General features: G+C 57.0%; 201 protein-coding genes, 2 tRNA genes, 1 pseudogene and 1 riboswitch (2 of these 205 running past the window's edge). Of the genes and pseudogenes, 74 read left to right on the forward strand and 130 right to left on the reverse strand.

The genetic code is table 11. The features are described from left to right. Both thiD and thiM read right to left on the reverse strand, forming a co-directional pair. Nucleotides 1–90, reverse strand: the 5' portion of a protein-coding gene (thiD, locus tag ACOYA6_RS10810; protein WP_422654674.1) for a bifunctional hydroxymethylpyrimidine kinase/phosphomethylpyrimidine kinase. The gene continues 711 nt to the left of window position 1, outside the view; only the first 90 of its 801 coding nucleotides appear in the window; the start codon lies at nucleotides 88–90; its stop codon lies beyond the left edge, outside the window. Further along, nucleotides 87–857 (reverse strand): hydroxyethylthiazole kinase, encoded by a 771-nt coding sequence (gene thiM / locus ACOYA6_RS10815; RefSeq protein ID WP_422654675.1) that lies wholly within the window; start codon nucleotides 855–857, stop codon nucleotides 87–89. The genes thiD and thiM overlap by 4 nt, the downstream gene beginning before the upstream one ends. A 35-nt stretch (nucleotides 858–892) precedes the next feature. After that, nucleotides 893–990: riboswitch (TPP riboswitch) on the reverse strand. A 222-nt stretch (nucleotides 991–1,212) separates the two neighbouring features. Between thiM and ACOYA6_RS10820 the strand changes: the two genes are divergently transcribed. From ACOYA6_RS10820 to ACOYA6_RS10860, 9 genes are all read left to right on the forward strand, one after another. Beyond that, nucleotides 1,213–1,386 carry a hypothetical protein gene (locus ACOYA6_RS10820; RefSeq protein ID WP_422654676.1) on the forward strand — a complete coding sequence of 58 codons (174 nt, stop codon included), beginning with the start codon at nucleotides 1,213–1,215 and terminating at the stop codon, nucleotides 1,384–1,386. 10 nt (nucleotides 1,387–1,396) lie between these two features. Beyond that, on the forward strand, nucleotides 1,397–1,618 hold the full coding sequence (locus ACOYA6_RS10825) for a PAAR domain-containing protein (RefSeq protein ID WP_422654677.1): 222 nt from the start codon (nucleotides 1,397–1,399) through the stop codon (nucleotides 1,616–1,618). A 27-nt stretch (nucleotides 1,619–1,645) separates the two neighbouring features. After that, entirely contained in the window at nucleotides 1,646–2,770 is a 1,125-nt protein-coding gene (locus ACOYA6_RS10830) for a PAAR domain-containing protein (RefSeq protein WP_422654791.1), read from the forward strand. 855 nt (nucleotides 2,771–3,625) lie between these two features. Continuing rightward, nucleotides 3,626–5,008, forward strand: a complete 1,383-nt coding sequence (locus ACOYA6_RS10835) for a PAAR domain-containing protein (protein WP_422654678.1) — start codon at nucleotides 3,626–3,628, stop codon at nucleotides 5,006–5,008. Further along, complete coding sequence (locus ACOYA6_RS10840) at nucleotides 4,989–5,411, forward strand: hypothetical protein (RefSeq protein ID WP_422654679.1); 423 nt, start codon at nucleotides 4,989–4,991, stop codon at nucleotides 5,409–5,411. Before ACOYA6_RS10835 ends, ACOYA6_RS10840 begins: the two co-directional genes overlap by 20 nt. 440 nt (nucleotides 5,412–5,851) lie before the next feature. Further along, nucleotides 5,852–6,244: a hypothetical protein gene (locus tag ACOYA6_RS10845; RefSeq protein ID WP_422654680.1), complete on the forward strand. Its 393-nt coding sequence runs from the start codon at nucleotides 5,852–5,854 to the stop codon at nucleotides 6,242–6,244. A gap of 405 nt (nucleotides 6,245–6,649) precedes the next feature. Continuing rightward, nucleotides 6,650–7,111: a membrane lipoprotein lipid attachment site-containing protein gene (locus ACOYA6_RS10850; RefSeq protein WP_139563232.1), complete on the forward strand. Its 462-nt coding sequence runs from the start codon at nucleotides 6,650–6,652 to the stop codon at nucleotides 7,109–7,111. 242 nt (nucleotides 7,112–7,353) lie between these two features. Then, entirely contained in the window at nucleotides 7,354–8,736 is a 1,383-nt protein-coding gene (locus ACOYA6_RS10855) for a diaminobutyrate--2-oxoglutarate transaminase (protein ID WP_039031094.1), read from the forward strand. A gap of 18 nt (nucleotides 8,737–8,754) precedes the next feature. Continuing rightward, nucleotides 8,755–10,221 carry a pyridoxal phosphate-dependent decarboxylase family protein gene (locus tag ACOYA6_RS10860; protein ID WP_422654681.1) on the forward strand — a complete coding sequence of 489 codons (1,467 nt, stop codon included), beginning with the start codon at nucleotides 8,755–8,757 and terminating at the stop codon, nucleotides 10,219–10,221. A gap of 61 nt (nucleotides 10,222–10,282) precedes the next feature. Here ACOYA6_RS10860 and ACOYA6_RS10865 read toward each other — a convergent pair whose 3' ends face one another. The 3 genes from ACOYA6_RS10865 to ACOYA6_RS10875 are packed head-to-tail and all read right to left on the reverse strand — an operon-like array spanning nucleotide 10,283 to nucleotide 14,057. Beyond that, nucleotides 10,283–12,472, reverse strand: coding sequence for a polysaccharide biosynthesis tyrosine autokinase (locus tag ACOYA6_RS10865; RefSeq protein ID WP_422654682.1), 2,190 nt, complete (start codon nucleotides 12,470–12,472; stop codon nucleotides 10,283–10,285). Beyond that, entirely contained in the window at nucleotides 12,454–12,918 is a 465-nt protein-coding gene (locus ACOYA6_RS10870; RefSeq protein WP_039031091.1) for an arsenate reductase/protein-tyrosine-phosphatase family protein, read from the reverse strand. Before ACOYA6_RS10870 ends, ACOYA6_RS10865 begins: the two co-directional genes overlap by 19 nt. Beyond that, on the reverse strand, nucleotides 12,918–14,057 hold the full coding sequence (locus tag ACOYA6_RS10875) for a polysaccharide export protein (protein WP_223073762.1): 1,140 nt from the start codon (nucleotides 14,055–14,057) through the stop codon (nucleotides 12,918–12,920). Before ACOYA6_RS10875 ends, ACOYA6_RS10870 begins: the two co-directional genes overlap by 1 nt. 498 nt (nucleotides 14,058–14,555) lie before the next feature. Between ACOYA6_RS10875 and ACOYA6_RS10880 the strand changes: the two genes are divergently transcribed. Continuing rightward, nucleotides 14,556–14,888: an RcnB family protein gene (locus ACOYA6_RS10880; RefSeq protein WP_039031090.1), complete on the forward strand. Its 333-nt coding sequence runs from the start codon at nucleotides 14,556–14,558 to the stop codon at nucleotides 14,886–14,888. Nucleotides 14,889–14,972: 84 nt separating this feature from the next. Here ACOYA6_RS10880 and apbC read toward each other — a convergent pair whose 3' ends face one another. Next, the gene (gene apbC, locus ACOYA6_RS10885; protein ID WP_422654683.1) at nucleotides 14,973–16,082 is read right to left on the reverse strand and encodes an iron-sulfur cluster carrier protein ApbC; all 1,110 of its coding nucleotides are present in this window, start codon (nucleotides 16,080–16,082) and stop codon (nucleotides 14,973–14,975) included. A gap of 136 nt (nucleotides 16,083–16,218) precedes the next feature. On the opposite strand from apbC, the gene metG reads away from it, so the two are divergent. Beyond that, nucleotides 16,219–18,252 carry a methionine--tRNA ligase gene (gene metG / locus ACOYA6_RS10890; RefSeq protein ID WP_422654684.1) on the forward strand — a complete coding sequence of 678 codons (2,034 nt, stop codon included), beginning with the start codon at nucleotides 16,219–16,221 and terminating at the stop codon, nucleotides 18,250–18,252. A 119-nt stretch (nucleotides 18,253–18,371) separates the two neighbouring features. On the opposite strand, the gene ACOYA6_RS10895 is transcribed toward metG, so the two are convergent. Genes ACOYA6_RS10895 through ACOYA6_RS10905 form a run of 3 tightly spaced genes read right to left on the reverse strand, consistent with a single transcriptional unit; the run spans nucleotide 18,372 to nucleotide 21,290 of the window. After that, nucleotides 18,372–18,842 (reverse strand): YehS family protein, encoded by a 471-nt coding sequence (locus tag ACOYA6_RS10895; protein WP_139563236.1) that lies wholly within the window; start codon nucleotides 18,840–18,842, stop codon nucleotides 18,372–18,374. Between the two features lie 46 nt (nucleotides 18,843–18,888). Continuing rightward, a complete protein-coding gene (gene btsR, locus ACOYA6_RS10900; RefSeq protein ID WP_039031086.1) occupies nucleotides 18,889–19,608 on the reverse strand; it encodes a two-component system response regulator BtsR in 720 nt (239 codons plus the stop codon). Continuing rightward, a complete protein-coding gene (locus ACOYA6_RS10905) occupies nucleotides 19,602–21,290 on the reverse strand; it encodes a sensor histidine kinase (RefSeq protein ID WP_039031120.1) in 1,689 nt (562 codons plus the stop codon). The genes btsR and ACOYA6_RS10905 overlap by 7 nt, the downstream gene beginning before the upstream one ends. A 218-nt stretch (nucleotides 21,291–21,508) precedes the next feature. Here ACOYA6_RS10905 and mlrA point away from each other — a divergent pair, with 218 nt between their 5' ends. Both mlrA and ACOYA6_RS10915 read left to right on the forward strand, forming a co-directional pair. Next, nucleotides 21,509–22,243, forward strand: coding sequence for an HTH-type transcriptional regulator MlrA (mlrA, locus tag ACOYA6_RS10910; protein ID WP_039031085.1), 735 nt, complete (start codon nucleotides 21,509–21,511; stop codon nucleotides 22,241–22,243). 59 nt (nucleotides 22,244–22,302) lie between these two features. Then, a complete protein-coding gene (locus ACOYA6_RS10915) occupies nucleotides 22,303–22,416 on the forward strand; it encodes a protein YohO (protein WP_072036698.1) in 114 nt (37 codons plus the stop codon). On the opposite strand, the gene ACOYA6_RS10920 is transcribed toward ACOYA6_RS10915, so the two are convergent. From ACOYA6_RS10920 to bglX, 5 genes are all read right to left on the reverse strand, one after another. Next, nucleotides 22,391–23,128, reverse strand: coding sequence for an ABC transporter permease (locus ACOYA6_RS10920; RefSeq protein ID WP_422654685.1), 738 nt, complete (start codon nucleotides 23,126–23,128; stop codon nucleotides 22,391–22,393). The two genes, ACOYA6_RS10915 and ACOYA6_RS10920, sit on opposite strands and share 26 nt — an antisense overlap. Beyond that, the gene (locus ACOYA6_RS10925; RefSeq protein ID WP_422654686.1) at nucleotides 23,125–24,057 is read right to left on the reverse strand and encodes an ABC transporter ATP-binding protein; all 933 of its coding nucleotides are present in this window, start codon (nucleotides 24,055–24,057) and stop codon (nucleotides 23,125–23,127) included. The genes ACOYA6_RS10920 and ACOYA6_RS10925 overlap by 4 nt, the downstream gene beginning before the upstream one ends. Next, a complete protein-coding gene (locus tag ACOYA6_RS10930) occupies nucleotides 24,050–25,207 on the reverse strand; it encodes an ABC transporter permease (protein WP_286172678.1) in 1,158 nt (385 codons plus the stop codon). Before ACOYA6_RS10930 ends, ACOYA6_RS10925 begins: the two co-directional genes overlap by 8 nt. A gap of 19 nt (nucleotides 25,208–25,226) precedes the next feature. Further along, nucleotides 25,227–26,144, reverse strand: coding sequence for a glycine betaine ABC transporter substrate-binding protein OsmF (gene osmF / locus ACOYA6_RS10935; RefSeq protein WP_138369929.1), 918 nt, complete (start codon nucleotides 26,142–26,144; stop codon nucleotides 25,227–25,229). 128 nt (nucleotides 26,145–26,272) lie between these two features. Next, on the reverse strand, nucleotides 26,273–28,570 hold the full coding sequence (bglX, locus tag ACOYA6_RS10940; protein WP_422654687.1) for a beta-glucosidase BglX: 2,298 nt from the start codon (nucleotides 28,568–28,570) through the stop codon (nucleotides 26,273–26,275). A gap of 189 nt (nucleotides 28,571–28,759) precedes the next feature. Here bglX and dld point away from each other — a divergent pair, with 189 nt between their 5' ends. Together dld and ACOYA6_RS10950 are read left to right on the forward strand one after the other, a co-directional pair. Beyond that, nucleotides 28,760–30,517, forward strand: coding sequence for a D-lactate dehydrogenase (gene dld / locus ACOYA6_RS10945; protein ID WP_422654688.1), 1,758 nt, complete (start codon nucleotides 28,760–28,762; stop codon nucleotides 30,515–30,517). Nucleotides 30,518–30,620: 103 nt separating this feature from the next. Next, on the forward strand, nucleotides 30,621–31,175 hold the full coding sequence (locus tag ACOYA6_RS10950) for a GNAT family N-acetyltransferase (RefSeq protein ID WP_039031078.1): 555 nt from the start codon (nucleotides 30,621–30,623) through the stop codon (nucleotides 31,173–31,175). A gap of 87 nt (nucleotides 31,176–31,262) precedes the next feature. Here ACOYA6_RS10950 and pbpG read toward each other — a convergent pair whose 3' ends face one another. Together pbpG and ACOYA6_RS10960 are read right to left on the reverse strand one after the other, a co-directional pair. Beyond that, a complete protein-coding gene (gene pbpG, locus ACOYA6_RS10955; protein ID WP_138369926.1) occupies nucleotides 31,263–32,183 on the reverse strand; it encodes a D-alanyl-D-alanine endopeptidase in 921 nt (306 codons plus the stop codon). Between the two features lie 167 nt (nucleotides 32,184–32,350). Beyond that, nucleotides 32,351–32,938, reverse strand: a complete 588-nt coding sequence (locus ACOYA6_RS10960) for a Yip1 family protein (RefSeq protein ID WP_039031076.1) — start codon at nucleotides 32,936–32,938, stop codon at nucleotides 32,351–32,353. Between the two features lie 150 nt (nucleotides 32,939–33,088). Between ACOYA6_RS10960 and ACOYA6_RS10965 the strand changes: the two genes are divergently transcribed. Then, on the forward strand, nucleotides 33,089–33,355 hold the full coding sequence (locus tag ACOYA6_RS10965; RefSeq protein WP_422654689.1) for a hypothetical protein: 267 nt from the start codon (nucleotides 33,089–33,091) through the stop codon (nucleotides 33,353–33,355). Between the two features lie 24 nt (nucleotides 33,356–33,379). Beyond that, the gene (locus tag ACOYA6_RS10970; RefSeq protein ID WP_039031074.1) at nucleotides 33,380–33,940 is read left to right on the forward strand and encodes a DedA family protein; all 561 of its coding nucleotides are present in this window, start codon (nucleotides 33,380–33,382) and stop codon (nucleotides 33,938–33,940) included. 3 nt (nucleotides 33,941–33,943) lie between these two features. Here the strand turns inward: ACOYA6_RS10970 and ACOYA6_RS10975 are convergent, their stop codons facing one another. The 6 genes from ACOYA6_RS10975 to dusC form a co-directional block, all read right to left on the reverse strand. Further along, complete coding sequence (locus ACOYA6_RS10975; RefSeq protein ID WP_422654690.1) at nucleotides 33,944–34,717, reverse strand: SDR family oxidoreductase; 774 nt, start codon at nucleotides 34,715–34,717, stop codon at nucleotides 33,944–33,946. Between the two features lie 55 nt (nucleotides 34,718–34,772). After that, complete coding sequence (gene mdtQ, locus ACOYA6_RS10980; protein ID WP_422654691.1) at nucleotides 34,773–36,191, reverse strand: multidrug resistance outer membrane protein MdtQ; 1,419 nt, start codon at nucleotides 36,189–36,191, stop codon at nucleotides 34,773–34,775. A gap of 140 nt (nucleotides 36,192–36,331) precedes the next feature. After that, nucleotides 36,332–37,726, reverse strand: coding sequence for a glycoside hydrolase family 1 protein (locus ACOYA6_RS10985; protein WP_422654692.1), 1,395 nt, complete (start codon nucleotides 37,724–37,726; stop codon nucleotides 36,332–36,334). 12 nt (nucleotides 37,727–37,738) lie between these two features. Then, a complete protein-coding gene (bglF, locus tag ACOYA6_RS10990; RefSeq protein WP_422654693.1) occupies nucleotides 37,739–39,598 on the reverse strand; it encodes a PTS beta-glucoside transporter subunit IIABC in 1,860 nt (619 codons plus the stop codon). Between the two features lie 137 nt (nucleotides 39,599–39,735). After that, nucleotides 39,736–40,569: a BglG family transcription antiterminator LicT gene (gene licT, locus ACOYA6_RS10995; protein ID WP_139563244.1), complete on the reverse strand. Its 834-nt coding sequence runs from the start codon at nucleotides 40,567–40,569 to the stop codon at nucleotides 39,736–39,738. 154 nt (nucleotides 40,570–40,723) lie between these two features. Next, entirely contained in the window at nucleotides 40,724–41,656 is a 933-nt protein-coding gene (gene dusC / locus ACOYA6_RS11000) for a tRNA dihydrouridine(16) synthase DusC (protein ID WP_039031068.1), read from the reverse strand. Between the two features lie 233 nt (nucleotides 41,657–41,889). Between dusC and ACOYA6_RS11005 the strand changes: the two genes are divergently transcribed. The 4 genes from ACOYA6_RS11005 to sanA all read left to right on the forward strand — a co-directional run bounded on the left by ACOYA6_RS11005 (nucleotide 41,890) and on the right by sanA (nucleotide 44,835). Continuing rightward, complete coding sequence (locus ACOYA6_RS11005; protein ID WP_039031067.1) at nucleotides 41,890–42,288, forward strand: CidA/LrgA family protein; 399 nt, start codon at nucleotides 41,890–41,892, stop codon at nucleotides 42,286–42,288. Continuing rightward, complete coding sequence (locus ACOYA6_RS11010; protein WP_422654694.1) at nucleotides 42,285–42,980, forward strand: CidB/LrgB family autolysis modulator; 696 nt, start codon at nucleotides 42,285–42,287, stop codon at nucleotides 42,978–42,980. The genes ACOYA6_RS11005 and ACOYA6_RS11010 overlap by 4 nt, the downstream gene beginning before the upstream one ends. A gap of 128 nt (nucleotides 42,981–43,108) precedes the next feature. After that, on the forward strand, nucleotides 43,109–43,993 hold the full coding sequence (cdd, locus tag ACOYA6_RS11015) for a cytidine deaminase (RefSeq protein WP_422654695.1): 885 nt from the start codon (nucleotides 43,109–43,111) through the stop codon (nucleotides 43,991–43,993). Nucleotides 43,994–44,121: 128 nt separating this feature from the next. Continuing rightward, on the forward strand, nucleotides 44,122–44,835 hold the full coding sequence (sanA, locus tag ACOYA6_RS11020; RefSeq protein WP_039031064.1) for an outer membrane permeability protein SanA: 714 nt from the start codon (nucleotides 44,122–44,124) through the stop codon (nucleotides 44,833–44,835). Between the two features lie 152 nt (nucleotides 44,836–44,987). On the opposite strand, the gene mglC is transcribed toward sanA, so the two are convergent. The 7 genes from mglC to ACOYA6_RS11055 form a co-directional block, all read right to left on the reverse strand. Continuing rightward, the gene (gene mglC, locus ACOYA6_RS11025; RefSeq protein ID WP_039031063.1) at nucleotides 44,988–45,998 is read right to left on the reverse strand and encodes a galactose/methyl galactoside ABC transporter permease MglC; all 1,011 of its coding nucleotides are present in this window, start codon (nucleotides 45,996–45,998) and stop codon (nucleotides 44,988–44,990) included. A 15-nt stretch (nucleotides 45,999–46,013) separates the two neighbouring features. After that, entirely contained in the window at nucleotides 46,014–47,534 is a 1,521-nt protein-coding gene (gene mglA, locus ACOYA6_RS11030) for a galactose/methyl galactoside ABC transporter ATP-binding protein MglA (protein WP_039031062.1), read from the reverse strand. Between the two features lie 71 nt (nucleotides 47,535–47,605). Next, entirely contained in the window at nucleotides 47,606–48,604 is a 999-nt protein-coding gene (mglB, locus tag ACOYA6_RS11035) for a galactose/glucose ABC transporter substrate-binding protein MglB (protein ID WP_039031061.1), read from the reverse strand. A gap of 291 nt (nucleotides 48,605–48,895) precedes the next feature. Continuing rightward, nucleotides 48,896–49,918 carry an HTH-type transcriptional regulator GalS gene (galS, locus tag ACOYA6_RS11040; RefSeq protein WP_039031060.1) on the reverse strand — a complete coding sequence of 341 codons (1,023 nt, stop codon included), beginning with the start codon at nucleotides 49,916–49,918 and terminating at the stop codon, nucleotides 48,896–48,898. A 155-nt stretch (nucleotides 49,919–50,073) separates the two neighbouring features. Beyond that, nucleotides 50,074–51,231: a DUF418 domain-containing protein YeiB gene (gene yeiB / locus ACOYA6_RS11045; protein WP_422654696.1), complete on the reverse strand. Its 1,158-nt coding sequence runs from the start codon at nucleotides 51,229–51,231 to the stop codon at nucleotides 50,074–50,076. A 17-nt stretch (nucleotides 51,232–51,248) separates the two neighbouring features. Continuing rightward, entirely contained in the window at nucleotides 51,249–51,917 is a 669-nt protein-coding gene (folE, locus tag ACOYA6_RS11050) for a GTP cyclohydrolase I FolE (RefSeq protein ID WP_039031058.1), read from the reverse strand. 117 nt (nucleotides 51,918–52,034) lie between these two features. Further along, nucleotides 52,035–53,168 (reverse strand): YbfB/YjiJ family MFS transporter, encoded by a 1,134-nt coding sequence (locus tag ACOYA6_RS11055; RefSeq protein WP_039031057.1) that lies wholly within the window; start codon nucleotides 53,166–53,168, stop codon nucleotides 52,035–52,037. Between the two features lie 140 nt (nucleotides 53,169–53,308). Here ACOYA6_RS11055 and fghA point away from each other — a divergent pair, with 140 nt between their 5' ends. Beyond that, the gene (fghA, locus tag ACOYA6_RS11060) at nucleotides 53,309–54,145 is read left to right on the forward strand and encodes an S-formylglutathione hydrolase (RefSeq protein ID WP_422654697.1); all 837 of its coding nucleotides are present in this window, start codon (nucleotides 53,309–53,311) and stop codon (nucleotides 54,143–54,145) included. A 101-nt stretch (nucleotides 54,146–54,246) separates the two neighbouring features. On the opposite strand, the gene cirA is transcribed toward fghA, so the two are convergent. The 3 genes from cirA to yieE form a co-directional block, all read right to left on the reverse strand. Beyond that, nucleotides 54,247–56,217 (reverse strand): catecholate siderophore receptor CirA, encoded by a 1,971-nt coding sequence (gene cirA, locus ACOYA6_RS11065; RefSeq protein ID WP_138369913.1) that lies wholly within the window; start codon nucleotides 56,215–56,217, stop codon nucleotides 54,247–54,249. A gap of 213 nt (nucleotides 56,218–56,430) precedes the next feature. Continuing rightward, nucleotides 56,431–57,900 carry an amino acid permease gene (locus tag ACOYA6_RS11070; protein ID WP_223073749.1) on the reverse strand — a complete coding sequence of 490 codons (1,470 nt, stop codon included), beginning with the start codon at nucleotides 57,898–57,900 and terminating at the stop codon, nucleotides 56,431–56,433. A gap of 178 nt (nucleotides 57,901–58,078) precedes the next feature. Then, the gene (gene yieE, locus ACOYA6_RS11075) at nucleotides 58,079–58,948 is read right to left on the reverse strand and encodes a DNA-binding transcriptional regulator YeiE (RefSeq protein ID WP_138369911.1); all 870 of its coding nucleotides are present in this window, start codon (nucleotides 58,946–58,948) and stop codon (nucleotides 58,079–58,081) included. Between the two features lie 123 nt (nucleotides 58,949–59,071). On the opposite strand from yieE, the gene ACOYA6_RS11080 reads away from it, so the two are divergent. The 3 genes from ACOYA6_RS11080 to ACOYA6_RS11090 all read left to right on the forward strand — a co-directional run bounded on the left by ACOYA6_RS11080 (nucleotide 59,072) and on the right by ACOYA6_RS11090 (nucleotide 62,120). Further along, nucleotides 59,072–60,118, forward strand: coding sequence for a YeiH family protein (locus tag ACOYA6_RS11080; protein WP_422654698.1), 1,047 nt, complete (start codon nucleotides 59,072–59,074; stop codon nucleotides 60,116–60,118). Nucleotides 60,119–60,183: 65 nt separating this feature from the next. After that, the gene (gene nfo, locus ACOYA6_RS11085; RefSeq protein WP_139563257.1) at nucleotides 60,184–61,041 is read left to right on the forward strand and encodes a deoxyribonuclease IV; all 858 of its coding nucleotides are present in this window, start codon (nucleotides 60,184–60,186) and stop codon (nucleotides 61,039–61,041) included. Between the two features lie 2 nt (nucleotides 61,042–61,043). Next, nucleotides 61,044–62,120, forward strand: coding sequence for a sugar kinase (locus ACOYA6_RS11090; RefSeq protein ID WP_223073987.1), 1,077 nt, complete (start codon nucleotides 61,044–61,046; stop codon nucleotides 62,118–62,120). Between the two features lie 33 nt (nucleotides 62,121–62,153). On the opposite strand, the gene ACOYA6_RS11095 is transcribed toward ACOYA6_RS11090, so the two are convergent. The 6 genes from ACOYA6_RS11095 to fruB form a co-directional block, all read right to left on the reverse strand. Then, on the reverse strand, nucleotides 62,154–63,407 hold the full coding sequence (locus tag ACOYA6_RS11095) for a NupC/NupG family nucleoside CNT transporter (RefSeq protein ID WP_422654699.1): 1,254 nt from the start codon (nucleotides 63,405–63,407) through the stop codon (nucleotides 62,154–62,156). A gap of 90 nt (nucleotides 63,408–63,497) precedes the next feature. After that, complete coding sequence (locus tag ACOYA6_RS11100) at nucleotides 63,498–64,433, reverse strand: pseudouridine-5'-phosphate glycosidase (protein WP_422654700.1); 936 nt, start codon at nucleotides 64,431–64,433, stop codon at nucleotides 63,498–63,500. Then, nucleotides 64,426–65,361, reverse strand: a complete 936-nt coding sequence (locus ACOYA6_RS11105; RefSeq protein WP_422654701.1) for a pseudouridine kinase — start codon at nucleotides 65,359–65,361, stop codon at nucleotides 64,426–64,428. Before ACOYA6_RS11105 ends, ACOYA6_RS11100 begins: the two co-directional genes overlap by 8 nt. Before the next feature lie 278 nt (nucleotides 65,362–65,639). Then, entirely contained in the window at nucleotides 65,640–67,334 is a 1,695-nt protein-coding gene (gene fruA, locus ACOYA6_RS11110; RefSeq protein WP_138369906.1) for a PTS fructose transporter subunit IIBC, read from the reverse strand. Nucleotides 67,335–67,350: 16 nt separating this feature from the next. After that, nucleotides 67,351–68,289: a 1-phosphofructokinase gene (fruK, locus tag ACOYA6_RS11115; protein WP_039031046.1), complete on the reverse strand. Its 939-nt coding sequence runs from the start codon at nucleotides 68,287–68,289 to the stop codon at nucleotides 67,351–67,353. Continuing rightward, on the reverse strand, nucleotides 68,289–69,419 hold the full coding sequence (gene fruB, locus ACOYA6_RS11120; protein WP_422654702.1) for a fused PTS fructose transporter subunit IIA/HPr protein: 1,131 nt from the start codon (nucleotides 69,417–69,419) through the stop codon (nucleotides 68,289–68,291). The genes fruK and fruB overlap by 1 nt, the downstream gene beginning before the upstream one ends. Nucleotides 69,420–69,766: 347 nt before the next feature. Between fruB and setB the strand changes: the two genes are divergently transcribed. After that, the gene (gene setB / locus ACOYA6_RS11125) at nucleotides 69,767–70,948 is read left to right on the forward strand and encodes a sugar efflux transporter SetB (RefSeq protein WP_039031044.1); all 1,182 of its coding nucleotides are present in this window, start codon (nucleotides 69,767–69,769) and stop codon (nucleotides 70,946–70,948) included. On the opposite strand, the gene ACOYA6_RS11130 is transcribed toward setB, so the two are convergent. Further along, nucleotides 70,945–71,199 carry a YkgJ family cysteine cluster protein gene (locus ACOYA6_RS11130; RefSeq protein WP_138369903.1) on the reverse strand — a complete coding sequence of 85 codons (255 nt, stop codon included), beginning with the start codon at nucleotides 71,197–71,199 and terminating at the stop codon, nucleotides 70,945–70,947. The genes setB and ACOYA6_RS11130 overlap by 4 nt on opposite strands. A gap of 163 nt (nucleotides 71,200–71,362) precedes the next feature. Between ACOYA6_RS11130 and yeiP the strand changes: the two genes are divergently transcribed. After that, nucleotides 71,363–71,935 (forward strand): elongation factor P-like protein YeiP, encoded by a 573-nt coding sequence (yeiP, locus tag ACOYA6_RS11135; protein ID WP_008500940.1) that lies wholly within the window; start codon nucleotides 71,363–71,365, stop codon nucleotides 71,933–71,935. A gap of 124 nt (nucleotides 71,936–72,059) precedes the next feature. Here yeiP and uxuA read toward each other — a convergent pair whose 3' ends face one another. After that, nucleotides 72,060–73,250, reverse strand: coding sequence for a mannonate dehydratase (gene uxuA / locus ACOYA6_RS11140; RefSeq protein WP_039031042.1), 1,191 nt, complete (start codon nucleotides 73,248–73,250; stop codon nucleotides 72,060–72,062). A 205-nt stretch (nucleotides 73,251–73,455) separates the two neighbouring features. Between uxuA and ACOYA6_RS11145 the strand changes: the two genes are divergently transcribed. From ACOYA6_RS11145 to yejF, 9 genes are all read left to right on the forward strand, one after another. Beyond that, entirely contained in the window at nucleotides 73,456–74,922 is a 1,467-nt protein-coding gene (locus ACOYA6_RS11145) for a mannitol dehydrogenase family protein (protein ID WP_422654703.1), read from the forward strand. Between the two features lie 123 nt (nucleotides 74,923–75,045). After that, a complete protein-coding gene (locus tag ACOYA6_RS11150; protein ID WP_138369900.1) occupies nucleotides 75,046–76,032 on the forward strand; it encodes a CobW family GTP-binding protein in 987 nt (328 codons plus the stop codon). 33 nt (nucleotides 76,033–76,065) lie between these two features. Continuing rightward, entirely contained in the window at nucleotides 76,066–76,782 is a 717-nt protein-coding gene (locus ACOYA6_RS11155; protein ID WP_422654704.1) for a phosphatase PAP2 family protein, read from the forward strand. A 413-nt stretch (nucleotides 76,783–77,195) separates the two neighbouring features. Continuing rightward, nucleotides 77,196–77,765 (forward strand): bifunctional murein DD-endopeptidase/murein LD-carboxypeptidase, encoded by a 570-nt coding sequence (gene mepS, locus ACOYA6_RS11160; protein WP_039031038.1) that lies wholly within the window; start codon nucleotides 77,196–77,198, stop codon nucleotides 77,763–77,765. A gap of 181 nt (nucleotides 77,766–77,946) precedes the next feature. Continuing rightward, complete coding sequence (locus ACOYA6_RS11165; RefSeq protein ID WP_422654705.1) at nucleotides 77,947–79,503, forward strand: cyclic di-GMP phosphodiesterase; 1,557 nt, start codon at nucleotides 77,947–77,949, stop codon at nucleotides 79,501–79,503. A gap of 75 nt (nucleotides 79,504–79,578) precedes the next feature. Then, nucleotides 79,579–81,384 (forward strand): extracellular solute-binding protein, encoded by a 1,806-nt coding sequence (locus ACOYA6_RS11170; RefSeq protein WP_138369897.1) that lies wholly within the window; start codon nucleotides 79,579–79,581, stop codon nucleotides 81,382–81,384. 9 nt (nucleotides 81,385–81,393) lie between these two features. Beyond that, complete coding sequence (locus ACOYA6_RS11175; RefSeq protein WP_422654706.1) at nucleotides 81,394–82,488, forward strand: microcin C ABC transporter permease YejB; 1,095 nt, start codon at nucleotides 81,394–81,396, stop codon at nucleotides 82,486–82,488. Beyond that, nucleotides 82,488–83,513, forward strand: coding sequence for an ABC transporter permease (locus ACOYA6_RS11180; RefSeq protein ID WP_039031034.1), 1,026 nt, complete (start codon nucleotides 82,488–82,490; stop codon nucleotides 83,511–83,513). The genes ACOYA6_RS11175 and ACOYA6_RS11180 overlap by 1 nt, the downstream gene beginning before the upstream one ends. Before the next feature lies 1 nt (nucleotide 83,514). Continuing rightward, nucleotides 83,515–85,104, forward strand: a complete 1,590-nt coding sequence (yejF, locus tag ACOYA6_RS11185) for a microcin C ABC transporter ATP-binding protein YejF (protein WP_422654707.1) — start codon at nucleotides 83,515–83,517, stop codon at nucleotides 85,102–85,104. Between the two features lie 4 nt (nucleotides 85,105–85,108). Here the strand turns inward: yejF and ACOYA6_RS11190 are convergent, their stop codons facing one another. The 3 genes from ACOYA6_RS11190 to rsuA form a co-directional block, all read right to left on the reverse strand. Continuing rightward, nucleotides 85,109–85,453 (reverse strand): YejG family protein, encoded by a 345-nt coding sequence (locus ACOYA6_RS11190; protein WP_039031032.1) that lies wholly within the window; start codon nucleotides 85,451–85,453, stop codon nucleotides 85,109–85,111. A gap of 333 nt (nucleotides 85,454–85,786) precedes the next feature. Continuing rightward, the gene (locus tag ACOYA6_RS11195) at nucleotides 85,787–86,983 is read right to left on the reverse strand and encodes a Bcr/CflA family multidrug efflux MFS transporter (protein WP_039031031.1); all 1,197 of its coding nucleotides are present in this window, start codon (nucleotides 86,981–86,983) and stop codon (nucleotides 85,787–85,789) included. Nucleotides 86,984–86,998: 15 nt separating this feature from the next. Then, nucleotides 86,999–87,706 carry a 16S rRNA pseudouridine(516) synthase RsuA gene (rsuA, locus tag ACOYA6_RS11200; protein ID WP_422654708.1) on the reverse strand — a complete coding sequence of 236 codons (708 nt, stop codon included), beginning with the start codon at nucleotides 87,704–87,706 and terminating at the stop codon, nucleotides 86,999–87,001. A 151-nt stretch (nucleotides 87,707–87,857) separates the two neighbouring features. Here rsuA and radD point away from each other — a divergent pair, with 151 nt between their 5' ends. Then, nucleotides 87,858–89,618 carry a DNA repair helicase RadD gene (gene radD / locus ACOYA6_RS11205; protein WP_138369894.1) on the forward strand — a complete coding sequence of 587 codons (1,761 nt, stop codon included), beginning with the start codon at nucleotides 87,858–87,860 and terminating at the stop codon, nucleotides 89,616–89,618. A gap of 125 nt (nucleotides 89,619–89,743) precedes the next feature. Further along, the gene (gene rplY / locus ACOYA6_RS11210; protein ID WP_039031028.1) at nucleotides 89,744–90,028 is read left to right on the forward strand and encodes a 50S ribosomal protein L25; all 285 of its coding nucleotides are present in this window, start codon (nucleotides 89,744–89,746) and stop codon (nucleotides 90,026–90,028) included. A gap of 52 nt (nucleotides 90,029–90,080) precedes the next feature. Here rplY and yejK read toward each other — a convergent pair whose 3' ends face one another. Beyond that, nucleotides 90,081–91,088, reverse strand: coding sequence for a nucleoid-associated protein YejK (yejK, locus tag ACOYA6_RS11215; protein WP_039031027.1), 1,008 nt, complete (start codon nucleotides 91,086–91,088; stop codon nucleotides 90,081–90,083). 134 nt (nucleotides 91,089–91,222) lie between these two features. On the opposite strand from yejK, the gene ACOYA6_RS11220 reads away from it, so the two are divergent. The 3 genes from ACOYA6_RS11220 (at nucleotide 91,223) to ACOYA6_RS11230 (ending at nucleotide 93,377) form a co-directional block, all read left to right on the forward strand. Next, nucleotides 91,223–91,450, forward strand: coding sequence for a YejL family protein (locus tag ACOYA6_RS11220; protein ID WP_032612681.1), 228 nt, complete (start codon nucleotides 91,223–91,225; stop codon nucleotides 91,448–91,450). 17 nt (nucleotides 91,451–91,467) lie between these two features. Further along, nucleotides 91,468–93,228: an LPS biosynthesis-modulating metalloenzyme YejM gene (yejM, locus tag ACOYA6_RS11225; protein ID WP_223073736.1), complete on the forward strand. Its 1,761-nt coding sequence runs from the start codon at nucleotides 91,468–91,470 to the stop codon at nucleotides 93,226–93,228. A gap of 72 nt (nucleotides 93,229–93,300) precedes the next feature. After that, a tRNA-Pro gene (locus ACOYA6_RS11230) sits at nucleotides 93,301–93,377 on the forward strand. Between the two features lie 62 nt (nucleotides 93,378–93,439). Here the strand turns inward: ACOYA6_RS11230 and ACOYA6_RS11235 are convergent. The 5 genes from ACOYA6_RS11235 to ACOYA6_RS11255 all read right to left on the reverse strand — a co-directional run bounded on the left by ACOYA6_RS11235 (nucleotide 93,440) and on the right by ACOYA6_RS11255 (nucleotide 97,676). Further along, nucleotides 93,440–93,964, reverse strand: coding sequence for a phospholipase D family nuclease (locus ACOYA6_RS11235; protein ID WP_422654709.1), 525 nt, complete (start codon nucleotides 93,962–93,964; stop codon nucleotides 93,440–93,442). A 22-nt stretch (nucleotides 93,965–93,986) separates the two neighbouring features. Then, the gene (locus ACOYA6_RS11240; RefSeq protein ID WP_422654710.1) at nucleotides 93,987–94,427 is read right to left on the reverse strand and encodes a hypothetical protein; all 441 of its coding nucleotides are present in this window, start codon (nucleotides 94,425–94,427) and stop codon (nucleotides 93,987–93,989) included. A 306-nt stretch (nucleotides 94,428–94,733) separates the two neighbouring features. After that, nucleotides 94,734–96,137 carry a CBM96 family carbohydrate-binding protein gene (locus ACOYA6_RS11245; RefSeq protein WP_422654711.1) on the reverse strand — a complete coding sequence of 468 codons (1,404 nt, stop codon included), beginning with the start codon at nucleotides 96,135–96,137 and terminating at the stop codon, nucleotides 94,734–94,736. A 91-nt stretch (nucleotides 96,138–96,228) separates the two neighbouring features. Then, entirely contained in the window at nucleotides 96,229–97,413 is a 1,185-nt protein-coding gene (locus ACOYA6_RS11250; RefSeq protein ID WP_223073733.1) for an MFS transporter, read from the reverse strand. Between the two features lie 2 nt (nucleotides 97,414–97,415). Next, nucleotides 97,416–97,676: a DUF2534 family protein gene (locus tag ACOYA6_RS11255; RefSeq protein ID WP_039031021.1), complete on the reverse strand. Its 261-nt coding sequence runs from the start codon at nucleotides 97,674–97,676 to the stop codon at nucleotides 97,416–97,418. A 196-nt stretch (nucleotides 97,677–97,872) separates the two neighbouring features. Between ACOYA6_RS11255 and eco the strand changes: the two genes are divergently transcribed. Next, nucleotides 97,873–98,364: a serine protease inhibitor ecotin gene (eco, locus tag ACOYA6_RS11260; RefSeq protein ID WP_422654712.1), complete on the forward strand. Its 492-nt coding sequence runs from the start codon at nucleotides 97,873–97,875 to the stop codon at nucleotides 98,362–98,364. A 34-nt stretch (nucleotides 98,365–98,398) separates the two neighbouring features. On the opposite strand, the gene mqo is transcribed toward eco, so the two are convergent. Further along, nucleotides 98,399–100,054, reverse strand: a complete 1,656-nt coding sequence (gene mqo, locus ACOYA6_RS11265) for a malate dehydrogenase (quinone) (protein ID WP_422654713.1) — start codon at nucleotides 100,052–100,054, stop codon at nucleotides 98,399–98,401. A 185-nt stretch (nucleotides 100,055–100,239) separates the two neighbouring features. Here mqo and ACOYA6_RS11270 point away from each other — a divergent pair. Then, nucleotides 100,240–101,528: pseudogene (locus tag ACOYA6_RS11270) on the forward strand (SulP family inorganic anion transporter). On the opposite strand, the gene mgtE reads toward ACOYA6_RS11270, so the two are convergent. The 6 genes from mgtE to ACOYA6_RS11300 form a co-directional block, all read right to left on the reverse strand. Continuing rightward, complete coding sequence (gene mgtE / locus ACOYA6_RS11275; protein ID WP_039031018.1) at nucleotides 101,491–102,927, reverse strand: magnesium transporter; 1,437 nt, start codon at nucleotides 102,925–102,927, stop codon at nucleotides 101,491–101,493. The pseudogene ACOYA6_RS11270 and the gene mgtE sit on opposite strands and share 38 nt — an antisense overlap. Nucleotides 102,928–103,068: 141 nt before the next feature. Beyond that, nucleotides 103,069–104,712, reverse strand: coding sequence for a multidrug ABC transporter permease/ATP-binding protein (locus tag ACOYA6_RS11280; RefSeq protein WP_039031017.1), 1,644 nt, complete (start codon nucleotides 104,710–104,712; stop codon nucleotides 103,069–103,071). A 76-nt stretch (nucleotides 104,713–104,788) separates the two neighbouring features. Then, complete coding sequence (alkB, locus tag ACOYA6_RS11285; protein ID WP_039031016.1) at nucleotides 104,789–105,439, reverse strand: DNA oxidative demethylase AlkB; 651 nt, start codon at nucleotides 105,437–105,439, stop codon at nucleotides 104,789–104,791. Then, nucleotides 105,439–106,503 carry a bifunctional DNA-binding transcriptional regulator/O6-methylguanine-DNA methyltransferase Ada gene (ada, locus tag ACOYA6_RS11290; protein WP_422654714.1) on the reverse strand — a complete coding sequence of 355 codons (1,065 nt, stop codon included), beginning with the start codon at nucleotides 106,501–106,503 and terminating at the stop codon, nucleotides 105,439–105,441. Before ada ends, alkB begins: the two co-directional genes overlap by 1 nt. Nucleotides 106,504–106,575: 72 nt before the next feature. Beyond that, nucleotides 106,576–107,631, reverse strand: coding sequence for an FAD:protein FMN transferase ApbE (gene apbE / locus ACOYA6_RS11295; protein WP_422654715.1), 1,056 nt, complete (start codon nucleotides 107,629–107,631; stop codon nucleotides 106,576–106,578). A gap of 120 nt (nucleotides 107,632–107,751) precedes the next feature. Beyond that, on the reverse strand, nucleotides 107,752–108,867 hold the full coding sequence (locus tag ACOYA6_RS11300; protein ID WP_138369882.1) for a porin OmpC: 1,116 nt from the start codon (nucleotides 108,865–108,867) through the stop codon (nucleotides 107,752–107,754). Nucleotides 108,868–109,606: 739 nt separating this feature from the next. Here ACOYA6_RS11300 and rcsD point away from each other — a divergent pair. Both rcsD and rcsB read left to right on the forward strand, forming a co-directional pair. Next, nucleotides 109,607–112,279 (forward strand): phosphotransferase RcsD, encoded by a 2,673-nt coding sequence (gene rcsD, locus ACOYA6_RS11305; protein WP_039031012.1) that lies wholly within the window; start codon nucleotides 109,607–109,609, stop codon nucleotides 112,277–112,279. A 16-nt stretch (nucleotides 112,280–112,295) separates the two neighbouring features. Continuing rightward, a complete protein-coding gene (gene rcsB / locus ACOYA6_RS11310) occupies nucleotides 112,296–112,946 on the forward strand; it encodes a response regulator transcription factor RcsB (RefSeq protein WP_032612710.1) in 651 nt (216 codons plus the stop codon). Between the two features lie 105 nt (nucleotides 112,947–113,051). On the opposite strand, the gene rcsC is transcribed toward rcsB, so the two are convergent. Both rcsC and gyrA read right to left on the reverse strand, forming a co-directional pair. Continuing rightward, entirely contained in the window at nucleotides 113,052–115,898 is a 2,847-nt protein-coding gene (gene rcsC, locus ACOYA6_RS11315) for a two-component system sensor histidine kinase RcsC (protein WP_422654716.1), read from the reverse strand. Nucleotides 115,899–116,041: 143 nt separating this feature from the next. After that, nucleotides 116,042–118,678 (reverse strand): DNA topoisomerase (ATP-hydrolyzing) subunit A, encoded by a 2,637-nt coding sequence (gene gyrA, locus ACOYA6_RS11320; protein ID WP_039031010.1) that lies wholly within the window; start codon nucleotides 118,676–118,678, stop codon nucleotides 116,042–116,044. Between the two features lie 132 nt (nucleotides 118,679–118,810). Between gyrA and ubiG the strand changes: the two genes are divergently transcribed. The 4 genes from ubiG to yfaE all read left to right on the forward strand — a co-directional run bounded on the left by ubiG (nucleotide 118,811) and on the right by yfaE (nucleotide 123,643). Beyond that, the gene (gene ubiG, locus ACOYA6_RS11325) at nucleotides 118,811–119,539 is read left to right on the forward strand and encodes a bifunctional 2-polyprenyl-6-hydroxyphenol methylase/3-demethylubiquinol 3-O-methyltransferase UbiG (RefSeq protein ID WP_039031009.1); all 729 of its coding nucleotides are present in this window, start codon (nucleotides 118,811–118,813) and stop codon (nucleotides 119,537–119,539) included. Nucleotides 119,540–119,872: 333 nt separating this feature from the next. Continuing rightward, on the forward strand, nucleotides 119,873–122,158 hold the full coding sequence (gene nrdA, locus ACOYA6_RS11330; protein ID WP_039031008.1) for a class 1a ribonucleoside-diphosphate reductase subunit alpha: 2,286 nt from the start codon (nucleotides 119,873–119,875) through the stop codon (nucleotides 122,156–122,158). Nucleotides 122,159–122,258: 100 nt separating this feature from the next. Further along, a complete protein-coding gene (gene nrdB, locus ACOYA6_RS11335) occupies nucleotides 122,259–123,389 on the forward strand; it encodes a class Ia ribonucleoside-diphosphate reductase subunit beta (RefSeq protein ID WP_039031007.1) in 1,131 nt (376 codons plus the stop codon). Further along, a complete protein-coding gene (gene yfaE / locus ACOYA6_RS11340; protein ID WP_138369880.1) occupies nucleotides 123,389–123,643 on the forward strand; it encodes a class I ribonucleotide reductase maintenance protein YfaE in 255 nt (84 codons plus the stop codon). The genes nrdB and yfaE overlap by 1 nt, the downstream gene beginning before the upstream one ends. A 101-nt stretch (nucleotides 123,644–123,744) precedes the next feature. On the opposite strand, the gene glpT is transcribed toward yfaE, so the two are convergent. After that, nucleotides 123,745–125,097 carry a glycerol-3-phosphate transporter gene (gene glpT, locus ACOYA6_RS11345; RefSeq protein ID WP_039031005.1) on the reverse strand — a complete coding sequence of 451 codons (1,353 nt, stop codon included), beginning with the start codon at nucleotides 125,095–125,097 and terminating at the stop codon, nucleotides 123,745–123,747. Between the two features lie 251 nt (nucleotides 125,098–125,348). Here glpT and glpA point away from each other — a divergent pair, with 251 nt between their 5' ends. Genes glpA through glpC form a run of 3 tightly spaced genes read left to right on the forward strand, consistent with a single transcriptional unit; the run spans nucleotide 125,349 to nucleotide 129,371 of the window. Continuing rightward, on the forward strand, nucleotides 125,349–126,977 hold the full coding sequence (gene glpA, locus ACOYA6_RS11350; protein WP_422654717.1) for an anaerobic glycerol-3-phosphate dehydrogenase subunit A: 1,629 nt from the start codon (nucleotides 125,349–125,351) through the stop codon (nucleotides 126,975–126,977). Further along, on the forward strand, nucleotides 126,967–128,184 hold the full coding sequence (glpB, locus tag ACOYA6_RS11355; protein ID WP_422654718.1) for a glycerol-3-phosphate dehydrogenase subunit GlpB: 1,218 nt from the start codon (nucleotides 126,967–126,969) through the stop codon (nucleotides 128,182–128,184). The genes glpA and glpB overlap by 11 nt, the downstream gene beginning before the upstream one ends. Then, nucleotides 128,181–129,371, forward strand: coding sequence for an anaerobic glycerol-3-phosphate dehydrogenase subunit GlpC (gene glpC / locus ACOYA6_RS11360; RefSeq protein ID WP_422654719.1), 1,191 nt, complete (start codon nucleotides 128,181–128,183; stop codon nucleotides 129,369–129,371). Before glpB ends, glpC begins: the two co-directional genes overlap by 4 nt. Nucleotides 129,372–129,410: 39 nt before the next feature. Here glpC and yfaU read toward each other — a convergent pair whose 3' ends face one another. The 8 genes from yfaU to tctD all read right to left on the reverse strand — a co-directional run bounded on the left by yfaU (nucleotide 129,411) and on the right by tctD (nucleotide 137,800). Continuing rightward, nucleotides 129,411–130,211, reverse strand: coding sequence for a 2-keto-3-deoxy-L-rhamnonate aldolase (gene yfaU, locus ACOYA6_RS11365; protein ID WP_422654720.1), 801 nt, complete (start codon nucleotides 130,209–130,211; stop codon nucleotides 129,411–129,413). A 16-nt stretch (nucleotides 130,212–130,227) separates the two neighbouring features. Further along, the gene (locus ACOYA6_RS11370) at nucleotides 130,228–131,517 is read right to left on the reverse strand and encodes an MFS transporter (RefSeq protein WP_422654721.1); all 1,290 of its coding nucleotides are present in this window, start codon (nucleotides 131,515–131,517) and stop codon (nucleotides 130,228–130,230) included. A gap of 45 nt (nucleotides 131,518–131,562) precedes the next feature. Beyond that, entirely contained in the window at nucleotides 131,563–132,768 is a 1,206-nt protein-coding gene (rhmD, locus tag ACOYA6_RS11375) for an L-rhamnonate dehydratase (protein WP_422654722.1), read from the reverse strand. A 13-nt stretch (nucleotides 132,769–132,781) separates the two neighbouring features. Further along, a complete protein-coding gene (locus ACOYA6_RS11380; protein WP_039030999.1) occupies nucleotides 132,782–133,564 on the reverse strand; it encodes an IclR family transcriptional regulator in 783 nt (260 codons plus the stop codon). Nucleotides 133,565–133,764: 200 nt separating this feature from the next. Continuing rightward, the gene (locus tag ACOYA6_RS11385; RefSeq protein ID WP_039030998.1) at nucleotides 133,765–134,964 is read right to left on the reverse strand and encodes a nicotinamide mononucleotide deamidase-related protein YfaY; all 1,200 of its coding nucleotides are present in this window, start codon (nucleotides 134,962–134,964) and stop codon (nucleotides 133,765–133,767) included. Between the two features lie 92 nt (nucleotides 134,965–135,056). Then, complete coding sequence (locus tag ACOYA6_RS11390) at nucleotides 135,057–135,599, reverse strand: YfaZ family outer membrane protein (protein ID WP_039030997.1); 543 nt, start codon at nucleotides 135,597–135,599, stop codon at nucleotides 135,057–135,059. Nucleotides 135,600–135,729: 130 nt separating this feature from the next. Beyond that, entirely contained in the window at nucleotides 135,730–137,139 is a 1,410-nt protein-coding gene (locus tag ACOYA6_RS11395) for a sensor histidine kinase (protein ID WP_422654723.1), read from the reverse strand. After that, nucleotides 137,126–137,800, reverse strand: coding sequence for a transcriptional regulator TctD (gene tctD, locus ACOYA6_RS11400; RefSeq protein ID WP_039030995.1), 675 nt, complete (start codon nucleotides 137,798–137,800; stop codon nucleotides 137,126–137,128). The genes ACOYA6_RS11395 and tctD overlap by 14 nt, the downstream gene beginning before the upstream one ends. A 150-nt stretch (nucleotides 137,801–137,950) precedes the next feature. Here tctD and ACOYA6_RS11405 point away from each other — a divergent pair, with 150 nt between their 5' ends. The 3 genes from ACOYA6_RS11405 to ACOYA6_RS11415 are packed head-to-tail and all read left to right on the forward strand — an operon-like array spanning nucleotide 137,951 to nucleotide 140,900. Then, nucleotides 137,951–138,931 (forward strand): Bug family tripartite tricarboxylate transporter substrate binding protein, encoded by a 981-nt coding sequence (locus ACOYA6_RS11405; RefSeq protein ID WP_039030994.1) that lies wholly within the window; start codon nucleotides 137,951–137,953, stop codon nucleotides 138,929–138,931. 11 nt (nucleotides 138,932–138,942) lie between these two features. Then, nucleotides 138,943–139,374 (forward strand): tripartite tricarboxylate transporter TctB family protein, encoded by a 432-nt coding sequence (locus ACOYA6_RS11410; protein ID WP_039030993.1) that lies wholly within the window; start codon nucleotides 138,943–138,945, stop codon nucleotides 139,372–139,374. A gap of 11 nt (nucleotides 139,375–139,385) precedes the next feature. Then, complete coding sequence (locus ACOYA6_RS11415; RefSeq protein ID WP_039030992.1) at nucleotides 139,386–140,900, forward strand: tripartite tricarboxylate transporter permease; 1,515 nt, start codon at nucleotides 139,386–139,388, stop codon at nucleotides 140,898–140,900. On the opposite strand, the gene menE is transcribed toward ACOYA6_RS11415, so the two are convergent. The 8 genes from menE to ACOYA6_RS11455 all read right to left on the reverse strand — a co-directional run bounded on the left by menE (nucleotide 140,901) and on the right by ACOYA6_RS11455 (nucleotide 148,834). Continuing rightward, nucleotides 140,901–142,262, reverse strand: coding sequence for an o-succinylbenzoate--CoA ligase (gene menE / locus ACOYA6_RS11420; protein ID WP_422654724.1), 1,362 nt, complete (start codon nucleotides 142,260–142,262; stop codon nucleotides 140,901–140,903). After that, nucleotides 142,259–143,224, reverse strand: a complete 966-nt coding sequence (gene menC, locus ACOYA6_RS11425) for an o-succinylbenzoate synthase (RefSeq protein ID WP_422654725.1) — start codon at nucleotides 143,222–143,224, stop codon at nucleotides 142,259–142,261. The genes menE and menC overlap by 4 nt, the downstream gene beginning before the upstream one ends. Beyond that, complete coding sequence (menB, locus tag ACOYA6_RS11430; protein WP_138369868.1) at nucleotides 143,224–144,081, reverse strand: 1,4-dihydroxy-2-naphthoyl-CoA synthase; 858 nt, start codon at nucleotides 144,079–144,081, stop codon at nucleotides 143,224–143,226. Before menB ends, menC begins: the two co-directional genes overlap by 1 nt. Then, complete coding sequence (gene menH, locus ACOYA6_RS11435; protein ID WP_422654726.1) at nucleotides 144,078–144,854, reverse strand: 2-succinyl-6-hydroxy-2,4-cyclohexadiene-1-carboxylate synthase; 777 nt, start codon at nucleotides 144,852–144,854, stop codon at nucleotides 144,078–144,080. The genes menB and menH overlap by 4 nt, the downstream gene beginning before the upstream one ends. Further along, nucleotides 144,851–146,521, reverse strand: a complete 1,671-nt coding sequence (gene menD / locus ACOYA6_RS11440) for a 2-succinyl-5-enolpyruvyl-6-hydroxy-3-cyclohexene-1-carboxylic-acid synthase (protein WP_422654727.1) — start codon at nucleotides 146,519–146,521, stop codon at nucleotides 144,851–144,853. Before menD ends, menH begins: the two co-directional genes overlap by 4 nt. Nucleotides 146,522–146,609: 88 nt before the next feature. Next, nucleotides 146,610–147,905 carry an isochorismate synthase MenF gene (menF, locus tag ACOYA6_RS11445; protein WP_422654728.1) on the reverse strand — a complete coding sequence of 432 codons (1,296 nt, stop codon included), beginning with the start codon at nucleotides 147,903–147,905 and terminating at the stop codon, nucleotides 146,610–146,612. A gap of 99 nt (nucleotides 147,906–148,004) precedes the next feature. Continuing rightward, nucleotides 148,005–148,310, reverse strand: a complete 306-nt coding sequence (gene elaB / locus ACOYA6_RS11450) for a stress response protein ElaB (protein WP_039030985.1) — start codon at nucleotides 148,308–148,310, stop codon at nucleotides 148,005–148,007. 62 nt (nucleotides 148,311–148,372) lie between these two features. Further along, nucleotides 148,373–148,834 carry a GNAT family N-acetyltransferase gene (locus ACOYA6_RS11455; RefSeq protein ID WP_422654729.1) on the reverse strand — a complete coding sequence of 154 codons (462 nt, stop codon included), beginning with the start codon at nucleotides 148,832–148,834 and terminating at the stop codon, nucleotides 148,373–148,375. Between the two features lie 73 nt (nucleotides 148,835–148,907). Here ACOYA6_RS11455 and rnz point away from each other — a divergent pair, with 73 nt between their 5' ends. Then, nucleotides 148,908–149,825, forward strand: coding sequence for a ribonuclease Z (gene rnz, locus ACOYA6_RS11460; protein ID WP_138369863.1), 918 nt, complete (start codon nucleotides 148,908–148,910; stop codon nucleotides 149,823–149,825). Nucleotides 149,826–149,891: 66 nt separating this feature from the next. Further along, complete coding sequence (locus tag ACOYA6_RS11465; RefSeq protein ID WP_422654730.1) at nucleotides 149,892–150,896, forward strand: chemotaxis protein; 1,005 nt, start codon at nucleotides 149,892–149,894, stop codon at nucleotides 150,894–150,896. 100 nt (nucleotides 150,897–150,996) lie between these two features. Here ACOYA6_RS11465 and nuoN read toward each other — a convergent pair whose 3' ends face one another. The 14 genes from nuoN to lrhA all read right to left on the reverse strand — a co-directional run bounded on the left by nuoN (nucleotide 150,997) and on the right by lrhA (nucleotide 167,594). Continuing rightward, on the reverse strand, nucleotides 150,997–152,454 hold the full coding sequence (gene nuoN / locus ACOYA6_RS11470; RefSeq protein WP_422654731.1) for an NADH-quinone oxidoreductase subunit NuoN: 1,458 nt from the start codon (nucleotides 152,452–152,454) through the stop codon (nucleotides 150,997–150,999). Nucleotides 152,455–152,460: 6 nt separating this feature from the next. Beyond that, the gene (nuoM, locus tag ACOYA6_RS11475) at nucleotides 152,461–153,990 is read right to left on the reverse strand and encodes an NADH-quinone oxidoreductase subunit M (protein ID WP_039030980.1); all 1,530 of its coding nucleotides are present in this window, start codon (nucleotides 153,988–153,990) and stop codon (nucleotides 152,461–152,463) included. Nucleotides 153,991–154,149: 159 nt separating this feature from the next. Then, the gene (gene nuoL, locus ACOYA6_RS11480) at nucleotides 154,150–155,991 is read right to left on the reverse strand and encodes an NADH-quinone oxidoreductase subunit L (RefSeq protein ID WP_422654732.1); all 1,842 of its coding nucleotides are present in this window, start codon (nucleotides 155,989–155,991) and stop codon (nucleotides 154,150–154,152) included. Then, nucleotides 155,988–156,290 carry an NADH-quinone oxidoreductase subunit NuoK gene (gene nuoK, locus ACOYA6_RS11485; protein WP_032612773.1) on the reverse strand — a complete coding sequence of 101 codons (303 nt, stop codon included), beginning with the start codon at nucleotides 156,288–156,290 and terminating at the stop codon, nucleotides 155,988–155,990. The genes nuoL and nuoK overlap by 4 nt, the downstream gene beginning before the upstream one ends. Next, on the reverse strand, nucleotides 156,287–156,841 hold the full coding sequence (nuoJ, locus tag ACOYA6_RS11490) for an NADH-quinone oxidoreductase subunit J (RefSeq protein ID WP_422654733.1): 555 nt from the start codon (nucleotides 156,839–156,841) through the stop codon (nucleotides 156,287–156,289). The genes nuoK and nuoJ overlap by 4 nt, the downstream gene beginning before the upstream one ends. 11 nt (nucleotides 156,842–156,852) lie before the next feature. Continuing rightward, complete coding sequence (gene nuoI, locus ACOYA6_RS11495; protein ID WP_003861491.1) at nucleotides 156,853–157,395, reverse strand: NADH-quinone oxidoreductase subunit NuoI; 543 nt, start codon at nucleotides 157,393–157,395, stop codon at nucleotides 156,853–156,855. A 14-nt stretch (nucleotides 157,396–157,409) separates the two neighbouring features. Further along, nucleotides 157,410–158,387, reverse strand: a complete 978-nt coding sequence (gene nuoH / locus ACOYA6_RS11500; protein ID WP_039030977.1) for an NADH-quinone oxidoreductase subunit NuoH — start codon at nucleotides 158,385–158,387, stop codon at nucleotides 157,410–157,412. Beyond that, on the reverse strand, nucleotides 158,384–161,110 hold the full coding sequence (nuoG, locus tag ACOYA6_RS11505) for an NADH-quinone oxidoreductase subunit NuoG (RefSeq protein ID WP_138369860.1): 2,727 nt from the start codon (nucleotides 161,108–161,110) through the stop codon (nucleotides 158,384–158,386). The genes nuoH and nuoG overlap by 4 nt, the downstream gene beginning before the upstream one ends. 55 nt (nucleotides 161,111–161,165) lie before the next feature. After that, entirely contained in the window at nucleotides 161,166–162,503 is a 1,338-nt protein-coding gene (nuoF, locus tag ACOYA6_RS11510) for an NADH-quinone oxidoreductase subunit NuoF (protein ID WP_039030975.1), read from the reverse strand. Then, entirely contained in the window at nucleotides 162,500–163,000 is a 501-nt protein-coding gene (gene nuoE, locus ACOYA6_RS11515; protein ID WP_119937089.1) for an NADH-quinone oxidoreductase subunit NuoE, read from the reverse strand. The genes nuoF and nuoE overlap by 4 nt, the downstream gene beginning before the upstream one ends. Before the next feature lie 2 nt (nucleotides 163,001–163,002). After that, complete coding sequence (nuoC, locus tag ACOYA6_RS11520) at nucleotides 163,003–164,805, reverse strand: NADH-quinone oxidoreductase subunit C/D (RefSeq protein WP_138369859.1); 1,803 nt, start codon at nucleotides 164,803–164,805, stop codon at nucleotides 163,003–163,005. An 89-nt stretch (nucleotides 164,806–164,894) separates the two neighbouring features. Then, on the reverse strand, nucleotides 164,895–165,569 hold the full coding sequence (gene nuoB / locus ACOYA6_RS11525; protein ID WP_003861482.1) for an NADH-quinone oxidoreductase subunit NuoB: 675 nt from the start codon (nucleotides 165,567–165,569) through the stop codon (nucleotides 164,895–164,897). 15 nt (nucleotides 165,570–165,584) lie between these two features. Beyond that, nucleotides 165,585–166,025: an NADH-quinone oxidoreductase subunit NuoA gene (nuoA, locus tag ACOYA6_RS11530; protein WP_032612789.1), complete on the reverse strand. Its 441-nt coding sequence runs from the start codon at nucleotides 166,023–166,025 to the stop codon at nucleotides 165,585–165,587. Nucleotides 166,026–166,655: 630 nt separating this feature from the next. Then, nucleotides 166,656–167,594, reverse strand: coding sequence for a transcriptional regulator LrhA (lrhA, locus tag ACOYA6_RS11535; RefSeq protein WP_039030973.1), 939 nt, complete (start codon nucleotides 167,592–167,594; stop codon nucleotides 166,656–166,658). A 947-nt stretch (nucleotides 167,595–168,541) separates the two neighbouring features. Between lrhA and alaA the strand changes: the two genes are divergently transcribed. Together alaA and yfbR are read left to right on the forward strand one after the other, a co-directional pair. Beyond that, nucleotides 168,542–169,756, forward strand: a complete 1,215-nt coding sequence (alaA, locus tag ACOYA6_RS11540) for an alanine transaminase AlaA (RefSeq protein WP_138369858.1) — start codon at nucleotides 168,542–168,544, stop codon at nucleotides 169,754–169,756. Between the two features lie 94 nt (nucleotides 169,757–169,850). Further along, on the forward strand, nucleotides 169,851–170,450 hold the full coding sequence (yfbR, locus tag ACOYA6_RS11545; protein WP_422654734.1) for a 5'-deoxynucleotidase: 600 nt from the start codon (nucleotides 169,851–169,853) through the stop codon (nucleotides 170,448–170,450). An 81-nt stretch (nucleotides 170,451–170,531) separates the two neighbouring features. On the opposite strand, the gene ACOYA6_RS11550 is transcribed toward yfbR, so the two are convergent. The 4 genes from ACOYA6_RS11550 to yfbV all read right to left on the reverse strand — a co-directional run bounded on the left by ACOYA6_RS11550 (nucleotide 170,532) and on the right by yfbV (nucleotide 174,154). Next, entirely contained in the window at nucleotides 170,532–172,364 is a 1,833-nt protein-coding gene (locus ACOYA6_RS11550; protein ID WP_138369857.1) for an SLC13 family permease, read from the reverse strand. A gap of 77 nt (nucleotides 172,365–172,441) precedes the next feature. Continuing rightward, the gene (locus ACOYA6_RS11555) at nucleotides 172,442–173,101 is read right to left on the reverse strand and encodes a sugar phosphatase (protein ID WP_422654735.1); all 660 of its coding nucleotides are present in this window, start codon (nucleotides 173,099–173,101) and stop codon (nucleotides 172,442–172,444) included. 11 nt (nucleotides 173,102–173,112) lie between these two features. Continuing rightward, nucleotides 173,113–173,607: a YfbU family protein gene (locus ACOYA6_RS11560; RefSeq protein WP_106996032.1), complete on the reverse strand. Its 495-nt coding sequence runs from the start codon at nucleotides 173,605–173,607 to the stop codon at nucleotides 173,113–173,115. Between the two features lie 91 nt (nucleotides 173,608–173,698). Beyond that, complete coding sequence (gene yfbV, locus ACOYA6_RS11565; RefSeq protein ID WP_039030967.1) at nucleotides 173,699–174,154, reverse strand: terminus macrodomain insulation protein YfbV; 456 nt, start codon at nucleotides 174,152–174,154, stop codon at nucleotides 173,699–173,701. Nucleotides 174,155–174,490: 336 nt separating this feature from the next. Here yfbV and ackA point away from each other — a divergent pair, with 336 nt between their 5' ends. Next, the gene (gene ackA / locus ACOYA6_RS11570; RefSeq protein WP_039030966.1) at nucleotides 174,491–175,693 is read left to right on the forward strand and encodes an acetate kinase; all 1,203 of its coding nucleotides are present in this window, start codon (nucleotides 174,491–174,493) and stop codon (nucleotides 175,691–175,693) included. 76 nt (nucleotides 175,694–175,769) lie between these two features. Continuing rightward, nucleotides 175,770–177,908, forward strand: coding sequence for a phosphate acetyltransferase (gene pta, locus ACOYA6_RS11575; RefSeq protein WP_039030965.1), 2,139 nt, complete (start codon nucleotides 175,770–175,772; stop codon nucleotides 177,906–177,908). 55 nt (nucleotides 177,909–177,963) lie between these two features. On the opposite strand, the gene yfcD is transcribed toward pta, so the two are convergent. From yfcD to yfcF, 3 genes are read right to left on the reverse strand one after another with little or no spacing between them, the layout of a single operon-like run. After that, nucleotides 177,964–178,506, reverse strand: coding sequence for an NUDIX hydrolase YfcD (gene yfcD / locus ACOYA6_RS11580; RefSeq protein WP_039030964.1), 543 nt, complete (start codon nucleotides 178,504–178,506; stop codon nucleotides 177,964–177,966). Nucleotides 178,507–178,561: 55 nt separating this feature from the next. After that, nucleotides 178,562–179,113, reverse strand: coding sequence for a phosphodiesterase (gene yfcE / locus ACOYA6_RS11585; protein ID WP_422654736.1), 552 nt, complete (start codon nucleotides 179,111–179,113; stop codon nucleotides 178,562–178,564). 55 nt (nucleotides 179,114–179,168) lie between these two features. Beyond that, nucleotides 179,169–179,813, reverse strand: coding sequence for a glutathione transferase (gene yfcF / locus ACOYA6_RS11590; RefSeq protein WP_039030962.1), 645 nt, complete (start codon nucleotides 179,811–179,813; stop codon nucleotides 179,169–179,171). 144 nt (nucleotides 179,814–179,957) lie between these two features. On the opposite strand from yfcF, the gene yfcG reads away from it, so the two are divergent. From yfcG to ACOYA6_RS11610, 4 genes are read left to right on the forward strand one after another with little or no spacing between them, the layout of a single operon-like run. Further along, a complete protein-coding gene (gene yfcG / locus ACOYA6_RS11595; protein ID WP_039030961.1) occupies nucleotides 179,958–180,587 on the forward strand; it encodes a GSH-dependent disulfide bond oxidoreductase in 630 nt (209 codons plus the stop codon). 51 nt (nucleotides 180,588–180,638) lie between these two features. Continuing rightward, nucleotides 180,639–181,001: a dihydroneopterin triphosphate 2'-epimerase gene (gene folX, locus ACOYA6_RS11600; protein ID WP_039030960.1), complete on the forward strand. Its 363-nt coding sequence runs from the start codon at nucleotides 180,639–180,641 to the stop codon at nucleotides 180,999–181,001. A gap of 19 nt (nucleotides 181,002–181,020) precedes the next feature. Beyond that, nucleotides 181,021–181,914 (forward strand): TIGR01777 family oxidoreductase, encoded by an 894-nt coding sequence (locus tag ACOYA6_RS11605; protein WP_138369853.1) that lies wholly within the window; start codon nucleotides 181,021–181,023, stop codon nucleotides 181,912–181,914. A gap of 57 nt (nucleotides 181,915–181,971) precedes the next feature. Beyond that, entirely contained in the window at nucleotides 181,972–182,481 is a 510-nt protein-coding gene (locus ACOYA6_RS11610) for a GNAT family N-acetyltransferase (protein WP_422654737.1), read from the forward strand. Nucleotides 182,482–182,556: 75 nt separating this feature from the next. Here the strand turns inward: ACOYA6_RS11610 and hisP are convergent, their stop codons facing one another. The 15 genes from hisP to pdxB all read right to left on the reverse strand — a co-directional run bounded on the left by hisP (nucleotide 182,557) and on the right by pdxB (nucleotide 196,679). After that, nucleotides 182,557–183,330, reverse strand: a complete 774-nt coding sequence (hisP, locus tag ACOYA6_RS11615) for a histidine ABC transporter ATP-binding protein HisP (RefSeq protein WP_139563302.1) — start codon at nucleotides 183,328–183,330, stop codon at nucleotides 182,557–182,559. An 8-nt stretch (nucleotides 183,331–183,338) separates the two neighbouring features. After that, nucleotides 183,339–184,055 (reverse strand): ABC transporter permease, encoded by a 717-nt coding sequence (locus ACOYA6_RS11620; protein ID WP_039030956.1) that lies wholly within the window; start codon nucleotides 184,053–184,055, stop codon nucleotides 183,339–183,341. Beyond that, the gene (locus tag ACOYA6_RS11625) at nucleotides 184,052–184,738 is read right to left on the reverse strand and encodes a histidine ABC transporter permease HisQ (RefSeq protein ID WP_039030955.1); all 687 of its coding nucleotides are present in this window, start codon (nucleotides 184,736–184,738) and stop codon (nucleotides 184,052–184,054) included. The genes ACOYA6_RS11620 and ACOYA6_RS11625 overlap by 4 nt, the downstream gene beginning before the upstream one ends. Nucleotides 184,739–184,821: 83 nt before the next feature. Next, on the reverse strand, nucleotides 184,822–185,604 hold the full coding sequence (gene hisJ, locus ACOYA6_RS11630) for a histidine ABC transporter substrate-binding protein HisJ (RefSeq protein WP_032612831.1): 783 nt from the start codon (nucleotides 185,602–185,604) through the stop codon (nucleotides 184,822–184,824). 241 nt (nucleotides 185,605–185,845) lie between these two features. Next, nucleotides 185,846–186,628, reverse strand: a complete 783-nt coding sequence (gene argT, locus ACOYA6_RS11635) for a lysine/arginine/ornithine ABC transporter substrate-binding protein ArgT (protein WP_039030953.1) — start codon at nucleotides 186,626–186,628, stop codon at nucleotides 185,846–185,848. A gap of 297 nt (nucleotides 186,629–186,925) precedes the next feature. Beyond that, nucleotides 186,926–187,495 (reverse strand): UbiX family flavin prenyltransferase, encoded by a 570-nt coding sequence (locus ACOYA6_RS11640; protein WP_039030952.1) that lies wholly within the window; start codon nucleotides 187,493–187,495, stop codon nucleotides 186,926–186,928. Between the two features lie 89 nt (nucleotides 187,496–187,584). Beyond that, nucleotides 187,585–189,102 carry an amidophosphoribosyltransferase gene (gene purF / locus ACOYA6_RS11645; RefSeq protein WP_039030951.1) on the reverse strand — a complete coding sequence of 506 codons (1,518 nt, stop codon included), beginning with the start codon at nucleotides 189,100–189,102 and terminating at the stop codon, nucleotides 187,585–187,587. A gap of 33 nt (nucleotides 189,103–189,135) precedes the next feature. After that, nucleotides 189,136–189,624 (reverse strand): colicin V production protein, encoded by a 489-nt coding sequence (cvpA, locus tag ACOYA6_RS11650; protein WP_039030950.1) that lies wholly within the window; start codon nucleotides 189,622–189,624, stop codon nucleotides 189,136–189,138. A 255-nt stretch (nucleotides 189,625–189,879) separates the two neighbouring features. Next, the gene (gene dedD / locus ACOYA6_RS11655) at nucleotides 189,880–190,587 is read right to left on the reverse strand and encodes a cell division protein DedD (RefSeq protein WP_138369850.1); all 708 of its coding nucleotides are present in this window, start codon (nucleotides 190,585–190,587) and stop codon (nucleotides 189,880–189,882) included. After that, nucleotides 190,577–191,845 carry a bifunctional tetrahydrofolate synthase/dihydrofolate synthase gene (folC, locus tag ACOYA6_RS11660; protein WP_138369849.1) on the reverse strand — a complete coding sequence of 423 codons (1,269 nt, stop codon included), beginning with the start codon at nucleotides 191,843–191,845 and terminating at the stop codon, nucleotides 190,577–190,579. Before folC ends, dedD begins: the two co-directional genes overlap by 11 nt. Nucleotides 191,846–191,913: 68 nt before the next feature. Continuing rightward, nucleotides 191,914–192,819, reverse strand: a complete 906-nt coding sequence (accD, locus tag ACOYA6_RS11665) for an acetyl-CoA carboxylase, carboxyltransferase subunit beta (protein WP_039030948.1) — start codon at nucleotides 192,817–192,819, stop codon at nucleotides 191,914–191,916. A 142-nt stretch (nucleotides 192,820–192,961) separates the two neighbouring features. After that, nucleotides 192,962–193,621 carry a DedA family protein gene (locus ACOYA6_RS11670; RefSeq protein ID WP_139563304.1) on the reverse strand — a complete coding sequence of 220 codons (660 nt, stop codon included), beginning with the start codon at nucleotides 193,619–193,621 and terminating at the stop codon, nucleotides 192,962–192,964. A gap of 28 nt (nucleotides 193,622–193,649) precedes the next feature. Further along, on the reverse strand, nucleotides 193,650–194,462 hold the full coding sequence (gene truA / locus ACOYA6_RS11675; RefSeq protein WP_138369848.1) for a tRNA pseudouridine(38-40) synthase TruA: 813 nt from the start codon (nucleotides 194,460–194,462) through the stop codon (nucleotides 193,650–193,652). Then, nucleotides 194,462–195,475, reverse strand: coding sequence for an aspartate-semialdehyde dehydrogenase (locus ACOYA6_RS11680; protein ID WP_422654738.1), 1,014 nt, complete (start codon nucleotides 195,473–195,475; stop codon nucleotides 194,462–194,464). Before ACOYA6_RS11680 ends, truA begins: the two co-directional genes overlap by 1 nt. A gap of 67 nt (nucleotides 195,476–195,542) precedes the next feature. Next, nucleotides 195,543–196,679, reverse strand: a complete 1,137-nt coding sequence (pdxB, locus tag ACOYA6_RS11685) for a 4-phosphoerythronate dehydrogenase PdxB (protein ID WP_039030944.1) — start codon at nucleotides 196,677–196,679, stop codon at nucleotides 195,543–195,545. 114 nt (nucleotides 196,680–196,793) lie between these two features. Here pdxB and flk point away from each other — a divergent pair, with 114 nt between their 5' ends. After that, nucleotides 196,794–197,798, forward strand: a complete 1,005-nt coding sequence (gene flk, locus ACOYA6_RS11690; RefSeq protein WP_138369845.1) for a flagella biosynthesis regulator Flk — start codon at nucleotides 196,794–196,796, stop codon at nucleotides 197,796–197,798. A 48-nt stretch (nucleotides 197,799–197,846) separates the two neighbouring features. On the opposite strand, the gene fabB is transcribed toward flk, so the two are convergent. After that, on the reverse strand, nucleotides 197,847–199,064 hold the full coding sequence (gene fabB / locus ACOYA6_RS11695) for a beta-ketoacyl-ACP synthase I (protein WP_039030943.1): 1,218 nt from the start codon (nucleotides 199,062–199,064) through the stop codon (nucleotides 197,847–197,849). A 158-nt stretch (nucleotides 199,065–199,222) separates the two neighbouring features. Between fabB and mnmC the strand changes: the two genes are divergently transcribed. Continuing rightward, nucleotides 199,223–201,223, forward strand: a complete 2,001-nt coding sequence (gene mnmC, locus ACOYA6_RS11700; RefSeq protein WP_422654739.1) for a bifunctional tRNA (5-methylaminomethyl-2-thiouridine)(34)-methyltransferase MnmC2/FAD-dependent 5-carboxymethylaminomethyl-2-thiouridine(34) oxidoreductase MnmC1 — start codon at nucleotides 199,223–199,225, stop codon at nucleotides 201,221–201,223. A 70-nt stretch (nucleotides 201,224–201,293) separates the two neighbouring features. Here the strand turns inward: mnmC and ACOYA6_RS11705 are convergent, their stop codons facing one another. The 6 genes from ACOYA6_RS11705 to prmB form a co-directional block, all read right to left on the reverse strand. Further along, a complete protein-coding gene (locus tag ACOYA6_RS11705; RefSeq protein WP_039030941.1) occupies nucleotides 201,294–201,575 on the reverse strand; it encodes a YfcL family protein in 282 nt (93 codons plus the stop codon). Between the two features lie 9 nt (nucleotides 201,576–201,584). Beyond that, on the reverse strand, nucleotides 201,585–202,133 hold the full coding sequence (locus ACOYA6_RS11710) for an elongation factor P hydroxylase (protein WP_039030940.1): 549 nt from the start codon (nucleotides 202,131–202,133) through the stop codon (nucleotides 201,585–201,587). After that, entirely contained in the window at nucleotides 202,133–202,942 is an 810-nt protein-coding gene (locus ACOYA6_RS11715; protein ID WP_422654740.1) for a sulfite exporter TauE/SafE family protein, read from the reverse strand. Before ACOYA6_RS11715 ends, ACOYA6_RS11710 begins: the two co-directional genes overlap by 1 nt. Beyond that, nucleotides 202,942–203,766 (reverse strand): penicillin-insensitive murein endopeptidase, encoded by an 825-nt coding sequence (mepA, locus tag ACOYA6_RS11720; RefSeq protein WP_039030938.1) that lies wholly within the window; start codon nucleotides 203,764–203,766, stop codon nucleotides 202,942–202,944. The genes ACOYA6_RS11715 and mepA overlap by 1 nt, the downstream gene beginning before the upstream one ends. Before the next feature lie 2 nt (nucleotides 203,767–203,768). Continuing rightward, nucleotides 203,769–204,854 carry a chorismate synthase gene (gene aroC / locus ACOYA6_RS11725; protein WP_039030937.1) on the reverse strand — a complete coding sequence of 362 codons (1,086 nt, stop codon included), beginning with the start codon at nucleotides 204,852–204,854 and terminating at the stop codon, nucleotides 203,769–203,771. A 76-nt stretch (nucleotides 204,855–204,930) separates the two neighbouring features. Further along, nucleotides 204,931–205,863, reverse strand: coding sequence for a 50S ribosomal protein L3 N(5)-glutamine methyltransferase (prmB, locus tag ACOYA6_RS11730; protein WP_422654741.1), 933 nt, complete (start codon nucleotides 205,861–205,863; stop codon nucleotides 204,931–204,933). Between the two features lie 157 nt (nucleotides 205,864–206,020). Between prmB and smrB the strand changes: the two genes are divergently transcribed. After that, on the forward strand, nucleotides 206,021–206,572 hold the full coding sequence (smrB, locus tag ACOYA6_RS11735) for an endonuclease SmrB (protein ID WP_039030935.1): 552 nt from the start codon (nucleotides 206,021–206,023) through the stop codon (nucleotides 206,570–206,572). A gap of 43 nt (nucleotides 206,573–206,615) precedes the next feature. Here the strand turns inward: smrB and sixA are convergent, their stop codons facing one another. From sixA to ACOYA6_RS11755, 4 genes are all read right to left on the reverse strand, one after another. Continuing rightward, nucleotides 206,616–207,101: a phosphohistidine phosphatase SixA gene (gene sixA / locus ACOYA6_RS11740; RefSeq protein WP_039030934.1), complete on the reverse strand. Its 486-nt coding sequence runs from the start codon at nucleotides 207,099–207,101 to the stop codon at nucleotides 206,616–206,618. Nucleotides 207,102–207,311: 210 nt separating this feature from the next. Continuing rightward, complete coding sequence (gene fadJ / locus ACOYA6_RS11745; protein WP_223073699.1) at nucleotides 207,312–209,459, reverse strand: fatty acid oxidation complex subunit alpha FadJ; 2,148 nt, start codon at nucleotides 209,457–209,459, stop codon at nucleotides 207,312–207,314. Further along, nucleotides 209,459–210,769 carry an acetyl-CoA C-acyltransferase FadI gene (gene fadI / locus ACOYA6_RS11750; protein ID WP_422654742.1) on the reverse strand — a complete coding sequence of 437 codons (1,311 nt, stop codon included), beginning with the start codon at nucleotides 210,767–210,769 and terminating at the stop codon, nucleotides 209,459–209,461. The genes fadJ and fadI overlap by 1 nt, the downstream gene beginning before the upstream one ends. Before the next feature lie 154 nt (nucleotides 210,770–210,923). Continuing rightward, on the reverse strand, nucleotides 210,924–211,208 hold the full coding sequence (locus ACOYA6_RS11755) for a YfcZ/YiiS family protein (protein WP_039030931.1): 285 nt from the start codon (nucleotides 211,206–211,208) through the stop codon (nucleotides 210,924–210,926). Nucleotides 211,209–211,580: 372 nt separating this feature from the next. On the opposite strand from ACOYA6_RS11755, the gene fadL reads away from it, so the two are divergent. Next, on the forward strand, nucleotides 211,581–212,903 hold the full coding sequence (gene fadL, locus ACOYA6_RS11760) for a long-chain fatty acid transporter FadL (RefSeq protein WP_171029954.1): 1,323 nt from the start codon (nucleotides 211,581–211,583) through the stop codon (nucleotides 212,901–212,903). Nucleotides 212,904–212,951: 48 nt separating this feature from the next. On the opposite strand, the gene mlaA is transcribed toward fadL, so the two are convergent. After that, a complete protein-coding gene (gene mlaA / locus ACOYA6_RS11765) occupies nucleotides 212,952–213,704 on the reverse strand; it encodes a phospholipid-binding lipoprotein MlaA (protein WP_039030929.1) in 753 nt (250 codons plus the stop codon). A gap of 315 nt (nucleotides 213,705–214,019) precedes the next feature. Between mlaA and ACOYA6_RS11770 the strand changes: the two genes are divergently transcribed. From ACOYA6_RS11770 to ACOYA6_RS11780, 3 genes are all read left to right on the forward strand, one after another. Then, the gene (locus ACOYA6_RS11770; protein WP_223073697.1) at nucleotides 214,020–214,949 is read left to right on the forward strand and encodes a formate/nitrite transporter family protein; all 930 of its coding nucleotides are present in this window, start codon (nucleotides 214,020–214,022) and stop codon (nucleotides 214,947–214,949) included. Between the two features lie 75 nt (nucleotides 214,950–215,024). Beyond that, nucleotides 215,025–215,096, forward strand: a tRNA-Arg gene (locus ACOYA6_RS11775). A 124-nt stretch (nucleotides 215,097–215,220) separates the two neighbouring features. Next, complete coding sequence (locus ACOYA6_RS11780; protein ID WP_223073696.1) at nucleotides 215,221–215,442, forward strand: hypothetical protein; 222 nt, start codon at nucleotides 215,221–215,223, stop codon at nucleotides 215,440–215,442. A gap of 36 nt (nucleotides 215,443–215,478) precedes the next feature. On the opposite strand, the gene ACOYA6_RS11785 is transcribed toward ACOYA6_RS11780, so the two are convergent. Continuing rightward, on the reverse strand, nucleotides 215,479–217,395 hold the full coding sequence (locus tag ACOYA6_RS11785) for a flagellin N-terminal helical domain-containing protein (RefSeq protein ID WP_422654743.1): 1,917 nt from the start codon (nucleotides 217,393–217,395) through the stop codon (nucleotides 215,479–215,481). Between the two features lie 198 nt (nucleotides 217,396–217,593). Between ACOYA6_RS11785 and ACOYA6_RS11790 the strand changes: the two genes are divergently transcribed. Both ACOYA6_RS11790 and ACOYA6_RS11795 read left to right on the forward strand, forming a co-directional pair. After that, nucleotides 217,594–218,130, forward strand: coding sequence for a cysteine hydrolase family protein (locus tag ACOYA6_RS11790; protein WP_422654744.1), 537 nt, complete (start codon nucleotides 217,594–217,596; stop codon nucleotides 218,128–218,130). 34 nt (nucleotides 218,131–218,164) lie between these two features. Further along, nucleotides 218,165–218,704: a DUF2058 domain-containing protein gene (locus tag ACOYA6_RS11795; protein WP_223073693.1), complete on the forward strand. Its 540-nt coding sequence runs from the start codon at nucleotides 218,165–218,167 to the stop codon at nucleotides 218,702–218,704. Between the two features lie 42 nt (nucleotides 218,705–218,746). Here ACOYA6_RS11795 and ACOYA6_RS11800 read toward each other — a convergent pair whose 3' ends face one another. The 6 genes from ACOYA6_RS11800 to lapD all read right to left on the reverse strand — a co-directional run. After that, on the reverse strand, nucleotides 218,747–220,111 hold the full coding sequence (locus ACOYA6_RS11800; RefSeq protein WP_138369819.1) for an HlyD family type I secretion periplasmic adaptor subunit: 1,365 nt from the start codon (nucleotides 220,109–220,111) through the stop codon (nucleotides 218,747–218,749). Further along, on the reverse strand, nucleotides 220,098–222,284 hold the full coding sequence (locus tag ACOYA6_RS11805) for a type I secretion system permease/ATPase (RefSeq protein WP_422654745.1): 2,187 nt from the start codon (nucleotides 222,282–222,284) through the stop codon (nucleotides 220,098–220,100). Before ACOYA6_RS11805 ends, ACOYA6_RS11800 begins: the two co-directional genes overlap by 14 nt. 102 nt (nucleotides 222,285–222,386) lie before the next feature. Beyond that, entirely contained in the window at nucleotides 222,387–223,736 is a 1,350-nt protein-coding gene (locus ACOYA6_RS11810) for a TolC family outer membrane protein (RefSeq protein ID WP_039032033.1), read from the reverse strand. Nucleotides 223,737–223,906: 170 nt separating this feature from the next. Beyond that, a complete protein-coding gene (locus tag ACOYA6_RS11815; protein WP_422654746.1) occupies nucleotides 223,907–228,889 on the reverse strand; it encodes a hypothetical protein in 4,983 nt (1,660 codons plus the stop codon). 279 nt (nucleotides 228,890–229,168) lie between these two features. After that, on the reverse strand, nucleotides 229,169–229,510 hold the full coding sequence (locus ACOYA6_RS11820) for a hypothetical protein (RefSeq protein ID WP_039032618.1): 342 nt from the start codon (nucleotides 229,508–229,510) through the stop codon (nucleotides 229,169–229,171). 26 nt (nucleotides 229,511–229,536) lie between these two features. Continuing rightward, a protein-coding gene (gene lapD / locus ACOYA6_RS11825; RefSeq protein WP_422654747.1) for a cyclic di-GMP receptor LapD crosses the window boundary here: on the reverse strand, nucleotides 229,537–230,686 show its 3' portion. 797 nt of this gene lie beyond the right edge of the window; the window shows 1,150 of its 1,947 coding nt (coding positions 798–1,947); its start codon lies beyond the right edge, outside the window; it ends in the stop codon at nucleotides 229,537–229,539.

Genomic DNA, 230,686 nt, shown 5'->3' on the forward strand with positions numbered 1-230,686 from the left:
CAGCGCCGAGAAGGTTTTCAGGTCGGCCTGGATCCCGGCGCCGCCGCTTGGGTCGGTGCCGGCAATGGTCAGGGCATTAATGCGTTTCATTGTTGCGCCCCCAGTTCCCACAGGGCATCCAGAAACGCCGTGGCAAAACTGCCCGGTCCGCGGCTTTGGGCTGCCGCAAGGGTTCCGGCCCGTTTCATCCAGCCGCAGGCCGCCGCGATGTTTTCCAGCCGGTCGCCCGGCAGTGAACAGCTGGCCGCCACTACCGCCGACAGCGCGCAGCCGGTACCCACCACCCGGGTCATCATCGGATCGCCCCCGGTAACCGTCTGGGTGCGCAGCCCGTCGGTGACGTAATCCACCTCCCCCGTCACTACCACGATGGCATTCGTTTGCCGCGCCAGCGCCTGGGCCGCAGGCAGCGCGCTGGCCGCCGTATCGGTGGTGTCCACGCCGCGTCCACCCGCGTTCATCCCGGCGAGGGCGAGGATTTCCGAGGCATTGCCGCGAATGGCCGCCGGTTTGAGGACGAGGATCTGCTGACAGAACCGGGTGCGATACCCCAGCGCGCCGACGGCTACCGGATCGAGTACCCAGGGTTTACCGACGGCAACCGCGCTCTCAATGGCCCGGCGCATCGCCTGGGCGCGTGACGCGGTTAACGTCCCGACGTTAATCAGCAGCGCATCAGCGATGGCAGAGAATTGTTCCGCCTCTTCGGCTTCAATCACCATCGCCGGTGACGCGCCGAGCGCCAGCAACACGTTGGCGGTAAAGGTCTGCACGACGTCGTTGGTCATACAGTGGGTCAGCGGAGAACGGGTTCGGAAGTGGTGTAAGGCGTGTAAATTGAGCAGGTCAGGCTGCATGGTATCGCTCCTGCCTTGCGCGAAGAAGCGATAGCCCGGAGGGCATCTGACTTCCCTACGCTGGCATTATCCAGATCAGGTGGTACGGGTATTTCTCAGCCTTCAACGAAGAAGGGCACCCCGAGTCATTTACATCAAAACTGGCGATTAATGCTCTGCATTAATCCCAGTCAGGATCATGCCAGCAGGTAAACAGAGACACAACCCCTCTCATTAAAGCACTGTTGAAATGTGCTTTTATGGAAAACCTTCTGTTACGAAACGACGTTTTACTTAAGTCTCATACCTGTTGCGCAAGTGGTAATTGTTTGTAAAATGACCGCAGCAATAATTTCCATAAAAAGTAGAGGGACTTATGAAACAGTACAATAGCGATCTTACTCCTGAAATTCTGGCATCTTTTGATAAACCAGCGTTCATTGATGACCAAGTTGCCGGAATGAGCCAAGAATGGCAGGAAATCATTGCCAAACAGCAAACCGAACTCAAACAGCATCACAAAATGTTGGCAGCAGAAACTGCTCACTGAGGGATCACTGATGGTAACGCAAAGAACACTTGCAAAGCTGGGTAATAAAACGAGGTACGGGCACATCGTTTCTGCCTCATCAACTATTTTTGATGAAGACCACAATCCATTGGTGAGGGCTGGTGATAAAGCATGGTGTGATGTTTGCAAAGATGCTTTTGAAATCAATGCAACCTATACAGGACTCCTCGAAGCGGGTTTCATCGCGGGTGATGGAGATCTGGTTTTATGACACTGCAAAGATAACTTTGTGATCGCCATGTCCGGCTTCACTGGGGAACGTCATCCGGAAATCATGAGCGCTAAATCAGCAGTCGCTGCTGTTCCTTTGGTGCAACAAGCCCAGCAGGAACCAGAACAACACGCCCAGACAGTGAAAAGGAAAACAGGCACAGATGCAGGTTTCGCCGTGCTCCCCTACGGCGGTACTACAGAAGCCTGGCAACGTCTGCTATTTACAGGCACTCCGCCAGCAGGAGCAAAAGAGCTATTCGCTACGCTGAACGGTACAGACAAAAGCTATAAAGCCGGTTCGATTATGCTTCTGGTTGATCCTGATATGCAGGACTACGAACAAATCGCTCACATGAAAGCGGCAAAACAGCGCATCGATACCGCACTGGAATCGTTGACACACCAGGAAGCTAACTTCCTGTATAAGCATTACGCCACGATTGCTAACTTCTCTAATATTGCCGATAAAGGTATAGGGCTTGCTGCCGATCCGGCTGGGAAATATTTTGAGAATATCGAAAAGATTCTTAAAGAGATCCAGGAAACTTATAAAAATACGTACATAACCAGAGGCGCATTAATCGGCGAACAGTTTTATGTTAGACGTGCTCAGCTATTCAAAGAGATTGATCGTCTGCTAAAAGTTGGTTTCCTAAATAAGGCGATGAAGTTTGGTGAGTATACGAAAATTAGAAATGTGCTTGGCTTATCTACCAGTTCAATCACTCATAAATGGAATGAAACAGGGATAAGTGATATTGAAGGTTACGCAACGCATATCGAGCGAGCGGCTAAATATACTAAGGCGATGCGTTATACGGGTTACGTTGGAATAGCGTTTAGTGCGGTTCACTCAATCAATGAGATAAATGAGGCTTGTTCAACCGGTCGTAAGGCTGAATGTACTAAGAAAAAATATACTGAGATTGGTAGCTTTACAGGTGGGCTTGCTGGCGGATATGCAGGAGGTGCTATTGGTATGGATATCTGCTCTTTAGTTTTGGGTGTTGCAACAATAGAGGTAGGTGGGGCTGGCGCATTAGCCTGTGGTGTAATACTTGGGAGTGGTGGCGGAATCCTGGCTGGTGAATACTTCTCAGACAAAGGCGAAGGCTTTGGTGAGATGATTTATAACTCAGTAGGTAAATAGCGTGAATATTACATCTGCTATTTTATTCGTACTCTTTATGGTTTCTACAATTATAACGTATGGGTATTCTGCATTAAAAAATAAGCATCATATTATATTGTGTGAGCTTTTCCGCGAGCGATTTGGATTTCTACCAAATGGAATAATACTTGCTCAGGCGGGGGGGCTGTTTTTTACATTCCAAAAAGATTTTTATTTCCTCTTCCCTCTTATTGTAAAAAAAAGCAGTTTCATAGTTAGAGGTATGAACTCAGACCATTATGATTTTATCAGAACTTTACCCAATGAAATGACATCATGGCTAAAAGTCAAGTTCACATTATTTTTGATAACTACTATTTTACTCCTTTCTAATATCATTTCCTCTTATCTATTTATCAAAGCGTGACAAAAAAGCCAAATATATTTTTATTTGGCTTTTTCTTATTCTAACCATTTATTCTCAGCCCAACCCATCAATCACATAAGAAACAGAGGATAAGGGGATCGTATGTCAATATCGTTGAGCGATCCCTCCGCTTTTCCCTTGGCCTAAACTTTGCTGTAGGTGCCGAATGTTTTTCACCAAGTCAGCCAGTGCCGAAAAGCAGACATTATGACGAATTGAATGCAATGATCGCCGGTGCACTCCACTTTTGCTCCCTGAGATAAGCAATCATTGACGATACTTAATACATTTCCATCAGCAACGAGATATTTTTAACGTGAATAGTAAATTGGAGTTGATTTACATCAACGTTCAACCAAGCTGATATAAACAAACTAAATTTCACTTAAGTATGATGTTTATTGCTAACCAGGTTTTTGTTTGTAAAATAGCCATCATAAATCTTTACATAACAAACGGAGAGAGTTATGGCGCTAGGTTTTTATCTACGTGTTGGTGATCCAACAACCTGTAAAGGGAAGATACTGACAGGTGATGAAACATTAAGCTGGTATGGTGTAGCCGGAGCGCGCGAAGGTGACCTGGTATCATGCGGAAAACATTTTGGTACATATAAAATACTGGGTGGTACCACTGACATCTGGGACGAAGGTAGAAGACTGGCTGGAACACTGGATAGTATCAGTTCCTGCCCCTGCAAAGCCAAATTCATCCCTTCTATTCCTGACTGTTACGAACAAGAAACTCCATTTCCATCAAGAAATTCAAGTGCTGCGGCTGTTGCTCTTGTACCAAATGCGCTTATGCCGAACTTAAGTTCAGAGGCAGAACCAGAACAACACGCCCAGACAGCGAAGAAAAAAACAGGCACAGATGCAGGTTTCGCCGTTCTCCCCTACGGCGGTACTACAGAAGCCTGGCAACGTCTGCTATTTACAGGCACTCCGCCAGCAGGAGCAAAAGAGCTATTCGCTACGCTGAACGGTACAGACAAAAGCTATAAAGCCGGTTCGATTATGCTTCTGGTTGATCCTGATATGCAGGACGACGAACAAATCACTCACATAAAAGCGGCAAAACAGCGCATTGATACCGCACTGGAACCGTTGACACACCAGGAAGCTAACTTCCTGCATAAGCATTACGCTACCATCGCTAATTTCACCAGTTACGCTGATACTGGAATTGGCCTTGCTGCTGATCCTGTTGGGAAATACTTTGAGAATATCGAAAAAATTCTTAAAGAGATTCAGGATATATATAAGAATACCTACTTAACAAGAGGTGCGTTGATTGGTGAACAATTTTACGTAAGACGTAGCCAGTTATTTAAAGAACTTGAGTCCATACTCAAAGTCAGCTTTCTGAATAAGGTGATGAAATTCGGCGAGTATACCAAAATAAAAAACGCGCTCGGCCTCTCCAGCAGTTCTATTACCCACAAATGGAATGAAACGGGGATCAGCGACATTGACGGTTATGCCACTCACATTGAACGAGCAGCTAAATACGTTAAAGCTATGCGTTACACTGGTTATTTAGGCATTGGCTTTGGCGGATTGCATTCACTAAATGAAATAAAACATGCATGCTCAGTGGGTCGTGAGAAAGAATGCTCTAAGAAAAAGTATACCGAGATCGGTAGTTTTGCTTTGGGTACAGGCGGTGGTGTTTACGCTGGTAGTTACGCCATACCATTATGTGTCGCAATCGGCGTTGGTAGTGCAGGTGTTGGTGGGCTTGTTTGTACTGTCATTGCCGGTATTGGTTTGGGATATGCTGGAAGCAAAGTAGGGAGTACTTTTGGGGAATTAAGCGGGGAGGTGCTGTATGATTTTTACGGCAATTAATCTGTTAACCATGCATCGTATTGAGATTTCTGGAATCTTTATGATTCTCGGAATAATAACATCCGCTTTCAGCATAATTCATGAAAAATTATCCAAAAAACAATTTCTTACGCTTTGCTCCCTATTCGTAGATAAATTTGGAGCAAGGCCAGCAGAAGTTTTAATTTACCAAGAGGGAGGGTTCTTTTTCTCGTTTATGCGTGATGCGTTCTTTATTAAAGCATTATACTTTAGGGAAAACTCGTTTCATACCAGAGGAATGGATAATGAACAAATTCGCTTCATTAAAGAACTTCCTAATCAGTATACGGATTGGCTACGTGTAAAAGTACGACTTTCCATCGTCGGTTTTAGTCTTCTAATCATGATGTTAACAGTATTCTATTTACCCTATTTCATTTGACCACAATAAAATAAATAGCCAAGTTTTACGCTTGGCTATTTATTAAATCTCATTCAATTACATCAGAAACTGAAGATAAAGGAAACGTATATAATAGCGTTTAGTGCTCCCTCCACTGTTCTCGTGATCTTGGGTTTGCTGTAAATGCAGAATGTTTTTCACCTAGCCAATGTAAGAGAGCAAAAACAATGACGAATCGAACGCAGTAATCGCCGTTCTCCCCTACGGTGGTACTATGGCAGCCTGGCAACGTCTGTTATATACAGGCACTCCACCAGCAGGAGCCAAAAAGCTATTTGCTACGCTGAACGGTGCAGACAAGAGCGAGAAGCTGGTTCGGTTATGACTGGTGGAATTCCAGGTTGCACTGCTGGTATGGCTGGCAACTGGGGAGGAGAGAAAGTAGGTAATTTGCTCTATACACTGTTCGAGGAGGCTGAATGAAACCTTTTGATATATCTTTAATCATTTTACTGTCTTTATTTTTTCTATCTTTTTTATTCTATCTAATCTATGGTAAATTAACAGAAAGAAATTTTGATGCTATAGCCGAAAAATTTAAAAAACAGTTTGGGTATACACCATTCTCAATGACAGTGGGGAAAACTGGTGGTTTTTTCTTTTGGGGTTATAAAGAGTCCTATTTGATTTGCGCATTACTTTTCACGAATTCCCCAGCAACAAAAAAGACATTAACACAAGAGGAAATTAGTTTTTTTAAAAATTTAGACAAAACTGACATTTCATGGTTTTATATAAAATATTTTGCAATGGTAATTGGAACATTGTGCTTTATCGGTTTGTTAATTATGTTTAAATTTATAGCTGAATAATTTTTTGAATAATCAGGGGTAGCAATGCCCCTGTAGTTCTATTATAAAGAAATCACCCAGGACCGATTATATCAATTACATACATTGCAGTAGAATAAATCGCGTGCTAAATGGAATGCACTAACCTTTCTAAGTTCTAACATTTCTCTCAGCACTCGGACATACATCCCTTAAACCATCCCGTAACTCGTGAGTAACCACTCACCAGGACAAATCTCAAGTTTTAAGCTATTCGTGCTAAATGTGATCTTCGTCAACCTGAGACAACGCCCCTTGCGTGATATTCAGCGCGCGCCACTGGTGCGTCTCTAATATAGACACCAGCAAAAGGTGGCCAGGCCAATAATAATTATCGAATCAACAACCGGGGAACAGACGATTTCCCCTTTCCTTTAAGGTTAATGTATGAAAAAGATTCTGTTGGTAGGTGTGATTGCCGCTTTGCTGGCGGGCTGTGTCTCTGAAGAGCAGCGCTTAGCGCAGTGTGAGGCCAAAGGCGTAAGCCGTGATGCCTGCTACATTGCTGACCAGAACCGTCAGGCCACCATCAATGCCGCAGCGGAAAAACAGGCGCTCGAGAATGCGCATGAAGCCGTACAGCATGGCCAGGCGGCGCACGTTGCCGATCCGCTGCGTGAAGCCTCCTTCAGCGCCAACGGTATTAAAGCCAGCATCAATAACGGCTTCACCCAGGCCACCATCAACGGCAAGAAAGCCGTGGTGAAACGCTCAAATGCGAATTTCTACGAGGTGAAAGGCGCGGGTTATGTGCTGTCGATCTCACTGGATGCGAACGGCGTGACCGACGCTTCATGGAATAAAACCCATGGCCGCGATCACGGTATTCTGAACGTCGTCCAAAAGTAGTTCTAAAGCGTTCTAAAACGCCCCGCTTTTATACCCGAAGCCTCCCCCTGGAAACCTCAGGTGCCATGCGGGGTTACGCCCTACGCGCGTTGATTCAACGCGCGTAACAAAACGATAAACAATTAACCATTGAGCCCCGGGCAAAAAGGCTCTATATTGGCCGCGATTTTTGATGCCCTTCTCATTTTCTTAATTAATTATTCAATCGGAGCCACGTGCTGAGCTGCGGTTGTAGGAGTGATATGATGACGGATAAAGTCCGTATTGATACTTTGAATGCCTCTTCTTTCAAAACCAACGAAACCTATCTGGCCCGTCAGGCCGAAATGGAATCCAATGTCAGGAGTTATCCGCGCAAGCTGCCTTTAGCTATTACTAAGGCGGACGGGGTGTGGATCACCGACGCGGATAACAAAGAGTATCTTGATTGCCTGGCCGGTGCGGGAACGCTGGCGCTGGGTCATAACCATCCTGATGTGCTGAAAAGCATCCAAAGTGTCATTACCAGCGGCTTGCCGTTACATACCCTGGATCTGACCACGCCGTTGAAAGACGCGTTTTCAGAATACCTGCTCTCTATGCTGCCAGGCCAGGGCAAAGAGTACTGCCTGCAGTTCACCGGCCCGTCCGGCGCGGATGCTGTAGAAGCTGCGCTGAAGCTGGCGAAAAAAGTGACCGGCCGCAGCGGCATCATCAGCTTCTCTGGTGCATACCACGGCATGACCCACGGCGCACTGTCCGTGACCGGCAACCTGTCTCCGAAAGAAGCGGTTGACGGCATGATGCCAGAAGTCCAGTTCATGCCTTATCCGCACGAGTACCGCTGTCCGCTGGGTATCGGTGGTGAAGCCGGTGTTAAAGCCCTGACCTACTACTTCGAAAACCTGATCAACGACGTTGAAAGCGGCGTGCGTAAACCTGCTGCCGTGATCCTGGAAGCAGTCCAGGGCGAAGGCGGCGTGAACCCGGCACCGGTTGAGTGGCTGCAGCGCATCCGTAAAGTGACCGAAGAGCACGGCATTCTGCTGATCCTCGACGAAGTTCAGGCTGGCTTTGCCCGTACCGGTAAATTCTTCGCCTTCGAACACGCGGGTATTCAGCCAGACATCGTTGTGATGTCCAAAGCTGTGGGCGGCGGTCTGCCGCTGGCCGTTCTCGGTATCAAAAAGCAGTTCGACGCCTGGTCTCCTGGCCACCACACCGGTACCTTCCGTGGTAACCAGCTGGCAATGGCCACCGGCCTCACCACCCTGCAGATCCTCAAAGAGCAGAACATCGCTGATAAAGTTGCCGCCCAGGGCGAGTGGCTGAAAGCGAAGCTGGTTGAGCTGCAGAAACGCTATCCGGTTATTGGTCACGTGCGCGGTCTGGGCATGATGATCGGGATTGAGATCGTTAAGCCGCACGAAGCTGCCGACCACATGGGCTGCTTCCCGGGCGACGGCGAGCTGTCTGCATTGATCCAGAAGAAGTGCTTCGAAGCGGGCCTGATTCTGGAGCGTGGCGGTCGTAACGGTAACGTCGTGCGTCTGCTGCCTTCCCTGCTGATCAGCGATCAGGAGCTGAATGTGTTCCTGGATAAATTTGAGCAGGCGCTGCTTGCTGCGGGCGTTCGCCCAGTCTAACCGGAGACAATGGATACAATGTCAGATTTAAACCCGATTTTGTCGTCCTCGGCGCAAAGCATCGAAGCCTATCAGCAGGCCATCGAGCAGAGCACCCAGGCGGTCATGCAGTGGCTGAAACAGCCGGAAATGTACCAGGGTAAAACGGTCGCCGAGCTGCGCGAACGTATTAACCTGGACTTCAGCCCGGAAGGGCTGGGCAACGAAACCGCTATCGAGCGCGCCGTTGAATATTTCCTGAAAGACAGCCTGGCGGTGCATCATCCGCAGTGTGTGGCGCATCTTCACTGCCCGAGCCTGGTGGTAAGCCAGGCGGCGGAAGTGATGATCAACGCCACTAACCAGAGCATGGACTCCTGGGATCAGAGCCCGTCTGCGACCATTATCGAGATAAAACTGATCGAGTGGCTGCGTACCCGCCTGGGTTATCAGGCGGGCGACGCGGGTGTCTTCACCAGCGGCGGCACCCAGAGCAACATGATGGGTCTGATGCTGGCGCGCGATGCCTTCTTCGCGCGTCAGGGCCACTCCGTCCAGCAGGATGGTCTGGTGGGCGATCTGCGTAAGATCCGTGTTCTGTGCTCCGACAGCGCACACTTCTCCGTACAGAAGAATATGGCTCTGATGGGTCTGGGCTACCAGTCCGTTATCCAGGTTAAAACTGACGAATGTTCGCGTATGGATCTGAACGATCTGGCCGCGAAAATTGAGCAGTGCAATGCCAACGGCGAACAGATTCTGGCGATCGTTGCCACTGCAGGTACCACGGACGCGGGCGCTATCGATCCGCTGCGTGCGATTGCAGAGCTGGCGGCGAAGCAGAATATCTGGGTTCACGTCGATGCGGCATGGGGCGGCGCGCTGCTGATGTCCGAAAAGTATCGCGATTACCTCGATGGTATCGAGCTGGTGGATTCCGTGACTCTGGACTTCCACAAGCAGTTCTTCCAGACCATCAGCTGCGGCGCTTTCCTGCTGAAAGAGGCGCGTCACTATGAGCTGATGCGCTATCAGGCGGCGTACCTGAACTCTGAGTTTGACGAAGAGGCTGGCGTGCCAAACCTGGTATCCAAATCCCTGCAGACCACTCGTCGTTTCGACGCGCTGAAGCTGTGGATGAGTCTGGAAGCTCTGGGCGAGAAGAAATACGCGGAGATCATCGATCACGGTGTCACCATGGCGCAGCAGGTTGCCGCGTACGTAGCCGAACAGCCGCTGCTGGAGCTGGTCATGCCGCCACAGCTGGCGAGCGTTCTGTTCCGCTTCCGTCCTGAGCATCAGCTGGATGACGCGGCCATCGCGCTGCTGAACCAGAAAATCGGCGACGCCCTGCTGGAATCCGGCCGCGCTAACGTCGGGGTTACCGAGCATAACGGTATCACCTGCCTGAAGCTGACCCTGCTGAACCCGGTTGTGACCCTGGAGGATGTTAAAGTCCTGCTGTCACTGGTGGAACGCACGGCGCGCGAGCTGCTGGCTAAGTAAGTTGTTCTATCCGGCGGCGCCCTGCCGCCGGATTTCTTTCCCTTCTTCACTGCTCTTAGCCCTATTTTTTCTCTGCGTCGTGTTGCGAGACGTAGCTGTAGGTGCCGTAACTCTCGCTGTAATAGTTGGCTGCAGACTTCACAACGTCATTCAGAATGGCACCTTTGATATTCACCCCCATCTGCTGCAAACGCCGTTGACTGATCAGCATCTCCCGCACGGTCGTGATGTTGTGGCGGGCGACCAGCAGCGTAGATGCCGCAATACTCCCCACTAATGCCGCGTCAGTCACCGCCAGGATCGGCGGCGTATCGACAATCACGATATCGTAATGCTCACTCGCCCAGGCCATAAATTCTCGGAAACGGCTGTGCATCAGCAGTTCAGACGGATTCGGCGGGTACTGACCGCAGGTCACCACGTCGAAATTGCCGCTGGTAAAGGTCTGGGCGGCCTGGGTGAAGGACACTTTGCCTGACAGGACGTCAGATAACCCCTTATCATTATTAAGCCCCAGAATGTTGTGCACGTAGCCTTTGCGCATATCCGCATCAACGAACAGCACCCGCTGATCCACCTGTGCCACCAGCGCCGCCAGCGACGTACTGACCAGGGTTTTACCGCAGTCCTGGCCCGGGCCGCTGAACATGAGAATGTTGTTCCCGGCATCCATCATGGCGAAATGCAGGCTGGTGCGTAATCCGCGCACCGCCTCGACAAAAATATCCAGCGGTTGGTCGACGGGCAAAAAGGGCACGCCTGAGGTTTTATGCCTGAAGCAGTAGCGGAAGAAATATCTCCCGCCTAAACGGGTTTTACTGTTTAACCATTCCGAGCGCGGTAAGGTGGCATAGACATTAATCCCTTCGCTTTCGAGCTGCTCCGGCGAGTTAATCCCCCGTCTCAGAGCGGATTTCGCCAGCACCAGGCCCACAGAAAGGAACGCGCCAAAAATTGTCATGAGCATGACAACAAGCGCCTTACGCGGCTTTATTGGAACCGGGTGGGTGGCCGCCTGGTCAATGATACGCACGTTGCCAATGGCGCTGGAGCGGGAGATGTTCAGCTCCTGCTGGCGCGTCAGCAGCTGAAGATAGACGGCGCGACCAGAATCCACGTCGCGGCTGAGGCGTACGATCTGCTGCTGGGTCGACGGCATCGCACTGACCCGTTTGTTCAGCCGCGCCCTTTCCTGCTCTAACGTCTGACGCTTCTCGCGCAGTGCGCGATAGGTCGGGTGATCTTTTTTATAGTGCTGCGACACTTCCGCTTCGCGGAAGGTTAATTCATTGAGCTGATTATCGACGTTAACGATCTGCTCCAGCACAGCTTTTGCCTCGAGCGATAGATCCACCGAGTCGCGCTGTTTACGGTAGGTGTTCAGCCGCTCTTCTGCCAGCTCCAGTTCGCTGCGCACCTGCGGCAGCTGGCGCTGCAGAAAATCAAGACTTTGCGAATCCTGCGCCGCCTGGCGGGCAATGTTTTGTCTCAGATAGCTCTCGGCAATGTGGTTCAGAATGTTGGCGATCTGGTCGGGATTCGACCCCGTCATGCTCAGCGTGAGGATCCCACTCTCCTTACCCTGCTCCGTCACGGTAAACTGGCGGCTCAGGGCGTTGATGGCTTCAAGCTGCGAACGCTGACTCACCCGAAAACGGGTTCCTGGCGGTGCCGACAACTCACGAACCTTAATCGTCACGCCCGCCTGTTGCACCAACGCCCCGACGCTCCCCTGCAGGTTAATCCCTTCCCCTTCAAGACGATATTTACCGTTGCTTTCAGCAGTGAGGGTCAGCGACATCGCTTTACCCGGCATGGCGGGGAGCGTCAGACTGTCGAGCATCAGGTAGACGGCTGGCTGGCCGCTCAGCCTCGCCCAGCCCTCTCCTGCCAGAGGGAAGCGGATCGGGGTTATCTCATCACGCAGGCGCAACGCGTCCACGGTTTCGCCAAGGATCATGCGGGATTTCAGCAGCTGAATTTCAGCAGATGAGTCCTGAGTGAAAGTGGGCGATAGCTGATTTAACGATTTGAGCAGGCTGTTCTGCTGCTTCTCTTCAATTTGCACCAGGGCATCTGCAATATATACCGGCGATGCAAATAACGCATAGAGCACGCCGCTGAGCGCAAACAGTAACGTACAAATAAAAACAGACACGCGATGATCAATTAATTCTCCCAGAAGCCGCGCCAGATCCAGCTCATGACTATCAACAGAATAAGCCTGCGCATTTACGATTTTCGACGACATGTACGTAATCCCTTAACTGTAAGTCGGTTGGCCCATTCCTGACTTGCTTCGCCAAGCAGGCGAAAAACATACTCAAATGCTTCCATGCTTTTACCGTACGGATCGGGGATCTCCTGTTGCCTGAGCCATTGGCCGAACAGCAGGGTTTTGCCACGCATTTCCGGCGCAATAAGCGAAATACGGTTTATTTGCGCGGATTCCATAGCAAGGATCAGATCGTATTCCCGCATCATTACCGCCGTCAGTGGACGCGCAGCGTGATCCTCCAGCGAGATTCCATAGGTGCTGGCTATTTTCTGCGCATGACTGTCCGCCGGGCGTCCGGCCAGACCGCAGATACCCGCCGAGGCGATGGTAAATGTGGGCAACTTTTGTTGCAAAAGCCGCTCGCCAATCGGAGAGCGACAAATGTTTCCCGTGCACACCACCAGAATTGACTGGATCATTATTCAGGCCACGACCTGATAAAGCGCACGGTTTCGGTCAGGTCATGCACGCCGCTGATGGTAGGCACCAGCTGCGTAATTACCCGATTCCAGCGTGAGACAGGGGCTGTGGTGACGTAGACGATATCGTAGGGCTGGAGCTGAAACTCAGTGCCGAGCACCATCGCCGACGCATCGCGGGCATTCAGCTGATAAATGTTCGCGATTTTACCGTCCTTACTGTTTTTGCCGGTGGAGCGGATGATGAAGATGCCGCTCGCATCAGCCATGTCCTGATTCATACCACCGGCATTTGCCAGGGCTTCTGCCAGCGTCATGCCGCTGCGATCCATCTTCAGGGTGCTCTGTTTCACCACTTCGCCCATCACAAAGACTTTCAGGGCGTCATTGCGCGGTACAAACAGGATATCGCCCGGCCACAGCAATCTGTTTTGCGTCAGATCGCCGTGCTGCATCAGGGCGTGCAGCGAAATTCGCGTGTCCTGGCCGTCATGGGTCAGCACCACGTTTCGCCAGTCTGCATCCGTCGAAAGGCCCCCCGCCGCGTTAATCGCATCCATGATGGTCAGGGGAATATTGGTAATTGGCTGCTGCCCGGATTTCACCACTTCGCCGGTGACATAGGCCTTTTGTGAACGAAACGCCGCAATGCTGACGTCGACCTGCGGGCTTTCAATGACTCTGTCCAGCCGGGCCGTGATCTCTTCGCGCACCTGAGCGAGGGTCTTTCCGGCGACATGGAGTTTGCCAACGTAGGGATAGAAGATCGTTCCGTCTGCGCCCACCCAGTTGCCGGTGTCGCTGGCGCTGCGATACTGACCGGCAGGCGTGGTGAGCTCGGGGTGATCCCAGACGGTGATCATTAGCACGTCCCCGGGGCCGATCCGGTATTCCCAACGTTTTAGCTGTTCATCGAGATTCGGATTTGCCTGAGATTTTACCTGGTTGGTGCGAAGCTGCTCAATCACTGAAGGCGTCAAAGGCCAGACGTCCACTTTCTTATCCAAATCAAGCGGGTTGTCTTTAACAGCAACGTTATTTTTTCCAGATATATTTATATGTTGGCCGGGCATAAGGGTGCAGCCCGATAATAATATTGCGCAAATAAAAGCTGCACTGTTGCGGAGTGGGATTGTCATTAATAATGGATGCTCTATTATATTCCGTTAATAGCCCTATAACTTCCTTGTAGCTCACATTAAATTAGCCACATCATTAAAAATAAAATATCAATTACAATTAATCACTTACAGAAAAAACCCGATAAAAGAAAAGCACCAACCATGTTGATAACTGTCTGGTATTATCTTTAAATAAGAGGAAAACCAAAAAACGCAAATTAACTAACACACATCATAAGCATTTCAGGGAAGGAATTATACAGTACAATAACGGCTATTATGCCCCTAAAGCGTCACTTTCAGATTTTATAAAATTAATAATACATTACACAAATTCGATTTAATGAAAAATTTGCGCCACAAATAATTAATTCGGCCCTGCTGGTGGCAAGGATGTGTTGATTTGTTACATTTTTTACCAACTTAGCCAAACGGCAAAACATAAAATAGACTCTCTGTTGCTCAGCCACGAAACGGCAAAACAAGAGTAATGGCCACGGTAAATCTGGAGAAAAAATGACTAAAGGTAAAATTCTACTTCTGGGCGTATTGATGTCACTGGCGAGTGCAGCCTTTGCTGCCCCACAAGCCACAGCGGCGCCCTCTGGCATCCAGGCCTATGAGGAACAGGAGTTTGTAGCCGATTTTACGAAATACAAGATTGGTGATTTCGCCCCGGCGCAGTACCTGACACCTGAGTACACCATCAAGCAATATAACCTGCGTAATCTCCCTGCACCGGATGCAGGCACGCACTGGACCTATATGGGCGAGAACTACGTGCTGGTGGGCGATACTGACGGCAAGATCTACAAAGCCTATAACGGCGATATTTTCTACCACCGTTAACCGTTTGTTGTGCCGGGTGGCGAGGTAAAAGCAAAACGGTCACCTGAGGTGACCGTTTTTTGTGTTAGCACCCGCGCAAAAGCGTTACACCGCGCGGAATGAGATATCCGCAGGGATCACCTCACCCTGCCAGTAAAGCTGGGCGGCAACGCGATTCGCCAGTTGGCGATACATCTCCGTAAATTCACTTTCAGGACGGTTGACCACGGTCGGCTTACCGCTATCGAGATCTTCACGCAGCGTAATGTGCAGCGGCATCTGACCCAGCAGCTGGGTGTGATACTGCGCGGCCAGTTTTTCTGCCCCGCCGGTACCGAAGATGGCCTCATGATGACCGCAGTTGCTGCAGATATGCATGCTCATGTTTTCAACGATGCCCAGCACCGGCACGTCGACCTTCTCGAACATCACGATCCCTTTTTTGGCGTCGATCAGCGCGATATCCTGTGGCGTAGTCACGACCACCGCCCCGGTAACCGGGATGTTCTGCGCCAGCGTCAGCTGAATGTCACCGGTGCCCGGCGGCATATCCAGCACCAGATAATCGAGATCCGGCCACATCGTCTCCTGCAGCATCTGCATCAGCGCTTTGCTGGCCATCGGCCCGCGCCACACCATGGCATTATCGTCAGTGACCAGATAGCCAATCGAGTTGGTCGCCAGTCCGTACGCCATAATCGGCGCCATATGGGTGCCATCCGGCGAGGTCGGACGCTGATTTTCCGCGCCCAGCATGTTAGGAATTGACGGGCCATAGATATCGGCATCGAGAATACCGACTTTCGCCCCTTCAGCGGCCAGCGCCAGCGCCAGGTTCACGGCGGTAGAGGACTTCCCTACCCCGCCCTTGCCGGAGCTGATCGCGATGATATTTTTCACGCCATTGATGCCCGGATGGTTTTTCACCCGTTTCAGCGTGGCGATGGTATGGGTCAATTTCCAGTCAATAGCCTTCGCCCCGGTGATACGCAGCAGCTCGGCGCTGGTTTGCTCTTTCAGCGTCTCGAACGCATGGTTCCAGACAAAAGGCATATGCAGCTCGACATGCAGAATGTCATCCAGCCACGCTACGTGATGTAACGCTTTCAGCGTGGTGAGATTGTGCTTCAGGGTGGGGTGCTGAAAATTAGCCAGCGTCCCGGCGACCATTGCGCGCAAGGCTTCCGGTGATTTGGCCTGGGATTGAGAACTCATCCCGACTCCTTTTGTTTTTGTGGATAAGACCTTTGTTGAACAAGTTTACCTGAAAGGCCATGGTTTGTGCTTACTTAATAATGCCCCTTTTGGTACTATCAAAACCCTTTTCACTACCAAAGAAGTAATGCTTACTATGACTCAAGTCGCGAAAAAAATTCTGGTGACGTGCGCTCTGCCGTACGCTAACGGCTCAATCCACCTCGGCCACATGCTGGAGCATATCCAGGCTGATGTCTGGGTCCGTTACCAGCGAATGCGCGGCCATCAGGTAAACTTCATCTGTGCAGACGACGCACACGGCACGCCAATCATGCTGAAAGCCCAGCAGCTTGGTATCAGCCCTGAGCAGATGATTGCTGAAATGAGTCAGGAGCATCAGACCGATTTTGCTGGCTTCGACATCAGCTATGACAACTATCACTCCACGCACAGCGACGAAAACCGCGAACTGTCGGAGCTGATCTACACCCGTCTGAAAGAGAACGGTTTTATCAAAAACCGCACCATCTCTCAGCTCTACGATCCTGAAAAAGGCATGTTCCTGCCGGACCGTTTCGTGAAGGGCACCTGCCCGAAATGTAAGTCACCGGATCAGTACGGCGATAACTGCGAAGTGTGCGGCGCAACCTACAGCCCGACCGAGCTGATTGAGCCGAAATCCGTGGTTTCCGGCGCAACGCCTGTGATGCGTGACTCCGAACACTTCTTCTTCGACCTGCCGTCATTCAGCGAAATGCTGCAGGCCTGGACCCGCAGCGGCGCGCTGCAGGAGCAGGTGGCGAACAAAATGCAGGAGTGGTTTGAATCCGGCCTGCAGCAGTGGGATATCTCCCGCGATGCGCCGTACTTCGGTTTCGAAATCCCGAACGCACCGGGCAAATATTTCTACGTCTGGCTGGATGCGCCAATCGGCTACATGGGCTCCTTCAAGAACCTGTGCGACAAGCGTGGCGACACCACCAGCTTCGACGAATACTGGAAGAAAGATTCCGACGCCGAGCTGTATCACTTCATCGGCAAAGACATCGTTTACTTCCACAGCCTGTTCTGGCCGGCAATGCTGGAAGGCAGCGGTTTCCGCAAGCCAACCAACCTGTTCGTCCACGGCTATGTGACGGTGAACGGCGCGAAGATGTCCAAATCCCGCGGCACCTTTATTAAAGCCAGCACCTGGCTGAACCACTTTGATGCCGACAGCCTGCGCTACTACTACGCGGCGAAGCTCTCTTCCCGAATCGACGATATCGACCTGAATCTGGAAGATTTCGTTCAGCGCGTGAACGCCGACATCGTCAACAAAGTGGTGAACCTGGCCTCCCGTAACGCGGGCTTTATCGCCAAGCGTTTCGACGGCGTGATGGCGGCTGAGCTGGCGGATCCTGAGCTGTACAAAACCTTCACCGACGCCGCTACCGTAATTGGCGAAGCCTGGGAAAGCCGCGAGTTCGGCAAAGCCGTGCGTGAAATCATGGCGCTGGCAGATCTGGCTAACCGCTACGTTGACGAGCAGGCGCCGTGGGTTGTCGCCAAACAGGAAGGCCGCGATGCCGACCTGCAGGCGATCTGCTCCATGGGTATCAACCTGTTCCGCGTGCTGATGTCTTATCTGAAGCCGGTTCTGCCGCAGCTGGCCGCGCGTACTGAAGCCTTCCTGAACACCGAGCTGAGCTGGGACAGCATTAATCAGCCGCTGCTCGGCCACAAGCTGAACGCGTTCAAGGCGCTCTACAACCGTATCGAGATGAAGCAGGTTGAAGCCCTGGTTGATGCCTCTAAAGAAGAGGTGAAAGCCGCTGCCGCACCGGTTACCGGCCCGCTGGCGGAGGATCCGATTCAGGAGACCATCACGTTTGACGATTTCGCTAAAGTCGATATGCGCGTGGCGCTGATCGAGAACGCGGAATTTGTTGAAGGCTCCGACAAGCTGCTGCGCCTGACCCTCGATCTGGGCGGCGAGAAGCGCAACGTCTTCTCCGGCATTCGCTCCGCCTACCCGGACCCGCAGGTGCTGATCGGTCGCCACACCGTAATGGTCGCCAACCTCGCGCCGCGTAAAATGCGCTTCGGTATCTCGGAAGGGATGGTGATGGCCGCAGGGCCTGGCGGGAAAGATATCTTCCTGTTAAGCCCGGACAGCGGTGCGCTGCCTGGTCATCAGGTGAAATAAACGAAAAAGCCGGAGATTATCTCCGGCTTTTTTTATCGCTTTTTTGCCGGGTGGCGGCTTTGCCTTACCCGGCCTACCAACCCGCAGGCCCGCGCAAGCCCAGCGCCACCGGGCAAAAATCACGGTTTCGGGTGATGCACCCGATGGGTCAGGCCGCGCAGGAAATTGCGCAGGAACTGATCCCCGCACTCGCGGTAATTTTTATGATCCGGGGCACGCATCATGGCGGTAATTTCCGGCATCGAGACGCGGTATTTCTGCTCGGTCATAATCGCCAGAATATCGTCGGTCTTCAGCGAGAAGGCGATACGCAGCTTTTTCAGCACCGTGTTGTTGTTCACCCGACGCTCCAGCGCAAGCTCAGGCGCAGATTCATCTTTGCCGCGCTTGTCGTAAATCAGGCCGTTCAAAAAGCCGGAAAGGATGATGTCCGGGCAGCGAACAAAACCGTCCTCCTCCTCTTTGGTCATCCAGGTGTCGAACCCGGCCGAGGTGGATTCCATGTCGGCAAGCGCAAGAATGCGCACCATGTCGTTGTTATTGGCTTTCAGGGTGTAGCGCAAGCTACGAAGAATATCATTACTGAGCATAGAGCCTTCGAGTGTCGATGATGCAATGGCGCGCAGTGTAGCAGTTTTACAGCCCTATCGCCTCTTTCAAACTCTTCAGGTAGCGACGGCTGACCGGCACCGTCTGCCCGGCGCGCAGGACCAGTTCCGCCTGTCCGTTCTCCTCAAGGCGGATCTCTTTCAGATGCGCCATGTTCACCAGGTACTGGCGATGGCAGCGCAGCAGCGGGGTACGGCTCTCCAGGGTGCGCAGCGTCAGTTCGGTAAAGCCCTCTTTGCCTTCATGGCTGGTCACATACACCCCGCTCATCCGGCTGCTGACAAACGCCACATCCTCCATCTGCAGCAGCCAGATTCGGCTGTGGCCGGTGCAGGGAATAAACTTCAGCGGCTGCTGGTGTTCCGCCAGCAGGGACACATCCTGCACGCTGCGCTCCTGGCGCAGGCGATTGAGCGTTTTCTCCAGCCGCGGCTCTTCGATGGGTTTCAGCAGATAGTCGAAGGCGTGCTCTTCGAACGCCTTAACCGCGTACTCATCAAAGGCGGTGAGAAACACAATATAGGGGCGATGCTCCGGGTCGAGCATGCCCACCATCTCCAGGCCGCTGATGCGCGGCATCTGGATATCCAGAAACAGTACGTCGGGACGCAGCTTATGCACCGCGCCAATCGCTTCGATGGCGTTGGCGCACTCGCCGACAATCTCAATATCGCTGTGCTCCTGCAGCAAAAACCGCAGGTTTTCTCGCGCTAAAGGCTCATCATCGACAATCAGCACATTCAACATGCGTGTTCCTCCAGGGGCAGTCTTAAGGTTATGCGGGTAAAGCTGTCGGGCTCGCAGGTGACGGTAATGCCGCAATCCTCACCGAAATGGGCGCGCAGGCGTTTATCCACCAGCCCCATTCCCAGGCCGCCCCCCTCTTTTGCCGTAGCGTAGAGCCCGGCATTGTCTTCAATATCCAGCACCAGATAGCGATTAAAGCGGCTGGCGGTGATGGCAATCTCCCCGATACCCAACAGCTGGGAGGTGCCATGCTTAATTGCATTCTCAACGATCGGCTGCAGGGTGAAGGCCGGCAGCTGCTGCCAGGCCAGTTCATCCGGCACCGACAATGTGACCTGCAGGCGCGACTGGAACCGGGCCTGCTCAATTTGCAGATAGGCGTTCACATGCTCAATTTCATCCGCAAGGGTGACGATTTCCGAAGGCCGCTTCAGGTTTTTGCGGAAAAAGGTCGAAAGAAACTGCACCAGCTGCGTCGCCTGCTCGCTGTCCCGGCGGATCACCGCCTTCAGGGTATTGAGGGCGTTAAACAGAAAATGCGGGTTCACCTGCGCGTGCAGGAGCTTGATCTCCGACTGGGTGAGCAGCGCCTTCTGCCGCTCATACTGTCCGGCCAGGATCTGCGCCGAGAGCAGCTGGGCGATCCCCTCCCCCAGGGTACGGTTGATGGAGCTGAACAGGCGATTTTTCGCCTCGTAGAGCTTGATGGTGCCCATCACCCGCTGATTTTCGCCGCGCAGCGGGATCACCAGCGTCGAACCCAGCTTGCACTGCGGATGCAGGGAGCAGCGGTACGGCACTTCGTTACCGTCGGCGTAGACTACCTCACCGGTCTCAATTGCACGAAGCGTATATGCGGACGAAATCGGTCTGCCCGGCAGGTGGTGATCGTCCCCGGTGCCGGTAAAGGCCAGCAGCTTTTCGCGATCGGTGATGGCGACCGCGCTGATATCCAGCTCCTGGTGCAGGACCTGCGCCACCTTCATGCTGTTCTCTTCGTTAAAGCCCTGGCGAAGGATCCCCTCCGTCGAGGCCGCGACCTTCAGCGCCGTCGCTGAAAACGCCGAGGTATACTTCTCAAACATCGCCCGCTTATCGAGCAGAATGCGCATGAACAGCGCGGCGCCGACCGTGTTAGTGACCATCATCGGCGCGGCAATGCTGCCCACCAGATGCAGGGCATCCTCGAACGGGCGGGCGATCAGCAAAATGATCAGCATCTGCACCAGCTCGGCCACCAGGGTGATAGCCCCTGCGGTGAGGGGGCTAAAGACCTTATCCGGGCGACCGCGGCGGATCATCACGCTGTGAACCAGGCCGCCAAGCAGCCCTTCGACAATGGTCGAAATCATACAGCTCAGGGCCGTCATTCCGCCCATCGAGTAGCGATGTAACCCCCCGGTCAGCCCCACCAGCCCGCCGACCACCGGGCCGCCGAGCAGGCCGCCCATCACCGCGCCAATGGCACGGGTGTTGGCAATGGAGTCTTCAATGTGCAGGCCCAGATAGGTGCCGAGAATGCAGAAGATGGAGAAGGTAACGTAGCAGAGCAGCTTGTGCGGCAGACGGACGGTGACCTGCATCAGGGGGATGAACAGGCGTGTTTTACTCATCAGCCACGCGATGACCAGAAACACACACATCTGCTGAAGCAGCAGCAACACCAGATTAAATTCGTACATGCCCACAAACCGGAAATTCTAAAAGCGCGTAACATACACCGAAGCGCATTAACTTTCTTTGCAGTAAAAGCATGAAAATGTGTTTTCGTGCCACCCATCACACCTTTTGCCGAACATAATCTGATATTCGCATTATTTGTGCAAAAAAAGAGCAATCCTTCCTGGTTCAGCATTCTGCGTCTACAGTTAATCTGGGTATGTGCAAGCCGGGGGATAACATGGCGCTCTACACGATAGGGGAAGTGGCACTCCTGTGTGATATCAATCCAGTGACGTTACGCGCATGGCAGCGTCGTTACGGGTTGCTTAAACCACAGCGAACCGACGGCGGACACCGGCTGTTTACGGATGCGGATATCGACCGGATCCGCGAGATCAAAGGCTGGATCGATAACGGCGTGCAGGTCGGGAAGGTCAAAACGTTGTTGAGCCCGGAAGGTCAGGACGAACTGGACATCTGGCGCGAACAGCAGGAGGTGCTGCTGCGTTATCTGCAGTCCGGCCATCTGCATCGCCTGCGCGTGTGGATCAAGGAGCGAGGCAGCGAATACCCTGCGCAAACCTTAATCACCCAACTCTTTATTCCGTTACGAAGGCGGTTGCAGTCGCAGCAGCCCACGCTGCAGGCGCTGCTGAGCGCGCTGGACGGGGTGCTGATCAACTACATCTGTATTTGTCTGGCGACAGCGCGAAAGAAGAACAGCAAGGATGCGCTGGTGGTTGGCTGGAACGTGCACGACACCACACGCCTGTGGCTGGAAGCGTGGATTGCCGCCCAGCAGGGCTGGCGGGTCGACGTGCTGGCCCATTCCCTTGTGCAGCTGCGCCCGGAGCTGTTCGACGGGCAGACGCTGCTGGTGTGGTGCGGTGAATCACCGACGGCGGCGCAGGAGCTGCAGCTGACCCAGTGGCAGGAGCACGGGTATCCCGTCTTCCCGCTGAAAGGCAATTAATGGTTCATTAACACCCGCGCTTCACCGTATAATCGCCCTGTTAACATCAGGAGCACATTATGAAGGCAACCAAAGTCGCGGTTATCACCCTGTTCTTTCTCATGGCCGTCAGCGGTATTGGTGGCGTGATGCTGGCAGGTTATTCGTTTATTGTCCGTGGCGGTGTCGGCTGAGGCTTCTTGCCAGCCGCTCAAAAGCGCGATCCACCACAATCGCCGCCAGCGCCACCAGCAGCGCACCCTGGATAATATAGGCGGTATTAAAGCCGCTTAAGCCGATAATGATCGGCGTTCCCAGCGTATTCGCCCCCACCGTTGAAGCAATGGCCGCCGTGCCAATATTGACGATCACCGAGGTGCGGATCCCGGCCAGCATCACCGGCGCGGCCAGCGGCAGCTCGACGTTACGCAGGCGCTGCCAGCCACTCATCCCCATTCCTTCTGCCACGCTGATTGCCGCTGCGGGTACCGCCGCCAGCCCGGCAAGCGTCGCCTGCAAAATCGGCAGTACGCCATACAGGATCAGCGCAATAATTGCCGGCTGCTGACCAAAACCCATCACCGGCACCGCAATCGCCAGCACCGCCACCGGCGGGAAGGTCTGGCCGACGGCGGCGATAGTCTCCACCAGCGGGCGAAACTCGCGCCCCGAAGGCCGCGTGACCGCAATTCCGGCCCCGACCCCCAGCACGATGGCAAAGACGCTTGAGGCGCCCACCAGCCAGAAGTGGGCGAGCGTCAGGGTAACGAAGCTCTCCTGCTGATAGACCGGGCGCGGCAGTTCCGGGAACAGCGTGCTGAAGAGCGGCGCGCTGTAGGGCATCAGCAGCAGGAGTGCGACAAACAGCGCCACCAGCCACAGGAGCGGATCGCGTAGCCACCTCATGTTGCCTCCCGGATCAGCAGATCGCGAAAGTACAACGTGCCGCACGCTCTTTCCTCTTCGTCCACCACCGGCAGGCTTTCGCATCCCTGGCTGACAAACGCCGAGAGCGCATCGCGCAGGCTCATGGAGGCCCGCAGCGGGCTTTCGCCTGGAGTGATGTCCGGGCGCATCGATTCGCCCACCGTGCGCAGCGACAGCAGGCGTACGCCCAGCTCGCTGCGGCCAAAAAACTCGCGCACGAAGCTGTTCGCGGGCCGGGTAAGCAGCTCCAGCGGCGTGCCCTGCTGCACCACCCTGCCGCTGTCCATCAGCACCAGATGGTCCGCCAGGCGCAGCGCCTCGTCGATATCGTGGGTCACCAGAATAATGGTGCGACCCAGGATGCGGTGAATACGGGTCATCTCCAGCTGCAGCGCGCTGCGGGTCACCGGGTCGAGCGCGCCAAAGGGTTCATCCATCAGCAGCACTTCCGGATTAGCGGCCAGCGCTCGCGCCACCCCAACCCGCTGCTGCTGGCCGCCTGAGAGCTGGTGTGGGAAGCGCTCGCGCAGCCCCGGCTCCAGCCCCAGCAGCGCCATCAGCTCATCCACCCGATCGTCAATTTTTTGCCGCGACCACTTTTGCAGCTGCGGCACGGTGGCGATGTTGCGCGCCACGGTCCAGTGCGGAAACAGTCCGATGGACTGAATGGCGTACCCCATCCGGCGACGCAGCTCCAGCACCGGCAGGCTACGGATCTCCTGCCCGGCAAAGCGGATCAGGCCGCTGTCGTGCTCCACCAGCCGGTTGATCATCTTCAGGGTGGTCGATTTACCCGAGCCCGAGGTGCCCACCAGCACCGAAAAAGCGCCTTCGGCAAAGGTCAGATCCAGATTGCTGACCGCGGGCTCCCCGGCAAAGGTTTTACTTACATCATGAAATTCAATCATTGGTTCTCCTTCGCAGCAGGGCTATCCACAGCGCAAACAGCGCATCCACCACCACCGCCAGCACGATGGTGGGTATGACGCCCAGCAGCACCAGATCCAGGGCGCTGCTCAGCAGCCCCTGGAACACCAGCGCCCCGAATCCTCCGGCGCCGATTAACGCCGCGATCACCGCCATCCCCACGGTTTGTACCGCCACCACCCTCAGTCCGCGCAGCAGCACCGGCAGCGCCAGCGGAAGCTGGATCTGCCAGAAGCGCTGGCGGCTGTTCATCCCCATGGCGTCGGCGCTCTCCAGCACCTCGGCAGGCACCTGGCTGAGCCCCGCCAGCACCCCGCGCGCCAGCGGCAGCAGGGCATAAAGCACCAGGGCGATCAGCGCCGGGGTCATGCCGGTCCCGGCAATACCCAGCGACGAAAGCCACGGCCAGGCGCGGGTCAGCCCGGCGAGCGGAGCAATCAGCAGGCCGAACAGCGCCACGGAGGGGATAGTCTGAATGACGTTCAGCACCGCGAATACCGGCCCCTGAGAGGCCGGGCGGCGGTAACAGAGGAGCCCCAGCGGCACGCCAATCAGCAGCGCCGGAACCAGAGTACCCAGCAGCAGGGTGAGATGCTGCTGCCCGGCATCGTTAAAGACATCCTGCCGGTTGGCGTACTCTTTCATCAGCGAGAGGGCGTTGAGTTCGCCGCTGAACAGCAGCAGCAAGGGCAGGATCCAGATTTGCGCCTGCAGCAGCCAGCGCCAGAGTGGCTGCGGGCTGAGCCTGCGAATGGCATCGCTACAGGCCAGCAGGCAAAGCGCCATCCAGAGCCACAGGCCGCTGCCCACGGCGGTACGCGCCAGCGGGCTTTCGCTGCTGGCAAGATGCGAGGCGGCAAGCCCCGCGCTCCAGACCAGCCCGGCAAACAGCAGTTCGCAGACCACCAGCGTCGACGCTAAAGCCCAGCGCCCGCGAACCAGCGTCAGCCCCAGCAACAGGCAGAGCGGGATGAGCAGCAGCGCAGGGGAAAACGTCCAGACCTGCCAGACGGCGCGCCCTTGCCCGGACACCAGCCGGTTCGGGGCAAAATTCACAAAGGGTAACGCGGCTGCTGCAAGGGCAATAAGCGCCATCAGCAGCAGCACGCGGTTATGACATTTTATCGGCACATCGCAGTCCTGCGGCGGGTTATTTCACCAGCCCTTTTTGCTTCAGGTAATCTGCCGCCACTTTTTTGGCATCCAGCCCTTCCACTGCAATGCTGGCATTGAGCTGCTGCAGCGTTTTTTCATCCAGCGTTTCAAATACCGGCTTCAGCCAGGCGTCCAGCTCCGGGTATGCCTTCAGCACCGCCTCGCGCACTACCGGCGTCGGGGCGTAAATAGGCTGAACGCCTTTCGGATCGGTGAGGGTTTGCAGGCCCAGTGCCGCGACCGGGCCGTCGGTGCCGTAGGCCATCGCCGCGTTGACGCCCGAAGTTTGCTGGGCCGCCGCTTTAATGGTCACCGCCGTATCGCCCCCCGCCAGGGAGAGAAGCTGGCTCTGATCGAGCTTGAAGTCGTAGGCTTTTTCAAAGGCAGGGAGAGCGTCCGGGCGCTCGATAAACTCGGCTGAAGCTGCGAGTTTGAAATCGCCCTTCTCTTTCAGGTAGCGGCTGAGATCCTCAAGCGAGGTGAGCTTGCCTTTATCCGCCACGTCCTTGCGAACCGCGATGGTCCAGGTGTTGTTGGCCGGGGCCGGAGTCAGCCAGATCAGCTTGTTCTGCTCGGCATCGAGTTTTTTGACTTTCTCGTAGCCGTTCTTCGCGTTTTTCCACGCCGGGTCATTTTCATCTTTGAAGAAGAAGGCCCCGTTGCCGGTGTATTCCGGGTAGATATCCAGCTCGCCCGAGGTGATGGCCCCGCGTACCACCGGGGTGGTGCCCAGCTGCACTTTATTGACGGTTTTAACACCGTGACTCTCCAGCACCTGCAAAATGATGTTGCCCAGCAGCGCGCCTTCCGTATCAATTTTCGACCCGACCTTAACCGGCTCCGCCGCCTGTAATGGCAGGCTCAACGCCGCCAGCAGCGCCGTTGAACCAACAATCCCCTTAAAGATAGTCATTCCGCTTTCCTCATGATTTTGCCGCCTTTTTCAGACGCTTGAGAGAAAAGCGTAGTCGATAACCAGGGTTTTAGCGCGCCATTCACAAATTGTGTATGGCGGCCTGGTTTAGCTATTGCCCGGCGATTTTACAGCAGCTCGAACTCGCCCTTATTCACGCGGGCTGAATCCGTACCGATAAAGACGTTGAACTTGCCTGGCTCAGCGTCGTATTTCATCTGCTGGTTCCAGAACTTCAGCGCATCCACGTCAATCGGGAAGCTGATGGTTTTGGTTTCGCCCGGTTTCAGGTTCACTTTCTCGAAGCCCCGCAGCTGTTTCACCGGACGGCTCATGGAGGCGGTCACATCCTGAACGTACATCTGGACAACCGTCTCCCCTTCGCGTTTACCGGTGTTGGTAACCTCGACGCTGGCGGTCACCGTGCCGTCCGCCTTCATGGTCGGCGCAGACATTTTCACCTCAGAAACGTTGAAGGTGGTGTAACTCAGGCCGTAACCAAACGGATAAAGCGGACCGTTGGCTTCGTCGAAGTAACGCGAGGTGTACTTGTTCGGTTTGTCGGCGTTATACGGGCGACCGGTGTTCAGGTGGCTGTAGTACACCGGGATCTGCCCGACGGAGCGCGGGAAGGACATCGGCAGTTTGCCCGACGGGTTGTAGTCACCAAACAGCACGTCGGCAATGGCGTTACCGCCCTCGGTACCGGCGAACCAGGTTTCCAGAATCGCGTCTGCCTGCTGATCTTCTTTCACCAGCGCCAGCGGACGGCCGTTCATCAGCACCAGTACCAGCGGCTTACCGGTGGCTTTCAGGGCGGCGATCAGATCGCGCTGGCTCTGCGGCAGGGTGATATCGGTCCGGCTCGACGCTTCATGGGCCATCCCCTGGGCTTCACCCACCACGGCCACCACCACATCGGACTGCTTCGCGGCGTTAACCGCCTCGTCAATCATCTCCTGGGCGGAGCGCGGATCGACCTTCACCGCCTCTTCATACTGGTTGAGGAAGGTGACGATGTCGTTATCGCTGGTGACGTTGGCCCCTTTGGCGTAAATCACTTTGCCCTTGTCACCCAGCGCATCTTTAATGCCGGTCAGCACGGTGACGGACTGATCCGCCACGCCCGCCGCAGACCAGCTGCCCATCACGTCGCGCTTGCTGTCGGCCAGCGGGCCGACCACTGCCACGGTGCCGGATTTCGCCAGCGGCAGCGTGTCGAGACGGTTTTTCAGCAGCACCAGGCTTTCGCGCGCGACCTCACGCGCCTCTTTGCGGTGCAAGCGGCTTTCGGCGTTGGTATCCACCGGGTCGGACTCTTTCGGCCCCAGGTGGCTGTACGGATCGTTAAACAGCCCCATGTCATATTTGACGTTCAGAACATGGCGCGTGGCGTCGTCCAGCTCTGCCATGGTGACCTTACCGCTCTTCACCAGACCCGGCAGGTACTTGCTGTAGTACTCGTCGCTCATGCTCATGTTGATGCCGGACTTCAGCGCCACGCGCACCGCATCTTCCGGATCGGCGGCGGTACCGTGCTTGATAAGCTCTTTGATCGCCCCGTGATCGGAGACGGTGATGCCCTTAAAGCCCCACTTATCGCGCAGGATATCTTTCAGCAGCCAGCTGTCGGAGGTCGCCGGCGTGCCGTTCAGGGAGTTCAGCGCCACCATCACCGCGCCGCTTCCGGCATCAAGACCGGCTTTGTACGGCGGCATATAGTCGTTGAACAGGCGCTGCGGGCTCATGTCGACGGTGTTGTACTCTTTTCCGCCTTCGACGGCGCCATAGGCGGCGAAGTGTTTGACGCTGGTCATGACCGAGTAGCGATCTGCCGGGCTTTTGCCCTGCATCGCTTCCACCATGGTTTTGCCCATCGTCGCGGTCAGGTAAGTGTCTTCCCCGAACCCTTCCGAGGCGCGGCCCCAGCGCGGATCGCGGGAGACGTCCACCATCGGCGCCCAGGTCATGTTCAGGCCGTCGTCCGCCGCCTCGTAGGCCGACACGCGGCCGACGGTTTTCACCGCCTCGAGGTTAAAGGAGGAGGCCAGGCCCAGGCTGATCGGGAAGACGGTACGCTGGCCGTGGACCACGTCATAGGCGAAGAATAACGGGATTTTCAGGTGGCTAAGTTCCATCACCTGATCCTGCATTTTGCGGATATCCTGGCGGGTGACGGTGTTGAAGATCGCCCCTACCTGCCCGTTTTTGATCATCTCGCGAATGGCTTCTTTTGGATTATCCGGTCCGACGCTGATCAGGCGCAGCTGGCCGATTTTCTCGTCTACCGACATCTTTGTGAGCAGATCGGTCACAAAGGCGTCCCGGGCTTCCGGCGTTAGCGGATGATTGCCAAACAGGTCGTCAGCCAGCGCGGGTTGCAGCGCCAGACTTACAGCTACCCCTACAGAACAGAGCCATTTCATCTCGTTTACTCTCTCATCAATAACCGCCGGATAGTCGCGGCCAGACCGTACGAAAAGCGCAGTGTGCCATAAACCCTGTTAACGTTGCAGGGTTTATTCTCTGATTTTTCTGGCGAATAGTCGTTCGCATAAACATTAATCGCGCTATGATTTTCGACGACGCATTTGAATAACCACAAGGGGTGGACGATGTCTTCTGAACGACTGCACGATAACACCAACTTTATAAACGACCTGGCACGTCTGGTAGGTCATGCGCACCTGCTTACCGACGCCGCGAAAACCGCCCGCTACCGCAAGGGCTTTCGCTCCGGACAAGGGGACGCGCTGGCGGTGGTGTTCCCGGGCACGCTGCTGGAACTGTGGCGGGTGCTCAGCGCCTGCGTCGAGGCTGACAAAATTATTCTGATGCAGGCGGCCAACACCGGCCTGACCGAAGGCTCCACGCCGAACGGCAACGATTACGATCGCGACATTGTGATTATCAGCACCCTGCGCCTCGACAAGCTGCATCTGCTGGATAAGGGCGAGCAGGTGCTGGCCTATCCGGGCACCACGCTCTATTCGCTGGAAAAGGCGCTGAAGCCGCTGGGCCGCGAGCCGCACTCGGTGATTGGCTCCTCCTGCATTGGCGCCTCGGTGATCGGCGGGATCTGCAACAACTCCGGCGGCTCGCTGGTGCAGCGCGGCCCGGCCTATACCGAAATGTCGCTCTTCGCCCGCATTGACGAACAGGGCAAGCTGACGCTGGTGAACCATCTGGGCATCGACCTGGGGGTGACGCCGGAGCAGATCCTCAGCAAGCTGGATGACGACCGCGTGAAAGACAGCGACGTGCTGCACGACGGACGTCACGCCCACGATCATGATTACATCACCCGGGTGCGCGAGATTGATGCCGACACCCCGGCGCGCTACAACGCCGACCCGGATCGTCTGTTTGAATCCTCCGGCTGTGCCGGCAAGCTGGCGGTCTTCGCCGTGCGCCTGGACACCTTCCCGGCTGAGAAACGCCAGCAGGTGTTCTATATCGGCACCAACCAGCCGGACGTGCTGACCACCATCCGCCGCCATATTCTCGGGGAGTTCACCCATCTGCCGGTCGCCGGGGAATACATGCACCGGGATATCTACGACATCGCCGAGCGTTACGGCAAAGATACTTTCCTGATGATCGACAAGCTCGGCACCGACAAGATGCCCTTCTTCTTCACCATGAAGGGGCGCACCGATGCGATGCTGGAGAAGGTGTCGCTGTTTAAACCTAACTTTACCGACCGCTTTATGCAGAAGCTGGGCAACGCCTTCCCGGCGCATCTGCCGCCGCGCATGAAGAGCTGGCGCGATAAGTACGAGCATCACCTGCTGCTGAAAATGGCGGGCGACGGCATTGCCGAAGCGCAGAGCTGGCTGGCGGAGTTCTTCAAAACCGCCGAGGGCGACTTCTTTGCCTGCACGCCGGAAGAAGGCAGCAAGGCCTTCTTACACCGCTTTGCCGCCGCCGGGGCCGCGATCCGCTATCAGGCGGTTCACGCCGACGAGGTGGAGGATATTCTGGCCTTGGATATCGCCCTGCGCCGCAACGATACCGAATGGTTTGAGCAGTTGCCGCCGGAGATCGACAGCCAGCTGGTGCATAAGCTCTATTACGGCCACTTTATGTGCTACGTCTTCCATCAGGATTACATCGTTAAAAAAGGGGTTGATGCCCACGCCCTGAAGGCGCAGATGCTGGAGCTGCTGCAGGCGCGCGGGGCGCAGTATCCGGCGGAACATAATGTGGGTCACATTTACGAAGCGCCGGAGGCATTAAAACAGTTTTATCGCGCTAACGACCCAACAAACAGCATGAACCCCGGCATCGGTAAAACAACCAAGCATAAAAACTGGGCAGGCGAACCGGAAACAGCGCGTGATGGTGCGCAAGCCACTGATCAAACCAGTTAGGCCTCGCATGGGCGCTGTTAAGCCCACATAAATAGGACTAGAGTAGCTTCACGACGCCAGAGAAACATTTCTCTGGCTTTTTTTAACGAGGAGCGGGCAGACCATGTCGGCTGTTGAAACATTATCCGAAACTGACGTTGTGATACGCGATGCCGGGGCCGAGGATGCGCATGCCATTGCTGCCATCTACGCCTGGCATGTCCTTAACGGGCGCGCATCCTTTGAAGAAGTTCCCCCTACCGTCGACGAGATGCGGGATCGCATTAACGCGGTGACCAGCCAGGGTCTGCCTTGGCTGGTGGCGCTCTATCGCGGGATTGTGGTGGGTTACTGCTATGCCACCCACTATCGCGCTCGCCCCGCCTACCGCTATACCCTTGAAGAGTCGATTTACGTCGAGGCCAGCACTCCCGGGCGCGGTTTTGGCAGCGCGCTGCTGAGTGCCCTGATCGCCCGCAGCGAAGAGGGCCCATGGCGGCAGATGATCGCCGTGGTGGGCGATGGGCCAAACAACGCCGGCTCGTTACGCCTGCATAAAAAGCACGGGTTTGAAGTGGCGGGACAGCTCAGAAGCGTGGGTTACAAGAAAGGTGACTGGCGCGATACGCTGATTTTGCAGCGTCCCCTCAACGACGGTGACTGGACGCTGCCGGAGTAGTTTTTTGCCCGGCGGCGCTTCGCTTGCGCGGGCCTACGGGCTTTGTTGGCCGGGTAAGCGCAGCGCCACCCGGCAATTACAGACAGCTCAATCGTTCTGCGCGGTGGCCATCTGCGCGGCTTTCTGCTTTTTGTAGCTCAGGGCCGCGGCCGGAACCGGGGTGACTTTTCCGGTTTCAATCCAGGTACGCAAACGGCTGGCGTCGGCAAAGTGGGTATATTTGCCAAACGCATCCATCACCACCAGCGCGACCGGTTTGCCGTTAAAGACCGTCCGCATCACCAGACAGTGGCCCGCGGCGTTGGTAAAGCCGGTTTTGGTCAGCTGGATATTCCAGTTATCGCGGTAGACCAGGTGGTTAGTGTTACGAAACGGCAGGGTATAGGCCGGGTTCGAGAAGGTCGCCATCTCTTCACGGGTGGTGCTGAGCTGGCCGATCAGCGGATACTGCTTGCTGGCGATCAGCATCTTCGTCAGATCCTGCGCCGTCGAGACGTTATGAATCGACAGGCCGGTTGGCTCCACAAAGCGCGTCTGGGTCATCCCCAGTGCCTTCGCTTTGGCGTTCATGGCGCGGATAAAGGCGTCATAGCCGCCCGGATAGTGGTGCGCCAGGCTTGCGGCGGCGCGGTTTTCCGAGGACATCAGCGCCAGCAGCAGCATGTTCTTGCGGCTGATTTCGCTGTTCAGACGCACGCGGGAGTAAATCCCTTTCATTTCCGGCGTCTGGCTGATGTCGACGCGCAGTTTTTCATCCAGCGGCAGCCGTGCATCCAGCACCACCATCGCGGTCATTAATTTGGTAATAGAAGCAATCGGGCGCACCAGATTCGGGTGGCTGGAGTAGATCACTTTGTTGGTTTCCAGATCGACGATCATGGCGCTACCGGAGGCAATCTCCGGCTGGGCCGCCGTAGCCACAGCGGCAGGTTTGGCGATCGCAGGGGTCGCCACTGGCACAGCCAGCAACAGTGCAAGACTCAGTAAAGAAACGCGGAATTTCAGCATGGTGAGATTTCGGATAATTATTCATGCACGTAATAACGTACGCCGCCCGGGCCGAAGCGAGAACACGGGCTGGCTAAGGCATCATAGCCGTCCGGATGCCTTGCTACCAGCAGTTAATCGTGAACAGATGCTGCATTGCTGGCATTTACGCCAGCAATGCAGTGACCTCAGAAGAGACGATATCCATAACCCCAAAGAATAACCGTCAGCGCGAGTAACACTTCCAGCAGCAGCACGCCGATGGCGAGGGTCGAGCCGGAAAAACTGCGCCCCTCTTCTTTGTTGATACTCAGGAAGGTCGGAATGCCGATATAGAGCAGATAGCCGGTGTAACAGAGCGCAAGCGTCCCCACCAGCGCACACAGCCAGACGATCGGGTAGAGCGCCACAATCCCACTCAGAAACAGCGGGGTTGCCACGTAACCAGCGAATACCATGCAGTGTGTCAGCGATGGCCGTTGCGGATACCGGCGCGCCATCCAGTAAATCACCCGCCCCATTGCCGCCACGCCCGCCAGCATCAGGGCGTAAAACACCACGGCCAGCGCCAGGCCGGTCATCCACGAGAGTTTTACGACATTGCCGTCGTCAAAATCCCAGCCGATTTGCGTGGTACCAATAAACGCGCAAATCACCGGTACGGCGGCCATCAGCAGCACATGGTGGGTATAGTGATGACTGACCGTTTCGTTTTCGCTTCTGATCACGTGCATTTCACGATCGGGATGGGAAAAGAGTCCCCAGACATGGTTCATAACGCCCCCTTGTTGTCGGCCCGCTAGCAATAACTCAAGTATAATGCAGGCCTGAGATTATTTTTTATACAGCCTAAAAATGCAGCGACGGGTTCAGCGCTCTGGTATATTAATCCCTGCTAAACAGCAGCTTACGGGAGGGAATCTCAGATGGCAGAATTCATTTTTTTCAAAAAGGGAAATAACGTCGCGGCGCTGGATAAAGCCGACGCGCAGGGCGCCAGGATGTTGATTGAACAGGGGTATATCAGGCAGTTTGAAGAGATTACCGCCCCTGATGGCCAGCACGCGCTGGCGCGCTTTGACGATATCAAAAAAGAAGAAGAGTTAGGCCCGTTTGTCTGGGCGACAGGCGCCCTGTTTTGCGGGCTCATCGTCCCCGTTATTGGTTTAATCGGCTGGTTGTTATTACGTTAACGTTTCCTGCGCTACGCTTAACGTATGGATATCAATACTCTCATTGCACAGTATGGCTATGCCGCGCTGGTTATCGGCAGCATAGCGGAAGGCGAAACCATCACCCTGCTGGGTGGCGTGGCGGCGCATCAGGGATTGCTTCGCTTTCCTCTGGTGGTGGCCGCGGTGGCACTGGGCGGCATGATCGGTGACCAGCTTCTTTACCTGATTGGGGTGCGGTTTGGTCCGACGATCCTGCGACGCTTTTCCCGCCATCAGAAGAAAATCGACCGCGCTCAGCAGTTGATCCAGCGCCACCCCTATCTTTTCGTCATCGGCACCCGCTTTATGTACGGCTTTCGCATCATCGGCCCGCTGCTGATCGGTGCCAGCCGCCTGCCGCCGAAAATCTTCCTGCCGTTGAACATTGTGGGTGCCATCGTCTGGGCGCTGATTTTCACCACTCTGGGCTACGTGGGCGGTGAAGTGCTGGAGCCGTGGCTGCACGCCCTGGACCAGCACCTGCGCCACTGGATCTGGCTTATTGTGGTGCTGGTGCTGGTCTTCGCGGTGCGCTGGTGGCTGAAACGCCGGGATCGCCGCTAAAAATTACTGCTCCGGTTTAAACTGCGGATTGCCCAGCATAAAGCCGCCGTCGACGATAAACGACTGACCGGTGGCGTAGCTGGCATCAGAGTCACACAGCCAGGCGACCAGGCTGGCGATCTCTTTGGTATGTCCCGGCCTTGCCAGAGGAATGTTTGGCATGGAGCCAGGCTCCACCTCGCTGTCGTCCATGTTGTTCATCGGCGTGGCGATAGCCCCAGGCGCCACGGCGTTCACCAGAATATTGTGATGCACCAGCTCCATCGCCATCGACTTGGTCAGGCCGCCGAGGGCGTGTTTGGCTGAGGTGTAGGCGCTGGCCTCCGGCAGCGGGGTATGCTCATGCACCGAGGTGATGTTGACGATACGTCCGCCCTCCCCCTGCCTGACCATCTGCCGGGCGGCGATCTGCGAGCAGAGAAACGCCCCGTCCACGTCGACGCTAAAAATCGACCGCCACTGGTCATACTCCATATCGAGAAACGCCGCTTTGGTCATCGCCCCGGCGTTATTGACCAGCACGTCGATACGCCCGAAGCGTTCAATCAGCGTCTCGATGGCTTTTGCTCCGTTCGGCAGCTGGCTGAGATCGAGCTGAATGGCCTCTGCCCGCTGCCCCCGGGCCTCGATCTCACGACAGGTTTTCATCGCCCCTTCTTCGTCCGAGTGCCAGGTCACGCCAATATCAAACCCACGCTCCGCCAGCATCAGCGCCGTAGTTTTGCCGATCCCCGAATCCGATGCCGTTACAATAGCTACACGATTGGTTGAACCCATACTCACCTCCGGAATAATAAAAGACAAAGAGATAAGTATAGTTACTTCTCATTTTCTACCCGTGGTGATAGCCGCCGCCCAGGGCGGAGGTGAGCTGCAGGGTGGCGTCAACGTACTGCCCCTGCAGGGTCAGCCCGGCCACCTGCTCCTGCAGGGCGGGAATTCTGGCTTCGCTGACCCGCGCGCCAGCGACGATCCCGGCGTTGAAACGCGCCTGCGCCAGGGCCACCATCCGCGCGGCATCGGCTTCCACGCGCTGCTGGTGTCTGTTTTTCGCCATCAGCGTTTCCACCTCGCTGGCGCTGCGGGCCACCTGATTGACCGCCTCCACCACCGCTTTGTTGTAGTTCGCGATCGACAGGTTGCTTTGCGCCTGGGCGATATCGAGGTTGGCGTTCAGGCGTCCGCTGTCGAAAATCGGCAGGGTCAGACCGGCGGTGACGCCCATCTGCTGCGCCGAGGAGCGGAACAGATCGCTTAAGTGCAGTGCGTCCTGTTGCAGAAACGCCATTAAATTTACGTCGGGATAAAACGCCGCTTTCGCCGCGTCTACCTCGCGCAGCGAGGCCTCGATGTACCAGTGCGCCTCCTGTAAATCAGGACGGCGGGCCAGTAATTCATAGCCCAGGGTGGAAGGCAGGTGGCTCTCTACCGCAGGCAAGGCATGCGGGGTCAGCTTCACCGTCGGGGCATTAGTGAGCGCCTCCAGACGCGCTTCGATGGCTTTCATCTTCCCGGTCACCTCCGCCAGCCGCTCATCGGTTTTGCTGGCGTTGATGTCGGTTTCGACCCCTTCCACGGAAGAGGTAATGCCATGCTGATACAGCTCGCGGTCGGTGCCAACGATCGCCAGCTGTTCCTGCTTGATAGTGGTTAACACCTGCCCGATGGCCGCCTCGGTCTGCCATTCCCAGTACAGGCGCGCCACGCTGCTGGCCAGCAGCTGGCGGGTCTGTTCCAGCTCCGCCTGTTGCGCGTTGACCTTGCCGATGCGGGATTCAACCTGAGCGCGGTTTTTGCCCCACAGATCCAGATCCCAGCCCGCGGTTAAGCCGAAGGTGCCGTTGGTGTACCAGGGGCCGGTGGTTCCGGCTGCCGGATCGGTTATCGCAAAGGGCCCCATCAGCCCTTCGGCGGACATTTTCTGCCGCTCGGCATCGGCGGAAAAATCCACTTCCGGACCATCGGCGGCCATCGCCATTCTGGCCTGGGCTTCGGCAAGGGCAATGCGCTGACGGGCAATATTCATATCCGGCGCATCGGCCAGCGCTCTGATGATAAGGCTGGTGAGTTCGGGATCGTGAAAATCTTCCCACCAGCTGTTTTTTGGCCACTGACCGGCAGTGAGCCCGGTGTCAATTTTCGCGGCAGGGATCTGTTGAGGCAGCGACGCCGCCGTATCGTGGCCGGGCGCACAGGCAACCAGAAGAAGAGAGAGAGGCAGGCAGCAGAAATAAAAACTCGAACGTTTCATCACGTTATTCACCCAAAAAAGAAGGCTGCAAAATACGCCCGCTTTGTCTCCTTTTTTTAGGAATGGGTGGCAATGCACAATTTGTCATACCTTTACATATCCGGCAAAGGTGCCCGGCATAGCGCCGGGCCCTTGCGTGATTACGCTTTCAGCGAAGCGCCGTTGGTCGCAATCACCTCCTGGTACCAGTAAAAACTCTTCTTACGACTGCGCGCCAGGGTGCCAGCGCCGCTGTCGTCACGATCGACATAGATAAAGCCGTAGCGTTTGGAGAGTTCTGCTTTGGAGGCGCTCACCAGGTCAATCGGCCCCCAGCTGGTGTAGCCCATCACCTCCACCCCGTCGTCAATGGCCTCACGCACCTGCACCAGGTGGTCGTTGAGGTAGCTGATGCGGTAATCATCCTGCACCACGCCGTCGGCGTCCGGCTTGTCTTTGGCCCCCAGACCGTTCTCCACAATAAACAGCGGCTTCTGATAGCGATCCCAGAGCACGTTCAGCAGGGTGCGCAGGCCGACCGGGTCAATCTGCCAGCCCCACTCCGAGCTTGCCAGGTGCGGGTTCGGCACCATATTCAGAATATTGGCGCGCGCCTGCTGGTTCAGCGCTTCATCGGTGGTCACGCAGCCGGTCATGTAGTAGCTGAAGGAGATAAAATCGATGGTCGATTTCAGCGCCTCGCGATCGGCATCGGTAATGTCGAGCTCAATGCCGTTATCGCGGAAGAAACGCAGCATATAGCCCGGATACGCCCCGCGGCACTGCACGTCGCCGAAGAACTGCCAGGCGCGGTTTTCCTGCAAAGCTTCCAGCACATCGTCCGGCTTGCAGGTCAGTGGATAGACCAGACCGCCCAGCAGCATGTTGCCGATTTTCGCGTCCGGAATGACCTCGTGGCAGGCCTTCACCGCGCGCGCGCTCGCCACCAGCTGATGGTGGATCGCCTGATACACTTCCGCCTTGCTGCTGGTCTCCGGCAGGCCGACGCCGGTCATCGGCGCGTGCAGGGACATGTTGATCTCGTTGAAGGTGAGCCACAGCTTCACCTTATCCTGATAGCGGGTGAAGACGGTGCGGGCGTAATGTTCGAAGAAGCCAATCACCCGGCGGCTGCCCCAGCCGCCGTACTGTTTCACCAGCCCCCACGGCATCTCGTAGTGTGAGAGGGTCACCAGCGGCGTGATGTTGTGCGCCGCCAGCTCGTCAAACAGCTTGTCGTAGAAGGCCAGTCCGGCTTCGTTGGGCTGCTGCTCGTCGCCGTTCGGGAAGATACGTGTCCAGGCAATGGAGACGCGCAGGCAGCTGAAGCCCATCTCGGCGAACAGCTGGATGTCCTCGGGGTAGCGATGATAAAAATCGATGGCTACATCCTTAATGCCGCTGTCGCCCGCCACGCGCTCCACCACCGGGCCAAACACTCCCTGGGGCTGAACGTCAGAGGTAGAGAGACCTTTGCCATCTTCCAGGTAAGCGCCTTCGACCTGATTAGCGGCAACCGCGCCGCCCCATAAGAAATTATCCGGGAACGTTTTCATTCTCTTCTCCTGTTATTGATGGCTGACGCACAGCAGCGGCGCGCCGGCCTGGACAGCGGTTGCTGCCACGGTAACGACATCGCTGTAGTCGTCGCTGTTACTGATAATAATGGGTGTCGCCAGATCGTATCCGGCATCGATAATGGCCTGGCGATCGAACTCCAGCAGCAGATCGCCCGGCTGCACTTTGTCCCCCACCTTTACGTGGGCGGTAAACGGCTTGCCGTCGAGCTTCACGGTGTCGATCCCGACGTGGATCAGCACTTCGATGCCGCTGTCGCTCAGCAGGCCGATGGCATGTTTAGTGGCAAACAGCGAGGCAACCTCCCCGGCAAAGGGGGCGATGACCTTGTTGTCGGCGGGAATAATCGCCGCGCCCTGTCCGAGCAGGCCGCTGGCGAAGGTGGCGTCCGGCACCTGATCCAGCGCCAGCACGCTACCGTTCATCGGTGACAGGACATCGTTTTCACCCGCATTGACGGCGACCGGCGTCGCTTCTGCCGCGCGGCGCGGCATCCCGGCGACCATCGTCAGCACGCAGCTCAGCACCAGCGCGACCAGTAATCCGAGAACGCCGCCCCACAGGGTGGCATCGACGCCGCCAGGGGGGATCATCTGCGCAATGGTGAAGATATTGCCAAAACCGAAGGAGTAGACGTGCGTATCGCTGAAGCCGACAATCGCCCCACCGATGGCCCCGGCCACGCAGCCAAAAATAAACGGACGGCGCAGCGGCAGATTGACGCCATAGACCGCGGGTTCGGTAATGCCGAAGATCCCCGCCGTCACCGAAGAGCCCGCCAGCATCTTCTGCCGGGCATCACGGGTGCGCAGGAATACCCCCAGCGCCGCCCCGACCTGGCCGAATACGGCAGGCAGCAGCATCGGCAGCATGGAGTCGTGCCCCAGCACCGCCAGGTTGTTGATCATCAGCGGCACCAGCCCCCAGTGCAGACCGAAGATAACGCAGACCTGCCACAGGGCACCCATCGCCGCGCCCGCCAGCCAGGGCGCCAGCGCGTAAACCCACTGATAGCCGTTGGCCAGCATCTGGCTGAGCAAGGTGGCCACCGGGCCAATCGCCAGGAAAGTGAGCGGCACCGTCACCCCCAGGCAGATCAGCGGCGTGAAGAAGTTTTTCATTGCCGACGGCAGGCGTTTTGCGCTCTGTTTTTCCAGCCAGCAGCTCACCCACGCCGCGAGAATGATCGGAATGACCGATGAGCTGTAATTAAACCAGGTCACCGGAATGGACAGGAAGGCGTCCCCAGCCGCCCCGGCCTGCTGGCTGGCCTCAAAGGCCTGAATCATCACCGGATGGACCAGCGCCCCACCAATCACCATCGTGATAAACGGGTTGCCGCCAAACTTTTTCCCGGCGGTGTAGCCCAGCACCAGCGGGAAGAAGAAGAACAGCGCATCGCTGGCGGCAAACCAGATTTTGTAAGTGCCGCTGTCGGTAGCCAGCCAGCCGCAGACCACCGCCAGCGCCAGCAGCCCTTTCAGGATACCGGAGGCGGCCAGGATGCCAATAAACGGGGTAAAAATGCCAGACACAATATCGATCAGCTGATTCAGGGGGTTGCCCTTCTCCCCTGCGCTATCCGCCACCGGCGTCTCGTCGCTGAGGCCCGCTTCGCTGCGCACCGCCTGCCAGACGTCGTGCACGTGGTTGCCGATCACCACCTGGAACTGCCCGCCGCTCTCCACCACCATGATCACGCCCGGGTTTTGCTTTAGCCCTTCGGCGTTCGCATGCTGCGGCTCTTTCAGTTTGAAACGCAGCCGGGTCGCGCAATGAACCAGGCTGACGATGTTCTCTTTGCCGCCCACGTGGGCGAGAATATCCTTCGCCAGTGCTTGATATTCCATCTCTTTATCCTTCTTCACTGCCCGCAGGCAGGGTTTGACTGAGTCCTGAAAATAAAAAAAACCCGAGAACGACGCCCTTTCGGGAGCCGCGCTCAGGTTTTGCCTGCGTTATGCAGTAACAATCCAGTTGTGGGGACTTAGCGCCCCTCTTTTCTCACGCGCTCAATATGAATGGTGAGAAACATAATCTCTTCGGTGGTCAGCTCGCGCTGATAACTCTTTTGCAGATGCCGGGCTATTTTCTCGGCACAGCCCCACGCCTTCGCGTAGTTGTCCTTTACCGCCGAATGCAGCGACGCGTCGTCATCGGCCACCACCGTGCGGGTCAGCATCCGCTGGGCAAAAAACTTCAGATGGGTGACGAAGCGCTGATAGCTTAGCGACTCTTCGTCATACTCCAGCTGCAGGCTGTACTTCACCAGCTGCAGGATCTCCTGCATTACCCGGGTGACATGCATCACTTCCGGCATCTCGCTGTGCAGCTGGGCGGTGACCAGATGCAGGGCAATAAATCCGGCTTCATCTTCATCCAGCTGTACCTCCAGCCGTTTCGCGATGATCGCCCGGGCCTCCTGGCCCAGCTCAAACTCTTTCGGGTAGAGCCGCTTTATCTCCCACAGCAGGACGTTTTTGATCGCCAGTCCCTTTTTCTGCCGCTCAATGGCAAAGTAGCAGTGGTCGGTTAAGGTGATGTACAGACTCTCCTGCAGTTTGCCCAGCCGCTGCGTCGCCAGCCCGATAATGCGGTCGCAGGTGGTCATCACCTCAAGCGGGATCTGGCTGAGTAACTCCCCCAGCCGATGCACCAGCTCGTCACTTTGCAGGGCAAACACTTTCTCGATGTTCTCTTTCGGGACCACGTCGCCGATGCGTTTCTGAAAGGCCAGCCCACGGCCCATCACCACCTGTTCGCGCCCCTGTTCATCCAGAACAACCACCACATTGTTATTCAGTATTTTGGCGATTTTCATTCCATGCCCCAGAAACAAAAAAACCTGACCTCCGGCAGAAGCCAGAAAATCAGGTTTTGCCTGCCGCAGCAGTAACAATCCAGTTAACGCACTTTATCAGTTTCGTTCTGAGCCACAATGCGCCCCGCTAAAAAACGTGACGCAGATCGAACAGTTACTTCGCCTGGATCGCCCGGGCAATGTCCGCCGAGGTTTGCAGGGTGCGGATCTCCTGGAACAGATCCAGGGCTTCGTCGTACTCTTTGCGCAGGTAGCTCAGCCACTGTTTGATGCGCGCCACGTGATACAGGCCGGTATCACCCTGCTTTTCAAGGCGGGAGTATTTCTTCAGCAGCGTGACAACGTCCGGCCACGGCATGCGCGGTTCGTCGTATTTAATCACCCGGCTGAGGTTAGGCACGTTCAGCGCCCCGCGCCCGATCATAATGGCATCGCAGCCGGTCGCGGCCATGCAGGCCAGGGCGCTCTCGCGATCCCAGATCTCGCCATTCGCCACCACCGGGATGGTCAGACGTTTGCGGATCTCGCCGATGGCCTGCCAGTTGATGCGTTCAGCTTTGTAGCCATCTTCTTTGGTGCGCCCGTGCACCACCAACTCGGTGGCTCCCGCCTGCTGCACGGCGTCGGCAATTTCAAACTGCCTGTCGCCGCTGTCCCAGCCGAGGCGCACCTTCACCGTCACCGGCAGATGCGAGGGCACCGCTTCGCGCATCGCTTTTGCGCCACGGTAGATAAGCTCAGGATCTTTGAGCAGCGTGGCCCCGCCGCCGCTGCCGTTAACCATTTTCGACGGGCAGCCGCAGTTGAGATCCACGCCCCAGGATCCCAGCTCGACGGCGCGGGCGGCGTTTTCCGCCAGCCACTCGGGATACTGGCCTAATAGCTGGACGCGCACCAGCGTACCGGAGGCGGTACGGCTCTGGCGATGCAGCTCCGGGCAGAGTCTGTAAAACGATTTTACCGGCAACAACATATCCACCACCCGCAGGAACTCGGTGATGCAGAGATCATAATCGTTAACGTCGGTCAGCAGCTCGCGCACCAGCGAATCGAGCACGCCTTCCATCGGTGCCAGTAATACACGCATATCAGTACCCGTAAAAAAAGACGCGCTATGGTATCTGCTCTGTGTAACGGTGGAAAGCCCTGTTTCGGGGCTCGCGGAACCAGACTGATTTATAATGTTTTTACCCCTATTCCCGGGGGAATGCCCAGGGTTCCGGATGGGAATGTCTGGTATGCTCAAAAGTCATGATGTGATCCGTAGCACGTTTCGGGTTTTAATTGTATGATGAATGCGTTTCATCAAGGGCTTTCACCATGAATAAATCTCTGATAGTCGTCTGGCAGTACCTGCGCGCGTTCGTCCTGATATATGCCTGCCTGTACGCCGGTATTTTTCTCGCCTCCCTGCTGCCAATCACCATCCCCGGCAGCATTATTGGCATGTTGATCCTGTTTGTGCTGCTTGCGCTGCAAATCCTCCCGGCAAACTGGGTTAAGCCCGGCTGTTCGGTGCTGATCCGCTATATGGCGCTGCTGTTCGTCCCCATCGGCGTGGGCGTGATGCAGTATTACGATCTGCTGAGCGCGCAGTTCGGTCCGATATTCGTCTCCTGCACTATCAGCACCCTGGTGGTGTTTTTAGTGGTCAGTTGGAGCACGCATCTGGCGCACGGAGAACGTAACGTGGTTGGGCAGAAAGGACAGAAAAAATGATGGCTAATATCTGGTGGTCCCTGCCGCTTACCATTGCGGTCTTCTTCGCCGCCCGCAAGCTGGCGGTGCGCCTGAAGTTCCCCCTTCTCAACCCGCTGCTGGTGGCGATGGTGGTGATCATTCCTTTCCTGCTGCTAACCGGCATTCCCTACGCGAAATATTTCCAGGGCAGCAAGGTGCTCAACGACCTGCTCCAGCCTGCGGTGGTGGCGCTGGCGTTTCCGCTGTACGAACAGCTGCACCAGATCCGCGCCCGCTGGAAATCAATTATTACCATCTGCCTGGCCGGAAGCGTGGTGGCAATGATCACCGGCACCTCAGTGGCGCTGCTGATGGGCGCAACGCCGGAAATTGCGGCCTCCATTCTGCCGAAATCGGTCACCACCCCAATCGCGATGGCGGTGGGCGGTAGCCTCGGCGGTATTCCGGCGATCAGCGCCGTGTGCGTGATTTATGTTGGTATTCTGGGTGCGGTATTAGGCCATACGCTGCTGAATGCCATGCACATTCGCACTAAATCAGCCCGCGGTCTGGCGATGGGTACCGCCTCGCACGCCCTCGGCACCGCCCGCTGTGCGGAGCTGGATTATCAGGAAGGGGCGTTCAGTTCTCTGGCGCTGGTGATCTGCGGGATTTTGACCTCGCTGATCGCGCCGTTCCTGTTCCCGATTATTCTGGCGGTAGTGGGCTAAAATTTGCGACGCGTCGCGCATTTTTCATTTGAGTTTCATAAGTTGCACACATAATGAGATCTGAATCACATATAAAGCCCCAACGGCTCCGTACACTACCGATCCATTAACCTTTATGAGACATCGCCATGCATCCACGTTTTCAATCAGCTTTCGCTCAGCTTGCAGAGAATTTGCAGTCAGCCCTGGCCCCGATTCTGGCGGATGCACACTTCCCCGCCCTGCTGACGGCTACACAGGTCGCCGGGCTTAAACGTGCTACGGAGCTGGATGATGACGCGCTGGCCTTTGCGCTTCTGCCGCTGGCGGCGTCCTGCGCCCGTGCTGACCTTTCGCATTTCAACGTGGGTGCCATTGCCCGCGGCGTGAGCGGCACCTGGTACTTCGGCGGCAATATGGAGTTTCTCGGCGCCACCATGCAGCAGACCGTTCACGCTGAACAGAGCGCCATCAGCCACGCCTGGCTGCGCGGTGAAAAAGCCCTGCAGGCAATCACCGTCAACTACACCCCGTGCGGCCACTGCCGTCAGTTTATGAACGAACTCAACAGCGGTTTAGAGCTGCGTATCAACCTGCCGGGTCGCGCCCCGCATACGCTGGCGGATTACCTGCCGGATGCGTTCGGACCAAAAGATCTCGAGATTAAATCCCTGCTGATGGATGAGCAGGATCACGGTTACGCCGTAAGCGGAGATGAACTGGCTCAGGCCGCCATTCTTGCCGCCAACAAGGCACACGCGCCGTATAGTAACTCCCCGAGCGGCGTGGCGCTGGAGTGCCGTGACGGGCGTATCTTTACCGGCAGCTATGCCGAAAACGCCGCCTTTAACCCGACGCTGCCCCCGTTGCAGGGTGCGCTGAACCTGCTCAGCCTGAACGGTTACGACTACCCGGATATCCAGCGCGCCATTCTGGCGGAAAAAGCCGATGCGCCGCTGATCCAGTGGGATGCTACCGCAGCCACGCTGCGCGCCCTGGGTTGTACCAGTATCGATCGCGTACTGCTGGCGTAAGTCTCTGATGCGGGCAGCAATGCCCGCTCAACTGATGAAAATCCCCCCAATTAAACCGCCGTTTCTTGCGCTTACCAGACGGGTAAAGTAGCCTGAGTGAAATTTCACCTTTGGTAAGAGTCATCTGTATGTTAAAGCGCGTGTTTTACAGCCTGGTTGTCCTGATCGGCATCGTGCTGTTGACTGCGCTTGGCCTCGACCGCTGGATGAGCTGGAAAACGGCTCCTTATATCTTCGATGACCTTCAGGATCTGCCCTACCGTCAGGTCGGCGTGGTGCTCGGTACCGCCAAGTATTACCGCACCGGGGTGATCAACCAGTATTACCGTTACCGCATTCAGGGGGCGCTCAACGCTTATAACAGCGGCAAAGTTAATTATCTGCTGCTGAGCGGCGATAACGCGCTCCAGAGCTATAACGAGCCGGTCACCATGCGCAAGGATTTGATTGCCGCAGGCGTTGACCCGGCCGATATCGTGCTCGACTACGCCGGTTTCCGGACCCTCGATTCCATTGTCCGCACCCGTAAGGTGTTTGATACCAACGATTTCATCATCATCACCCAGCGTTTCCACTGCGAGCGTGCGCTGTTTATCGCCCTGCATATGGGCATTCAGGCGCAGTGCTATGCGGTTCCGTCACCGAAAGACATGCTCACCGTCCGGGTACGCGAATTTGGCGCTCGCCTGGGGGCGCTGGCGGATCTCTATGTCTTCAAACGTGAACCACGATTCCTGGGCCCGCTGGTGCCGATCCCGGCAATGACGGAAGTTCCGGCCGATGCCCAGGGTTATCCGGCGGTAACGCCTGACCAGCTGCTGGAAATGCAGAAGAAGAAATAACCCCCGCCGGGTGGCGGCTTCGCCTTACCCGGCCTACAAAACCTATACCCCGGCGAGCATTTAAAACCCGCCATACCCCAGACCCGCGCAAGCGCAGCGCCGCCGGGCATAAAAAAACCCGCTCGTGAGCGGGTTTTTCAGCGACAGGATAATTACTTCTTACGCGCGTACTTCAGGGAGTCCAGCGCAACGGCGAAGATAATGATCGCGCCTTTGATGATGTACTGCCAGTAAGGGTTCACGCCGATGTAGGTCAGGCCGTAGTTGATAACGGTGAAGATGATCACACCGGTTACCACACCCAGCACGGTACCCACGCCACCGCTGAACGACACGCCACCTACCACGCACGCGGCAATCGCATCCAGCTCATACATAAAGCCGAGGTTGTTGGTGGCGGAGCCGATACGACCCGCTTCCAGCAGACCACCGAATGCGTAGAACACGCCGGACAGGGCATAGATAACCAGCAGGTTCAGCGCAACGTTAACACCGGAGACTTTCGCCGCTTCCGGGTTACCACCGATAGCGAAGATGTTCTTACCGAAGCGGGTTTTGTTCCACAGGATCCAGACGAACGCCACCGCAATCAGCGCGTAGAAGGTGATGTAGGACAAGCGGAAGCTGCCCATCGCGATAAAGCCCTGCGTGAAGGTCGAGAAGCCGCTGTCGAAACCGGAAATCGGCGATGCGCCCACGAAGTCGTAGTACAGGGAGTTGATACCGTAAACGATGATCATCGTGCCGAGAGTCGTAATGAACGGCGTAACGTTCAGGTACGCGATGATGATGCCGTTAATCAGGCCAATGATGGCACCGATGGCGCAGACAATCAGGATCACCAGGAAAATTGGCATGGTTGCCATTTCCGGGAACACCTTGTTGGCGTTTTCCATCGACTGCAGGAGCGTTGCCGCGACCACCGCCGCCAGACCAACCTGACGACCGGCTGACAGGTCAGTACCCTGGGTGACGATCAGACCCGCCACGCCCAGGGCGATAATAATACGCACCGAAGACTGGGTCAGAATGTTACTTAAGTTCAGCAGACTTAAGAAGGTCGGGTCCTGGAAAATAATAATGGCCAGTAAAACTAAAAGAACAACGTAAATACCGCCTTCTTTCAGATAAGTAAGAAAACTTTTCTTATTTAACGCACTCATGAGGAGCCCCTGATCTTAAAGGTGCAAAGACGCAAGACGCAAAATTTCGTTTTGCGTTGTCGTTTTGGTGTCAACAATTCCGGCAACGAGACCATTGCTCATAACCAGAATACGATCTGTGATCCCTAACAATTCCGGCATTTCGGAAGAAATAATAATAATCCCTTTATCTTTCTTGGCTAATTCAGCAATCAGCTGATAGATTTCAAATTTTGCACCTACGTCGATACCGCGGGTAGGTTCATCCAGCATCAGAATTTCAGGCTGGGTTAACAACCAGCGTCCAATAATAACCTTCTGCTGGTTACCACCGGAGAGCGAGCCAATTTGCGTGCGATGTCCTGGGGTTTTTACGCGCATGGAGTCAATTACCCACTGGGTATCGCTCTTCATGCGGGAATTATCCAGCAGACCGATTTTGTTTTTATAATTATGAATATTCGAAATTAAGGAGTTAAAGTTAATATCCAGATAGGCATAAATACCGGTCGAGCGGCGCTCTTCCGTTACCAGCGCAAAGCCGTGGTTAATGGCTTCGTTGGCGTTGTGGTTATTAATCTTTTTCCCGTGCAGGGTGATGGTCCCGCCCGATTTCTCGCGAATACCAAACAGCGTTTCGACGATATCGGTACGCTTGGCGCCCACCAGACCGGCAATCCCGAGGATCTCCCCTTTATGCAGATCGAAGGAGATATCGCGGATTGAAGGCTGGCGCAACGACGTGAGGTTGCGGACTTCCAGGATCACTTCGCCCGGCTTGTTCTCTTTGTTCGGGAAACGCTGGTTCAGGGAGCGGCCAACCATCATGGCGATGATCTTGTCCATGTCCAGCCCTTCCAGCGGCTGGGTGGCAATCCACTGGCCGTCGCGCAGCACCGTAATCTCATCGCACAGCTGGAAAATCTCTTCCATTTTGTGGGAGATATAAACGATGCCGCAACCGCGATCTTTCAGCTTACGGATAATGGTGAACAGATGGTTCACCTCTTTCTCCGTTAACGAAGAGGTTGGCTCATCCATAATAACGATTTTGGCGTTATAGGAGAAAGCCTTGGCGATTTCGATCATCTGCATCTGTGAAACAGATAAAGTACCGACGCGCGCGCGCGGATCGATATCAATATCCAGTTCATCAAAAATAGCTTTGGTGTCGCGATACATTTTGTCCTGATCGACAAATACGCCTTTGGTCGGATAACGACCCAGCCACATATTGTCCATAACAGAACGCTGAAGTACCAGGTTAAGCTCCTGGTGAACCATCGAAATACCGTTTTCCAGTGCCTCTTTGGCGGAATGGAAATCGATCTCTTTCCCCTGAAAAAGAATGCTGCCAGAATCTTTTTGATAGATCCCAAATAAGCATTTCAATAACGTTGATTTACCCGCACCGTTCTCCCCCATTAATGCATGAATGGAGTGAGGCCGTACTTTTAAATTAACATTATCCAGTGCTTTAACACCGGGAAAAGACTTGTTGATACCGCTCATTTCCAACAAGAATTCACCGGACGACTGAGTCGTTGTGCTGACCATAATTATACCTTCTCGGCCTCGCGTCGCGTGATAAAAGGGCGCAGAAACTGCGCCCAGTAGAATGCAATAACTTATTTACCGGTGAACTGTGCCAGGTTTTCCTGATCTACGCCAACGTACGGTACGCGAACAACTTTATTCTCGATTTTCCAGTTAGTACCGTCAGCAGCGCCTTTGCCTTCTGCCAGGTTTTTCGCCAGATCGAAGGTGGCTTTCGCCTGGTTGTTAGCATCGTTCAGCACGGTACCGGCCATTGCGCCAGATTTAACCAGAGCCAGCGCTTCAGGCAGGGCATCCACACCAAATACCGGGATAGAAGATTTGTTGTGTGCTTTCAGTGCTTCTACCGCGCCCATTGCCATCGCATCGTTGTTTGCGATAACCACTTCAATTTTGTTAGCGTTAGGACCGGACAGCCATGCGTCCATCTTGTCTTTCGCCTGAGCGGTATCCCACATTGCGGTATCTAATGCCAGCTGCTGGGTTTTCAGGCCCTTGTCGTTCAGCTCTTTGATAACGTAGGTGGTACGTGCTTCAGCGTCCGGGTGGCCCGGTTCGCCTTTCAGCAGTACGAACTGAACCTGACCATCTTTGTTCAGATCCCAGTTCGGGTTAGCCGCCCAGTGTTTAGCAATCAGGTCGCCCTGAATAATGCCGGATTCTTTGGAGTCAGTACCGACGTAGAACGCTTTGTCGTAGCTATCCAGCGCTTTACGGGAAGGTTCTTTGTTGAAGAATACCACTGGCACGTTCTGGCCACGTGCTTTCTCGATAACGGTACCTGCAGCAGCCGGGTCAACCAGGTTGATTGCCAGTGCTTTCACGCCTTTCGCCAGCAGAACGTCGATCTGGTCGTTCTGTTTGGACTGGTCATTCTGGGAGTCATTCATCAGCAGCTGAACGTCTGGCGCACCTTTGCCTTCTTTCTCGATTGCCTTACGCACAACAGACATAAAGTTGTCGTCATACTTATAGATAGTCACACCAATACGGCTATCTGCAGCGTGCGCGGCGGCACCGAAAAACATGCTTGCCATAAGAGCAGACAGAGTCAACACCTTCTTATTCATGATATCTCCGATTTTTATGCAGGGTAGTTCGTGTGAATAAGGCTCGGCGGGCACATGTTAAAGAAACGTTGCTGCCGGCCGAAGTCCACTTATAAAATTTCTATCTTCCTTGGTCGGTAACGCTCCAGAATGCGTTTTTTTGGTTGTTTAACGTACCTTGGCTATAGTCAAAGTGATTAATCACCGTTACATAGCGTTTCAGTTGCTAAAACGCTGACATCATAGACAGCGCATTGTTAAGTTACTGTGAATTTACTCACAAATTGAAAACGGTTACATCACGACGAATTATTAGTTAGTGATCGGCACCACAATTTGCCGAATGGCAACCGAGTGGCGACGCACTAAAGTCGGCATGAAACAGTGTGTTGCATTGATATCCAGCTTGCCGGCAGCCCCCTGTAACGCCAGCTCCGTGGCCAGGCGCGCCATAGAGGCGATCGGGTAGCGAACCGTCGTCAGCTGAGGGTCCGTGTAACGGGCAATCGGGATATCATCGAAACCAATCAATGACAGATGCTGTGGCACCGCAATGCCGTTATCTTTCAGCGCGGTGAGCGCCCCCGCGGCCATACTGTCGTTATAGGCAAAGACGGCGGTCAGCTGCAGGTTACGCCCGAGCAGTTCCACCATCGCCGCTTCCCCGCCCTGCATGTCCGGCGCGCCGGTGCCGATCCAGCTTTCAGAAGCCGTAATGCCCTGTTCCAGCATGGCTTTCTGCCAGCCTTCCCGGCGCATGTCGTCATCCTCAATGCGGTGGCTGGAGGCCAGATAGCCGATGCGCTGATGGCCGTTGTTCATCAGCATCCGCGTCGCCATCATCGCGCCGCTGACGTTATCAAGGCAGACGCAGCGATGGGCGTAGCCAGGGACGATTCGGTTGATCAGTACCATGCCGGGGATCTGCTCCATCAGCGCGGAAAGCTCTTCATCGCTTAACGCTTTTGAGTGCACAATCAGGGCGTTACAGCGCTGGCGAATCAACACCTCAATGGCGTTACGCTCTTTTTCCGCCTCGTGATAGCTGTTGCCGATCAGCACGTATTTATTGTGCTCCTGGGCGACCATATCCACGGCTTTCACCAGCGCACCAAAGAACGCATCCGACACATCCATTACCACTACGCCGATGGTGTCGCTGACCTGCGTTGCCAGCGCCTGGGCGTTCGCGTTTGGCCGGTAGCCCAGCGCCGTGACGGCTTTCATCACGCACTCCCGCGTCTCCGGACTGACCAGCGCGCTATTGTTCAGAACCCGGGAAACGGTGGCGACAGAAACGCCCGCCTGACGCGCGACGTCACGAATGGTGATCATATTCACCACCCTTATTTAGATTGCAGCAACTCACAGACACCCCCTGTGTTTAGCAAGGTGACTATTCTGGCAGCGAGAAGAGGAGGACTACGTGAAGAAGGTCACAAGGATGAAAACGGTTACATCCGTTTTGTTAATGATTGTGATCCAGATCGTTATCCGGATGTATTACTTGATGAAACCCCTGACGCACGTGCTGTCAATTGTCGCCACAGCCACTCCAGCGGCCCCTGACGGAAATGACGCAGCCAGAGAACCGAGAAACTAATATTCACCAGCCAGATGGGCAGAACAAAGCCGAGCAGCTGCAGGCGATCGAATTTCATAAATAAGCCGAGGTGATAGAACAGCGTGGTGCAGATCAGCGTCTGTAAAATATAGTTGCTCAGCGCCATGCGACCGACGCAGGCCACCGCCCCCACCAGCCTGAAACGGCAGAGCTGCGGCCAGTAACCGTACATCAGCGCGGCATAGCCAATGGTCTGGAACGGGGCGCTCAGCTCGCGCGGCGCCTGCAGCAGGAAGGCGCACCAGCGATAATCCCAGCCCACATACCACTGGGCGATCACCGCCGGAAGGTTGATAGCCAGCCCCACCAGCACCAGCCACATCCCGGTACGCCGGTAATGGCGCTGGCTGAACTCGCCCTTCAGCCAGCCGGTTCGCATCAGCGCAGCGCCGATCAGCATCATGCCTGCCAGCTGCCAGCCATACTGCGCCCCGAGGGCCAGCAGCGTATTTCCGATCATATCCGCCCGGTTGCTGATGGCCTCCATACCGCCGCCTACCTTCCAGTACTGCTCATACTGCAGATTGGCCGCATCCGGCACCCAGGAGCGATTGGTCGAGCCGCCGGAGATCACGCCCAGCAGCAGCAAAATGGCCACGCCGATAAGGAACAGCACAACGCCGGTATTGAAGAGATTTTTGACATCATGGGCGTCGCGGATGATGCGCCAGCAGATCAGCCCCACCAGTCCGTAGGCCAGCAGAATGTCGCCATCCCAGAACAGCAGCCCATGAATAAAGCCAAACAGCACCAGCAGGGAGAGCCGGGCCTGGATCCAGCGTTTACCACGTTTCAGTAATAGCTGAAGGCCTGCCCCGAACAGTAGCGCAAACAGGGTGAGGAATTTGACCTGAGCGAAGAGATCCAGCACAGCCCATGTCCAGGCGTCGCTGAGGGTGATATCGCCATACCAGGCGGGATTGAGGTAAGCGGCTTTCGGCAAACCGAAGCCGCTTATATTCAGCAGCAGGATACCCAGAATAGCGACGCCACGAACGAAATCCAGCGTGACATTTCTTTCCATGTACCCTGCCCTGACGATCAGTTGTGGTGACGTACGGCGCGCAGGAACTCCTGGCGGGTATTCTGGCTCGATTTGAACAGACCGCCCAGCGAGGTGGTGGTGGTGGCGCTGGTCGCATCACGAATACCGCGCGCTTTCACGCAGTAATGCACCGCATCAATCGATACCGCCACGTTGTTGGTGCCAAGCAGCGTTTGCAGCGCGATAAGGATCTGCTGGGTTAAACGCTCCTGCACCTGCGGACGCTGAGCAAAGAACTGCACAATACGGTTAATCTTCGACAGACCAATCACCGCATCTTTCGGGATGTAGGCCACGGTCGCTTTACCGTCGATAGTCACGAAATGGTGTTCACAGGTGCTGGTCAGGGTGATATCACGCACGGTCACCATCTCATCGACCTTCATCTTGTTTTCGATGACGGTGATTTTCGGGAAGTTAGCGTAATCCAGCCCGGAGAAAATCTCATCGACATACATTTTGGCGATGCGACGCGGGGTCTCCATCAGACTGTCATCACTCAAATCGAGATTGAGCAGCTGCATGATTTCGGTCATGTGTCCGGAAATAAGACGTTTACGCGTTTCGTTGTCCAGATCCTGAACCGGTGGACGCAGCGGGGTTTCAAGACCGTGTGCGACCAGCGCTTCGTGGACGAGTGCTGCTTCTTTACTCATTGATGACATTCTTTTCTCCTGCAGGTGCGGTGCTCTTCTGCCCTCCGTGGGGCAAAATGTGCACTCATTGTGCGTGAGGCGGCGAGCATAATCCAGTATTCACCGCGATAATTATTCCAATTGCCGTTACCTTTCAACCTGACGCTGCCAGACCAGTCCGCCCGCAATAAACAATGCGATACCGGCAAGGCCCAGCGCGGGCTCAAGCTGATGGGTAAGCCAGCTCGACAGTGCCGAGGTCATCGGGCCAATCAGCTGCCCGACCGCATAGCCGGTGGTGAGTAAACCGGCCATGTAACGCGTATGATTCGGCGCCAGCTCGCGCCCGTAGAGTAACGAGAGCTGCACCGCACACAAAAATCCGCCGCCGACCAGCAGCGCACCGGTCACCAGACCGGCCATCCCAGGCATCAGCCAGGCGGCAATCACCCCCACCGCCTGCAACCAGAGCACCACCGCCAGCCGACGATGGCTGGTAGAGACGTGGCGCAGAGCGATACTCAGGGCAATCCCCAGCATCGAGGCAAACCCGAACACCGGCCAGACAAACTGGGCAAAGGCGCTACCGGGAAAGCGCAGCGCCGCCATCTGCGACATAAACGTCGCCGGGAGGATGTAACCAAACCCGGCGAGGCTGTAGCTCCAGACCAGACGACGCAGATCCCGGGTCAGGGTCAGCGGCTCCGGCGTGGTGCCCGGGCGATGCAGATGCCCGGTACGCGGCAGGTAACGCGCCACCAGCGCGACGAGCACCAGCGCCAGCAGGCCGTAAATTTGCCAGGCGGCGCTGGCCGACAGCGCCTGGGCCTGGATCCACACCGCCAGCAGACCGCTTATCGCAATGCCCGCCCCTGGCCCGGCAAACACCGCGGCACTCAGGCCCGGCTTGCCGAAATGGGCCAGCCGTTCGTTGGTCCAGGCGGCGATAAGCACCATCGACCAGCCGCTCATGCAGCCAATCACAAAGCGCAGCAGGCCATGAACAATGGCGTTATCCGCCACGGCGGAAAGCAAGGTCAGCGCCACCGCCCCCGTTATGCCCAGCCATAAACGCCCTTCGACAAACCGGTGCGCGCGCATGGCATCCCACGCCCCCACCAGATAGCCGAGATAGTTCATCGCCGCCACCAGCCCGGCGCTGGTCAGGGTGAGCTCGCCTGCCGCAATCATCAGCGGCACCTGCGGGGTAAAGGCAAAGCGCCCTATTCCCATCGCCACCACCAGAACCACAAATCCGCTGAGCGCGATACGCAGCGCCATGACCACTCCAGTTGTTAAAGTTTCGTAAATTCATGATGCAGGATATGACGTCAATGCGGAAGTGAAAGTTACTCACACGTAACTGAATTATCTGTATTATGGCTTTCATACCCAATATCCTCTTCCTTAAGGAGCCCTGCATGGAACTGCTCGAAGAGCACCACTGTTTTGAAGGCCGACAGCAGCGCTGGCGTCATGACTCCAGGGTGCTGAACTGCGCGATGACGTTCAGCATTTTTCTTCCTCCGGTGAGCGGCAACGCAAAACCACCGGTGCTGTACTGGCTCTCCGGCCTGACCTGCAATGATGAAAACTTCACCACCAAAGCGGGTGCCCAGCGCGTGGCGGCGGAACTGGGGATCGCCCTGGTGATGCCGGACACCAGCCCGCGCGGTGACGACGTGGCGGACGATGCCGGATACGACCTCGGTAAAGGTGCCGGTTTCTACCTGAACGCAACCCAGGCGCCGTGGGCGCAGCATTACCGCATGTACGATTACCTGCGCGACGAGCTGCCGGCGCTGATCCAGGCGGAGTTTGCGGTATCGGATCGCAGTGCGGTCAGCGGTCATTCGATGGGCGGTCACGGTGCGCTGGTGATGGCGCTGAAAAACCCGGGCAAATATGTCAGCGTGTCGGCCTTTGCGCCGATCGTCAACCCGACCCAGGTGCCCTGGGGACAGAAAGCGTTCACGGCTTATCTGGGTGAAGATTCGGCGACCTGGCAGGCGTGGGACAGCTGCGCGCTGATGCTGGCCAGCCAGCCGGAACAGGCGATCCCGACGCTTATCGATCAGGGGGATGCCGATCAGTTCCTCGCGACCCAGTTACAACCGGCAGTGCTGGCAGAAGCCGCGCGCCAGAAGGACTGGCCGCTGACGCTTCGCATCCAGCCGGGGTACGATCACAGCTATTATTTCATTGCGTCCTTTATTGAAGATCATCTGCGCTTCCATGCGCAGCAGTTGTTGAAGTAAGTGCCCGCCTCCTGCCCGGTGGCGCTACGCTTACCGGGCCTACAAAAGACCGCACCAACCCGTAGGCCGGGCAAGCGCAGCGCCGCCCGGCGTTTCCATCATCAGAACTGGTAATCCACCGCCATAAAGTAACGGCGTCCTTCTTCGGTGTAGCTGTAGTCGTCGCGGCTGAGATCTTTATCCAGCAGGTTCATGACGCCCGCACGCAGCTTAACGTTTTTGGTTGCCTGCCATGCGCCACCGGTGTTCCACACCACGTAGCCGCCCGGCGTTGGCTCGCCAGCCGTAAGCGCGCGCTTCTCACCTTTATAATTGCCCTGCACGTAGAAGGACCATGCCTGCGTTGCCTGCCAGTCAAGGGTTCCGTTCGCGGTATGGAACGGCAGCTCGGAGAGCGGCTTGTTCTCGCCATTGCTGATATCACGCCCGTCGTTATAGGTGTAATTCAGCGTCATGCGCCAGTCTTCGGCAATCGGGAACTTCACCTCCGTCTCCACCCCGCGGATGCGCGCTTTGTTGACGTTGTAATAGCGGAAAATCGGCTCACCGTCGGCATTCAGCCCGACATAGTTAGGGTAGCCCTGGGCCTGGTTGACGTTGGCGGTACGGCTGATGCTGATACGGTCATCCACGTCGTTCTGGAAGGTGGTGATGCTGGCCTGAACGCCTTCTAACCATCCTTCTTCGCCGCTGTAGTAGAGACCCAGCTCGTAGCTTTCGCTGGTTTCCGGTTTCAGATCCGGGCTACCGACGATTTCACAGGCACCACGGCAGGAGCCGGTGGTCCAGTCCGGGCTCAGTTGCAGCAGGGATGGCGCTTTAAATGCCGTTGCCCAGCCGCCCTTCACCGTGACGGTATCGGTGGCGTTATAGACCAGATAAGCACGCGGGCTCCAGTGGTCGCCGTAGGTTTCGTGGTCATCCATACGCACGCCGGTGGTCAACGCCAGCGGCTCGAAGATCCGCCATTCGTCTTCCAGGAACAGCGCATACTGGCTGGCCGAGGTATTGCTGCTGGAGCCGCCGGTCAGGTTTACCGGATCCTTCAGCTTGTCGTGACGCCATTCGCCACCGAAGGTCAGGAGCTGGTTGATCTCACCCAGCGGCAGGACATATTTGCCGTCAATAGAGTTACTTTCGGACGTAATCGGGTTAGCGTTGCCCGGGTTCTTGTTATCCACTTTCTCGCCGTAGAATTTCAGTTCGCTGTTGCCCACGCCCCAGCGGCCATTATGGCTCAGGGAGTAGTTCTGGCGCTCCAGGCGGTTTTTGTCCAGCGAGTCGGAATCACGATCCTGACGGTCGAAACCATACCCGGCGGTGAAATCGTGGTTTTCGTTCGGGGTCCAGGCAAACTCGACGTTGGCATCGCGACTGGTAAAGCCTTCGATACGTGGGGTTTCGCCGGTGGCGCTGGTGGAGGAGCTCTGCGGATCGTCTTTATCACGCTGGGATACGCTGCCGAAGGCTTTCAGGCCCAGGACGCCATCCACCAGCGGACCGCTGGTATAGAACTGGCCGCCGTAGGTGTCACCGCGATCGCGATGTTCCTGAATGGTGGTATCGGCGGTGAGGGTGCCGGTCCATTTCTGGCCAATTTTTTTGGTGATGATGTTAACCACGCCGCCCAGAGCATCGGAGCCGTACAGGGAGGACATCGGCCCGCGCACCACTTCGATGCGTTCGATGGCATCGACCGGAACCCAGTTAAGGTCGAAATCGTTATGGCGGAAAACGGCGTTGCGCGAGTTGACGCGTTTACCGTCAACGAGGATCAGCGTGTAACTGCTGTCCAGCCCGCGAATACTGACGCCCTTACGGTTGTCCCCTTCGTTAGTTAACTGCACGCCCGGCACGTCCTGTAACACATCTTTCAGGTTCTGCACTGGCTTACGCTGCAGATCCTGCTGGGTGATGACGCTGATACTGGCGGGGGCATCCTTCAGGTTTTGCTCGTTGGCCGAGGCGGTCACGACCATAGTGTCGCCAGATTCCGCCGCAACAACCGGCAGCGCCAGGGAAAGAGCAGACGCGCACAGCCCTCCCCGAACGAAGGGATTCAACCTAAACATTCCATATCTCCATGAGGTAAACACAGCAAAATCAAATATGTACTGCTCACATTGCATATTTTTATTAATATGCTAATGATAAAGCAAACGATAACTATTATCAATTCAATTGTTAAAAGTTATGTCAAGACTGCATAATGTGGAGAACGGGCTGAACAGAAAACGACATAAAAAAACCCGCTCGACTGAGCGGGTTAAAGAGAGGCGTTGCGATTATTTTTTGAAGCTATTCGGGAAATCCATATCCTTATAGCTTACGAACTTCGTCCCTTTCGCCAGCTTGTAACCAAACCAGATAATCAGGAACAGCGGGATGCCGATATAGGTGGCAGCCACGCCGCCCCAGTCGATGGTGTCGGCCAGGAAGGCTTCGTAGTTCTGACCGAGAGTAATGATCAGACACAGCACAAAGGCGAAGATCGGCCCCAGCGGGAAGAACCCGGAGCGGTACGGCAGGTTGTTAATATCGTAACCCTGCTTCACATAGCCGCGACGGAAACGGTAATGGCTGATGGCAATACCCAGCCAGGCGATGAAGCCCGTCATCCCGGAGGTGTTCAGTAGCCACAGGTAGACCGTCTGGTTGCCGAACATCGAGGTCAGGAAGCACAGGCAGGCAATTACGGTGGTGGCATAGAGCGCGTTACGCGGCACGCCGCCACGGGACAGCTTAGAGAAGATACGCGGCGCTTTGCCGTCACAGGCCAGGGAGTAGAGCATACGGGTAGAGGCATACATCCCGGAGTTACCCGCCGACAGTACCGCCGTCAGGATCACCGCATTCATCACCGCCGCCGCAGAGAGCAGACCGGCATGCTGGAAGACCAGCGTGAACGGGCTGACGCTGATGTCTTTCACATCGTTACGCAGCAGGCTCGGATCGGTATACGGAATGATCAGGCTGATAATCAGGATCGCAAACACATAGAACAGCAGGATACGCCAGAACACCTGCCGCACCGCGCGCGGAATGTTCTTCTCCGGGTTTTCGGATTCGCCTGCGGCAATACCGATAAGCTCGGTTCCCTGGAAGGAGAAGCCGACAATCATCGCCACGCCGATCATCGCCGAGAAGCCCCCGGCAAACGGCGCATCGCCAATGGTCCAGTTGCTCCACCCAGCCGGTTCGGTGCCTTTGAAGATGCCAACGATCATCGCGATGCCCACGATGATAAAGATGATTACCGTCGCCACTTTGATCAGCGAGAACCAGTATTCCGCTTCACCGAAGCCACGCACGGAGATGTAGTTCAGCAGGAAGATCACCGCGAGGAAGACCGCGCTCCAGATCCAGCCCGGCGTATCCGGGAACCACCAGGTCATCACCAGCTGTGCGGCGACAAGGTCCACGGCGATGGTGACCGCCCAGTTGTACCAGTAGTTCCAGCCCAGCGCGAAGCCGAAGCCTTCTTCCACATATTTCTGGCCGTAGGTAGAGAAAGAACCGGATACCGGCATGTACGCCGCCAGTTCGCCCAGGCTGGTCATCAGGAAGTAGACCATCAAACCGATCAGAATATAGGAAAAGAGCGCGCCGCCAGGACCCGCTGCAGAAATGGTCGCACCAGAGGCGACAAAGAGGCCTGTACCGATGGATCCGCCAATGGCGATCATCGTCAGGTGACGCGCCTTGAGTTCGCGACGTAGCGCGGGCGCTTCTGTGGTTTTAGTTTCGGAAACCATGTGAAAATGCTGTCCATTCAAAAAATGAGGCGCGATTGTAGCAGACGATCGCCAGCTCTTCCGGCACAAATGCCCTGTTATAAGAGAGCTTCATGACCGGTCCAGGATTATAAGTAAAGCAGAGAATAGTATTGGTGCGAGGAATAGATCCCGGCGGACAAAACGCCGCCGGGCGGGCTTACATTTCGCAGTAACGCAGGAAACGTTGCAGGGAGTTAGAGAGGTGTTTCTGGCGGTGGTGGATGCGCCACAGGGTGCGCACCAGCTTGTTCGGCAGCGGAAGGGGGATCTCCACCAGCGTACCGCTCTCCAGCTGTTCGGCAATCACCCGGCGCGACAGGCAGCTAATGCCGAGGCCGTGACGCACCGCGTGTTTGATGGCCTCGGAGTTACCCAGCTCCATGCCCATATGGAACTGGGGCAGATGCGAAAGCAGCAGATAATCGACGATCTCGCGCGTGCCCGACCCCTGCTCGCGTAAAATCCACGGCGCCTGCGCCAGCCGCTCCAGCGTCACCTCCTGCTGTAATAAAGAAGAAGCGGGCGAGGCAAAGACCACCAGCTCATCCTCCAGCCAGGGCTCCGCAATGATGTCGGCGTTGTGGCATGGCCCTTCGATAAGGCCAATATCCACCCGAAAATCGATCACCGCGTTGATCACATCCTGGCTGTTGCCGACGCTCATCTCCAGCGGCAGACCCGGGAAATCCCGGCGGTAGCGGGCAATCACCTCAGGCAGGATATAGTTGCCGATGGTGCTGCTGGCGTAGACGCGAATGGCGCCGTTATCCTCGCGAAACAGCTGTTCGATTTCGACGGTCTGCTCCAGCAGCGCCAGCGCGCGCGGGTAGAGCAGCCGCCCGTGCTCGTTCACCACCAGCCGCTTCCCTACCCTGTCAAAAAGCTGAACCCCCAGTTGGCCTTCGAGATCGGTCAGCGCGGCGCTGACCGCAGACTGGGAGAGCGCCAGCATCTGGGAAGCCTGGGTCGTGGACCCGCTTTTCAGCACTTCGGCGAAAACTTCAAGCTGGCGTAACGTAATGTGCATAGTGATCATCCACCAGGGTAAGCACCTTGCTTACCACTTATAAAGATTAATTATAAATATATAATCAATTTTATTTTTAAGCCAGAGCGCCGTAACCTTTTAGCCAGAGAAAAGGAGAAGGTTATGACAACACTCACCCTACAGCATCATCGTACAGTGTGGCACTACATCCCGGGCCTTGCCCTCAGCGCGCTGGTCACCGGCGTGGCCCTTTGGGGCGGCAGTATTCCGGCGGTGGCGGGGGCGGGATTCAGCGCCCTGACCCTGGCTATCCTGCTGGGGATGGTGGTCGGGAATACGGTCTACCCGCAGATTTACAAGCCCTGCGACGGCGGGGTGATCTTCGCCAAACAGCATCTGCTGCGCCTCGGGATCATCCTGTACGGCTTTCGCCTCACCTTCGCGCAGATTGCCGACGTCGGGGTCAGCGGGATCGCCATTGACGTATTAACCCTGACCAGCACTTTCCTGTTGGCCTGCTTTATCGGCCAGAAGGTGTTCGGCCTCGACAAACAGACCAGCTGGCTGATTGGCGCGGGCAGCAGCATTTGCGGCGCGGCGGCGGTACTGGCGACGGAGCCGGTGGTGAAGGCCGAGTCCAGCAAGGTGACGGTTGCCGTGGCGACGGTGGTGATCTTCGGTACCCTGGCGATCTTCCTTTATCCGGCCATGTATCCGCTGGTGGCGCACTGGTTCAGCCCGGAAACCTACGGCATTTATATCGGCTCGACGATGCACGAAGTGGCCCAGGTGGTAGCGGCCGGTCACGCCATCAGCCCGGATGCGGAGAACGCGGCGGTGATCGCTAAAATGCTGCGCGTGATGATGCTGGCGCCGTTCCTGCTGATCCTCGCGGCACGGGTCAAACAGCTTGCGCCGGCGGGTAACGGGGAGAAGAGCAAAATCACCATTCCGTGGTTTGCGATCCTGTTTATCGTGGTGGCCATCTTCAACTCGTTCCATCTGCTGCCAAAAGCCGTCGTGGATATGCTGGTAACGCTGGATACGGTGCTGCTGGCGATGGCGATGGCCGCGCTGGGCTTAACCACCCACGTCAGCGCCCTGAAAAAGGCCGGGGCGAAACCGCTGCTGATGGCGCTGCTGCTCTTCGTCTGGCTGATTGTCGGCGGGGGCGCCATTAACCTGGTGGTTCACAGCCTGATAGCATAAACCGCTGTAGCCTTATCCTGTTAACCCGCTATCATAAGCGTTTGCGGGTTAACAGGAGTCCCTTTATGAAATATGTTGGAGCGCACGTCAGCGCTGCCGGCGGTCTGGCAAATGCCGCCATTCGCGCCGCCGAAATCGAGGCGACCGCTTTCGCCCTGTTCACCAAAAATCAACGCCAGTGGCGCGCCGCGCCGTTAACCACCCAGGTGATTGATGAGTTCAAAGCGGCCTGCGAAAAATATCGCTTCACTCCCGGTCAGATCCTGCCTCACGACAGCTACCTGATTAATCTCGGCCATCCGGTTCAGGAGGCGCTGGACAAATCCCGCGACGCTTTCCTGGATGAGATGCAGCGCTGCGAGCAGCTCGGCCTGACGCTGCTGAACTTCCACCCCGGCAGCCATCTGTCACAAATTGATGAAGATGCATGCCTGGCGCGGATCGCCGAGTCAATTAATATCGTCCTGGCGCAGACCGAAGGGGTCACGGCGGTGATCGAAAACACGGCGGGCCAGGGCAGCAACCTCGGGTTCCGCTTTGAACATCTGGCGGCCATCATCGACGGCGTGGAAGATAAAACCCGCGTCGGCGTCTGCATTGATACCTGTCACGCCTTTGCCGCCGGGTACGACCTGCGCAGCACGGAAGAGTGTGCAAAAACCTTCGCCGAATTTGAACGCATCGTTGGCTTCAAATACCTGCGCGGTATGCACCTTAACGACGCGAAAAGCGCCTTCGGCAGCCGCGTTGACCGTCACCACAGCCTGGGCGAAGGTAACATCGGCCATGACGCGTTCCGCTTTATCATGCAGGACCCGCGATTCGACGGAATCCCGATGGTGCTGGAAACGATCAACCCGGATATCTGGGCCGAGGAGATCGCCTGGCTGAAAGCGCAACAGCATGCCGAGGCCACCGCATAATGATGAACGAAAGGGAAAAGCAGATCCTGAAGATCCTGCGGCGTAACCCTCTTATTCAACAGCATGAGATCGCCCAGATCCTCGATATCAGCCGCTCCCGCGTCGCCGCGCACATTATGGATTTAATGCGTAAAGGGGCGATCAAGGGCAAAGGCTATATCCTTACCGAACAGGATTACTGCGTGGCGCTGGGTGCCATCAATATGGATATTCGCGGCGTAGCGGACATTCGCTTCCCGGAACCCTCTTCCCATCCGGGGGCCATTCAGTGTGCGGCGGGCGGCGTGGCGCGTAACATTGCCCATAATCTGGCGCTGCTCGGGCGTGAGGTGCACCTGATCTCTGCCGTCGGCAGCGATTTTTATGGCGAAACTCTGCTGGAGCAGACCCGTCAGGCGGGCGTTAACGTCCAGAGCACCATCCGCCTGCACGGACAAAGTACGGCGACCTATCTGTCGATTGCGAATCCGCAGGACGACACCGTTTTAGCGATCAACGATACCCATATCCTGCAGGGGCTGACGCCGCAGCTGCTGAACCAGTCCCGCGAGCTGCTGGCCCATGCGGGTGTGGTGCTGGCGGATTGCAACCTCACCGCAGAATCGCTGGAGTGGGTCTTTACCCTCGCCGGGGATGTGCCGGTGTTTGTCGACACGGTATCAGAATTCAAAGCCGGGAGAGTCAAACCCTGGCTGTCACGTATCCATACCCTGAAGCCAACCCTGAAGGAGCTGCAGATTCTGGCGGAGTGCGACGATCGTCAGGCCGCGCTCAACGCCCTGCATGAGAAAGGGGTGCAGCGGATTGTAGTGTGTCTGGAAGATGATTCGGTGCTGTGCAGCGAGCAAGGCGCGGAGCCGTTCCTGCTGACGCCGCCAGCCCACCCGGTAGTCGACCGCTTTGGTGCTGATGACGCCTTTATGGCGGGACTGATCTATGGCTTCCTCGACGGGAGCGATTTTGCGGACAGCGCCCGGTTTGCCGTTGCCTGCGCAGCGCTCTCCAGGGCCAGCGAAAGCATCAACAACCCGACGCTGTCGGTGGATAACACCCTGTCGCTGCTGGACAGCCAGCCGTAAACAGGCCGGGTAGATCCCCTACCCGGCCTGCGCCTAGCCCGCTAAACCAATAAAGAAGCCCGCGATGGTGGCGCTCATCAGGTTGGAGAGGGTTGCCGCCACCAGCGCCCGGACGCCAAGCTGGGCAATCTCCGGCGCGCGCTGAGGCGATACCGCAGAAAACGCCCCTACCACCACGCCAATCGAGCCGAAGTTAGCAAAACCACAGAGCGCAAAAGAGATGATGGCGATGGTTTTCACGTCCAGCTGACCGGCGGTTTGCAGATACGGCGAGAAGTTGAGATAGGCGACGAACTCGTTAATCGCCAGCTTCTGGCCAATCAGGCTGCCTGCCAGGGTAGCATCCTGCCACTCCACCCCCATGATCCACGCCAGCGGCGCCAGGGCGTAGCCAAACAGCCCTTCCAGGCTCAGGCTTTCAATGCCAAACCAGCCGCCGATGCCGCCCAGCATGCCGTTCAGCAGGGCGATGATCGCCACAAACGCCATCACCACCGTCGCCACCCCGGCGGCAATTTTTAACCCGGTCATCGCCCCGGTCGCCGCGGCTTCGATAATGCTTTTCGGCGGCGTATCGCTGAACGACAGGTTTTCAAAGGTGACCTGTGACGCCTCCGTGGCCGGGCTCAGCAGACGGGCAAACAGGATGCCCCCGGGGATCGCCATCAACGAGGCGGCGAGGAGATAATCAATCGGCACCCCCATCCCCGCATAGCCAATCAGCATTGACCCGGCAATCGACGCCATCCCGCTGCAGATGGCGGTAAACAGCTCGTTGCGGTTCAGCCTGTCGATGAAGGGTTTGACTATAGCCGGGATTTCGTTTTGCCCGAGGAAGATAGTGGTCACCGCCACGAAGGATTCAATTTTACTGATGCGCAGCGCTCTCTGGAAAATGCCGCCCAGAATACGGATCAGCAACCCCATCACGCCAATGTAGTAAAGCAGGCTGATCAGCGCGGTAACAAAGATAATGGCGGGCAGAACGCGGAACGCAAACACGAACCCGGCCCCGTCAAACAGGGTATCCATCTTTGGCCCGACCAGCGCGCCAAAGATAAAGGCGCTCCCGGCATCGCTGTAGGACATGACCTTACTGACCCCGATGGCGGCCTGCTCAACCAGCCATTTGCCGGGTGGGAAATAGAGCATGATGCCGCCGATCGCCACCTGCAATACGAATGCGGCGCCGACGGTGCGCAGGCTGATCCGGCGTTTGTTGACTGAAAGGAGGAAAGCTATTGCTAACAGTACCGCCATACCCAGCAGACTTCTCATTACGTCCATAATGATTTCCTTACCTGAAAACCCGGCGACAGGCCGGGTATCCGTGATTCCACTGCGAAGACAGGCGACGGCAAACTGCCTGTGAAAAGGTTATGCGAGGCGCTGGTACGACTTAGCGATATCGCAGGCCAGGCGGGCGTTGTTAAAGACCAGCTGAATATTGGATTTCAGGCTGTCGCCGCCGGTTAATTCCGCCACCCGGGCCAGCAGGAACGGGGTGCTGGCTTTGCCGGTCACGCCCTGCTCTTCCGCTTCCTTCACCGCCTGGTCGATAGCGGCATTGATGGTCTCTTCCGGCATGGCAAACTGTTCCGGGATGGGGTTCGCCACCACCAGGCCGCCGTTGAGGCCGGTCTGCCATTTCACCGCCATTGCGCGGGCGATGCCCTCGGCGCTGTCGAGACGAATGCTGACCTCAAACGGGCTGGTGCGACAGAAGAAGGCAGGCAGGGACTGGGTCTGATAGCCGATTAACGGCACGCCGTTGGTTTCGAGATATTCGGTGGTTAATCCGAGATCGAGAATAGATTTTGCCCCGGCGCACACCACGGCAACGTTGGTTTTCGCCAGCTCCTGCAAATCGGCGGAAATATCAAAAGTGTGTTCCGCCCCACGATGCACGCCGCCAATGCCGCCGGTGGCAAAGACCTTAATCCCGGCCATCGCGGCAATAATCATGGTTGAGGCCACCGTCGTGGCACCGTTTATTCCGGCTGCCACGACAAAAGGCAGATCCCGGCGGCTGACTTTCGTTACGGCGTGACCTTCGCGGCCTAATAATTCAATCTCTTCTTTACTTAGCCCCACTTTCATTACGCCGTGAATAATAGCGATAGTGGCCGGAATAACGCCCTGCTGGCGGATCGCGTCTTCAACTTCCAGTGCCGTCTGGGCATTTTGTGGGAAAGGCATGCCGTGAGAAATAATGGTGGATTCAAGCGCCACAACCGGTTTTTTATTATTTAAGGCGTCCTGAACTTCAGGAGAAATTTGCAGGAACTCAGCAGATAAGTTTAATTCAGACATGTTCTCTCTCCATTAATGCGTTAACATTTTCAGACGATAAATCAGGGTTATTGGTATAAATCGACGCCAGCGCCAGCGAAGAGCAGCCCTGGGCAAAACGAACGGAATGGGCGAAGGTGGCGCCTTCCAGCCAGCAGAATGCCAGCCCCGCCATCATGGCATCGCCCGCGCCGGTCACGTTTACCAGCCGGGTTTTGAAGGGGGCTGACCAGCCGCTTTCTCCCCCTTTCTCACTGTAATAAACGCCGTCGCCACCCATGCTTAACACCAGCCGGAACAGGCCATGCTCGTGGAACCAGGCCGCGACTTTTGGCGCATCGACGGCACAGCTCAGCGGGATGCCGCTCAGGGTTTCGGCTTCAATGCGGTTGGGTTTCAGAGTGTGGATATGGCCCAGCCAGTCGCGCACTTTGTGGCACTTCCAGGCGGAGACCGGGTCAACGAATACCGGCGCCTGGCCAGCGTTTTCAAAGATCCAGCCCAGCGCGGATTCACTGAGATTGCAGTCCACCACCACCGCTTTTGCTGCACGCAGAAAGGCCAGATGGTGGGCCAGATATTCCGGGTTGATGTAGTCAGAGATGGCCATGTCATTAATGGCCACCAGCATTTCGCCGGTGTTATCGAGTAACGATAAATAACTGGAAGTGCCCTCGCCCGCGATAACCTGGCATTTTTCTACCTGCACGCCAGCGGCCTGGGTTTGTGACAGCAGCGACTGACCGTAAAAATCATCGCCGACCGCGGAAAACAGCCAGACATGTTTCCCCAGCAACGCAAGGTTTTGCGCAATATTCCGGCCTACGCCGCCGGGGGTAAATTTTATTTTACCTGGGTTAGAGTCCGCATAATTCAGCGAGGCATGTGAATACCCCGCAACATCCATATTTGCAGAACCAATAACAACAATATAATCCTTTTCACGCATAGAACATCCTCTGGCACGCAGGCCATCGCAATGATAATTAAGCGAGGGAGTTACTTTAAACACTATTAGAGCACGTGTTTGTATGTGAACACATGTTCATAGTATGCGTAAGAAGGGGAAAGTAAATAGATCCAAAATGAGATCGTGAAATGTATATGAACAGAATCACAGTTTTTTGTAGATACACTTTTTCGCTCTACAAAAAACTGCGAACCGCTGCACGATTAAAGGCAAAAAAAAGGGCAGAGTTGCCTCTGCCCTTTCTGGAGAACGTTAAATTATGCTGCTTTTGCGGCAACCACCTCAGCTTCCGGGCGCTTCAGCACCGCGTAAGAGAGACCTGCCACCAGGGTACCGGCGATAATCGCAAACAGGTAACCCAGCACCGGCGTGATTGCGCCAGGGATCAGCAGAACAAACAGACCGCCGTGCGGCGCCATCAGCTTCGCGCCAACCGCCATAGAGATGGCACCGGTCACGGCACCGCCGACGATACAGCACGGCAGAACACGCATCGGATCGCGGGCAGCGAACGGAATCGCCCCTTCGGTGATAAAGCACAGGCCGAGAACCAGCGCCGCTTTACCGCCTTCCTGCTGCGCCTTGTCGAACTTACGACGGGCAACGATAGTCGCCAGGCCCAGCGCCAGCGGTGGCACCATGCCCGCCGCCATAATCGCCGCCATTGGGGCATACGTCTGGGTACTCAGCAGGCCGACACCAAAGGCGTATGCCGCTTTGTTAACCGGGCCACCCATATCGGTACACATCATGGCACCGAGAATAGTTCCCAGCAGGACCGCGTTGGCGGTGCCCATGGTCTGCAGCCAGTGGGTCAGGCCTTCGAGAATGCCTGCAACCGGTTTGCCGATCAGGTAGATCATCGCCAGACCAACCACCAGGCTGGAGAACAGCGGAATAATCAGGATCGGTTTCAGCGCTTCCATGCTTTGCGGCAGTTTCAGCTTCGAGCTGATGAGCTTCGCCACGTAGCCTGCGAGGAAGCCCGCGATGATCCCGCCGATAAAGCCAGAGCCGGTGCTCACGGCGAGCATACCGCCGATAAGACCCGGGGTCAGACCCGGACGGTCAGCGATGGAGAACGCAATGTAACCCGCCAGTACCGGCACCATCAGCGCGAACGCCGAGCCGCCGCCAATCTGCATCAGCGCCGCCGCCAGGGTACCCGGCTCTTTAAAGGCCTCGATACCGAACGCGAAGGAGAGCGCGATACACAGACCGCCCGCTACCACCATCGGCAGCATGTAAGAAACGCCCGTCAGCAGGTGACGATAGGCTCCGGCAGACTCTTTCTTGCCTTCGGAAGCCGCAGCCGCGGTGTTGCCTGTAGGCTGGAAGAGTTTGGCTTCAGCCTGGGCTTTATCCAGCTCCTGCGCAGTTTTCTTCAGCGCCAGACCGGTTGAGGTGCGGTACATCGGCTTACCGGCAAACTTCGCCAGATCCACTTCGATATCTGCCGCCACGATAACCAGATCCGCAGCCGCCACCTCTTCCGGGGTGATGGCGTTGCCTGCGCCTACGGAACCGCGGGTTTCAACTTTCACCCACCAGCCGCGTTTTTTGGCTTCGGTTTCAATGGCTTCAGCCGCCATAAAGGTGTGCGCCACGCCGGTCGGACAGGCAGTGACCGCCACAACGCGCTTCGGCCCGCTGGCAGCAACAGGTTCAGCCGCTGCGACAGGCGCGGTATAGAGCGCTGCGTGGCCTTTCGCTTCGCTCAGGAACAGTTCCGGGTGAGCCACGGCGCGATTGATGTCGCCCAGCCACACTTTTTTGCCGTTCAGCGAGCTGTCGGCCGGAATTTTGTCGCCCAGCACGATAACCAGCTCGGCATCGCCCGGGTTGTCGATGAAATCAAGGTGTGCTTTATGTCCCGCCGAACCCAGCAGGGTTTTCGCCATATAAGCGCGAGCCTGTCCGAGTGCAGAGTCAATAATCAGCAGCGTTTTCATTATGCCTCTCCTGCTGTCAGTTAAAGGGTTTCAAGTCAACGCGCGCCATCATCGCGGCCAACTGGGTACGATCGGTAATGCCGACATTGCTCTGGCTGACGGCCAGGGCAGCAACGGCGGTGGCAAGACGTAAAGTATGCTCGCTGGATTCACGCATCAGCAGGCCGTAGATCAGCCCGCCAACCATCGAATCGCCGGCACCGACGGTGCTGACCACTTCCATTGACGGCGGTTTTGCGATCCATTCGCCAGAGGCGTTAACCCACAGCGCCCCTTCGGCACCTAAGGAAATCACCACGTGCGCGATGCCCTGCTCACGCAGCGCGTGGGCGGCCTCAATCACGTCCTTTAATTCTGGCAGCTTACGGCCAGCCCAGATCTCAAGTTCGCGACGATTTGGTTTCACCAGCCACGGCGCGGCTTTCAGACCGGCCACCAGCGCATCGCGGCTGCTGTCAAAGATGATGCACGGGCACTGGCTGCGCAGGCGCGTCATCCAGTCGGTAAAGGCTTCCGGGCTGACGCCGGACGGCAGACTGCCGCTGACGCAGACCATGTCGAACTGGCCGAGCCAGGTCAGGGAGTCATTCACAAAACGCTCCCAGTCGGCCTGGGTGACTTCAAAACCGGAGAAGTTCAGGTCGGTGACTTCGCCATCTTTTTCGGTCATTTTCACGTTGATGCGGGTACGGCCCTGCACCACCTGAAAACGGTTGGCGATCCCCAGCTCGCTGAACAGCTGCTGGAAACCATCCTGGTTATCTTTGCCGAGGAAACCGCCGACGGTGACGTCGATACCCAGATCCTTCAGCACTTTCGCAACGTTAATCCCTTTACCTGCCGCGTGCAGGCCAGTGGTACGCACGAGGTTAACTTCGCCGCGTTCAATTTCCGGGCAAAAGCCCACGAGATCGTAAGCCGGGTTCAGCGTAATAGTGGCAACACGTCTGCTCATTATGCGCCCTCCCCCAGACCGGCCGCGATGGCATCGCCAATCGCTTTCAGCGCCTGTTCAGCATCTGCACCCTGTGCGGTAAAGCGCAGGCGATGGCCTTTCTTCACGCCCAGCGCCACGACTTTCATCAGGCTGCGACCGTTGGCCGGTTTACCGCTGCCGTCGAGGTTGGTGACGGTAACGTCGCTGGAGAATTGCTTAATAGTGTTGACCAGCATGGTGCCCGGACGGGCGTGCAGGCCGTGCTCGTTACGCACCACAAACTCGGCGCTCAGCAGTTCATCGGTGTTTACGTCATCGCTGGTCAGCAGCGCCAGCAGGGTTGCAGCGTCTGCTTTCAGCAGCTGTTCAGCTTTTTTGTTCAGCAGCAGGTCGCCGAGGCGCTTCAGCACCTCTACCGGCTGTTCATCCGCCATGGCGACGGTAATCAGCATCGCCGCGGTTTCCCCGGCGGTATCGAATGCGGTGGCCGCACGGCTGACCGCGATGGCGCTGCGCAGGTTGCCTTCAGCACAGTCGTTCAGCCAGATGCCCTGGCCGAGGTTCAGCGGCTTATCGTTGATGGCGTGCGCCACGAAAGCGGTATCCACCGCACCGGCTTCTTTCAGACGACCGGCGTTCAGCGCCTGCAGGGTCACCAGATCGGACGCAGCTACGTCCAGGGTCAGGGTATCGTTATCCAGCTTCAGGGCTTCGCTCTGCTTTTCACCCATCAGCAGCGCGCGCAGCTCTTCTGCGGTGGTCGCGGATTTCAGCTGTTCAGCCACATTGTCATCGCTGAGAACGTGCGTCAGCTGACGCAGCAGGCCGAGGTGTTCATCGCTGCTGGCGGCAATGCCGATGGCGACATAGGCCACCTGGCCTTCACCCCAGAGCACGCCCTGCGGGAACTGATAAACCTGAACGCCGGTTTTCAGCACCTGGTCGCGGGTATCGGTGGTGCCATGCGGAATGGCGATGCCATTACCGAGGAAGGTTGAGGTCTGCAGCTCGCGCGCCAGCATGCCGTCAACGTAGCCGTCAGCCACATTGCCCGCCTGCACCAGCGCGGCAGCGATCTGCCGGATAGCCTCTTCTTTTGTACCGGCCTGTTCGCCCGGATGAATGTCCTGCACGGATAACTGGAACATGGTTCTCCACTCCTGCTGAATTTGAATCGATTCAGCTTAACTGTGAAAAAAGGCGCCAATCCGTTTGGGTTAGGTAAACCAATTAGCGCTGAAACGTTTCAAGAAGTCTTGCGCTTTATGGGATAGCTTTCAAGTAAAGAGTCATTTCAGCTTGCAGAATTTAGAGTTACAGCACATTTTTGCTTCAGTCGCCTGCTGCCAGCCGCTCGGCTTCAGCAACTTCAGCAAGCGCAACGGCAATCTGAAATGCTATTTTGATTTTTTGTGGGGCAATTGACGCGGACAGCTGTTTATTTTCTGACAAGCGGCGTAAAATCCGCGTCTCTTCATATCACTGATACAGAAACATGCACACCACTCCCGCGGCCGCCTCGCCAAAATCCTTTGATCTGACCTCATCGGCGTTTTTGATTGTTGCTTTCCTTACCGGCATTGCCGGCGCGCTACAGACGCCGACGCTGAGCTTGTTCCTCACCAACGAGGTGCATGCCCGTCCTGCCATGGTGGGTTTCTTCTTCACCGGCAGCGCCATTATCGGCATCCTGGTCAGCCAGTTTCTGGCCGGGCGTTCAGACAAGAAAGGCGATCGCAAATCCCTGATTGTTTTTTGCTGTCTGCTGGGGGTATTCGCCTGCCTGCTGTTCGCCTGGAACCGTAACTATTTTGTGCTGCTGTTTGTTGGCGTGTTTCTCAGCAGCTTTGGATCTACCGCCAACCCGCAGCTGTTTGCCTTAGCCCGGGAGCATGCCGACCATACCGGCCGCGAGGCGGTGATGTTCAGCTCGATCCTGCGTGCCCAGGTGTCCCTGGCCTGGGTGGTGGGGCCGCCGCTGGCCTATGCGCTGGCGATGGGGTTTGGCTTCCCTACGATGTATCTCAGCGCCGCCGTGGCGTTTGTGGTCTGTGGCGCGATGGTGTGGTTTTTCCTGCCGACGATGCGCAAGGAGCCGAAGCTGGCCAGCAGCGTGCTGGAATCACCGCGCCGTAACCGTCGCGACGCCCTGCTGCTGTTTACCATCTGCACCTTAATGTGGGGCACTAACAGCCTGTACATCATCAACATGCCGCTGTTTATCATTAATGAACTGCATCTGTCCGAGAAGCTGGCGGGGGTGATGATGGGAACGGCCGCCGGGCTGGAGATCCCAACGATGCTGATTGCAGGCTACTACGCCAGACGCTTTGGGAAACGCTTCCTGATGCGCCTTGCCGCCGTCGCCGGTTTGCTGTTTTACGTCGGGATGCTCACCGCACAAACGCCGGTAGTGCTGCTGGGCTTACAGCTGCTGAACGCTATCTATATTGGTATTCTCGCCGGGATCGGCATGCTCTATTTCCAGGATCTGATGCCGGGCCAGGCGGGTGCTGCTACCACGCTATATACTAATACCACCCGCGTGGGCTGGATTATTGCCGGTTCCGTGGCCGGGATCGTGGCCGAGATCTGGAGTTATCACGCGGTATTCTGGATTGCGCTGGGGATGTGCGTCCTCACCACGATCTGCCTGAGCCGCATTAAGGATATTTAGGGCGCGGTGAGCGCCTCGAGTTCAAGCAGCCAGGTCATGGCCTGCTGGCGCGTATCCCGGCACATCTCCCGCGAGGGCTGGAGTCCGGCGCACACTTTTGGGCGCAAAGGCGAACCGAAGATTTTGCAGCGCTGCTGAGCGTCCAGCTGCACGCAAGGGGTATTGGCAGGCTTGCCGTTGGGCATCCCGGGAATGGGGCTGGTGATGGAGGGCGCGGTGCAGCATGCTCCACAGTCCGGACGGCAATCCATATACGCACTTTACCTGAAAGAAACCCTGGAGCACGGGCGTGGCGCGCACAGTAACACCTTTTGCGTATTGATAGCAAAAGCCGCGAAATCCGCTTGCCTGAAAAGCCGCGCGCGAGTACTTTGACGCGATATTTTTGACCTTCCCGTTAACAGGATTACTGCAATGCCAAGAGCGAACGAAATTAAGAAAGGTATGGTGCTGAATTACAACGGCAAACTGCTGATTGTGAAAGACATTGATATTCAGGCACCCAGCGCCCGTGGCGCAGCAACGCTGTACAAAATGCGTTTCGCCGATGTGCGTACCGGTCTGAAAGTTGAAGAGCGTTTCAAAGGCGACGATATCGTGGATACCGTTACCCTGACCCGTCGCTATGTCGACTTCTCCTACATTGACGGCAACGAGTACGTCTTTATGGACAAAGAAGACTACACGCCATACATCTTCACCAAAGATCAGATTGAAGAAGAGCTGCTGTTTATTCCTGAAGGCGGCATGCCGGACATGCAGGTTCTGACCTGGGATGGCGTCCTGCTGGCGCTGGAGCTGCCGCAGACCGTGGACCTGGAGATCGTGGAAACCGCACCGGGCATCAAAGGCGCATCAGCATCCGCGCGTAACAAACCTGCGACCCTGACCACCGGTCTGGTCGTTCAGGTGCCAGAGTACCTCTCCGCTGGCGAGAAAATCCGTATCCATATCGAAGAAAAACGCTATATGGGTCGTGCTGACTAAGTGCGGGCTGTTTCCCCGGTGGCGCTACGCTTACCGGGCCTACGAAAAACCGGCCAATGAGCCGGTTTTTTTATGGGTGCTTTTGTAGGCCGGGTAAGGCGAAGCCGCCACCCGGCAATACCGCTTAAAGAAGTTCCGGATATTTGGTCATCTTCAGCGCCAGCTCCACACCGCGCACTTCCGCCATCCCTTTCAGACGGCCAATCGCCGAATAGCCTGGGTTGGTTTTCTTACGCAGATCGTCCAGCATCTGGTGTCCGTGATCCGGACGGAACGGGATAGGACGCAGATCGCCCGCCTGCTTACGGCGCTTCTCTTCGCCCAGAATCGCATCAACCACCGCCACCATGTTCACGTCACCGTTAAGGTGCGCCGCTTCGTGGAAGGTCTTCGGATTCTCTTCCCGGCAGGTTGCCCGCAGGTGGGTAAAGTGGATACGGTCGCCGAAGGTTTCAATCATTTTCACCAGATCGTTATCGGCGCGCACGCCGTAGGAGCCGGTACACATGGTGAAGCCGTTGTTGATGCTGTCGACCGTCTCTTTCAGCCACTGCATATCTTCAATGGTAGAGACAATGCGCGGCAGACCGAGGATAGGACGCGGTGGATCGTCCGGGTGAACCGCCAGACGCACGCCCGCCTCTTCCGCCACCGGTACAATCGCGCGCAGGAAGACGGCCATGTTCTCACGCAGCTGGTTTTTGTCGATGTTGCCATACTCTGCCAGGCGCGCGCGGAACTGATCCAGGGTATACCCCTCTTCCGCACCCGGCAGACCGGCGATGATGTTGCGGGTTAACTTTTCGATATCCCCTTCGCTTGCGGCCTCGAACCACGCCTTCGCCTGCTGCTGCTCTTCTGCGGTGTAATCTGCCGCCGCGCCGTCGCGCTTCAGAATATGCAGTTCGAACGCGGCAAAGGCGATCTGGTCAAAACGCAGCGCCTTTGAGCCGTCCGGCAAAGTATATTCGAGGTCGGTACGCGTCCAGTCGAGGATCGGCATAAAGTTATAGCAGACGGTGTCAATGCCGCAGGCCGCGAGATTGCGGATGCTCTGCTGGTAGTTGGCAATCCAGGTCTGATAGTCGCCGGAGTGGGTTTTGATCTCTTCATGTACCGGAATGCTCTCGACAACTGACCAGGTGAGCCCTTTCTCGGCCAGCAGCGCCTGACGCGCTTTGATCTCCTCTACCGGCCACACCTGGCCGTTAGGAATATGGTGCAGCGCCGTGACAACGCCCGTCGCGCCAGCCTGACGCACATCATCAAGAGAAACAGGATCTTTCGGCCCGTACCAACGCCAGGTTTGTTCCATTGATTCACCCTCTAAAGTTGTTATACCAATATTTCGACATGTGATGACGACTACCATACATGCATGCTGCAACAGGTCAATACGCCTCGCTATATTGATTGATCCATCTCACAGTTCCCGGATATTTACGGCTCACCAATTCAATTTGTTGTCATATAACTTTACACTGGGCTTGTTAATTAATGGTTAATCAGGTGTTTATTTCATGAAGACAATTGCCTCCACCGCGCTACCTGCCCACGTGTTACAGCCGCAGTACGATCGCCAGACGTTACGCTCCCGTATCGTGCATTTCGGCTTTGGCGCCTTCCATCGCGCCCATCAGGCGCTCCTGACCGATCGGGTGCTTAACGCCAGAGGCGGCGACTGGGGGATATGTGAGATTAGCCTGTTTAGCGGCGATACGCTGATGAGCCAGCTGCGTACGCAGGATCATCTGTTTACGGTGCTGGAAAAAGGTGCCGACGGTAATCAGCCGATTATCGTGGGGGCGGTGCATGAATGCCTGAACGCTAAGCTCGATTCGCTGGCAGCCATTATTGAGAAGTTTTGCGAGCCACAGGTGGCGATTGTCTCCCTGACCATTACCGAAAAGGGTTACTGCATCGATCCGGCCACCGGCAAGCTGGATACCCATAATGAACGTATCATTCACGATCTGGAGTATCCCGATGCGCCGCACTCGGCGCCGGGGATCCTGGTCGAGGCCCTGCATCGCCGTCGCGAGCGCGGCCTGCCGCCGTTCAGCGTGCTCTCCTGCGATAATATTCCCGATAACGGCCATGTGGTAAAAAACGCGGTGCTGGGGATGGCTCACAAGCGCTCGCCGGAGCTGGCGGAGTGGATTGCCGCTAACGTCAGCTTCCCGGGCACCATGGTGGACAGGATTGTGCCTGCCGCCACCGATGAATCCCTGGCGGAAATCGCCCGCGAAGTGGGCGTCGAGGATCCGTGCGCTATCAGCAGCGAGCCGTTTATTCAGTGGGTTATCGAGGACAACTTCGTCGCCGGGCGTCCGGAGTGGGAAGTGGCCGGCGTGCAGATGGTGCAGGACGTATTGCCGTGGGAGCAGATGAAGCTGCGCATGCTCAACGGGAGTCACTCTTTCCTGGCGTATCTCGGCTATCTGGCCGGTTTCGCCCACATTAACGACTGCATGGCCGATAGCGCGCTGCGTGACGCCGCCCGTCGCCTGATGCTTAACGAACAGGCGCCGACCCTGCGTATTACGGGTGTGGACCTTATCGCCTATGCCGACAGCCTGATTGACCGCTTCGCCAACCCGGCGCTGCAGCACCGTACCTGGCAGATTGCGATGGACGGCAGCCAGAAACTGCCGCAGCGTATGCTGGAGGGTATTCGCCACCATCTTCAGCGCGGCACCGCCTGGCCACTGCTGGCGCTCGGCGTCGCGGGCTGGATGCGCTACGTCAGCGGCGTGGATGACGCGGGCAATGCCATTGATGTGCGCGATCCGTTGAGGGATAAAATTCGCGCCATCGTCGAGACCAGCAGCGAAGAGGAGCGCGTCACTGCCCTGCTGGCCCTGAATGAAATTTTTGGCAACGACCTGCCGCAGGATCCGCAGTTCGTGGAAACCGTTACCGGGGCCTGGCAGCGTATCCGCCAGTCGGGCGCACGTCAGGCGATTATCGATACCCTCGCGGTTTAACCTTTTTTGCGCTTAAGGCGAGCGGGGAACTCCCCGTTCGCCCTTCCCCTTCCCAATTCTGTTCTTTTCCGCCAGGATTACTGATAATTGTTATAGCATTACATTTATCACCCTGGAGCACCTGTGACTAAAACCAACCTCATTACTGGCTTTCTCGGTAGCGGGAAAACAACGTCGATACTGCACCTGCTGGCCAATAAAGATCCCGACGAAAAATGGGCGGTGCTGGTCAATGAATTTGGCGAAATAGGCATCGATGGCGCGCTGCTGGCCGACAACGGGGCGCTGGTAAAGGAGATCCCGGGTGGATGCATGTGCTGCGTGAACGGCCTGCCGATGCAGGTGGGGCTCAATACCCTGCTGCGCCAGGGCAAGCCAGACCGGCTGCTGATTGAACCCACCGGGCTCGGCCATCCTAAGCAGATCCTCGACCTGCTGACCGCGCCGGTCTATGAGCCGTGGATCGATTTGCGTGCCACCCTGTGCCTGCTCGATCCCCGTCAGCTGCTGGACGAAAAATTCGTCCACAACGAAAACTTCCGCGATCAGCTTGCCGCCGCCGACATCATCATTGCCAATAAAGAAGATCGCGCCACGCCAGAGAGCCGCGCCGCGCTGGAGATCTGGTGGCAGCACTTCGGCGGAGAACGTCAGCTGGCGCACGCTACTCAGGGGAACGTGGATAACGCCCTGCTTGACCTGCCGCGGCGCAATGTTGCTGAACTGCCCACCAGCGCAGCCCATGCCCACAGCCACGGCGAAAAGCAGGGTCTGGCGGCGCTGAGCCTGCCCGCACACCAGCGCTGGCGTCGCAGCCTGAACAGCGGTCAGGGCCATCAGGCCTGCGGCTGGGTGTTCGACGCCGACACCTGCTTCGACACCATCGGTTTACTGGAGTGGGCGCGCCTTGCCCCGGTTGAACGGGTGAAGGGGGTGATGCGTACGCCCGACGGGCTGGTGCGAATCAATCGTCAGGGGGCAGATTTCTTCATCGAAACGCAGGGCGTGGCGCCGCCGGATAGCCGAATAGAGTTAATTAGTGCGGTTAACACCGACTGGAACGCCTTACAGTCCAGCTTGTTGAAGCTTCGTTTAAGTTCGGGCAACTAACGTTGCCCTGTTTTAACTGTTAACGGCGTGATGATGAAAACCCGACTAATACCCATTTTGTTGCTCAATTTTGCCGGTGTGGCGCTCTTTTTATCCTGGTATCTGCCGGCCAACCACGGTTTCTGGTTCCCGCTGGACAGCGGGATCTTCCACTTCTTCAACCACAAGCTGGTTGAGAGCCGCGCTTTCCTGTGGATGGTGGCTATCACCAACAACCGTGCCTTTGACGGCTGCTCGCTGCTGGCGATGGGCGCGTTGATGTTCGCCTTCTGGCGTAACGAGAGCCCTGCCGGGCGTCGGCGTATTCTGATGATTGGCCTGGTGATGCTGCTAACTGCGGTGGTTCTGAACCAGCTGGCGCAGGCCTTTATTCCGGTGAAACGCTCAAGTCCGACACTATTTTTCCCGGATATCTACCGCGTCAGCGAATTGCTGCATATTTCAACAAAAGACGCATCGAAAGACAGTTTCCCGGGCGATCACGGAATGATGCTGCTTATTTTCACCGCTTTTATGTGGCGTTATTTCGGTCATAAGACTTTCGCATTAGCCCTGATTATTTTTGTGGTTTTCGCTTTCCCGCGAGTAATGATAGGCGCGCACTGGTTCACTGATATTGCCGTCGGGTCGCTTTCGGTGGCTTTGATTGGCCTTCCATGGTGCCTTATGACGCCGTTGAGCGATCGATTAATAGCCTTGTTTGATCGCTATTTGCCTGGCAAATACAACAATTCCAAAACAAGTTTCTAACAGAAATTAACTATAACTAACAGGGATCGTTATCGATCCCTGATTAGTTTCTCCCCTGACATAACGGCCGCCGTCATCTTCCTGTCACATTAATCACGTTAGAAATTAACGCGTTGAGCATTCCTTAACCTAAATTCGCCTGTTTTTTCACTATCCCGTCAACTGACTTTTGCTATCACATTTACTTATAAAAAACTGCGTATTTTTGCTCGCAATGCCTGGCTCAATCAGGTAATCTCAGACTCGTTTTACCTCAGCGCTACAATTATTATCGTTGTAAATAAATTTGTGCGATTCGCCACAGATTTGACCATAAAGAATTGTCTGATAGTGCGCAGGTATTTAGTCTCGTCTCGCTTGGCATTTTTTATAACGATATTTGTCGTTAAGGACTTCAAGGGAATATAAACAACATGGTCAAATCTCAACCGATCTTGAGATACTTCTCACGGGTAATCCCGGCGATTGCAGTCGCGGTTCTGCTTTCAGCTTGTAGCGCATCGAACACCGCAAAGAATATGCATCCTGAGACGCGTGTTGTGGGGTCAGAAGACGCCTCTTCACTGCAAGCCTCTCAGGATGAATTTGAAAAGATGGTCAGCAATCTGGATATCAAATCCCGATTAATGGACCAGTATGCCAGCTGGAAAGGCGTGCGCTATCGCCTTGGCGGCGAAACACGTAAAGGCATCGATTGTTCCGGTTTCGTACAGCGTACGTTCCGCGAGCAGTTTGGTTTAGAACTTCCGCGTTCAACCTATGAACAACAGGAAATGGGCAAATCGATTTCGCGTAGCAGCTTACGCACCGGCGATTTAGTTCTGTTCCGTGCGGGTTCAACCGGCCGTCATGTCGGCATCTATATCGGTAACGACCAGTTTGTCCACGCGTCCACCAGCAGCGGTGTGACGATCTCCAGTATGAACGAGCCATACTGGAAGAAGCGCTATAACGAAGCGCGTCGTGTACTGACTCGCAGTTAACCGCCTGTGCTGTCCGTTTCCCTTGGCTGACAGCATGGTAAAAAGCACTGCTATTGCAGTGCTTTTTTTTTATCGCGATTCGCGATAATTCTGGAGTTCTCGTTCCAGGCTATAGTCTTGTAGTAGCGTGAGTTTAGCCGTCATGATAACGCGGGCGGCACATCAGGATCCCATAACATTTATGTTTACCCGCCATTTATCGTCCCGCCGAAAAGTGCTGATGCTCAGCATGCTTTCAGCTCTTATTGTCGCCCTGCTCTGCGGCGGTATGCAGTTTTTTTACAGCTACCATAAGCGCGACGTGAAATACGACAACCTGATTAACGACCTTCGCGTGTACATGGAAAGTTATTTTGAAGAGCTGCAGACTTCTATTGATAAATTACAGCCGCTGACGCTCAGCGAGTGCAAGGACGTCAAATCTGAACTCACTTCCCGCGCCTCATTCAGTCTTAACGTCCGCGCCTTTCTGCTGGTTAAAGATAAAATGGCTTTTTGCTCGTCAGCCACCGGTCCTATGCATGTCCCGCTTAACGAACTTGTGCCAGATATCGACGTTAATAAAGCGGTAGACATGGCCCTGTTGCCGGGTACACCGATGATGCCGGAAAAACCGGCCATTGTGTTGTGGCATCGTAATCAGCTAATTAAAGACGGCGGCGTATTTACCTCCATTAACCTCAATCTGACGCCGTACCTGCTCTATACCGCCCGTCAGGATGAGTTCGCCGGGATTGCCCTTATCATCGGCAATACGGCTTTTTCGACGCATTCAACCCGGTTAATCCATACTAAAGATTTAGACGACAGGCCTCTGCGTTCAAGCCAGATAAAGGGACTGCCGCTCACCATTAATCTGTACGGCGACATCTGGTCGGCGGAAGATCTGATCTTCGCGCTACTGTTCGGTCTGCTGTGCGGCTCCAGTATTGGGCTGCTCTGCTTCTTCTGGCTGATGATGCGCGCCAATCCGCGTAAAGAGATCCTCACCGGTATCAAGCAGAATCAGTTTCATGTGGTGTACCAGCCGGTGGTGGATTCGAAGGATTTGCAGATGCGAGGTGTGGAGGTGCTGATGCGCTGGCAACATCCCGGCGCAGGGGCTATCCCGCCGGATGCCTTTATTAACTTTGCCGAGGCCCAGCAGCTTATTGTGCCGCTGACGCTGCATCTCTTCGACCTGATCCGCCGCGACGCACCGGCCCTGGCTAAACGGCTGCCGCCAGGTTCCAAGCTGGGCATTAATATTTCGCCCGGGCATCTGCACGCCGACAGCTTTAAAGACGATATGCGTCAATTCGCCGCCTCGCTGCCGCCGGATCATTTCCAGATTGTGCTCGAAATTACCGAACGCGATATGCTGAATCAGCGGGAAGCGACCAGGCTGTTTGAGTGGCTACATCTGGAAGGTTTTGAAATCGCCGTGGATGATTTTGGTACCGGGCACAGCGCCCTGATCTACCTTGAGCATTTCACCATGGACTATCTGAAAATCGACCGCGGCTTTGTGAGCGCCATCGGGATGGAAACCGTCACCTCTCCGGTACTGGATGCGGTGCTGACCCTGGCGCGACGGCTGAACATGGTGACGGTCGCAGAAGGTGTCGAGACCGCCGAGCAGGCGAAATGGCTGCGCGATCACGGCGTTAATCTGCTGCAGGGGTACTGGATAAGCCGCCCGTTGATTCTGGAGCAGTTCCTGAGCTGGAAACCTGATATTCACCTTGATAGCGAATAATTTCCCAACCACCGCTGCGTCACTTATCATTCAGGTATCCTGCCCGTCGAGAATATAGAAGGAAAACGTAGCGGAATGATTGTGCGTATGATGTTGCTGCTGGTGGCGTTGATGAGCGGGTTCAGTCAGGCGCAAACCATTAAAGAGAGCTACGCGTTCGCGGTGATTGGCGAGCCTAAATACGCTATCAATTTCGATCATTACGATTACGTCAATCCTGCCGCGCCAAAAGGCGGCGCTGTCACCCTGGCGGCGAACGGCACCTTTGATAACTTCAACCGTTATGCCCTGCGCGGCGTAGCGGCAGAGCGCACCGACGCCCTCTACGATACCCTCTTTACCACCTCCGACGATGAACCCGGCAGCTATTATCCCCTGGTGGCCGAAACCGCGCGTTATGCAGATGATTTTTCCTGGATGGAGCTTACCATCAACCCGCTGGCGCGTTTTCACGACGGGACGCCGGTCAGGGCCAGCGATATCGCCTTCACCTTCCATAAATTTATGACCGAAGGCGTGCCGCAGTTCCGGCTGGTCTATAAAGGGGCGACGATCACGGCCATCGCGCCGCTGACGGTGCGCATCGCCCTTACCAGCCCCAATAAAGAGGATATGCTGAGCCTGCTGACCCTGCCGGTAATGCCGGAGAAGTTCTGGAAAGATCACAAGCTCAGCGACCCGCTCTCTAAACCGCCGCTGGCCGGTGGGCCCTACCGCATCACCCGCTGGAAGATGGGGCAGTATGTGATCTATTCCCGGGTTAAGGATTACTGGGCGGCAAACCTGCCGGTAAACCGGGGCCGCTGGAATTTCGACACCCTGCGCTACGACTACTATCTGGACGACAACGTGGCCTTCGAAGCCTTTAAAGCGGGTGCGTTTGATATGCGGGTCGAAAGCAGCGCCAAAAACTGGGCCACCCGCTACAAGGGCAGGAATTTTGACCGGGGCTATATTGTGAAAGAGTCCTTCAAAAATGATTCCGCCCAGGACACGCGCTGGCTGGCGTTTAATATTCAGCGCCCGGTCTTTACCGACCGCCGCGTGCGCCAGGCCATTACCCTCGCCTTTGATTTCGAGTGGATGAACAAAGCGCTGTTTTACGGCGCCTACAGCCGGGCCAACAGCTATTTCCAGAATACCGAATATGCCGCAACGGGTTATCCGGATGCCGCTGAACTGACGCTTCTCGGGCCGCTGAAAAGCGCCGTTCCCCCGGAAGTCTTTACCAGCGTCTTTCAGCCCCCCGTCTCAAAAGGCGACGGCTACGATCGTGATAACCTGCTGAAAGCCAGCCGGCTGCTGGATGAGGCGGGCTGGGAAATTAAAAATAAGCAGCGGGTCAGCAAGCAAACCGGTAAACCGCTCAGTTTTGAACTGCTGCTGCCCTCCGGGGGCAATAACCAGTGGGTGCTGCCGTTCCAGCACAACCTGGAACGCCTCGGCATCGTCCTGAATATCCGCCAGGTGGATAATTCACAGATCACCAACCGGATGCGCAACCGCGATTATGACATGATGCCGCGCCTGTGGCGGGCAACGCCGTGGCCCAGCACTGACCTGCAGATTTCATGGGCCTCTCAGTACATTGATTCCACTTATAACTCACCGGGGGTGAAAAACCCGGCGGTGGATAACCTGATCGCCCAAATCGTCGCCGCGCAGGGGGATAAAGCCAAACTGCTGCCTCTCGGGCGCGCGCTGGATCGGGTGTTAACCTGGAACTATTACATGCTGCCAATGTGGTTTATGGGGGAAGACAGGGTTGCCCGCTGGGATAAATTCTCCCTTCCCGCCCAGCGCCCGGTCTATTCCCTCGGGTTTGATAACTGGTGGTATGACGTTAACAAAGCGGCGAAATTACCCGCCGAACGGCGTTAAGGGATCGCAATGGGCGCTTATTTGCTTCGTCGTTTACTGCTGGTGATCCCCACCCTGTGGGCGATTATCACCATCAACTTTTTTATCGTGCAGATTGCCCCCGGCGGGCCGGTGGATCAGGCCATTGCCGCCATTGAATTTGGCAACAGCGGAGCGATGCCCGGCGGAGGCGATGAAGGGATGCGCGCCAGCCATGCCCGCACCGGGGTCGGCAACATCAATGAGAGCCACTATCGCGGCGGGCGCGGCCTCGATCCCGAGGTGATCGCCGAGATCACCCAGCGTTACGGCTTTGATAAGCCGATCCATGAGCGCTACTTCAAAATGCTGGGAGATTACCTGCGCTTTGATTTTGGCGACAGCCTGTTTCGCAGCGCGTCGGTGCTGCATCTGATCAAAGAGAGCCTGCCGGTCTCCATTACGCTCGGGCTGTGGGGTACGCTGATCATCTACCTGGTTTCGATCCCGCTCGGCATCCGTAAAGCGATGGATAACGGCAGTCGGTTTGATATCTGGAGCAGCACCTTCATTATTATTGGCTATGCCATCCCGGCCTTCCTGTTTGCCGTGCTGCTGATTGTCTTTTTCGCGGGCGGCAGCTACTTCGACCTCTTCCCGCTGCGCGGCCTGGTTTCGACCGATTTCGACACGCTGCCCTGGTATCAGAATATCGCCGACTACCTCTGGCACATCACCCTGCCGGTGCTGGCGACGGTGATCGGCGGATTTGCGGCGCTGACCATGCTGACCAAAAACGCTTTTCTCGACGAGATCCGCAAGCAGTACGTGGTGACCGCCCGCGCCAAAGGGGTGAGCGAGCGGCGTATCCTGTGGAAACACATTTTTCGCAATGCCATGCTGCTGGTGATCGCCGGATTTCCGGCCACCTTTATCAGCATGTTCTTTACCGGCTCCCTGCTTATTGAGGTGATGTTCTCCCTCAACGGCCTGGGCCTGCTGGGCTACGAGGCCACCGTCTCGCGGGACTATCCGGTGATGTTTGGCACGCTCTATATTTTCACCCTGATTGGCCTGCTGCTGAATATCCTCAGTGATATCTGCTATACGCTGGTCGATCCGCGTATTGATTTTGAGGGTCGCTGATGCCGCGCTTAAGCCCCATCAACCAGGCCCGCTGGGCTCGCTTTCGCCACAACCGCCGCGGCTACTGGTCGCTGTGGATCTTCGCCCTGTTTTTTGCCCTGAGCCTGTGCTCGGAGATCATCGCCAACGACAAGCCGCTGCTGGTGCACTTTAACGATCGCTGGTACGTCCCGGTGCTCAAAAACTACAGCGAGAGCGACTTTGGCGGCCCCTTTGCCACCGCGGCGGATTATCAGGACCCGTGGCTACAGGCGCAGTTAAACGAGCACGGCTGGGTGCTGTGGACCCCGGTCCGCTTTGGTGCCAACAGCATTAACTTTGCCACTACCACCCCATTCCCGTCGCCACCCTCGGCGCAAAACTGGCTGGGCACCGATGCCAACGGCGGCGATGTGCTGGCGCGCATTCTGTACGGTACGCGAATTTCCATTCTGTTTGGCCTGATGCTGACCCTTTTTTCCAGCGTGATGGGGGTACTGGCGGGAGCGATCCAGGGCTATTACGGCGGCAGGATCGACCTCTGGGGACAGCGATTTATCGAAGTGTGGTCCGGCATGCCGACGCTGTTCTTAATCATTCTGCTCTCAAGCGTGGTACAGCCCAACTTCTGGTGGCTACTGGCTATTACGGTACTGTTTGGCTGGATGGCGCTGGTGGGCGTGGTGCGAGCAGAGTTTCTGCGCACCCGCAACTTCGACTATATCCGCGCGGCTCAGGCGCTGGGGGTGAGCGACCGCGGGATCATTTTCCGCCACATGCTGCCGAACGCCATGGTGGCGACGTTAACCTTCCTGCCGTTTATTCTGTGCAGTTCCATCACCACCCTCACCTCACTCGATTTTCTCGGTTTTGGCCTGCCGCTGGGCTCGCCTTCGCTGGGGGAACTGCTGTTGCAGGGTAAAAATAATCTGCAGGCGCCGTGGCTCGGGATCACCGCCTTCCTCTCCGTCGCCGTGCTGCTCTCATTGCTGATTTTTATTGGCGAAGCGGTCCGCGACGCCTTTGACCCGAATAAGGCGGTGTAAGATGACGCAGCCCCTGCTCCATATCGACGCGCTCTCCATTGCCTTTCGCCAGCAGGGCGAAGTGCGCACCGTGGTGAACGATATCTCCCTGAAAATTGATGCCGGTGAGACGCTGGCGCTGGTGGGTGAATCGGGTTCCGGTAAGAGCGTCACAGCCCTGTCCATACTGCGTCTGCTGCCTGCACCGCCGGTGGTCTATCCTCAGGGCGATATTCTGTTTCACGGCCAGTCGCTGCTGCATTCCGACGAGCGCACCCTGCGCGGCGTGCGCGGAAATAAGATCGCCATGATCTTCCAGGAGCCGATGGTGTCGCTGAATCCGCTGCACACGCTCGAAAAACAGCTCTATGAGGTGCTCTCCCTGCATCGCGGGATGCGCAAGGAGGCCGCCCGGGGTGAAATGCTCGACTGCCTGGAGCGCACCGGGATCCGCAACGCCGCAAAACGGCTCGGCGATTTTCCGCATCAGCTTTCCGGGGGGGAACGCCAGCGGGTGATGATCGCCATGGCGCTGCTGACGCGCCCGGAGCTGCTGATCGCCGACGAGCCGACTACCGCGCTGGACGTCACGGTGCAGGCGCAGATCCTGCAATTGTTGCGCGAGCTGCGCGACGAGCTGAACATGAGCCTGCTGTTTATCACCCACAATCTCAGCATCGTGAAAAAGCTGGCCGACCAGGTGGCGGTAATGCAGAACGGCCGCTGCGTGGAACAGAACCGCGCCGCGTCGCTGTTGGCCGCGCCGCAGCATCCCTACACCCAGCGACTTCTCAACAGCGAGCCCGCCGGGGATCCCGTCCCGCTGCCGGAGGCTGCTCAGCCTTTGCTGCGCGTGAAGGATCTCTCGGTGGCGTTTCCGGTGCGCAAAGGCATCCTGCGCCGGGTGGTGGACAACAAGCGGGTGCTGAACAACGTCAGCTTTACCCTGCGTCCCGGCGAGACCCTGGGGCTGGTGGGCGAATCGGGATCCGGCAAGAGCACCACCGGGCTGGCACTGTTACGCCTGATCGCCTCGAAGGGGGAGATTTTATTTGACGATCGCCCCCTGCATGAGTGGGATCGCCGCCAGATGCTCCCTGTCCGCCACCGGATGCAGGTGGTTTTCCAGGATCCTAACTCTTCTCTTAACCCGCGCCTTAACGTGCAGCAGATTATTGAGGAGGGGCTGCGCGTCCATCAGCCCGGGCTCAGCGTGCAGGCACGCGAAGAAGAAGTCATTCGGGTGATGGGGGAAGTGGGACTGGATCCTCATACCCGGCATCGCTATCCGGCCGCCTTTTCCGGCGGACAGCGCCAGCGCATCGCCATTGCCCGGGCGCTAATCCTGCGCCCGGAGCTGATTATTCTGGATGAACCGACGTCGTCCCTCGACAAAACCGTGCAGGCGCAGATTCTGGCGCTGCTGAAAGATCTGCAGCAAAAACACCGTCTGGCCTATATCTTCATCAGCCACGATTTGCAGGTGGTACGGGCGCTGTGTCACCAGGTGATTGTGTTACGTCAGGGAGAGGTGGTCGAGCAGGGAGACTGTCAGCGCGTGTTTGCCGCGCCAACGCAGGAGTATACGCGTCAGCTGTTAGCGTTACGCTGACGCTTCAGAAAGGATTCTGACCCGAGAAAGGCTCGGCGATAGCCACACCGACGTTTTTCAGGCGGCAGGTTGCCGCGAACTCATCCTGGCTTTTCACGAACAGGCACGGCTCGCCTTCGCACTCCAGCACCGAGCTGTAAAGCTCAATGTCGGTCAGCGCCTGGCTCAGCTTTTCCATCAACGGCCACGCGTTGCCCTCTTCCGGGCTCAGCAGCTTAAGGGCCACCAGACAGTTATCAGGATTTGTTCCGCTCTGCGGAATCGGTTCAACCTTCGAGCCTGCAAAACCCGCTGACCAGCGATAGCTCTGCGGCAAGCGATGCACAATTGAGAGCTGTAATGTATTCACGTTTGTTCCCCGGAAGCAAAATATACTTCACAATCTATTTACATTTATAGTAACACATCATCACTCACCTGCTCTGTTTTTAGTAAGAAAACGCTTACACCCAGTTTCCATGGGCGCTGACGTCTTATTTATCAGGGCTTTTTGTCAGTGTTTCAGGTTAATAGCGGCGCTATATGTACCCGTTTCTGTGATCTAACACAACCTTTTTAACTACAAAGATGTGACTATTTACATAAATAGATTTTACATAAAAGAAACAAACAAGAGGTCAATGAACCGCCTTTTAATTGACCTGAATCAAAAAAGGGCCCCGTCAGGGCCCTTAATTGTGCATCAGTTCACCGATTTTCGCGGCCGACTGGCGTAGAGGCAGAAAACAATGGAGCCGGTGGCGCACAGCGCAATTGTCCAGAGCATCGGCCAGGCGCTGTTAAAGGTCGCCAGCGAAAGCAGTGCGCCGACAATAGCACCAATTCCGAAACGGAAGGTTCCCGCCAGCGAAGAGGCGGTTCCGGCCATGTGCGGGAACTCGTCGAGGATGACCGCCATGGCGTTGGACGAAACCATCGATATGCAGCCAACAAACGCCGCGATACCCACCACCAGCGCCCAGAACCCGACATCGAAGAAGGCAGTCACCACCATCCACACCGCCATCACGAACTGGATCCACAGCCCGATGCGGAACATGTTCAGCGCCCCTACCCGGCGAACGAAGCGGCTGTTAATCATCGTCAGCACGAAGATGAACACCACGTTCAGCGCGAAGTAGTAGCCAAAGTGCTGCGGAGAAACATGGTTAAGCTCAATGTAGACAAACGGCCCGGCGCTGAGGAACGAGAACATCCCGGCAAAGCTGAAGCCGCTGGCCAGCATGTAGCTCAGCACGCGCTTATGACGAAACAGCGAGGCAAAGTTGCCAAGCGTGGTGCGAATATGAAACTTCTGCCGGTGCTCGGCGGGCAGCGTCTCTTTAATAAAGAAGAAGATCATCGCCGAGGCCAGCAGGGCCGCCAGCGCCAGGATCCAGAAAATCGCGTGCCAGCTAAACCACACCAGCACCGCGCCCCCGACCATGGGCGCCACCAGCGGGGCCACGGTAGTGACCAGCATGACGAATGACATCATGCGGGAGAACTCTTCTTTCGGATAAATATCACGCATCAGGGCGTTGATGACCACGCTTGCCGCCGCAGCCGCCAGGCCGTGGAAGAAACGCATCACAATCAGGTGATCGACGGACTGCGCCATGGCACAGGCCATCGCCGCGCCGGCGAACACCAGCGTGCCGCCCAGCACCACCGGTTTACGCCCAAGGCTGTCAGCCATTGGTCCGTAGAGCAGCTGCCCGAGCGCGAAACCGAGAATATAGCTGCTGAGGGTCATTTGCACGCTGCCTGCAGGCACGCCAAACTGCTGGGCGATCACCGGCAGCGCGGGCAGATACATGTCGATGGACAGCGGCATCAGCATGGCCAGCAGGCCAAGAATAAAGACAATGCTCAACGACGAGTGTGGCCTGGTGGTCACAGTTAGCTCCTGAAATTAGCGTGAAGAGAGGCCAACGCTGGCAATTTCTTCTTCCGTCAACGGGCGGTATTCACCCGGCTCAAGGTCCGGGTCGAGAGTGATATCCCCGATCCGTTCGCGATGCAGCCCGACAACGTGGTTTCCTACGGCGGCAAACATGCGTTTAACCTGATGATAGCGCCCTTCGCTGATGGTCAGACGCACTTCGGTTGGGGTGATGACTTCCAGCACGGCGGGTTTGGTCAGATCTTTTTCATTATGCAGCTGCACGCCGTGGGCGAATTGTTCTGCCGTGCTGTCGCTCACCGGGTTTTCCAGGGTCACCAGATAGGTCTTCTCACAGTGGTGACGCGGGGAGGTGATGCGGTGCGACCACTGACCGTCGTCGGTCATCAGCACCAGGCCGGTGGTATCGATATCCAGACGTCCGGCGGCATGCAGTTTGTGCGCGACGGGCTCATCAAGGAAATAGAGCACGGTAGGATGATCGGGATCGTCGGTGGAGCAGACATACCCTTCCGGTTTGTTCAACATGAAGTAACGCGGGCCAGTCTGCTGGATCAGCGGATTGCCTTCATATTCTACCTGTTGGTCAGGCTGGAGTTTAAACGCGCTGTCTCGCACAATATCGCCATCCACGGTGACGTGGCTGGCGCGGATCAGACGCCCGGCAATAGCGCGGCTTACGCCGAGTTGCTGAGCGATAAACTTATCAAGTCGCATGAAATATTTTAAGCCTTAAAGGTGCCAGGAGCCGGACAATGCGTCCGGAAAAGAAGCAGTCGGAAACAGCTCAGTATAACGGGCTCTGTGCGCCACTCAAGGGAAAAAGTTTCGTGGCATAATATAAGCGAGATAACCAAACCGAGACCCCATGACCTTTACACTTCGCCCCTACCAGCAGGAAGCCGTGGACGCCACCCTCGCCCACTTTCGTCAGCATAAAGAACCGGCGGCCATTGTGCTGCCCACCGGCGCAGGCAAAAGCCTGGTGATCGCCGAACTGGCGCGCCTGGCCCGTGGCCGCGTGCTGGTGCTGGCGCACGTCAAAGAGCTGGTGGCGCAAAACCATGCCAAGTATCTGGCCCTGGGTCTGGAGGCCGATATTTTTGCCGCCGGGTTACAGCGTAAAGAGAGCCACGGCAAGGTGGTGTTTGGCAGCGTGCAGTCGGTGGCGCGCAACCTCGACAAATTTCAGAGCGAATTCTCCCTGCTGATTGTGGACGAGTGCCATCGCATCAGCGATGACGACGACAGCCAGTATCAGCAGATCCTGAGCCATCTCAGGAGCGTCAATCCGCAGATCCGTCTGCTGGGGCTCACCGCCACGCCGTTCCGCCTCGGTAAAGGCTGGATATACCGTTTTCATTATCACGGCATGGTGCGCGGGAATGAAAACGCGCTGTTCCGGGACTGCATTTACGAGCTGCCGCTGCGCTACATGATTAAACATGGCTACCTGACGCCGCCGGAACGGCTGGACATGCCGGTGGTGCAGTATGATTTCAGCCGCCTGCAGGTGCAGAGTAACGGCCTGTTCAGCGAGGCCGACCTTAACCGCGAGCTGAAAAAGCAGGATCGTATTACCCCGCATATCATCAGTCAGATTATGGAGTTTGCCGCCACGCGCAAAGGGGTAATGATTTTTGCCGCCACCGTGGAGCACGCCAGGGAGATAACCGGCCTGCTGCCCGCCAGCGATGCGCGGCTGATCACCGGTGAAACGCCGGGCAGCGAGCGTGACCAGCTGATTGAAGCCTTTAAGGCGCAGCAGTTCCGCTATCTGGTCAATGTGTCAGTGCTTACTACCGGCTTTGATGCCCCGCACGTGGACCTGATAGCCATTCTGCGCCCGACCGAGTCCGTCAGCCTTTATCAGCAGATTGTGGGACGCGGCCTGCGCCTGGCCCCCGGAAAAACCGACTGTCTGATCCTGGATTACGCCGGTAACCCGCACGACCTTTATGCTCCGGAAGTGGGCGCGCCAAAAGGCAAAAGTGACAACGTTCCGGTGCAGGTGTTTTGTCCCGCCTGCGGGTTTGCCAATACCTTCTGGGGTAAAACCACCTCTGACGGCACGCTAATCGAACACTTTGGCCGCCGCTGCCAGGGCTGGTTTGAAGATGACGAGGGCCATCGCGAGCAGTGCGACTATCGCTTCCGCTTTAAAAACTGCCCGCAGTGCAATGCAGAGAACGATATCGCCGCCCGTCGATGCCGCACCTGCGATGCGGTGCTGGTCGATCCCGACGATATGCTGAAAGCGGCCCTGAAGCTGAAGGACGCGCTGGTGCTGCGCTGTAGCGGTATGGAGCTGGCGCAGGGTGCCGATGAGAAAGGCGAGTGGCTGAAAATCACCTATTACGATGAAGACGGCGCCGATGTAAGTGAGCGCTTCCGTCTGCAGACGCCCGCCCAGCGTACCGCCTTTGAACAGCTGTTTATCCGCCCACATACCCGCACGCCCGGCGTGCCGCTGCGCTGGGCTACCGCCGGGGATATCCTTCATCAACAGCCGTTACTGCGCCACCCGGATTTTGTGGTGGCGCGGAAAAAAGGCCAGTTCTGGCAGGTACGTGAAAAGGTGTTTGATTATGAGGGCCGCTTCCGCCGCGCCAATGAATTGCGGGGATAACGGGACTTTTCATTGATGTAAAAGTCATTTGAGTATAAAATGCCGCCCGCTTCACATCCGTGAGGCAGAACACTCACCTGTTGCTGGGTCGCCTGTAGCAGGATTTTATATACAGAGAGAAATCAATGTTCACTATCAATGCAGAAGTACGTAAAGAGCAGGGTAAGGGTGCGAGCCGCCGCCTGCGTGCAGCTAACAAATTCCCGGCCATCATCTATGGCGGCGAGGCTGCTCCTGTCGCAATCGAACTGGACCACGACAAACTGTGGAACATGCAGGACAAAGCTGAGTTCTACAGCGAAGTTCTGACTATCGTTATCGACGGTAAAGAAGAGAAAGTTAAAGCTCAGGCAGTACAGCGTCACGCTTACAAGCCAAAACTGTCTCACATCGACTTCGTTCGCGCGTAATCGCAAACCTGTCGAAAAAAAACCCCGCATCAGCGGGGTTTTTTTATGGCTGTTATTTGCCGCCGGAGGTGCGGCGCTGAAGCTGGTCGCGCAGGTTTGGCGGGGTGCCTTTAATGGTCAGCGTGTCGGTCGCCGGATCCCAGAAAATGCGCTCGCCGAGCAGCATGGCATCGAAATTAATGGTTAACCCGCCGCCGCTACCGGCAAATTTGGTCAGCTGACGCAGCGTACTGCGATCCGCCGGGAAGCTCTCTTCCAGCTCGTAACCCTTCTCTGCTGTAAACTCCTGGAAGCTCACTTCGCTGACGCCGGAAAGCTCTTTGGAGAGCGACTCCAGCTCGATCTCTTCGCCTGCCTGCAGTTGCTCGTTGCAGTAAGCATACACCTGCTGACGCACGTTCTGGCGTTCAGCTTTATCCAGCTCGGCTTCTGCGGTGAAGTCATCCACTGCCTGCAGCAGGCCTTTATTCTGCGCTTTGGCATTCAGGCCTTCGCTGGCGCCGAGGAAATCCATAAAGAAGTCGGCAACTTTGCGCCCTACCCGGCCTTTCAGGAAGGTGAGATAGCGGGTGGATTCCGGGTTGGTTTCCCACTCGGTCAGATCGATACGCGCCACGATATCCGCATGGTTGATGTCCAGATAGTGGGTTGAGCTGATATCCAGCTGCTCATTGACGCGCATGCTGCTTAAGTTATTCAGCACCGCCACCAGCAGGTATTCGACCGCCAGGTAACGATAGTGGCAGAACAGGACGATCCCGCCATCGGCAAAGGGGTATTTTGCCAGTTCATCACGCAGGCGGCCGGTTGCCGCGCGGCTGAACGCGAGGAACTCTTCTTCGCCCTGACGCTGCAGGCGCAGCGCCTGCGCCAGCTCGCTCTCTTCGCTGAACAGGCCATAGGCTTTATTTTTGGCACTGTAAACGCGGTGCAGCTCTGCCATCATGTCAACAACGGTAGGCGTCGGTTCCAGTAACGAATCGCGCAGCACCAGTTCAAGGGTTTGCTCATCACGCTTGATAAGCTGGTGCAGGGCAATCTGGTTGATATCCAGACTCATGATAAACTCTCCTTTTAGACCGGGCCGTATTCAACCACCCCGCAGTCATGTATGCAACCGAAGATAAAAAAGGGGAAAAAAAGCTGTTGCTACGGTAATATGTTGCCCTTTCCTCTACAAACAGATTTCGATTTATGCCACAACTCTCCCGCTATAGTGATGAACACGTTGAACAAATGCTCAGTGAGCTGCTCAACGTACTGGAAAAACATAAGGCGCCGACCGACCTTTCCCTGATGGTGCTGGGAAATATGGTGACTAACCTTATCAATACCAGCGTTGCGCCGGCCCAGCGCCAGGCGATCGCGAAATCCTTCGCCCAGGCCTTACAGTCCTCGGTCAACGACGACCAGGCGCACTAAGGGAAACGAACCCGTTTATGGTGACGAATCGTCAGCGCTACCGTGAAAAAGTCTCCCAGATGGTTAGCTGGGGACACTGGTTTGCCCTGTTTAACATTCTGCTGGCCATGGTGCTTGGCAGTCGTTATCTGTTTGTCGCCGACTGGCCGACGACGCTTGCCGGACGCGTTTACTCCTGGATAAGCGTCATTGGCCATTTCAGCTTTCTGGTATTTGCCACCTATCTGCTGATCCTCTTCCCGCTGACGTTTATCGTCATGTCGCAGCGGCTGATGCGGTTTGTCTCCGCCATCCTCGCCACCGCAGGCATGACGCTGCTGCTGATCGACAGCGAGGTCTTTACCCGCTTCCACCTGCATCTTAATCCCGTCGTCTGGGAACTGGTGATCAATCCCGACCAGAACGAAACGGCGCGTGACTGGCAGCTGATGTTTATCAGCGTGCCCATAATCCTGCTGATTGAGATGCTGTTTGCCACCTGGAGCTGGCAAAAACTGCGCAGCCTGACGCGCCGCCGTCGCTACGCTAAACCGGTCGCCGCCCTGTTTTTCGTGGCCTTTATCGGCTCGCATTTCATGTATATCTGGGCGGACGCCAACTTCTACCGGCCGATTACCATGCAGCGCGCGAACCTGCCGCTCTCCTATCCGATGACCGCCCGTCGCTTCCTCGAGAAACACGGCCTGCTGGATGCGCAGGAGTATCAGCGCCGCCTGATCGAACAAGGCGATCCTGAGGCCGTATCGGTGCAGTATCCACTGAGCGATCTGCGCTACCGTGACATGGGTCAGGGGCAGAACGTCCTGCTTATCACCGTCGACGGACTGAACTACTCGCGTTTTGAGAAGCAAATGCCGACGCTGGCAGAGTTCGCCGATAAGAACATCAACTTTACCCAGCACATGAGCTCGGGTAACTCCACCGATGCCGGTATCTTTGGTCTGTTCTACGGCATTTCGCCGGGCTATATGGACGGCGTGCTGTCGTCGCGTATCCCTGCGGCGCTGATCACCGGGCTGAACCAGCAGGGCTACCAGCTGGGCCTGTTCTCCTCAGACGGCTTTAACAGCCCGCTGTACCGCCAGGCGCTGCTGTCTGATTTCTCTTTGCCAACAACGAAGAGCCAGTCCGACGAACAGACTGCCGGACAGTGGATCAACTGGCTTAACCGATATGCCCAGGACGATAACCGCTGGTTCTCCTGGATTGCCCTGAACGGCACAACGCTTGATAACAGCAACCAGAAAGCCTTTAACCGCCGCTACGCCCAGGCCGCAGGCAATGTGGATAACCAGATTGCCCGGGTGCTGGACGCGCTGCGCGAATCCGGCAAACTGGATAACACGGTAGTGGTGATCACCGCCGGACACGGCGTGCCGCTGGGTGATGAGGGTAATGGTGTCGACTGGGCGCGCCCTCGCCTGCACGTTCCTCTGGTGATCCACTGGCCTGGCACGCCATCGCAGCGCATTAACATGCTGACCGATCATAAGGATGTGATGACCACCCTGATGCAGCGTCTGCTCCACGTCAGCACGCCTGCCAATGAGTATTCTCAGGGTCAGGATCTGTTCAGCGCAACGCGTCGTCATAACTGGGTTACTGCCGCCAGCAATAATACGCTGGCCGTCACGACGCCAAACCTGACGCTGGTGCTGAGCAGCAACGGTAATTACAAAACCTATAACCCGCAGGGTGAGAAACTTGACGACCAGACGCCGCAGCTAAGCCTGCTGTTACAGGTGCTGACGGATGAGAAACGGTTCATCGCTAACTGATTTAAAATTAATCAGTTAGCCTGCGCCACACTTGCATTAAATGCGGAAATGGGTAGTATAAATTTCTCGTGTCGGCACGTAGCGCAGCCTGGTAGCGCATCGTCATGGGGTGGCGAGGGTCGAGAGTTCAAATCTCTCCGTGCCGACCAAAAATCCCAAAAAAAACCAACCCATTGCGGTTGGTTTTTTTATGCCTGTGATATGAAGGGAACTACTTTTTAGCGATAAGCCAGCGGCTATTGAAATGGGCCTGATACCGGGCGAGAAGCTGCGGGTTGCCTTTGATGATCAGCACGTTTTCTGAGTTTTCAAACTCCGCCGATGCTGCAAAATTAAACGATCCTGTTTCAAGCGTTTCTCCGTCAACGATCATCATCTTGTCGTGCTGGATGTGGTAGTGATTGTCTTCCCTGATATTGACCCCGTTAGCCAGGGCCCAAACCACCGCTTTTTTACTGGTCCTGTTCTGGTTGCGCCGGTAGTCAATCACTGCCCTCACCCTGACGCCTCTCTTTTCAGCACTCACCAGCGCCTGCACGATGTCGGCGCTGCTGAAGGTATACGCCATCATATCTATCCTCGATTGGGCAGAATTGATGGCGTTAATAACTAAGGCTCTGGCCGATCCTTCAGGACTAAAACCCACCTGAATTGATTCAGAGGCATGAACGGCGGACGCGGCGCAAAGGCTAAGGGATGCGACCAGGGCGGTCGCAACGAAACCTGTGGACATCATTGATTTTGCTAAGAAAAAAATGTCAGTGAACTACAGTGGCGCTGGTAACAACATCAGCACTACTGATTTTTAAGGCCACGGTCTGCATGCCCTTTACCCAGGTCAGCGGTTTTGTATTTTTAAAACCATATCCCTCAAGCGCGTTGTAAGCAGCATCAACGTTTTGTCCACGAACGCTATCGCGCAGAAAGCCGTTCAGTTCAGCGGATTTCTGGTTCTCCGCCTTTGATTTATGAATGTCGCAGCTGCCGTCCATATCCGTTTGTTCATTACATCCGGAGCGTTCAAGCTGGGCGCGATACTTTGCGTTAATCGCCAGTGCCGGGGACGACACTACAGCGGAGAGCACAACAGCGAGCAGTAATTTTTTGACCATATTAGTTAACACCACGAAGATTAAAAATAATAAAATCAGCGAGTTATTATTACTTTGTAAACAAGTCGCTCTGCTTAAAAACAACACAGTTGATTCGGATCGGAAATTATCATTGCGTGCTGTGATTCACAAAGGAAATTATTTTAAAGTCAAACTAATAAGTTATTGATATGAGTCAGGACGATTAACTATGCCATTATTTCTAAAGGTAAAATTCATCCGTCAATAACAGTGAGAGCCGTTTCAGATGAAACAGGCCCAGCACAATAAATTACTCAACTAACTGAATTGACTCTCCTTTTATAACCTATCCCGACAATTGTAAGCGTTTGTAAGCCATAAAAAAGCCAGCCTGTTAGCTGGCTGGCATGTGTACTCAGGTTTAACGCCCGATTAAATTTCCGGCGTCTTTTTATAGCCCACCACCATCAGGACCAGGCTCTCTTTTGAGTTAGCGGGGTTGAACTGGTAGTGATTCCCCTGACGATCCCCGCCGATGTACCAGGAAATTTCTGTCTTGCCTGCGGCCAGCGCTTTTCGCACTGCTTTATCGACGTCCAGCATGCGGTATTCTCGGGAGTTATTGAGATAGAGGATCGCATCCGAGTTGTAACTGCAGGAAGGACGTTTCTTCCATGTGACGGTCGCAGGATCCCAGTCGTTGCTGGCCGGATAAAAGAAGATCTGATCCGCGCCGTTGGCTTCGACTTTTCCGCCGTAGATCCGCACCCGGTATTTGAACTGCGATGGATCCTGCCCTTCCGGCAGCGCCGGGATCTTAAATTTAACCAGACTCATGGTCTCGCTGTTGCGGGTGCGGCCGCCGTTTTTCCAGTTATCCTGAACCAGCAGGGTTTGCGGCGCAGGTGCCGGGGTAGTCGGCGTCTCGCTGCTCACCCAGACGTTGGCCAGCGCCTTCGAATAGCTGTACGCCACGTTGGTACCGCAATCCATGCTCTGATTCATGCACAGCTCAGTCATAAACCGCGCACTGTCTTCGTGCCAGCCATTCAAAAAGTCAGCGTGGGCGGTGTAGAGGCTTCCCCAGCGTTCTTCCCGCGCATCACCATTCATGACGGGATCGAGGGAAAGCTGCGCTTTGGCCGTATCCAGAGAGGTGATGTCGTGAAGCACGTAAGCCACGTTCATGTTAACCGTCGGGATTTTCACCGGATAACCGGACGGGCACTGCCCTTTCACATCGTATGTGGCATTTGCCATGCCGTGGTGGGGTTTGAGGTGGATGCCGTCCCAGCAGTTGGGGAACTGGATGCCGATATTAAACTGCACCGCATCTTTAGCCTTTCTCAACCCGCACACTTCACCGATTTTATTGGTGTAACCTTTGCCGTTGCCGCATAAAAAGGTGATCCGCGAGTTAGGGGCACTGCCGTGATGGTCCCCCGCCAGCAGCGCCAGACCTGCCGGGAACGGTTTGAGGGGATACTGATCGACGTTACTGGCCTGATAGTAGGTTTTCTGATACGCGGGCTGCACCACCGTACCGTCCGGCAGGCGCATCGACGGTGCCCAGTAAGCCGAGCCGTCCGCTTTGTTATCGCAGGTGGTTTCCGGCTGCTTACGCAAAGAGGCATAGTCAGAGAAAGCATCGGTATGGGTGTTACCGAAAAAATCGTGCAGCATCGCCTGGTTAGCGTGGCCATACATCATGATGGCGTCATCGCCAAGGGTGTGGTTATAGGCGCAGACAACCTGGGCCTGCGGGCCTGCATGAGCGTAAAGCGAAGGCAGCAGAAGGGCTGACGCCAGCGCGGTGTAAAGTGTGGTCCGTTTCATGGTGTTCTCCTGACTGAAAGGAGCACATTGGTAACAAAACCGCGCTAACTCTCCGAATTATTAACGGAATAATTTTCCCCTGACGGGCGCTTTACAGCTCCGCCGGTCGTTTCAGCAGGTAGACCAGCGTTATCAGGCAGATCATCGCTCCGGCATAGAAGGTGTATTCCGCGCCCCACGTTTCCCAGATGATCCCCGCCCCCAGGCTGGCAATCAGCAATGCCACGCCGCTCACCATGCTGAACAGGCCAAACGCGGTACCGCGCAGGTCGGCGGGTGCCGTTTTGGCGATCATCGCGGTCAGCAGTCCCTGGGTCATCCCCATATGGATCCCCCACAGCGCCACGCCGACGATAATCCCCACCCAGTGGGTGCTCAGCGCCAGCACGATATCGGCGGCGATCAACACCGCCAGGCCCCACATCAGCAGGCGGGTGTGGCTCATGGCATCGGAGAGTTTGCCGAACGGATAGGCCGAAAACGCGTACAGCAGGTTCATGGCGACCATCACCAGCGGGATTAATGCCAGCGGAATATCGGCCTGCTGGGCGCGCAGCACCAGAAAGGCCTCGCTGAACCGGGCCAGAGTGAAAACTGCGCCAAGGCCAATCACCCACCAGCAGCTGGCGCCGAGGCGCTTCAGATTCTCTTTTTTAATCGGGTTGGTACGTTTGTGAGCGACAGGGGTGGCGGGCTCATGCAGGCCGACAAAGAGCAGCAAGACGGCTAAAACACCGGGAATCACGGCAATCCAGAAGATCGTGCGAAAATCGTCGTTCCACAGCAGCATCATGCCGACGGCCAGCAGCGGCCCCAGAAAGGCGCCGATGGTATCCATCGACTGGCGCAGTCCGTATGCTGCCCCGCGTAGTTCGGGCGGCGTGACGTCGGCGACCAGCGCGTCGCGGGGTGCGCCGCGGATCCCCTTCCCTACCCTGTCAATCAGGCGCGCGCCGAGGATCATCCCAGATGAGGAGGCGATAGCAAACAGCGGCTTGCTGGCGGCACCCAGCCCGTAACCCAGCAGCGCCAGCCCTTTACGTTTTCCGAGATAGTCGCTGATAGCGCCGGAAAAGACCTTGATGATAAGCGCGGTAGCTTCCGCCAGCCCTTCAATCAGGCCAATGAAGATCACGCTGGCGCCCAGGGTGGTCACCATAAAGAGCGGCAGTAAGCTATGGATAATTTCCGATGAAATATCCATCAACATGCTGACGCCGCCAACCACCCAGACCCCTTTTGGGATCCGGCTCAGCGTGGAAAACCGGGAGATCATGCTCAGTGCTTATCGCTGCCGCCGAGGAAAAATATCCCCAGCGGGATAGCCAGCAGGACGGTAAAGACCGTGCTGTAAACCAGCACCATCGCCGATTGCAGAACGTACATGCTGGTGGTCCACTCGGTCAGCGGAATGTTGTACTGCTCAACCACGCCAATGATGGTCACACGGCCCACCCCCATCACCGCGATCAGAAAAACCGTCAGCAGCGCCAGCAGAAATTTTTTCCCCGCCGGGGTGTTAAGTTTATTACGTACCATGCGTGTTTTCCTTCACAGATAGATAACAAAGATGCTGCTCACCCTACCACGATCGCCCCTCCGGCACCAATCCAGAATTTAAAACCAGATTAAAGGCTTTTTGTCAGTGATATAAACCAGATAAAAATAAAACTAAGGCAAAAAACACCTGTTGTGATAGGGTGATGGCCACCGTTTGACATAAAAAGGAATGACTGTGAAAAACGCATCCAAAAGCATCGTCGGCCTGCTGGCCCTCACCTGCGCCAGTGCATACGCCACGTCTGCCGACCAGCCGCTCAGCAAAACGGCCCCGTATCCTCAGGCGGAACAGGGTATGAAGCGCCAGGTTATTGACCTGCCAGAGCAGAAAGATGAAGCGAATTACAAGGTTGAACTGCTGATCGGCCAGACGCTGGAGGTGGACTGTAACGCGCATCGTCTCGGCGGTCAGTTAACCAGCAAGACGCTGGAAGGCTGGGGATATGACTATTACGTCTTCGATAAGGTCACCTCGCCGGTCTCCACCATGATGGCCTGCCCGGACGGCAAGAAGACCAGCAAATTTGTGACCGCCAGTCTGGGCGAGAATAGCCTGCTGCGCTACAACAGCAAGCTGCCGATTGTGGTCTATACGCCTGCAAACATCGAGGTGAAGTACCGCGTCTGGCGGGCTGACGAGAAAGTCGAAAACGCCGTCGCGCGTTAATAAAAAAGCCGGGTGATAACCCGGCTTTTTTACATCAGAGCGCGATATCCGCGACCGGTTTGCTTTCCGGCTGGGTCGTCGCCTGCGGCTGAGCCTGAGGCGCCGCATCCGGAGCCTGAGGTTTTTCATATTTCAGCTGCAGCACGCGGCTGGTGTACTCCAGCTCGTGCTCGGTGGCGTCGATATTGCCGTTCAGCGAGGTGCCGTAAGACGGAATGATGGTCTTCAGCTTCGCCTGCCATTCCGGGCTGGCGACTTTGTCTTTAAACACTTTTTCCATCAGGTGCAGCATGATCGGCGCTGCGGTGGAAGCGCCCGGCGATGCGCCCAGCAGCGCGGCCACGGAGCCCTCTTTATCGCTTACCACTTCGGTGCCCAGACGCAGCACGCCGCCTTTTTCCTCATCACGCTTGATGATCTGCACGCGCTGGCCCGCCTGCCACAGACGCCAGTCCGCTTTCTTCGCGTCCGGGTAGTACTCTTTCAGCGCCTCAAAGCGATCGTCATCGGAGAGCAGCACCTGGCTAATCAGGTATTTCACCAGATCGAAGTTATCCAGACCCACATCAACCATCGGCCCGACGTTCGAGGTGGTGGTGGAGCTGAGCAGATCCCACAGCGAGCCGTTCTTCAGGAATTTGGTCGAGAAGGTGGCGAACGGCCCGAACAGCACCACGCGCTTACCGTCAAGAATACGGGTATCGATATGCGGCACCGACATCGGCGGCGCGCCCACGGAGGCCTGACCGTAAACTTTCGCCAAATGGCGATTCACCACCTCGGGGTTTTCTGACACCAGGAACTGCCCGCCAACCGGGAAGCCCGCATAGTTTTCCGCTTCCGGAATACCGGTCTCCTGCAGCAGCTTCAGCGCCGCGCCGCCGGCACCGATAAAGACAAACTTCGCCTTGATGACGTGTTCTTCTTCATTGTGCGCCAGATCGGCAACGGTCACGCTCCAGGAGTTGTCGGCGTTACGCTTAAAGCCGCGCACTTCGGTATTCAGCGACAGGTTAAAGTTCTCTTTTTTCTGCAGAGAGCCCACCAGCTGACGGGTGATTTCGCCGTAGTTTACGTCGGTACCGATTTCCGTACGGGTAGCGGCCACTTTCTGGTTCGGGTCGCGTCCTTCCATGACCAGCGGTGCCCACTCTTTGATCTGAGCGTGATCTTCAGAGTACTTCATGCCGCGGAACAGCGAGCTCTGCTGCAGGGCAGCATAACGCCCACGCAGGAAGTTAACGTTGTCGTCGCCCCAGACGAAGCTCATGTGCGGCACGGTGTTAATAAAGCTGTGCGGATCGTGCAGCACGCCGCTGTTCACCTGGTGAGACCAGAACTGACGGGAGATCTGGAACGCTTCGTTGATCTCCACGGCTTTCTCAATGCTGATGGAGCCGTCTTTCTTCTGCGGGGTGTAGTTCAGCTCCATTAACGCGGAGTGACCGGTACCGGCGTTGTTCCAGCCGTTGGAGCTCTCCTGCGCCACGCCATCCAGGCGTTCAACCATGGTCATGGACCAGTCCGGCTGAAGCTCCTGCAAATAGGTTCCGAGGGTGGCGCTCATGATCCCGCCGCCGATTAACAGAACGTCCGTTTCCTGCTCTTGCGATGCCTGAGCCTTCGCCGCCGTGGAGACAGCACTAAGGCTTGCCGCCGCAGCCAGCAGCAGGGCAGTCATTTTTTTCATAATTAATGCCTTCGTAATACGCGTTGTTCGCTATTTATGCAGATGAAGTCGAGTGCGGCGCCACGGTAGCAACATTTAAATATTGTTTAAAGGTTAAGAAATTATTGTAATTGTGAAATTTAATGGTGGAATGTTTGTATGGGAATGGCGTGTCCGGCTGGCAAAACGGTCATTTTGTGGCTACTATGCTGCACTTTGTGATCGCGCGCACGGAAGCCCGCCCAAACCTGCGAATCCTATGTCTCAATCTTTAATGCCCAATGAAAGTCGCGTAACCGCTGTGTTGCGCTCTCCAACGCTTTTTGTACGTGAAATACTGGCCGGTGTGATCACCGCTCTGGCGTTGATTCCGGAGGTGATCTCCTTCTCCGTGGTCGCGGGCGTCGACCCGAAAGTAAGTCTGTTCGCTTCGGTAGTTCTGTGTCTGGGGCTGTCGGTAATGGGCGGTCGCCCGGCAATGGTAACCGCCGCTGCGGGTTCCGTGGCGCTGGTGATCGGGCCGATGGTTCATCAGCATGGCGCGCAGTATATTCTGCCGGCGGTGCTGCTGGCGGGCCTGATCCAGATCCTGTTCGGGGCGCTGGGAATGGCGCGGCTGATGCGCTTTATCCCGCAGGCGGTAATGACCGGGTTTGTTAACGCTCTGGGGATTTTGATTTTCTTCGCTCAGGTACCGCATTTCTGGAGCAGAAGCCCGCTGATTGTCGGCCTGTTTGTGCTTACGCTGCTGATTGTGCTCTGGGCCCCCCGCTACATTAAAAGTATTCCTTCCCCGCTGATTGCCATCGTGGTGCTGACGATTTACACCGTGACCAGCGGCCAGCTGCTGCCGACCGTCGGCGACGAAGGCTCCATTGGCGGCGGCCTGCCGGGGATCACCCAGATGCTGGTGCCGCTGAATCTGCACACCCTGAGCATTATCTGGCCCTGCGCCCTGAGTATTGCTTTTGTCGGCCTGATGGAATCACTCCTGACCGCCAAGCTGGTGGATGAGCTGACGGCCACCCCGTCCAGCAAGCGCCGCGAGAGCATGGGGCTTGGCGTGGCGAATATCATGGCGGGCTTCTTCGGTGGGATCGCCGGTTGCGCGATGATCGGTCAGACTATCGTTAACGTCGAAATGGGCAAAGGACGTAGCCGCGTCTCGACCTTTGCCGCCGGGCTGGTGCTGCTGTTGCTGGTGACCGCCCTGAGCGAAGTGATGGCTAAAATTCCGATGGCGGTGCTGGCGGGGATCATGGCGATTGTCGCCATCAAGACCTTTAACTGGCAGAGCATTCGCCCTGCCACGGTGAAAGGCGCGCCGGTTGCGGAAACCCTGGTGATGCTGGTGACCGTCGGGGCCACCGTTTCAACCGGCAATCTGGCGATTGGCGTAGTGGGCGGGATTATCATGATGGCGATCCTCCCTGCCCGCCTGCGTCGCCATAGCGCCGCTACAGTAGAAACAGCGTCGCCAGCCCAAGAAAAATAAAGAAGCCGCCGGTATCGGTGATGGCGGTGATCATCACGCTCGACCCCACTGCGGGGTCGCGCCCGAGGCGGGTCATTACCATCGGGATGATTACCCCCATCAGCGCCGCCACCAGCAGGTTCAGCACCATCGCCAGGGTCATCACCCCGCCCAGCGCCATATCGTCATACAGCCACCAGGTCACACCCCCCATAATCCCGCCCCACACCAGGCCGTTGATCAGCGCCACGCCCAGTTCGCGCAGGATCAGGAAGGTAAAGTTGCCCGGCTGAATATGCTGCAGCGCCAGGGCGCGCACGATCATGGTGATGGTCTGGTTACCGGTGTTGCCGCCAATCCCTGCCACGATAGGCATCAGCGAGGCCAGCGCCACCAGCTGGGAGATGGTGTGTTCAAACCCGTCGATCACCCGCGAGGCGATAAACGCGGTACAGAGGTTGATCGCCAGCCACGCCCAGCGGGTTTTCACCGCCTTGCTCACCGGGGCGTACACATCCTCTTCGGCGCTCAATCCCCCGAGGGCGCGCATGTCGTTGTCGGTCTCTTTATAGACCACGTCGACGATCTCATCGATGGTCAGACGCCCCATCAGCTTACCCACCGAGTCCACCACCCCGGCGCTGAGCAGGTTGTCACGCTCAAAGGTGCGGGCAGCCTTTTCGGCGTCGTCTTCCGGGGAGAAGAGCATCGGCTCCGTTTCCATCACCTCGCTGACGCGGGTCTGAGCGCTGTTCAGCAGGATGGTCTGCAGCTCAAGCTCGCCGAGCAGGCTTTTATCCCGCGCGGTAACAAACAGCTTGTCGGTGTTTTTCGGCATTTTGCCCAGCCGCCGCAGGTAGCGCTGGACGGTGCCCAGGGTCACGTCCGGTCGCACGGTGATCACGCTGAACTCCATGATCGCGCCGACGCGGTCCTGCTCATAGTGCATGACCTGATGAACGCGGGCGCGGTCCTGAGGCGGCAGCGAGGCCAGCAGTCGTCCGGTCAGGTTTCGCGGCAGATGCTGGACCAGGTAGAGCTGGTCGTCGATGTCCAGCGTGCGGACCGCGTCGAGAATGGCGTGGTCGCTCATCTCATCGATCAGATCGTCCCAGACGTTTTCTGAGGCCTCCAGCAGTACCTGCCCGCGCTCGTGATCCTCGACCAGCCGCCACAGGGCGTGGCGCTCTTCCGAGGGCAGCGCTTCAAGGGTGTCGGCGAGATCGGGCGGCGGCAAATGTGCCACCAGCGCCCCTACCTCAGCAATATCGTCGGCTAACGTCCCGACATCATATTGCTCAGCCAGGGTCAGTTTGCCCAGCAGGGTTGAAGTGAGCGCTTTGTCGGTGGTCATCAGCCAGATCAGGCGCGCACGCTCTTCATCGCGCAGCCGTGCGCTATTTTTCGTTAATCCAGACATCAATTATCAATCCATTAAATGAGTTGGCATTAAGCATAGCGTGGGCTTGTGTAAATATTAATAAACGGATGAGAGGAGAGGATAAAAAAGCAGCAGGCGGAGAAAACAGACCCGGCGGCAGAGCGCCACCGGGCAGGCGGGTTATGCGGTACGGGCTACCGCATCACGCGACGCGGCATCACGTTCGGCACCGGTCAGTTCCGTCAGCTGGCCGCTGCGCATCTCAAGCAGGCGGTCGGCATGGATAAAGTAGTGATCGTCATGGCTGATGGCAAAGATGGTTTTGCCCATCTGCTGCATCAGCGGGAGCAGCACCTGATAAAACTCGCGGCGGAAATGCGGGTCCTGATCCGCCGCCCACTCATCCAGCAGAATGATGTCGCGCTCTTCCGCCAGGGCCAGCAGCAGGGCTACGCGCTTCTTCTGCCCTTTCGACAGCTTAAGGTTGAGGATCTTGCCATCCTGCAGCTCCAGCTTGTGCGACATTTGCAGGTGCGCCAGCCATTTTTCCACCAGCGCCGGATCGGCCTGCCTGCCTTCCGGGCCCAGCAGCTGATCGAACAGCCAGACGTCGGTAAACACCGCGGAGAACAGCTTGCGGTAATCTTCCGGTTTTTCGGCGCTCAGCGGTTTACCGTCCAGCAGGATCTCCCCCGACTGGGGCTGGTACAGCCCGGTCAGGAGCATCGCCAGGGTTGATTTGCCGCTGCCGTTGCCGCCAATCAGGAACAGCAGTTCGCCGCGGTTAAGGGTTAAGTTCACCGGCCCGACGGAGAAGTCGTTGTCCTGGTACTTAAACGTCACGTTGCGCAGCTCCAGCGTCTGCCAGTTCGGGAATGCCTGCGGGCGTGGGAACTCCGCTTTGTACGGCGCAAGCGCAAACTTGCGCAGCTTGTTAAAGGCCACCTGGGCGCTGAGCAGGGTCGGCAGCGCGCCGACCGCAGAAAGCAGCGGCGTGCGCAGGAACAGCAGCGTCAGCGAGTAGGTGGCGGCGACGTTGGTGTCTGCCCAGCCGAGGCTGTTGGCCATCCAGAAGACCAGACCAATCGCCCCCAGCATCATGATATTTGACCAGTTAACCGCGCTCAGGTGGAAGGTATCGGCCCGCACGATGTGGTGGCGATATTCACGGGCATCCGGGATATAGAGGTTATTGAAGATGTGCTCGGCGCGCTCGCGGTTGAGGGTCAGCTCTTTGCGCCCTTCCAGCACCGTCTGATAGTCGTTATAGAGCTTGTCTTCGGTTTCGCGCAGTACCGCCATGTGCTTGTAGACGCGTGACACCAGCAGGTAGCCGCCCCAGATGGTGATCGCAATCCACAGGGCGGTGATCGCCAGCATTTTGGTGGAGAGCCAGGCCAGATAAGCCGCCGATCCGAAGGTCAGAATGATCCCCTGCACCAGTTCCGGCAGACGCACAAAGGCGATGGTGATCGAGCGAACGTCGCTGGTTAACCCGGCCAGCAGCGAGGCGCTGCCCAGCTGCTCTACACGTTCAACCTGGGTATCCAGAATCCGCTTGATGAACTCGCTGCGCAGGCGGTAGACGAAGTGGTGACCCAGCGTCGTCAGCGCCAGCTGCGAGCCCAGCGTGACGGCCATCAGCAGAACCAGCAGACCGAGAAATTCCGGCAGCACCATCAGGGTGGTGTCGACGGTTTCAATTAAACGCAGGTTGATAAAGGCGATAAGCCCGATACCCAGCGCGGCGCTGAGCAGGCTTAATGCCATCACCGCGATAAACGGCCAGCGATATTGACGCCAGACCAGTAACAGGAGTTCCATGCAGAGCAATCCAGACAAGAAAAAACAGCCAGCAGTGTAAACTGCTCGCCGCTTACATCAAGAATAATTCTTATTTTTATTCGTTGTTCGCTGCCTGGCGGAAGGTGAGGTTGTAGCGATAGTCGCCGGTAAGCGGATGGGTCCCCGGCTTAAGCGGCTGAATGCCATGGTAAAACAGTCTCGATGGCCCACCCCAGACCACCACGTCGCCATGCTCCAGCAGCAGGCGTTTAAGCGGATCGTTGCGGCGCAATCCGCCGAACTGGAATACGGCGGGCAGGCCCAGCGATACCGAGACAATCGGCGCCCGCAGGTCCGCTTCATCTTTATCCTGATGAAGAGAGAGCTTTGCCCCGACGGCGTAGCGGTTGATAAGGCAGGCATCCGGCTGAAACTCGGGATAGCCCGCCGCGCAGGCGGCATCATGGCACAGAGTGGCAAACGCCTCCGGCATCGGCGGCCAGGGGGCCGCGGTGAGCGGGTCGAGCGGAGAATAGAGGTAGCCCCGCTGATTGGTGGTCCAGCCCAGCCCGCCGCAGTTGGTCATCGCCACCGACATGGTGTATCCCCCAGGGGTGACCATCTGGCGAAACGGCGAGACGCCTGCCACCTGGTCGATGGCCTGCATTAACGCAGGCCCGCCAGCCCGGGCGAAGCGGCGCAGGATCACCGCCCCGGGTGCCAGCGGCTCCTGCCAGGGTTGTTCATCGGCAAAAAGATCGAGCATCACACCTCCTCTTTTTTGGCTTCACGACGCAGTAACGCCGCTTTGCGGGCCGTGCCCCAGCGGTAGCCCGAGAGCCCGCCGTCGCTGCGTACCACCCGATGGCAGGGAATAACGATTGCCAGTTTGTTGGCGGCACAGGCCCGGGCCACCGCACGCACCGCGCCGGGATGCCCGATGGCGTTGGCCACCTGCTGATAGCTTGCCGTCTCTCCGTCTGGAATGGCGCGCAGGGCCTGCCAGACCTGGCGCTGAAAGGCGGTGCCGCGAATATCCAGCGGCAGCGTGAGCGCGACGGCGTGGTTATCAATGCTGGCGATCACCCGGGCGACGCGCGAGGCAAAGGCGGCATCGGCCTGCTCCCTGTGGGCGTGAGGAAACATCGTCTCCAGCTCGGCAATCAGGGCGCTGTCGTCATCGCCGGGCAAAATCGCGCAGACGCCCCGCCCGCTTTCCGCCACCAGGCAGCGCCCCAGCGCGCAGTCACTCAGGGCGTAACGCACGGTGGTCTCTTCCCCGCCGCTGCGGTACTGCTTCGCGGTCATCCCCAGTGTGGCATCGGCGTTGCGATAGTAGCTGCTGCTGTCGGGGAATCCCGCCGCCAGCACGGAGTCGGTAATGCTCTCGCCCTGCCCCAGGGCATCGCGGAGTCTTTTTGCCCGGGCAGCCTGCTGCCAGCCTTTCGGCGTCATGCCGGTCGAGGATTTAAACAGACGATGAAGATGATACGGGCTCATCGCCACCTGCTGCGCCAGCATCTCCAGGGTCAGGGGCTCTTCCTGCTCCAGTAACCGGCAGGCTTTTTCGATGGTGGCGACGCGCTGCGCCTGCGGATCCTCTTGATCCGGGCGGCAGCGCTTACAGGGGCGAAAACCCGCCTGTTCAGCGTGGCGGGCATCGGGATAAAAGCGGACGTTTTCGCGCAGGGCATGGCGCGCCCGGCAGGACGGGCGGCAGAAGATACCGGTGGTCTGTACGGCAAAAACGAACTGACCGTCGGCATGACAATCGCGGGCCAGCACCGCCAGCCAGCGTTGGTCATCATTATTCAGGTTTGGCTTTTTCATGATCGGCTCCTTCTTTAAGCATACTCATAGCCTGCCTGAGCGCCAGCCGACAAAAACCCGCAACCTTGCTTTTTAATTCGCCCCGTTAACGAGGAAACTGGCGAACTGCGGGGACATCCAGGTTTTAAAGCCCTCGCCTTCACGGGTGATCATATAGACCGCCAGACCTTGCTGCCGCACGATCTCTTTGGCTTTTTCCGCCCCCAGCACCATCAGACCGGTATCCCAGGCATCGGCTTCGAGAGCCGTCGGGGCGATCACCGTCACCGACACCAGACTATGGGTAATCGGACTGCCAGTCTGGGGATCGATCACGTGGGAAATACGCTTGCCGTCCAGTTCATAGTAGTTGCGGTAGCTGCCGGAGGTGCTGATGCCGTGGCCGTTGATATCGACAATGGCCTGCACAGCATTCTCCCTGTCGGTCGGCTTCTGGATCGCCACGCGCCAGGGCTTATCACTCGCATTCATGCCCCGGCTGACCAGCGCCCCGCCCACGGAGACCAGATAGCGGGAGATCCCCTCTTCGGCCATCAGCTGCGCCAGGTGATCGGCAGCATAGCCCTCACCCACCGTGGAGAGATCGACAAACAGATCGGGAATGTCTTTTTGCAGATACTGCTGGCCGGACTGATTAATCACCGACAGATGCTCTAGCCCCGTTTGCGCGCGGGCATCGTCAATTTGCGCCTGGTCGGGTATTTGTACCGGCTGCTTGTTCGGGCCAAAGCCCCACAGGTTAACCAGAGGGCCGACGGTAATATCCATCGCGCCGTTGGTTTTGTAGCCCACCCGCAGCGATTCGGTGACTATATCCGCCATCGCTTCGCTCACCGGCCAGGGTGAAGTGCTCTTCGACTGGTTAAAGCGCATCAGCGCCGAGTCGTTCTTATAGGTGGACATCAGCTGGTCATCGCCATCCAGCTGAGACTGGATCTTGCCGCGCAGCTCTTCTGCCCGGGCAGCGGAGAGATCGATGGCGCTGACGCGCCAGAAGGTGCCCATCGTTTTCCCTTCCAGTACCGTCGCGGCGGCGGTTTCGCTCTTTACCGGCGGTGTTGGGGCATCACATGCTGACAGCATAAACAGGGTCGCCAGAAAGCCGACACGCAGAAAAGTAATTTCCATTCGTTATTATCCTCAAGCCTGAGACCGGCAAGAGTACACCAAAAAGCAGGCTTTGTAAGGGCCTGACAGCAAAACCAAAAAAAGGGGCCAGTTGGCCCCTTTCGCAATACGACGTAAGACTTAGAACTGGTAAACCAGACCCAGCGCTACGATGTCATCGGTGCTGATGCCAGCGCGGTCGGTGAACGCGTTGTCATCCAGCAGGTTGATTTTGTAATCAACGTAGGTGGACATGTTTTTGTTGAAGTAGTAAGTCGCACCAACATCAACATATTTCAGCAGATCCTGGTCGCCGTTACCTTCGATGTCCTTACCTTTGGACTGCAGGTAAGCCACGGATGGACGCAGACCGAAGTCGAACTGGTACTGTGCAACCACTTCGAAGTTCTGCGCTTTGTTAGCAAAGCCGTAAACTGCGTTAGGGGCATCGCTCTGAGAGTTACCGAAACGGGTCGCGTTGTAGGTCTGGGAGTACTGCGCTGCCAGGTAGATGTTGTTCGCATCGTATTTCAGGCCGCCGCTGTAAACTTCAGCGTGGTCGCCACGGCCATAAACGCCTGGACCGTTCTGGTCTGCGGTACGTTTAGAAGAAGACGCTGCCGCACCCACGCTGAAGCCTTCGCCCAGATCGTAGGTCAGGGAGCCGCCGAAGCCGTCACCGTTCTGTTTCAGCAGGCTACGGCCACCGACGTTCTCGCCGCTGACGCTGCCGTTTTTACCCTGGTACTGCAGAGCAAAGTTCAGGCCATCAACCAGACCGAAGAAGTCCTGGTTACGGTAGGTAGCAACGCCGTTACCACGGGATTGCATGAAGTTGTCGGAACCGTAGGTGTCGCCGCCGAATTCTGGCAGAACGTCGGTCCAGGAGGTTACGTCGTAGATCACGCCGTAGTTACGACCGTAGTCGAAAGAACCTGCTTCAGCGAATTTCAGACCTGCGAAGGCCACACGAGTCCAGGACTGGTTGCTGCTGCTTTCTGTGTCATTAGCCTGAACGTTGTATTCCCACTGACCGTAACCAGTGATCTGATCGTTAACCTGAGTTTCGCCTTTGAAGCCGATACGCATGTAGGTCTGGTCGCCGTCAGCGCCTTCGTCATCAGAGAAATAGTGCAGACCGTCTACTTTACCGTAGAGATCTAATTTGTTGCCGTCTTTGTTGTAAATTTCAGCCGCATTCGCTGCTCCTGCTACCAGCAGTGCTGGCACCAGGAGGGACAGTACTTTAACTTTCATTATTTTAACCCTCTGTTATATGTCTTTTATTACCACTGCTTACTGATTAACCCTCTTAACCAGTCGGCAAGTTCATTCTCCGCAAAAATACAGAATAATCCAACAAGAATATGATACGAAAACTTTTAAGATGTTTCATATTGCCGTATAGATGTTTCAATTTGTAAATATGAGGGAACTTTTTTGCCGCACAATAAGTTAAAAAATAAAGCACCAATAATCAAAAAGTTAAAATAAACAATTAAATTCAACAACTTACAGAAAAATAAATTATAGCACTGATTGACAAAACAAAAATCCCGGCGGCTACTAAAATATCTCTCGCTATCATCATTAACTTTATTTATTACCGTCATTCAAATTTGAATGTCTGTTTATCCAGAATTGAACCGAATGCAATGCATTCGGTTTTTTTTTACTCATCTTTACGCAAATTCAAATAATTTGTGCTACCCACCTGAAACTATAACGACTATTAATTAAATCCTCGCGTACTATTTTTAGCCTCAGAAATTGAATGGTTGATTTAATTTCTTGTTTATTCGTGCTATTTTTTCGCGAAATTGTCAATTATTTGTACAATATTGATCCGAACGTACAGATTTAACGCGGTTCGTTTGTTTTGCGCAACGCGTCGAAAAAGTCAGCATATGCGAGAGAGTGAGGCTGGAAATTCGATTATTACGCTTTATACTGCCCTACTCGCCTGCAGCGCAGCCATAACGGATTAAACACATCAATGAGTCAGTCTGATATCACAACCGCGAACAAGTTCTCCCTGCTTCCGGGCAGCATTACGCGTTTCTTTCTTCTACTGATCGTTGTGCTGTTAGTGACCATGGGCGTGATGGTGCAGAGCGCCGTGAATACCTGGCTCAAAGACCGCAGCTACCAGATTGTCGATATCAGCCACGCGCTGCATAAACGCATCGACACCTGGCGCTATGCCACCTGGCAGATCTACGACAACATTGCGGCGACCCCAACCACCTCCTCTGCGGAAGGGCTTCAGGAGACGCGCCTGAAACAGGACGTCTACTATCTTGAGAAAACGCGACGCAAAACCGAGGCCCTGATCTTCGGTTCCCACGACAGCGCCACGCTGGAGATGACCCAGCGGATGTCAACTTACCTGGATACGCTGTGGGGCGCGGAGACGGTTCCCTGGTCGATGTACTATCTCAACGGTCAGGACAACAGCATGATCCTGATCTCCACCCTGCCGCTTAAGGATCTCTCTTCCGGGTTTAAAGAGTCTACGGTGGGTAACATTGTCGATTCCCGCCGCGCGGAGATGCTGCAGCAGGCTAACGCCCTGGACGAGCGCGAAAGTTTCTCCTCCCTGCGCCGGCTGGCCTGGCAAAACGGCCACTATTTTACCCTGCGCACCACCTTCAATCAGCCAGGCCATCTGGCGACGGTGGTGGCCTTCGATCTGCCGATCAACGATCTGATCCCACCGGATATGCCGCTCGACAGCTTCCGTCTGGAACAGGACAACACGGTACAAAACCTGCGCGCACCGACGGACAAAGAGAGCCCGGACAGCGTCTCTATCTCCTTTAATGGTTCGAAAATCGAGATTGCTTCAACCCTGAACACCACCGGCATGCGCCTGGTCTGGCAGGTGCCTTTCGGTACCCTTCTGCTTGATACCCTGCAAAATATTCTGTTGCCGCTGCTGCTTAATATCGGTCTGCTGGCGTTGGCGCTGTTCGGTTACAGCACCTTCCGCTCGCAGCCGGGTCGCCAGAGCGATGTCCCCGTTGCGTCCGGCACCAGCAACGAGCTGCGCGTCCTGCGCGCGCTGAATGAAGAGATAGTCTCCGTGCTGCCGCTCGGCCTGCTGGTGCACGATCAGGAAGCCAACCGGACGGTGATCAGTAACAAAATTGCCGACCACCTGCTGCCGCACCTGAATCTGCAGAACATCACCAGCATGGCGGATCAGCACCAGGGGGTGATTCAGGCCACCATTAATAACGAACTGTACGAAATCCGTCAGTTCCGCAGCCAGGTGGCGTCGCGCACGCAGATTTTCATTATTCGCGATCAGGATCGCGAGGTGCTGGTCAATAAAAAGCTCAAGCAGGCGCAAAGGCTGTACGAGAAAAACCAGCAGGGCCGCGCGGCGTTTATGCAGAATATCGGCGAGGCGTTCAAGCTGCCGCTGAAGGCGCTGGCCAGCGAAGCCGCCCATTTATCCAGCCCGGAGAGCCTGCAGCTGTCTTCTCATGCCGACACGCTGGTGCGGCTGGTGGATGAGATCCAGCTGGCCAACATGCTGGAAAATGACACCTGGAAGGGCAATGCGTCGCTGTTCTCGATTCAGGATCTGATCGATGAAGTGGTGCCGGAAGTGCTGCCGGTGATCAAGCGCAAAGGGCTGCAGCTGCTGATTAACAACCCGCTGCGCGCGAATGATGAACGTCATGGCGACCGTGACGCCCTGCGCCGCATTCTGCTGATGCTGATCCAGTACGCGGTCACCACCACCCAGATCGGCAAGATTACTCTCGAAGTGAGCAGCGATGAGTCGGCCGACGACCGCCTTACCTTCCGTATCCTGGATACCGGCGAGGGGGTCACGGCCAGTGAAATCGACAATCTGCACTTCCCTTTCCTCAACGAGACCCAGGGCGACAACTATGGCAAAGCCAACGCCCTCACCTTCTGGCTCTGCGATCAGCTGGCGCGCAAGCTGGGCGGCCATCTGAATATCAAAGCGCGTGAATCTCTGGGCACCCGCTACTCTCTGCACGTGAAAATGCCAGCCACGCCGCAGGAAGCAGAGGAAGATGAACGCCTGCTGGATGACGTGGTGATCATGGTAGACGTGACCTCAAACGAGATCCGCAATATCGTGGTTCGTCAGCTGGAAAACTGGGGCGCAAGCTGTATTTCCCCGGACGAAAGGCTGGCAAGTCAAGAATATGATCTCTTTTTAACGGATAATCCGTCTAATCTTACTGCCTCGGGCTTGCTTTTAAGCGATGATGAGCCAGGCGTGCGAAAAATTGGCCCCGGCCAGGTGCGCGTCAACTTTAATATGAGCAATGCTATGCAGGAAGCTGTACTACAACTAATAGAAGAGCAGCTGTCGCAGGAAACGATCCCGGAATCCCCACTGGGCGGCAACGGAAATGCTGAACTTCATGCCAGCGGATATTATTCGCTCTTTGTAGACACAGTACCAGATGATGTTAAGAGGTTGTATACTGAGTCGGCCGCGAACGACTTCGCGGCGCTGGCTCAAACAGCACACCGGCTCAAAGGGGTGTTTGCCATGCTTAATCTGGTTCCAGGCAAGCAATTATGTGAAACGCTGGAACATCTTATTCGTGAGAAAGATGCCGCCAGCATAGAAAAATACATCAGCGACATTGACGCCTACGTCAAAAGCTTGCTGTAGCAAGGTAGCCCTATACATGAACAATATGAACGTAATTATTGCCGATGACCATCCGATTGTACTGTTCGGTATTCGCAAATCACTTGAACAGATCGAGTGGGTGAATGTAGTCGGTGAATTTGAAGACTCCACAGCACTGATTAATAACCTGCCTAAGCTTGATGCGCACGTGCTCATCACCGACCTTTCCATGCCTGGAGATAAGTACGGTGACGGGATTACGCTGATCAAATACATCAAGCGCCATTTCCCAAGCATTTCGATTATCGTGCTGACCATGAACAATAACCCGGCGATTTTAAGTGCCGTTCTGGATCTCGATATTGAAGGGATTGTCCTGAAACAGGGCGCACCAACCGATCTGCCTAAGGCGCTTGCCGCGCTGCAGAAAGGGAAGAAATTCACCCCGGAAAGCGTCTCTCGCCTGCTGGAAAAAATCAGCGCTGGCGGTTACGGCGACAAACGCCTGTCGCCAAAAGAGAGCGAAGTATTGCGTCTGTTTGCCGAAGGTTTCCTGGTAACCGAAATCGCCAAGAAGCTGAACCGCAGCATCAAGACCATCAGTAGCCAGAAAAAATCTGCAATGATGAAGCTGGGCGTTGAGAACGATATCGCCCTGCTGAACTACCTCTCTTCCGTCACGCTGAGTCCTGCGGATAAAGAGTAATCGGTGAAATGCCGGGTGGCGCTTCGCTTACCCGGCCTACAATGCCCGTAGGCCCGCGCAAGCGAAGCGCCGCCGGGCAAAAAAAGCCCATAAATGGGCTTTTTTTTATCCTCGCGTTTTTCTCACCCGCTCGGCATACACAGATAGCGTCTGTTTCAGCACGTCCAGCGTTACCGGCTTGGACAGACAGCTGTCCATTCCCGATTCCAGACAACGCTGCTTCTCCTCTGCCAGCGCATTGGCGGTGACGCCCACCACCGGCAGCGTCAGGCCGAGCTGGCGGATGCGCTGGGTCAAACGATAGCCGTCCATGTTCGGCATGTTTACGTCGCTCAGGACGATGTCGATATGGTTTTTGCTCAGCACGTTCAGGGCATCCACGCCGTCATTGGCGGTTTTACACTGATAGCCCAGCGAGCCCAGCTGGTCGGCCAGCAGACGGCGGTTAATCGGATGGTCATCCACCACGAGGATCATCATGTCCTCATTCAGGGACTGCTCCGACTCTGGCGACGGCAGCGATGTGCTACCGCCTGCGCTGTCCATCTCAACACGGTAGATGCGCGCCAGCAGGGCAATCAGCTCATGCGGCGCTGCCACGCTGTTCACCCACTCGCCGTCGGCACGCTCCAGGGCGATACCGATATGGCGACGGCAGAAGATCACCGCGGCTTTGCCCTGCCACGGCTGCGTCAGCTCATCGTCAGTCAGGAGCATATCGTCCGCGTCCGGGGTTTGCCCGGTGTAGCGCGCCACCCGGATGCCGTGCGACGTCAGCAGTGACTCAAGATAGGCATGCAGCGAGGCGTTATTAACCGCCAGCCAGCAGCGTTTATCGCTTAATCCCTCAATCGGCATGTTAGCCGGAGACTGTGCGGCATAGAGCGGAATACGGATAGTGAACTGGCTGCCCATGCCCGGCTCGGTATCCACCGAGATATCGCCGTCCATCATGCTGATCAGTTTTTCACAGATCGCCAGCCCCAGCCCGGTGCCCTGGAAGTTGCGCTGAACGCCGGTTCCCACCTGGAAGAAGGGATCGAAAAGCTTAACCACCTCTTTCGCCGGGATGCCCACCCCGGTGTCACGCACGCGGATGCTCAGGTAGTCCCCTGCCCGGCTGACGTGCATCACAATGCAGCCCATATCGGTAAACTTGATGGCGTTGCTGAGCAGGTTGGAGATCACCTGCTGCAGGCGCATCGGATCGCCCTCAAGCGATAGCGGCACGTCCGGCTCGATAAAGCAGTACAGCCCCAGCTGTTTACGCACCACCAGCGGCAGATAGTTGGCGCTGATATGGTTCATCACTTCGCGCGGCGAGAATTCGCGCGGCTCGATTTTCAGCTGCTCGGATTCAATTTTAGAGAAGTCGAGAATATCGCTGATGATTTTCAGCAGCAGGCTGGAGGAGTTATTCATCGCCGTCACCAGACGGTCGACGCCGCGCGGCAGCTCTTTGGTCTGCAGCAGATCGAGGTTACCGATAATCCCGTACAGCGGGGTACGCAGTTCATGGCTGACGGTGGCAAGGAACATTGATTTCGACTGGCTGGCCTGTTCAGCGGACTGGGCCATATCCTGCAGCGACTCTTCCATTTTGACGCGCGCGGAGACATCCACCAGCACGCAGATAGCCACGTTCTCATTGCGGTAGCGCGAGTGGACAAAGCTAATCTGCAGATTGGTGTTGTTGCTGGTCAGCACGTCGACGAAGTTGACCTGCTGTCCGCAGATGATCTGCGTCAGCCGCTGCCGGTCCTCATGGGTGAGCATATTCAGGTAGTTATGCGCCAGCTCGTTACTGAGGATATTGGTCCCGTCGAGGGTGCGCAGAATACAGATCCCCACCGGCGCCGAGGCGACAATTTTGCGGTTGAATTGCTCGTGCTCTTCAAGACGCTGGGCATCGACCTCCGCCGGGATAAAGATTTTGCGCTCATACATGCGCGCAAGGGTAAAGAGCGCAATCCCCACCAGCACGTTCAGCAGTACCGAATTGAGGATCAGCATGCGAATTCGCTCCAGCACCATATCTACCGGCACGGAGTAAACGATGCTCAGGGACGAAGGCGGCAGGCTTTTTTTCAGTACAAGGTCACGAAAACCGGCGCTGTAACCAAACCATGAGCGCTCCTGCATCCAGCGCGGATCGACCTTCAGTCGGGATTCCGGCCCGGCCAGCGAAATCAGGGTGTGGCCATTTTCATCGAGAATGGTAACGCCCATCGGCAGGTTGCCCGGGGTGAAAAAGTTCTCCATTCGGATAGACTGCTCAATGCCGAGCATCGCCTGCAGGCGATTGCCGAGATAGACCGGCGTCAGAGCATAGAAGTAGCCTACCCCTGAACGCGGGCCCTGGCTTATCCAGAAGAGGTTATTGCCGCGCTCGTCCTGCGGCGCGTTACGGTATTTGACAATCCGCTCATGCAGGGTCTTCAGGGCGCTGTCGCGGTCCACCGGCACTTCGCGCAGACCAAAATCGGCCATGCAGAGGTTTTCGCTGCCAATCAGAAAGACCCGGTTAAGGTCGTAGGCTGCCGAGAAGTTATCGCGCCAGTAGCGCATAAACCAGGCCAGCGACTCCAGCGAACCCCGCCATGCGGAGCCCATCGCCGAGCAGTCAGAGTCGGGGAACAGAGGTTCAAAGTTGGGGACATCCGCTTTACTGTCGCGTCCGCGCATAGCCAGAACGCCGTTTTCCGCCGTCAGACGGTTCTCGGCGATGTACTTGAGCTCCTTCATGACGTCCGACGTTCGCTGAATATAGCGCTGGGACTGATCGAAGCTGAGACTAAACTCCTGGCGGATCTCCGCCTCCTTCTGGTGCAGCGCATTGACGATGTAAAACACCGAAAACAGTGCGATCAGCACCCAAATCAGGAGCGCCAGCGCCCGAAAAAGATAGCGAGAAACTTTCAGCGTGGTTCGAAAGGAGACGAGGTATTTCAAGGGGGCGAGGCTCCGCCGTCAGGATCACAAGGAATGGGTTAAGGTAGCGGTAAATCGCCGCCGTCGCAACGTTCGGTTGTCTGCAATTCAGGGCCGCAGCAAAAGAAAAGGGCCGGAAACCGGCCCTTTATCGTCAGGAGAGATTACTCTTCGGCATCATCTGCCGCATCATCGTCGGTTTCCGCTTCCGGTGCGATTTCATCGTCACCTTCTGCCACGCTACCGTCGATAGAGTCGAGCTCTTCATCATCTACTGGCTCAGCGACACGCTGCAGACCCACCACGTTTTCATCTTCCGCAGTACGGATGAGGATCACGCCCTGGGTGTTACGCCCGACTACGCTGATTTCCGATACGCGGGTACGCACCAGCGTACCGGCATCGGTGATCATCATGATCTGGTCGGCATCGTCGACCTGTACCGCGCCAACAACGGAACCGTTGCGCTCGGTGACTTTGATCGAGATAACGCCCTGGGTGCCACGGGACTTGGTTGGGTATTCGTCCTGCGCGGTACGTTTACCGTAACCGTTCTGGGTGACGGTGAGGATTGCGCCTTCGCCACGTGGAACGATCAGGGAGACCACGCTGTCTTCACCCGCCAGCTTGATGCCGCGAACGCCGGTCGCCGTACGACCCATCGCGCGCACCGCGTTCTCTTTAAAGCGCACCACTTTACCGGCGGCAGAGAACAGCATCACTTCGTCAGAGCCTGAAGTCAGATCCACACCAATCAGTTCATCGCCTTCGTTCAGGTTGACGGCAATAATGCCGGCAGAACGTGGGCGGCTGAACTCGGTCAGGGCAGTTTTCTTCACCGTACCGCTGGCGGTCGCCATAAAGACGTTTACGCCTTCAGCGTACTCGCGAACCGGCAGGATCGCGGTGATGCGTTCGTTTTGCTCCAGCGGCAGCAGGTTGACGATTGGACGTCCACGCGCGCCACGGCTCGCTTCCGGCAGCTGATAGACCTTCATCCAGTACAGACGGCCCCGGCTGGAGAAGCAGAGGATGGTGTCGTGGGTGTTGGCCACCAGCAGGCGGTCGATAAAGTCTTCTTCTTTAATACGTGCCGCCGATTTGCCCTTCCCGCCACGACGCTGTGCTTCGTAGTCGGTTAACGGCTGGTACTTCACGTAGCCCTGGTGAGACAGGGTCACAACAACGTCTTCCTGGTTGATCAGGTCTTCGATGTTGATATCCGCAGAGTTAGCGGTGATTTCAGTGCGACGCTCATCGCCGAACTGATCGCGGACCAGCTCCAGCTCTTCGCGGATAACTTCCATCAGGCGATCGGCGCTGCCCAGAATGTGCAGCAGTTCAGCGATCTGCTCCAGCAGCTCTTTATACTCGTCGAGCAGTTTTTCGTGCTCAAGGCCGGTCAGTTTCTGCAGACGCAGATCCAGAATCGCCTGTGCCTGCTGTTCGGTCAGCCAGTATTTGCCATCGCGAATACCGTACTGCGGCTCGAGCCACTCAGGACGCGCGGCATCGTCACCGGCACGTTCCAGCATGGAGGAGACGTTGCCCAGATCCCACGGTTTGGCGATCAGGCCCGCTTTCGCTTCGGCAGGCGTTGGCGCACGACGGATCAGTTCGATGATCGGGTCGATGTTCGCCAGCGCGACGGCCAGCGCTTCGAGGATGTGTGCACGATCGCGGGCTTTACGCAGTTCGAAAATGGTACGACGGGTCACCACTTCACGGCGGTGACGCACGAACGCGCTCAGAATGTCTTTCAGGTTCATGATCTTCGGCTGACCATGGTGCAGTGCCACCATGTTGATACCGAAGGAGACCTGAAGCTGAGTCAGGGAGTAGAGGTTGTTCAGAACCACTTCCCCTACCGCGTCGCGTTTGATTTCAATCACGATACGCATGCCGTCTTTATCAGACTCATCACGCAGCGCGCTGATACCTTCAATACGTTTCTCTTTAACCAGCTCGGCAATCTTCTCGATCAGGCGCGCTTTGTTCACCTGATACGGAATTTCGTGGACGATAATGGTCTCACGGCCAGTTTTGGCATCCGCTTCAACTTCGGCGCGGGCACGAATATAGATCTTGCCGCGACCGGTACGGTACGCTTCTTCGATACCGCGACGGCCATTGATAATCGCTGCAGTCGGGAAGTCCGGGCCCGGGATGTGTTCCATCAGCCCTTCAATGCTGATGTCTTCATCGTCGATATAGGCCAGGCAGCCGTTGATCACTTCAGTGATGTTGTGCGGCGGAATGTTGGTCGCCATACCTACGGCGATACCGGACGAACCGTTTACCAGCAGGTTAGGGATCTTCGTCGGCATAACGTCAGGAATTTTTTCCGTGCCGTCATAGTTGTCGACAAAATCTACCGTCTCTTTTTCCAGATCGGCCATCAGCTCATGGGCAATCTTCGCCAGGCGGATTTCCGTATAACGCATTGCCGCAGCGGAGTCGCCGTCGATAGAACCGAAGTTACCCTGACCATCAACCAGCATGTAACGCAGCGAGAATGGCTGCGCCATACGGACGATGGTGTCGTACACCGCGGAATCACCATGAGGATGGTATTTACCGATTACGTCACCAACGACACGGGCAGATTTTTTGTACGCTTTATTCCAGTCATTGCCCAATACGTTCATGGCGTATAGTACGCGACGGTGTACCGGCTTAAGTCCATCGCGGACATCCGGCAGCGCTCGGCCAACAATGACCGACATCGCATAATCCAGATAGGAGCTCTTCAGCTCTTCCTCGATGTTAACCGGTGTAATTTCTCTCGCAAGGTCGCTCATCTAACCGCTATCCCTCTACTGTATCCCGGATTCAAAGGTCGGAAATTATAACACACCCGCTTAGGTTTAAACTAATTTGCTTTGTTATCCTGATATACTTCCTCGTCTTTAAATTACGGAGTAAAAGCGTCCATGAATGCGGAAAAATCCCCGGTGGCTCAAAACGTCGACCACGAAGAGATCGCCAAATTTGAAGCCGTGGCCTCACGCTGGTGGGATCTTGAAGGTGAGTTCAAACCGTTGCACCGCATTAACCCCCTGCGCCTGGGCTATATCGCGGAGCGTTCCGGCGGTCTGTTCGGTAAAAAGGTGCTCGATGTGGGCTGCGGCGGCGGCATCCTGGCCGAGAGCATGGCGCGCGAAGGCGCCACGGTAACCGGGCTGGATATGGGCTTTGAGCCGCTGCAGGTGGCACGTCTGCACGCGCTGGAAAGCGGTATTCAGGTGGAGTACGTGCAGGAAACGGTGGAAGCCCACGCGGCGGAGCACGCCCAGCAGTATGACGTCGTCACCTGCATGGAAATGCTGGAGCACGTTCCCGACCCGCAATCGGTGGTAAAAGCCTGTGCGGCGCTGGTAAAACCGGGCGGCCAGGTGTTCTTCTCCACCATCAACCGCAACGGCAAGGCGTGGCTGATGGCGGTAGTCGGCGCAGAGTATGTGCTGCGGATGGTGCCAAAAGGCACTCACGACGTGAAAAAATTCATCAAGCCAGCGGAACTGCTGAGCTGGGTCGACGGCACCTGGCTGAAAGAGCAGCACATGACCGGCCTGCACTACAATCCGCTCACCGACAAGTTCAAACTGGCACCCGGCGTGGATGTTAACTATATGTTGCACACAACCGCCAAAAACGACTAACGTCATTCAGATTTCTTATAAAGATTGCGCAGCAAAGGTTGCGCAATCTTGACCATGCGTTGAAGAAATCAGCACTCGATCAAATTTTCGTTTTTTTTTGCTGAATATTGACATCTCGTCCAGGCCTTATGGTTCGTGGACTTAGCCTTTATCACGCTTTGGCAACCTGAATTTAACCTCAAAATCAACTCTTGTGCTGAAAAGAATCCTTACTAGAATACTCACCATCTAGCGTTATCCTTATCGTAAAACCCCTATATATAGTATTTATCCACAGAGGCCTGTGGATAAGCAGGGGATATTTTCATTTTTCACGGACAGGTAAAAACCCACATGAATCAGAGTCTGCTGGTGACAAAGCGCGACGGTGCTACCGAGCGTATCAATCTGGACAAAATCCATCGAGTTCTCGACTGGGCAGCAGAAGGGCTGAATAACGTATCGATTTCTCAGGTTGAACTGCGCTCCCATATCCAGTTCTATGACGGCATCAAAACGTCTGATATCCACGAAACCATTATCAAAGCCGCGGCGGATCTCATCTCCCGCGAAGCACCGGATTATCAGTACCTCGCTGCCCGTCTGGCGATTTTCCACCTGCGTAAAAAAGCCTACGGCCAGTTTGAGCCGCCAGCGCTGTTCGATCATGTGGTGAAGATGGTTGAGCTCGGCAAGTACGACATGCATCTGCTGGAAGACTACACGGAAGAAGAGTTCAGACAGATGGATGGGTTTATCGATCACTGGCGTGATATGAACTTCTCCTACGCCGCGGTGAAGCAGCTGGAAGGTAAATACCTGGTCCAGAACCGCGTGACCGGCGAAATCTACGAGAGCGCCCAGTTCCTCTACATTCTGGTGGCGGCCTGCCTGTTCTCTAACTACCCGCGTGAAACCCGTCTGGAATACGTGAAGCGTTTCTACGATGCCGTTTCCACCTTTAAAATTTCTCTGCCAACGCCGATCATGTCCGGCGTGCGCACCCCAACCCGCCAGTTCAGCTCCTGCGTGCTGATCGAGTGCGGCGACAGCCTGGATTCCATCAACGCCACCTCCAGCGCCATTGTGAAATACGTTTCCCAGCGTGCCGGTATCGGCATCAACGCCGGTCGTATTCGTGCCCTGGGCAGCCCAATTCGCGGCGGTGAAGCGTTCCACACCGGCTGTATCCCGTTCTACAAACACTTCCAGACCGCGGTGAAATCCTGCTCTCAGGGCGGCGTGCGCGGTGGGGCGGCCACCCTGTTCTACCCGATGTGGCATCTGGAAGTCGAAAGCCTGCTGGTACTGAAAAACAACCGTGGCGTGGAAGGCAACCGCGTGCGCCACATGGACTACGGCGTGCAGATCAACAAGCTGATGTACACCCGTCTGCTGAAAGGCGGTGACATCACCCTGTTCAGCCCGTCCGACGTCCCGGGCCTGTACGACGCCTTCTTCGCCGATCAGGACGAATTCGAGCGTCTGTACGTGCAGTACGAAAACGACGACAGCATCCGTAAGCAGCGCGTGAAAGCGGTTGAGCTGTTCTCGCTGATGATGCAGGAACGTGCCTCTACCGGCCGTATCTACATCCAGAACGTCGACCACTGCAACACCCACAGCCCGTTCGATCCGGTGGTTGCGCCTGTGCGCCAGTCCAACCTGTGTCTGGAGATCGCTCTGCCGACCAAACCGCTGGAAGATGTGAACGACGAAAACGGCGAAATCGCCCTCTGTACGCTCTCCGCGTTCAACCTGGGTGCCATCAACAGCCTTGACGAGCTGGAAGAGCTGGCAGTGCTGGCGGTACGTGCTCTGGATGCGCTGCTGGATTATCAGGATTACCCAATCCCGGCGGCAAAACGCGGTGCGATGGGTCGTCGTACGCTGGGTATTGGCGTGATTAACTACGCTTACTGGCTGGCGAAAAACGGTAAGCGTTATTCCGACGGCAGCGCTAACAACCTGACGCACCAGACCTTCGAAGCCATTCAGTACTACCTGCTGAAAGCCTCGAACGAGCTGGCCATCGAACAGGGTGCCTGCCCGTGGTTCAACGAAACCACCTACGCCAAAGGCATTCTGCCGATCGACACCTACAAGAAAGACCTGGATGCGATCGCCAATGAGCCGCTGCATCTTGACTGGGAAGCGCTTCGCGAATCCATCAAGACTCACGGCCTGCGTAACTCCACGCTCTCTGCCCTGATGCCGTCCGAGACCTCTTCGCAGATCTCCAACGCTACCAACGGTATTGAGCCGCCGCGCGGTCACGTCAGCATCAAAGCGTCGAAAGACGGGATCCTGCGCCAGGTGGTGCCGGACTACGAGCTGCTGAAAAACAACTACGAGCTGCTGTGGGAGATGCCAAATAACGACGGCTACCTGCAGCTGGTGGGTATCATGCAGAAGTTTATCGACCAGTCGATCTCTGCGAACACCAACTACGATCCGTCACGCTTCCCGTCAGGGAAAGTGCCGATGCAGCAGCTGCTGAAAGACCTGCTCACCGCCTACAAATTTGGCGTGAAAACCCTGTACTATCAAAACACCCGCGACGGTGCGGAAGATGCGCAGGACGATCTGGTCCCATCTATTCAGGATGACGGCTGCGAAAGCGGCGCATGTAAGATTTAATGTTAATGCCGGGTGGCGCTACGCTTACCCGGCCTACGGTTTTGTAGGCCCGGCAAACGCAGTGCCGCCGGGCAATACAATTTCAACAGGACTCACTTCAATGGCATACACCACCTTTTCACAGACGAAAAACGACCAGCTCAAAGAGCCGATGTTCTTCGGCCAGCCGGTCAACGTGGCGCGCTACGATCAGCAAAAATATGACATCTTCGAAAAGCTGATCGAAAAGCAACTCTCTTTCTTCTGGCGTCCGGAAGAAGTTGACGTTTCCCGCGACCGTATCGACTTCCAGGCCCTGCCGGATCACGAAAAGCACATCTTCCTCAGCAACCTGAAGTATCAGACCCTGCTGGATTCCATCCAGGGGCGCAGCCCGAACGTGGCCCTGCTGCCGCTGATCTCCATCCCGGAGCTGGAAACCTGGGTTGAGACCTGGGCGTTCTCCGAGACGATCCACTCCCGCTCCTACACCCATATCATCCGTAACATCGTCAACGATCCGGCGATTGTCTTCGATGATATCGTGACCAACGACCAGATCCTGAAGCGCGCGGAAGGCATTTCCCACTTCTATGACGACCTGATCGAGATGACCAGCTACTGGCATCTGCTGGGTGAAGGCACCCACAGCGTGAACGGCAAAACCGTCACCGTGAACCTGCGTGAGCTGAAGAAAAAACTCTACCTGTGCCTGATGAGCGTGAACGCGCTGGAAGCGATCCGCTTCTACGTCAGCTTCGCCTGCTCCTTCGCCTTCGCGGAACGCGAGCTGATGGAAGGCAATGCCAAAATCATTCGCCTCATCGCCCGCGATGAAGCCCTGCACCTGACAGGCACCCAGCATATGCTGAACCTGCTGCGCAGCGGCGTGGACGATCCGGAGATGGCCGAGATTGCTGAAGAGTGCAAACAGGAGAGCTATGACCTGTTTGTCCAGGCGGCCCAGCAGGAGAAAGAGTGGGCGGAATATCTGTTCCAGGGCGGCTCCATGATCGGCCTGAACAAAGATATTCTCTGCCAGTACGTGGAGTACATCACCAACATCCGTATGCAGGCGGTCGGTCTCGACCTGCCGTTCCAGACCCGCTCCAACCCGATCCCGTGGATCAACACCTGGCTGGTGTCCGATAACGTCCAGGTTGCGCCGCAGGAAGTGGAAGTGAGCTCCTACCTTGTCGGTCAGATTGACTCTGAAGTTAACACCGACGATTTGAGCGATTTCCAGCTCTGATGAGCCGCGTGACGCTTCGTCTTTCTGGCACAGAAGTTCTGTGCCAGGAAGAGCACCCCTCCCTGCTTATTGCGCTGGAATCCCATCAGATTGCCGTTGAATACCAGTGCCGCGAAGGCTACTGCGGCTCCTGCCGCTGTCGTCTGGTTGCCGGTCAGGTTGACTGGGTCACCGAACCGCTGGCCTTTATCAACGAAGGGGAAATTTTGCCCTGCTGCTGCCGGGCAAAAGGGGATATTGAGATCGAGATGTGATTGTGTCGGGTGGCGCTTCGCTTACCCGACCTACAAAACCGCAGTTCACAGGCCGGGTCAGGCGAAGTCGCCACCTGGTTATCCAGCCATAAACCTGAACCTTATTGACGACGCGCCTGCACTTCCGCGTGGTGACGTTTTTCACCGATCATGACCACAATCAGCAGCAGTACCGCCAGCACGCTGCCGCCAATCATCACCATAAAGCCGCCGTCCCAGCCAAAGAAGTCAACGGTATAGCCGACAATCGCGCTCGCTGCGACCGAGCCGCCGAGGTAGCCGAACAGACCGGTAAAGCCAGCCGCCGTCCCCGCCGCTTTTTTCGGTGCCAGTTCGAGGGCGTGCAGACCAATCAGCATAACCGGACCATAAATCAGGAAGCCGATAACGATCATACAGGCCATATCCACACCCGGATTACCCGGCGGGTTGAGCCAGTAGACAACGGTCGCGATGGTCACCAGGGTCATGAAGAACACCCCCGTTGCGCCGCGGTTGCCTTTAAACACTTTGTCCGACATCCAGCCGCAAATCAGGGTGCCCGGGATCCCGGCATATTCGTACAGGAAGTAGGCCCAGGACGATTTATCCAGCGCGAAGTGCTTCACCTCTTTCAGGTAGGTCGGTGACCAGTCGAGGATGCCGTAGCGCAGCAGGTAGACGAAGACGTTCGCCACCGCGATGTACCACAGCAGTTTGTTAGGCAGCACGTACTTCATGAAGATCTGTTTTGCGGTCAGCTCTTCTTCATGCTGCTCGCTGTAATCATCCGGGTAGTCGTTTTTGTACTCTTCAATCGGCGGCAGGCCACAGGACTGCGGCGTGTCGCGCATCAGAGCGAAGGCGATAATCGCCACCACGATGGCGCCGAAGGCAGGCATATAGAGCGCAGCGTGCCAGTCGTTGAACCAGGCCATCCCCAGCAGGAACAGCAGAGGCGGAATACCGCCGCCCACGTTATGGGCGCAGTTCCACACCGACACAATGCCGCCACGCTCTTTTTGCGACCACCAGTGCACCATGGTGCGTCCGCATGGCGGCCACCCCATGCCCTGGAACCAGCCGCAGAGGAACAGCAGGACGAACATGACGGCAATGCTGGAGGTTGCCCAGGGAACAAAGCCCATAAACAGCATCACCGCTGCCGCCAGGATCAGACCGGCGGGCAGGAATACGCGCGGATTCGAGCGATCCGACACGGAGCCCATGATGAATTTGGAAAACCCGTAGGCGATAGAGATCCCCGACAGCGCGAAGCCCAGATCGCCACGGGAGAAGCCCTGCTCCACCAGATACGGCATGGCGAGCGCAAAGTTTTTACGTACAAGGTAGTACGCCGCGTACCCGAAGAAGATCCCCAGGAAAATTTGCCAACGCAGACGGCGGTAGAGCGGATCTATTTCTGCCTCAGGCAGACGCGCCCTGTGCGGCGCAGGTTTGAAGATACTGAGCATGACAGCCTCCGTGGCCTTGAAGTGAATGAGCAGGTGGCTCGCACCTGAATTCCAGAGGCGGGGATGTTAAGAAATCACGGTGATTGTTACTGTGAATCAACGCACAGATTGTTACAGAAATATGACAAAATGCGCAAAAAGGCGCACGAAACACTGTTTCAGTTTCGAATTTCGCTCGTTTGTGTTCGAAATCAAACAAACCACAGTTTTCATGTGGCTAAATGATAAAAAACGAACACTGAGGGATGACAATGACAATTCACGATCCAGGTTACAGCGATGTGATTATCATTGGCGGTGGTGCAACGGGTGCCGGGATCGCACGCGATTGCGCCCTTCGCGGCCTGAGCGTCACGCTTCTGGAGCGCCATGATATTGCCACAGGCGCAACCGGTCGTAACCACGGTCTGCTGCACAGCGGCGCGCGGTATGCGGTTACCGACGGTGAATCCGCTCGCGAGTGTATTGCCGAAAATCAGATCCTGCGGCGCATTGCCCGCCACTGCATTGAACCGACCGACGGTCTGTTTATCACCCTTCCCGAAGACGATCTCGCCTTTCAGTCGACCTTTATTACCGCCTGCCGGGCGGCGGGGATTGCGGCCGAGGCCATCGACCCGGCCCTCGCGCGCCGCATTGAGCCCTCGGTCAACCCGGCTCTGACGGGGGCGGTGAAAGTGCCTGACGGTACGGTTGATCCTTTTCGCCTGACGGCCGCCAATATGCTGGACGCCCGCGAGCATGGCGCGCGCATTCTGACCGGACACGACGTCACCGGGCTTATCCGCGAAGGCGATCGCATCTGTGGCGTGCGGCTGTTTAACGCGCAATACAACGAACACAGCGAGCTGTTTGCCTCCGTGGTCGTTAATGCCGCTGGGATCTGGGGACAGCGCATCGCGGAATACGCCGACCTGTCGGTTCGCATGTTCCCGGCAAAAGGCTCGCTGCTGATCCTCGACCACCGTATTAATAACCACGTGATCAACCGCTGCCGCAAACCGTCCGATGCCGACATCCTCGTCCCCGGCGATACCATTTCGTTAATCGGGACGACCTCAACCCATGTCGACTACAGCCAGATTGATGACAACCGCGTGACCGCCGAAGAGGTGGATATCCTGCTGCGCGAAGGGGAAAAACTGGCCCCGGTGATGGCGCAGACCCGCATTCTCCGTGCCTATGCCGGAGTACGTCCGCTGGTCGCCAGCGATAACGATCCGAGCGGACGTAACGTTAGCCGGGGCATCGTGCTTCTCGATCACGCTGAGCGCGACGGCATGGAGGGGTTCATTACCATTACCGGCGGCAAGCTGATGACCTACCGTCTGATGGCCCAGCTTGCGACCGATGCCGTCTGCCGCAAGCTGGGCAATAGCCAGCCCTGCGTCACCGCGGAACAACCGCTGCCCGGATCGCGACAGCCCACCGAGAAAACGCTGCAAAAAATCATCTCCCTTCCTGCCCCGCTGCGCGGGTCGGCCGTCTATCGCCATGGCGACAGGACGCCGGCCTGGCTGGGTGAAGGGCGGCTTAGCCGCAGTCTGGTCTGCGAATGCGAAGCCGTCACCGCCGGTGAAGTGCAGTACGCGGTGGAGAATCTGACGGTCAAAAGCCTGCTCGATCTCCGTCGCCGCACCCGCGTGGGCATGGGCACCTGCCAGGGCGAACTCTGCGCCTGTCGTGCCGCCGGGTTGTTGCAGCGTTTTAACACCACTACCGCCACCCAGTCGCTGGATCAGCTCAGCGCTTTTTTAAATGAACGCTGGAAAGGCATTCAGCCTGTCGCCTGGGGCGATGCCCTGCGCGAAACCGAGTTTACCCGCTGGGTCTACCAGGGGCTTTGCGGTCTTGAGAAGGAGCAACAGGATGAAATTTGATACGGTGATTGTCGGCGGCGGGCTGGCGGGCTTGCTCTGCGGCATCAAACTCACGAAGCAGGGGCTGCGCTGCGCCATTATCACCCGGGGCCAGAGCGCCCTGCACTTCTCCTCGGGCTCGCTGGATCTGGTGGACGAAAGGTACCGCGATAAACTGCCGCCGGAGCACCCTTATCACCTGACCGGTGCGCAGCATATTGACCGCCTGGCGCTGGAAACCGAAGCGCTGCTGGCGGAGTGCGGCGCGCGTCTGCAGGGGAGCGCCAGGCAAAATCATCAGCGGGTCACGCCGCTTGGCAAACTGCGTTCCGCGTGGCTTAGCCCTGAAGAGGTGCCCGTTGCCCCCTTTAATGCCGCGCGCGTGCGGGTGGTGGGCATCAGCGGTTTTCTTGATTTTCAGGCACATCTTGCGGCGGCATCGCTGTGTCGCCAGGGCGTTAACGCCGAGGCGGCCGAGATTGAGCTGCCCGAACTGGATGTCCTGCGCGATAACCCGAGCGAGTTTCGCGCGGTGAACATCGCCCGTTTTCTGGATAACGAGGAGAGATGGTCGCTGCTGTACGACGCCCTCAGGCCGCTCGGCGACAGCTGTGACGCCCTGTTTATGCCCGCCTGCTTTGGCTTAAGCGACAACAGGCTCTGGCGCTGGCTTTCGGATCGCCTGCCCTGCACGCTCGGGTTACTGCCTGGGCTTCCCCCTTCGGTGCCCGGCATTCGCCTCCATACCCAGCTCCAGCGCAAATTTGTGGCGCAGGGCGGCGTGTGGATGGCGGGAGACGAGGTGAAAAAAATCACCCTGACCGACGGGGCAGTCAGCGAGGTATGGACGCGAAACCATGGCGATATTCCCCTGCGCGCGCACTTCACCGTGCTGGCAAGCGGCAGCTTCTTCAGCAACGGGCTGCTCAGCACCCGCGAGGGGATCCGGGAAGCCATTCTGGGCCTGGATGTCAGGCAAAGTCCGTCTCGCGCGGACTGGTATCAGAGCGATTTCTTTACGCCGCAGCCCTGGCAGCAGTTCGGCGTCATCGTGGATACCCATCTGCACCCGCAGCTTTCCGGTAAGGCGATCGGCAATCTTTTCGCCATCGGCTCCGTGCTGGGCGGCTACGATCCCATCACCCAGGGCTGTGGCGGCGGCGTTTGTGCCGTAACGGCACTCTACGTTGCGGAGCAGATTATTCAGCGCACGGAGGCTGAACAATGAACGATACCCGTTTCGAAAGCTGCATTAAATGCACGGTCTGCACTACGGTCTGCCCGGTCAGCGGCGTGAACCCGCGCTATCCCGGTCCGAAGCAGGCGGGGCCCGACGGCGAGCGCCTGCGCCTGAAGGACGGCAGGCTTTACGATGAGGCGCTGAAATATTGCATCAACTGTAAACGCTGTGAGGTGGCCTGCCCGTCGGATGTCAACATCGGGGATATCATCCAGCGCGCCCGGGCGCGCTACAGTACGCAAAAGCCGTCATTGCGGGACGTCATTCTGAGCCATACCGATCTGATGGGCAGCCTCTCCACGCCCTTTGCCCCGCTGGTGAATGCCGCCACCTCCCTCAAACCGGTGCGCAAGCTGCTGGATACCACGCTTAAAATCGACCATCACCGCAGCCTGCCAAAATATTCTCACGGGACTTTCCGCCGCTGGTATAAATCCGTTGCGGCGGAACAGGCGCAGTTTGCCGAACAGGTCGCCTTCTTCCACGGCTGTTACGTGAACTACAACCATCCGCAGCTGGGAAAAGATCTGCTGAAAGTGCTTAACGCCATGGGGACCGGGGTACAGCTTCTCAGCAAAGAGAAGTGCTGCGGCGTCCCGCTCATCGCCAACGGGTTTACGGATAAAGCGCGCAGGCAGGCGAAAAGCAACGTTTCGTCGCTGCGCGAGGCCATTGTCGACAAGGGGATCCCGGTGCTGGCGACCTCGTCCACCTGTACCTTTACGCTGCGCGATGAGTATCCGCACCTGCTGGATGTCGATAACAGCGGCTTGCGGGAACATATCGAGCTGGCGACGCGCTTTCTGTGGCGCAGGCTGGACGGCGGACAGACGTTGCCCCTGAAGGCGTTACCGCTGAAAGTGGTCTATCACACGCCATGCCATATGGAAAAAATGGGCTGGGCTCTCTATACGCTGGAGCTGCTGCGGCTGATCCCCGGGCTGGAGCTAACGGTGCTGGATTCGCGCTGCTGCGGCATCGCGGGCACCTACGGCTTTAAGCGGGAAAACTACGAAACATCACAGGCGATAGGTGCCCCGCTGTTCCGCCAGATTGAGGAGAGCGGCGCGGATCTTGTGGTGACCGACTGTGAAACCTGTAAATGGCAGATTGAGATGTCCACCCACAAGCGCTGCGAGCATCCCATTAGCCTGCTGGCACAGGCGCTGGTTTAGCAAGCGCCCGGCAGAACGTCACTGCCGGGCTCCCCCTGATTAATAACTCGTTTTACTGGCTGCGGATAATGGCGTTTTGAACATCGCCAGCCGCCTGTCGAGGGCGTCAGTGTAGAGCATGGTGTCCACCCCTACCGCAACAAAGGTTGCCCCCCAGCGCAGCGCCTTTTGCGCCATCTGTGGATCGACCGCAAGAAAGCCTGCGGCTTTACCCGCAGCACAAATGCGGCGAATGCTGCGCTCGATAATCGCCTGGACTTCCGGGTGCCCGGCGTTGTCCGGATAACCCAGCGACGCCGACAGATCGGCCGGACCGATAAACACGCCGTCAATCCCCTCCACTTCCAGGATCGCATCCAGGTTATCCAGCGCAGTTTTGCTCTCCACCTGAATCAGCAGGCAGAGCTCGTCATTGGCCTGAGCCATGTAATTTTCGACTCGTCCCCAGCGCGCCGCTCGCGCCACCCCTGCCCCGACGCCGCGCGTGCCCAGCGGCGGATAGCGCGTAGCCGAGACGATCTCCCGCGCCTGCTCTGCGCTGTCGACCATCGGGATCAGCAGCGTTCTGGCACCAATATCCAGCACCTGTTTGATCAGGCTGCGCTCGCCGTCAACCGGGCGGATCACCGGCTGGCTGGCATAAGGGGCAATCGCCTGCAGCTGGTGGTAGAGATCCTGAACGGTGTTAGGCGCATGCTCCCCGTCGATTAACAGCCAGTCATAGCCTGAGGTTGCCGCTATCTCCGCCATGTAGGACGAGGTGGAACTCAGCCACAGCCCAATCTGCGGTTCGCCGTTTCGCAGGGCCTGCTTAAAAGGGTTAGAAAGAACGTTCTGCATAATAACTCCCTGAAAATTAATGATGTATGCGGTCGGCCTGCGGCGCGGTGCGGGTCACTCCCAGCACGAAGATCGCCAGCGATCCGAGAATGGCGATGGCGGCCAGCGCCAGCAGCCCGGCGGCATCGCTGCCAAAGACGTTCTGGGCTTCCACCCGGATGAGCGGGGCGAGAAAACCACCCACCGCGCCAAACAGGTTGACGAAGCCAATCCCTGCCGCCAGCGCGGTGCCGGAGAGCAGCTGCGTCGGCATGGTCCAGAAGACCGGCTGCACGGCAATGAACCCCACCGCGGCCACGCACAGGGCCATTATCGCCAGTACCGGCGACACCAGCCCCGAGACACCCACCCCAATACCGGCGGCCAGCAGCGTCAGGGTGGCGATGTTGCGCCGTTCGCCGGTGCGGTCGGAATAACGCGGGATAAGCCAGGTGCCAAACAGCGCGGCAACCCACGGGATCGCCGCCACCACCGAGGCGGTAAAGCCCACTTTGGTGCCAAGCAACGCAGCGACCTGGGTCGGGAGGAAGAAGATCAGCCCGTAAACGGCAATCTGAATGGTCATGTAGATAAAGGCCAGCTGCCAGACCCGGCCATTGCGCAGGGCATCGCTCAGGCGTGACGTCGCTTTGCTCTGCTCTTCACTCGCCAGCTGGTTGATCAGCGCCTGTTTCTCCTCTGCGTTCAGGAAGCGTGCCTGCTGCGGCGTATCGTCAAGCCAGAAGAAGGTAAAGACCCCGGCCCCCACGGCGATCAGCCCTTCGATAACAAACATCCAGAACCAGCCGGGATGGCCCATAAAGCCATGCATCTCCAGCAGCGCGCCGGAGAGCGGCGATCCCAGCGACAGCGCCAGCGGCGCGCCCATGTAGAACAGCCCCATGATGCTGGCGCGGTTGCGCTGGGGGAACCACTGGGAGGTAAGGTAAATCATGCCGGGGAAGAAGCCCGCTTCCGCCGCCCCCAGCAGGGTGCGGATCAGCAGGAATTTGCTTTCGGTATCGGCCCACGCCATCGCCGCAGAGAGGAATCCCCACAGCAGCGTGGTGGTGCCAATCCACGTCCGGGCACCGAATTTGCGCATCAGCAGGTTGGCGGGAACCCCCAGCAGGGCATAGACCACAAAGAAGATCCCGGCCCCGAGCGCGTAGGCTTCGTTGCTGAGCCCGGTATCGATCTGGTAGCTCTCCTTGGCGAAGCCGATGTTAGAGCGATCCAGAAACGCCAGCACGTACAGCGCCAGCATAAACGGGATCAGACGGGCGCGGTTTTTCCTGACCACGCCGTCAAGCAGAGTCATACTCATAGACAATCCTCAGTGAACGGTGACGCCACGCCGGTGCGCGGCGGTTTAGTGGCTGTAAGGACGTTTCAGGGCGCAGTCACGGTTGAGTTCGACGCCAAAACCGGGTTTATCCAGCACCGATTTGTGGATGCGGCCATTCACCGGCACCGGTTCATCGAGCAGGATCGGGTCAAACTGCGGACGCAGCGTGGCGCAGTCCGGGCTGGTCATCAGGAATTCGCTGAACGGCGTGTTGGTGAAGGTGATCACCGCGTGATGGGAGTAGACCGACGAGCCGTGCGGCACCACCAGCTGCCCACGGGCTTTGGCGATGGCGGCGATCTCCACCAGCGTGGTTAACCCCCCGCACCAGCCCACGTCCGGCTGCATGATGTCGATCCCGGTCTCCGATAGCGTGCGGAAGGACTGCAGGGTGCCGTGGTGCTCGCCGCTGGTTACCATCATGCCCGGCGGGGCATTGCGCTTCAGCTCGCGGTAGCCTTCATACTGCTGCGGCGGCAGGCACTCTTCAATCCACTTCAGGTTATAGGGCGCGCAGGCGTGGGCCAGCTTCGTGGCGTAATTCACATCCTGGCTCATCCAGCAGTCCAGCATCAGCCAGAAATCAGGGCCACATTTTTCCCGGTACTCCGCCACCATCGCCACATCCTGGCGGATCCCGGCGTCGCCGTCGTGCGGCCCCCGGTGAGTCGGCATTTTACCGCCGATGAAGCCCATATCTTTCGCCAGGTCCGGGCGCGCGCCGGTGGCGTAAAAACGAATTTCATCCCGTACCGCACCGCCCAGCAGCTTGTAGACCGGCAGCCCAACCACCTTCCCGAACAGGTCCCACAGCGCCAGGTCGATGCAGGAGATGGTGTTCAGCACCAGCCCGCCAGAGCCTGCATAGAACATCGTCGCCCCGAGCATCTGGTCGTGGATGAGCTTGATGTCGCTGACGCACTTGCCCTCAACAAAGCGGCTGAGGTGTTTCTCCACGATAAAGCAGCCCATCTCTCCTGCGGTGGAGACGGCAAAACCGGTCTGGCCGTTGTCGGCCTCCACTTCGACAATCAGCGTACCGAGGACGTTAATGCCGAACGACTGGCGCGACTGCTCATACTGCGGGTATTTGCTCATCGGGGTGGCGATGTGGTCGTCGATCCAGTGGTTAGCCCCCTGGTCGTGATAATCGCCGCCGCCAGCGCCCTTCTCTGCCGTAGCGCCACCGGTGAACCAGGCGCGGATCTGTTTAATCTTTGGTAGGGTCATGATGTTCTCCATTTTATGAGGCGTGTTGTTCGAAGGGGCTTTTCCAGCCCAGTAAGCGGGAAATGTCTTTCGCGCAGGCAATGGCTTTACCGGCCAGGTAGTCGCGGTTGTCCTCGTTGATTTGCAGCCGGGTGCCCACCACCGAGATCGCCGCGGTGAGTTCGTTGCTGGCATTAAAGACCGGGGCCGCCACGCAGCGCACGTCGGGGTAGTCTTCGCCGTTATCAAAGCTCCAGCCCCTGGCGCGAATGCGTGCCAGCTCGCTACGCAGCTGCCCGGGATCGGTAATGGTGGTCGGGGTGGCTCGCTCCCAGCTCAGGCCGGCGATAATCGCCTCCTGCGTCTGGGTGGGTTGCCAGGCAAGCAGGCACTTGCCAATGCCCGAGCGGGAGAGCGACAGGCTTTTTCCCTCGTGGGAGCGCACGCTGATGGTGGCCGGGGACTCGATCTTCAGAATGTAGTAGGCGTTATCGTGATCGATGATGCCGAGGTGGCACAGCATGCCGCATTCGTCCATCAGCCGGGTCAGACGCGGGCGCGCCAGCTCGCGCAGATCCATCCGGCTGACGGCGTGGCCTGCCAGCTCCACCAGCTTGGTCCACAGGCAGTAGTTATCCTGGTTATCAAGGCTCAGAAAGCGCTGTTTTCTCAGCTCACCCAGCAGCAGATAGGCGGTGCTTTTCGGGATGCCGAGCTCCTCGATGATGGTCGCGGCGCTGCACGGTCCCAGACGGGCAATGGTGTTGAGAATATCAATGGCGCGGGTCAGCGCCGGTACTTTGCTTGATTCCAGCATAGTGGACTCCAGTCCTGAATACTGGAATCAGTGTTGCGGCTGTGAGGGAGTTTATTTGTGAGCGAGTTCAAATCTCGCGCGCTATCCAGCCTGCTGGACAAGCAGCAGTAGAATTATGTGATAAACAGCACGGAAAAAAATCTGGCGAGTACAACAGGTTGGACAAACAGGCGCCGGGCGGGGAGCCCGGCGCGCAACTGTTACGGCAGGAACAGCGACTCAACCACGTTGATCCAGCCATGCTCGCTGGCAACCGGCTTGCCGTTCAGCCAGCGACGCAGCATATTCAGCGCCATCATCGCACAGACCTCCTGACGTACCGCCAGGCTGTAGCGCGTGGCGCTCATTTTGACGCGCAGGCCGTGGGTACCTTCCGGGGTAGAAAGGGCAAAGTTAAGATGCTCCTCTTCCAGCCCGGAGATCGCCAGCGCCAGCCCGGCGAAATGGTTCACCCGACGTTCGGCGGCCCAGTGCGCGGTTTGCGCCAGGGTCTCTTCCTGAGAAGGCACCACTTCGCTTGCCAGCAGCGAGGCGTTGGCGCGGGATAACTGCAGAGCCAGAAGCCCGCCGGTGAACTGCTCGCTCAGGGTCAGGCCTAGCTGACGGGCCTGCAGTTCACGAACGATCTGCGCCGGTAACCCCTCGGTACCTTCAAAAATCAGATTCTCACCCGCGACACGCTGTACCTCTGGCCACAGCGCCAGCATCGCGGCTTTTTCCGTCGCCGGGCCGGTGAGTTTAAGTTCGATAATCGGCATCGAAGAGCGATACCCCATCGTGACGCCCGGCGGTAAAGCGAGATGATCGAGGCTCTGGGCCAGATCGCTTTCGGAGCGGCCAAAGGTAGTAAGACGCAGGCAAATCGGCGGTTCAGGAAGGGTAAAACGGGCCCGCAGTCGCGGCAGGATCTCCTGTTCGACCATCACCTTAAATTCGGAGGGCACGCCGGGGGTGAAGAACATCAGACAGCGGTTAAGCTGAATAGCAAAGCCGCATGCGGTGCCAACCGGGTTATCCACCAGCTCCGCGCTGGCCGGGATTTCGGCCTGCTTGCGGTTACTGGGCGCCATCACCCTGCCGCGGTCGCTGAAGAAACGTTCCATATGGCTGAGCCACTCGGTGTGCAGCACCAGCTCTTCGCCTTTTGCCGTGGCGGCGGCCAGCGCGCTCAGATCGTCGCTGGTGGGGCCGAGCCCGCCATTCACAATCAGCACGTCGGCGTGTTCGCTGCGCTCGCGCAAAACGTTAACCAGTGCCTCCAGCGAGTCACCCACCGTATTACGCCGCGTTAACGGTAATCCCTGTTCAAAGAAAATATCAGCCAGCCAGGCCGCATTGGTATCGGTAATTTGTCCATGCAGCACTTCATCGCCAGTGGACAGCATCTCCACGTTTATCATTGTGTTCTCCCGCTTAGGTGGTGAAAACACTATAACGCAATCGGCGAGGAGAGGGAGAGAAACAGGCGCGGCAGAACGCCGCGCCAAAGGGATCAGAAGCCTGCGCTCACGCCCACGTACGGGCCATCAGCAATGGCGTTGTCGCGGTTGCCATCTTTGCCCGCCAGGTTCAGGTAGCGGTAGCCCGCTTCAATGGTAATCGGACGCATAATGGTCCAGCGCGCACCGGCGTTGGCTTCTTCATAGCTGTCGATACCGCTGGAGAGGGAGTCCGGAGAGTAGTAGTACTCGCCAAACAGACCGAAGCTGTCGCCAATTTTCCACTGCAGGCCGCCGCCGACCGCTGCCGCGTAGCCTTCGTCACCGTCGTTCGGGTTGGTGTAAATGCCTTTACCGCCGACGGTTGCGAGGAATGGGCCAAGAGGGATATTGAACCCCAGCCCCAGGCTTGCCGCATCGCCGTCGTCATCGTTATGCGTCCAGCCACCGGTCATCGCCAGACCTGCGCTATCCGTGCCAAGACCAAAGCCCAGGTGGGTATAATCCTCGCCCGCCGAGCCGTTAAAGGAGATAGCGTTAGCCGCCGCAGATACAAACATCAGGCCGCTTAAGCCCAGTAATGCCACTTTTTTCATTGTCGTGATCCCGCACAATTTTATTCATGAATGTCCCAAAACCGCGAGATTTTACCCTGAGACTCTCAGGGATCAATGGACTCTGCGTGCGTCAGACAATTAGTTTGTAACGATTTGATAATATCTGCCTTTATGCCATCAGGAGAAAACGCATTTTCACGCACAGCCCGCCAGAGGTTTCGCTGCGCGACAGCTGAAGATGGCTGCGGTGCAGGCGGGCAATATCGCTCGCCAGCGCCAGACCGATGCCCGATCCGCTGGCATCGCCCACGTTATCCAGACGGCGAAACGGCAGCATGGCCTGCGGGATCAGATCCTCGGCTATTCCCGGACCGCTGTCTTCCACGCTCAGCTCAACCGCGCCGTTATGCGTGCGCAGGTACACCGTCACCATCCCCTGCTCCGGCGTGTATTTAATCGCATTCTCCAGCAGATTGGCGCACAGCTCGCCCAGCAAAACTTCATCTCCTTCGATTATCACCGGCTGCTGCTCACCGTCGTATCCCAGATCGATCGCTTTGCTGCGCGCCTGCGCCAGCCGGGAGAAGCAGCAATTCTGCACCACCTGCACCAGATCGACGGCGGCAAACGGGTGCTCCTCCTGCTCTTTACGCTTCACCGCCGCAAGCTGTAACAGGCGCTCGGTCAGCACGATGGTGTTATCCAGCGTCACGTTCATCGCCCGTAAGCTCTCCTGCCACAGCGCCGGATCGTCCCGCGTCAGGGCAACCGAGACCTGGGTTTTCAGCACCGCTAAGGGCGTTTTGAGCTGGTGAGAGGCATCGGCATTGAAGCGCTCCTGGCGCGAAAGCACCCCGCGTAGCCGGTCAATATAGCGGTTGAAGGCCACGATCAGCAGTCGGGTTTCTGACCAGGGCAGCAGCTCGGGCAGCGGGGCCAGCCCCCCCGGCTCGCGCCGGACCATCAGGGATGAGAGCTGGCGCATCGGGCGCAGCACGCGGCGCAACAGCCAGGCGGTTAAAATCAGCGTCAGCAGGACCAGCATCCCCTGAGATACCCATGACGAGAACAGCAAACTGCTGGCGAGATAGCGACGGGACTGTAGCGTTTCGGCGACATAGATCTCCGCCATGCCGACAATACCGTCCTCGTTGACGGGCTGGAGCAGTTTCGCCACGCGGATCGCCTGCCCGCGGTATTCGGTATGATAAAACCAGGCCAGCGCCGGGTAGAGCGTGGTACGCGACGTTGAAGGGGGCATCTTCGGCAGATCGTCATAACCGGAGATCACCCGCCCGTCGGGGGCGACCACCTTGTAGTAAAGCCGGTCGTTCATGTTGAGCTCAAAGCTGTCGAGCACCACCCAGGGCACATTCACCTCGAGCCTGCCGTCGTGAACCACCAGCCGCTCGGAGACCGTCCGCGCCGAGGATAGCAGGGTGCGGTCGTAGGCCTGCGTCGCCGCCTGCAGCGCGCTGACGTAGCTGTTAAACGCGGACAATCCCCACAACAGCAGCAACGGCAGGCCCAGAAAAAGCAGCAGCTGAAAGTAAAGCGACTGCGGCTTAACCCACCTCATCGCCGCACTCCAGCACGTAGCCAAGCCCGCGCAGGGTGGTTACCCGCACCCCGCTGCCGCTCAGCTTTTTGCGCAGGCGATGGATATAGAGGTCGATACTCTCCGGGCTGACGTCGTCGTTCAGGCTGAACACCTGGTCGAAAAGCTGCTGTCGTGAGACGGGTCGGGTCCGGCGATGCATCAACACTTTCAGCAGTGAGAGCTCGCGCGGTGTCAGGGACAGCGGCTCATCGCGCAGCAGAAAAAAGCCTTCATCGTCATACTCCAGCTCCCCCAGGCGCTGACGCTCCTGAGTCCGCCCTTCGCTTCTGCGCAGCAGGGCACGCAGCCGGGCATCAAGCTCCTCCAGCTCGAACGGCTTCGGCAGATAGTCATCCGCCCCGGCATTCAGCCCTGTCACCCTGTCCGCCACGTTGCTGCGGGCAGTGAGAAACAGCACGGGGAGCGTCTGGCCGCGCTTGCGCAGGCGATGGACCACCTCCAGCCCGTCAAAACCGGGCATGCCGATATCCAGGACGGCGACGGCATAGCTTTCACCCTGCAACAGATGGTCGGCCGCCCGGCCGTCGTTCACACAGTCCACGGCGAAGCCACCCTGCACCAGCGCTTTCTCCAGCCAGTGAGCCAGCTCACGATTATCTTCCGCGAGTAAGAGACGCATATCACATCCTGTAAAGTTGGTGTCGCAGTGAAAGGGAAATGAAAGGTTAATGTTTTAACAATCACGCAACGGAATCGCCACAAGGTGGTTCACATAATCAGAAAAAAGACCTGTACCCGTACTCCCGGTTCTCCGGCGTGAGGATAAACTATGAAAAAACAATTACTTTCTACCCTTGCTGCAAGCGTATTGCTGTTGAGTGCCTCTGTCGTCCAGGCGCAGGATGCCCCGTCCCGCACCGAATGTATCGCCCCGGCTAAACCAGGCGGCGGCTTTGATCTCACCTGCAAGCTGATTCAGGTCAGCCTGCTGGAGACGAAGGCCATCGAAAAACCGATGCGCGTCACCTACATGCCCGGCGGCGTGGGCGCGGTGGCCTATAACGCGATTGTCGCCCAGCGCCCTGCCGAAGCAGGCACCGTGGTGGCCTTTTCCGGCGGCTCGCTGCTGAACCTCTCCCAGGGCAAATTTGGCCGCTACGGTGTGGATGACGTGCGCTGGCTCGCCACCGTCGGCACCGATTACGGCATGATCGCCGTGCGGGCAGACTCCCCGTGGAAATCCCTTCAGGATCTGCTGACCGCCATGGAAAAAGATCCGAACAGCGTAGTGATTGGCGCGGGTGCATCGATCGGCAGCCAGGACTGGATGAAAGCCGCCCTGCTGGCGCAGCAGGCAAAAGTGGATCCACACAAGATGCGCTATGTGGCGTTTGAGGGCGGCGGCGAGCCCGTCACGGCGCTGATGGGCAATCACGTTCAGGCTGTCTCGGGCGATCTCAGTGAAATGGTGCCCTACCTGAGCGGCGATAAAATCCGCGTGCTGGCGGTCTTCTCGGAAAACCGTCTGCCGGGGCAGCTGGCGAACGTCCCGACCGCCAAAGAGCAGGGCTATAACCTGGTCTGGCCAATCATCCGCGGATTCTTCGTCGGGCCAAAAGTGACCGATGCCGAGTACCAGTGGTGGGTCGACGCGTTCAACAAACTTCAGCAGACCGAAGAGTTTAAGAAACAGCGCGATCTGCGCGGGCTGTTTGAGTTTAACCTCAACGGCAAGCAGCTGGATGAGTACGTTAAAAAACAGGTGAATGACTACCGCGAGCAGGCGAAAGCCTTTGGACTGGCGAAATAACCGGAGGCGCTATGAGCGATCGTATTTTTGCCGGGATATGGCTGCTGCTCTGTATTGGCGGGCTGTTCGTCGCCTGGCAGATCCACAGCGAATACAGCTATGAACCCGTGGGGCCTCGCCCTTTCCCGATGGGCATTGTCGGCCTGATGCTGCTCTGCTCCGTCGCCCTGCTGCTGCGACAGCCGGATGACGTGCAGTGGCCGCTACGCCGCACCCTGCAACGTCTGCTGGTGATGGTGATTGTTCTGTTGACCTACGCGTGGGGCTTTGAGTGGCTCGGCTTTCCGATTGCCACCGCCCTGCTGACGATGGTGATTGGCATGCTGTTTAACGCCTCGCTGCCTGCGGCGGGGATCTCCGGGGTCGTGCTGGGCATTTTACTCTGGTACGCCTTCGACCGCCTGCTGGACGTGACGTTGCCCCTCGGCGCCTGGTTTAACTAACGGAGCACGCTATGGATACCTGGATTTATCTCTCTCAGGGGTTCGCGGTAGCGATGACCCCGGAAAACCTGGTCATTGCCCTGATCGGCTGTTTCGTCGGGACCATTGTCGGCCTGCTGCCGGGCCTGGGGCCCATCAACGGCGTGGCGATCCTGCTGCCGCTGGCCTTTGCCCTGCATCTGCCCGCAGAGTCGGCGCTGATCCTGCTGGCGACGGTTTACATCGGCTGCGAGTACGGGGGGCGTATTTCGTCGATACTGCTTAACGTGCCCGGCGACGCTGCCGCCATCATGACCGCGCTGGACGGTTATCCGATGGCGCAGCAGGGACGCGGAGGGGTGGCGCTCTCCATTTCGGCGGTCAGCTCGTTCTTCGGGTCGCTGATTGCCATCGGCGGCATCATCCTGTTCGCTCCGGCGCTGGCCCAGTGGTCGCTGGCGTTTGGTCCGGCTGAGTATTTTGCGCTGATGGTGTTCGCCATCGCCTGCCTCGGCAGCATGATGGCGCAGAATCCGCTGAAGTCGTTTTTATCCGCGCTGATTGGCTTAGGCTTAGCCACCGTCGGCGTGGATGCTAACACCGGGGTGTATCGCTTTACCTTCGACAGCGTTCACCTGTCTGACGGCGTGCAGTTTATCGTCGTGGTGATTGGCCTGTTCTCTGTCTCTGAAATTTTACTGATGCTGGAACATACCAGCAGCGGGCAGACGCTGGTCCGCAAAACCGGCCGCATGATTTTTAACGCCAGAGAGGGTGCGCAGTGTATCGGCGCCACCTTGCGTTCGTCGGTGATTGGTTTCTTCGTCGGCATTCTGCCCGGCGCGGGGGCGACCATCGCCAGTGCTATCACCTACATGACCGAGAAAAAGCTGAGCGGTAACAGCGACAGCTTCGGCAAAGGCGATATTCGCGGCGTGGCGGCGCCCGAAGCGGCAAACAACGCCTCGGCCTGCGGTTCGTTTATCCCGATGCTGACCCTCGGCGTGCCGGGTTCCGGTACCACGGCGGTGATGATGGGCGCGCTGACGCTCTATAACATCACCCCGGGTCCGGCGATGTTCACCGAGCAGCCGGACATTGTCTGGGGTCTGATCGCGGCGCTGCTGATCGCCAACGTGATGTTGCTGGTGATGAACATCCCGCTGATCGGCCTCTTCACCCGCATGCTGACCATTCCCCTGTGGTTCCTGGTGCCCGCCATTGCAGCCGTCTCTGCGGTTGGGGTCTACGCGGTGCACAGCACCACCTTCGACCTGGTGCTGATGGTGCTGCTCGGCGTGCTGGGGTACATCCTGCGCAAGATGCACTTCCCGATGTCGCCGCTGATCTTAGGGTTTGTGTTAGGGGAAATGCTGGAGCAGAACCTGCGCCGCGCCCTCTCCATCAGCAACGGCAATATGGCGATCCTGTGGGAAAGCAGCGTGACGAAGATCCTGCTGGCGATGGCGATTATGGTGATCGTGGTGCCGCCGGTTCTGCGTCTGGTGCGCCGCCGTCAGCGCAAGCCGCAGCCAGATATTGGCTGATTAGCCTCTCAGCAGGGCAGTGACCCACTGTTTTAACGCCTGGCGGGAGATTTTAATCCCGCCATTTTTTAGCTCAGCGGGCAATGCCAGCCAGTGTACCGGCTGTTCAAAGCGCGCCACCCTGCCCCGGATCCAGTCAGGGAAGCGGGCAATATCGGTTCCCGGCTCACACTCCACCACCGCGACCGGACGCTGCCCGAACTCGGCGTCGTCCAGCGGAACGATAAATACCTGGCTTATCTGCGGATGCGTGGCGATGATCCGCTCAACGGCTTCCGGCTGAACCCCCTCTCCCCCGCTGAAAAAGAGATTATCCATACGGCCTAAAATGGTCAGACGCCCGTTTTGCCACTCCCCGCGATCGCGGGTAGCAAACCAGCCCTGAGCATTCGTCAGAGAGAGTAATGCCCCGTCCCGCCAGTAGCCTGCCGCCATACTTTGCGCCCTGATCCAGACCTCGCCGTCAACAACCTGCACCTCCCTGCCGGGCAGCGGAGCGCCAACGTCCGGCTCGCCGTCCGCCGCTTTCGCACAGACGGTTGAGGCGAACTCCGTCAGACCATAACCGCAGAAAGTGCGAATACCCTGCTCACGCGCCTTCTCCGTTAATTCAACAGAAATTGCCGCTCCGCCGAGCAGGACGGCTTTCAGCGCAACCTGATGCTGAGCATTAAGCAGACGCCAGAGCTGTGTCGGCACCAGAGAGGCATGGGAGCAGCCTTGCAGCGCCTGCTCCAGCGGCTGTTTTTCACGCACGGTTAACCGCGCGCCAGCCTGCAGCCAGCGCCACAAAATGCCCTGGCCAGAAACGTGGAACAGCGGCAGGGAGAGCAGCCAGTCGTCATCAGCGCCGTAGGGCATCAGCGCCAGAACCCCTTCTGCGCTGGCAAGATGCGCCGCACAGGTGTGCACCGCCGCTTTCGGCAAGCCCGTCGAGCCGGAGGTGAGCGTCATGGAGGCCAGACGTTCCGGCTGCCAGGGGACAGCATACTCACCCGGCATCTCTGAGAGGCTAAGTAAAGCGATGCCGTCATAGGCGCCGTCCAGCACCAGCGCATGGTTCAGCGTCATCTGCGGAAGCAGCACGTCCAGCAGCGGTCCCGGAAGCTGGGGATTCACAGGGAGAATGCGCGCCCCGCACTGGAGCAGCGCCAGCCAGGCCAGCAGCGTCTGCGGGTGGTTACAGGCGAGCAGCATGACGCCCTCGCCGTCCTCCACACCCTGATGCCGGAACCCGGCGGCAAGGCTGTCGATACGCGCGCAGAGCTGATGCCAGGTGAGCACATCGTCATTCAGCCGCAGCGCCGGTCGATCGGCTTTATGCGCGCACCAGTGCCGCCACGGCCAGTCGGAAAAGGTCATAGCAGCGGCTCCAGCGCCTCGCGGCCCAGACATGGCAAGGCATTGCCCGGCCAGGTGCGCAGCAGCTGCGCCTGCATCAGGTTCAGGGTATCCAGGCCGGGAAGGGTATCCGGCGTGTACTGCGCGGCAATGCGCGCCAGCTGGGACAGACCGAGGCTCGACTCAATGGACGAGCTGATCACTGCCGTCATCCCCAGGGTATGCGCCGCTTTTACCTGCTCGTGCACCTTCGCGAGGCTGCCGGTGAGCGTGGGCTTGATCACCACTGCCCTGACGCCCGGCTCGGCCGCGAATTCAAAATCGTCCTCGCGCAGGCTTTCATCCCAGGCGATGGCGATCCCGGTCTCACGGGCAAATGCCAGCGAGTCCGCGCGGGTTTTGCAGGGCTCTTCCAGAAAGGCAATCCGATCCCGGTACGCAGGGTTAACGTACTTCGCAAACTGCTGCGCCTTCAGCGGGGTCCAGGCCCGGTTAGCATCCAGGCGCAGGCGCAGATCCGGGATGGCCTCCAGCAGCAGGTTCGCCACCATGCCGTCACGCACCGCTTCATACAGGCCGACCTTGATCTTCGCCACTTTCTCGCCCGGCATCGCGGCGAGAACGGCAAACAGCTCATCGGGATCGCCGGTACAGAGCGGTGCCGCGCGGTAGTTGGCCGCATCAGGTAAAAGGCCAGCCAGCTCGGCCAGCGCACAGCTGATGCCAAAATCCACCGACGCCACGCCCGGCAGCCGCGGCTCTTCGCCGTCACGCCAGGCTATGCACCAGGCCCGCAGGGCAGCTTCTGCGTCTTCCAGCGACTCACGGCTGAAGCCCGGCAGGGGGGAGATCTCTCCCCACCCTTCCCGTCCCTCGTGCTGCAGATAAACGAACAGACCGTCGCGGGTATTTAAACGCCGCTCGCGCAGTACCACACCCGCGTCCATCGGTATCTGCCAGCGGTAGATCTGCACGCTACGCATTACGGATTCCGTTTGTATTTGCTGAAGTCCGGCTGGCGCTTCTCGTTGAAGGCGTTACGTCCTTCCTGGCCCTCTTCGGTCATGTAGAACAGCATGGTGGCATTGCCCGCCAGCTCCTGCAGCCCGGCCTGACCGTCGCAGTCGGCGTTCAGGGCCGCCTTCAGGCAGCGCAGCGCCATCGGGCTGTTTTGCAGCATTTCACGACACCAGCGCACGGTCTCTTTTTCGAGGTCGGCAATGGGTACCACGGTGTTCACCAGGCCCATATCCAGCGCTTCCTGGGCGTTGTACTGGCGACACAGGAACCAGATTTCACGCGCTTTTTTCTGACCGACGATGCGGGCCATGTAAGACGCGCCCCAGCCGCCGTCGAAGGAGCCGACTTTCGGGCCGGTCTGGCCGAAAATGGCGTTCTCGGCGGCAATCGTCAGGTCGCACATCATATGCAGGACGTGACCACCGCCAATGGAGTAACCCGCCACCATCGCGACAACCGGTTTCGGGCAGGTGCGGATCTGGCGCTGGAAGTCGAGCACGTTCAGGTGGTGGGTGCCCGCATCGTCCTGGTATCCGCCGTAGTCGCCGCGCACTTTCTGATCGCCACCGGAGCAGAACGCCTTCTCACCTTCCCCGGTCAGGACGATCGCGCCGATGTTGTCGTCATAACGGGCATCCGCCAGGGCCTGGATCATCTCTTTGACGGTTAACGGGCGAAACGCGTTGCGCACTTCCGGACGGTTGATGGTGATTTTAGCGATGCCGTCCGCCGATTTGTGGTAGCGAATGTCGGTATAGCCTTCGGAGCAGTCCTGCCATTCCACCGGTGCGTAGAGCATGTTTTCATCAGGGTAGATCATAGAGTGTCCTTTGTTGAAAGACGAAGTATCTGGGCCAGACGCTCAGCCACCGCAACGGGGTTTTCCCGATGGGCGTTATGTCCGGCGTGAGGAATTTCATGGCGGATCGCAGAAAGTTGCCGGGCAATGTCCCGAAACTTGTGGTCCTGCTCGCCAAAGAGATAGAAAAAAGGGACGGTGCTCTCAGCGAGCGCCGCCCGTAAATCGGGTTGTTCTGCCAGGGACGTGGCCTGCAGCATCGCGGCCAGGGTCGTCCCGTTGTTGTGGCTACGCAGAGCGACCAGCTGCTCCCGCTGCGCCGGGGTGAGCGAGGCAAAGACCGGCTGTTGATACCAGTCGGCAAACACCGCTTCCAGGGGCTCCTGGCGAAAACGCGCCGCCCAGTGGGCATCGGAGGCGCGGCGGCTGGCGCGTGCATGTTCATCACTCAAACCGGGATGCGCCCCCTCGACAATCAGCCCCAGCAGCCCATCGGGCCGCTGGCAGGCGTGATACAGCGCAATGCGGCCGCCAAGGGAGTACCCCACCAGCCAGTAGTTTAGTATGTTGTAACTAACAAGGGTGCGTTCCAGCAGGCGACTGACGTCATCGAAATCGCTCACCGCAATGGACGCCGACTCGCCGTGCCCCGGCAGATCGAGATACAGCCGGGGATACGCATCCAGATGCTCGCCCGGCAGTTGCCATTCGCGGCAATCGCCGGAAAAACCGTGCAGGAACACCAGCCAGGGTTTATCCGCCTGACCTTTACGCTGCGTTCCCGCGAGGATCACAGGTGGCTGACCTGCGCCAGCAGGTTTTGCAGCATCTGCGCCCCGTCGCTGTCGTTCACTACCACTTCGATAAGCGTGGCGCCGGGTTTGCTCCACGCCGTGTTGAGCGCGCTCTCCAGCTCATCCCAGCTCTCAGGGCGCTGATACCTGAGGCTGAACATCGCCGCGGCATGTTTAAACTGCACGTTTTGCGGCATCAGATAAAAGCGTTCCCGTTCGCTCTGCGGGGTCGGCAGCAGGGAGAAAATCTGCCCGCCGTTGTTGTTGATCACCATCAGCACAAAGGGCGCTGAGGCCTGACGGAGCAGCGCCAGCGCATTCAGATCGTAGAGCGCCGACAGATCGCCGACGATGGCCAGCGTCGAACGGGCACTGGCGCGCTGAACCCCGGCGGCAGTGGAGATCAGCCCGTCAATGCCGCTGGCCCCCCGGTTACTGAACACCGGATAGCCCGCCGGCAGGCGGGAGAAGGCGTCAATCAGGCGCACCACCAGGCTGTTGCCCACAAACAGTTGTCCCTGTTCGGGCAGATAGCGATGGATGCGGTGCGCCAGCTGCGCCTCGCCGAATGCGTCGCTGTGTTGCGCCGTCAGCGCCCAGGCCTGGCGGGAGAGTTCGGGGATTTCGCTTGCCCAGGGGGCGCGTTTTTCCGCCGGATGCCGTTCCAGCCAGTCGGCCACGCCGGAGACCAGCCGACGCCCGCGATGGTGCGCGGGATCGAGCCGCCCGTCGTGCGGATCCACCAGCCAGTACTCTTCCGGCGTGCAGGTAGCCTGCCACTGTAAAAGGCGTTTTCCCGTCAGGCTGCTGCCAAGCTGCACCACAATCTGCGCCTGCTCCAGCTCGGTGACGGCCCTGGCGTTGCCGAGCCAGAGATCGGCGCACGGCAGCGGCTGTCCGGTCTGGGAGAGTACGTCGCCAATCAGGGGCCAGCCCAGCCGTTGCGCCCACTGGGCCACCTGCTTGCCCTCTTCGGCACTCATCCTGCCCGCGAGCACCACGCCGCGCTTCTGCCGCCAGAAGAACCAGTCGCGCTGGATGGGGCTTGAAAGCTCCGCCGGTGCGCGCAGCCAGGGTTTATCGCTCTGCCACCAGTCGCCCAGCGCCTGCTGCCAGTCGAGATCGGTATCATCCATTTCGCCATACAGCGGCTCGGCAAACGGACAGTTAATGTGCAGCGCACCCGCACGCAGCGCGCCCAGGGCGTTATCCACCGTCGAGACCAGCCAGCGGGCGGGAATATCCCGGGTCGGGCGCGGCAGCGACAGAGTCTGAGAGGGATGGGAAGCAAAAATACCCTGCTGGCGAATGGCCTGGTTTGCGCCACAGTCGATTAACTCCGGGGGGCGATCGGCGGTCAGCAGGACCAGTTTTTCACCGGTCAGACCGGCTTCAATCAGCGCAGGATAGAGATTCGCCACGGCCGTACCGGAGGTGACGATGACGGCCACCGGCGCGTCGCTGGCTTTTGCCAGCCCCAGCGCCAGATGCCCGAGGCCGCGCTCATCAAAATGGGTGTGATGAATAAAGGCACGGTTTTCAGCAGCGGCCAGGGTCAGCGGCGTCGAGCGCGAACCTGGCGCGATGCAAACGTGCCTGACCCCATGGCGGGTCAGGGCTTCAAGGATCACCGCCGCCCAGCGTCGGTTAAATGAACTCACTGACATGGAATTGTCCGGTATCAATATTGCGACGTAGTATAAATAATAGAGAAAGATGTAATTTTGATATGAATCGGGAATGTACGACTCAGTATTAATCCTTTAGGAGCAGAGTGCGCAGTCCGGCGGCTTTATTTTCAATCTCCTGCCACTCCTGTTCAGGGTCGGAACCGCTCACGATCCCTGCCCCGGCATACAGGCGAACGGCGTTCTCCTGTACCCTGGCCGAACGCAGCGCTACGCAGAACTCGCTTTGCGCCAACGAGAGATAACCCGCAGAACCGGCATACCACTCCCGGTCGAAGGGTTCATTGCGGGCGATGAACTCCCACGCCGCCTGGCGCGGCAAACCGGCCACTGCCGCCGTGGGTTGCAGGCGCAGCAGGCACTGCTCATCGTCCGGCTGTTGCAGCGTGGTCCAGATGCAGCGGCGTAAATGTTGAACCTTACGCAACCGCACGATTTGCGGCGGAAGCACGTCAAGCACCCCGTTATCACGCTGCAGACGCTGACAGATGTCCTCCACCACCAGCATGTTTTCACGCTGGTTTTTATCGTCGTTCATCAGCCAGTTCCCCAGGCGGGCGGCCCTGGCATCGTCAGGATGGCTGGCAACGGTCCCGGCCAGCGCCTCGGTGCGCAGCAGCACGTCGCGCCGCCGCCACAGCCGTTCCGGTGAGGATCCGAGAAACGCCTGGCTGGCATCGCTGCGCATCAGGAAGTGGTAGCACTGGAAGTTGACCTGGCGGCTGGCCGCCATCAGCGCGGCAGGGTTTACCGGCTGGTTAAACTGCAGATCCGTGGCCCGGGCCAGCACCACTTTATCGAACTCCCCCCGGGCGATGGCGTCTGTCGCCCGGATGATTAACTGCAGCCAGCCTGCTTTGTCAGGCTGATGGGTTTCGCTCTCCACCGTCTGCGTCACCGGGGCAACCGGCTGGCTCTCCGCCAGGGAACGTACAAACTCCCGCGCGCGGATGGCCTCGGTTTTTAACGAGGTGTCGCTCCAGAGCACCAGGCGCAACGTGGCGGTTCCGCCGAAGCGCTGCCACAGCAGACGCGGCAGGAACAGGCTGCCCCGCGCTGGATCGAACGCGTTAACGCCAACCACCCGAAGATCGGGCGCGTGCGGATACAAGTGCAAAAATTGACGGGCAGCGGATAACGAGGGGAAATGCTTTATCGCCCCCAGCGCGGCGTACTCTTCATCGCCATTGCGCTGCTGCCAGTAGAACTGCGGGTAGAGTTGCTGGGCATTCAGCCAGCCGAGCGGGTCGAACGCATCGTTCAGGGGAAAGGAGACATCGAGACAATGCAGGCCAGGTGCCTCGGGAAAATCAGCAGCTAACTGATGGCAAAGACCTTTCAGCGCGGTGGAAATCGAGTGCACGCGAACTTCTCCCAGCTCAAAAACCTCACATTATAAGGGGTACTTATAAGAAAATGCAGTACCCCCGATTTGGCAGGGAGAAGCCTTCGTGCTGTGTTGTTAACGGCGGGCGAGCAGAATACCCAACACCAGACCAGCGGCGGCACCTACGCCAATCCCCTGCCATGGTTTTTCACGGACATAGTCATCCGCACGGTAGACCGCTTTTTTGGCCCTGTAATAGTATTGATCGGACGCATGGCCAACGCGCGTTTTCACATCATGCAGAGCCTGCTCAGCACGCGCTTTAAGCTCAACGTATTTCTGATCGGCCGGATCGCCGGAAGAGCGTAAGACCTCTTCCAGGGTTTCACTCAGCAGGGTCAGATCGTCATCAACATGGTTATCCGATGATTGAAAAGACATAGTGTTCTCCATGTGGTTGCATCAGTTCGATAACTATAGACAACGCCTGCCAATTCCGCCTGTTACGCTTGTTGTTCCTCTTTCGCCATCCCGACATGCGGTATGCCGTCTTCATCGTAAATTTCAGTCACCGGGATAAAACCAAAATGGCCGTAAAACGCCTGCAGATGCGCCTGTGCCCCCAGGTATAAGGCCTTGTTCGGCCAGTGGTTTTGACAGGAGCGAAGCGTTTGCTCCATCAGGGCGTAGCCGAGCTTTTCGCCCCGCGCCTGTGGGCTGATAATCACCCGGCCAATCACCACGGGAGAAAAATCATCGTCGCTTTTCAGAATCCTCGCATACGCCACCAGCTGGTTATCTCTCCAGCCGAGGATGTGACGGTTCTCTCCCACCAGATCGTCGCCGTCAATGTCCTGATAAGGGCAGGTTTGTTCTACCACAAACACCTCGCAGCGCAGTTGAAGTAAGGCGTAAAGCGCAGGAACGGTCAGCTCGCTATGGTGCAGATCTTGCCACTGGATCATGGAGGTCTCCTTATCGTATAGGTAGCCGTTATACTAATGACTTTTCGTCCCCGGCGCAGAGGCTTAGTGCATTATGGAGCTGCTTTTTTTAGGAACATCCGCTGGCGTGCCGACCCGTACGCGCAACGTCACATCCCTGGTGCTGGATCTACAGCACCCCACCCGCAGCGAACTGTGGATGTTTGACTGCGGCGAAGGCACGCAGCATCAGCTGCTGCGCACCGCCGCCCATCCCGGCAAGCTGAATAAAATCTTCATTACCCACCTGCACGGCGACCACCTTTTTGGCCTGCCGGGGCTGCTGTGCAGCCGTTCAATGGCGGGCAATATTCACCCGCTGACCATTTACGGCCCGCCCGGTATCCGGGAGTTTGTCGAAACCAGCCTGCGGATCAGCGGCTCGTGGACTGACTATCCCCTCGAGATTATTGAGATCAAACCGGGAGTGGTGTTCAGTGATGATGCGTATACCGTGACCGCCGCAGCGCTCAATCATCCCGTGGAGTGTTACGGCTTTCGCATTGAAGAGTGCGATAAACCCGGCGCGCTGGATGGCGCGGCGCTCGTTGCGGCTGGCGTGCCTTTCGGCCCGCTGTTCCAGCAGCTGAAACGCGGTGAAAGCGTGACCCTGGAAGATGGCCGGACGATCAACGGCGCCGACTATCTCTCCCCGCCCCGCCCCGGTAAAAAGCTGGCGATCTTTGGCGATACCGCCCCCTGCGAGAACGCCCTTGCGCTGGCAAGCGGGGTTGATCTGCTGGTGCATGAGGCCACCCTTGAGAGTGCGATGGAGGAGAAGGCCAACAGCCGCGGCCACAGCTCGACGCGTCAGGCGGCCATGCTTGCCCGGGATGCGCAGGTAAAAAAACTGATCGTCACCCACGTCAGCTCCCGCTATGACGCCGAAGGCTGCGCCATGCTGCTGGCCGAGTGCCGCACCGTGTTTGCCGACACCCGGCTTGCGGAAGATTTTGCTACAGTGCGCGTTTAATGCTCTGGTTTTCCCCGAAACTGCCGATAACCAAACCAGGCAGGTATTTTTCACTTAGGGGCAAACATGGATAACTTCCAGAAAGACATTGATGACAGGGCAAATCTTACCCTGTCGAACCGTTTTGAGCTGCTGCTGTTTCGTCTGGGCACCTCGTTGAATGAAAACAAATCTGAGCTGTTCGGCATCAACGTCTTTAAGCTTCGCGAGATTGTGCCCATGCCAGCATTCACCAAACCGGCGGGGATGAAGTCGCCGCTGATGGGTATGGTTAATATTCGCGATCAGGTGATCCCGGTCATCGATCTGGCCGCGGTGGCAGGCTGCAAGCCCACCACCGGCCTTAACATTCTGCTGATCACCGAGTACGCCCGTAGCGTCCAGGCCTTTGCCGTGGAGTCGGTTGAGAACATCATGCGACTGGACTGGAAGCAGGTGCATGCGGCGGAAACCGCCGTCAGCGGACGCTATATCACCAGCATTGCCTGCCTGGAGGAGAAGACCGATACCAACGATCTGGCGATGGTGCTGGACGTGGAGCAGATCCTCTATGACATCACCCCGGCCAACCACGACCTGCATGCGACCGATCTGAAAACCACCAAATTCAATATCAAGCCAGGTGCGGTGGCAATTGTGGCGGAAGACTCTAAAGTGGCGCGCTCAATGCTGGAAAAAGGGCTGCAGGCGATGCAGATCCCGGCGCTGATGCACATTACCGGCAAAGAGGCGTGGGAGAAAATTGGCGTGCTGTCGGCGCAGGCGCAGGCGGAAGGGGTGCCGATCACCGATAAGATCGCGCTGGTGCTCACCGACCTCGAGATGCCGGAGATGGACGGTTTTACCCTGACGCGCAAGATCAAAACCGACGCCATCCTCAAGGACATTCCGGTGGTGATCCACTCCTCGCTTTCCGGCAACGCCAACGAGGACCACATCCGCAAGGTGAAAGCTGACGGCTACGTGGCGAAGTTCGAGCTGAACGAGCTGTCGTCGGTGATTGAAGAGGTGCTGGAGCGGGCAACGAAGAAAATCGACGGGCCGTTGATTAGCCGTAAGCAGCTGGCTTAAGCCCGGCGGCGCTTCGCTTGCACGGGCCTACGGTCTTGTAGGCCGGGTAAGCGCAGCGCCACCCGGCAATAAAAAAACCCGCCGAGGCGGGTTTTTGTTTTTACATTAATGGCATCGCGTGCTGCACGATGGTGATCAGCGGCTGCGGATAGATACCGAAGATCAATACCAGCAGCGCGGAGATCAGCACCACAATACCCCCGGCGCTGTACTGCCAGTTGCCCGGCGCATCGCGGTTGAGCTGCGAAGGCGCGCTCAGGTACAGGCTCACGGCAACGCGCAGGTAGTAGTAGAGACCAATCGCGGAGCCGATAACGACACCCGCCGTCAGCCACCACAGACCCGCCTGCACACCCACTGCCAGCACGTAGAACTTACCGATAAAGCCCAGCGTCATCGGGATACCCGCCAGAGAGAGCATCATCACCGTCATCACCGCAGAGAGGATCGGACGGTGCCAGAACAGACCACGGTAGGAGAACAGGGAATCTGCATCCGGGCCACGGTACGGGCTGGACATCAGGCTCACCACGCCGAACGCGCCGAGGCTGCTGAACAGGTAACCGGCCAGGTAGACACCGACGGTCTCCATGGACATCTGGCCGCTCTGCAGGGCAATCAGCGCCACCATCAGATAGCCCAGATGGGAGATGGAGGAGTAGCCCAGCAGACGCTTGATGTTGGTCTGGCTCAGCGCCATCAGGTTACCGAAGATGATGGAGACGAAGGCGATAATGCCCAGCACCACGCGAACCGCTTCACTCTCGCCAACCGGTGCGTAGAGGAACAGACGCATCACCACGCCGAAGATAGCGATTTTGCTCGCCGTCGCCAGGAAGGTGGATACAGGCGCCGGAGCACCCTGGTAAACGTCTGGCGTCCACAGGTGGAACGGAACCAGAGAGAGTTTAAAGCCGAGGCCCACGATCATCATGCCCAGACCCGCCAGCAGCAGCGGCTCGTGCAGCATGCCGTCGTCGAGGCTCTTGCCGAGCGCTTCGAAAGAGAGGTTACCGGACTGAGCGTAGATCAGCGCAATACCAAACAGCAGGAAGGACGAAGCAGCAGCAGACAGGATCGTATACTTGATACTCGCTTCCAGAGAGCGCTTCTGGCGGAAGGCGTAACCAATCAGGCCGAACAGCGGCAGAGAGATCAGCTCGATGCCGAGGAACAGCGCCGCCAGATGGTTGGCATTGGCCAGCAGAATACCGCCAAGGGCAGCAATCAGAACCAGCAGGTAAAACTCTTCTTTGTTGTCGTTGTAGCCTTCCAGCCACGGGTAAGCAAAGGTACAGGTCGCCAGGCTGGCTAACAGCACCAGCCCGGTGTAGAGCATAGCGAAGCCGTCAACGCGCATCAGCGGCGTGACGTCCATCGCTCCCGCCTGGCCAACAAACCAGAGGGAGACTAACGCAGCGTTCAGACCCAGAACCGCCAGCGTGGCATTCAGGAAGTGATTGCGTCGCCACGCAATGGAGAGCATCACAACCACCACCGTCAATCCGACGATCAGCAGCGGTAGCAGCGCAATCAGTTGTTGTGGAGTTATTGTCATGGCGATTTACGGCCTTGTAGTAGAAGCAGAATTAACAAACCACTGCTGGATGTTACCCATCGCGGAGTGCGAGGTATCCAGAATCGGCTGAGGGAAGAAGCCCAGCAGCACCAGCAGTACGACCAGCAGCAGGATGATGAACAGCTCGCGCAGCGACATCCCCGGCAGTTCTTTAGCAGCGATTTCACTCTTCGCTTTACCGAAGTAAGCGCGGTGCAGCATCGCCAGCGAGTAAACCGAAGCGAACACCAGACCGAAGGTAGAGATGACGGTGATCACCGGAACCACTTTGAAGCTGCCGAACAGGATCATGAATTCACCGACGAAGTTACCGGTACCCGGCATCCCCAGCGTCGCCACCGCGAAGAACATCGACATCGCTGGCAGCCACTTCATCTTGCCCCACAGGCCGCCCATCTGACGCATGTCACGGGTGTGCAGACGTTCGTACAGCTGACCACACAGGATGAAGAGACCGGCTGCGGACAGACCGTGAGCAATCATCTGGATGACCGCGCCCTGGTACGCCAGCTGGCTGCCGGTGTAGATAGCAATCAGCACGAAGCCCATGTGGGAAACGGAGGTGTAAGCAATCAGACGCTTGATGTCGTACTGCGTGAAGGCCATCCAGGCACCGTAGAAGATACCGATCACACCGAGCCACATGGCAATCGGCGCGAACTCTGCGGAGGCATTCGGGAACAGCGGCAGTGCGAAACGCAGCAGACCGTAGGCCGCGGTTTTCAGCAGGATGCCTGCCAGGTCAACGGAACCCGCCGTTGGTGCCTGGGAGTGCGCATCCGGCAGCCAGCCGTGCAGCGGAACCACCGGCATTTTCACCGCAAACGCGATAAAGAAGCCCAGCATCAGCAGGTATTCCACGCCGTGGGACATCGGGGTCTTCAGCAGGTCCTGATAGTTGAAGGTCCAGACGCCGGTCGCGTTGTAGTGCACGAACACCAGCGCCAGGATAGCAATCAGCATTACCAGACCACTCGCCTGGGTGTAGATGAAGAACTTGGTTGCCGCCGTGATACGCGTTTTACCGTCGGATGCCTTGTGGCCCCACAGCGCGATCAGGAAGTACATCGGCACCAGCATCATCTCCCAGAAGAAGAAGAACAGGAACATGTCGATGGCAAGGAACACGCCGATAACGCCGCCCAGGATCCACATCAGGTTCAGGTGGAAGAAGCCCTGGTATTTTTCGATTTCTCGCCAGGAGCACAGCACCGCCAGAACGCCGAGCAGACCGGTCAGCACCACCATCAGCAGCGACAGACCATCAATCGCCAGATGGATCGTAATACCGAAGCGTGGGATCCACGGCAGAATGAATTCAGACTGCCACTGCGGGATGCCCGCAGACTGGGTGAGTGAATAGCCGCCCTGCAACCAGAGTTGCAGGCCAAGCGCGAGCGTCAATCCCATGGTGATCAGCGCAATCCAGCGCGGCATCTTCACGCCAAAGCGTTCGGTCTGCCAGCACAGGAACCCACCGATAAAGGGAATTAATATTAGCCAGGGTAGTAACATGGCGATTTGCATTCCTTTTTAAAGTCCCTAAGGGACCGATTTTCAACGAATTCGACAAAATTCACGCGTTAGTGCGGTTTGTGGTGTCGGGTGGCGCTCACGCTTACCCGATCTACGGTCTCGTAGGCCCGGTAAGCGCAGCGCCACCGGGCAAAACCACTATCGCAACACCATCAGCAGCGCCAGCACGACAACCGCACCGATGCTCATGGACGCCACATACCAGCGCAGATAGCCATTCTCGCTGAACAGCAGGCCTTTACCTGCAAAGCGGGAAAGGATCGCCGGGATGTTCATCATGCTGTTCAGCGGATCGCGCTTGATAAGCCACGCAATGCCGAGGAACGGTTTCACGAAGATCATGTCGTACAGCCAGTCGAAGCCCCACGCGTTGTACCACCAGGTGCCCAGCAGACGGCCCGGCGCACTGTTGGCAACCGCAGTGACCAGGGTACGTTTGCCCAGCCACAGCCATGCTGCAATCAGGATGCCCGCGATAGCGACCACACCGGAGGTGATTTCAAGCGTCAGAACGCGACCGTGCTCAAGCTCGGTTGTTGCCGGCAGTACGCCCTGCAGCGGTGGCACAATCATCGCGCCAACGAAGGTGGACAGGACCAGCAGCACAATCAGCGGCAGGTGGTGGGTGATCCCCTTCCCTGCGTGAGCGTGAATTTGTTCTTTACCGTGGAAGACGATGAAAATCATACGGAAGGTGTACAGAGAGGTCATAAACGCACCGACCAGACCTGCAACCATCAGATTGATATGACCATTCGCCATGGCACCCGCAAGGATTTCGTCCTTACTGAAGAAGCCCGCGGTGATAAGCGGCAGTGCCGCCAGCGCCGCGCCGCCTACCAGGAAGCAGGCGTAAACCAGCGGAATGGACTTGCGCAGACCGCCCATCTTGAAGATGTTCTGCTCGTGGTGGCAGGCCAGGATCACCGAACCGGACGAGAGGAACAGCAGCGCTTTAAAGAACGCGTGCGTCATCAGGTGGAAAATCGCCGCATCCCATGCCTGAACGCCCAGCGCCAGGAACATGTAACCAATCTGGCTCATGGTGGAGTAAGCGAGAACGCGTTTGATGTCGGTCTGAACCAGCGCGGCAAAGCCTGCCAGCACCAGGGTAACCGCACCGACGATACCCACCAGATGCAGGATTTCCGGCGTCATCAGGAACAGGCCGTGGGTACGCGCAATGAGGTAAACACCGGCGGTCACCATGGTCGCGGCGTGGATCAGCGCGGAGACAGGGGTTGGACCCGCCATCGCGTCGGCAAGCCAGGTCTGCAACGGCAGCTGTGCGGATTTACCCACAGCACCACCGAGCAGCATCAGGGTTGCCCACCACAGCATGTTGTTGCCTGCTTCGAAGTGCGCCGGCGCCAGTTCCACCATCTCGCGGAAGTTCAGCGTGCCCAGCTCGTTGTAAAGAATGAACAGCGCGAAGGCGAGGAAGACGTCACCCACACGGGTCACGACGAACGCTTTCATGGCCGCTGCGCCATTCTTCGGATCGGTGTAGTAGAAACCGATCAGCAGATAAGAGCACAGACCCACGCCTTCCCAGCCGAGATACATCAGCAGCAGGTTATCGGCCAGCACCAGAACCACCATGCTGGCGATAAACAGGTTGGTGTAGGCGAAGAAGCGGGAGTAACCCTCTTCACCGCGCATATACCAGGAGGCGAACATGTGGATCAGGAAGCCCACGCCGGTCACCACGGAGAGCATGGTCAGCGAGAGACCATCCAGCACCAGGTTGAAACCGATGTTGAAATCACCGACTGACATCCAGGTCCACAGCGGAACGCTGAAAGGCTCACGTCCGCTATTTAAGAAGTCGATCCCCGCATACGCGGTCACCAGCGCCGCAAGGCCGATGGAGCCAATACCGACGGTGGCGGAGAGATTCTCAGACCAGCGGCCTCGAGAAAACGCCAGCAGCAAAAAGCCGATCAGCGGAAAAATAATGGTTAAGGCAAGCATGTTCATCCACGCAACTCACTTACTGAATCGATGTTCAGGTTCTGGCGGCGACGATGGAGCTGCAGCAACAGCGCCAGGCCAATACTCGCTTCCGCAGCCGCGAGGCTGATGGCGAGAATGTACATCACCTGACCATCGGTCTGGCCCCAGTAGCTACCGGCAACCACAAAGGCCAGCGCGGCAGCGTTGATCATGATCTCCAGGCCAATCAGCATAAACAGCAGATTGCGGCGGATAACCAGACCGGTTAAGCCCAGCACGAATAAAATCGCGGCGAGGATCAGTCCGTGTTGTAAAGGGATCATGCGCGATCCTCCGTTTTTCTTTGCGCGCTGTCGTCCTTGCGGTTGCTCAGCACTTCACCCATGCGCTCTTCGCGACCCACGTGGAAGGCGACGACCAGACCTGCCAGCAGCAGCATGGAGGCCAGTTCAACCGCCAGAACGTAAGGACCAAACAGGGAGATACCCACGGCTTTGGCGCTGATTGGCGTCCCGTCGATACCCTGGTCGTTAACACCGAGAATGGCGTAAACGATCACCGCCAGCATGATGGCCGACAAAATTCCCGGACCAATCCACACCTGCGGCTTCAGCCACTGACGTTCCTGCTCAATTTCAGACCCGCCCAGGTTCAGCATCATCACCACGAAGACGAACAGAACCATGATGGCCCCGGCGTAAACGATGATTTCAAGCGCACCGGCAAAGTGTGCGCCCAGCGCAAAGAACACCCCGGAAATAGCCAGCAGCGAAATGATTAAATAGAGCAGCGCATGCACCGGGTTGGTGTGCGTAATCACTCGCAGCGTAGCCAGGATGGCGATCAGGCCACAGATATAAAAAGCGAATTCCATTGCCCCTCTCCTTACGGTAACAGGCTCTTGACGTCGATAGGCTTGGCTTCGTTCTCTGCTTCGCCCTTATCTTTGCCGTCGATTGCCATACCCGCCATCCGGTAGAAGTTATATTCCGGGTATTTGCCCGGACCGGAAATCAGCAGATCCTCTTTCTCGTACACCAGGTCCTGACGCTTGTATTCGCCCAGTTCGAAATCCGGGGTCAACTGAATCGCCGTGGTCGGGCACGCTTCTTCACACAGACCGCAGAAGATGCAGCGTGAGAAGTTGATGCGGAAGAACTCCGGATACCAGCGACCATCTACCGTCTCTGCTTTCTGCAAAGAGATACAGCCTACCGGACAGGCTACCGCACATAGGTTACAGGCAACGCAGCGCTCCGAACCGTCTGGATCGCGCGTCAGCACGATACGGCCACGGTAGCGCGGCGGCAGATATACCGGCTCTTCCGGGTACATCCGGGTTTCGCGTTTTGCAAACGCGTGCAGGCCGATCATCCAGATACTACGTACCTGGGTGCCAAAGCCTACCAATAATTCTTTCAAGGTCATGATCTCAAAGCCCCTTATGGCTGCTGCCAGAGAATGACAGCCGCCGTTACCAACAAGTTGACGAGCGTCAGCGGCAGGCACACTTTCCAGCCGAAGGACATTACCTGGTCATAACGCGGACGCGGTAATGCTGCGCGAATCAAAATGAACATCATCATGAAGAACGCGGTTTTCAGCGCGAACCAGATGAACGGCGGTAAGAACGGGCCATGCCAGCCACCAAAGAACAGCGTTACCATCAGCGCGGAAATGGTGACGATACCGATGTACTCGCCCACGAAGAACAGACCGAACTTCATACCGGAATATTCAATGTGGTAACCATCGGCCAGTTCCTGCTCAGCTTCTGGCTGGTCAAACGGGTGACGGTGACACACCGCCACACCGGCGATAGCAAAGGTGACAAAACCAAAGAACTGCGGAATGACGTTCCAGATGTCGGCCTGGTTGTTGACGATGTCGGTCATGTTGAATGAACCGGCCTGCGCCACCACGCCCATCAGGGAGAGACCCAGGAACACTTCGTAGCTCAGCGTCTGCGCGGAAGCACGCATCGCACCCAGCAGGGAGTATTTGTTGTTACTGGACCAGCCCGCGAACAGCACCGCGTACACCGCGAGGCCTGCCATCATCAGGAAGAAGAGGATCCCGATGTTCAGGTCAGCCACAACCCAGGTCGGGCTCACCGGAACGATAGCAAACGCCAGCAGCAGCGAGGTAAAGGCGATCATCGGTGCCAGAGTAAAGATCACGCGGTCCGAGAAGCGCGGGATCCAGTCCTCTTTAAAGAACATCTTGATCATGTCCGCGACCAGCTGGAGTGAACCACCCCAGCCCACGCGGTTCGGTCCGTAACGGTTCTGGAACAGACCGAGCAGACGACGTTCACCAAAGCTCATGAACGCGCCGCAGGTGACGACCACCAGCAGAATAACAACCGCTTTCAGGATGCTCAGCAGGATGTCGATAAGATCGGGCGTTAACCAACTCATGCTTTTGCCTCCTGCAGGTTATCAAGACGTGCACCCGCCAGGACCGGCGCGATGCCAGGCATACCCATCGGCAGACCCACCTGCCCCGCCGTCAGACCTTCAGAGAGAATCAGCGGCAGGCTGATTGTCTGGCCTTCGTAGCTAAAGCTGATGTTCGCGCCCGCGTTAACGCCAAGCTTCGCGGCATCCGCCGGGTTGAGCTTGATGTACGGCTGCGGCATACGGGTCTGGAAGACCGGGGAACGCTGGGACATTTCGTCGCTACCGAACAGATGGTAGTACGGCGCAATCCGCCAGTTGCCCTCTTCGGCCTGGAAACTTGCCGGAACGGTGGAGAAGAACTCGAGACCGGTTTCAGATGCTTCGATCAGGCGCACGCCCGGATCGCCGTGGCGCAGAGAACCGCCCACTTCAGCCTGGAACTTGTTCCATGCCTGCGGGGAGTTCCAGCCTGGTGCCCATGCGAACGGGATTTGCGAACGCGGTGCAGACGGCTGGTTGTTCCCTTCCATCGAGAAGGCGAACATGGTGTCTTTGTCCTGCGGCTGGCGCGGTTCGTGCACGCTGATGTTGGCGCGCATTGCGGTACGGCCACTGTAGCGGTGCGGTTCACGCGCCAGTTTCTGACCGCGAATACGGAAGCTCGCTTCCGGCGCGGCATCTTTAATGCCTGCCAGCTGCGGCAGTGCGGCGACGGCAGCGTCGATCACGTGGTCGAGCTGGGTCCAGTCCACTTCGCGGCTCAGCACGGTGCTGTGCAGGGAGTGCAGCCAGCGCCAGCTCTCCAGCATCACAATGCTGCTGTCGTAGTACGCCGGGTCATAAACCTGGAAGAAGCGCTGGGCACGGCCTTCGTTGTTGATAACGGTACCGTCGCTTTCTGCAAAGCTTGCCGCAGAGAGCACCAGATGCGCTTTGTCCATAATTGCGGTGCGCTGATGGTCGATAACCATCACCAGCGGCGCTTTTGCCAGCGCAGCGTCAACGCGGGCCGCAGAGGCATGGCGATGCAGGTCGTTTTCCAGCACCACAACGGCGTCAGCGGAACCGGATTCCAGTTCGCTTAACGCCGCTTCCAGAGAGCCGCCGCCGATCATGCCCAGACCGATGCTGTTTACCGCACGGGCAATCATGGTCACGCCAACGTCCGCACCGCGGCCTTTCAGAGCTTTAGCAACGTTTGCAGCGGCTTCAATGATCTCTGCGCTACCGGCGTTAGTACCGGAAACGATCAGCGGTTTTTTCGCACCGGCCAGAGCCTGCACGATCACGTCGATCTTGTTCTGCAGATCGCGATCCAGACCTTCAACGGCCGGAGCACTGTTATCCAGCGCGTGGGCAATCGCAAAGCCAAGGCGGGCCTGATCTTCAACCGGCGCACGGTAAGTCCATGCTGCGATATCATCCAGACGAGTGTCATCGACGTTCGTCACAAACAGAGGATGCTTGGCGCGCTGACCGATGTTGAGGATCGCCGCAATCTGCCAGTCAGCCACTTTCTGCGCCGCTGCCATTTCACGTGCTTTCCCTTTCACCGCCTGGCGAACCGCCAGGGCAGCGCGAGCGCCGGTCTGGGTTAAATCTTCGCCCAGCACCAGAACCGCATCGTAAGATTCGATTTCACGCAGCGCCGGGGTATGAATCCCGCCTTCGCGCAGCACTTTCAGGACCAGCTGCAGACGTTCCTGCTCGCCTTCGGCGATGCCGGTGTAGAAGTTATTCGCACCCACCAGTTCACGCAGCGCGAAGTTGCTTTCGATGCTGGCGCGCGGGGAGCCGATACCGATCACTTTCTTCGACTGGCGCAGAATATCGGCTGCGCCCTGCATCGCCTGCTCGGCGTTCAGGGTGATGAAGTCGTCGCCACGACGCTGAACCGGCTGACGCGGACGGTCTTTCAGGTTCACATAGCCATAGCCAAAACGACCGCGGTCGCAGAGGAAGTAGTGGTTAACGGTACCGTTGTAACGGTTTTCGATACGACGCAGTTCGCCGTAACGTTCACCCGGGCTGGTGTTACAGCCAAGGGAGCACTGCTGGCAGATGCTTGGCGCAAACTGCATGTCCCACTTACGGTTGTAACGCTCGGAGTGCGTTTTGTCGGTGAAGACGCCGGTCGGACAGATTTCGACCAGGTTACCGGAGAATTCGCTTTCCAGGGTGCCATCTTCCGGACGACCGAAGTAGACGTTGTCATGTGCGCCATACACGCCCAGATCTTCGCCGTCAGCGTAGTCTTTGTAGTAACGCACGCAGCGGTAGCAGGCGATGCAGCGGTTCATTTCGTGAGAGATGAACGGCCCCAGATCCTGGTTGCGGTGGGTACGCTTGGTAAAGCGATAGCGACGGAAGCTGTGACCGGTCATCACGGTCATATCCTGAAGGTGGCAGTTACCGCCCTCTTCACAAACCGGACAATCGTGCGGGTGGTTGGTCATCAACCACTCCACCACGCTTTCACGGAACTGTTTTGCTTCCGCGTCGTCGATGGAAATAAAGGTTCCTTCGGTGGCTGGCGTCATACAGGACATCACCAGGCGACCACGCGTGTCTTCCGCGTTTTGATATTGCTTCACCGCACACTGGCGGCAAGCACCGACGCTCCCCAGCGCCGGATGCCAGCAAAAATACGGAATATCAAGGCCCAGAGAGAGACATGCCTGTAGCAGGTTGTCCGCCCCGTTCACCTCGTATTCTTTGCCGTCTACATGAATCGTAGCCATTAGCATGCTTCCAGTTGGCTCGAATTAGCTTCGAGCGTTAATCAAAATTCTGTTTTTACCAGCGCGCTTTCAGCAGGTTCGGCTGAATACCATTGATTGAATGGGTATTGCTGAACGGCTGCTTGATGCCTGCTTCGAATTCTTCGCGGAAATATTTAATCGCGCTCTGCAGTGGCTCAACCGCACCTGGCGCATGCGCACAGAAGGTTTTACCTGGACCCAGGAATCGACACAGTTGCTCAAGTGTCTCGATATCACCAGGCTGGCCTTCGCCACGCTCGATTGCGCGCAGGATCTTCACGCTCCACGGCAGACCATCACGGCACGGTGTACACCAGCCGCAGGACTCGCGGGCGAAGAACTCTTCCAGGTTACGCACCAGCGGTACCATGCCGATCTCGTGGTCGACGGCCATCGCCAGCGCCGTACCCAGACGGCTGCCTGCTTTACCAATGCTTTCGAACTCCATCGGCAGATCGAGGTGCGCTTCGGTCAGGAAGTCGGTCCCTGCCCCGCCTGGCTGCCAGGCTTTGAATTTGAGGCCATCACGCATGCCGCCGGCGTAGTCTTCAAGAATTTCACGTGCGGTGGTGCCAAACGGCAGCTCCCAGACGCCCGGGTTTTTCACGCGACCGGAGAAGCCCATCAGCTTGGTACCGGCATCTTTGCTTGAAGAGATGCCCTGATACCACTCCACGCCGTTAGCGAGGATAGCCGGAACGTTACACAGGGTTTCGACGTTGTTAACGCAGGTCGGTTTACCCCATACGCCGGAGCTCGCCGGGAACGGTGGCTTGGAACGTGGGTTCGCACGGCGGCCTTCCAGGGAGTTAATCAGCGCGGTCTCTTCCCCGCAGATATAACGCCCGGCACCGGTGTGCACGAACAGTTCGAAGTCGAAACCGGTGCCCAGAATGTTTTTACCCAGCAGGCCCGCTTCGGTGGCTTCGGCAATCGCGCGACGCAGGTTTTCTGCCGCCTCGATGTACTCGCCACGCAGGAAGATGTAGCCACGGTAGGCTTTCAGCGCGAAGGCCGAGATCAGCATGCCTTCCACCAGTAGGTGCGGCAGCTGTTCCATCAGCAGACGGTCTTTATAGGTGCCCGGCTCCATCTCATCGGCGTTACACAGCAGGTAACGGATGTTCATGGATTCGTCTTTTGGCATCAGGCTCCACTTCAGACCGGTGGAAAAGCCCGCGCCGCCGCGCCCTTTCAGGCCAGCGTCTTTAACCGCATTAACGATCTCATCCGGAGCCATGCCGCCGAGGGCTTTGCGCGCACCTTCATAGCCGTTTTTGCTCTGGTATTCGTCAAGCCATACAGGCTGTTTGTCATCGCGCAGACGCCAGGTCAGCGGATGAGTTTCAGCAGTACGAATTACAGTTTTCATTTGTACTGCTCCAGCAGATCGGGAATGGCTTCCGGCGTCAGATGGCTGTGAGTGTCCTCATCAATCATCATGGTCGGCCCCTTGTCGCAGTTGCCCAGGCAGCAGGTTGGCAGCAGGGTAAAGCGACCATCAAAGGTCGTCTGGCCCGGCTTGATATTAAGCTTCTGCTCAATAGCGGCCTGAATGCCCTGATAACCGGTGATATGGCATACCACGCTGTCGCAGTAGCGGATCACGTGGCGACCAACCGGCTGGCGGAAGATCTGGCTATAGAACGTTGCCACGCCTTCGACGTCGCTCGCCGGGATACCCAGCACTTTTGCGATCTCATAGATCGCGCCATCCGGCACCCAACCACGCTGTTTCTGTACGATTTTCAGCGCTTCAATGGACGCCGCACGCGGGTCTTCGTAGTGGTGCATCTCGTGCTCAATGGCGGCACGCTCTGCTTCACTCAGCTCAAAAGCCTCGGTTTGTGGTTGTTGATTCTCGTGCATAATTAGCGGTCCACATCTGACATAACAAAATCGATACTACCCAGATACACAATCAGGTCGGAGACCAGACTGCCGCGGATGGCGGCCGGGATCTGCTGCAGGTGCGCAAAGCTCGGCGTACGAATACGGGTGCGGTAGCTCATGGTGCTGCCGTCACTGGTCAGGTAATAACTGTTGATACCCTTGGTCGCTTCGATCATCTGGAAGGATTCGTTCGCCGGCATGACCGGACCCCAGGAAACCTGCAGGAAGTGCGTGATCAAGGTTTCGATATGCTGCAGCGTGCGCTCTTTCGGTGGCGGCGTGGTCAGCGGGTGATCCGCCTTGAACGGGCCTTCCGGCATGTTGTTGAGGCACTGCTCAAGAATGCGCAGGCTCTGACGCAGCTCTTCCACTTTCAGCATCACGCGGGTATAGCAGTCGGATACACCGCCGCCGACCGGGATTTCGAAGTCGAAGTTTTCGTAGCCAGAGTAAGGACGGGCTTTACGCACGTCGAAATCAATACCGGTCGCACGCAGGCCAGCACCGGTGGTGCCCCACTCCAGCGCCTCTTTCGCGCCATAAGCGGCAACGCCTTTCGAACGACCAATCAGGATGGTGTTACGCAGTGCGGCTTTTTCGTAAGACGCCAGACGTTTCGGCATCCAGTCGAGGAACTCACGCAGCAGACGATCCCAGCCGCGCGGCAGGTCGTGTGCGACACCGCCGATACGGAACCAGGCCGGGTGCATACGGAAGCCGGTGATCGCTTCCACCAGATCGTAGATTTTCTGACGGTCGGTAAAGGCGAAGAAGACCGGGGTCATCGCGCCGACGTCCTGAATGAAGGTGGAGATGTACAGCAGGTGGCTGTTGATACGGAACAGTTCCGACAGCATGACGCGGATGACGTCAACGCGTTCTGGCACCTTGATGCCGGCCAGTTTTTCCACTGCCAGCACGTATGGCATCTCGTTCACGCAGCCACCGAGGTATTCGATACGGTCGGTGTACGGGATGTAGCTGTGCCAGGACTGACGTTCGCCCATCTTCTCTGCACCACGGTGGTGGTAGCCCACATCCGGCACACAGTCGACGATCTCTTCGCCATCAAGCTGGAGAATAATACGGAACGCACCGTGGGCAGACGGGTGGTTTGGACCGAGGTTGAGGAACATGAAGTCCTCGTTGTCGGTGCTGCGCTTCATGCCCCAGTCTTCCGGTTTGAAGGTCAGCGCTTCCATCTCCAGATCCTGCTTGGCTTTGGTCAGCTCAAACGGGTCGAATTCGGTGGCGCGCGCCGGATAGTCTTTACGCAGCGGGTGGCCGGTCCAGGTCTGCGGCATCATGATGCGCGTCAGGTGCGGGTGGCCATCGAAGGTCATGCCGAACATTTCCCAGGTTTCACGCTCGTACCAGTTAGCGTTCGGGAACAGTTTGGTGATCGTCGGCAGATGCATGTCGTTTTCAGACAATGCCACCTTGAGCATGATATCCGTGTTGCGGTCTATTGAGATCAGGTGGTAGAAAACGGAAAAATCCGCCGCGGGTAAACCGTGGCGGTGGGTACGCAGACGTTCGTCCATGCCGTGTAAGTCAAACAGCATGACGTAAGGTTTAGGTAGTTTCTTTAGGAAATCAACCACTTCCAGTAACTGCTCACGCTTCACCCAAACAACGGGTACCCCGGTGCGGGTGGCCTGAACAGTAAAGGCATCCGGCCCAAAACGGTTGCGCAGTTCGCCGATGACCGGGTCATCAAGATGATCCCGTGTTTGCCAGGCGGCGTCTTGCGCGGTTAAGTCGGTCATAGTGTTCACCATTGCAAAAGGTCCGTGGTGACTGTCGGGCGTGGCTTCGCGCTATTTGAATAGTGATATGCGAAGGTTATCTCCATGCCCACAGGCGCAAATTAAATTTCGTCTGGTGTACGCAGATTGGTCACTGCAATACGTTCGCCGCGTTTACGCTCGCGCTCAGACTGCATGTTAGCGCGGTACACGCCCTGGTCACCCACAACCCAGGAGAGCGGACGGCGTTCTTTGCCAATCGACTCCTGCAACAGCATCAGCGCCTGCATGTAGGCTTCTGGACGCGGTGGGCAGCCCGGGATGTAAACGTCAACAGGGATAAACTTATCTACACCTTGTACGACGGAATAGATGTCGTACATGCCGCCAGAGTTTGCACAAGCGCCCATGGAGATAACCCATTTTGGCTCGAGCATCTGGTCGTACAGACGCTGAATGACCGGTGCCATTTTGGTAAAGCAGGTACCCGCAACCACCATCAGGTCAGCCTGACGCGGAGAGGCACGCAGTACTTCTGCACCAAAACGCGCAACGTCATGCACCGCAGTGAATGACGTCACCATTTCAACGTAGCAGCAAGAAAGGCCAAAGTTGTATGGCCAGATGGAGTTCTTACGACCCCAGTTGACCATATCGTGCATGGCATGCTCGAGCTTGCCCATGTACACGCTTTTATTGACTTCTTGCTCCAGGGGGTCGGTTACGATCTCCTGCTTTTGCAGGGGGTAACGGTCATTCTCACCGTTAGGATCTATGCGGGTGAGCGTATAATCCATCTTATTGCCTCGCTGTTACTGCTGACGATTAGAGATACTGTTTTCCGGGTTGATACGTTCACGGCGTGAACGCGCAGGTGTCCAGTCCAGCGCGCCAATACGCACCAGATAAACCAGACCGGCCAGTAACACTAAAATGAAAATTGCGGCCTCGACAAAGCCTACCCAGCCACTCTCACGAATGGAGGTCGACCATGCGAACAGGTAAAGCGCTTCCACGTCGAAAATGACGAAGAACATAGCTACCAGATAGAACTTGGCAGACAGGCGTAAACGCGCGGTACCTACCGAATCGATACCCGATTCGAATGGCGTGTTTTTGTGCCTTGCGCGGGCGCGACCGCCCAGGAACCAGCCGCCGACTAACATCAGGCAGCACAGGCCAATGGCAACGATAAGAAAGATTGCGAATGCCCAGTGATGAGCGATGACTTCTGTGGATGTTGACATACTCATTGCTTACTCATCAAAAGTGATACCTGAGACACTGCTCTTACTGGCAGATGGGCATCACATCGATTCATGGGGAGGAACAAATAACCGTACACTAACTGTCGAAAATGAGACATAGACAGCAAAATGATGTGGTTTTTTACTCCTTTCTATAACCTTTTGTCAACTTTAACAAAAGTTTCTTCACATTAAATTACATCGATCGAACTTCATTAACATTTAATGCCCTTTACCCTCAAAAACTGTGAGGCGCGTTCCTGCGTCAGGGTGTTGAATCGTGTCCGTAATAAACTAATACAAAGATTACCCGCCTATTTTGACAGGATTTGCCGTCGATTCCTCCCCCCAAAGAGGAGTATTTTCTTGATCTGTGACACGCTTTTGTTAATTCAATCAAAAAAACGGCAACATCTTTGCTGCTTTTTTAACATGCCCATTGACATTAGAAAGAAGAAGTATAGCGGGTTTTCGGAGGAAGGCTTAATTACTATCAGATTGATAAAAAAGAAGAATAGTAAAAACTTAAGGCAAACTAACGCAGTCGCATGCAAAAAAAGAACCACTGTGCGATGGGGTCGCGCCAGTGGCTCTTTTAAGTATCAACGAATTGTTACCAGAATATGAGGGTTTCGTTTACTCGAAATCGCGCTCGATCACCAGGGAGTCATCCCCTCCTTCTGGGGTAACATTATTGTACTGCCAGGGGTTGTGGTAATTATCCATGGCGTTGAAGATGGTCTGTGCGAGTTCATTGTTGCTGGCCGGGTTGTGGCATAGCATGTACTCGGTATCCGGCAGCGCAGGCAATCCGTCGGCTTTACCTAACACGCGTAAATCAGGGCTCATCATCTCAACAGGACGTGCCGTCACGCCAAGACCTGCTTTGACCGCGGCGCGGATGGCAGGCAGCGTTGAGGCTACGTAAGCCAGTCGCCATGGAACATTGGCGGCATTGAGCGTGGACAGCACAACGTCGCGGAACGGGCTGGGATCGTCCAGCAGCACCAGCGGCACCGGTTCGCCGCGCTGCAGCGTAAACTCGGCGGCACAATACCAGTGGGTCGGAGAGGTGCGCAGCGTCAGACACTCAAACTGGCTGGTACGATGGGTCGTCACCACCAGATCGACCTCCTGCTCCTGCAGCATATCAACCATAAAAGCGTTGCGTTTAACCCTGACATCAAGAGCAAGTTTCGGATAAACCGAACTGATGCGGTTGAGCAGAAACGGCAGAATGGTATCGGCTGACTCATCGGAGGCGCCTAATGTTAAGACACCCTGCAGGTTGCTAAACATTAATGATGAACATGCTTCATCATTAAAACGCAGAATTTTTCTGGCGTAACCCAGCAGCTGAATACCATGCTCAGTCAACAGCTTGTTGCGCCCATGGCGGGCAAAGAGCTCTTTGCCGACCAGTTGTTCCAGTCTTTGCATTTGTTGACTGACTGCAGACTGGGTACGGCAAACTGCCGCCGCCGCCGCAGCAAAGGTGTTCAGATCGGCGACCGCCACAAAGGTTCTCAGCAGATCGAGGTCGAGGTTCATTATCGGACGATTTGCATTAATCATATCTTTTCACTTACAGGTTGCTCGTGCGGAGCTGCCCCGGGTTTAAGCTGTGTGCGTAAAAGTAATACAGTTCCCTCTGAACAAAATCCTCTGACGTCCCGGTCCGGCAGTGTGCCTGCAAAATGTAATTGAGCTGGGTATATCAGTGGTCAGAAACAACTTATCTGACGTTATTTTTATTCTCAAAAGCGTTCGAGATATATTGATGTTTGCCGGATGATGTAAATTCCATTAAAGAAGATGCATTTCCAACGTCAACTTTATCGCAGTACAGGTTAAGCAGCAATGGTGTCGCTTAACTTCTCAAGGCAGAGATAATTCTAACAATTACAATAAACTATTAAAGGTCCAGGCATCAAGGCCTGCGGTGGCCTGTTATCTGGCATCACTCAACCCGGGTTACATCTTACCCTAAAACCTTTTTATTTATAAGCCTTATTGCAGTTCTTGTGATTTAACCTTAATGATAACTAACTAAACTAATTTTATTAATATTAACGAAAGTTGCGATTTCGTCTTTATTCAGAAATAAATAATAATTGAAACAGGACTTAATGATTAATAATACTTAACATTAATTTCACATGAGCAACGTTAATATAAAAAGGCAGGAAAGCGAATACCAGGATGTTTCATTCAGCTTTTTCGAAACATCACCAGAGGAAACTGTAGCACTGCCAGCGTAAGTCGCTCTACACGCGGCTTTTTCACAGCGAAAAATCCACTTTAGAACGCCTCAGGCAATACAAAAAACCATACAAAAGCCGAAATTCACCCGATAAAATGAATTGCGCTTAAAAAAATAGATAAAAATTTCATAGTCGACAGCCACCAATGTTCAAAATCTTCTTCTGCCAATGCTTCAAAATCGGGCAATCGAGGAGTACATTGTTTCGTGCTGACTTCCACGGCAGGACGTCGCAATAACAGTAAAAGGTCAAAGATTCATGTCACCCATCGAAAAATCCAGCAAGTTAGATAACGTTTGTTATGACATTCGTGGCCCGGTTCTTAAAGAGGCAAAGCGTCTCGAAGAAGAAGGTAATAAAGTACTTAAGCTCAATATCGGTAACCCGGCGCCATTTGGTTTTGATGCACCGGATGAAATTCTGGTTGATGTGATCCGCAACCTGCCGACGGCGCAAGGTTATTGCGACTCAAAAGGTCTCTATTCAGCGCGTAAAGCCATCATGCAGCATTATCAGGCGCGTGGCATGCGTGATGTGACCGTCGAAGATATCTATATCGGTAACGGTGTTTCCGAGCTGATCGTCCAGGCGATGCAGGCCCTGCTGAACAGCGGCGACGAAATGCTGGTGCCCGCCCCTGACTACCCGCTGTGGACCGCGGCTGTGTCGCTCTCAAGCGGTAAAGCGGTACACTACCTGTGCGATGAATCCTCCGACTGGTTCCCCGATCTGGATGATATTCGCGCCAAAATCACGCCGCGTACCCGCGGGATCGTCATTATCAACCCGAACAACCCGACCGGCGCCGTCTACTCTAAAGAGCTGCTGCTGGAGATCGTCGAGCTGGCCCGCCAGCATAACCTGATCATCTTCGCAGACGAGATCTATGACAAAATTCTCTACGACGCTTCGCAGCACCACTCCATCGCCGCGCTGGCGCCGGATCTGCTGACGGTCACCTTTAACGGTCTGTCTAAAACCTATCGTGTTGCCGGTTTCCGTCAGGGCTGGATGGTGCTGAACGGGCCGAAGAAACACGCTAAAGGCTATATCGAAGGTCTGGAGATGCTGGCCTCCATGCGTCTTTGCGCCAACGTCCCGGCGCAGCACGCGATCCAGACGGCGTTGGGCGGTTATCAGAGCATCAGCGAATTTATCGTACCTGGCGGGCGTCTTTATGAGCAGCGCCAGCGCGCGTGGGAGCTGATTAACGATATTCCGGGCGTCTCCTGCGTCAAGCCAAACGGCGCGCTCTATATGTTCCCGAAAATCGACATCAAACGCTTTAACATCTTTGACGATCAGAAGATGGTGCTCGATTTCCTGCTGCAGGAAAAAGTGTTGCTGGTTCAGGGAACGGCGTTTAACTGGCCGTGGCCGGACCATGTGCGTATCGTGACGCTACCGCGCGAGGATGAGCTGGAAATGGCCATCAGCCGGTTCGGGCGCTTCCTCTCCGGATACCATCAGTAAAACCATCATCGGGCTGCCACAGGCAGCCCGATTTGCATCTCTCCTCCCCTCCCCTCACAATGAAACCTGTCGCTGTGCAGAATTAAGGTAACTTATGAGTCAGAGTCATTTCTTCGCCCATCTTTCCCGCCTGAAACTGATCAACCGCTGGCCGCTGATGCGCAACGTGCGCACCGAGAATGTTTCCGAACACAGCCTGCAGGTCGCCATGGTCGCCCACGCGCTGGCCGCCATCAAAAACCGCAAGTTCAACGGTCAGGTGAATGCCGAACGGATTGCGCTGCTGGCGATGTACCACGATGCTTCTGAAGTGCTGACAGGGGATCTGCCCACCCCGGTGAAATACTTCAATTCGCAGATCGCCCAGGAGTACAAGGCGATTGAAAAAATTGCCCAGCAAAAACTGGTCGACATGGTGCCGGAAGAGCTTCGGGATATCTTTGAGCCCTTGATAGACGAGCAGAGCTACAGCGAAGAAGAACATCGGATCGTTAAGCAGGCCGATGCGCTGTGCGCCTACCTGAAATGTCTTGAGGAGCTTTCAGCCGGTAACCACGAATTTTTGCTGGCGAAAACCCGGCTTGAAAAGACGCTCGAGACGCGACGCAGTGAAGAGATGGACTACTTCATGGAGGTGTTTGTCCCGAGCTTCCAGCTGTCGCTGGATGAGATCAGCCAGGATTCCCCGCTGTAGATTACGCCCGGCGGCGCTTCGCTTGCGCGGGCCTACGATTGTGCAGGCCGGGTAAGGCGGAGCCGCCACCCGGCTTCAGTCTCAAAACGGGAACAACACCGGGATCATCACCACGCACACCAGCATAACCAGAATGGTAAACGGCACGCCGAGCTTCACGAAGTCGCTGAAGGTATATTTGCCAGGTCCCAGCACCAGGGTGTTAACCGGTGACGAGACCGGGGTCATAAACGCAGCGGAAGCGGCCATCGCCACCATCATGGCGAAAGGATATGGCGATACTCCCATCGATTTCGCCATCGCCAGGGCGATAGGCGCCATCAGCACCGCCGTCGCGGTATTGGAGATAAACAGCCCGATAGTGGCGCACATGATGAACAGGCACATCAGCATCATATAAGGGCCGTAGCCGCCGCCCACCTCCATCAGCCCTTTCACCACCAGATCGACACCGCCGGTTTTTTGCAGGGCCAGCGCGAAGGGCATCATCCCGACAATCAAAATAATGCTCGGCCAGTGGATCGCTTTGTAAGCGCTTTCAGCATCAATGCAGCGGAATTTTCCCATCAGCAAACAGGCGATAATCGCCGCCACCGGATTAGGGATTTCGTCGGTCAGCATCAGAGCCACCATCAGCACCAGACAAAAAATGGCGTGCGGTGCCTGACTGTGGGCGGGAGACGCATCGCTGACTTCCACAGGCAGGTTGAGCACCACAAAGTCCCGGCCTCTCTGACCCAACTGGGTGATCAGCTTCCAGTTACCTACCACCAGGAAAATATCTCCCAGCTGCAGAGGCTCATCCACCACCGAGCCGTTCATCGCTTCGCCGTCGCGCTTTAACCCCACGACGTTCAAACCGTAGCGGGTACGGAATCCTATTTCGCGAATGGTTTTGCCGAGCAGCTCCGACTCGGGGATCAAGGATACTTCGGCCATGCCCACATCCAGCGCCTGATCGGAGAAGTACTCCCCGCGCAGGATCATCGGCTCCAGCAGCTGTTCGCTACAGAAATCGCGCAGATCGACCTCGGCGGATGACATATCAATCAGCAGCACGTCCCGGGCGCGGAATTCCGATACGCCGTTAACGTTGACGATAACCCGGCGAAAACGGCGCCAGCGCTCCACGCCGATAACGTTGGCGCCGTAGCGTTCGCGGAGTTTCAAATCATCCAGACGTTGCCCAATCAGCGGTGAACCGGGGCGGATCGCCAGACGGCGCGCCCGCCCGGTGAGGCGGTACTCTTTAATCAGATCGCGAAACGTGCGGCGCTTCCAGCCGTCGCGGGCTTTGTCCTGCTTGTCGCTTTTCAGGGCAAAGCGGGTCAGCAGCATGTAGATAATGCCCATCACCAGAATCACCAGCCCCAGCGGCGTCACGCTGAAGAAGCTGAAACCTTCCAGACCTTCACGCAGCAGTTCACTGTTGACCACCAGGTTCGGCGGCGTCGCCACCAGCGTCATCATGCCGCTGATAAGCCCGGCAAAGCTGAGCGGCATCATCAGGCGCGAGGGTGAGATCTGCATGCGCATGGAGACGCTCAGCACCACCGGAATAAAGATAGCTACCACCCCGGTGGAGCTCATAAAGGCTCCGAGTCCGGCGACCGTGAGCATCAGGAACACCAGCATTTTGGTTTCGCTGTTGCCCGCCACGCTGACAAGCCAGGTTCCCATGCTGGTCGCCACGCCGGTACGCACCAGGCCGTCACCAATAATAAAGAGGGCCGCAATCAAAATAACGTTGGGATCGCTAAAGCCTGAAAAGGCTTCCGGAAGCGTTAAGGTGCCGCTCAGCACAAAGGCGACAATCACCAGCAGAGCCACGGCATCCATGCGCACTTTGCCGGTCGCAAAAAGAATAATCGCGATAAGGAGCAGGCTTAACACCCAGATAAGTTCACCGTTCACAACAGATCCTTGTCAGAAAAGAGTGATGCAGATAGTGCCATAAAAAAGCCCCAACAATGTGGGGCTAAATCATGTGATTACATTTTCCGCGAGACTGTTACATTCCCGTCAGGGGTGCGGCTGACGGCGAGAGCCTCCAGCGTGGTGAGCACAAAGTCAGCCTCGTCCAGACGCGGCGAACCGGCAGGGACGTTGACGGCAATGACGTGGCTGCCGGCATTGAGGCCCGCCAGCACGCCGGCAGCGGCATCTTCTACCACTACGCACTCTTCAGGCGGCAGTCCCAGCAGCTCCGCGCCCAGTAAAAAGGCATCGGGCTCCGGCTTGCCCCGCTTGACCCGCTCTGCGGTAATAAACACTTCCGGCAGCGGCAGACCTGCTGCTTTATGGCGCGCATGGGCCACAGGAACCGAACCGGAGGTGACGATAGCCCAGGGGATCGCCGCTTCATTCAGGTGTCTGAGCAGTTCCAGCGCCCCCGGCAGCGCCGTGATGCCGTCGGTATCATTGGCTTCGACCTGCTCAAGCCAGGTGAACTCCGCCTGAATTTCCGCTTCACTTTTTCCCTGGAGGAAGTGCCGTAAAGAGGTTATGGCCTGTTTGCCATGGATGAAATTCAGTACGTCCTGATGGTCGATGCCATGTCTGTCGGCCCAACGGCACCAGGAGCGTTCTACAACCGGTAGCGAATCAACCAGCGTACCGTCCAGATCAAACAGAAAACCTTTACACTGCACATCTACCTCCGTCAGGCATTAATAATTTGTTGGATCTCATTGCTGCTCAGATGGTACTGACGCGGGCAGGCGTGCCATACGCTGAGCATGCGTTGATATTTCTCCCACATTGGGGTCTGGGCATTAAAGCCATGCGTGCCGGCATCGAAATGGGTATAACGGCCTTCGACGTTGACCATAAAGCGGACATAGCTCAGGTAGCGAGATTCAGTGGCCGCATCAAACCCCAGGAAGGTGACACGACGTTCGTCGATGGTCTGGGCATCTTTCAGGTTCGTCCAGGAGACATGCAGGGCGTGGTACATCTCCATGATGTCGATGACGGTGCGGCAGGTCTCCTCTTTCAGTTCGCCAAACTCGCGATCCAGCTCGCGCATCTGTAAACCAAAGCCACGTTCGACGATAGTCTGCAAGCGGCGATAGCGCTCTGCGTTGTCGGGATCAAGCATAGTCATCATTTTGTACTGATTAGACAAAATCAGACGTTGAGCGTGGGTCATTTCCATCTTTCGACTCCTGTTGCGCATGGCAGCTTTAAAAAAGACACGGTAACGGGGTGTTACTGTGCCTTCTTTTGATCATCGTTTCGATGATCAATCACAAGTCATCAAGGAATGTTTTATCAAGTTGCTTAAATGCACGCTTCAGGGTATCCGCCAGCGCCTGATAATCGGGTTTCCCCTCTACTGGCGCGAGCGCCTGGCCAGCATCCTGCAATTTGCTGCGTACTTCATAGAACCAGGAGAGCACCGACGGCGGCAAAGGTGTCACCGAGCGTTTGCCCAGCCACCACAGTCCCTGCATCGGCAGGCTCAGGGCAAACAGAGCGGTGGCGACGGCCGGGCCGAGTTGGCCACCCAATGCAATCTGCCAGCATAAGGTGAAGACAGCGATGGGTGGCATAAAACGGATTGCGTAACGCGTCATGCGAATCACGCGGTTCTCAACAAACACGGGCGCCAGGCGCTTTTCCATAGGCCACGTCTTTGAATAGTGCTGTCCCCGGCGAAACAGGCTGAAAAAGCTCACGGAAGGATTCTCGGGTGTCGACATGGCTTACCTCAACTTCACATATAAAGATTAAAAAATTCGTGCAAAACCACAACTGGTCATGACAACGTTCAAAAACTTTTGTCAGCGCTACCCAGTATCGGGTATCCTGTGCCGGCCTGCAAAGGCCTTAGACGATGAACGTATACTCGTCAAATTATCGCACATTATGCCATTGCCGGAAAAATGCGCAAAATGGCATAAAATCATATGTATTCTTTTCGTCATGCCAGAATGTCCTTCCGGCATGATGTTAATCATAAATGTCAGCGATATCTTGCGCTACGATCCTTGACTCACTGACGTTTTTTTAGCCACGTATCAATAATAGGTACTTCCATGTCGAGTAAGTTAGTACTGGTTCTGAACTGCGGTAGTTCTTCCCTGAAATTCGCCATCATCGATGCGCTCAACGGTGAAGAGTACCTTTCTGGTCTGGCCGAATGTTTCCATCTTCCTGAAGCACGTCTGAAGTGGAAAATGGACGGCAGCAAACAGGAAGCGGCTTTAGGTGCAGGCGCCGCTCACAGCGAAGCGCTGAACTTTATCGTTAACACTATCCTGGCACAAAAACCGGAACTGTCCGCTCAGCTGACCGCAATCGGTCACCGTATCGTTCATGGTGGCGAGAAATACACCAAATCTGTGATCATCGATGACAGCGTTATCCAGGGCATTAAAGACTCTGCCTCTTTTGCACCGCTGCATAACCCTGCTCACCTGATCGGTATCGCTGAAGCCCTGAAATCCTTCCCGCACCTGAAAGACAAGAACGTGGCCGTATTTGATACTGCGTTCCATCAGACCATGCCGGAAGAGTCTTACCTCTACGCTCTGCCGTACAAACTGTACAAAGAGCACGGCGTTCGCCGCTACGGCGCGCACGGCACCAGCCACTTCTATGTAACCCAGGAAGCGGCAAAAATGCTGAACAAGCCGGTGGAAGAAGTGAACATCATCACTTGCCACCTGGGTAACGGCGGTTCCGTTTCTGCTATCCGTAACGGCAAATGTGTAGATACTTCTATGGGTCTGACCCCGCTGGAAGGCCTGGTAATGGGTACTCGCTCCGGTGATATCGACCCGGCGATCATCTTCCACCTGCACGATACCCTGGGTATGAGCGTGGAAGATATCAACAAGATGCTGACCAAAGAGTCCGGCCTGCTGGGCCTGACCGAAGTTACCAGCGACTGCCGTTACGTTGAAGACAACTACGCAGAGAAAGAAGACGCTAAACGTGCAATGGACGTTTACTGCCACCGTCTGGCGAAGTACATCGGCTCTTACACTGCGCTGATGGACGGTCGTCTGGATGGCGTGGTCTTCACTGGCGGTATCGGTGAGAACGCTGCAATGGTGCGCGAGCTGTCCCTGGGCAAACTGGGCGTGCTGGGCTTTGATGTTGACCATGAACGTAACCTGGCCGCGCGCTTCGGTAAGTCTGGCTTCATCAACAAAGAAGGCACCCGTCTTGCAATGGTTATCCCAACCAATGAAGAACTGGTCATCGCGCAAGACGCGAGCCGTCTGACCGCCTGATTCCCCACCGCCAGCAATGCTGGCGGTGCTGTTTTGAAGCCCGCCTGTTTTCGGCGGTAACGAAAGAGGATAAATCGTGTCCCGTACTATTATGCTGATCCCGACCGGAACCAGCGTAGGCCTGACCAGCGTCAGCCTCGGTGTGATCCGTGCGATGGAACGCAAAGGCGTTCGTCTGAGCGTGTTTAAGCCAATCGCTCAACCCCGTGCTGGTGGCGATGCGCCAGACCAGACCACCACTATCGTGCGTGCAAACTCTAACCTGCCAGCCGCTGAACCGCTGAAGATGAGCCACGTTGAGTCTCTGCTCTCCAGCAACCAGAAAGACGTGCTGATGGAAGAGATCATCGCTAACTACCACGCTAACGCCCAGGATGCGGAAGTGGTGCTGGTAGAAGGCCTGGTTCCGACGCGCAAGCATCAGTTTGCTCAGTCCCTGAACTTTGAAATCGCCAAAACGTTGAACGCGGAAATCGTGTTTGTGATGTCCCAGGGTACCGATACCCCTGAACAGCTGAAAGAGCGTATTGAGCTGACCCGCAGCAGCTTCGGCGGCGCGAAAAACAGCAACATCACCGGCGTTATCGTTAACAAACTGAACGCCCCGGTTGATGAGCAAGGCCGTACCCGCCCTGACCTGTCCGAAATCTTCGACGACTCGTCTAAAGCGAAAATCGTGAAAATCGATCCGGCTAAGCTGCAGGAATTCAGCCCGCTGCCGGTGCTGGGCGCGGTGCAGTGGAGCTTTGATCTGATCGCCACCCGTGCAATCGATATGGCGCGTCACCTGAACGCCACCATCGTGAACGAAGGCGATATCAACACCCGTCGCGTGAAGTCCGTGACCTTCTGTGCGCGTAGCATTCCGCACATGCTGGAGCACTTCCGTGCAGGTTCCCTGCTGGTGACCTCCGCAGACCGTCCTGACGTGCTGGTCGCTGCCTGTCTGGCCGCGATGAACGGCGTGGAGATCGGTGCGATCCTGCTGACCGGTGCCTATGAAATGGACCCACGCGTCAGCAAGCTGTGCGAACGCGCGTTCGCCACCGGCCTGCCGGTCTTCATGGTGAACACCAACACCTGGCAGACCTCCCTGAGCCTGCAGAGCTTCAACCTGGAAGTTCCGGCTGATGACCATCAGCGTATCGAGAAAGTGCAGGAATACGTGGCCGGTTGCATCAATCCTGAGTGGATTGAGTCCCTGACCGCCACCTCCGAGCGCAGCCGTCGTCTCTCTCCACCAGCCTTCCGTTACCAACTGACCGAGCTGGCGCGTAAAGCGGGCAAACGCGTTGTTCTGCCAGAAGGCGACGAACCGCGTACCGTTAAAGCCGCAGCCATCTGTGCCGAGCGCGGTATCGCGACCTGCGTGCTGCTGGGTAACCCGGATGAGATCACCCGCGTAGCGGCCTCTCAGGGCGTTGAGCTGGGTTCTGGTATCGAAATCGTGGATCCTGAAGTGGTGCGCGAAAGCTATGTTGCCCGTCTGGTCGAGCTGCGTAAGAGCAAGGGCATGACCGAAGCCGTTGCCCGCGAACAGCTGGAAGACAACGTGGTTCTCGGTACCCTGATGCTGGAGCAGGACGAAGTTGACGGTCTGGTTTCCGGTGCCGTTCACACCACCGCGAACACCATCCGTCCGCCGCTGCAGCTGATCAAAACCGCGCCAGGCAGTTCTCTGGTCTCTTCCGTGTTCTTCATGCTGCTGCCGGAACAGGTTTACGTTTACGGTGACTGTGCGATCAACCCGGATCCAACCGCTGAACAGCTGGCAGAGATCGCGATCCAGTCCGCTGACTCCGCGATTGCGTTCGGTATCGAACCGCGCGTTGCGATGCTCTCCTACTCTACCGGTAACTCCGGTGCAGGTAGCGACGTTGAGAAAGTGCGTGAAGCAACCCGTCTGGCACAGGAAAAACGCCCGGATCTGGTTATCGATGGCCCGCTGCAGTACGACGCCGCAGTGATGGCTGACGTTGCCAAATCTAAAGCGCCGAACTCGCCGGTTGCGGGCCGTGCTACCGTGTTCATCTTCCCGGATCTGAACACCGGTAATACCACCTACAAAGCGGTACAGCGTTCAGCCGACCTGATCTCCATCGGGCCGATGCTGCAGGGTATGCGCAAGCCGGTGAACGACCTGTCCCGTGGCGCGCTGGTAGACGATATCGTCTACACCATCGCTCTGACCGCGATCCAGTCTTCACAGCAGTAAGTTGCCCCAAACGTAAAAAGGCGACCTCGCGGTCGCCTTTTTTATTATCACGCTATTACGCTTCTTCGTGCTTAGCCGGTTCGTTGCTGGCATTGCGGCTCATCCACAGCGCCAGGGCTTTTAACGAATCCGGCGTGAAGTCATCGCAGCGAGCGGTGATCTCCGCCGGCGTCATCCAGCAGACTTCACTGACCTCTTCTTCCTGCAACGCAAACGGGCCGTGGGAAACGCAGCTGAACAGGCCTCCCCAGACGCGGCAGTGGCTGTCTTCAAAGTAGAACTGACCATGCTCGGCAAAGGGCACGCCGGCAATCCCCAGCTCCTCTTCCGCTTCACGGCGGGCGGAATCAAGTAACACCTCATCGGCCTGGACCACACCGCCGGCCGTTGCGTCGAGCATACCGGGCATGAAGTCTTTCGTTTCGGTACGGCGCTGCACCAGAATTTTGCCCATACCATCATGCACCACGATATAGGTCGCGCGGTGACGCAGGCGCTGCGCCCGCATCTGCTCGCGGCTCGCCTGAGCGATGACTTCATTGTCTTCGCTGACTATATCTACCCACTCAGTACTTGCCAAATGACTCTGCTCCACCATCGGGAAACCTTCTCTTTAAAGCGCTCTCACGGCGCGTTTACTGTTGAGGAGTAAGTTACGGATTAATCCTGGACTCTGCAATAACCTGGCTGTCATTCAGCGTCATAACGCACAAATGGTCCTCTTCCAGCATCCCATAGCTGGGAGAAAAACCGCCCTTCGGCAGGCTGACGGAGCCAGGGTTGAAATGAATAATGTCGCTCTTGTTTGCGGCTACCGGAATATGAGTATGGCCGTAAACCAGGACATCGCCAGCATTCAGCGCGGGCAGATTATCCGGGCCAAAAAGATGGCCGTGGGTAACAAACAGGCGGCAGCGTGGCAGCAGGATCTGCTGCCACGGGGCGGTAATGGGGAAGTGCAACAGCATCTGGTCAACTTCGCTGTCGCAGTTGCCCCGCACGGCGATAATCCGCGATGCATACGCATTAAGCCGCTCTGCCACCTCCGCAGGGGCATAGCCTTCGGGCAGCGGGTTGCGTGGGCCGTGATTCAGCACATCGCCGAGGATCACCAGCCATTGCGCCCCGCTCTGGTTAAACAGCGAAAGCACCTTTTCGGTCGCCGGTAGCGAACCGTGGATGTCCGATGCAAACATCAGCTTCATCAGTGACTCCTTATCGTGAAAAGCCACCCCATCATACCCGAATCAGCGGCCCTTATCAGCCTGCCCGCTTCGCCGAAAGCGCCACATAACGCTGCACGGAGGCGCGCTGCCACTGGAAGCTCGCGTAGTCCGCCAGCCGTTGCGGCACGTCGTCGCCGTTGAGCACCAGGCGGTTGAGCATCAGCGCCAGATCGGCGTCCGCAATGCACCACTCCCCGAATAAATTCTGATTACCGTGGGCCAGCAGCGAGGTGGCGGTATCGAACAGCTGACTGGCTGTCCGCCGGGCGGTGTCGCTCAGGGCCGGTTTTTTCACCCCGGCAAAGACTACGTCGGTGGAGCGCTCTTCCCGGATGGGCATCAGATCGCTGCGCAGCCACGCCTGGATCTGCCGCGCGCGGGCGCGTTTTTGCAGATCGAGCGGATAAATCCGTTCCCACTCCGGCGGCGCAAAACGCTCTTCCAGATATTCGGTAATGGCTGAAGATTCGCTCAGTTCAAACCCGTCCACCTCCAGCACCGGCACGCGACGGGTCAGCGCATAGCCCCGCCACTGCGGCTGTCGGTTCTCACCCCGGCTGAGATCCACGGTCTTGAGGGCAAAGGGCAATCCCTTTTCGGCCAGCGCGACGTACACGCTCATGACATAAGGAGAGAAATAATCGGCATCTGACCACAGGGTAATCGCAGGTTGGCTCATAACGTCCTCATAAGGCTTTGGATGATGGGTTTATATCCAAAATATAACCTCCTGCCCCGGCTGTCACCTGACGAAAACTCACGATTTATCATCACCACCTATACTCAATCCTGTACAGAAAAAAGCGTTATGACAGGAGTTGCGATGATTGACCTTTATTACGCCCCTACTCCCAACGGGCATAAGATCACCCTTTTTCTGGAAGAGGCCCAGCTGGACTACCGCATCGTGCCGGTGGATATCAGCAAAGGCGAACAGTTTCGCCCCGAATTTCTCGCCATTTCGCCCAACAATAAAATTCCGGCCGTCATCGACCATGATCCGGAGGATGGCGGTGCGCCGCTGAGCCTGTTTGAGTCCGGTGAAATTTTGCTTTATCTGGCGGAAAAAACCGGCAAGCTGCTGAGCGGAGAATTACGCGAACGCCACGTCACGCTACAGTGGCTTTTCTGGCAGGTTGCTGGCCTGGGGCCGATGATCGGGCAGAACTACCACTTTAACCACTATGCGCCGCAGCCCATTCCCTATGCCATCGAACGATTCCAGGTGGAAACGCAGCGGCTTTATAACGTGCTGAATAAGCGCCTGGAAAAATCGCCGTGGCTGGGAGGCGATCACTACAGCATTGCGGATATCGCCTGCTGGCCGTGGATCAACACCCATGAAAACCATCGCGTCGACCTGGCCTCATGGCCGGCGGTAAACAACTGGTTTGAGCGCATTCGTACCCGTCCGGCAACCGAGCGCGCGATGCAAAAAGTGCAGCAGATATAAACGGTTTCCTCATGTATTATGGTGGCGATAATGACACGGAGGAAGCCTGCAATGTCCCAGCAAGACGCGATTATTCGTATTAAAAATTTACGCCTGCGCACCTATATCGGTATCAAAGAAGAGGAGCGCGCTAACCGTCAGGATATCGTCGTTAATGTGGTGATCCACTACCCAGCCGACAAGGCCCGGGACAGTGAGGATATCAATGACGCTCTGAACTACCGCACCGTCACCAAAAGCATCATTCAACATGTCGAGAATAACCGCTTCTCTTTACTGGAAAAATTAACTCAGGATGTGCTGGATATCGCACGCGAACATCACTGGGTCACCTATGCTGAAGTCGAGATCGATAAACTTCACGCGCTGCGTTACGCCGACTCCGTCTCGATGACGTTAAGCTGGCAACGCTAAGCGCAACCCTGGAGGTTGTATGAAGATCCTGGTAACCGGCGGCACCGGCCTGATTGGCCGGCATCTTATCCCACGATTGCAGGTGTTGGGCCATGAGTTAACGGTTGTGACGCGCAGTCCCGAGAAGGCGCGTCAGCTACTTGGCTCCGGCATCGATATCTGGAAAGGGCTGACGGAACACCAGGATCTTAACGGCTTTGATGCCGTCATCAATCTGGCGGGCGAACCCATCGCCGACAAACGCTGGACGGAAGAGCAAAAACAGCGTCTGTGCAACAGTCGCTGGAACATCACCCAGCGACTGGTGGATATGGTTAAAGCCAGCGACACGCCGCCGTCGGTGTTTATCTCCGGTTCGGCAGCGGGGTATTACGGTGATTTAGGCGAGGTGGTGGTAACCGAAGAGGAGCCGCCGCACAATGAATTTACCCATAAACTGTGCGCCCGCTGGGAGCAGATTGCCTGCGGCGCGCAGAGCGATCGGACCCGCGTTTGCCTGCTGCGCACCGGCGTGGTGCTGGCCCCGAAAGGCGGTATTCTGGCGAAGATGCTGCCGGTGTTTAAGCTGGGCCTTGGCGGCCCTGTCGGCACGGGTCGTCAATACCTTGCCTGGATCCACATCGACGATATGGTCAACGGCATTCTCTGGCTGCTGGATAACGATCTGCGCGGCCCGTTCAATATGGTTTCCCCCTACCCGGTGCGTAATGAGCAGTTTTCCCACGCGCTGGGCCATGCGGTGCATCGCCCGGCGGTGGTGCGTGCCCCGGCAACGGCTATCCGCCTGCTGATGGGCGAATCGTCAGTGCTGGTGCTCGGCGGCCAGCGCGCGCTGCCGAAGCGGCTGGAAGCCTCCGGGTTCGCCTTCAGGTGGTACGACTTAGAAGAAGCCCTGGGAGATGTGGTAGGTTAAATCTGCCCGGTCAGCTGTGTTACGTTGTTATGCCCGATCCCCATTTAAGGCGCTTTGATGGCAACAATCACCACTCCCAGGCTGACGCTCTCCCCTTTTGAGCCCTCTGACTGGCCCTTTTTCCGCAGGCTGCGAGAAGCGCCCGAGATCATGCGTTATATGGCCGCTATCGCCCCGGAAACCGAGACCCGACGCCAGTTTGCCGCCCGACTTACCACCCCGCACACCTTTGTGATCCGCGCGCACGATGACGCTACCCCGCTGGGGGATATTGGGCTGCAAATCAGCTCCCGCTACCGCGAAGAGGCGGATATTGGTTATACCGTGGTCCCGGCCGCACAGGGCCGGGGGATTGCCAGCGAAGCGCTGCGCGCCGTGTGTGAATACGCGTTTATCCAGCTGGGCGTAAAGGCGGTGAACGCTTATGTGCTGGCGGATAATGGCGGTTCGGTGCGGGTATTAGAGAAAGCGGGATTTGTACGTACCCAGGTGCTGGAGCAGGCGTATGAGATCAATGGCGTGCGCTATGACGACTGGGTGTACCGGCTGGAGAGTGGTGCGGCCTGAGTGCCGGGCGGCACTGCGTTTGCCCGGCCTACCAAAACCGTAGGCCCGGTAAACGTAGCGCCACCGGGCAACAAACTACTTCAACGACCCTTTCAGGAACTGCTGCAAGCGTGGGCTCTTCGGATTACCTAACACCTCATCCGGATGCCCCTGCTCTTCGATCTTGCCCTGATGCAGGAAAATAACATGATTGGAGACGTTACGGGCGAAGCCCATCTCGTGCGTCACCACCACCATGGTTTTCCCCTCTTCGGCGAGCTGCTGCATAATGCGCAGCACTTCACCCACCAGCTCGGGATCGAGCGCAGAGGTCGGTTCGTCAAACAGCAGCACTTCCGGCTCCATCGCCAGCGCACGGGCGATAGAGACACGCTGCTGCTGACCGCCGGAGAGATGCACCGGGTATTTCATCTGCTGGCGCTCGTCGATACCCACTTTCGCCAGGTATTTCTCCGCGCGGGCACGGGCTTCCTGCTTGCTTAACCCCAGCACCTGCACCGGGGCTTCCATCACGTTCTCCAGCACCGTCATGTGGCTCCAGAGGTTGAAATGCTGAAATACCATCGTCAGTCGGGTACGCAACATCCGCAGCTGGTGCTTATCCGCCACCTTCAGCTGGCCGTCTTTGTCCTGCACCAGATTGATGTTCTCACCGCTGACCACAATCGAGCCGGCACTTGGTTTTTCGAGGAAGTTAATGCAGCGCAGGAAGGTACTTTTACCCGAGCCTGAGGAGCCGATAATACTGATCACATCGCCCGCATTTGCCTGCAGCGACACCCCTTTCAGCACTTCATGTTCGCCGTAGCGTTTGTGCAAATCGATAACGTTTAATTTGTTCTCAGCCATCTTAATTCTCAGTGCGTCGAAGAAGGTTTTATGTGCTGCAACCAGCGTTTTTCCGCTTTGCGGAACAGGCTAATCAGAACGTAAGAAATAATTAAATAGAGCACTGCCGCGATCCCGAAGGCGGTAAACGGCTGATAGGTCGCCGAGTTAATGTCGCGGGCAATCTTCAGCAGATCCGGCACGGTGGCGGTAAAGGCCAGCGCGGTGGAGTGCAGCATCAGAATCACTTCGTTGCTGTAGGCAGGCAGCGCAATACGCAGCGCCGACGGCAGAATAATGCAGCGGTAGAGCTTCACGGAAGAGAAGCCATACGCCCTTGCGGCTTCAATTTCACCGTAGGGCACAGAGCGGATCGCACCGGCGAAAATCTCGGTGGTGTAGGCGCAGGTATTGAGCGTTAACGCCAGCACGGTACAGTTCAGCCCGCTGCGGAAGAACGCGTTCAGCATCTCAGTGCCTTTCACGATCTCCAGCGTGTACATCCCGGAGTAGAACACCAGCAGCTGCACGTACAGCGGCGTACCGCGGAACACATAGGTAAACAGCCAGATGGGGAAGCGAATGTATTTATTGTTCGACACGCGGCCAATGGCGAGGAAGATCGCCAGAATCCCGCCCATCACCACAGAAGAAATCAGCAGCCAGAGGGTGATCGCCACGCCGGTAAAGCGGTATCCGTCGGTCCACAGCAGGGATTTCCAGTATTCCTGAATAATTTCGATCACAGGTCAGCCCTCTTCACACCCACGGAATAGCGACGTTCGAGCAGCAGCAGCACGCCGTTGGAGACGGTGGTAAACACCAGGTAAATCACCCCGCAGACAATCGCGAAGTAGAACGGCTCCCAGGTGCTTTTGCCTGCCAGCTGCGTGGCTTTCACCACGTCTTCCAGTCCCAGTAATGAGACCAGCGCCGTCGCTTTGAGGATAACCTGCCAGTTGTTGCCGATGCCCGGCAGCGCAAAGCGCATCATGGCCGGAAACATAATGCGGCGAAACGTCTGTGAGGAGGTAAAACCAAAGGCCGTGGCCGCTTCGATATGCCCTTTCGGCACGGCGAGATAGGCCCCGCGGAAGGTTTCGGTGAAATAGGCCCCGTAAATAAAGCCCAGGGTGATGATACCGGCCACCATCGGATCGATATCAATCTGCGCCATACCAATGGCATCGGTGATGCCATTGAGGGCGATCTGCAGTCCATAGAAAATGAGCAGCATCAGCACCAGGTCAGGAACACCGCGGATAAGGGTGGTATAACCCTCAAACAGCAGCGCCAACGCCCGATTCGCTGAAAGCTTCGCGCCCGCGCCGGCAAGGCCTATTAACACTGCCAGCACCACCGAACTGAGAGCCAGTTCAAGGGTGACCAATGCGCCTTGTAAAATTACGCCAGAAAATCCGTACAGCATACCGCCTGCCCTGTCGTGAGTGGTGTAGCCGTGTCTTTTCCCCTCCCGGAGCGGGAGGGGCCGCACGTTATTGAGTGGAGTAATTAACCACCGTAGACATCAAAGTCGAAGTATTTCTTCGCCAGTTTTTCGTAAGTACCGTCTGCGCGCATTTCAGCAAAGGCTTTGTTCAGCGCTTCACGCAGCTCGTTATCTTCTTTGCGCAGTCCCATGCCGGTGCCTACGCCGAAGAGTTTCTCGTCCTTAATGGACGGACCGCCGAACTTGTAATCTTTACCAACCGGCTGTTTCAGGAAGCCTTCGCTGGCAGCGACTTCATCCTGGAAGGCGGCGTCGATACGGCCCGCAGTCAGGTCAGCATAGATATTTTCCTGGCCCTGATAAGAGACGATTTCAATCCCTTTCGGTGCCCAGTGCTCGTTACCAAAGGTCTCCTGGGTGGTGCCCTGCAGCACGCCCACACGTTTACCTTTCAGTGACTCCAGTGTCGGCTGGATATCAGAAGATTTCGCTACCACCAGACGAGAGTCTGCTGCATAGAGCTTGTCGGTAAAGGCAATCTCCTGCTGGCGTTTTTCGGTGATAGAGAGAGAAGACATAATAGCGTCGATTTTTTTCGCTTTCAGCGAAGGGATCAGCGCATCCAGTGGGTTTTCAACGAAGGTACACTCTGTTTTGATACGTTTGCACAGCTCTTTTGCCAAATCGATATCAAATCCTACCAGTTCACCCTGCGCATTCTTCGATTCGAAGGGGGCATAAGTCGGGTCAGTACCAATACGAACTTTTTGCGGAATTGCTGCGAATGCCGCAGTAGCGCTGGAAAAGGCCAGAGCCAGAGAAAGTGACAAAACCAGTTTTTTCATATCTATCCTCAACAGACTGTCTTCTTACGGGATTTTAACGCCGACGGGGTGCCTTTAATGTGCCACTAATCGCCGCAGCAAGGCAAAAGATTATGCGCGGCAGGCGCGAAAAAGTGCATCGCGAGTGCTTAACTATTCACTTTGTGACCAACGCGGCGCACGATTTGCACCATCATGGTTCGCAAAGACCATTGTCGCACCATAACGGGGTTCCATTATGGTGCGCACCCGTCAGTTTCGGTTAATCGCCGTAAACGTTGAAGTCGAAGTATTTCTTCGCCAGTTTGTCGTAGGTTCCGTCTTTACGCAGTTCAGTAAAGGCTTTATCAAACGCCGCTTTCAGCTCAGCATCGTCCTTACGCAGACCGATCCCGGTGCCGTCACCGAAGTATTTTTTGTCTTTGACGGAAGGACCCGCAAAGGCAAACTCTTTACCCGCAGGCTGTTTCAGGAAGCCTTCGCTGGCGGCAACTTCATCCTGGAATGCGGCATCCAGACGCCCTGCGGCCAGGTCAGAATAGATCAGATCCTGGTTCTGGTATGCCACCACGTCCACGCCCTTCTCACGCCAGTTGGCATTGGCAAAACCTTCCTGGGTTGAGCCCTGCAGCACGCCAACGTGCTTGCCTTTCAGCGAGTCAATGGTCGGCTGGATTGGGGAACCTTTGGCGGCAATCAGACGTGAGTCCGCAGCGTAGAGCTTCTCAGAGAAGGCGATCTCCTGCTGACGCTTCTCGGTGATTGAGAGCGAGGAGATGATCGCGTCAATCTTCTTGGCTTTCAGGGAGGGGATCAGCGCGTCGAAGTCGCTGCCCACCCAGGTGCATTTCACGGACATGCGTTTGCACATCTCATTTCCCAGGTCGATATCAAACCCGACGAAATCCCCCTTCGCATCTTTCGATGAGAATGGCGCATAGGTAGCGTCTGTACCGATACGTACGTTCTGAGGGAGCGCCGCAAAGCTGCTTGCCGCTGCACTTAATCCCACCAGCAAAGACAGAGCCAGAACCGTCTTCTTCATACATTACCCTCAAGTGTCGTGATTTTCTTATGTAATAGATTGTGTTGTGTGTTGTTGCAGGCGATCTCTTGCAGGTCTTATGCCACATTGCGTTCATAGCAAAATTACGGCGTTAAATATGTTAACGAAAGGTTGCAGGATTGCCTTAATGGTGAAAGATAGCAGGTCTGCCAAACGAACCGCAGTGGCAGGAAGGGAAAAAAGGAATTAAATGTTGAGGATATGATCGCTGTTGCAGAATTGCCCTGAAACAGGGCACGTTGCGCCGATCTGCACCCGGACAGGACATCTTTCCCGTCAGGCGCCCTGCCAGCGGGTAAAGAGATCGTCCGGAAGGTCAATGTCGAACTGGTCGATAACCCGGTTCACGGTTTGATTGATCACGTCATCAAGCGATTGCGGGCGGTGATAAAACGCCGGCACCGGGGGCATAATCACCGCGCCCAGTTCCGCCGCCTGGGTCATCAGACGCAGGTGGCCCAGATGAAGCGGGGTTTCGCGTACGCACAGCACCAGCGGACGGCGCTCTTTCAGCACCACGTCGGCCGCGCGGGTCACCAGCGTATCGGTATAGCTGTTGACGATACCCGAGAGGGTTTTGATGGAACAGGGCAGGATCACCATACCCGCGGTCTTAAACGATCCGGAGGAGATGCTGGCGGCGATATCGCGCGCATCGTGTATCACGTCGGCTAACGCCTGAACGTCACGCAGGGAATAATCGGTTTCCAGAGAGAGGGTCTGACGCGCGGCCTGGCTCATCACCAGATGGGTTTCAACCTCGGCGACGTCGCGCAATACCTGCAGCAAACGGACACCGTAAATCGCGCCGCTGGCCCCTGAGATCCCTACTATTAATCGTTTCATGATGTTCGCCCTTGCTGTTACAGGGCTGACTGTGCAGGATTTTGGCGGGAGTTGCAAGCGAGGGCGGACGCCCTCGCCTGTTATCGCGATTAACCTTCGTTGTGCATCTCTAAGCTTTCGAGATCGTTCGCCAGCTGCACGGCTTTCGCATCGTCGTTGCGCAGCGAATCGAGGTAATCCAGGTATTTCTGATCGACGTCTTTGGTCACGTAGATACCGTTAAACACCGAGCACTCAAACTGCTGAATGTCTGGATTCTCGGCACGCACCGCGTCAATCAGATCGTTCAGATCCTGGAAAATCAGGCCGTCGGCACCGATGATCTGGCGGATCTCGTCCACTTCACGACCGTGGGCAATGAGCTCGTTGGCGGTCGGCATGTCGATACCGTAGACGTTCGGGAAGCGAATTTCCGGTGCTGCAGAGGCCAGATAGACCTTCTTCGCACCCGCTTCACGGGCCATCTCGATAATCTGCTCAGAGGTGGTGCCACGCACGATAGAGTCATCCACCAGCAGCACGTTCTTGTCGCGGAATTCAGCGCGGTTGGCGTTCAGCTTGCGGCGCACCGATTTACGGCGCAGCTGCTGGCCCGGCATGATAAAGGTGCGGCCAACGTAGCGGTTCTTCACGAAGCCCTGACGGTACGGTTTACCCAGAATACGCGCCATCTCCAGTGCGATATCGCAGGAGGTTTCCGGAATTGGGATCACAACGTCGATATCCAGGTCTTCCCACTCGCGGGCAATCTTCTCGCCGAGCTTGGTGCCCATGTTGACGCGGGCGCTGTAGACGGAGATTTTGTCGATGAAGGAGTCCGGACGGGCAAAGTAGACGTATTCGAACAGGCACGGATTACTGACCGGGTTCTCTGCACACTGACGGGTAAACAGCTGGCCTTTTTCGGTGATGTACACCGCTTCGCCAGGTGCGACGTCACGCAGGAACTCAAAGCCCAGCGTATCCAGCGCCACGCTTTCAGACGCCACCATATACTCGGTGCGGCCGTCGCCAATATCGCGCTTGCCCAGCACCAGCGGGCGGATGCCGTTCGGGTCGCGGAAGGCGACCATACCGTGGCCGATAATCATCGCCACGCAGGCATAGGCACCGCGAATCAGACGGTTAGTGGCAGCCACAGCAGCAAAAATGTTGTCTGCTTCCAGCGGATAGTGACGGAAGTTGTCCAGCTCGCTGGCAAAGATGTTGAGCAGGATTTCAGAATCAGAGGTGGTGTTAATGTGACGACGCTTCTCTTCAAACAGCTTCTTACGCAACTCGTGAGCGTTGGTCAGGTTGCCGTTGTGGGCAAGCGTGATGCCATACGGCGAGTTAACGTAGAACGGCTGGGCTTCAGAGGCGCTGGAACTGCCAGCAGTCGGGTAACGAACGTGACCAATACCCATGTTGCCCTGAAGACGCTGCATATGGCGGGCTTCAAACACATCGTTTACCAGGCCGTTGGCCTTACGTAAACGGAAGCAGTTGTGTGCATCAATGGTGATGATACCCGCAGCATCCTGCCCACGGTGCTGAAGCACCGATAATGCGTCATAAATAGACTGGTTTACCGGCATGAAACCGGCGATACCGACAATACCGCACATTCGTCATTTCCTCGTTAAGCCACATCTCAGGGTTTATGCCCTGGGCAAAAAACTCGACGAGCTTTGCAGATAGTCAAAGAACCATCTGATGATGAAGCTGAACTGCGGGATAAGCTGCGATTTCTGCCAGTCTTCACTCTTTGAGAACCCGGTAAAGGTATCAAGGAAGAAGAGTATCGCGGCGACAATCAGCGCGCCTCGCAATGCCCCGAAGCAGATCCCCAGCACCCTGTCCGTTCCTGACAACCCGGTTTTCTCAACCAGCTGGCCAATCACATAGTTAACAATGGCGCCGACAATCAGCGTCGCGATAAACAGCACCGCGATGGCAATCCCATTTCGAACCAGTTCATCTTCAAAGCCCGTGAACCAGACAGACAGGTAAGTGTAGTAATGACTGGCAACAAAGAAGGCACAGCCCCAGGTTACCAGCGATAACGCTTCACGAACAAAGCCACGGATCAGGCTAACCAGACAGGAAAAACCTATCACCGCAATGATGGCGTAATCAATCCAGACCATATGTGTCCCACGATCAAACGCCCTGTCATCCAGTTCGGGGCGAATTCTAACAGAAAAAGAAAACGTTTGCGTAGGGATTTCCTTCCCGCGCGTAAATAAAAAAAGCGCTGAAAAAATATTCAGCGCCGTGGGCAGTTTGCGCCTCTGCGGACGTCTGCCTCCCCCTCACCCCGGCCCTCTCCCTCAAGGGAGAGGTGGGAATTCATCCCCTCGCCCCTCCGGGGAGAGGGTCAGGGTGAGGGGAAAATACTTACATCAATTCACGCTGTAGTTCATCACTACGCCGCTCAGACCCGAGAGCTGATTTAGCTCTCCAAGCGACCCCTTCAGCTTGTCTCTCGACGCATCCGGGCCCACGAGAATACGGGTGATTTTACCCTGTACCGGCGTGGAAGGTGAAGTGTAAACGCGATACCCGGCGCCACGAAGCTTAGCCACTACCTCGTTGACCTTATCGGCATTTTTGAGCGCCCCAAGCTGCACAACATAGGCTTTGCCGGTTGGAGCAGGCTTCTCTTCAGCGGCCGGTTTGGCCGGTGGGGTTTCTGTGGCCGCCGCCAGCTGCTGGCTGGTGTTATCGCGCTGCGGTTTCGGCTGCGGCTTTTCAGCCGGTTTCGGCTTTTGCACCGGTTTTGGCGCATACTGCTCTACCGGTGCCGCAACAGGGTCCAGCTCGTTATTATTCCCGGTAGCCAGACGCGACGGATCTAAGGATGGGGCCGCGGCATCGCCCGCCCGCACCTCTTCGGCGGCCCCTTCAGGTGGCTGCGCTGGCAGAGCCTGCGTCGCCGCCGGCAGCATATCCGGCTCATCCCGGTCACCGGGTTTCGGCACCAGCGGGATCGCCGCGAACTCATCCTGGTAATGTTTTTTCTGTCCATCAAGCAGCCCGGGGAGAATAATCACCCCCAGCGCCACCAGCACAATGGTGCCTGCTAAACGGTTCTGAAACTTACTTGCCACCGGTTCTCCCCGCATCCATTACGTCCATGACATGTGCCACCGTGTGGAATGAACCACACACCAGCACGGTATCTTCTGGGCTGGCGTCTGCCATTGCCGCACGCCATGCCAGCTCCACGCTTGCAAAGCTTTTGCCCTCGCCGAGATGTTCCATCAGCTGTTCGGCAGTCGCCCCGCGTGGGCCTTCCAGAGGTGCACAATACCAGCTATCGACAACACTCTCCATGCAGGCCAGCGTGCCGCCAATATCTTTATCATGAAGCATACCGATAACCGCCAGCACGCGCCCGGTTTTTGGCAATGATTTGAGACGTCCCGCGAGATACGCCGCGGCATGAGGATTATGCGCCACATCCAGAATCAGACGTGGTGATTCGCTGACTATCTGGAAGCGCCCGGCCAGAATCGCATTCTGAATACCGTCACGCATCGCCTGCTCGCTCACCGCCAGACCGCTGGCGCGCAGCGCGACCAGCGCCGTCGCGGCATTCGGCTGCGGTACCTGGGGCAGCGGCAGGTTCTCCAGCGCGCCCACGGCATCTTCAAAGCGCCAGTTGCTTTCCGTCACGCTGTAGCACCAGTCCACATCGCGACGCTTAAGCAGCGCCCCTTTCTCCTGCGCCACATCGGCGATGGTGTGCGGCATATCGGGTTCGCCGACGATCGCCGGTTTGCCTGGGCGGAAGATACCGGCTTTTTCACGGCCAATGCTTTCGCGATCGGGCCCCAGCCAGTCGGTATGATCCAGCGCGATGCTGGTGACCACCGCCACATCCGGGTCGACGATATTGGTGGCATCCAGACGCCCGCCCAGGCCGACTTCGAGGATCACCACGTCGAGCTGCGCCTGCTTAAACAGCCACAGCGCGGACAGCGTGCCATATTCAAAATAGGTCAGGGAAATCTCGCCGCGCGCGGCTTCGATTTCGGCAAAAGCGGCGGTGTGCGCCGATTCCGCCAGCTCCGTGTTCTGCACCCGCACGCGCTCGGTATAGCGCACCAGATGCGGCGAGCTGTAGACCCCCACTTTGTACCCTGCCGCCATCAGCATGGCTTCCAGGGTGCGGCAGGTGGTGCCTTTGCCGTTGGTGCCCGCCACGGTGAACACAAAGGGAGCCGGTTTCAGAACGTCAAGGCGCGCCGCTACCTGGCTTACGCGCTCAAGTCCCATGTCGATGGCTTTACTGTGCAGGTTTTCCAGATAAGAAAGCCACGCGGCCAGGGGCGACGTGGCTTGGGGAAGAGTGATATTTTCCATGATGCGCGCTTTTCAGTTACGGTTAGAAAGCAAAAGGGCAGCGCCACTGGCCCTGCCCTTTTCAGTTATCAGGCCTCGGGTTCCTGATCCGGTACGACCACGCCTTCGCGCGGCTCATCCGGGCTCGGCGACGGCAGATTCATCAGCTTCGCCAGAACGCTGGCCAGTTTCAGGCGCATTTCCGGACGGCGGACGATCATGTCGATAGCGCCTTTCTCGATAAGGAACTCACTGCGCTGGAAGCCCGGCGGCAGCTTTTCACGTACCGTTTGTTCGATTACGCGCGGGCCGGCAAAGCCGATCAGCGCTTTCGGTTCAGCGATGTTCAGATCGCCCAGCATCGCGAAACTTGCCGATACGCCGCCCATGGTTGGGTCGGTCAGTACGGAGATGTACGGCAGACCGCGCTCCTGCATTTTCGCCAGCGCTGCGGAGGTTTTTGCCATCTGCATCAGCGACATCAGCGCTTCCTGCATACGTGCACCACCGGACGCGGAGAAGCAGATCAGCGGACAGTTGTCTTCCAGCGCCTGCTCAACGGCACGCACGAAGCGCGCGCCCACTACAGAACCCATTGAGCCGCCCATAAAGGAGAACTCAAACGCCGCTGCGACAACCGGCATCTCGTGCAGAGTGCCTTTCATCACGACCAGAGCGTCTTTCTCGCCGGTCTCTTTCTGTGCAGAGGCCAGACGGTCTTTGTATTTTTTGGAGTCACGGAACTTCAGCACATCTTTCGGCTCAAGCTCGCTGCCCAGTTCAACCAGAGAACCTTCATCCAGCAGGCTATGCAGGCGATTACGCGCCGACATACGCATGTGGTGATCGCACTTCGGACAAACTTCCAGATTACGCTCCAGCTCGGCGCGGTACAGAACCTGGCCACAGCTGTCACATTTGGTCCACACCCCTTCAGGAATACTCGCTTTGCGGGTTGGGGTGATATTGCTTTTAATTCGTTCAATCCAGCTCATTGATAACCTTTCTGCCTGAACCAGGTTTGCTGCAAGGGGCGCATAATGCCATTTTTGCCCCCGACAGACCATGAATGTTGCACATTAAAACATAACAGCCCGAAACTTTGGATAAAAAAGTGGTCGAACCGCAGTCGTGCTTTTATTTTGCTTGTTTTGCCGCCGCGCGTCGGTGACGAATCACTTCGATGACGCCTGGCAGAATCGAAACCACAATAATCCCTACGATCAGCAGCTTAAGGTTTTCCTGGATCATAGGAATGGTGCCGAAGAAATAGCCCGCGTAGGTAAAGCTCAGCACCCATAACAGCGCACCGGTGACGTTATAGAGCGCAAACTGACGGTACGACATGTGGCCCATACCCGCAACAAAGGGGGCAAAGGTTCTGACGATGGGCACAAAACGGGCGAGAATAATCGTTTTGCCGCCGTGTTTCTCATAAAACGCATGGGTTTTATCAAGATAGCTGCGACGGAAAATCTTCGAATCCGGGTTACTGAACAACCGATCGCCAAAAAGCCGACCTATAGTGTAGTTCACCGCATCGCCAAGGATCGCTGCGATAAGCATCAGCACGACCATCAGATGAACGTTGATATCGTTGGTTTCCAGCGACGCCAGCGCCCCCGCCACGAACAGCAGCGAATCGCCCGGTAAGAACGGCGTCACCACCAGACCGGTTTCACAAAACAGGATCAGGAACAGAATGGCATACACCCAGACGCCATAATCAGCGACCAGCTCTGCCAGGTGAACATCAATATGCAGAATGAAATCAATCAGAAAGCGAATAAAATCCATATTGTCTAAACCTTAATTGCCACGGCTATCAGTCCGCTAAAAACAGCGGGCCCATTGGCGGTTTCGGAAGGTCAAATCGATCCGGGTAATCCACCGAGACCAGATACAGCCCTTCCGCTTTCGCCGTTGCTGCCGCCAGCGTTCTGTCCTTCGCTGCCAGCAACTCTGCAATCCAGCTCTCCGGCTGGTGTCCGGCGCCTACTTCCATCAGGCTGCCTGTAATATTCCTGACCATATGATGAACAAAAGCGTTCGCTTTGATATCCACCACCACATACGCGCCATGACGGCTGACGTTAATGTGCATCACGTTGCGCCACGGGGTACGCGACTGGCACTGCACGGCACGAAAAGAGGTGAAGTCGTTCTCGCCAATCAGCGCCTGCGCCGCACGGTGCATGCGATCGGCATCCAGCGGTTCGTAAAAATGGGTGACGCCCTGGCCCAACACTGCCGGACGAAGACGCTGGTTATAGATGATGTAGCGGTAACGGCGCGCGGTGGCGCTGAAACGCGCATGAAAATCATCCGGCACATTTTTGACCCACCGTACCGCGATGTCACCAGGCAAATTCGCATTTACCCCTAACGTCCAGGCCGCGTCTTTACGCACCGCGGTGGTTTCAAAGTGAACCACCTGCCCCGTACCGTGCACACCGGCGTCGGTCCGCCCCGCACACAGGACATTGATGGGTTCATTCGCGACCTGAGAGAGCGCCTTCTCCAGCTTCTCCTGGACGCTGCGCACCTCGTTCTGACGCTGCCAGCCATAGTATTTACTGCCATCGTACTCAATCCCGAGAGCAATTCTATGGACCGGCTTTTGTTCCACTTCAGACATCAGTACAGATACTCCTGCACCAGTTTCTCAGCGATTTTCACCGCCATCAGCGCGCCGCCGAAACGCACGTTATCGGCAACCGACCAGAACTGAACCTGCTCCGGCATGCCGTAATCGTTGCGCACGCAGCCAACTGAGAGGCGGGCATTGCCCGTTGCGTCGCCCACCTGGGTCGGGAACTCGCGCTCTTCGGACAGCTCAATATCTTCGCCACGGCCAAAGGCGTCACGCGCCTCTTCCGCCGCCAGCGGACGCATGGCTTCGAAGCTCACCATCTGGGCATGGCCGTAGAACACCGGCGACTGTACGCAGTTGGCTGAGATCATCAGCCCTTCGTCCTGCAGGATCTTACGCACTTCATCGACGATACGGCGCTCTTCGCGCACGCTGCCTTCGCGATCCGGCAGGAGTGGCAGCATGTTGAAGGCCAGCTGACGGCCAAAGAAGTCATCTTCGTCCACCGGGATACCGTTCAGCAGCTTCGCGCTCTGTCCGGCAAGGGCATCCACCGCTTTTTTACCGCGGGCGGAGACCGACAGCAGGCTGGTGACGGTGATGCGGGATAAACCGCCTTCGTCGATCAGCGGCTTCAGAGCGGTTAACAGCTGGCTGGTCAGGCTGTCCGGTACGGCGATGATGTTACGGTTGCGGTAGTCAGCCAGCACGAACGGATTGACGTCCGGCACGACCAGCGGTACGTCCGGCTCAAGGGCAAACAGGCCGCTTAAATCGATGACCAGACAGCCGGCGTTGGTGGCGTCTTCAATATAGGCCGCGGAGGCTTCAGCCCCGGCCGCGAAAAAGGCCAGCTGCGCCTGGGTCCAGTCGAACTCAGCCGCGTCCTGAACGCGTACCGATTTGCCCTCATAACGCAGATGCTCGCCTGCGCTCTCGTTACGCGCCAGGGCATAGATGTCGCCCACCGGGAACTGACGCTCAGCAAGGGTTTCGAGCAGGGCTTCGCCCACGGCGCCCGTTGCGCCCAGTATGGCAATGTTCCAGCCTTCAGACATGGTGGTTTACTCCAGAAATAAAAAAGCGTCCCCGGCGGAGTATCCGCCAGGGAGCATTAAGAAGACATTAACGAACCGGGTGATGAACGGCGTTGAAACCCAGCTTATGCAGCAGCGATGCCGCAGCAGGGTCATCACACATCACATACAGGGAAGACCATTCGCGGCGCTCAACGTAATGCTTACGCAGCTTGTCAAATTCACCCGGCGTACCCGCTACTTTTCGCAGCAGCGCGTCATCGCGGCGCACATCATACACTAAATGCACCAGCCTTTTCAGCGTTCCCTGATCCAGCGTGCCGTGCAGGGTGATGCGACCAAAATCCGGGGTTGGCAGCAGCGTGTCCAGGGCCACCTGCTGGGATTTGCCAATAAAGGTGCTGTACGCCTCGAACACCTGGGTAGTACCGCGGGCTTTGCCTTCGAGGGTGTAGCCCGCAATGTGCGCGGTGCCGATATCCACTTTATCCAGCAGGGCCACGTTGAGATCCGGCTCCGGCTCCCACACGTCCAGCACCACGCTGAGATCCTGCCCGGCTTCCAGGCGCTGCAACAGCGCCGCGTTGTCCACCACCGGACCACGGCAGGCATTAATCAGAATGGTGCCCGGCTTCAGGCGGCTAATCAGCGCGTCATCTGCCAGATGGTGCGATTTATACGGCCCGTCCTTAAACAGCGGCGTATGGAAGGTGAGCACGTCACACTCGGCCACCAGCTCATCCAGGCTGCGGAAATCCCCTTCATCACCACGGTCAGCGCGGGGCGGATCGCACAGCAGCGTGCGGATGCCTAACGCCTCAAGGCGTTTTTGCAGTCGGCTGCCTACGTTACCCACGCCGACAATGCCAACGGTCCGGCTGGTGAGAGTAAAGCCGTCGCGCTCGGCCAGCATCAGCAGGGATGAGAAAACATACTCCACGACGGCAATAGCGTTACAGCCCGGCGCGGCGGAAAAGCCAATCCCGGCCTGCTTCAGCCACGCGTCATCCACATGATCGGTTCCCGCGGTTGCCGTGCCGACAAACTTCACACCTTTGCCAGACAGCAGCGCCTCATTCACTTTGGTCACCGAGCGCACCATCAGGGCGTCGGCATCATCCAGCTCGGCGAGCGGAATGGGGCGTCCAGGAACGGCCTTAACCTCACCCAGGCGGCTAAAGAGCTCGCGGGCGTAAGGCATATTTTCATCAACGAGGATTTTCACGTCTGAGTACCTGTTTGAGAGGAAGTTATCCGGTCAAGTGTGCCATAATCTGGCCGCCAGGCATATACGTAAACCTGGTTAACGATGAGTAACGAATTTAAGGATTTTTTGCCGATGCAGCCCATTTCAGGTACGCCGCCACAACCTCCGGGTGATGGCCCGCGTCCATCCCACGTCGCGGGTGAACAGCCCCTCTCCACACAGCAACGCACTGTACTGGAACGTCTGATCACCCGGCTGATCGCCCTGACGTCGCAGCAGAATGCGGAAGTGTGGGCCGGAGTCAAACACGATCTGGGAATGAAGAGTGATGCGCCCATGCTGTCGCGCCACTTTCCTGCTGCAGAGCAAAACCTCAACCAGCGCCTGAATACCGCCCAGCAAAATCACACCACCCGGCAGATGGTCTCCCAGCTGACGGAGCTGCTGAATCTGGGTAATAACCGTCAGGCGGCCAGCGATTTTATTCGCCAGCAGTATGGCCAGACGGCCCTGAACCAGCTGACGCCCGAGCAGCTCAAAACGGTACTGACGCTGCTGCAAAATAACCAGCTTGCGATCCCGCAGCCGCAGCAGCGCCCGGCGACGGAACGCCCGTTGCAGCCGGCGGAGCACAACACGCTGAAGCAGATGGTGACCAAACTTGCCGCCGCCACGGGCGAGCCGACCAAACTGATCTGGCAGTCGATGCTGGAGCTGTCGGGAGTAAAGGCGGGAGAGTTGATACCGGCCAGGCAGTTTACCCATCTTGCCACCTGGCTGCAGGCGCGCCAGACGCTGAGCACCCAGAGCGCACCAACCCTGCACACCCTGCAGGCCGCGCTGAAACAGCCGCTTGAACCGCAGGAGTGGGACAACATTCAGGATTATGCCCGGCAGACCTGGCAGGCGACGCCGCAGACGGTGCTGACCACCGCCCAGGTTCAGGATCTGCTCAATGAGATCTTCACCCGCCGCAGCGAGCGGGAGAGTGGCACGCTGGAAGTACGTAATATCCAGCCGATCTACAACCCGCTGTTTGCCCCGGTGGTCGAGACCTTCAAATCCCTGTCAGCCCGACCTGGCCTGATGCTGGTCGCCCTGCTGGTGGCAATGGCGCTAATCTGGCTGGTGATTTAAAACAAAAAAGGGAGCCATCAGGCTCCCTTTTGACATCCGGCGCAGTCATTACGCTTTCAGCTTACGCATTACCAGCGTGGCGTTGGTGCCGCCGAAACCGAAGCTGTTAGACATCACGGTATTCAGTTCACGCTCGGTTGTCGCGGTAACGATGTTCAGGCCAGCAGCCTGCTCATCCAGCTCTTCAACGTTGATGCTTGGGGCGATGAAGCCGTGTTCCAGCATCAGCAGGGAGTAGATAGCTTCCTGCACGCCAGCCGCACCCAGAGAGTGACCGGTCATGGCTTTGGTTGCAGAGATAGCCGGGCTGTTGTCGCCGAACACTTCGCGGATTGCACCCAGCTCTTTCACGTCGCCTACCGGAGTAGAAGTACCGTGGGAGTTCAGGTAGTCGATTGGCGTATCCAGGCCGTGCATGGCCATCTTCATGCAGCGCACAGCGCCTTCACCTGATGGTGCAACCATGTCTGCGCCATCGGACGTTGCGCCGTAGCCTACGATCTCAGCGTAAATGTGTGCGCCACGGGCCAGAGCGTGCTCCAGCTCTTCAACCACAACCATACCGCCGCCGCCAGCGATTACGAAACCGTCACGGTTTGCGTCGTAGGTACGGGAGGCTTTTTCCGGACATTCGTTGTATTTGGTGGACAGTGCGCCCATCGCGTCGAACTCACAGGCCATTTCCCAGCCCAGCTCTTCACCGCCGCCAGCAAATACGATGTCCTGTTTACCCAGTTGGATCTGCTCAACCGCGTTACCGATACAGTGTGCAGATGTCGCACAGGCGGAGCTGATGGAGTAGTTTACGCCGTGGATTTTGAACGGGGTCGCCAGGCACGCGGAAACCGCTGAACCCATGGCTTTGGTCACAACGTATGGACCGACCGCTTTCAGGCCGCGTGGGCTACGCATGGCGTCAGCACCGAATACCTGGGCTTTAGACGAGCCGCCGGAACCGGCAATCAGACCCACACGTGGGTTGTTCTGGTAAACGTCTTCACTCAGGCCAGCGTCAGCAATCGCTTCCTGCATGGAGAGATAGGCGTAGATGGAGGCATCGTTCATGAAACGGACCACTTTGCGATCGATCATGCCCGTGGTGTCCAGTTTTACATTACCCCAAACGTGGCTACGCATGCCGGAATCTTTAAACTCTTCAGAGAAGGTGATCCCGGAGCGTCCTTCACGCAGAGATGCCAGGACTTCCTGCTGGTTATTACCGATGCTGGAAACGATGCCCAAGCCAGTAATCACTGCACGTTTCATTCAATACCTCTGTAAGTCGCACTATTTTAAGTTTCGAGTCGCACAATAGCGTACACTTGTACGCCGAACAAGTCCGATCAGCCAATTTCTGCGGAAATTTGCACCATCAGACGCACATCGTTAAGATCGCGGCACAGCCTGTCAGACGAGTAACTTACGTGAAACAAAACGCCATACAACCTGCCAACCTCGAATTCAACGCTGAGGGTACACCTGTTTCCCGAGATTTTGATGATGTCTACTTCTCTAATGATAACGGACTGGAAGAGACGCGTTATGTTTTCCTCGACGGAAACCAGCTGAATTCCCGTTTTCCGCTGCATCCCCGGGATCTGTTTGTGGTGGCCGAGAGCGGATTTGGCACCGGGCTGAACTTTCTCACCCTCTGGCAAGCCTTCGATCGCTTCCGTGCGGCTCACCCTGACGCTACGCTGCAAAGGTTACATTTCATCAGTTTCGAGAAATTTCCGCTGTCCACCGACGATCTGCGTCTGGCGCACCAGCACTGGCCGGAACTGGCGCCCTGGGCGGAACAGCTCCAGGCCCAGTGGCCGCTGCCCGTCGCGGGCTGCCATCGTCTGCTGCTGGACGGCGGGCGCGTCACGCTCGATATCTGGCTCGGTGATATCAATGAGCTCACCGACAGGCTGGATGACTCCCTGAATCAGCAGGTCGATGCCTGGTTCCTCGACGGCTTTGCCCCGTCCAAAAATCCGGATATGTGGAACGCGCAGCTGTTTGCTGCCATGGCTCGTCTGATCCGGCCGGGCGGGACGCTCGCCACCTTTACCTGCGCCGGATTTGTCCGCCGCGGCCTGCAGGAGGCGGGCTTCAGGGTGCAAAAAACCAAAGGCTTTGGCCGCAAGCGCGAGATGCTGATCGGGGTGATGGAGCAGGATCTCCCCTCCCCTGCCCGTACGCCGTGGTTTGCCCGTACGCCCTGCGACGAACGCGAAACCGCCGTTGTGGGCGGCGGGATCGCCAGCGCCCTGCTGTCGCTGGCGCTGTTACGCCGTGGCTGGCAGGTGACGCTCTACTGCGCCGACGATGCCCCGGCGGCGGGTGCCTCCGGCAATCGCCAGGGGGCGCTCTATCCATTGCTGAGCGCACATGATGCCGCGCTGAGCCAGTTTTTCCCGGCGGCGTTCACCTTCGCCCGCCGTCTGTACGATGCCCTGCCGGTAGCTTTCGATCATGCGTGGTGCGGCGTCACCCAGCTGGGCTGGGATGAGAAGAGCCAGAAAAAAATAGACCAGATGCTGGCCCTGGGCCTGCCGGAGCAGATCGCGGTGGCGGTGGATGCCGGACAGGTGCAAAAAAGCATCGGCGTGCCCACCGGCTGCGGCGGGATCCAGTATCCGCTCGGCGGCTGGCTGTGTCCGGCCCAGCTCACAACGGCGGTGATGACCCTGGCGCAAACCCTCGGCCTGCAGGTGCACTATGGCCGTCGGGTGAAATCACTGGAGCAGGCCGACACCCGGTGGATGCTGGAGTTTGCCGACGGTGAGCGGGCGCAGCATGGCAGCGTGGTGCTGGCGAACGGACACGGCATCAGCCAGTTCAGCCAGACCGCCCAGCTGCCGGTTTACCCGGTGGGCGGCCAGGTGAGCCATATTCCGGCGGCTGAACAGCTAAGCCAGCTGCGTCAGGTGCTCTGCTACGACGGGTATCTGACCCCGCAAAACCCGGCTAACGGTCAGCACTGCATCGGCGCAAGCTATCATCGCGGGCAGACCGAACCGCAGTACAGCGAAGAGGATCAGCAGAATAATCGCCAGCGTCTGATCGACTGTTTGCCGCAGGCGGCCTGGACGCGTGAAGTGGATGTCAGCGCCGGTGAGGCGCGAAACGGTATTCGCTGTGCCACCCGCGATCACCTGCCGATGACCGGTGCGGTGCCGGATTATGACGCCACCCTGGCGGCGTATCAGGATCTCGCTAATAACAAAGAGCAGGCGGTCAGCGCCCCGGAGTTTCGTAATCTGTTCGTGCTTGGCGGGCTGGGTTCACGCGGACTCTGTACGGCCCCGCTGACGGCGGAAGTGCTTGCTGCGCAGATGAGCAACGAGCCGATCCCGCTGGACAGCCACACGCTGGCGGCGCTCAATCCGAACCGGTTATGGGTAAGGAAGTTGTTGAAGGGGAAAATGGTCAAATAGGTGCGGGCTGGGCCCCTCACCCTGACCCTCTCCCCATAGGGGAGAGGGAATAATTCGTGCGGAATATCACCTACGCGTTTACGCTGGCTTTCTGAAACAACGTATCCCACATCCCCAGCACCAGAGACTGGTCGCGCGGAGAGAGTTCGCCCGCCAGAATGGCTTTTTCGAGGCTACGTGACACTTCAGCGTGCACCGCGTCCGGAGAGTGGTCGTCACCGGCTTCCAGTTCGGCGACGGCGAGCGTCAGGTGACCACGCAGATAACCGCTGGCAAACAGTTCATCGTCACTGGCGTGCTCCACCATGTCATCAATTAATGCCAGAATGCGTGATTCAAATTCTGCGATCATCTTCTTTCCTCAGTTAAGATCTTCCGGCCACGGGAAGCATTCCGCCGTGATCTCCGGCGTGTGGTAATAATTCTGTAAAGCCTTGATTAAGCGCGCCGGACGTTCCGGGATGCCTTTCTCAAGATACTCCATCACCTGCGCGTGAACGCGGCGCTGGAAGACAATACGGTCTGGCTCGAAGTCGCCTTCGAGGTTGTCACAGCTGACGTTAAACGGGAATCCTGCCGCCACGCACAGCAGCCACTCCAGCGCCTGGGGTTTGACCTCTACATCTTCAAACTGTCCCTGGGTCGCGGCGTCGCGGCCGTCCGGGCAGTACCAGTAGCCAAAGTCCACCAGCTCGCGACGCGCTTTTCCTGCGATACACCAGTGCGATATTTCATGCAAACCGCTGGCATAAAAGCCGTGAGCGAACACAATCCGGTTGTACGGCACTTCCGCATCAGCAGGAAGATAGATCGGTTCGTCGTCGCCTTTAATCAGACGGGTATTAAAATCTTCCGCGAAGCAGCCGTTGAAAACCTCAATCAGCTGTTCGTATTTATGCGTACTGTTCATTAGTTCATCCCCAACCAGTGGAGGATCTCCTGTCCGTGGCTGTCATAAAGAAGTTTGGCACTCATTACGGCCGAGACAATGACAATCATCGGACGAATGAGCTGTTGCCCTTTGCTTAACACCAGGCGCGAGCCTGCCCGCGCGCCCAGAAATTGTCCGGCCATCATCACAAAGCCGGTCGCCCAGATCACCTTGCCGCCGATGATAAACAGCAGCAGGCCACCGAGGTTCGAGGTGGCGTTCAGTACTTTGGCATGGGCGGTGGATTTGGCGAGGTTAAAACCGGCCAGGGTCACGAACGCCAGGGCGTAAAACGACCCGGCGCCCGGGCCGAAGAAACCGTCATAAAAGCCGACACAGCCACCGGCAATCAGCGCAAACGGCAATCCGTGCAGGCGGCGCTGCCGATCCTCTTCGCCAAGCTTTGGCATCAGTAAAAAGTAGAGACCAATACAGATAACGAGGATGGGTAAGATCTGGCGCAGTATATCGGACTGCACATGCTGCACCAGCAGCGCACCGCTGGTTGAGCCGATAAAGGTCATCAGGATATTGAGCTTCTGGTCGGTGAGGCTCACTACCTTGCGGCGGATAAAGTAGATCGAGGCGGATAACGATCCGCCGCATGCCTGCAGCTTGTTGGTCGCCAGCGCCTGCGCCGGGCTCATCCCCGCCGCCAGCAGGGCCGGAACGGTTAACAGCCCGCCGCCGCCCGCCAGTGCATCAATAAAACCGGCCAGCATAGCGATAAAAAACAGCGCCACCAGCAGCAGCGGCGATACCATAAACAACTCAGCAAATTGGTCCATTAAAGTACATGCTCATCCAGTAGCGCCTGGCAGGAAGGCGGCAACGGAGGCGGTGTCTTCTTCTCAGGCTTAGAGGTTCCAGGCTTGGCCGGTTCAAACCAGCTTTGCAGTTCGTAACCACAGCCATCGCCAGGCGGTGGCAGCGGCTGATCTTCGCATTCCAGGCTGTTCGCCGGGCAGCGCAGACGCACGTGCATATGCGCACGGTGCTGGAACCACGGCCGCACTTTACGCAGCCAGTCTCGGTCGGTTCCGGCATCCTCGCAAAGCTGCTGCTTGATGGCCGGGTTAACAAAGATGCGCGTGACGTCGTTATCTTTGGCCGCCAGCTTGATCATGGCGGAAACGTCCTGCGACCAGAGCGACGGCACCACACGCTTGCCGTCGCTGGCAACCAGATCGAGCGCCTGGGGCTTCAGCAACTGGGCCGAGGTCCAGCGGGTTTTCGGCAGCTGCAGGAAGATATCCACGTCCAGCCCGGTTTGATGGCTGGCGTGGCCGCCGTTGAAGCGTCCGCCTGCCGGCATCCCCATATCGCCAATCAGAACCGTACCCAGCCCCAGATTATGCACCTGGTTGCTGAGGCGCTGAATAAACAGCACCAGATCCGGGTGACCAAAGTAGCGGCGCTGATCGGTGCGCATCACCTGATACGTGGAGGACTGCTGCGGCAGCGCTTCTGCGCCTACGATACAGCCATTAGAGAACCCGCCGATGGACTGGGCGCTGCCCGCCACCGGGTGGGTGATTTTTTGCCACGGCGTTGCCGCCAGAGCGGCCCCGCTGGCAAGCAGCGCCAGCAGAGCAATTGCGGTTTTTTTCATGGTTACCAGCGTGGAATGGTGGTCGTCACATCCGCATTCTGCGCGCGCTGGCGCAGGAAGTGATCCATCAGCACGATCGCCAGCATCGCTTCGGCGATGGGCACTGCGCGGATCCCGACGCACGGATCGTGACGTCCTTTGGTGATCATCTCAACTTCTTCGCCAGAGCGGTTAATGGTGTGGCCCGGCACGGTAATGCTGGAGGTTGGTTTCAGCGCAATGTTAGCCACAATCTGCTGCCCGCTGCTGATGCCGCCCAGAATGCCGCCAGCGTGATTGCTCTGGAAGCCCTCTTTAGTAATTTCGTCGCGGTTCTGGCTGCCGCGAAGCGCCACCACGTCAAAACCGTCGCCAATCTCTACCCCTTTCACCGCGTTGATGCTCATCATCGCATGGGCAATGTCGGCGTCGAGGCGGTCAAAGACCGGCTCGCCCCAGCCCGGCGGAACGCCGTCGGCCACGACCGTGACTTTGGCACCAATGGAGTCACCCTCTTTTTTCAGGGCGCGCATCAGTTCGTCCAGCGCTTCCAGCTTCGAGGCATCGGCGCAGAAGAACGGGTTTTGTTCAACCTGATCCCAGTCTTCGATCGCCAGCGGAATGTCGCCCATCTGGGTCAGGCAGCCGCGAATGACAATACCAAACTTCTGCGCCAGGTATTTTTTAGCAATGGCGCCTGCCGCCACGCGCATGGCGGTTTCACGGGCGGAGGAGCGTCCGCCGCCGCGATAGTCACGAAAACCGTATTTCTGTTCATAGGTATAGTCAGCGTGGCCCGGGCGGAACACATCCTTGATGGCGCCGTAGTCCTGTGAGCGCTGATCGGTATTCTCAATCAGCAGGCCGATGCTGGTGCCGGTGGTGCGTCCTTCAAAGACGCCTGACAGGATTTTGACTTGATCCGGCTCGCGGCGCTGGGTGGTGTAGCGCGAGGTGCCCGGACGACGCCTGTCGAGATCGTGCTGTAAATCAGCTTCGGTCAGTTCGATGCCAGGCGGCACGCCATCAACGATGCAACCCAGCGCCAGTCCGTGCGACTCGCCAAACGTGGTCACACGAAATAATTGTCCAATACTGTTTCCTGCCATCACGGCTCCGTTTTCGTTGTTCTGTGTTTGAGCTTTCTGTGTTTGCGCAATGTGAAACGGGCCGAAGCCCGTTGGATTAATCTTTGTAGATGCTGAAGTGCTCGCGCGCGGCGAGAAGCTGCGCTTTGGTCAGCATGAAGACGCCGTCGCCACCGTTGTCGAACTCGAGCCAGGTGAACGGCACATCCGGATATTGCTCCATCAGATGTACCATGCTGTTACCGACTTCACAAATCAGAATACCGTCATCGGTCAGATAATCCGGCGCGCAGGCCAGAATGCGGCGGGTCAGCTTCAGGCCGTCGGAGCCGGAAGCCAGTCCCAGCTCAGGTTCATGGCGGTATTCGTTTGGCAGATCGGACATATCTTCTGCATCGACGTACGGCGGATTGGTCACAATCAGGTCGTACTGCACTTTCGGCAGGTCACGGAACAGATCGGAACGGATCGGCGTGACGTGATGGATCAGACCGTGCTCTTCAATGTTGTGTTCCGCTACCGCCAGCGCGTCAGGGGAGATATCCACGGCGTCCACTTCTGCATCCGGGAAGGAATAAGCGCAGGCAATGGCGATGCAGCCGCTGCCGGTGCACATATCGAGGATATGCTCAGGCTGATGGTCAATCAGGCCGGCGAAATGGTTATTGATCAGTTCACCAATCGGCGATCGCGGCACCAGCACGCGTTCATCGACAAAGAATTCATGGCCGCAGAACCAGGCTTTGTTAGTGAGGTACGCCACCGGGATGCGCTCGTTAACGCGACGGATCACGCGCTCAACGATACGGTGTTTTTCACTGGAGGTGAGGCGCGCAGAACGCATATCTTCAGGGATATCCAGCGGCAGATAGAGTGACGGCAGCACCAGCTGTACCGCCTCATCCCACGGGTTGTCGGTACCGTGACCGTACCAGATATTGGCCGCGCTGAAACGGCTGACCGCCCAACGCAACATGTCCTGAATGGTTTGCAGCTCATTCACCGCTTCATCGACAAAAATTTTATCCACTATGTTCTCCAGGGCATGCTCGCTAAATTTTCGGCGGCTAGTGTGCCATGAAGACGGCGATAAATCAGCACTGTCGCTAACGGCTTGCGGGTAAAAAATGCGTTTTGCCGTACGGCGAGTCAGGTACACTGTCGGAAATAAGAGATGAGACGGACATATGAAAAAGAAAACATCCTTGAGCCAGGAGGATCAAACGCTGTTTCGTCAGCTGATGACAGGCACGCGTAAAATCAAGCAGGACACCATCGTCCACCGCCCGCTACGTAAAAAAGTGAGTGAAGTTCCCGTAAAACGGTTGCTGCAGGAGCAGGCTGACGCCAGCCACTATTTTTCCGACGAGTTTCAGCCGCTGCTGAATACGGAAGGTGCGGTGAAATACGTGCGGTCGGACGTCAGCCACTTCGAGCTGAAAAAATTGCGTCGTGGGGATTATTCGCCGGAGCTGTTTCTCGATCTACACGGGTTAACCCAGATGCAGGCGAAACAGGAGCTGGGCGCGCTGATTGCCGCCTGCCGCCGGGAACATGTCTTTTGTGCCTGCGTGATGCACGGCCACGGCAAACATATTCTTAAACAGCAAACCCCGCTGTGGCTGGCTCAGCATCCACACGTGATGGCTTTTCATCAGGCACCCAAAGAGTACGGCGGAGATGCCGCATTGCTGGTGTTGATTGAAGTAGAAGAGTGGCAACCGCCTGAGCTGCCCTGAGAGGCAGGCGGGTGGCAATTGCTACCCGCCTGGATCTGTTACGTCAGATAGCTTTCGCCATCTTCAGATTGCAGGGGCTCATCTGCCAGTTGAAGACGCCAGCACCCGTTTCATTGAGGGTGACATTGGCAATGGCAGAGGTGCTGAACATCGGCGGCGTTTCGCCCGGGCAGAGTTCAGATACCAGATAGCCGACTAACGGCAGATGGGAAATCACCAGCGCAGAAGCGACACCTTCATTGCACAGCGCCTGAAGATAGGCACTGACAAGACCCACATCGCCACACGGGGTAAGCTCTGGCAGAACGTCGACACTGTCTGGCAGGTTCATACACTCCCCTACCACGTCCAGCGTCTGTTCAGCGCGTAAGAACGGACTGACGAGGACACGTTCAATATCCACTTTTTGCCCTTTCAGCCAGGTTGCCATTTGACGGGACTCGTCACAGCCGCAAGGCGTCAGAGGACGTACAGAGTCACTGGCAGCATCAAGTGCCGCGTCACCGTGACGCATGATAAAAACTTGCATATTGCACCGCTTTTGTTGACCAGGATCACCGGTGTTACTTCCCCGCGTGAACACATAACGAGGTAGAAAACCCGATGGCCGGGCATTGTGCCTGATCCATCCGTTGAATGAAACGCTGTTTTTTACCTCAACGGCGTAAGTATAGTCAATGTCAGTTTACAAATTAGACAGGACCAGACCCTTCAACGGCGGATTTACTCTTGTTTGACCTTAATTTACAAGGTCAGTTTCCTTTGCTGGCCAAAATCGCAGCCCCTGATCCGCCATCTGCAATAATGCGTCACACGGCGTAAACCGCGGCCCATATTGCACAGCCAGTCGTTGTAAAATCGCAACAACTTCACCCGCACCTAAGCTATCCATATAGCGGAACGGGCCACCCAGGAAAGGTGGGAAACCAATGCCAAAGACGGCGCCAATATCGCCGTCGCGGGCATTTTTAATGACCTTCTCATCAAAGCAGCGCGCCGCTTCGTTGAGCATCATCATGACGCAACGTTCTGCGCACTGTGTCGCAGAAAGTTTGCCCTCGCCGGCAGGCTGAATAAGCCCATAAATTGCCGGGTCTACCTGTTTCTTGCTTTTACGCCCTTTTGGATCGTAAAGATAGAAACCGCGTCCATTTTTTCTGCCTTTGCGATCGTCATTCAAAATTGCAGAAACAATGTTTGCAGGTGCGCTAAACCGTTCACCGTAAGCGCTTTCCAGCACAGGTATAATTTTAGTGCCGGTATCGATTCCCACCTCATCCAAAAGTTGGATTGGGCCGACCGGGAAACCAAACTTCACCAGCGCATTATCGATATGTTCAACCTTTTCGCCTTCGGTCAGCAGGCGCATGGCCTCATTGATATAAGGCGCCAGAATGCGGTTGACGTAGAACCCGGCTTTATCGGCCACCACCACCGGCGTTTTGCCCTGCATTTTTGCCAGCTTCACCACGGTGGCAATGGTCTGCGGGCTGGTTCCGGCGTGCGGGATGACCTCCACCAGCGGCATTTTTTCTACCGGACTGAAGAAATGCAGCCCGATCACCTGTTCAGGGCGTGCGGCCCCGGCCGCAATATCGCCAATAGGCAACGACGAGGTGTTGGAGGCAAAAATGGTGTGCGGGGCACAGTTCGCCTCTACCTCGGCCACCATCTGCTGTTTCAGGGCCAGATCTTCGAATACCGCCTCAATGACCAGATCGCGATGACGGAAACCGCTGTAGTCAGTGGTGCCGGAGATCAGCGCCAGCTGGCGATCGCGCTCGCTGGCTTTGATATGGCGGCGTTTGACCTTTTTATCAAGCAACTGCCAGCTGTACTGAAGGGCGTGGTTGATCCCCTTCGGGTTGATGTCCTTGATCCGCACCGGTAATTTGCCTTTGCTGGCGCTGACGAAAGCGATACCGCCCCCCATCAGCCCGCCGCCCAGCACACCGACAGACTCCAGCGGCGCTGGCTCCGCCTCGCTGCCGGGATCTTTTTTCACTTCGGTACTGGCAAAAAAGATGCTGCGCAGCGCCTGAGACTGTGGGGTCATCGCCAGTTCGCCAAAGGCTTTCGCTTCTGCGGCATAGCCGCTGCTGCTGCCCTGGGTCAGGCCGGTATGGATCACCTCGAGAATGCGTTTTGTCGCCGGGTAGTTCCCCTGGGTTTTTTGCTCGGTTTTTTTGCCCACCATGTTGAACAGCAGCGCACGGCCCAGCGGCCCTGCCAGCACGCGCTCGCGCACCGGTAAGCGACGGGTGTCCGGTTTGCCTTTCAGGGCCAGCGCAACGGCGGCCTCCAGCAGAATGGAATGCGGCACCACCTCATCCACCAGCCCGACCTTCAGGGCCTGGCGCGGGCGCAGCTGTTTACCGGCGAGGATCATCTCCAGCGCCGTGCTGACGCCCACCAGACGCGGCAGACGCTGGGTGCCGCCCGAGCCCGGCAGTAAGCCAAGCTGCACTTCCGGCAGGCCCAGCACCGTTTTGGCGTCGTCGGTGCAGATGCGTGCGTGACAGGCCAGCGCCAGCTCCAGACCGCCGCCGAGGCAGGCGCCGTGGATCGCCGCAATCACCGGGATCGGCAGGGCATGAATTTCGGCCATGATCTGCTGGCCCTGACGGGCCAGATCTTCCGCCACCTGCGCGCTTTCGGCGCGGGCAATCATGTTGATATCGGCCCCGGCAATAAAGTTGTCCGGCTTGGCCGAGATAAACACCAGCCCGCGCAGGTTTTTGTTTTCACGCACCTGCTTGAGGATGGCGCGAACCTGGCCGCCAAACTCCGCTTTCAGGGTATTCATCTTCTCGCCTGGCGCATCGATGGTGACCACCGCCACGTTGTCCAGACGCACGTGCAGGGTAAACGCCGTTGTCATCTCCATTATTCAGCCTCCAGAACCATTGCGGCACCCAGACCACCCGCGGCGCAGGCGGTGACCAGGCCAAAACCGCCGCCGCGACGGCGCAACTCATGCAGCGTCTGGGTGATCATCCTCGCCCCGGTCGCCGCAAAGGGGTGGCCGTACGCAATGGAGCCCCCCAGCACGTTAAATTTGCTCTCATCCACTTCGCCAGTGGCATGGGCGCGGCCCAGCACGTCCCGGGCAAAGCGTTCGCTGGCCAGCAGTTGCACGTTGGCCAGGGTCTGCGCGGCAAAGGCTTCGTGCATGTCGATAAGCGTCAGATCGCCTATGGTAAGCCCGGCACGTTCAAGCGCCAGCGGCGTGGACCAGGCCGGTCCCAGCAGCATGTCCTGCCAGACATCAATGGCGGTGAAGGCGTAGCTGCGCAGATAGCCGAGCGGCTTCAGGCCCAGCTCTCTGGCGCGCGTTTCGGTCATCAGGATCACCGCCGCCGCGCCGTCGGTTAACGGAGTGCTGTTCGCTGCGGTGACGGTGCCGTATTTGCGGTCGAACGCCGGGCGCAGTTTTGCGTAATCCGCAAGCGTAGAGGTGCCGCGAATATTGTTATCCTGGCTGAGCGGCTCGCGGAATGGCGGCGTATAGGCCGTCATGACCTCGTCCGCCAGTTTGCCTTCCGCCCAGGCCTGAGCGGCGCGCTGGTGCGAGCGGTGTGCCAGGGCATCCTGCTGTTCACGGGTGATGCCGTAGGTTTTCGCCATCTGCTCGGCGGTATCGCCCATGCGCAAGCCGGTGGAATATTCCGCCACCGCGGGCGGCACAGGGAGTAAATCGCGCAGACGCAGGCGCGAAAACAGCGACAGGCGCTGCCCGGTGGTGCGGGCTTTATTGACGTCCACCAGCACGCGGGCGAGCTTTTTGCTGACGCCAATCGGTAAAACGGACGAGGAGTCGGCGCCGCCAGCAATCCCGGCGCGAATGGTGCCGGTTATCAGGCTCTCCGCGACGTTTGCCACCGCCTGAAAGCTGGTGGCACAGGCGCGACTCACGCTGTAGGCATCGGTATGCACGTTCATCCCGGTGCCCAGCACGATTTCACGGGCGATATTGGGCGCTTCCGGCATTTGCACTACCTGGCCAAAGACCAGCTGTTCAATGACTTCGGGAGGAATTTCACTGCGAGCCAGTAACTCTCCTACGACCATTTTCCCCAGATCGACGGCAGGAATGCCATGAAACGCCGTCGCCTGACGGGCAAACGGCGTACGTAATCCACTGACAATGGCAATGCGATCGCCCTGACGGGTGATTAGCGGTAATGCCTGACTCATAACGCTCCCCTGTGAATAACAAATGCGCAAAGTGGTCTGACCTGATAACAGTCTTAACCAAATTTTTACATTAGCCAATCAGGGAGAAGAAAAATTGCGAGCGAACACACAGAGAGCAAACGAAACGCCTCCGGGAAGGAGGCGTTGAAAGGAATTAACGCAGACCGAGTTGAAAAATCAGGGATTCTGCTTCGCAGCTGAACACGAAGTCGATGTCCAGGCGAACCCCGCCTTCCACGTCGGTGAAGGTGGATTTAATTTCGCACGGTTCGGACTCCACGCCGCGGGCTTTTTCGGTCAGGGCAGCCAGTGTCTCTTCGGCGTCGGCACGACTGGCGAACTCACGGCTGTAAGAGGCGGTGCAATCCGTGTTGTCCACGATGGTGCCCACATCCATACAGCAGCAAACCGGGGTTTCATCAGCACTGCATTTACTCATAGTAGATTTCCTCTGAATTCGCGCACGGCGCGAGAATAGACACGATGCTGATATTTTACGCCCCGGGCGGGGGTGGCTCCAGTTGTTAATGGCCGAAAACCGGGTAAGTGAGCAATATCACAAGTAAAAATGATCTAAAACAAAAATCACCCATTCGGTGGAAGCGAACTGGTCACAATTTTGCCACCCAGATCCCGTTTCGAAAAACATATCAGTAAATATTCACAAACACTCTTGCAACATTCTATCTGGTCAGACCTATACTCTCGCCACTGGTCTGATTTCTAAGTGTTACCACAGACCCTACACTTCGCGCTCCTGTTACGGTATGTAACAAATATTGCATAAAAATAACTCAATGAGGTTATGGTCATGAGCCAGAAAACCCTGTTCAAAAAAACTGCGCTGGCAGTCGCAGTGGCAATCGTCTCCACCTCCGCCTGGTCAGCGGGATTCCAGCTTAACGAGTTCTCTTCCTCAGGCCTGGGCCGTGCCTATTCCGGGGAAGGCGCCATTGCTGATGACGCCGGGAACGCGAGCCGTAACCCTGCCCTGATCATGATGTTTGATCGTCCAACCTTCTCCGCAGGTGCCATTTTTGTTGACCCTGATGTAGATATCTCCGGACGCTCTCCAACGGGCGCAAGCCTGAATGCGAGTAATATCGCGCCAACAGCATGGGTTCCAAACCTGCACTTCGTCGCGCCAATCAATGACCAATTTGGCTGGGGCGCGTCCGTTACCTCTAACTACGGACTGGCGACCGAGTTCAATAACAACTACGCGGCAGGAGCGTACGGCGGTACAACCGACCTGGAAACCCTCAACCTGAACCTGAGCGGTGCTTATCGCCTGGATAATCACTGGAGTTTCGGTGTTGGGTTTGATGCTGTGTATGCAAAAGCGAAAATTGAGCGCTACGCGGGTGACCTGGGTCGCATCGTCGCAGGGTCCGGCGCATTACCTCCGGCTCTGGCACGTCAGGTCGCCGGGATCCAGGGAGACACCCAGATTGCCTACCTGAAGGGTGATGAGTGGGGCTTTGGCTGGAATGCCGGTATTCTGTATGAAATCGACAAGAACAACCGGTATGGCTTTACTTACCGCTCTGAAGTAAAAATCGATTTCGATGGCGACTATAAGAGCAGCCTGCCTTCAGCTTACAACCAAATCCTGGGCAACTTTGGTCTGCCAATGGGAACGGATGGCCGCACTACTGGCGGTTCTCTGACCCTGAATTTACCTGAGATGTGGGAACTGTCCGGCTACAACAGAGTCGCACCGCAATGGGCTATCCACTATAGCCTGACCTACACAAGCTGGAGCCAGTTCCAGGAGCTGAAAGCGACTAACAGCGGCGGTGATACGCTTTTCTATAAAGATGAAAGCTTTAAAGACGCGTACCGCATCGCGCTGGGTACCACCTACTATATGGATGATAACTGGACGTTCCGTACCGGTATTGCCTTCGATGACAGCCCGGTTCCGGCAGACAAACGTTCTATCTCCATTCCGGATCAGGATCGCTTCTGGCTGAGCGCCGGTGCAACCTACGCATTCAACAAAGATGCCTCAATCGATGCGGGTGTCTCTTATATGCACGGTCAGAAAGTGTCGTTCCAGGAAGGTCCGTATGAGTTCTCTTCTGAAGGTAAAGCCTGGCTGTATGGCATGAACTTCAACTACGCGTTCTAATCACATCACGATTAAAAAAGGTGAGCCCTGGGGCTCACCTTTTCTTTTTTATTCCGCATCAATCTCGGAGAGTTCGTTTTCGATCGCTTTCGCGTTCGGATTCTCTTCCGGTTTCAGCTTGCCGCCGTTAGCAATGAAGTCGTGGTTCTGGAAGTAGGCCTCACGCACCATGAGGTACGGATCGGAGGACTGACGCAGCAGACCGTCGGAATCCAGCAGCTGCGCGCGCGTCTCCACCCCTTCCAGCGTCCATTTACCCACCGACAGCGGCCAGGTCAGCCATGACAGCACCGGATAGAGCGTATCGACCATGTCGCCGCCATCGTCACGCAGGGTGAAGCTACCGTAGAACGGCAGGTGCACGTACGGGCCGTAACCCACATTGTAGTGACCCAGGGTACTACCGAAACGGTGCGGCTGCTCGCGCTGCAGCTTCGGATTCGCCATCCCGGCAACGTCAATAAAGCCGCCCATCCCTAACAGGGTGTTGAGGAAGAATCGGGTGAAGTGGACCATCCCCTGATAAGGATCGCCCTGCAGGAAGTAGTTCGCCATGACCGCAGGCTCTTCGAGGTTGCTGGTGAAGTTGCTCAGGCCGTTACGGGCAGGCTGTGGAACATAATCCCGCCATGCCACCGCAACCGGGCGCACCACATACGGATCCAGCACGTTATAGTTGAAGTTGTACATGGTGCGGTTAAATCCTTCCAGAGGATCGGAGCGCCCCTGCTGCTCGCCGGAGCTGGCGCAGCCCATCAGCAACGTGGTGCTCAGCGCAACCACCGACAGCCCAAGTTTCATATCTTTCTCCCTGTTAAGTATGGCTATCAGCAAAGCCATCCGTCATGGCGCTTTCGCGCTCTGTCTGTAAACGTGCAAGTGATTGTATCAGCACGACTACTGATGTCTACGACCACAAATCGGGGCAATAAACACGCTCTGGTATGATCTCAGAATAGCCTGGCTTTGGGTTTTCGTTTGGCTGGCAATTTTATACGGCCTTTGCCATTGATGTATCGCCTTTATTGCCATTGCGGGAATTTAAGAGCATCCCCACGGGCGGCGGAGGAAAAAGCGCTACGCTTAAGGGGTATTAGCCACCTCTGGAGCATTAAAATGGACGAATTAAAAGACGAGAAAATAGACGGTCATACCGAAGAACTGGAAGTTGAAAGCGAGGAGAAACGCCGGGGAAAGAAGATTGAGGTCGATGAGGACCGGCTACCCTCACGCGCGATGGCAATACATGAACATATTCGCCAGGACGGTGAGAAAGAGCTGGAGCGCGATGCCATGGCGCTGTTCTGGTCGGCCATCGCCGCCGGACTATCGATGAGCGCCTCATTGCTGGCGAAAGGGATTTTCCACGTTGAGCTCGAAGGTATACCCGGCGGCATCATACTGGAGAACCTCGGTTATACCTTTGGCTTTATAATCGTGATTATGGCCCGCCAGCAGCTGTTTACCGAGAACACCGTCACCGCCGTACTCCCGGTGATGCAAAGCCCGACCTGGGGCAATTTCGGTCTGCTGATGCGCCTGTGGAGCGTGGTGCTGCTCGGTAATATTATTGGTACCGGTGTCGCCGCCTGGGCGTTTGAGTATATGCCGATATTCGACGAGCCCACCCGGGACGCCTTTGTGAAAATTGGTATGGGCGTGATGGAAAATAGCCCGTCGGAGATGTTCGCCAACGCCATTATCTCCGGCTGGATCGTTGCCACTATGGTCTGGATGTTCCCGGCAGCCGGTTCGGCAAAGATTGTGGTTATCATCCTGATGACCTGGCTTATCGCCCTCGCCGATACCACCCACATTGTGGTGGGGACGGTGGAAATTTTATATCTGGTGTTTAACGGCACCATCCACTGGACCGAGTTCTTCTGGCCCTTCGCGCTCCCTACCCTGGCAGGCAACATCTGCGGCGGGACCTTTATTTTTGCCCTGCTCAGCCATGCGCAGATTCGCAACGATATGTCGAACAAGCGCAAAGCTGAACTGAAAGCCCGGCAGGAAGAAGAGGAAGAACGCAAAAAAGCGGCGTGAATGGCGACACTTTAAGCAGTCAGGCGGTCACGCGCTTAACGCATTGTCTAAATGACGTTATACTCGTGCCGCTTCGTCCCCTTAGTTAAATGGATATAACGAGCCCCTCCTAAGGGCTAGTTGCAGGTTCGATTCCTGCAGGGGACACTTTCCCGCTTTCTACTTTCTCTCCAGCCAATAGCACCCATACACACAACGTCACCTGCCGCTGTGCTGTACTCTCGCGCCGTTAGAACGAATTCCCACCTGAGAGAAACAACGGAGTAATGGAATGAAAAGATTTCTGATCGCTTTGGCGCTAATCGCCCCCTGCTCTGCCTTTGCCGGGGTGGTGTTCCATCCGGTGGAGCGCGCAGCCGTGGTCGCAAATTCTAACCACCCTGTCGCAGCGGCAACCGTTACCGCGCAGGCAAGAAACCACCGGGCAGCCAGAGTGGATGCCGTAAGCTGCAACGACGGGCGCTGCGTCCAGCACGGTAATGTTATTCGCTAAACGTTATGGAGCCCCACAAGCCGGGGCTCCAGTCTGTTATTTCATTGAGTCATTCAGAAGAGACAGCACCACCTGCGGTGTCTGATTGGCTTTGGTCATTAACGAGGCAAAAGTTTCCTGAAGCATCTGCGCCCGGGCCATGCTGGACACTTCTGCGGCGTAGTCCGCATCTTCAATCCGTGAGCGGGACGCATTAACCGCAACCGACATCGTCGCCTGCAGATTTTGCGTCGACTCCAGACGGTTCGCCACCGCCCCCAGCGTGCTGCGTCGTTCATCGACCTGCTTAATGGCATTGTCGAGCGCCGCCAGAGGATTCGCAGGGTTTTTCAGGCGAATTTCGTCACCGATTTCAGAGATATTCAGGGTCGTATAGTTGGTTGCGGCATCCGTGGAGGCACTGAAAGACGCCTGGTAGTAGATCTGCAGATCTCCCAGACCATTCAGCGTTTTAAGCAGGTAGCGGGCAGGCGTTTCATCAGTCAAAACCAGCGTGGCTTTTTTGGTCTCGGTGCCGTTCACCACATCCATGTAGTAATTACCGTCCGCATCCAGGCGCAGCACATCGTTCGAGATATTGCCGTCGCCATCGGTGTAACGCACGTTGACCTTCGCAGGATCCATCGTGACCAGGGACGACCCGCTGACCCGGGTCACATCAGAGAAATTATTCAGGCTGGTGGCATTGTTCGCGGTCACTACAAGCGAATGGGCACTACCGTCGGTCGTTGTCGTTACCGAGGCATTGTAATAGCTAAAATTACCGCTGCCATCGCCCACTTCCAGAATGTACTGGCTGCCTGACTTCAGCAGTCGGGAGTTAGCGGCGGAGAGCGGGTTATTACTCGCATCCTTAAAGCTCAGCGCTGCGGTCGTGGCATCAATATTGGGTGTGGTCGTCACGACAGCCGGAAGCGTGGCGAAATCTGTATCCAGTTTTGCCGTGGTGCTGGTCATTTGCGCGGTGACGGCACCCGTCGAACCGTAGGTTAGCGTGGCAGGATAATAATAATCATCCTGCTCAATATAATACTGGCCGTTTGATTCTCTAATTGATGGCGCGGGGCTATTACTTAAAACACCCCCATTGGTGTCGAGATAGCTTACCGAAGGAATTGACCGGCTATTAAGCTGGGTGACGCTGCTGTAGAGTGGCACGCCATTGTTTGCACTGACATCAACGCTTCCGGTTCCGCTGGCGGTATTCCAGCTTGCGGCAGTATTAGCCTGGTAAAATACAGGTTTCCCGTCAGCTCCCGTATCCTGAATATAATACCGGCCGTCAGTGGCGTTGCGCACCAGCTGTGGCGCGTTGTATGAACCTGACGGATACCAGGTTACGCTGACATTACCGCTGTTCAGGTCGATATTACTGGCGCTTCCCGCCACCTGATTGATATCTGAAACCTTGCCGCTGATACCGCGAATAACGAAATCCTTCAGGCCGATATTTTCAACACTGAAGTTTTTCGATAAATCGAGGGAGATTTTTTCATTATCCCGGGTGCCGACCTGAAAACCGACCGTTCCCGCGCTACCATTCAGCAGATTAATACCGTTAAAGTCGACGGAGCCGTTCAGACGGTCGATCTCCTTAAGGTTTAAGTTGATTTCAGCCTGAATGGTATCGGCATCCGCCAGGGTATTGGATTCACTGAGCCCTTTAACCGTAAGCTCGCGGATGCGCTGTAGGCGGTTGTTGATTTCATCCATCGCGCCTTCGGCCGTCTGGATCATCGACAAGCCGTCGCCAGCATTACGCTGCGCCTGTTGCAGCGCATTTTGCTGGCTGGTCATGCGGTTAGCAATGGCCTGGTTGGCCGCATTGTCTTTAGCACTGTTGATGCGCATGCCGGAAGAGAGATTGCGGATAGACTGCTCCAGGGCAGAGGTATTTTTTTGAGATTGACCCCGAAGCGTCAAGGCCATCAGGTTAGTTTTTAGGCTCAGCATTCCGATATACCGATACAGGTTTCGCTGGAGAGGTTATCGACCGGATTCAGGATTAGTTGATGATTTATTTGAGCCTTAACCAAATTTAGTAGGGGTTAAACAGATGTTATTGCAGCTATGTTAATTCGATTCAGGGCAACAAGAATGTCCTGCAGCGGCAAATAACCCTGCCATCAATACTGTTTAAAGGGGATAAAGATGTCTAAAGCACTGCTCATCATCGATATGCAGAATTTTGTCACACAAAGAATTCAACAGGGCGTGGATTTCTTTCCGCAAAACAGTATTGAAAACATGACCGCTGTGATTGAGAAATTCAGAAAATCAGGCACCCCGGTCATACACGTTCGCCACCAGACGCCTGAAGAGGGCTCGCCGCTCCATCACAGCTCTCCTTCCAGCTTACCCCTTGAGTCCTTTGAAGAACGCAACAACGAACCGGTCTTTATCAAACACACCTCCTCCGCGTTCAGCTCAACGGGTTTGTTTGATTATCTGCAGGATGCCCGTATTTCAGAGCTGGTGGTTATCGGTGCCGTAGCCGGATTCTGCGTTAACTCCACCGTCAGATCGGGCGCTGATCTCGGGTTAAAAATCACTGTGTTAAACGATGCGGTGATCAGTTTCGAACTTGAACAGTATCAGCTCAGCGCGAAAGCCATTCTGGATGTCACGCTGGGGCTGCTTGCTGCCGGTTTTGCTCAGGTTATCCCTGCCACGGAATTAAAGGTATAATCTGCCCATCATTTGACAGATTTCAGAAACGAAGATGACCAAACTCACACTCCAGGAACAGATGCTGAAGGCTGGCTTAGTCAGCAGTAAAAAGATGGCAAAAGTGCAGCGCACCGCCAAAAAATCCCGCGTGCAGGCGCGTGAAGCACGGGAAGCGGTGGAAGTGAATAAACAGGCGCAGATTGAGCGCGATAAAGAGCTCAGCGAGCAGCAAAAGCAGGCGACGCTAGCTAAAGAGTACAAGGCGCAGATCAAGCAGTTAATTGAGATGAACCGGATCGTGGTAGCGAAAGGCGATATTAGCTTCAACTTCACCGACGGCAATCTGATTAAAAAAGTGCTGGTGGATAAGACCACGCAAAAACAGCTGATCAATGGCCGTCTGGCTATTGCGCGTCTGGTTGCCGGGGCGGGTCGCGAAAGCGAATATGCCATTATCCCTGCGGTTGTCGCCGATAAAATTACGCAGCGTGATGCGAGCTATATCGTGTTCAGCGGCGAGCTGACGCAGGAAGCGAAGGACGAAGACGATCCGTACGCTGATTTCGTCGTGCCGGATGATTTGATGTGGTAATCCCTAAAGCCCCCCTCTCCCGGAGGAGGGCTTTATCCCCTCTTAACGCTCGTGGAACGCCTCCGCCCTCGCCCGCAAAATCGGTTTTAGCAGATACGCCATCACCGTTTTCTTACCGGTAATGATATCCACCGACGCCACCATCCCCGGAATAATCAACAGCGGCTTTTCATCCGTGCCGAGGTGGTTTTTGTCGGTACGCAGACGAATCACATAAAAACTCTTCCCGTCTTTGTCGGTCACCGTATCGGGGCTGATCTGCTCCAGCGTACCCTTCAGGCCGCCATAGATGGTGTAGTCGTAGGCGGTGAACTTCACCGTCGCCTCCTGTCCCGGACGTAAAAACGCGATGTCCTGCGGACGGATTTTTGCTTCCACCAGCAGTTTGTCGTCCAGAGGAACAATCTCCACCAGGTCGTTGCCCGGCTGGATCACGCCGCCGATGGTGTTTACCATCAGCTGCTGGACCACGCCCCGCACCGGTGAGGTCACCAGAGTACGGTTCACCCGGTCGGAAATCGCCTTACCCGAGGCCTCGATTTTACTGAGATCGGTTCGCGCCTCGTTGAGCTGCCCCAGCGCTTCGCTGCGATAACGCCCGCGCGTTTCGCCGACCTTGCTCTCAATCTCCTTGATGGCCGCTTCCGCCCGGGGAATGGCGAGGGTCACGGAGTCGAGCTGTCCCTGGGTTTCCACCACGCCGCGACGCAGGCGGAGCACTTCAACTTTTGAAATTGCCCCTTTAGCCACCAGCGGTTCAGACATGGCGACCTCCTGCTGCTGCAGCGCCAGGCTGCGGCGGTACTGGCTGGCCTTGCCCTGGAAGTCGAGGAGTTCCTGCTTCTTCTGAATAAGCTGTTCGTTAAGCCCGGCCAGTTCGCTCTGAATGCGTTTGTTGACGCTGGCGAACAGCTCCATCTCGCCGCTGGCAATATCCGGCGCCTGCTTCACAATCTCCGGCGCCAGGGTCAGGGTTGTGGCATCGTTCAGCTGCGCGGTCAGACGCTGGATACGCGCCTGCAGCGCCAGCCTGTCGGCCTCGCTCTCTCCGGCGTTGGAACGAAACTGGGTATCATCCAGACGCAGCAGCGGCGCGCCGGCTTTCACCACCTCGCCTTCGTGGACAAAGACCTCTGCGACGATCCCCCCTTCGAGGTTCTGCACTTTTTGCAGGCGGGAGGAAGGAATGGCCCGCCCTTCCCCGCGCGTCACCTCGTCGATACTGGCCAGCGATGCCCAGAGGATCATGGCGATAAAGAAGGCGAAAATCGCCCACAGCGTGACGCGCACTACCCGTGGAGCATCGTCCAGCAGGGCTTTGTTAACCTCGTTGGTAGTAAACGGCGCGGGCTGTTTATCTCCTGACAGCCAGCTCATCAGGCGGCTAAGCGTCTCAACGATTCGCATGAATTTGTCCTTTCTTCAGCGCACTCATGACGCTCTCTTTCGGACCGTCGGCAATGATTTTGCCGTTGTCGACGATAATCAGACGATCCACCAGCGTCAGCAGCGACGCACGGTGGGTGACCATCAGCAGCGTTTTGTTGGCGATCGCCGGCACAAGCGCCTTTTTGATCAGATCTTCGCTGGTGTTATCCATTGAACTGGTCGGTTCGTCCATCAGCAGCACCGGCGGGTCGAGCAGCAGCGCCCGCGCCAGAGCAACAGCCTGCCGCTGGCCGCCGGAAAGACTCATCCCCCGCTCGCCCACCTGCATGTTGTAGCCGGACGGGTGACGACGGGCAAACTCGTGTACGCCAGTCAGGGTGGCCACCCGCAGCATGGTTTCCTCGTCAACGTAGCTGGCGCCGTAGACCAGATTGTCGCGCAGGGTGCCGCTGAACAGATGGATATCCTGCGGCGCGTAGCCAATGTTATGGCGCAGATCGTGAACATCAATCTGGCGGGCATCGATACCGTCAATCAGCACATTGCCGCTGTTCGGCTGGTAAAAACCGACCAGCAGTTTCGCCAGGGAGCTTTTACCCGACCCGCTGCGCCCGATGATGCCCACCTTCTCTCCGGGCTGGATCGTCAGAGAGACATTGATGAGTGAAGCATACTGATTGCCAGGGTAGATAAAGGTCACATCGCGCAACTCAATCGCGCCGGAGAGGGTTTCCCGCTTCAGCGGCACTTCGTCGTCCTGCACTTCCTGCTCAAGATCCATCATCCGGTCGATGGTGGCTTTGGTCATCCGCGCGCGCTGGTAGCGGGTGATCAGGCTGCACAGCTGGCCGATGGGCATCATGGCGCGACGGTGCAGCAGGTAGCAGGCGATCAGCCCGCCCATGCTCAGGTTGCCGCCAATAATGATGTAGACCCCGGCCACGATCAGGGCCACGCCGCTGAACTGCTGCAGCCAGGCGGTAAAGTTTACCGCCACGTACGAGAGCGACTTCACCCGCAGCTCCAGCTTGCTCAGCTGGCCGGTAAGGTGCTCCCACTGATACTGGCGCTCGCTCTGGGCGTTGTTGATCTTGATGGCATCCAGTCCGGTGAGCGTCTCCACCAGCATCGCCTGACGTTCGTTGGAGAGCTGATAGGTTTTCTTCACCCGCGACATCAGCGGGCGCTGGATCAGCCAGTTCACCAGCAGCGCCAGCGGATAGGAGAGCAGCGGGATAAACACCAGCGGGCCGCCGATGATGCCAATCACCAGCAGGATCAGCAGGGTAAACGGAAAGTCGATAAAGGCAGTGAGCGTCAGGGAAGAGAGGAAGTCACGAATCGACTGGAACTCCTGAAAGTTCTGCGCAAAGCTCCCCACCCGCTGTGGGCGAAGCTTCATCTTCATGCCCAGCAGCCGCTCGAACAGCGCCGAGGAGACCACCAGATCGGTTTTCTTACCGGCCAGATCGAGACAGATGCCCCGCAGGATCTTCAGCACAAAGTCGAACACAAAGGCGATGCTGACGCCGATGGCCAGCACCCACAGTGTGGCGGTGGCCTGATTAGGCACGACCCGGTCATAGACGTTCATCACAAACAGCGGGGCGCTGAGCGCCACGAGGTTGACCAGGAAACTGGCGACCACCGCATCCAGATAGAGGAATTTCGACAGCCTGAGCGTGTCCTGGAACCAGGATTTGGTGCGCGGCAGCGTGGCCGTCGGCTGGGCGTCAAACTCATGCTCCGGGGAGATAAAAATCGCCCGGCCGCTGTAATTCTCCGCCAGCGTCTCTGGCGAGACGTTAATTTCACCGCCCTCCGTTTCGCTGGGCAGCAGGCGCGCGCGCTGCTGTTCATCCCAGCCAATGAGCACTGCGGCCTGGTTGTTCTTCAGCAGCAGAATGGCAGGCAGAGAGAGCGCGGTAATGTTTTCCAGCCCGCGCTGCACCACCCGCGCCTTGAGCCCGGCCCGGCCGGCGGCACGCGGAAAGGTCTCCGTCGTCAGGGTGTAGGCGTCCAGCGGCAGCCCGGCGGTCAGCACATTACGGCTGGTGACGACGTTATGCAATTTACAGACGATCATCAGCGCGTCCAGCAGCGGATCGTCATGGCTTTGCCGCGGATCCTGTCTGCCCTGCGCCTGCGGGGTCATCTCGATGCGATCGGAGGAGTCAATATCAGGCGTCATTCTCTGCCTCAGTGTTCTGCAGACGGCGGTCGCAGATAAAAAAAGAGAGGGTTGTTGCCGTTTATCCTGCCAGCAACAACCCCGTCAGCCTTTCAGGGCGTCTTACTTTAATTCAGGCAGTTCTGCCTGGGAAGATTTTGCCTGGTCGAGCGGCTCGGCGGCCGACGGAGCCTGAATATTCAGGTTCTTGAGCAGTTCACCGGTACGGGCGCTGATGCGATAGGTGGTAAACATATCGACGAACTGCAGCTCGACGTAGCGGCGCTGGGCGCTGAACACTTCGTTTTCGCTGTCCAGCATATCGAGCAGGGTACGGTCGCCCAGGCTGAACTGCTCCTGATAGGCGCTACGCACCTGCACGCTGCGATCGGCGTACTCTTTGGCGATCGGCACCTGCTGACCGGCATTTTTCAGGGCGTTCCAGGCCAGACGCAGATCTTCGTTCAGCTGACGCTGGGCGTTGTTTTTCACATCCTGCGCCTCTTTCATTTTGTAGGCGTATGAGGTGAGCGTCGCCTGGTCGCTGCCGCCGTTGTAAAGGTTGTAGCGCATGCGCAGCATCGCCTGCCACTCCTGGCTGTGGCCGCGGGTACCATCGATGTTGTTATCCATGGTACGCCCGACTTCGACGTTCACATCCGGATAGAAGCGCGATTTGGCCGCCTCATACTGCTGGCGGGTCGCTTCCACGTCGGCATCAGCCTGTTTCAGCAGCGGGTTATTTTCCAGCATCACGGTACGCGCAGCATCCAGGGAAGCGGGAACGGCGATTTTAGCGGGCATAACCAGGGTGTCAGGCTCTTTGCCGGTGATGCTCTGATAGTTGGCGCGGGAGTCTTCGAGGTTGGTTTGCTCGGTCAGCAGGTTGTTGCGCGCCTGTGCCAGACGGGCCTGGGCCTGCTCGAAGTCTGCCTGACGGCCGACGCCCTGCTCGGTACGCAGGCGGATCTGATCGAACACGCGCTCGTGATTTTTGAGGTTATCTTCCGCCAGCGCCACCATCTTCTGGCGCATCAACACGTCGAGATAGGTCTGGATCGCCTGCAACGCGGTAGATTCGCTGGTATTCAGCACCGTCCAGGCCCGGGAGTTGACCGTGGCTTTCTGGCGGCCGACTTCGCTGGTGGTGGCAAAACCGTTGAACACATTCTGGCGCAGGTTGATAGCGGACTCGCTGCGATGCAGATCGCGCAGGTGGTCACCTGCGGCGCGGGTGCTGGCGTTATCGGTCTGCTCCCAACCGGTGCCTGCGGTGAGATCCAGCGTCGGGAGATAGCCACCTTTAGCTGCGCGGAGATCCTGATCGGCGGAATAACGACTATTTACCGAGGCGTTAACTTCCGGGTGCCATAGCAGGCTATCTTTCACCGCCTGCTCAAGCGTCGTGGCCTGGCTGTGTGTGGCGCTCAGCACCAGAGCTGCCCCCATAACGAACTGACTGTACTGTTTCATCGTATGTCTTTCCTTCATATCCCTTGATTGTTGGTCAATATCCACCAGAGAAAATCCCATTAGACCGAGGGAAAAAATGCGTCCTGCGATTTTGCGGTCAGACGGGATCCGTCGTCTGATCTGAATAATGTGTGCCGCGCAGAGCCAGACTGCCCCTGCGCGGCGACCTGTCAGGCATGATCTTCCGGTTTGGCGATCAGGTTATCGAGCATCGCGTCGTTACCGCCGTCATAGCCATCGGTTCCGGCGATCTCGCCGCCTTCAGCGGGAACATGCTCGACTTCCGCCGGGCCATCCGCCGTGTCGCTCTGCGGCCCCGCCTGGATCAGCGTGCTGAGATCGTTGTGCTCCTCGTCATGGATCAGATCGCTGAAGTTCAGCTGCTCCTGCTGATCCGTACTCTGGAGCGTGAGGGTCTCGCTTTGCGCAGCATCCGCGTGATCGGCCGAGGCCGTCGGCATGCTGCTATTATCCGCCGCCGTGGTGTTGAGCAACAGATTGTCGTCATCGATTAACGATGCGGCGTGCTCCGCGCTCGCCAGACTGTGGTCTGCGTCATGGTCATCAGCCGTCAGGCTGCTGTGCGCCTGCTTCTGATTCTCATCACTGTCGCTGTCCGCATGATGCTCCTCAACGCTGTGGGCGGCCATCAGCGGATGATCGTCCACGTTGTCATCGGCGTGCTCTTCCCCGCCGTGGGATCCACTGACAAAGGTCCCGCCCTCTTTCCCGTCGACGGTGAAGTCGGTGTCATGATGCTCGGCGGCGGATGAGTCTACTACCAGGCCAATCTCCCCGAAATCGCTCTGGCCGTTTGGCAGCTCAACGCTTACCTGGCCGTTGAAGTGCGAGGTGTCGTTATCAAAGGTCAGGGTGTAGGTCTTATCCTCAGCGTTGTAACTGACGTCCGCATAGTTGCCGGTAAAGGTCGCGTTTTCCGGGATCCCGCTCAGCGTGATGCTGTTAAGGTGGTCGCTGCTGTCCGACGTTTCGAGATTGACATCCAGGTTCAGCGTTACCGTGTAGCTGACGGTGGTATTGCCACCGAGCTCAGAAGACGGGCCATCACCAAATACGACCCCTTCGATACCGTTGGCATTATGGAACGGTGATTTCCCGGTCTCGTTATCGACAATATGCAGGTTGTCTATGTCATTGTTCTTACCGTTCTGTGGATGTTCGACCCCGGTGACGGTGTAGTCAGCCTCATTACCCTGGACAAAGATATAGTCCTTACCCGCCTCGCTTTGCGGTACGCCCTGGTTGCCGGTAATACCGTTGACCGGCCTGAACTCATATTTATCCTCCGGCCAGTCGCCCTGCTGGTAGTAACCCCCGGTGTGATCCCCGACCACAAAAATATCGGTGTAGGTTTTGTCGCCGTTGTTGGCGTTGGCGTTACCCTGGCTGTTGTAGTAGTGGATCTGATCCGGGCTATCGGCCTTAGGCACGAAGTCGCCAGGGATCTTGCCATCCGGGCTATCCGGAGTCAGCCAGACGTGCACGTTGCTGCCGATGGCCACAATCACGCCGTTCTGGATGTCGTAACCGTTAGGATCGCCGCTACCGCCGTTAACGTGGATGATCTTGTCGTCCGTTGTCTCGGAGGTTTTATTGCCCGGGGTGACGGTGACGGTTAGTTTGACGTCGGAGTCGGCGTCTGAATCGGCGTCAGCATCGGCGTCCGCGTCAGAATCCGCATCCGCATCCGCATCGGCATCGGCATCAGCATCCGCATCGGCATCGGCATCAGCATCCGCATCGGCATCGGCATCGGCATCGGCATCGGTATCAGCATCGGCGTCGGCATCCGCATCGGCGTCAGAATCCGCATCAGAATCGGCATCTGCATCTGCATCTGCATCGGCATCGGCATCAGAATCCGCATCAGCGTCAGCGTCAGCATCGGCATCGGCATCGGCATCGGCATCGGCATCTGCATCTGCATCTGCATCCGCGTCGGCGTCGGCATCGGCGTCCGCATCAGCATCGGCGTCCGCATCAGCATCGGCATCCGCGTCAGAATCGGCGTCCGCATCGGAATCGGCATCGGCATCCGCGTCGGCATCGGCATCCGCGTCGGCATCGGCATCAGCATCAGCGTCGGCATCCGCATCGGCATCGGCATCGGCGTCCGCATCTGCATCCGCATCCGCATCGGCATCAGCGTCCGCATCTGCATCCGCATCCGCATCGGCATCCGCATCGGCATCGGAATCGGCATCGGCATCGGCATCGGCATCGGAATCAGCATCTGCATCTGCATCTGCGTCGGCATCAGCGTCGGCATCGGCATCGGCATCGGCATCGGCATCTGCGTCGGCATCGGCATCGGCATCGGCATCGGCATCGGCATCGGCATCGGCATCGGCATCCGCATCGGCATCCGCATCGGCATCTGCATCTGCATCGGCATCTGCATCAGCGTCGGCGTCGGCGTCGGCGTCGGCATCAGAATCCGCGTCCGCGTCGGCATCAGCATCTGCATCTGCATCGGCATCGGCGTCCGCGTCCGCATCAGAATCGGAGTCCGCATCCGCATCCGCATCCGCATCTGCGTCAGCGTCTGCATCAGAATCGGAATCGGAATCCGCATCCGCGTCCGCGTCGGCATCAGCGTCCGCATCCGCATCGGCATCAGCGTCAGCGTCAGCATCGGCATCAGCATCAGCATCAGCATCAGCATCAGAATCCGCATCGGCGTCGGCATCCGCATCGGAATCAGCATCCGCGTCAGAATCAGCGTCCGCATCCGCATCAGCGTCAGAATCGGAGTCCGCATCAGCGTCCGCGTCAGAATCGGCATCAGCATCAGCATCAGCATCGGCATCGGCATCGGCATCCGCGTCAGAATCCGCGTCAGCATCAGCATCGGCATCGGCATCGGCATCAGAATCCGCGTCGGCGTCAGCATCTGCATCTGCATCAGCGTCAGCATCTGCATCAGCGTCAGCATCTGCATCTGCATCTGCATCTGCATCAGCATCTGCATCAGCGTCAGCATCAGCGTCGGCATCTGCATCTGCATCGGCGTCTGCGTCTGCGTCCGCATCGGCGTCGGCATCCGCATCGGAATCAGCATCCGCGTCAGAATCGGCGTCGGCATCTGCGTCAGCATCAGAATCGGAGTCCGCATCTGCATCCGCGTCGGCATCCGCATCGGCATCTGCGTCGGCATCGGCATCGGCATCTGCGTCAGCATCAGAATCGGAGTCCGCATCTGCATCCGCGTCGGCGTCCGCATCGGCATCAGAATCCGCATCGGCATCTGCATCAGCATCCGCATCCGCATCGGCATCCGCATCGGCATCCGCGTCGGCGTCCGCATCGGCGTCCGCATCGGCGTCCGCATCAGCATCTGCATCTGCATCCGCATCAGCATCTGCATCCGCATCGGCATCAGAATCTGCATCGGAATCGGCGTCAGCATCGGCATCGGCATCTGCATCCGCATCCGCGTCGGCGTCGGCGTCCGCATCAGCATCGGCATCCGCGTCAGAATCGGCATCTGCATCGGCATCGGCATCCGCATCTGCATCTGCATCAGCGTCGGCGTCAGCGTCTGCATCAGAATCGGAGTCCGCATCCGCATCCGCGTCGGCATCAGCGTCCGCATCGGCATCGGAATCAGCATCAGCATCTGCATCAGAATCGGCATCGGCATCAGCGTCTGCATCGGAATCAGCATCCGCATCGGCATCAGCATCGGCATCCGCATCAGAATCCGCATCAGCGTCAGCGTCAGCGTCAGCGTCAGCATCGGCATCGGCATCGGCATCTGCATCTGCGTCGGCATCAGAATCCGCATCGGCATCTGCGTCAGCATCCGCGTCGGCATCAGAATCGGAGTCCGCATCCGCGTCCGCGTCGGCATCCGCGTCGGCATCTGCATCCGCGTCGGCATCGGCATCCGCGTCGGCATCGGCATCGGCATCGGCATCGGCATCGGCATCGGCATCGGCATCGGCATCAGAATCTGCATCGGCATCGGCATCGGCATCGGCATCGGCATCGGCATCGGCATCAGAATCTGCATCGGCATCGGAATCGGCGTCAGCATCGGCATCTGCATCCGCATCCGCGTCGGCGTCAGCATCGGCATCAGCATCGGCATCCGCGTCAGAATCGGCATCGGCATCTGCATCGGCATCGGCATCGGCATCCGCGTCCGCATCAGCGTCGGCGTCAGAATCCGCATCGGCATCGGCATCGGCATCGGCATCAGAATCTGCATCGGCATCCGCGTCGGCGTCCGCATCGGCATCAGAATCCGCATCGGCGTCTGCATCAGCATCCGCATCCGCATCGGCGTCCGCATCAGCATCAGCATCTGCATCGGCATCGGCATCTGCATCCGCATCCGCGTCGGCGTCCGCATCGGCATCGGCATCGGCGTCCGCATCAGCATCCGCATCAGCATCTGCATCGGCATCGGCATCGGCATCAGAATCTGCATCGGCATCGGAATCGGCGTCCGCATCCGCGTCGGCGTCAGCATCGGCATCGGCATCCGCATCGGCGTCGGCATCTGCGTCGGCGTCAGAATCCGAATCCGAATCCGCGTCGGCGTCGGCGTCAGCATCAGCATCTGCATCAGAATCGGCATCGGCATCGGCATCGGCATCGGCATCGGCATCAGAATCCGCGTCCGCATCAGAATCGTCAGGGTCGAGCAGCGTTAACTCTTCCGGGGGTTCGTCGTCGGGGAAATCAAGCCCGACCGTTGGGTAGCCCGCATTGGGGTCAACAATTTCAGCGGTAAGATCGAGCACGACGTGGGTATGTGACCCGCCGCCGCTGCCGCCTGGCTCGCCGCCAGTGTTACCGGATTGTGGACCTGCAGCTGGTGCCTCAAGGGTTTGCGTCGGGTCCTGCCCGTCGGCAATTGCCTGCTGGATGGCAGCAATATCTTGCTGCTGGGCCGCCGCGTCTGGCGTGACGACGTGCCCTGAGCTGTCCCACTGGGTGTCACGGCCCAGATCCAGCTGTTTACCGTCCGCCAGAGATAAGGTAATTGCGCCAGTCGCTCCCGTCTGGACTTGTTCTCCTTCGAGAACGCGGTCGCCTTCGGTCAGTAAACGCTTGCTGCCGTCAGGGCTGACGGCAAATACTTGTCCGATTACGGCTTTGACGATCCCGGATACGCCACTCATATATTGTCTCCCTCAATCTTTTTCTCGCCCAATTCATCCATTGCTCAGGCTCAGAATGCGAAAAGAGTATTTAATCTGTATTGATAATTCGCTGTGCAACTATAACTACGATACGCCTTTCTGCCGCTGATTTATTGATTCAGATTCAGGTCAGAGCAGGATATTAATAGATGCCATGAATAAACAGGAATCGAAAAAGGTCAGCACTATCAAAATAGGGGAGTCTGAAAAATAACCCTCTATTTCGTGCTGATTAATTTAGTCACGTAATAATAACGGCTAAATAAGGCCTTCATCGTCATCGGCAATTAATCCCTCCAGCCCACTCAGCGAGCGACGCGCCTGCGCACGGCTGGTGAGTTTGGCCTGTGCGGCTGGCGGCAGGTCGGTGATGGTGATCACCCCTTTGCTCATCAGCACCTCGATCAGATCCTCCAGCACACGCACCATCTCAAGGTCGCTTTGCCGCAGCTGATACAGCGTGGCTTCTCGGGTATCGCGCTGGCGCAACCACTCGTCAATCTCAGGCGTACAGAGATCGTGCTGTTCCGTCATTGCGGGAAAAGGTGTCAGTTCCACCCGAATTATTCGTCTTTCCGTATCGCGTTCTAAGTAATACATTTTCAGCCTCTGATTAGCCTTTGCGGTTAATTTCCACCCAGCGTACTGGCATCAGCGAAATAGCGCCCCATCGCGCCATATAACCCCATTTTTTCGAGGGTCGCCAGTTCGCCCGCTGTTTCCACGCGCTCGGCAATTAAGGGAAGATTAATCTGGCGGGCGGCCCAGTAAATTGCCTCAATAAACAGTTTTTTATCGTCTTCGCTGTCTATATCGCGAATATAACTGCCATCAACTTTAATCCAGGCCAGACCCCATTGCGGTAAATTGCCGATAAGGTGGAAGCGTCCTCCAAAATGCTGGATCCCCAGACGACAACCCAGCGCCTTCAGGCGACTGACCAGCACGTTCACCCGCTCGACGTCGGGCAGTTCATTCTCATCCAGCTCAAGCGTCAGCCAGTTCGCCAGCTGCGGCGCGCTTTTCAGCGGCTGCAACAGGGCGTTGAGGCTCTGGTCGTCCGCGACGCTGGCACCGCTGATGCTGAGCGCCAGCGGGCGCGGCGATTTTGCCAGCTCACCCAGGGTCTGCTGGAGCATCACGATGTCCATGCGACGGCTGAGGTCGAGGCGGTGGATCCACGGCATAAAGCGCCCCGCTGGCACCAGCTCACCCTCCTCGGTTTTGATGCGGGCGAGGATCTTATGGTGCAGCACCACATGCCGGTTATTGCACTCGTAAACCGGCTGCGAGAAGAGCTCGAAGCCACCGCGGGTCAGCACCGCATCAAGACGGGTGTACCAGCTGTGATGATCCTCTTCGCTCCCGGTGTCCGATGCAGTATCGGGCGTGGCAAAGATGCGCATCTCGGTTTCGGCTCTCGCCAGCGCCTGGTCCGCCTGGGTCAGCACCGCCTGCGGGGTATCGCCAACGTTAAACGGCACCAGCGCGAAGTGCGCCACCGGCGTCACGTCGCTCATGCCCATCTCAGAAAGCGCCTTCAGCTGCGTGCTGAGGGTGTTGCGCAGATTATCGAGATCCTGGCCCAGGATCTGCGGGGCGATAATGGCAAACTCCCCGCCGCGCACGCGGGCTAAAAAGCCCTCGTTGTGGAAATAGTTGCGCTGCAGGCCGCTCAGAATATCCGCCACCGCCACCAGCAGCTGGTCAGATTTGGCTCCGCCAAGACGCTGGTTCAGGCCCATCAGATCCTGCACCCGCAGCAGCATAATATGA

This window comes from Leclercia barmai, from assembly GCF_049312895.1.
Lineage (GTDB): Bacteria > Pseudomonadota > Gammaproteobacteria > Enterobacterales > Enterobacteriaceae > Enterobacter > Enterobacter barmai.

Bases quoted from the DNA above. Each gene is read 5' to 3' on its own strand.
- thiM (WP_422654675.1), bottom strand. From the start codon at position 857: ATGCAGCCTGACCTGCTCAATTTACACGCCTTACACCACTTCCGAACC.
- ACOYA6_RS10820 (WP_422654676.1), top strand. From the start codon at position 1,213: ATGAAACAGTACAATAGCGATCTTACTCCTGAAATTCTGGCATCTTTT.
- ACOYA6_RS10825 (WP_422654677.1), top strand. From the start codon at position 1,397: ATGGTAACGCAAAGAACACTTGCAAAGCTGGGTAATAAAACGAGGTAC.
- ACOYA6_RS10830 (WP_422654791.1), top strand. From the start codon at position 1,646: ATGTCCGGCTTCACTGGGGAACGTCATCCGGAAATCATGAGCGCTAAA.
- ACOYA6_RS10835 (WP_422654678.1), top strand. From the start codon at position 3,626: ATGGCGCTAGGTTTTTATCTACGTGTTGGTGATCCAACAACCTGTAAA.
- ACOYA6_RS10840 (WP_422654679.1), top strand. From the start codon at position 4,989: ATGATTTTTACGGCAATTAATCTGTTAACCATGCATCGTATTGAGATT.
- ACOYA6_RS10845 (WP_422654680.1), top strand. From the start codon at position 5,852: ATGAAACCTTTTGATATATCTTTAATCATTTTACTGTCTTTATTTTTT.
- ACOYA6_RS10850 (WP_139563232.1), top strand. From the start codon at position 6,650: ATGAAAAAGATTCTGTTGGTAGGTGTGATTGCCGCTTTGCTGGCGGGC.
- ACOYA6_RS10855 (WP_039031094.1), top strand. From the start codon at position 7,354: ATGATGACGGATAAAGTCCGTATTGATACTTTGAATGCCTCTTCTTTC.
- ACOYA6_RS10860 (WP_422654681.1), top strand. From the start codon at position 8,755: ATGTCAGATTTAAACCCGATTTTGTCGTCCTCGGCGCAAAGCATCGAA.
- ACOYA6_RS10865 (WP_422654682.1), bottom strand. From the start codon at position 12,472: ATGTCGTCGAAAATCGTAAATGCGCAGGCTTATTCTGTTGATAGTCAT.
- ACOYA6_RS10870 (WP_039031091.1), bottom strand. From the start codon at position 12,918: ATGATCCAGTCAATTCTGGTGGTGTGCACGGGAAACATTTGTCGCTCT.
- ACOYA6_RS10875 (WP_223073762.1), bottom strand. From the start codon at position 14,057: ATGACAATCCCACTCCGCAACAGTGCAGCTTTTATTTGCGCAATATTA.
- ACOYA6_RS10880 (WP_039031090.1), top strand. From the start codon at position 14,556: ATGACTAAAGGTAAAATTCTACTTCTGGGCGTATTGATGTCACTGGCG.
- apbC (WP_422654683.1), bottom strand. From the start codon at position 16,082: ATGAGTTCTCAATCCCAGGCCAAATCACCGGAAGCCTTGCGCGCAATG.
- metG (WP_422654684.1), top strand. From the start codon at position 16,219: ATGACTCAAGTCGCGAAAAAAATTCTGGTGACGTGCGCTCTGCCGTAC.
- ACOYA6_RS10895 (WP_139563236.1), bottom strand. From the start codon at position 18,842: ATGCTCAGTAATGATATTCTTCGTAGCTTGCGCTACACCCTGAAAGCC.
- btsR (WP_039031086.1), bottom strand. From the start codon at position 19,608: ATGTTGAATGTGCTGATTGTCGATGATGAGCCTTTAGCGCGAGAAAAC.
- ACOYA6_RS10905 (WP_039031120.1), bottom strand. From the start codon at position 21,290: ATGTACGAATTTAATCTGGTGTTGCTGCTGCTTCAGCAGATGTGTGTG.
- mlrA (WP_039031085.1), top strand. From the start codon at position 21,509: ATGGCGCTCTACACGATAGGGGAAGTGGCACTCCTGTGTGATATCAAT.
- ACOYA6_RS10915 (WP_072036698.1), top strand. From the start codon at position 22,303: ATGAAGGCAACCAAAGTCGCGGTTATCACCCTGTTCTTTCTCATGGCC.
- ACOYA6_RS10920 (WP_422654685.1), bottom strand. From the start codon at position 23,128: ATGAGGTGGCTACGCGATCCGCTCCTGTGGCTGGTGGCGCTGTTTGTC.
- ACOYA6_RS10925 (WP_422654686.1), bottom strand. From the start codon at position 24,057: ATGATTGAATTTCATGATGTAAGTAAAACCTTTGCCGGGGAGCCCGCG.
- osmF (WP_138369929.1), bottom strand. From the start codon at position 26,144: ATGACTATCTTTAAGGGGATTGTTGGTTCAACGGCGCTGCTGGCGGCG.
- bglX (WP_422654687.1), bottom strand. From the start codon at position 28,570: ATGAAATGGCTCTGTTCTGTAGGGGTAGCTGTAAGTCTGGCGCTGCAA.
- dld (WP_422654688.1), top strand. From the start codon at position 28,760: ATGTCTTCTGAACGACTGCACGATAACACCAACTTTATAAACGACCTG.
- ACOYA6_RS10950 (WP_039031078.1), top strand. From the start codon at position 30,621: ATGTCGGCTGTTGAAACATTATCCGAAACTGACGTTGTGATACGCGAT.
- pbpG (WP_138369926.1), bottom strand. From the start codon at position 32,183: ATGCTGAAATTCCGCGTTTCTTTACTGAGTCTTGCACTGTTGCTGGCT.
- ACOYA6_RS10960 (WP_039031076.1), bottom strand. From the start codon at position 32,938: ATGAACCATGTCTGGGGACTCTTTTCCCATCCCGATCGTGAAATGCAC.
- ACOYA6_RS10965 (WP_422654689.1), top strand. From the start codon at position 33,089: ATGGCAGAATTCATTTTTTTCAAAAAGGGAAATAACGTCGCGGCGCTG.
- ACOYA6_RS10970 (WP_039031074.1), top strand. From the start codon at position 33,380: ATGGATATCAATACTCTCATTGCACAGTATGGCTATGCCGCGCTGGTT.
- ACOYA6_RS10975 (WP_422654690.1), bottom strand. From the start codon at position 34,717: ATGGGTTCAACCAATCGTGTAGCTATTGTAACGGCATCGGATTCGGGG.
- mdtQ (WP_422654691.1), bottom strand. From the start codon at position 36,191: ATGAAACGTTCGAGTTTTTATTTCTGCTGCCTGCCTCTCTCTCTTCTT.
- ACOYA6_RS10985 (WP_422654692.1), bottom strand. From the start codon at position 37,726: ATGAAAACGTTCCCGGATAATTTCTTATGGGGCGGCGCGGTTGCCGCT.
- bglF (WP_422654693.1), bottom strand. From the start codon at position 39,598: ATGGAATATCAAGCACTGGCGAAGGATATTCTCGCCCACGTGGGCGGC.
- licT (WP_139563244.1), bottom strand. From the start codon at position 40,569: ATGAAAATCGCCAAAATACTGAATAACAATGTGGTGGTTGTTCTGGAT.
- dusC (WP_039031068.1), bottom strand. From the start codon at position 41,656: ATGCGTGTATTACTGGCACCGATGGAAGGCGTGCTCGATTCGCTGGTG.
- ACOYA6_RS11005 (WP_039031067.1), top strand. From the start codon at position 41,890: ATGAATAAATCTCTGATAGTCGTCTGGCAGTACCTGCGCGCGTTCGTC.
- ACOYA6_RS11010 (WP_422654694.1), top strand. From the start codon at position 42,285: ATGATGGCTAATATCTGGTGGTCCCTGCCGCTTACCATTGCGGTCTTC.
- cdd (WP_422654695.1), top strand. From the start codon at position 43,109: ATGCATCCACGTTTTCAATCAGCTTTCGCTCAGCTTGCAGAGAATTTG.
- sanA (WP_039031064.1), top strand. From the start codon at position 44,122: ATGTTAAAGCGCGTGTTTTACAGCCTGGTTGTCCTGATCGGCATCGTG.
- mglC (WP_039031063.1), bottom strand. From the start codon at position 45,998: ATGAGTGCGTTAAATAAGAAAAGTTTTCTTACTTATCTGAAAGAAGGC.
- mglA (WP_039031062.1), bottom strand. From the start codon at position 47,534: ATGGTCAGCACAACGACTCAGTCGTCCGGTGAATTCTTGTTGGAAATG.
- mglB (WP_039031061.1), bottom strand. From the start codon at position 48,604: ATGAATAAGAAGGTGTTGACTCTGTCTGCTCTTATGGCAAGCATGTTT.
- galS (WP_039031060.1), bottom strand. From the start codon at position 49,918: ATGATCACCATTCGTGACGTCGCGCGTCAGGCGGGCGTTTCTGTCGCC.
- yeiB (WP_422654696.1), bottom strand. From the start codon at position 51,231: ATGGAAAGAAATGTCACGCTGGATTTCGTTCGTGGCGTCGCTATTCTG.
- folE (WP_039031058.1), bottom strand. From the start codon at position 51,917: ATGTCATCAATGAGTAAAGAAGCAGCACTCGTCCACGAAGCGCTGGTC.
- ACOYA6_RS11055 (WP_039031057.1), bottom strand. From the start codon at position 53,168: ATGGCGCTGCGTATCGCGCTCAGCGGATTTGTGGTTCTGGTGGTGGCG.
- fghA (WP_422654697.1), top strand. From the start codon at position 53,309: ATGGAACTGCTCGAAGAGCACCACTGTTTTGAAGGCCGACAGCAGCGC.
- cirA (WP_138369913.1), bottom strand. From the start codon at position 56,217: ATGTTTAGGTTGAATCCCTTCGTTCGGGGAGGGCTGTGCGCGTCTGCT.
- ACOYA6_RS11070 (WP_223073749.1), bottom strand. From the start codon at position 57,900: ATGGTTTCCGAAACTAAAACCACAGAAGCGCCCGCGCTACGTCGCGAA.
- yieE (WP_138369911.1), bottom strand. From the start codon at position 58,948: ATGCACATTACGTTACGCCAGCTTGAAGTTTTCGCCGAAGTGCTGAAA.
- ACOYA6_RS11080 (WP_422654698.1), top strand. From the start codon at position 59,072: ATGACAACACTCACCCTACAGCATCATCGTACAGTGTGGCACTACATC.
- nfo (WP_139563257.1), top strand. From the start codon at position 60,184: ATGAAATATGTTGGAGCGCACGTCAGCGCTGCCGGCGGTCTGGCAAAT.
- ACOYA6_RS11090 (WP_223073987.1), top strand. From the start codon at position 61,044: ATGAACGAAAGGGAAAAGCAGATCCTGAAGATCCTGCGGCGTAACCCT.
- ACOYA6_RS11095 (WP_422654699.1), bottom strand. From the start codon at position 63,407: ATGGACGTAATGAGAAGTCTGCTGGGTATGGCGGTACTGTTAGCAATA.
- ACOYA6_RS11100 (WP_422654700.1), bottom strand. From the start codon at position 64,433: ATGTCTGAATTAAACTTATCTGCTGAGTTCCTGCAAATTTCTCCTGAA.
- ACOYA6_RS11105 (WP_422654701.1), bottom strand. From the start codon at position 65,361: ATGCGTGAAAAGGATTATATTGTTGTTATTGGTTCTGCAAATATGGAT.
- fruA (WP_138369906.1), bottom strand. From the start codon at position 67,334: ATGAAAACGCTGCTGATTATTGACTCTGCACTCGGACAGGCTCGCGCT.
- fruK (WP_039031046.1), bottom strand. From the start codon at position 68,289: ATGAGCAGACGTGTTGCCACTATTACGCTGAACCCGGCTTACGATCTC.
- fruB (WP_422654702.1), bottom strand. From the start codon at position 69,419: ATGTTCCAGTTATCCGTGCAGGACATTCATCCGGGCGAACAGGCCGGT.
- setB (WP_039031044.1), top strand. From the start codon at position 69,767: ATGCACACCACTCCCGCGGCCGCCTCGCCAAAATCCTTTGATCTGACC.
- ACOYA6_RS11130 (WP_138369903.1), bottom strand. From the start codon at position 71,199: ATGGATTGCCGTCCGGACTGTGGAGCATGCTGCACCGCGCCCTCCATC.
- yeiP (WP_008500940.1), top strand. From the start codon at position 71,363: ATGCCAAGAGCGAACGAAATTAAGAAAGGTATGGTGCTGAATTACAAC.
- uxuA (WP_039031042.1), bottom strand. From the start codon at position 73,250: ATGGAACAAACCTGGCGTTGGTACGGGCCGAAAGATCCTGTTTCTCTT.
- ACOYA6_RS11145 (WP_422654703.1), top strand. From the start codon at position 73,456: ATGAAGACAATTGCCTCCACCGCGCTACCTGCCCACGTGTTACAGCCG.
- ACOYA6_RS11155 (WP_422654704.1), top strand. From the start codon at position 76,066: ATGAAAACCCGACTAATACCCATTTTGTTGCTCAATTTTGCCGGTGTG.
- mepS (WP_039031038.1), top strand. From the start codon at position 77,196: ATGGTCAAATCTCAACCGATCTTGAGATACTTCTCACGGGTAATCCCG.
- ACOYA6_RS11165 (WP_422654705.1), top strand. From the start codon at position 77,947: ATGTTTACCCGCCATTTATCGTCCCGCCGAAAAGTGCTGATGCTCAGC.
- ACOYA6_RS11170 (WP_138369897.1), top strand. From the start codon at position 79,579: ATGATTGTGCGTATGATGTTGCTGCTGGTGGCGTTGATGAGCGGGTTC.
- ACOYA6_RS11175 (WP_422654706.1), top strand. From the start codon at position 81,394: ATGGGCGCTTATTTGCTTCGTCGTTTACTGCTGGTGATCCCCACCCTG.
- ACOYA6_RS11180 (WP_039031034.1), top strand. From the start codon at position 82,488: ATGCCGCGCTTAAGCCCCATCAACCAGGCCCGCTGGGCTCGCTTTCGC.
- yejF (WP_422654707.1), top strand. From the start codon at position 83,515: ATGACGCAGCCCCTGCTCCATATCGACGCGCTCTCCATTGCCTTTCGC.
- rsuA (WP_422654708.1), bottom strand. From the start codon at position 87,706: ATGCGACTTGATAAGTTTATCGCTCAGCAACTCGGCGTAAGCCGCGCT.
- radD (WP_138369894.1), top strand. From the start codon at position 87,858: ATGACCTTTACACTTCGCCCCTACCAGCAGGAAGCCGTGGACGCCACC.
- rplY (WP_039031028.1), top strand. From the start codon at position 89,744: ATGTTCACTATCAATGCAGAAGTACGTAAAGAGCAGGGTAAGGGTGCG.
- yejK (WP_039031027.1), bottom strand. From the start codon at position 91,088: ATGAGTCTGGATATCAACCAGATTGCCCTGCACCAGCTTATCAAGCGT.
- ACOYA6_RS11220 (WP_032612681.1), top strand. From the start codon at position 91,223: ATGCCACAACTCTCCCGCTATAGTGATGAACACGTTGAACAAATGCTC.
- yejM (WP_223073736.1), top strand. From the start codon at position 91,468: ATGGTGACGAATCGTCAGCGCTACCGTGAAAAAGTCTCCCAGATGGTT.
- ACOYA6_RS11235 (WP_422654709.1), bottom strand. From the start codon at position 93,964: ATGATGTCCACAGGTTTCGTTGCGACCGCCCTGGTCGCATCCCTTAGC.
- ACOYA6_RS11245 (WP_422654711.1), bottom strand. From the start codon at position 96,137: ATGAAACGGACCACACTTTACACCGCGCTGGCGTCAGCCCTTCTGCTG.
- ACOYA6_RS11250 (WP_223073733.1), bottom strand. From the start codon at position 97,413: ATGATCTCCCGGTTTTCCACGCTGAGCCGGATCCCAAAAGGGGTCTGG.
- ACOYA6_RS11255 (WP_039031021.1), bottom strand. From the start codon at position 97,676: ATGGTACGTAATAAACTTAACACCCCGGCGGGGAAAAAATTTCTGCTG.
- mqo (WP_422654713.1), bottom strand. From the start codon at position 100,054: ATGAAAAAAATGACTGCCCTGCTGCTGGCTGCGGCGGCAAGCCTTAGT.
- mgtE (WP_039031018.1), bottom strand. From the start codon at position 102,927: ATGTCTGGATTAACGAAAAATAGCGCACGGCTGCGCGATGAAGAGCGT.
- ACOYA6_RS11280 (WP_039031017.1), bottom strand. From the start codon at position 104,712: ATGGAACTCCTGTTACTGGTCTGGCGTCAATATCGCTGGCCGTTTATC.
- alkB (WP_039031016.1), bottom strand. From the start codon at position 105,439: ATGCTCGATCTTTTTGCCGATGAACAACCCTGGCAGGAGCCGCTGGCA.
- ada (WP_422654714.1), bottom strand. From the start codon at position 106,503: ATGAAAAAGCCAAACCTGAATAATGATGACCAACGCTGGCTGGCGGTG.
- apbE (WP_422654715.1), bottom strand. From the start codon at position 107,631: ATGGAAATTACTTTTCTGCGTGTCGGCTTTCTGGCGACCCTGTTTATG.
- ACOYA6_RS11300 (WP_138369882.1), bottom strand. From the start codon at position 108,867: ATGAAAGTTAAAGTACTGTCCCTCCTGGTGCCAGCACTGCTGGTAGCA.
- rcsD (WP_039031012.1), top strand. From the start codon at position 109,607: ATGAGTCAGTCTGATATCACAACCGCGAACAAGTTCTCCCTGCTTCCG.
- rcsB (WP_032612710.1), top strand. From the start codon at position 112,296: ATGAACAATATGAACGTAATTATTGCCGATGACCATCCGATTGTACTG.
- gyrA (WP_039031010.1), bottom strand. From the start codon at position 118,678: ATGAGCGACCTTGCGAGAGAAATTACACCGGTTAACATCGAGGAAGAG.
- ubiG (WP_039031009.1), top strand. From the start codon at position 118,811: ATGAATGCGGAAAAATCCCCGGTGGCTCAAAACGTCGACCACGAAGAG.
- nrdA (WP_039031008.1), top strand. From the start codon at position 119,873: ATGAATCAGAGTCTGCTGGTGACAAAGCGCGACGGTGCTACCGAGCGT.
- nrdB (WP_039031007.1), top strand. From the start codon at position 122,259: ATGGCATACACCACCTTTTCACAGACGAAAAACGACCAGCTCAAAGAG.
- yfaE (WP_138369880.1), top strand. From the start codon at position 123,389: ATGAGCCGCGTGACGCTTCGTCTTTCTGGCACAGAAGTTCTGTGCCAG.
- glpT (WP_039031005.1), bottom strand. From the start codon at position 125,097: ATGCTCAGTATCTTCAAACCTGCGCCGCACAGGGCGCGTCTGCCTGAG.
- glpA (WP_422654717.1), top strand. From the start codon at position 125,349: ATGACAATTCACGATCCAGGTTACAGCGATGTGATTATCATTGGCGGT.
- glpB (WP_422654718.1), top strand. From the start codon at position 126,967: ATGAAATTTGATACGGTGATTGTCGGCGGCGGGCTGGCGGGCTTGCTC.
- glpC (WP_422654719.1), top strand. From the start codon at position 128,181: ATGAACGATACCCGTTTCGAAAGCTGCATTAAATGCACGGTCTGCACT.
- yfaU (WP_422654720.1), bottom strand. From the start codon at position 130,211: ATGCAGAACGTTCTTTCTAACCCTTTTAAGCAGGCCCTGCGAAACGGC.
- ACOYA6_RS11370 (WP_422654721.1), bottom strand. From the start codon at position 131,517: ATGAGTATGACTCTGCTTGACGGCGTGGTCAGGAAAAACCGCGCCCGT.
- rhmD (WP_422654722.1), bottom strand. From the start codon at position 132,768: ATGACCCTACCAAAGATTAAACAGATCCGCGCCTGGTTCACCGGTGGC.
- ACOYA6_RS11380 (WP_039030999.1), bottom strand. From the start codon at position 133,564: ATGCTGGAATCAAGCAAAGTACCGGCGCTGACCCGCGCCATTGATATT.
- ACOYA6_RS11385 (WP_039030998.1), bottom strand. From the start codon at position 134,964: ATGATAAACGTGGAGATGCTGTCCACTGGCGATGAAGTGCTGCATGGA.
- ACOYA6_RS11390 (WP_039030997.1), bottom strand. From the start codon at position 135,599: ATGAAAAAAGTGGCATTACTGGGCTTAAGCGGCCTGATGTTTGTATCT.
- ACOYA6_RS11395 (WP_422654723.1), bottom strand. From the start codon at position 137,139: ATGAGGTGGGTTAAGCCGCAGTCGCTTTACTTTCAGCTGCTGCTTTTT.
- tctD (WP_039030995.1), bottom strand. From the start codon at position 137,800: ATGCGTCTCTTACTCGCGGAAGATAATCGTGAGCTGGCTCACTGGCTG.
- ACOYA6_RS11405 (WP_039030994.1), top strand. From the start codon at position 137,951: ATGAAAAAACAATTACTTTCTACCCTTGCTGCAAGCGTATTGCTGTTG.
- ACOYA6_RS11410 (WP_039030993.1), top strand. From the start codon at position 138,943: ATGAGCGATCGTATTTTTGCCGGGATATGGCTGCTGCTCTGTATTGGC.
- ACOYA6_RS11415 (WP_039030992.1), top strand. From the start codon at position 139,386: ATGGATACCTGGATTTATCTCTCTCAGGGGTTCGCGGTAGCGATGACC.
- menE (WP_422654724.1), bottom strand. From the start codon at position 142,262: ATGACCTTTTCCGACTGGCCGTGGCGGCACTGGTGCGCGCATAAAGCC.
- menC (WP_422654725.1), bottom strand. From the start codon at position 143,224: ATGCGTAGCGTGCAGATCTACCGCTGGCAGATACCGATGGACGCGGGT.
- menB (WP_138369868.1), bottom strand. From the start codon at position 144,081: ATGATCTACCCTGATGAAAACATGCTCTACGCACCGGTGGAATGGCAG.
- menD (WP_422654727.1), bottom strand. From the start codon at position 146,521: ATGTCAGTGAGTTCATTTAACCGACGCTGGGCGGCGGTGATCCTTGAA.
- elaB (WP_039030985.1), bottom strand. From the start codon at position 148,310: ATGTCTTTTCAATCATCGGATAACCATGTTGATGACGATCTGACCCTG.
- ACOYA6_RS11455 (WP_422654729.1), bottom strand. From the start codon at position 148,834: ATGATCCAGTGGCAAGATCTGCACCATAGCGAGCTGACCGTTCCTGCG.
- rnz (WP_138369863.1), top strand. From the start codon at position 148,908: ATGGAGCTGCTTTTTTTAGGAACATCCGCTGGCGTGCCGACCCGTACG.
- ACOYA6_RS11465 (WP_422654730.1), top strand. From the start codon at position 149,892: ATGGATAACTTCCAGAAAGACATTGATGACAGGGCAAATCTTACCCTG.
- nuoN (WP_422654731.1), bottom strand. From the start codon at position 152,454: ATGACAATAACTCCACAACAACTGATTGCGCTGCTACCGCTGCTGATC.
- nuoM (WP_039030980.1), bottom strand. From the start codon at position 153,990: ATGTTACTACCCTGGCTAATATTAATTCCCTTTATCGGTGGGTTCCTG.
- nuoL (WP_422654732.1), bottom strand. From the start codon at position 155,991: ATGAACATGCTTGCCTTAACCATTATTTTTCCGCTGATCGGCTTTTTG.
- nuoK (WP_032612773.1), bottom strand. From the start codon at position 156,290: ATGATCCCTTTACAACACGGACTGATCCTCGCCGCGATTTTATTCGTG.
- nuoJ (WP_422654733.1), bottom strand. From the start codon at position 156,841: ATGGAATTCGCTTTTTATATCTGTGGCCTGATCGCCATCCTGGCTACG.
- nuoI (WP_003861491.1), bottom strand. From the start codon at position 157,395: ATGACCTTGAAAGAATTATTGGTAGGCTTTGGCACCCAGGTACGTAGT.
- nuoH (WP_039030977.1), bottom strand. From the start codon at position 158,387: ATGAGTTGGTTAACGCCCGATCTTATCGACATCCTGCTGAGCATCCTG.
- nuoG (WP_138369860.1), bottom strand. From the start codon at position 161,110: ATGGCTACGATTCATGTAGACGGCAAAGAATACGAGGTGAACGGGGCG.
- nuoF (WP_039030975.1), bottom strand. From the start codon at position 162,503: ATGAAAACTGTAATTCGTACTGCTGAAACTCATCCGCTGACCTGGCGT.
- nuoE (WP_119937089.1), bottom strand. From the start codon at position 163,000: ATGCACGAGAATCAACAACCACAAACCGAGGCTTTTGAGCTGAGTGAA.
- nuoC (WP_138369859.1), bottom strand. From the start codon at position 164,805: ATGGTGAACACTATGACCGACTTAACCGCGCAAGACGCCGCCTGGCAA.
- nuoB (WP_003861482.1), bottom strand. From the start codon at position 165,569: ATGGATTATACGCTCACCCGCATAGATCCTAACGGTGAGAATGACCGT.
- nuoA (WP_032612789.1), bottom strand. From the start codon at position 166,025: ATGAGTATGTCAACATCCACAGAAGTCATCGCTCATCACTGGGCATTC.
- lrhA (WP_039030973.1), bottom strand. From the start codon at position 167,594: ATGATTAATGCAAATCGTCCGATAATGAACCTCGACCTCGATCTGCTG.
- alaA (WP_138369858.1), top strand. From the start codon at position 168,542: ATGTCACCCATCGAAAAATCCAGCAAGTTAGATAACGTTTGTTATGAC.
- yfbR (WP_422654734.1), top strand. From the start codon at position 169,851: ATGAGTCAGAGTCATTTCTTCGCCCATCTTTCCCGCCTGAAACTGATC.
- ACOYA6_RS11560 (WP_106996032.1), bottom strand. From the start codon at position 173,607: ATGGAAATGACCCACGCTCAACGTCTGATTTTGTCTAATCAGTACAAA.
- yfbV (WP_039030967.1), bottom strand. From the start codon at position 174,154: ATGTCGACACCCGAGAATCCTTCCGTGAGCTTTTTCAGCCTGTTTCGC.
- ackA (WP_039030966.1), top strand. From the start codon at position 174,491: ATGTCGAGTAAGTTAGTACTGGTTCTGAACTGCGGTAGTTCTTCCCTG.
- yfcD (WP_039030964.1), bottom strand. From the start codon at position 178,506: ATGGTGGAGCAGAGTCATTTGGCAAGTACTGAGTGGGTAGATATAGTC.
- yfcE (WP_422654736.1), bottom strand. From the start codon at position 179,113: ATGAAGCTGATGTTTGCATCGGACATCCACGGTTCGCTACCGGCGACC.
- yfcF (WP_039030962.1), bottom strand. From the start codon at position 179,813: ATGAGCCAACCTGCGATTACCCTGTGGTCAGATGCCGATTATTTCTCT.
- yfcG (WP_039030961.1), top strand. From the start codon at position 179,958: ATGATTGACCTTTATTACGCCCCTACTCCCAACGGGCATAAGATCACC.
- folX (WP_039030960.1), top strand. From the start codon at position 180,639: ATGTCCCAGCAAGACGCGATTATTCGTATTAAAAATTTACGCCTGCGC.
- ACOYA6_RS11605 (WP_138369853.1), top strand. From the start codon at position 181,021: ATGAAGATCCTGGTAACCGGCGGCACCGGCCTGATTGGCCGGCATCTT.
- ACOYA6_RS11610 (WP_422654737.1), top strand. From the start codon at position 181,972: ATGGCAACAATCACCACTCCCAGGCTGACGCTCTCCCCTTTTGAGCCC.
- hisP (WP_139563302.1), bottom strand. From the start codon at position 183,330: ATGGCTGAGAACAAATTAAACGTTATCGATTTGCACAAACGCTACGGC.
- ACOYA6_RS11625 (WP_039030955.1), bottom strand. From the start codon at position 184,738: ATGCTGTACGGATTTTCTGGCGTAATTTTACAAGGCGCATTGGTCACC.
- hisJ (WP_032612831.1), bottom strand. From the start codon at position 185,604: ATGAAAAAACTGGTTTTGTCACTTTCTCTGGCTCTGGCCTTTTCCAGC.
- argT (WP_039030953.1), bottom strand. From the start codon at position 186,628: ATGAAGAAGACGGTTCTGGCTCTGTCTTTGCTGGTGGGATTAAGTGCA.
- ACOYA6_RS11640 (WP_039030952.1), bottom strand. From the start codon at position 187,495: ATGAAACGATTAATAGTAGGGATCTCAGGGGCCAGCGGCGCGATTTAC.
- purF (WP_039030951.1), bottom strand. From the start codon at position 189,102: ATGTGCGGTATTGTCGGTATCGCCGGTTTCATGCCGGTAAACCAGTCT.
- cvpA (WP_039030950.1), bottom strand. From the start codon at position 189,624: ATGGTCTGGATTGATTACGCCATCATTGCGGTGATAGGTTTTTCCTGT.
- folC (WP_138369849.1), bottom strand. From the start codon at position 191,845: ATGGAAAATATCACTCTTCCCCAAGCCACGTCGCCCCTGGCCGCGTGG.
- accD (WP_039030948.1), bottom strand. From the start codon at position 192,819: ATGAGCTGGATTGAACGAATTAAAAGCAATATCACCCCAACCCGCAAA.
- ACOYA6_RS11670 (WP_139563304.1), bottom strand. From the start codon at position 193,621: ATGGATTTTATTCGCTTTCTGATTGATTTCATTCTGCATATTGATGTT.
- truA (WP_138369848.1), bottom strand. From the start codon at position 194,462: ATGTCTGAAGTGGAACAAAAGCCGGTCCATAGAATTGCTCTCGGGATT.
- ACOYA6_RS11680 (WP_422654738.1), bottom strand. From the start codon at position 195,475: ATGTCTGAAGGCTGGAACATTGCCATACTGGGCGCAACGGGCGCCGTG.
- flk (WP_138369845.1), top strand. From the start codon at position 196,794: ATGCAGCCCATTTCAGGTACGCCGCCACAACCTCCGGGTGATGGCCCG.
- fabB (WP_039030943.1), bottom strand. From the start codon at position 199,064: ATGAAACGTGCAGTGATTACTGGCTTGGGCATCGTTTCCAGCATCGGT.
- ACOYA6_RS11705 (WP_039030941.1), bottom strand. From the start codon at position 201,575: ATGATCGCAGAATTTGAATCACGCATTCTGGCATTAATTGATGACATG.
- ACOYA6_RS11710 (WP_039030940.1), bottom strand. From the start codon at position 202,133: ATGAACAGTACGCATAAATACGAACAGCTGATTGAGGTTTTCAACGGC.
- ACOYA6_RS11715 (WP_422654740.1), bottom strand. From the start codon at position 202,942: ATGGACCAATTTGCTGAGTTGTTTATGGTATCGCCGCTGCTGCTGGTG.
- mepA (WP_039030938.1), bottom strand. From the start codon at position 203,766: ATGAAAAAAACCGCAATTGCTCTGCTGGCGCTGCTTGCCAGCGGGGCC.
- aroC (WP_039030937.1), bottom strand. From the start codon at position 204,854: ATGGCAGGAAACAGTATTGGACAATTATTTCGTGTGACCACGTTTGGC.
- smrB (WP_039030935.1), top strand. From the start codon at position 206,021: ATGAAAAAGAAAACATCCTTGAGCCAGGAGGATCAAACGCTGTTTCGT.
- sixA (WP_039030934.1), bottom strand. From the start codon at position 207,101: ATGCAAGTTTTTATCATGCGTCACGGTGACGCGGCACTTGATGCTGCC.
- fadJ (WP_223073699.1), bottom strand. From the start codon at position 209,459: ATGGAGATGACAACGGCGTTTACCCTGCACGTGCGTCTGGACAACGTG.
- fadI (WP_422654742.1), bottom strand. From the start codon at position 210,769: ATGAGTCAGGCATTACCGCTAATCACCCGTCAGGGCGATCGCATTGCC.
- ACOYA6_RS11755 (WP_039030931.1), bottom strand. From the start codon at position 211,208: ATGAGTAAATGCAGTGCTGATGAAACCCCGGTTTGCTGCTGTATGGAT.
- fadL (WP_171029954.1), top strand. From the start codon at position 211,581: ATGAGCCAGAAAACCCTGTTCAAAAAAACTGCGCTGGCAGTCGCAGTG.
- mlaA (WP_039030929.1), bottom strand. From the start codon at position 213,704: ATGAAACTTGGGCTGTCGGTGGTTGCGCTGAGCACCACGTTGCTGATG.
- ACOYA6_RS11770 (WP_223073697.1), top strand. From the start codon at position 214,020: ATGGACGAATTAAAAGACGAGAAAATAGACGGTCATACCGAAGAACTG.
- ACOYA6_RS11780 (WP_223073696.1), top strand. From the start codon at position 215,221: ATGAAAAGATTTCTGATCGCTTTGGCGCTAATCGCCCCCTGCTCTGCC.
- ACOYA6_RS11785 (WP_422654743.1), bottom strand. From the start codon at position 217,395: ATGCTGAGCCTAAAAACTAACCTGATGGCCTTGACGCTTCGGGGTCAA.
- ACOYA6_RS11790 (WP_422654744.1), top strand. From the start codon at position 217,594: ATGTCTAAAGCACTGCTCATCATCGATATGCAGAATTTTGTCACACAA.
- ACOYA6_RS11795 (WP_223073693.1), top strand. From the start codon at position 218,165: ATGACCAAACTCACACTCCAGGAACAGATGCTGAAGGCTGGCTTAGTC.
- ACOYA6_RS11800 (WP_138369819.1), bottom strand. From the start codon at position 220,111: ATGCGAATCGTTGAGACGCTTAGCCGCCTGATGAGCTGGCTGTCAGGA.
- ACOYA6_RS11805 (WP_422654745.1), bottom strand. From the start codon at position 222,284: ATGACGCCTGATATTGACTCCTCCGATCGCATCGAGATGACCCCGCAG.
- ACOYA6_RS11810 (WP_039032033.1), bottom strand. From the start codon at position 223,736: ATGAAACAGTACAGTCAGTTCGTTATGGGGGCAGCTCTGGTGCTGAGC.
- ACOYA6_RS11815 (WP_422654746.1), bottom strand. From the start codon at position 228,889: ATGAGTGGCGTATCCGGGATCGTCAAAGCCGTAATCGGACAAGTATTT.
- ACOYA6_RS11820 (WP_039032618.1), bottom strand. From the start codon at position 229,510: ATGTATTACTTAGAACGCGATACGGAAAGACGAATAATTCGGGTGGAA.